This is a genomic window from Citrobacter sp. CK191 (genome assembly GCF_030333435.1).
Lineage (GTDB): Bacteria > Pseudomonadota > Gammaproteobacteria > Enterobacterales > Enterobacteriaceae > Citrobacter_B > Citrobacter_B koseri.
The window spans coordinates 57,672-228,516 of record NZ_JAOWFX010000011.1; the positions used below are offsets into that span (position 1 = coordinate 57,672).

162 protein-coding genes, 1 tRNA gene and 1 other annotated feature (1 of these 164 running past the window's edge) are annotated in these 170,845 nt (G+C 53.1%); of the genes, 73 read left to right on the forward strand and 90 right to left on the reverse strand.

Annotated elements, in window-relative coordinates:
• Positions 1-65, reverse strand: partial view of a hypothetical protein gene (locus tag OGV82_RS03015; protein WP_012135738.1) — the beginning only. The gene continues 145 nt to the left of window position 1, outside the view; the window shows 65 of its 210 coding nt (coding positions 1-65); its start codon is at positions 63-65; its stop codon lies beyond the left edge, outside the window.
• Positions 66-355: 290 nt separating this feature from the next.
• Between OGV82_RS03015 and OGV82_RS03020 the strand changes: the two genes are divergently transcribed.
• The 5 genes from OGV82_RS03020 (at position 356) to trmL (ending at position 5,216) form a co-directional block, all read left to right on the forward strand.
• The gene (locus tag OGV82_RS03020; RefSeq protein ID WP_012135739.1) at positions 356-718 is read left to right on the forward strand and encodes a YibL family ribosome-associated protein; all 363 of its coding nucleotides are present in this window, start codon (positions 356-358) and stop codon (positions 716-718) included.
• A gap of 267 nt (positions 719-985) precedes the next feature.
• A complete protein-coding gene (gene lldP / locus OGV82_RS03025; RefSeq protein WP_047460287.1) occupies positions 986-2,641 on the forward strand; it encodes an L-lactate permease in 1,656 nt (551 codons plus the stop codon).
• Positions 2,638-3,414, forward strand: coding sequence for a transcriptional regulator LldR (gene lldR / locus OGV82_RS03030; protein ID WP_012135741.1), 777 nt, complete (start codon positions 2,638-2,640; stop codon positions 3,412-3,414). The genes lldP and lldR overlap by 4 nt, the downstream gene beginning before the upstream one ends.
• Positions 3,411-4,601 carry a quinone-dependent L-lactate dehydrogenase gene (gene lldD / locus OGV82_RS03035; protein ID WP_047460285.1) on the forward strand — a complete coding sequence of 397 codons (1,191 nt, stop codon included), beginning with the start codon at positions 3,411-3,413 and terminating at the stop codon, positions 4,599-4,601. Before lldR ends, lldD begins: the two co-directional genes overlap by 4 nt.
• A gap of 141 nt (positions 4,602-4,742) precedes the next feature.
• Positions 4,743-5,216 carry a tRNA (uridine(34)/cytosine(34)/5-carboxymethylaminomethyluridine(34)-2'-O)-methyltransferase TrmL gene (gene trmL, locus OGV82_RS03040; protein WP_047460282.1) on the forward strand — a complete coding sequence of 158 codons (474 nt, stop codon included), beginning with the start codon at positions 4,743-4,745 and terminating at the stop codon, positions 5,214-5,216.
• Positions 5,217-5,297: 81 nt separating this feature from the next.
• Here trmL and cysE read toward each other — a convergent pair whose 3' ends face one another.
• The 5 genes from cysE to OGV82_RS03065 form a co-directional block, all read right to left on the reverse strand.
• Positions 5,298-6,119: a serine O-acetyltransferase gene (cysE, locus tag OGV82_RS03045; RefSeq protein ID WP_012135745.1), complete on the reverse strand. Its 822-nt coding sequence runs from the start codon at positions 6,117-6,119 to the stop codon at positions 5,298-5,300.
• Positions 6,120-6,196: 77 nt separating this feature from the next.
• Complete coding sequence (gene gpsA / locus OGV82_RS03050) at positions 6,197-7,216, reverse strand: NAD(P)H-dependent glycerol-3-phosphate dehydrogenase (RefSeq protein WP_101744172.1); 1,020 nt, start codon at positions 7,214-7,216, stop codon at positions 6,197-6,199.
• The gene (gene secB, locus OGV82_RS03055; protein WP_003024155.1) at positions 7,216-7,683 is read right to left on the reverse strand and encodes a protein-export chaperone SecB; all 468 of its coding nucleotides are present in this window, start codon (positions 7,681-7,683) and stop codon (positions 7,216-7,218) included. Before secB ends, gpsA begins: the two co-directional genes overlap by 1 nt.
• A 47-nt stretch (positions 7,684-7,730) precedes the next feature.
• The gene (gene grxC / locus OGV82_RS03060; protein WP_047358806.1) at positions 7,731-7,982 is read right to left on the reverse strand and encodes a glutaredoxin 3; all 252 of its coding nucleotides are present in this window, start codon (positions 7,980-7,982) and stop codon (positions 7,731-7,733) included.
• A gap of 27 nt (positions 7,983-8,009) precedes the next feature.
• A complete protein-coding gene (locus OGV82_RS03065) occupies positions 8,010-8,441 on the reverse strand; it encodes a rhodanese-like domain-containing protein (RefSeq protein ID WP_012135748.1) in 432 nt (143 codons plus the stop codon).
• A 247-nt stretch (positions 8,442-8,688) separates the two neighbouring features.
• Between OGV82_RS03065 and gpmM the strand changes: the two genes are divergently transcribed.
• From gpmM to OGV82_RS03080, 3 genes are read left to right on the forward strand one after another with little or no spacing between them, the layout of a single operon-like run.
• The gene (gene gpmM / locus OGV82_RS03070; protein ID WP_024131059.1) at positions 8,689-10,233 is read left to right on the forward strand and encodes a 2,3-bisphosphoglycerate-independent phosphoglycerate mutase; all 1,545 of its coding nucleotides are present in this window, start codon (positions 8,689-8,691) and stop codon (positions 10,231-10,233) included.
• Between the two features lie 33 nt (positions 10,234-10,266).
• Complete coding sequence (gene envC, locus OGV82_RS03075; protein ID WP_230012564.1) at positions 10,267-11,526, forward strand: murein hydrolase activator EnvC; 1,260 nt, start codon at positions 10,267-10,269, stop codon at positions 11,524-11,526.
• A 3-nt stretch (positions 11,527-11,529) separates the two neighbouring features.
• Positions 11,530-12,495: a divergent polysaccharide deacetylase family protein gene (locus OGV82_RS03080; protein WP_101744171.1), complete on the forward strand. Its 966-nt coding sequence runs from the start codon at positions 11,530-11,532 to the stop codon at positions 12,493-12,495.
• Here OGV82_RS03080 and OGV82_RS03085 read toward each other — a convergent pair.
• Positions 12,482-13,516: a glycosyltransferase gene (locus OGV82_RS03085; RefSeq protein WP_101744170.1), complete on the reverse strand. Its 1,035-nt coding sequence runs from the start codon at positions 13,514-13,516 to the stop codon at positions 12,482-12,484. The two genes, OGV82_RS03080 and OGV82_RS03085, sit on opposite strands and share 14 nt — an antisense overlap.
• Positions 13,517-13,695: 179 nt before the next feature.
• Between OGV82_RS03085 and rfaY the strand changes: the two genes are divergently transcribed.
• Complete coding sequence (gene rfaY, locus OGV82_RS03090; RefSeq protein WP_101744169.1) at positions 13,696-14,382, forward strand: lipopolysaccharide core heptose(II) kinase RfaY; 687 nt, start codon at positions 13,696-13,698, stop codon at positions 14,380-14,382.
• Between the two features lie 53 nt (positions 14,383-14,435).
• On the opposite strand, the gene tdh is transcribed toward rfaY, so the two are convergent.
• Positions 14,436-15,461: an L-threonine 3-dehydrogenase gene (gene tdh / locus OGV82_RS03095; RefSeq protein WP_012135756.1), complete on the reverse strand. Its 1,026-nt coding sequence runs from the start codon at positions 15,459-15,461 to the stop codon at positions 14,436-14,438.
• A gap of 9 nt (positions 15,462-15,470) precedes the next feature.
• Entirely contained in the window at positions 15,471-16,667 is a 1,197-nt protein-coding gene (gene kbl, locus OGV82_RS03100) for a glycine C-acetyltransferase (protein ID WP_071259194.1), read from the reverse strand.
• A gap of 215 nt (positions 16,668-16,882) precedes the next feature.
• On the opposite strand from kbl, the gene rfaD reads away from it, so the two are divergent.
• The 7 genes from rfaD to OGV82_RS03135 are packed head-to-tail and all read left to right on the forward strand — an operon-like array spanning position 16,883 to position 24,152.
• Positions 16,883-17,815 (forward strand): ADP-glyceromanno-heptose 6-epimerase, encoded by a 933-nt coding sequence (gene rfaD / locus OGV82_RS03105; protein WP_012135758.1) that lies wholly within the window; start codon positions 16,883-16,885, stop codon positions 17,813-17,815.
• Positions 17,816-17,823: 8 nt separating this feature from the next.
• Complete coding sequence (gene rfaF, locus OGV82_RS03110; RefSeq protein ID WP_058668282.1) at positions 17,824-18,870, forward strand: ADP-heptose--LPS heptosyltransferase RfaF; 1,047 nt, start codon at positions 17,824-17,826, stop codon at positions 18,868-18,870.
• A 3-nt stretch (positions 18,871-18,873) separates the two neighbouring features.
• Positions 18,874-19,842, forward strand: coding sequence for a lipopolysaccharide heptosyltransferase RfaC (gene rfaC, locus OGV82_RS03115; RefSeq protein WP_101744168.1), 969 nt, complete (start codon positions 18,874-18,876; stop codon positions 19,840-19,842).
• An 18-nt stretch (positions 19,843-19,860) separates the two neighbouring features.
• Positions 19,861-21,144 (forward strand): O-antigen ligase family protein, encoded by a 1,284-nt coding sequence (locus tag OGV82_RS03120; protein ID WP_180961900.1) that lies wholly within the window; start codon positions 19,861-19,863, stop codon positions 21,142-21,144.
• The gene (locus OGV82_RS03125; protein WP_101744167.1) at positions 21,137-22,150 is read left to right on the forward strand and encodes a glycosyltransferase family 2 protein; all 1,014 of its coding nucleotides are present in this window, start codon (positions 21,137-21,139) and stop codon (positions 22,148-22,150) included. Before OGV82_RS03120 ends, OGV82_RS03125 begins: the two co-directional genes overlap by 8 nt.
• A 1-nt stretch (position 22,151) precedes the next feature.
• Positions 22,152-23,207 (forward strand): lipopolysaccharide core heptosyltransferase RfaQ, encoded by a 1,056-nt coding sequence (gene rfaQ, locus OGV82_RS03130; protein WP_101744166.1) that lies wholly within the window; start codon positions 22,152-22,154, stop codon positions 23,205-23,207.
• Entirely contained in the window at positions 23,208-24,152 is a 945-nt protein-coding gene (locus OGV82_RS03135; protein WP_012135764.1) for a glycosyltransferase family 8 protein, read from the forward strand.
• A gap of 24 nt (positions 24,153-24,176) precedes the next feature.
• Here the strand turns inward: OGV82_RS03135 and OGV82_RS03140 are convergent, their stop codons facing one another.
• From OGV82_RS03140 to OGV82_RS03155, 4 genes are read right to left on the reverse strand one after another with little or no spacing between them, the layout of a single operon-like run.
• Complete coding sequence (locus tag OGV82_RS03140; protein WP_047460263.1) at positions 24,177-25,169, reverse strand: glycosyltransferase family 8 protein; 993 nt, start codon at positions 25,167-25,169, stop codon at positions 24,177-24,179.
• Positions 25,170-25,206: 37 nt separating this feature from the next.
• Complete coding sequence (locus OGV82_RS03145) at positions 25,207-26,226, reverse strand: glycosyltransferase family 8 protein (protein ID WP_012135766.1); 1,020 nt, start codon at positions 26,224-26,226, stop codon at positions 25,207-25,209.
• A 31-nt stretch (positions 26,227-26,257) separates the two neighbouring features.
• Positions 26,258-27,055, reverse strand: a complete 798-nt coding sequence (gene rfaP / locus OGV82_RS03150; RefSeq protein ID WP_101744165.1) for a lipopolysaccharide core heptose(I) kinase RfaP — start codon at positions 27,053-27,055, stop codon at positions 26,258-26,260.
• Positions 27,048-28,172: a glycosyltransferase family 4 protein gene (locus tag OGV82_RS03155; protein WP_101744164.1), complete on the reverse strand. Its 1,125-nt coding sequence runs from the start codon at positions 28,170-28,172 to the stop codon at positions 27,048-27,050. The genes rfaP and OGV82_RS03155 overlap by 8 nt, the downstream gene beginning before the upstream one ends.
• A 422-nt stretch (positions 28,173-28,594) precedes the next feature.
• Between OGV82_RS03155 and waaA the strand changes: the two genes are divergently transcribed.
• Positions 28,595-29,872 (forward strand): lipid IV(A) 3-deoxy-D-manno-octulosonic acid transferase, encoded by a 1,278-nt coding sequence (gene waaA, locus OGV82_RS03160; RefSeq protein ID WP_012135770.1) that lies wholly within the window; start codon positions 28,595-28,597, stop codon positions 29,870-29,872.
• Positions 29,873-29,880: 8 nt separating this feature from the next.
• The gene (gene coaD / locus OGV82_RS03165; protein WP_012135771.1) at positions 29,881-30,360 is read left to right on the forward strand and encodes a pantetheine-phosphate adenylyltransferase; all 480 of its coding nucleotides are present in this window, start codon (positions 29,881-29,883) and stop codon (positions 30,358-30,360) included.
• A 51-nt stretch (positions 30,361-30,411) separates the two neighbouring features.
• Here the strand turns inward: coaD and mutM are convergent, their stop codons facing one another.
• The 4 genes from mutM to radC all read right to left on the reverse strand — a co-directional run bounded on the left by mutM (position 30,412) and on the right by radC (position 32,623).
• Positions 30,412-31,221 (reverse strand): bifunctional DNA-formamidopyrimidine glycosylase/DNA-(apurinic or apyrimidinic site) lyase, encoded by an 810-nt coding sequence (mutM, locus tag OGV82_RS03170; RefSeq protein WP_047460253.1) that lies wholly within the window; start codon positions 31,219-31,221, stop codon positions 30,412-30,414.
• A 98-nt stretch (positions 31,222-31,319) separates the two neighbouring features.
• On the reverse strand, positions 31,320-31,487 hold the full coding sequence (rpmG, locus tag OGV82_RS03175; RefSeq protein ID WP_001051798.1) for a 50S ribosomal protein L33: 168 nt from the start codon (positions 31,485-31,487) through the stop codon (positions 31,320-31,322).
• 20 nt (positions 31,488-31,507) lie between these two features.
• Entirely contained in the window at positions 31,508-31,744 is a 237-nt protein-coding gene (gene rpmB, locus OGV82_RS03180) for a 50S ribosomal protein L28 (protein WP_003024071.1), read from the reverse strand.
• A gap of 216 nt (positions 31,745-31,960) precedes the next feature.
• Positions 31,961-32,623 carry a RadC family protein gene (gene radC, locus OGV82_RS03185; RefSeq protein ID WP_047460249.1) on the reverse strand — a complete coding sequence of 221 codons (663 nt, stop codon included), beginning with the start codon at positions 32,621-32,623 and terminating at the stop codon, positions 31,961-31,963.
• A 173-nt stretch (positions 32,624-32,796) separates the two neighbouring features.
• Here radC and coaBC point away from each other — a divergent pair, with 173 nt between their 5' ends.
• The 3 genes from coaBC to slmA all read left to right on the forward strand — a co-directional run bounded on the left by coaBC (position 32,797) and on the right by slmA (position 35,159).
• Complete coding sequence (coaBC, locus tag OGV82_RS03190) at positions 32,797-34,017, forward strand: bifunctional phosphopantothenoylcysteine decarboxylase/phosphopantothenate--cysteine ligase CoaBC (protein WP_101724235.1); 1,221 nt, start codon at positions 32,797-32,799, stop codon at positions 34,015-34,017.
• A complete protein-coding gene (gene dut / locus OGV82_RS03195; protein WP_006687626.1) occupies positions 33,995-34,453 on the forward strand; it encodes a dUTP diphosphatase in 459 nt (152 codons plus the stop codon). Before coaBC ends, dut begins: the two co-directional genes overlap by 23 nt.
• 109 nt (positions 34,454-34,562) lie before the next feature.
• Positions 34,563-35,159, forward strand: coding sequence for a nucleoid occlusion factor SlmA (slmA, locus tag OGV82_RS03200; RefSeq protein ID WP_012135776.1), 597 nt, complete (start codon positions 34,563-34,565; stop codon positions 35,157-35,159).
• Positions 35,160-35,234: 75 nt separating this feature from the next.
• On the opposite strand, the gene pyrE is transcribed toward slmA, so the two are convergent.
• Both pyrE and rph read right to left on the reverse strand, forming a co-directional pair.
• Positions 35,235-35,876, reverse strand: coding sequence for an orotate phosphoribosyltransferase (gene pyrE, locus OGV82_RS03205; RefSeq protein ID WP_024131063.1), 642 nt, complete (start codon positions 35,874-35,876; stop codon positions 35,235-35,237).
• A gap of 64 nt (positions 35,877-35,940) precedes the next feature.
• Complete coding sequence (rph, locus tag OGV82_RS03210; RefSeq protein WP_012135779.1) at positions 35,941-36,657, reverse strand: ribonuclease PH; 717 nt, start codon at positions 36,655-36,657, stop codon at positions 35,941-35,943.
• 125 nt (positions 36,658-36,782) lie between these two features.
• Between rph and OGV82_RS03215 the strand changes: the two genes are divergently transcribed.
• Positions 36,783-37,646 carry a YicC/YloC family endoribonuclease gene (locus OGV82_RS03215; RefSeq protein ID WP_012135780.1) on the forward strand — a complete coding sequence of 288 codons (864 nt, stop codon included), beginning with the start codon at positions 36,783-36,785 and terminating at the stop codon, positions 37,644-37,646.
• 257 nt (positions 37,647-37,903) lie between these two features.
• A complete protein-coding gene (locus tag OGV82_RS03220; RefSeq protein ID WP_047460236.1) occupies positions 37,904-38,521 on the forward strand; it encodes a trimeric intracellular cation channel family protein in 618 nt (205 codons plus the stop codon).
• On the opposite strand, the gene ligB is transcribed toward OGV82_RS03220, so the two are convergent.
• Positions 38,518-40,200, reverse strand: coding sequence for an NAD-dependent DNA ligase LigB (gene ligB / locus OGV82_RS03225; RefSeq protein ID WP_101744163.1), 1,683 nt, complete (start codon positions 40,198-40,200; stop codon positions 38,518-38,520). The genes OGV82_RS03220 and ligB overlap by 4 nt on opposite strands.
• Before the next feature lie 256 nt (positions 40,201-40,456).
• Here ligB and gmk point away from each other — a divergent pair, with 256 nt between their 5' ends.
• The 8 genes from gmk (at position 40,457) to OGV82_RS03265 (ending at position 49,990) form a co-directional block, all read left to right on the forward strand.
• Positions 40,457-41,080 carry a guanylate kinase gene (gmk, locus tag OGV82_RS03230; protein WP_012135783.1) on the forward strand — a complete coding sequence of 208 codons (624 nt, stop codon included), beginning with the start codon at positions 40,457-40,459 and terminating at the stop codon, positions 41,078-41,080.
• A gap of 54 nt (positions 41,081-41,134) precedes the next feature.
• Complete coding sequence (rpoZ, locus tag OGV82_RS03235; RefSeq protein WP_000135058.1) at positions 41,135-41,410, forward strand: DNA-directed RNA polymerase subunit omega; 276 nt, start codon at positions 41,135-41,137, stop codon at positions 41,408-41,410.
• Positions 41,411-41,428: 18 nt separating this feature from the next.
• Positions 41,429-43,540: a bifunctional GTP diphosphokinase/guanosine-3',5'-bis pyrophosphate 3'-pyrophosphohydrolase gene (gene spoT, locus OGV82_RS03240; protein ID WP_012135784.1), complete on the forward strand. Its 2,112-nt coding sequence runs from the start codon at positions 41,429-41,431 to the stop codon at positions 43,538-43,540.
• Between the two features lie 4 nt (positions 43,541-43,544).
• Positions 43,545-44,234: a tRNA (guanosine(18)-2'-O)-methyltransferase TrmH gene (gene trmH / locus OGV82_RS03245; protein WP_049011031.1), complete on the forward strand. Its 690-nt coding sequence runs from the start codon at positions 43,545-43,547 to the stop codon at positions 44,232-44,234.
• 4 nt (positions 44,235-44,238) lie between these two features.
• Positions 44,239-46,320: an ATP-dependent DNA helicase RecG gene (gene recG / locus OGV82_RS03250; protein ID WP_101744162.1), complete on the forward strand. Its 2,082-nt coding sequence runs from the start codon at positions 44,239-44,241 to the stop codon at positions 46,318-46,320.
• A 103-nt stretch (positions 46,321-46,423) separates the two neighbouring features.
• Positions 46,424-47,815 (forward strand): xanthine/proton symporter XanP, encoded by a 1,392-nt coding sequence (gene xanP, locus OGV82_RS03255; protein WP_024131065.1) that lies wholly within the window; start codon positions 46,424-46,426, stop codon positions 47,813-47,815.
• Positions 47,816-47,936: 121 nt separating this feature from the next.
• The gene (locus OGV82_RS03260; RefSeq protein ID WP_101744161.1) at positions 47,937-49,646 is read left to right on the forward strand and encodes an AsmA family protein; all 1,710 of its coding nucleotides are present in this window, start codon (positions 47,937-47,939) and stop codon (positions 49,644-49,646) included.
• A 249-nt stretch (positions 49,647-49,895) separates the two neighbouring features.
• Positions 49,896-49,990: transfer RNA gene (locus tag OGV82_RS03265), tRNA-Sec, on the forward strand.
• A 284-nt stretch (positions 49,991-50,274) separates the two neighbouring features.
• Here the strand turns inward: OGV82_RS03265 and OGV82_RS03270 are convergent.
• The gene (locus tag OGV82_RS03270) at positions 50,275-51,183 is read right to left on the reverse strand and encodes a LysR family transcriptional regulator (RefSeq protein ID WP_047460215.1); all 909 of its coding nucleotides are present in this window, start codon (positions 51,181-51,183) and stop codon (positions 50,275-50,277) included.
• Positions 51,184-51,294: 111 nt separating this feature from the next.
• On the opposite strand from OGV82_RS03270, the gene OGV82_RS03275 reads away from it, so the two are divergent.
• The 3 genes from OGV82_RS03275 (at position 51,295) to OGV82_RS03285 (ending at position 54,514) form a co-directional block, all read left to right on the forward strand.
• Complete coding sequence (locus OGV82_RS03275) at positions 51,295-52,302, forward strand: zinc-binding alcohol dehydrogenase family protein (protein WP_047460212.1); 1,008 nt, start codon at positions 51,295-51,297, stop codon at positions 52,300-52,302.
• A gap of 127 nt (positions 52,303-52,429) precedes the next feature.
• Positions 52,430-53,518 carry an AAA family ATPase gene (locus OGV82_RS03280; RefSeq protein ID WP_047460209.1) on the forward strand — a complete coding sequence of 363 codons (1,089 nt, stop codon included), beginning with the start codon at positions 52,430-52,432 and terminating at the stop codon, positions 53,516-53,518.
• Between the two features lie 93 nt (positions 53,519-53,611).
• Positions 53,612-54,514, forward strand: a complete 903-nt coding sequence (locus tag OGV82_RS03285; RefSeq protein ID WP_024131066.1) for a carboxylate/amino acid/amine transporter — start codon at positions 53,612-53,614, stop codon at positions 54,512-54,514.
• Between the two features lie 44 nt (positions 54,515-54,558).
• Here OGV82_RS03285 and OGV82_RS03290 read toward each other — a convergent pair whose 3' ends face one another.
• The 14 genes from OGV82_RS03290 to dagR all read right to left on the reverse strand — a co-directional run bounded on the left by OGV82_RS03290 (position 54,559) and on the right by dagR (position 70,249).
• On the reverse strand, positions 54,559-55,197 hold the full coding sequence (locus OGV82_RS03290) for a helix-turn-helix domain-containing protein (RefSeq protein ID WP_012135796.1): 639 nt from the start codon (positions 55,195-55,197) through the stop codon (positions 54,559-54,561).
• A 16-nt stretch (positions 55,198-55,213) separates the two neighbouring features.
• Positions 55,214-55,945: a fimbrial biogenesis chaperone gene (locus tag OGV82_RS03295; RefSeq protein WP_052194435.1), complete on the reverse strand. Its 732-nt coding sequence runs from the start codon at positions 55,943-55,945 to the stop codon at positions 55,214-55,216.
• Positions 55,946-55,955: 10 nt separating this feature from the next.
• On the reverse strand, positions 55,956-57,041 hold the full coding sequence (locus tag OGV82_RS03300) for a fimbrial protein (protein WP_049008083.1): 1,086 nt from the start codon (positions 57,039-57,041) through the stop codon (positions 55,956-55,958).
• Positions 57,042-57,055: 14 nt separating this feature from the next.
• A complete protein-coding gene (locus tag OGV82_RS03305; protein WP_223849112.1) occupies positions 57,056-59,476 on the reverse strand; it encodes a fimbria/pilus outer membrane usher protein in 2,421 nt (806 codons plus the stop codon).
• Between the two features lie 94 nt (positions 59,477-59,570).
• The gene (locus OGV82_RS03310) at positions 59,571-60,317 is read right to left on the reverse strand and encodes a fimbria/pilus periplasmic chaperone (protein ID WP_049008079.1); all 747 of its coding nucleotides are present in this window, start codon (positions 60,315-60,317) and stop codon (positions 59,571-59,573) included.
• Between the two features lie 52 nt (positions 60,318-60,369).
• Entirely contained in the window at positions 60,370-60,927 is a 558-nt protein-coding gene (locus tag OGV82_RS03315; protein WP_080750342.1) for a fimbrial protein, read from the reverse strand.
• Positions 60,928-61,828: 901 nt separating this feature from the next.
• Positions 61,829-62,647: a lipoprotein NlpA gene (nlpA, locus tag OGV82_RS03320; protein ID WP_024131067.1), complete on the reverse strand. Its 819-nt coding sequence runs from the start codon at positions 62,645-62,647 to the stop codon at positions 61,829-61,831.
• A 160-nt stretch (positions 62,648-62,807) separates the two neighbouring features.
• Positions 62,808-63,551, reverse strand: a complete 744-nt coding sequence (dagF, locus tag OGV82_RS03325; protein WP_047460201.1) for a 2-dehydro-3-deoxy-phosphogluconate aldolase — start codon at positions 63,549-63,551, stop codon at positions 62,808-62,810.
• Complete coding sequence (dgaE, locus tag OGV82_RS03330) at positions 63,538-64,647, reverse strand: D-glucosaminate-6-phosphate ammonia lyase (RefSeq protein WP_047460197.1); 1,110 nt, start codon at positions 64,645-64,647, stop codon at positions 63,538-63,540. The genes dagF and dgaE overlap by 14 nt, the downstream gene beginning before the upstream one ends.
• 3 nt (positions 64,648-64,650) lie before the next feature.
• On the reverse strand, positions 64,651-65,511 hold the full coding sequence (locus OGV82_RS03335) for a PTS system mannose/fructose/sorbose family transporter subunit IID (protein WP_012135806.1): 861 nt from the start codon (positions 65,509-65,511) through the stop codon (positions 64,651-64,653).
• On the reverse strand, positions 65,508-66,257 hold the full coding sequence (locus OGV82_RS03340; protein ID WP_012135807.1) for a PTS mannose/fructose/sorbose/N-acetylgalactosamine transporter subunit IIC: 750 nt from the start codon (positions 66,255-66,257) through the stop codon (positions 65,508-65,510). Before OGV82_RS03340 ends, OGV82_RS03335 begins: the two co-directional genes overlap by 4 nt.
• A 23-nt stretch (positions 66,258-66,280) precedes the next feature.
• Positions 66,281-66,766, reverse strand: a complete 486-nt coding sequence (locus OGV82_RS03345; protein WP_042323421.1) for a PTS sugar transporter subunit IIB — start codon at positions 66,764-66,766, stop codon at positions 66,281-66,283.
• Between the two features lie 11 nt (positions 66,767-66,777).
• On the reverse strand, positions 66,778-67,203 hold the full coding sequence (locus OGV82_RS03350; RefSeq protein WP_024131069.1) for a PTS sugar transporter subunit IIA: 426 nt from the start codon (positions 67,201-67,203) through the stop codon (positions 66,778-66,780).
• 247 nt (positions 67,204-67,450) lie between these two features.
• Positions 67,451-70,249: a transcriptional regulator DagR gene (gene dagR, locus OGV82_RS03355; RefSeq protein ID WP_047460192.1), complete on the reverse strand. Its 2,799-nt coding sequence runs from the start codon at positions 70,247-70,249 to the stop codon at positions 67,451-67,453.
• 188 nt (positions 70,250-70,437) lie between these two features.
• On the opposite strand from dagR, the gene OGV82_RS03360 reads away from it, so the two are divergent.
• Complete coding sequence (locus tag OGV82_RS03360; protein ID WP_024131070.1) at positions 70,438-70,731, forward strand: YicS family protein; 294 nt, start codon at positions 70,438-70,440, stop codon at positions 70,729-70,731.
• Positions 70,732-70,770: 39 nt separating this feature from the next.
• Here OGV82_RS03360 and nepI read toward each other — a convergent pair whose 3' ends face one another.
• Positions 70,771-71,964, reverse strand: coding sequence for a purine ribonucleoside efflux pump NepI (gene nepI / locus OGV82_RS03365; protein WP_024131071.1), 1,194 nt, complete (start codon positions 71,962-71,964; stop codon positions 70,771-70,773).
• 226 nt (positions 71,965-72,190) lie between these two features.
• Between nepI and OGV82_RS03370 the strand changes: the two genes are divergently transcribed.
• A complete protein-coding gene (locus OGV82_RS03370) occupies positions 72,191-72,550 on the forward strand; it encodes a type II toxin-antitoxin system RelE/ParE family toxin (protein ID WP_047460189.1) in 360 nt (119 codons plus the stop codon).
• Positions 72,534-72,857 carry a helix-turn-helix domain-containing protein gene (locus OGV82_RS03375; RefSeq protein ID WP_047460187.1) on the forward strand — a complete coding sequence of 108 codons (324 nt, stop codon included), beginning with the start codon at positions 72,534-72,536 and terminating at the stop codon, positions 72,855-72,857. The genes OGV82_RS03370 and OGV82_RS03375 overlap by 17 nt, the downstream gene beginning before the upstream one ends.
• Before the next feature lie 60 nt (positions 72,858-72,917).
• Here the strand turns inward: OGV82_RS03375 and OGV82_RS03380 are convergent, their stop codons facing one another.
• Together OGV82_RS03380 and OGV82_RS03385 are read right to left on the reverse strand one after the other, a co-directional pair.
• Positions 72,918-73,370, reverse strand: a complete 453-nt coding sequence (locus OGV82_RS03380; RefSeq protein ID WP_012135814.1) for a DUF1198 domain-containing protein — start codon at positions 73,368-73,370, stop codon at positions 72,918-72,920.
• An 11-nt stretch (positions 73,371-73,381) separates the two neighbouring features.
• On the reverse strand, positions 73,382-74,137 hold the full coding sequence (locus OGV82_RS03385) for an IclR family transcriptional regulator (protein ID WP_012135815.1): 756 nt from the start codon (positions 74,135-74,137) through the stop codon (positions 73,382-73,384).
• Positions 74,138-74,380: 243 nt separating this feature from the next.
• Between OGV82_RS03385 and OGV82_RS03390 the strand changes: the two genes are divergently transcribed.
• The 5 genes from OGV82_RS03390 to OGV82_RS03410 all read left to right on the forward strand — a co-directional run bounded on the left by OGV82_RS03390 (position 74,381) and on the right by OGV82_RS03410 (position 79,751).
• A complete protein-coding gene (locus OGV82_RS03390) occupies positions 74,381-75,280 on the forward strand; it encodes a dihydrodipicolinate synthase family protein (protein ID WP_024131072.1) in 900 nt (299 codons plus the stop codon).
• A 21-nt stretch (positions 75,281-75,301) separates the two neighbouring features.
• Positions 75,302-76,819 carry a UxaA family hydrolase gene (locus tag OGV82_RS03395; RefSeq protein ID WP_024130069.1) on the forward strand — a complete coding sequence of 506 codons (1,518 nt, stop codon included), beginning with the start codon at positions 75,302-75,304 and terminating at the stop codon, positions 76,817-76,819.
• Positions 76,820-76,882: 63 nt separating this feature from the next.
• The gene (locus tag OGV82_RS03400; protein ID WP_052194432.1) at positions 76,883-78,193 is read left to right on the forward strand and encodes an MFS transporter; all 1,311 of its coding nucleotides are present in this window, start codon (positions 76,883-76,885) and stop codon (positions 78,191-78,193) included.
• 54 nt (positions 78,194-78,247) lie between these two features.
• Complete coding sequence (locus OGV82_RS03405) at positions 78,248-79,150, forward strand: 2-dehydro-3-deoxygalactonokinase (protein WP_047460180.1); 903 nt, start codon at positions 78,248-78,250, stop codon at positions 79,148-79,150.
• A complete protein-coding gene (locus OGV82_RS03410; RefSeq protein ID WP_012000764.1) occupies positions 79,137-79,751 on the forward strand; it encodes a 2-dehydro-3-deoxy-6-phosphogalactonate aldolase in 615 nt (204 codons plus the stop codon). Before OGV82_RS03405 ends, OGV82_RS03410 begins: the two co-directional genes overlap by 14 nt.
• A 43-nt stretch (positions 79,752-79,794) precedes the next feature.
• On the opposite strand, the gene uhpT is transcribed toward OGV82_RS03410, so the two are convergent.
• The 8 genes from uhpT to ivbL form a co-directional block, all read right to left on the reverse strand.
• Positions 79,795-81,186 (reverse strand): hexose-6-phosphate:phosphate antiporter UhpT, encoded by a 1,392-nt coding sequence (gene uhpT / locus OGV82_RS03415; protein ID WP_012000765.1) that lies wholly within the window; start codon positions 81,184-81,186, stop codon positions 79,795-79,797.
• Positions 81,187-81,330: 144 nt separating this feature from the next.
• A complete protein-coding gene (locus OGV82_RS03420) occupies positions 81,331-82,659 on the reverse strand; it encodes an MFS transporter (protein WP_047460177.1) in 1,329 nt (442 codons plus the stop codon).
• A 9-nt stretch (positions 82,660-82,668) separates the two neighbouring features.
• Positions 82,669-84,171, reverse strand: coding sequence for a signal transduction histidine-protein kinase/phosphatase UhpB (gene uhpB, locus OGV82_RS03425; protein WP_047460174.1), 1,503 nt, complete (start codon positions 84,169-84,171; stop codon positions 82,669-82,671).
• Positions 84,171-84,761, reverse strand: coding sequence for a response regulator transcription factor UhpA (gene uhpA, locus OGV82_RS03430; protein WP_024130070.1), 591 nt, complete (start codon positions 84,759-84,761; stop codon positions 84,171-84,173). Before uhpA ends, uhpB begins: the two co-directional genes overlap by 1 nt.
• Before the next feature lie 167 nt (positions 84,762-84,928).
• On the reverse strand, positions 84,929-85,930 hold the full coding sequence (locus OGV82_RS03435) for a glycosyltransferase family 52 protein (protein WP_047460168.1): 1,002 nt from the start codon (positions 85,928-85,930) through the stop codon (positions 84,929-84,931).
• A 251-nt stretch (positions 85,931-86,181) separates the two neighbouring features.
• Complete coding sequence (gene ilvN, locus OGV82_RS03440; protein ID WP_012000771.1) at positions 86,182-86,472, reverse strand: acetolactate synthase small subunit; 291 nt, start codon at positions 86,470-86,472, stop codon at positions 86,182-86,184.
• A gap of 3 nt (positions 86,473-86,475) precedes the next feature.
• Positions 86,476-88,170 carry an acetolactate synthase large subunit gene (gene ilvB / locus OGV82_RS03445; protein ID WP_012000772.1) on the reverse strand — a complete coding sequence of 565 codons (1,695 nt, stop codon included), beginning with the start codon at positions 88,168-88,170 and terminating at the stop codon, positions 86,476-86,478.
• A 107-nt stretch (positions 88,171-88,277) separates the two neighbouring features.
• Positions 88,278-88,376, reverse strand: coding sequence for an ilvB operon leader peptide IvbL (gene ivbL / locus OGV82_RS03450; RefSeq protein ID WP_047460165.1), 99 nt, complete (start codon positions 88,374-88,376; stop codon positions 88,278-88,280).
• 530 nt (positions 88,377-88,906) lie between these two features.
• On the opposite strand from ivbL, the gene tisB reads away from it, so the two are divergent.
• The 3 genes from tisB to emrD all read left to right on the forward strand — a co-directional run bounded on the left by tisB (position 88,907) and on the right by emrD (position 91,380).
• On the forward strand, positions 88,907-88,996 hold the full coding sequence (gene tisB, locus OGV82_RS03455) for a type I toxin-antitoxin system toxin TisB (RefSeq protein ID WP_047460159.1): 90 nt from the start codon (positions 88,907-88,909) through the stop codon (positions 88,994-88,996).
• Between the two features lie 119 nt (positions 88,997-89,115).
• On the forward strand, positions 89,116-89,949 hold the full coding sequence (locus tag OGV82_RS03460) for an EamA family transporter (RefSeq protein ID WP_012000775.1): 834 nt from the start codon (positions 89,116-89,118) through the stop codon (positions 89,947-89,949).
• 246 nt (positions 89,950-90,195) lie between these two features.
• Positions 90,196-91,380, forward strand: coding sequence for a multidrug efflux MFS transporter EmrD (gene emrD / locus OGV82_RS03465; protein ID WP_047460156.1), 1,185 nt, complete (start codon positions 90,196-90,198; stop codon positions 91,378-91,380).
• Here the strand turns inward: emrD and OGV82_RS03470 are convergent.
• Positions 91,307-92,368, reverse strand: coding sequence for a cellulase family glycosylhydrolase (locus OGV82_RS03470; RefSeq protein ID WP_225622034.1), 1,062 nt, complete (start codon positions 92,366-92,368; stop codon positions 91,307-91,309). The genes emrD and OGV82_RS03470 overlap by 74 nt on opposite strands.
• A gap of 89 nt (positions 92,369-92,457) precedes the next feature.
• Entirely contained in the window at positions 92,458-93,384 is a 927-nt protein-coding gene (dsdC, locus tag OGV82_RS03475) for a DNA-binding transcriptional regulator DsdC (RefSeq protein ID WP_101744159.1), read from the reverse strand.
• Between the two features lie 227 nt (positions 93,385-93,611).
• Here dsdC and dsdX point away from each other — a divergent pair, with 227 nt between their 5' ends.
• Entirely contained in the window at positions 93,612-94,949 is a 1,338-nt protein-coding gene (gene dsdX, locus OGV82_RS03480; RefSeq protein WP_047460149.1) for a D-serine transporter DsdX, read from the forward strand.
• A gap of 17 nt (positions 94,950-94,966) precedes the next feature.
• Complete coding sequence (gene dsdA, locus OGV82_RS03485) at positions 94,967-96,295, forward strand: D-serine ammonia-lyase (RefSeq protein WP_047460146.1); 1,329 nt, start codon at positions 94,967-94,969, stop codon at positions 96,293-96,295.
• Positions 96,296-96,307: 12 nt separating this feature from the next.
• On the opposite strand, the gene OGV82_RS03490 is transcribed toward dsdA, so the two are convergent.
• The 5 genes from OGV82_RS03490 to OGV82_RS03510 all read right to left on the reverse strand — a co-directional run bounded on the left by OGV82_RS03490 (position 96,308) and on the right by OGV82_RS03510 (position 101,590).
• Positions 96,308-97,420, reverse strand: a complete 1,113-nt coding sequence (locus tag OGV82_RS03490) for an anaerobic sulfatase maturase (RefSeq protein WP_180961899.1) — start codon at positions 97,418-97,420, stop codon at positions 96,308-96,310.
• Positions 97,417-97,779, reverse strand: a complete 363-nt coding sequence (locus OGV82_RS03495) for a DUF202 domain-containing protein (protein WP_012000783.1) — start codon at positions 97,777-97,779, stop codon at positions 97,417-97,419. The genes OGV82_RS03490 and OGV82_RS03495 overlap by 4 nt, the downstream gene beginning before the upstream one ends.
• Positions 97,769-98,116 (reverse strand): YidH family protein, encoded by a 348-nt coding sequence (locus tag OGV82_RS03500; protein ID WP_012000784.1) that lies wholly within the window; start codon positions 98,114-98,116, stop codon positions 97,769-97,771. Before OGV82_RS03500 ends, OGV82_RS03495 begins: the two co-directional genes overlap by 11 nt.
• A 268-nt stretch (positions 98,117-98,384) precedes the next feature.
• Entirely contained in the window at positions 98,385-99,878 is a 1,494-nt protein-coding gene (locus tag OGV82_RS03505; RefSeq protein WP_058668309.1) for a sulfatase-like hydrolase/transferase, read from the reverse strand.
• Positions 99,875-101,590, reverse strand: a complete 1,716-nt coding sequence (locus OGV82_RS03510) for a solute:sodium symporter family transporter (protein WP_047463838.1) — start codon at positions 101,588-101,590, stop codon at positions 99,875-99,877. The genes OGV82_RS03505 and OGV82_RS03510 overlap by 4 nt, the downstream gene beginning before the upstream one ends.
• A 167-nt stretch (positions 101,591-101,757) precedes the next feature.
• Between OGV82_RS03510 and OGV82_RS03515 the strand changes: the two genes are divergently transcribed.
• The gene (locus OGV82_RS03515; protein ID WP_047460139.1) at positions 101,758-102,651 is read left to right on the forward strand and encodes a helix-turn-helix transcriptional regulator; all 894 of its coding nucleotides are present in this window, start codon (positions 101,758-101,760) and stop codon (positions 102,649-102,651) included.
• Here OGV82_RS03515 and OGV82_RS03520 read toward each other — a convergent pair.
• Together OGV82_RS03520 and OGV82_RS03525 are read right to left on the reverse strand one after the other, a co-directional pair.
• Positions 102,648-103,970 carry a 6-phospho-alpha-glucosidase gene (locus OGV82_RS03520; RefSeq protein ID WP_047460135.1) on the reverse strand — a complete coding sequence of 441 codons (1,323 nt, stop codon included), beginning with the start codon at positions 103,968-103,970 and terminating at the stop codon, positions 102,648-102,650. The genes OGV82_RS03515 and OGV82_RS03520 overlap by 4 nt on opposite strands.
• Positions 103,967-105,586: an alpha-glucoside-specific PTS transporter subunit IIBC gene (locus tag OGV82_RS03525; protein ID WP_101744158.1), complete on the reverse strand. Its 1,620-nt coding sequence runs from the start codon at positions 105,584-105,586 to the stop codon at positions 103,967-103,969. Before OGV82_RS03525 ends, OGV82_RS03520 begins: the two co-directional genes overlap by 4 nt.
• A 222-nt stretch (positions 105,587-105,808) precedes the next feature.
• Between OGV82_RS03525 and OGV82_RS03530 the strand changes: the two genes are divergently transcribed.
• Entirely contained in the window at positions 105,809-106,531 is a 723-nt protein-coding gene (locus OGV82_RS03530) for a GntR family transcriptional regulator (protein WP_012000790.1), read from the forward strand.
• On the opposite strand, the gene OGV82_RS03535 is transcribed toward OGV82_RS03530, so the two are convergent.
• From OGV82_RS03535 to ibpA, 4 genes are all read right to left on the reverse strand, one after another.
• Complete coding sequence (locus OGV82_RS03535; protein WP_101744157.1) at positions 106,528-108,189, reverse strand: putative transporter; 1,662 nt, start codon at positions 108,187-108,189, stop codon at positions 106,528-106,530. The two genes, OGV82_RS03530 and OGV82_RS03535, sit on opposite strands and share 4 nt — an antisense overlap.
• A gap of 124 nt (positions 108,190-108,313) precedes the next feature.
• Positions 108,314-109,129, reverse strand: a complete 816-nt coding sequence (gene dinD, locus OGV82_RS03540) for a DNA damage-inducible protein D (RefSeq protein WP_047460128.1) — start codon at positions 109,127-109,129, stop codon at positions 108,314-108,316.
• A 170-nt stretch (positions 109,130-109,299) separates the two neighbouring features.
• Positions 109,300-109,728: a small heat shock chaperone IbpB gene (gene ibpB / locus OGV82_RS03545; RefSeq protein WP_047460126.1), complete on the reverse strand. Its 429-nt coding sequence runs from the start codon at positions 109,726-109,728 to the stop codon at positions 109,300-109,302.
• Positions 109,729-109,969: 241 nt separating this feature from the next.
• On the reverse strand, positions 109,970-110,383 hold the full coding sequence (gene ibpA / locus OGV82_RS03550; RefSeq protein ID WP_006687722.1) for a small heat shock chaperone IbpA: 414 nt from the start codon (positions 110,381-110,383) through the stop codon (positions 109,970-109,972).
• Positions 110,377-110,449: a sequence feature (ROSE (Repression Of Heat Shock gene Expression) occurs in the 5'-region of heat shock genes and acts as an RNA thermometer to modulate expression.), on the reverse strand. Its footprint overlaps the gene before it by 7 nt.
• A gap of 240 nt (positions 110,450-110,689) precedes the next feature.
• Here ibpA and OGV82_RS03555 point away from each other — a divergent pair.
• Positions 110,690-111,022, forward strand: a complete 333-nt coding sequence (locus OGV82_RS03555) for a YceK/YidQ family lipoprotein (protein WP_012000796.1) — start codon at positions 110,690-110,692, stop codon at positions 111,020-111,022.
• Position 111,023: 1 nt separating this feature from the next.
• Here the strand turns inward: OGV82_RS03555 and OGV82_RS03560 are convergent, their stop codons facing one another.
• Entirely contained in the window at positions 111,024-112,250 is a 1,227-nt protein-coding gene (locus tag OGV82_RS03560; protein WP_047460120.1) for a YidR family protein, read from the reverse strand.
• 335 nt (positions 112,251-112,585) lie between these two features.
• Between OGV82_RS03560 and OGV82_RS03565 the strand changes: the two genes are divergently transcribed.
• From OGV82_RS03565 to senB, 4 genes are all read left to right on the forward strand, one after another.
• Positions 112,586-113,464, forward strand: a complete 879-nt coding sequence (locus OGV82_RS03565) for a ChaN family lipoprotein (protein WP_047460117.1) — start codon at positions 112,586-112,588, stop codon at positions 113,462-113,464.
• A gap of 7 nt (positions 113,465-113,471) precedes the next feature.
• On the forward strand, positions 113,472-114,260 hold the full coding sequence (locus tag OGV82_RS03570) for an energy transducer TonB family protein (protein WP_047460114.1): 789 nt from the start codon (positions 113,472-113,474) through the stop codon (positions 114,258-114,260).
• 165 nt (positions 114,261-114,425) lie between these two features.
• Entirely contained in the window at positions 114,426-116,687 is a 2,262-nt protein-coding gene (locus OGV82_RS03575; protein WP_047460110.1) for a TonB-dependent receptor domain-containing protein, read from the forward strand.
• Positions 116,688-116,755: 68 nt separating this feature from the next.
• On the forward strand, positions 116,756-117,931 hold the full coding sequence (gene senB / locus OGV82_RS03580; protein WP_024130080.1) for an enterotoxin production-related protein TieB: 1,176 nt from the start codon (positions 116,756-116,758) through the stop codon (positions 117,929-117,931).
• 113 nt (positions 117,932-118,044) lie between these two features.
• On the opposite strand, the gene yidA is transcribed toward senB, so the two are convergent.
• The 5 genes from yidA to dnaA form a co-directional block, all read right to left on the reverse strand.
• Entirely contained in the window at positions 118,045-118,857 is an 813-nt protein-coding gene (yidA, locus tag OGV82_RS03585; protein WP_012000803.1) for a sugar-phosphatase, read from the reverse strand.
• Between the two features lie 198 nt (positions 118,858-119,055).
• Complete coding sequence (gyrB, locus tag OGV82_RS03590) at positions 119,056-121,470, reverse strand: DNA topoisomerase (ATP-hydrolyzing) subunit B (protein WP_012000804.1); 2,415 nt, start codon at positions 121,468-121,470, stop codon at positions 119,056-119,058.
• A gap of 28 nt (positions 121,471-121,498) precedes the next feature.
• A complete protein-coding gene (recF, locus tag OGV82_RS03595) occupies positions 121,499-122,572 on the reverse strand; it encodes a DNA replication/repair protein RecF (RefSeq protein ID WP_047460107.1) in 1,074 nt (357 codons plus the stop codon).
• Complete coding sequence (gene dnaN, locus OGV82_RS03600; protein ID WP_012000806.1) at positions 122,572-123,672, reverse strand: DNA polymerase III subunit beta; 1,101 nt, start codon at positions 123,670-123,672, stop codon at positions 122,572-122,574. Before dnaN ends, recF begins: the two co-directional genes overlap by 1 nt.
• A gap of 4 nt (positions 123,673-123,676) precedes the next feature.
• Positions 123,677-125,080, reverse strand: a complete 1,404-nt coding sequence (gene dnaA / locus OGV82_RS03605; RefSeq protein WP_047460103.1) for a chromosomal replication initiator protein DnaA — start codon at positions 125,078-125,080, stop codon at positions 123,677-123,679.
• 583 nt (positions 125,081-125,663) lie between these two features.
• On the opposite strand from dnaA, the gene OGV82_RS22930 reads away from it, so the two are divergent.
• The 10 genes from OGV82_RS22930 to OGV82_RS03650 all read left to right on the forward strand — a co-directional run bounded on the left by OGV82_RS22930 (position 125,664) and on the right by OGV82_RS03650 (position 133,596).
• A complete protein-coding gene (locus OGV82_RS22930) occupies positions 125,664-125,726 on the forward strand; it encodes a hypothetical protein (RefSeq protein WP_419951021.1) in 63 nt (20 codons plus the stop codon).
• A 228-nt stretch (positions 125,727-125,954) separates the two neighbouring features.
• Positions 125,955-126,095, forward strand: a complete 141-nt coding sequence (gene rpmH, locus OGV82_RS03610; RefSeq protein ID WP_000831330.1) for a 50S ribosomal protein L34 — start codon at positions 125,955-125,957, stop codon at positions 126,093-126,095.
• Positions 126,096-126,112: 17 nt separating this feature from the next.
• Positions 126,113-126,472, forward strand: coding sequence for a ribonuclease P protein component (gene rnpA, locus OGV82_RS03615; RefSeq protein WP_012000809.1), 360 nt, complete (start codon positions 126,113-126,115; stop codon positions 126,470-126,472).
• Positions 126,436-126,693: a membrane protein insertion efficiency factor YidD gene (gene yidD / locus OGV82_RS03620; RefSeq protein WP_001307474.1), complete on the forward strand. Its 258-nt coding sequence runs from the start codon at positions 126,436-126,438 to the stop codon at positions 126,691-126,693. Before rnpA ends, yidD begins: the two co-directional genes overlap by 37 nt.
• Positions 126,694-126,695: 2 nt before the next feature.
• Positions 126,696-128,342, forward strand: coding sequence for a membrane protein insertase YidC (yidC, locus tag OGV82_RS03625; RefSeq protein WP_012000810.1), 1,647 nt, complete (start codon positions 126,696-126,698; stop codon positions 128,340-128,342).
• A gap of 101 nt (positions 128,343-128,443) precedes the next feature.
• Positions 128,444-129,808, forward strand: coding sequence for a tRNA uridine-5-carboxymethylaminomethyl(34) synthesis GTPase MnmE (gene mnmE, locus OGV82_RS03630; RefSeq protein WP_024130083.1), 1,365 nt, complete (start codon positions 128,444-128,446; stop codon positions 129,806-129,808).
• A 180-nt stretch (positions 129,809-129,988) separates the two neighbouring features.
• The gene (locus tag OGV82_RS03635; RefSeq protein ID WP_012000813.1) at positions 129,989-131,161 is read left to right on the forward strand and encodes an MFS transporter; all 1,173 of its coding nucleotides are present in this window, start codon (positions 129,989-129,991) and stop codon (positions 131,159-131,161) included.
• Positions 131,130-132,089, forward strand: a complete 960-nt coding sequence (gene yidZ / locus OGV82_RS03640; RefSeq protein WP_012000814.1) for an HTH-type transcriptional regulator YidZ — start codon at positions 131,130-131,132, stop codon at positions 132,087-132,089. Before OGV82_RS03635 ends, yidZ begins: the two co-directional genes overlap by 32 nt.
• A gap of 147 nt (positions 132,090-132,236) precedes the next feature.
• Complete coding sequence (locus tag OGV82_RS03645; RefSeq protein ID WP_024130084.1) at positions 132,237-132,989, forward strand: 4'-phosphopantetheinyl transferase family protein; 753 nt, start codon at positions 132,237-132,239, stop codon at positions 132,987-132,989.
• 40 nt (positions 132,990-133,029) lie between these two features.
• Positions 133,030-133,596 (forward strand): NADPH-dependent FMN reductase, encoded by a 567-nt coding sequence (locus tag OGV82_RS03650; RefSeq protein WP_012000816.1) that lies wholly within the window; start codon positions 133,030-133,032, stop codon positions 133,594-133,596.
• 125 nt (positions 133,597-133,721) lie between these two features.
• Here the strand turns inward: OGV82_RS03650 and adeP are convergent, their stop codons facing one another.
• Entirely contained in the window at positions 133,722-135,059 is a 1,338-nt protein-coding gene (gene adeP / locus OGV82_RS03655) for an adenine permease AdeP (RefSeq protein ID WP_012000818.1), read from the reverse strand.
• Positions 135,060-135,223: 164 nt separating this feature from the next.
• Between adeP and yieH the strand changes: the two genes are divergently transcribed.
• Positions 135,224-135,889 carry a 6-phosphogluconate phosphatase gene (yieH, locus tag OGV82_RS03660; RefSeq protein WP_012000819.1) on the forward strand — a complete coding sequence of 222 codons (666 nt, stop codon included), beginning with the start codon at positions 135,224-135,226 and terminating at the stop codon, positions 135,887-135,889.
• Positions 135,890-136,010: 121 nt separating this feature from the next.
• Here the strand turns inward: yieH and phoU are convergent, their stop codons facing one another.
• The 20 genes from phoU to asnC form a co-directional block, all read right to left on the reverse strand.
• Positions 136,011-136,736 (reverse strand): phosphate signaling complex protein PhoU, encoded by a 726-nt coding sequence (gene phoU, locus OGV82_RS03665; RefSeq protein ID WP_012000820.1) that lies wholly within the window; start codon positions 136,734-136,736, stop codon positions 136,011-136,013.
• 13 nt (positions 136,737-136,749) lie between these two features.
• Positions 136,750-137,523, reverse strand: a complete 774-nt coding sequence (gene pstB, locus OGV82_RS03670; RefSeq protein ID WP_012000821.1) for a phosphate ABC transporter ATP-binding protein PstB — start codon at positions 137,521-137,523, stop codon at positions 136,750-136,752.
• A gap of 110 nt (positions 137,524-137,633) precedes the next feature.
• Positions 137,634-138,524, reverse strand: coding sequence for a phosphate ABC transporter permease PstA (pstA, locus tag OGV82_RS03675; RefSeq protein ID WP_012000822.1), 891 nt, complete (start codon positions 138,522-138,524; stop codon positions 137,634-137,636).
• Positions 138,524-139,483, reverse strand: a complete 960-nt coding sequence (gene pstC / locus OGV82_RS03680; RefSeq protein ID WP_012000823.1) for a phosphate ABC transporter permease PstC — start codon at positions 139,481-139,483, stop codon at positions 138,524-138,526. Before pstC ends, pstA begins: the two co-directional genes overlap by 1 nt.
• A 144-nt stretch (positions 139,484-139,627) precedes the next feature.
• Positions 139,628-140,668: a phosphate ABC transporter substrate-binding protein PstS gene (pstS, locus tag OGV82_RS03685; protein WP_024130085.1), complete on the reverse strand. Its 1,041-nt coding sequence runs from the start codon at positions 140,666-140,668 to the stop codon at positions 139,628-139,630.
• 319 nt (positions 140,669-140,987) lie between these two features.
• Positions 140,988-142,817, reverse strand: coding sequence for a glutamine--fructose-6-phosphate transaminase (isomerizing) (glmS, locus tag OGV82_RS03690; RefSeq protein WP_012000825.1), 1,830 nt, complete (start codon positions 142,815-142,817; stop codon positions 140,988-140,990).
• Between the two features lie 241 nt (positions 142,818-143,058).
• Positions 143,059-144,429 carry a bifunctional UDP-N-acetylglucosamine diphosphorylase/glucosamine-1-phosphate N-acetyltransferase GlmU gene (gene glmU / locus OGV82_RS03695; protein WP_047460094.1) on the reverse strand — a complete coding sequence of 457 codons (1,371 nt, stop codon included), beginning with the start codon at positions 144,427-144,429 and terminating at the stop codon, positions 143,059-143,061.
• A gap of 312 nt (positions 144,430-144,741) precedes the next feature.
• Positions 144,742-145,161, reverse strand: a complete 420-nt coding sequence (locus OGV82_RS03700; RefSeq protein ID WP_012000828.1) for a F0F1 ATP synthase subunit epsilon — start codon at positions 145,159-145,161, stop codon at positions 144,742-144,744.
• Between the two features lie 20 nt (positions 145,162-145,181).
• Positions 145,182-146,564 carry a F0F1 ATP synthase subunit beta gene (gene atpD / locus OGV82_RS03705; RefSeq protein ID WP_012000829.1) on the reverse strand — a complete coding sequence of 461 codons (1,383 nt, stop codon included), beginning with the start codon at positions 146,562-146,564 and terminating at the stop codon, positions 145,182-145,184.
• A gap of 26 nt (positions 146,565-146,590) precedes the next feature.
• A complete protein-coding gene (gene atpG / locus OGV82_RS03710; protein ID WP_047460091.1) occupies positions 146,591-147,454 on the reverse strand; it encodes a F0F1 ATP synthase subunit gamma in 864 nt (287 codons plus the stop codon).
• 50 nt (positions 147,455-147,504) lie between these two features.
• Positions 147,505-149,046: a F0F1 ATP synthase subunit alpha gene (gene atpA, locus OGV82_RS03715; protein WP_012000831.1), complete on the reverse strand. Its 1,542-nt coding sequence runs from the start codon at positions 149,044-149,046 to the stop codon at positions 147,505-147,507.
• A 12-nt stretch (positions 149,047-149,058) separates the two neighbouring features.
• Positions 149,059-149,592, reverse strand: coding sequence for a F0F1 ATP synthase subunit delta (gene atpH / locus OGV82_RS03720; protein WP_012000833.1), 534 nt, complete (start codon positions 149,590-149,592; stop codon positions 149,059-149,061).
• 14 nt (positions 149,593-149,606) lie between these two features.
• Complete coding sequence (gene atpF, locus OGV82_RS03725; RefSeq protein WP_003827022.1) at positions 149,607-150,077, reverse strand: F0F1 ATP synthase subunit B; 471 nt, start codon at positions 150,075-150,077, stop codon at positions 149,607-149,609.
• A gap of 59 nt (positions 150,078-150,136) precedes the next feature.
• Positions 150,137-150,376 carry a F0F1 ATP synthase subunit C gene (gene atpE, locus OGV82_RS03730; RefSeq protein WP_000429386.1) on the reverse strand — a complete coding sequence of 80 codons (240 nt, stop codon included), beginning with the start codon at positions 150,374-150,376 and terminating at the stop codon, positions 150,137-150,139.
• A 47-nt stretch (positions 150,377-150,423) separates the two neighbouring features.
• Positions 150,424-151,239, reverse strand: a complete 816-nt coding sequence (gene atpB / locus OGV82_RS03735; protein WP_047460083.1) for a F0F1 ATP synthase subunit A — start codon at positions 151,237-151,239, stop codon at positions 150,424-150,426.
• An 8-nt stretch (positions 151,240-151,247) separates the two neighbouring features.
• A complete protein-coding gene (gene atpI / locus OGV82_RS03740) occupies positions 151,248-151,628 on the reverse strand; it encodes a F0F1 ATP synthase subunit I (protein WP_012131096.1) in 381 nt (126 codons plus the stop codon).
• A gap of 615 nt (positions 151,629-152,243) precedes the next feature.
• Positions 152,244-152,867, reverse strand: a complete 624-nt coding sequence (gene rsmG / locus OGV82_RS03745) for a 16S rRNA (guanine(527)-N(7))-methyltransferase RsmG (protein ID WP_047460080.1) — start codon at positions 152,865-152,867, stop codon at positions 152,244-152,246.
• A gap of 102 nt (positions 152,868-152,969) precedes the next feature.
• Positions 152,970-154,859, reverse strand: coding sequence for a tRNA uridine-5-carboxymethylaminomethyl(34) synthesis enzyme MnmG (gene mnmG, locus OGV82_RS03750; protein WP_047460077.1), 1,890 nt, complete (start codon positions 154,857-154,859; stop codon positions 152,970-152,972).
• A gap of 372 nt (positions 154,860-155,231) precedes the next feature.
• On the reverse strand, positions 155,232-155,681 hold the full coding sequence (gene mioC / locus OGV82_RS03755; RefSeq protein ID WP_012131099.1) for an FMN-binding protein MioC: 450 nt from the start codon (positions 155,679-155,681) through the stop codon (positions 155,232-155,234).
• 88 nt (positions 155,682-155,769) lie between these two features.
• Positions 155,770-156,228: a transcriptional regulator AsnC gene (gene asnC / locus OGV82_RS03760; protein ID WP_012131100.1), complete on the reverse strand. Its 459-nt coding sequence runs from the start codon at positions 156,226-156,228 to the stop codon at positions 155,770-155,772.
• Between the two features lie 151 nt (positions 156,229-156,379).
• On the opposite strand from asnC, the gene asnA reads away from it, so the two are divergent.
• Complete coding sequence (gene asnA, locus OGV82_RS03765) at positions 156,380-157,372, forward strand: aspartate--ammonia ligase (RefSeq protein WP_024130086.1); 993 nt, start codon at positions 156,380-156,382, stop codon at positions 157,370-157,372.
• Between the two features lie 4 nt (positions 157,373-157,376).
• On the opposite strand, the gene viaA is transcribed toward asnA, so the two are convergent.
• Together viaA and ravA are read right to left on the reverse strand one after the other, a co-directional pair.
• Complete coding sequence (gene viaA / locus OGV82_RS03770; protein ID WP_047460074.1) at positions 157,377-158,828, reverse strand: ATPase RavA stimulator ViaA; 1,452 nt, start codon at positions 158,826-158,828, stop codon at positions 157,377-157,379.
• Positions 158,822-160,318: an ATPase RavA gene (ravA, locus tag OGV82_RS03775; protein WP_024130087.1), complete on the reverse strand. Its 1,497-nt coding sequence runs from the start codon at positions 160,316-160,318 to the stop codon at positions 158,822-158,824. Before ravA ends, viaA begins: the two co-directional genes overlap by 7 nt.
• A 304-nt stretch (positions 160,319-160,622) precedes the next feature.
• Here ravA and kup point away from each other — a divergent pair, with 304 nt between their 5' ends.
• The 7 genes from kup to rbsR all read left to right on the forward strand — a co-directional run bounded on the left by kup (position 160,623) and on the right by rbsR (position 168,554).
• Positions 160,623-162,491 carry a low affinity potassium transporter Kup gene (kup, locus tag OGV82_RS03780; RefSeq protein WP_012131104.1) on the forward strand — a complete coding sequence of 623 codons (1,869 nt, stop codon included), beginning with the start codon at positions 160,623-160,625 and terminating at the stop codon, positions 162,489-162,491.
• Positions 162,492-162,663: 172 nt separating this feature from the next.
• Positions 162,664-163,083, forward strand: coding sequence for a D-ribose pyranase (gene rbsD / locus OGV82_RS03785; RefSeq protein WP_047460068.1), 420 nt, complete (start codon positions 162,664-162,666; stop codon positions 163,081-163,083).
• A gap of 7 nt (positions 163,084-163,090) precedes the next feature.
• Positions 163,091-164,596 carry a ribose ABC transporter ATP-binding protein RbsA gene (gene rbsA / locus OGV82_RS03790; protein WP_012131106.1) on the forward strand — a complete coding sequence of 502 codons (1,506 nt, stop codon included), beginning with the start codon at positions 163,091-163,093 and terminating at the stop codon, positions 164,594-164,596.
• A 5-nt stretch (positions 164,597-164,601) separates the two neighbouring features.
• A complete protein-coding gene (rbsC, locus tag OGV82_RS03795) occupies positions 164,602-165,567 on the forward strand; it encodes a ribose ABC transporter permease (RefSeq protein WP_012131107.1) in 966 nt (321 codons plus the stop codon).
• Positions 165,568-165,591: 24 nt separating this feature from the next.
• Positions 165,592-166,482 (forward strand): ribose ABC transporter substrate-binding protein RbsB, encoded by an 891-nt coding sequence (gene rbsB / locus OGV82_RS03800; RefSeq protein ID WP_047460065.1) that lies wholly within the window; start codon positions 165,592-165,594, stop codon positions 166,480-166,482.
• A gap of 140 nt (positions 166,483-166,622) precedes the next feature.
• Positions 166,623-167,552, forward strand: coding sequence for a ribokinase (gene rbsK / locus OGV82_RS03805; RefSeq protein ID WP_012131109.1), 930 nt, complete (start codon positions 166,623-166,625; stop codon positions 167,550-167,552).
• A 3-nt stretch (positions 167,553-167,555) separates the two neighbouring features.
• Positions 167,556-168,554 (forward strand): ribose operon transcriptional repressor RbsR, encoded by a 999-nt coding sequence (gene rbsR, locus OGV82_RS03810; RefSeq protein ID WP_101744155.1) that lies wholly within the window; start codon positions 167,556-167,558, stop codon positions 168,552-168,554.
• Here rbsR and mdtD read toward each other — a convergent pair.
• Together mdtD and OGV82_RS03820 are read right to left on the reverse strand one after the other, a co-directional pair.
• The gene (mdtD, locus tag OGV82_RS03815; RefSeq protein WP_101744154.1) at positions 168,520-169,947 is read right to left on the reverse strand and encodes a multidrug transporter subunit MdtD; all 1,428 of its coding nucleotides are present in this window, start codon (positions 169,945-169,947) and stop codon (positions 168,520-168,522) included. The genes rbsR and mdtD overlap by 35 nt on opposite strands.
• 11 nt (positions 169,948-169,958) lie before the next feature.
• Complete coding sequence (locus tag OGV82_RS03820) at positions 169,959-170,663, reverse strand: FadR/GntR family transcriptional regulator (RefSeq protein WP_012131112.1); 705 nt, start codon at positions 170,661-170,663, stop codon at positions 169,959-169,961.
• Positions 170,664-170,845: the final 182 nt, after the last annotated feature.

The window sequence follows — 170,845 nt, forward strand, 5'->3', positions numbered from 1 at the left end:
CTCGAAGCCATAAAATCTACAGCCTTATCAATAAGAAGCGGAACGTTGTCACCTATTTTAACCATGATGATATCTCCATGTATTCTCCGCGTCGGGGAATGCGCGGCCGCTAATTTTAGTTTAGGCTCATACAGGGTTTTCTATTGGGGAAAACGTGCTTAATCGCAAACCGCCATGCAGAAACCGTTAACATCACGTTTTGTTTATTAAATGAGTATTAAATCAAAACGTTACACAATCAATTAGCATTATAATACTTGCCTTATTTGATTATTTTTATCCCATTAGTTGTGAATAATCCCGCTCTGCGCGCATACTATAGAAAATTCATCCTGGTTCCATCAGAAGCTATCCCATGAAAGAAGTCGAAAAAAACGAAATTAAACGTCTGAGCGATCGCCTGGACGCCATCCGCCACCAGCAGGCCTCGCTATCCCTTGTCGATGCCGCTGACAAATATGCCGAGCTGGAAAAAGAGAAAGCCACGCTGGAAGCCGAGATCGTGCGCCTGCGTGACGTTCACAGCCAGAAGCTGAGTAAAGAAGCGCAAAAGCTGATGAACCTGCCGTTTCGCCGCGCGATTACCAAAAAAGAACAGGCCGATATGGGCAAGCTGAAGAAAAGCGTGCGCGGTCTGGTTGTCGTCCACCCAATGACGGCGTTAGGCCGTGAAATGGGCCTGAAAGAGATGACCGGTTTCGCAAAAACCGAGTTTTAACCTTCTGCCGGGTACGCGCACGCTTGCCCGGCCCGCCCTTTCCCTCCCCCTCAATTGGCCCAACCAATTATCCCTTAATCCGATCACTGGTTCACAGTTCATTAAAATTCACCTACACTAGCGTTGCCAATAAGCAACATTTGATTAACCATTCATTGTCATTACCCCTACATCCCAATATTGGCAGGGCCACTTTTACACATAATGTGACAAAGAGATGAGCAAAAGACTCATTGCATTATGCGTGTGACCCTCAGGAGACCTGCAATGAATCTCTGGCAACAAAACTACGATCCGGCCGGTAACATCTGGATTTCCAGCCTGATCGCATCGCTTCCGATCCTGTTCTTTTTCTTTGCGCTGATTAAGCTCAAGCTGAAAGGCTACATCGCCGCCTCCTGGACGGTCGCAATCGCGCTGGCTGTCGCGCTGCTGTTTTATAAAATGCCGGTGGATAACGCTCTGGCTGCGGTGGTGTATGGCTTCTTCTATGGTCTGTGGCCGATTGCCTGGATCATTATCGCCGCCGTCTTTGTCTATAAAATCTCTGTCAGAACCGGGCAATTCGACATCATCCGGTCATCAATATTGTCGATTACCCCTGACCAGCGTCTGCAAATGCTGATCGTCGGCTTTTCCTTCGGGGCATTCCTTGAAGGGGCAGCGGGCTTTGGCGCGCCAGTGGCGATTACTGCGGCTCTGCTAGTCGGCCTGGGCTTTAATCCGCTGTATGCGGCGGGTTTGTGCCTGATCGTCAACACCGCGCCGGTCGCGTTTGGCGCGATGGGGATTCCGATTCTGGTGGCCGGTCAGGTCACCGGGCTGGACAGCTTTGAGATCGGCCAGATGGTCGGCCGTCAACTGCCGTTCCTGACCATTATCGTACTGTTCTGGATCATGGCGATTATGGACGGCTGGCGCGGCGTGAAAGAGACCTGGCCTGCGGTGATGGTGGCGGGAGGTTCATTTGCTATCGCCCAGTACCTCAGCTCTAACTTTATCGGCCCGGAACTGCCGGACATCATCTCGTCGCTGGTCTCGCTGGTCTGTCTGACGCTGTTCCTGAAACGCTGGCAGCCGGTACGTATTTTCCGCTTTGGCGATATGGGCGCTTCACAGGTCGATCAGACGCTGGACCGCACCCATTACACGGTTGGTCAAATCGTTCGCGCATGGTCGCCGTTCCTGTTCCTGACTGCAACCGTTACCCTCTGGAGCGTTCCGCCGTTTAAAGCGATGTTTGCCCCAGGCGGCGCGCTGTACGACTGGGTGATTAATATTCCGGTTCCGCATCTCGATAAGCTGGTTGCCCGTATGCCGCCAGTGGTGCATGAGGCAACCGCCTACGCTGCGGTCTATAAGTTCGACTGGTTCTCCGCTACCGGTACGGCCATTCTGTTCGCTGCGCTGCTGTCCGTCGTCTGGCTGAAAATGAAACCATCTGCCGCAATCCAGACATTCGGCAGCACGCTGAAAGAGTTAGCGCTGCCGATTTACTCCATCGGGATGGTGCTGGCATTCGCGTTTATCTCTAACTACTCCGGGCTCTCCTCTACGCTGGCGTTAGCGCTGGCGCATACGGGCAGCGCCTTTACCTTCTTCTCGCCGTTCCTTGGCTGGCTGGGCGTATTCCTGACGGGGTCTGATACCTCATCAAACGCGCTGTTTGCCGCCCTGCAGGCGACGGCCGCCCAGCAAATCGGCGTCTCTGACGTGCTGATGGTGGCGGCGAATACCACCGGCGGCGTAACCGGTAAGATGATCTCTCCGCAGTCTATCGCCATTGCCTGTGCGGCAGTGGGTCTGGTAGGGAAAGAGTCCGACCTGTTCCGCTTTACCGTTAAACACAGCCTGATTTTCACCTGCATGGTGGGTGTGATTACCACACTTCAGGCCTATGTCTTAACCTGGATGATTCCGTGATTGTGATGCCAAAACGCCTGTCAGACGAGGTTGCCTCTCGTGTGCGGGCGCTGATTGAAGAACAACAGCTGGAGGCGGGTATGAAGTTGCCCGCCGAGCGCCAGCTGGCCGTACAACTGGGCGTGTCGCGCAATTCTCTGCGCGAGGCGCTGGCGAAACTGGTCAGTGAAGGCGTGCTGATAAGCCGCCGGGGCGGTGGAACGTTCGTTCGCTGGCAGCATGAAACCTGGTCCGAACAGAATATCGTTCAGCCGTTGAAAACGCTGATGGCGGACGACCCGGACTACAGCTTCGACATTCTGGAAGCCCGCCACGCCATTGAAGCCAGCACAGCCTGGCACGCTGCGATGCGCGCCACGCCCGCTGATAAAGAGAAAATTAAGCTCTGCTTTGACGCCACGCTCAGTGAAGACCCGGACCTCGCCTCCCAGGCGGATGTTCGCTTCCATCTCGCGATTGCGGAGGCCTCGCACAACGTCGTGCTGTTGCAGACCATGCGTGGCTTCTTTGATGTCCTGCAATCGTCCGTGAAGCAGAGCCGCCAGCGTATGTATCTCGTTCCGCCGGTGTTTTCAAAACTGACGGAACAACATCAGGCGGTGATGGACGCCATTCTGGCCGGTGATGCCGACGGCGCACGTAAAGCCATGATGGCGCACCTCAGTTTCGTCCACACCACCATTAAACGATTTGATGAAGACCAGGCCCGCCAGGCGCGTATTACCCGCCTGCCCGGTGACCATAATGAGATTTCCAGGGAGAACAAAGCATGATCATTTCAGCAGCCAGCGATTATCGCGCCGCAGCCCAACGCATTCTGCCCCCTTTCTTGTTCCACTACATCGACGGCGGCGCCTATGCGGAATATACCCTGCGTCGTAACGTGGAAGACTTGTCAGAGGTGGCGCTCCGCCAGCGCGTGCTGAAGAATATGTCCGATCTGAGCCTGGAAACCACCCTGTTTAACGAAAAGCTGTCGATGCCGGTTGCACTGGCCCCGGTTGGCCTGTGCGGAATGTATGCGCGTCGCGGTGAAGTTCAGGCCGCCGCCGCCGCCGATGCGAAAGGGATTCCGTTTACCCTCTCCACCGTTTCTGTCTGCCCCATCGAGGAAGTCGCGCCGACGATTAAACGCCCGATGTGGTTCCAGCTGTACGTCCTGCGCGATCGCGGTTTTATGCGTAACGCGCTGGAGCGCGCCAAAGCGGCGGGCTGCTCCACGCTGGTCTTTACCGTCGATATGCCAACGCCTGGCGCGCGTTACCGTGACGCCCACTCCGGGATGAGCGGCCCGAATGCCGCCCTGCGCCGCTACTGGCAGGCTGCAACCCATCCGCAATGGGCCTGGGATGTCGGCCTGAACGGTCGTCCGCACGATCTGGGCAATATCTCCGCCTACCTTGGCAAACCGACCGGGCTGGAAGATTACATCGGCTGGCTGGCGAACAACTTCGATCCATCGATTTCCTGGAAAGACCTGGAGTGGATCCGTGAATTCTGGGACGGCCCAATGGTGATCAAAGGGATCCTCGATCCCGAAGACGCCCGCGACGCGGTACGCTTTGGCGCTGACGGCATCGTGGTCTCTAACCACGGCGGCCGACAGCTCGACGGCGTACTCTCCTCCGCCCGCGCCCTGCCCGCCATTGCCGACGCGGTGAAAGGCGATATCGCCATTCTGGCGGACAGCGGAATTCGTAATGGTCTGGACGTGGTACGCATGATTGCGCTTGGAGCCGATAGCGTACTGCTTGGCCGTGCGTATCTGTATGCGCTGGCGACGGCGGGTCAGGCTGGCGTGGCGAACCTGCTGGATCTGATCGAAAAAGAGATGAAAGTCGCCATGACGCTGACCGGCGCAAAATCAATCAGCGAGATCAGCCGTGATTCACTGGTGCAGGAACTCGGTAAGTCTGTTCCGGCTGCGCTGGCGCCACTATCGCAGGGTGATGCGGCATAGGCTGGATAAGGCGTCAGCCGCCATCCGGCAATGTAATGTGCATCGGGGATGCCTGATGGCGCTACGCTTATCAGGCCTACAGGGTGAGGGTGAACGTATTTTCTGCTATTCTGCCCCCCGCACTTAAGGGGGCAGTTAAGCATGTTGAATATCGTATTATTCGAACCAGAAATCCCACCAAACACCGGCAATATTATTCGTCTTTGCGCCAATACCGGTTTTCGTCTGCATATTATCGAACCGATGGGCTTCACATGGGATGATAAACGTCTGCGCCGCGCGGGGCTGGACTATCACGAGTTTGCCGCCGTACAGCGCCATCACGATTACGCCGCCTTTGTCGCTGCCGAAAACCCACAGCGTCTGTTTGCTCTGACCACCAAAGGCACCCCTGCCCATAGCGCGGTGAGCTATCAGGATGGGGACTACCTGATGTTTGGCCCGGAAACGCGCGGTTTACCGGCGACCATTCTCGACGCGCTGCCCGCAGAACAAAAAATTCGTATTCCAATGATGCCGGACAGCCGCAGCATGAACCTGTCGAACGCGGTGTCGGTCGTGGTATATGAGGCATGGCGCCAGTTGGGGTATCCTGGCGCGGTATTGCGTAGTTGATTTCTGTCGGATGGCGGCTGACGCCTTATCCGACCTACGGAGTTGGTAGGCCCGGTAAGCGCAGCGCCACCGGGCATAAAGTCAGATGCCGTCGCCGTATTCGAACGTATGGTGAATCCCGTTAAAATGCTGATCCATATCCATTGACGGCTTATCGCTGTCGGGCTTGCCGACAATCCGCGCCGGAACGCCCGCTGCGGTAGTGTGTGGCGGTACGGGCTGCAAGACCACGGAGCCCGCGCCAATCTTCGCGCCGCGCCCCACTTCGATATTGCCAAGGATCTTCGCCCCGGCGCCAATCATCACGCCTTCACGAATTTTGGGATGACGATCGCCGCTGGTTTTCCCGGTCCCGCCAAGCGTGACGGATTGCAGGATCGAGACATCGTTTTCGATTACCGCCGTTTCACCGACCACAATCCCCGTCGCGTGATCGAGCATAATGCCGCGTCCAATTTTCGCCGCCGGGTGAATATCGACCTGGAAGGTGACAGAAACCTGATTTTGCAGGAATATCGCCAGCGCGCGGCGGCCTTCATTCCATAACCAGTGGCCGATACGGTAGGCCTGGAGAGCATGGAAGCCTTTCAGATACAGAAGCGGCGTCGAGTATTTGTCTACCGCCGGGTCGCGGGTGCGTACCGCCTGAATATCACAGGCAGCAGAGGCGATCATTTCCGGGTCGGCGGCGTAGGCCTCTTCCACCACTTCACGGATGGCGATGGCAGGCATAATCGGAGATGCGAGTTTGTTCGCCAGCATATAGCTCAGCGCACTGCCCAGGTTTTCATGCTTGAGTAGCGTCGCGTGGTAGAAACTGGCCAGCATCGGCTCACAGTCCGCCAGAGCCCGGGCTTCGGCTTTAATATTGTTCCAGACGATATCCAGTTCTTCACATGACATTGCTGACTCCAGGTATCAGGCTAACGACCGGCCCGTTCTTCGCGGGCCGGGTCATTTAATAAAACAGATCCTTACGGCTAGTGGCGACTACGCTCGTCCTTGCGTGCACGACCTAATAACGTCAATGCTGCCTCGCGCGCGTTTTTTCCGCAATACAATACTTGATAAATTTCCTCGGTTATTGGCATTTCGACACCAAAACGGTGCGCCAACTCACGAACTTCTTTTGTATTACGGTAGCCTTCAACCACCTGACCAATTTTGTCCTGCGCGCCCTGAACATCCATGCCCTGACCGAGCATCATGCCAAAACGGCGGTTACGCGACTGGTTGTCAGTACAGGTCAGAACCAGGTCGCCCAGACCCGCCATTCCCATAAAGGTGGTCGGATCGGCCCCCAGCGCCGCGCCAAGACGCGACATCTCCGTCAGCCCACGCGTGATCAGCGCGGTACGTGCGTTTGCGCCAAAACCGATGCCGTCAGACATGCCTGCGCCAATCGCAATCACGTTTTTCACCGCACCGCCCAGCTGCACGCCGATGAAATCGGGGTTGCTGTAGACGCGAAAACTCTTACCGCAGTGCAAAAGTTCCTGCAAATCATCCGCGAAGGTTTCGTCCGTCGACGCCAGAGAAATTGCCGTCGGCAAACCCGCCGCCAGTTCTTTAGCGAACGTCGGGCCGGATATCACCGCCAGCGGGATGTCATCGCCCAACGCTTCACGGGCGACATCCTGCAACAGGCGCCCCGTTTCCGCTTCCAGACCTTTGGTCGCCCAGACCAGGCGAGCATCAGGACGCATCAGCGGTTTAATCTGTCGCAGCACCTCGCCAAAGACATGGCTTGGCACCACCACCAGAATGTTACGGCTGGCCGCCAGCGCGGTGGCTAAGTCGCTTTCAAGGCGTAGCGTATCGGGAAAAGGCACATCAGGGAGGAACGCGACGTTGCAGCGGTCTCGCTCAAGGGTCGCGACATGTTTAGGATCGTGGCCCCACAGGACAACCTGGTGGCCGTTTCTCGCCAGGGTGATGGCAAGAGCGGTGCCGTACGAGCCAGCACCGATCACAGTCATTGAAGCATTACTTTGGTTCATCAGGCATCCTGATGTTCTTCAGTACCTTCGCCAGCCTGCTGCTGTAAATAGTTCATGAACAGCGCATCGAAGTTAACCGGCGCAAGATTCAGTTGCGGGAACGTGCCGCGTGAAACCAGGCTGGTGATGCATTCGCGGGCATACGGGAACAGAATGTTCGGGCAGTATGCACCCAGGCAATGCGCCATCTGAGTTCCTTCAATACCACTGATGGAGAAAATGCCGCCCTGCTGAACTTCGCACAGGAAAGCGGTCTCTTCGCCCAGGGAAGCCGTTACGGTAACACGCAGTACCACTTCGTATACGTCATCTGCCAGTTGAGTAGACGCCGTATCAAGATCAAGTTTAACCTCTGGCTGCCAATCTTTCTGGAAAACATGCGGCGCATTTGGCGCTTCGAAAGACACATCCTTGGTATAGATACGTTGGATCTGGAAAGCCATTTCGGTGTTATTTTGTTCTGACATGTGTAGAAAACCCTTTAGTGTTGTCCTTAAAATACTTGCGGCATGTTTTAACGCAGCAGGGGATCCAGTCCACCACGCGCATCCAACGCATACAAGTCGTCACAGCCGCCAATGTGCTGTGCATCAATAAAAATCTGCGGAACCGTCGTGCGGCCACTACGCTTGATCATCTCTTCACGTTTTACGGCATCGCCGTCAATCGGAAGTTCCTGGAAACTCACACCCTTACTGCTCAACAGCGCTTTTGCACGATGGCAAAACGGGCAGGTTGCTTTGGTGTAGATCTCGATGTTGGCCATGACTTATCTCCCGTGTTGAGTAACGCGTTATTTCCCGCGCACTAATGGCAGGTTCTCACCGCTCCAGCCCGCAACGCCTTCTTTCAGCACAAAAACCTTCTCAAAGCCCGCTTTGATCAGTGCGTTTGCGGATTCCTGACACTGCATACCGGAACCATCAACCACGATCAGAGGCTTATCTTTGTGCTTTTCAAGCTCGCCAACGTTGTTGGCCTTGATTTCGCTCGGCAGCAGGTTAGTCGCGCCCGCGATATGGCCTTTGCGGAAGTCGTCACGCTGACGTAAATCCACCACAACGGCGTCTTCTTTGTTGATAAGACGCGTCGCTTCGCCGCGAGTAATAACCTTAACTTTAGACATCAGGCCCTTGAAAGTGGTGAACAACACCGCCACCAGTAACGCAATCCAGGCGATACTCAGTATGGGATGGCGGCCAACAAATTGCATAATTTCTTGCATGGGGGGTAACAACTCCCGACTCAGTGATTAAAAAACCAGGAAAGGAGTATACCTGCGCGTTGGCGCAAATACAGCCAGAGCGTGCAATGGATTGCATTTTTGCGGGGCGCTACGGAAAAAAAACGTCGTTCCGCGCCGTCCCCGGCTCGCTCTCTGCCCCATTCTTTGATCTTCTGAGGCTATTTTATCGATTCAGCTGTAGTAAAATTACGCAATTATTTTGTCTATTGAGTGTGAGGTTGTCGCAATGTCGGTTTCTAAAAAACCTATGGTACTGGTGATTCTGGATGGCTATGGCTACCGTGAAGACAGCCAGGATAACGCCATTTTGAATGCCAAAACCCCGGTAATGGATGCTCTGTGGGCAAAACGTCCGCATACCCTGATCGACGCTTCCGGTCTGGAAGTGGGTCTGCCGGACCGTCAGATGGGCAACTCCGAAGTGGGTCACGTTAACCTGGGCGCGGGCCGTATCGTGTATCAGGATCTGACGCGCCTGGATGTTGAAATTAAAGAACGTACCTTCTTCGCTAACCCGGTACTGACGGCGGCGGTCGATCAGGCGAAAAATACCGGTAAAGCCGTGCACATTATGGGCCTGCTGTCTGCGGGTGGCGTGCACAGCCACGAAGACCACATCATGGCGATGGTCGAACTGGCCGCAGAACGCGGCGCAGAGAAAATTTATCTGCACGCCTTCCTTGATGGCCGCGATACCCCGCCACGCAGCGCGGAATCCTCGCTGAAAAAATTCGAAGACAAGTTTGCCGCGCTGGGCAAAGGCCGCGTAGCGTCCATTATTGGTCGTTACTATGCAATGGACCGCGACAACCGCTGGGATCGCGTTGAGCAGGCCTATGACCTGATGACGCTGGCGCAGGGTGAGTTCCAGGCCGATACCGCCGTTGCTGGCCTGCTGGCCGCTTACGCGCGTGACGAAAACGACGAATTTGTGAAAGCGACCGTCATCCGCGCGGAAGGTCAGGCCGATGCCGCGATGGAAGACGGCGACACGCTGATTTTCATGAACTTCCGTGCTGACCGCGCCCGCGAAATTACCCGCGCGTTCGTTAATGCTGATTTCGACGGCTTCGCCCGTAAGAAAGTGGTTAATCTGAACTTCGTCATGCTGACCGAGTACGCCGCTGATATCAAAACCGCCGTGGCTTACCCACCGGCATCGCTGGCAAACACCTTCGGCGAGTGGATGGCGAAGAACGACAAAACCCAACTGCGCATTTCCGAAACGGAAAAATACGCCCACGTCACCTTCTTCTTCAACGGCGGCGTAGAAGAACCGTTTGCAGGCGAAGAACGCATCCTGATCAACTCGCCTAAAGTGGCGACCTACGATCTACAGCCGGAAATGAGTTCCGCAGAACTGACCGAAAAACTGGTTGCGGCTATCGGGAGCGGTAAGTACGACACCATCATTTGTAACTACCCGAACGGCGATATGGTCGGTCACACTGGCGTGATGGAAGCGGCGGTTAAAGCGGTTGAAGCGCTGGATCACTGTGTTGAACAGGTTGCTAAAGCGGTTGAGTCCGTTGGCGGTCAACTGCTGATCACCGCAGACCACGGCAACGCCGAGCAGATGCGCGATCCATCCACCGGCCAGGCGCACACCGCGCATACCAACCTGCCGGTTCCGCTGATTTATGTCGGCGCGAAAAGCGTAAAAGCGGTCGAAGGCGGCAAACTTTCTGATATCGCACCGACGATGTTGACGCTGATGGGTATGGAAATCCCGAAAGAGATGACTGGTAAGCCGCTGTTCATCGTGGAATAATCCTTCCCCATGAGGGGAAAGGCGTTTAATTCCATTACACGGGCCGTGAAACCACGCAGGTTTTCAGTCAGGCCCATGATTTACGCCAGCGTGTTGAGCGCTGGCGTATTGTTGTGCGCCTTTTCCGCCCATGCGGATGACCGCGATCAGCTCAAATCCATCCAGGCGGATATCGCCGCCAAAGAGCGCGCCGTACGCCAGCAACAGCAGCAACGCTCCAGTTTGCTCGCACAGCTCAAAACGCAGGAAGAGGCCATCTCCGCCGCCGCGCGTAAACTGCGTGAAACCCAGAATACCCTTGCCCAGTTGAATAAGCAGATCGACGCGATGAACGCATCTATCGCGAAGCTGGAACAACAAAAAGCCATTCAGGAACGCAGCCTTGCCGCGCAGCTGGATGCGGCGTTTCGCCAGGGCGAGCATACGGGGATTCAGCTCATTCTTAGCGGTGAAGAGAGCCAGCGCGGGCAGCGTTTACAGGCCTATTTCGGTTATCTGAACCAGGCGCGCCAGGACACCATTGCCGAACTGAAACAGACGCGTGAAGAGGTGGCGTCTCAGAAGGCGGCGCTGGAAGAGAAACAGAGCCAGCAACAGACGCTGCTGTATGAACAACGCGCCCAACAGGCGAAGCTGGAGCAGGCGCGTAATGAGCGTCAGAAAACGATCGCCGGTCTTGAGTCGTCAATCCAGCAGGGGCAACAGCAGTTAAGTGAATTGCGGGCGAACGAATCCCGCCTGCGCAACAGCATCGCGCGCGCAGAGGCGGCCGCCAAAGCCAGGGCGGAGCGAGAAGCCCGCGAAGCGCAGGCGGTGCGCAATCGTCAGCAGGAAGCCACCCGCAAAGGCACAACCTACAAACCAACCGAAAGCGAAAAATCGTTGATGTCCCGTACCGGCGGTCTGGGTTCACCGCGCGGTCAGGCATTCTGGCCCGTTCGCGGCCCAACGCTGCATCGTTATGGCGAACAGCTGCAAGGTGAGCTACGTTGGAAAGGGATGGTTATCGGTGCGTCTGAAGGCACTGAAGTCAAAGCAATCGCGGACGGTAGGGTGATTCTGGCGGACTGGTTGCAGGGCTACGGTCTGGTCGTCGTCGTGGAACACGGTAAAGGCGATATGAGCCTTTACGGGTATAACCAGAGCGCACTGGTCAGCGTTGGCACACAGGTTCGCGCAGGCCAGCCTATTGCGCTTGTAGGCAGCAGCGGCGGTCAGGGCCGACCGTCACTCTATTTCGAAATTCGTCGCCAGGGTCAGGCCGTCAATCCACAGCCGTGGTTGGGAAGATAAGTTTTGCCTCACTTTCGTCGCACAATACTCTCACTCGCCAGCCTACTGGCATTCGCCACCCCTGTTTTTGCTGGCAAACTCGCCATCGTAATCGACGATTTTGGTTATCGTCCGCACAATGAAAATCAGGTGCTGGCGATGCCGTCCGCCCTCTCCGTTGCCGTCCTGCCCAATGCCCCACATGCCCGTGAAATGGCAACCAAAGCGCACAACAGCGGGCATGAGGTGCTGATCCATCTGCCGATGGCGCCGCTGAGCAAGCAGCCGCTGGAGAAAGATACGCTGCGCCCGGAGATGAGCAGCGACGAAATTGAACGCATTATTCGCGATGCGGTGAATAAGGTGCCGTATGCCGTGGGTCTCAACAACCACATGGGCAGCGCGATGACCTCCAGCCTGTTTGGCATGCAAAAAGTGATGCAGGCGCTGGAGCGTTATAATCTTTACTTCCTCGACAGCATGACCATTGGCAACAGTCAGGCGATGCGTGCCGCCTCCGGGACGAGCGTGAAGGTGATTAAGCGCAAAGTGTTCCTTGATGATACGCAGAACGAAGCGGATATTCGTCGCCAGTTTAATCGCGCCATTGAGTTAGCCCGTCGCAACGGGTCAGCTATCGCGATTGGGCACCCGCATCCATCAACGGTGCGAGTCCTTCAGCAGATGGTCTATAACCTGCCTGCGGATATTACGCTGGTGCGTCCGAGCAGCCTGCTTGACGAGCCGCAGACAGATACCTCTACGCCAAATCTGACGCCGCCGAAAAACGGTACGCCGGATGCGCCGCGAAATCCGTTCCGCGGCGTGAAGGTGTGTAAATCGAAGAAACCATTAGAACCTGTCTACGCCAGCCGGTTCTTTAGCGTGTTAAGCGAAAGCATTACGCAGAGCACGATGGTGAACTACTTCCGGCATCAGTGGCAAGGCTGGGGCAAGATCGCTGCCCCCCAGAACGCTAACGCGGATTAATCGCTTTACGGGCAACGCGGTGGTGCGAGGCCGTTTTATCACGCCACCGGTATAACCGACCCGACCACAACAGCGCCTGATAAGCCGCCTTCGCGCTTCGTATGTTAAGCATCATGCGCTTATACATGCCGGAGGCAAATATTTCGGCGATCATCCGCTGGCGAATAAGCGTGTCCTGCTCCTTACGCACCGCATGACACACCCGCAGCGCTTCCCAGGTAATTTGTTGCTTAAATTCAGGATAGACGGGAATGCGATCCGCATAATCACTATTCAGCTTTTCTAATAAACGCGTGATTTTAATGTAGTGTCGCTGGTAATGCAGATTACGCTCACCTTGTCGTTTCAGGCGGCTAACAGACTGATCGTGAAGAAAATATTTATACAGCGCCTGTTCGGTATAGCGTACGCGCGTGGCATTGAACATCACTTCCGTGGTCCACAGAATATCCTGATGATGTAACCCTGGAACAAAGCCAATCGCGTGTTTTTCAATAAGGGCGCGCCGATAAACGCCCATCCAGACAACATGCGTCCAGCGGCGTGAAGCCAGCCCCATACGCAGCCAGTCCGGGCCGGTTAATACCCCTGTCGACCGAATGCGATCCGTGGGGATGGATGGCCAGGTATGCCCCGTCTCAAGAATGCACCAGTCTGCATTACACTGCGCCACATCCAGGTCATCCTGTAGCGCCATAGTCATCAGCGTTTCATACATGTTCGGATACACCAAATCATCGGCATCGACAAAAGCAACGTAGTCGCCGGTCGCCGCAGCCAACCCCCGGTTGCGGGCCACGGACGCGCCTGCATTATCCTGATGCAACAGGTGAACATGTGAATGAGTATCGGCAAAATGCCTTGCGATATCAACGGAGTTGTCGGTAGACCCGTCGTTAACAATGATGATCTCCAGCGCATTCCATGTTTGTGCAATCAAAGATTCCATGCATGCCTGGAAGCTATTACCCGCATTGTATAACGGAATAATAACACTCAGTGTACTTGTGCTGCTTTTCATAGAATGGCCCGTCAGTCTTTAATACATTGGCCCTTTCTACCGTGCTTTCATTAAGAAATTATTAAGTCCAGTGGAGATGATGGTTAAGGCGCACAAAACACCCTACAGATGAGAAGCCTCACCATGTATACTACGCCTTCGTATTATACGTATTTAGAATACTTATCTTGAGGGAAGTGATGACCATCAGTAAGACACATGAAAAGGGCTATACGGTCTATTACAAAGAGGAAAATAAAGACCTTAAGTCCCTGATGGATAAGTATATGAATAACGAAATCAGTGGCAAACCGCTGAACAGCGGCAACGAATTCCGCAGCGTAGAACTTGTTGAATACCAGTCACGGAAGTTCATCATCAAAAACGATCGCGAAATAGACCCACGATTTGAGAAAAAGATTCAGAATTTTCTCTCCGGGCCTTTTTATTCTCAGTTGATCCAAAAACTGGACAGCCTGGCGCCACAAGTGCGTGCCTGTACCGCCGATCTCTACTGTGTGGCCGAGAAAACACGTTTTCGCCAGTGCTATGATGTGTATACCCTTCATGAATATATTGAAGGGGAGCCATTAAATGATATTAATGAAAGCAATAAAGAAGATATTAAGGAGTGTATTCAGCAACTGCACCGGGCAGGTCTGGCCTCCAATGATATTCATGCCGGAAACTTTATCCGCACACCTTCCGGGGGATTGCGCATCATCGACTTATCCTGCAAAGGAAGTCTGAAAATTTGCCAGGCAAATGATATTTTAGTATTACAAAATAAATACCATATGAATATTGAAGGTCAGGGTCTGGTTTATAAACTTATTCAGCTTAAAGAGAAATTCAGACGCTTATCCCGCAAGATGCGCGGAAAATAAAAACGCCATTTTACGGCCAGGTTCGGGAAAACCTGGCCGCCAGCAGGATGCTGTCAGTCCCAGCTCAGAATCACTTTTCCTGACTGGCCTGAACGCATTGCATCAAAGCCTTTCTGGAACTCATCAATGGAGAAACGGTGGGTGATGATCGGAGACAGATCCAGGCCAGACTGAATCAGCGCCGCCATCTTATACCAGGTTTCAAACATCTCACGACCGTAAATACCTTTAATAAACAGCCCCTTGAAGATCACCTTCGTCCAGTCGATAGACATATCCGAAGGCGGAATCCCCAGCATCGCGATACGACCGCCGTGGTTCATGGTATCCAGCATGGCGCGAAACGCAGGCGGCGCACCGGACATCTCCAGGCCGACGTCAAACCCTTCGGTCATGCCCAGATTAGCCATCACGTCGGTCAGATTCTCTTTCGCGACATTCACCGTGTGGATGATGCCCATTTTACGCGCCAGTTCCAGACGGTACTCATTCACATCCGTGATCACGACATGACGCGCGCCCACATGTTTCGCTACCGCCGCCGCCATGATGCCGATCGGGCCGGCACCGGAAACCAGCACATCTTCACCGACCAGATCGAACGACAGCGCCGTGTGTACGGCATTGCCGAAGGGGTCGAAGATAGAGGCTAAATCATCGGAGATGTTATCCGGGATCTTAAAGGCGTTAAACGCCGGAAGTACCAGATATTCCGCAAAACAACCGGGACGGTTAACACCGACACCCAGAGTATTGCGGCACAAATGCGTACGGCCACCGCGACAGTTACGACAATGGCCGCAGGTAATATGGCCTTCGCCGGAAACGCGATCGCCAATCCTGAAGCCTTTAACTTCCTGACCGATACCGACCACCTCGCCGACATATTCATGCCCTACCACCATCGGAACCGGGATGGTTTTTTGCGACCATTCATCCCAGTTATAGATGTGAACGTCAGTGCCGCAGATGGCTGTTTTACGGATTTTAATCAGCAGATCGTTATGCCCGACTTCCGGTACCGGAACGTCAGTCATCCAGATGCCCTCTTCCGCTTTCAGTTTGGATAACGCTTTCATCTCACATCCTCAGGCAATAACGCCCAGTTGTTTACCAATACGTGTGAACGCCTCAACCGCACGCGTGATTTGCTCAGGGGTATGCGCCGCAGACATCTGGGTACGAATACGCGCCTGACCTTTCGGAACAACCGGATAAAAGAATCCGGTCACGTAAATCCCCTCTTTTTGCAGTTCGCGGGCAAATTGCTGCGCAACTACCGCATCACCCAGCATCACTGGAATAATAGCGTGATCGGCGCCAGCCAGCGTGAAGCCCGCAGCGGACATTTGCTCACGGAACTGACGCGCATTCGCCCACAGGCGATCGCGCAGTTCGCTCCCCGCCTCAACCATCTCCAGCACTTTAAGGGAGGCCGCCACAATGGCAGGCGCCAGGGAGTTAGAGAACAGATACGGACGGGAACGCTGACGCAGCCACTCCACCACCTCTTTACGCGCTGCCGTATAACCGCCAGATGCCCCACCCAGCGCTTTGCCTAACGTACCGGTAATGATGTCCACGCGTCCCATTACGTCACAGTATTCGTGAGAACCGCGACCGTTCTCCCCGACAAAACCGACAGCATGGGAGTCATCAACCATCACCAGCGCGCCGTAAAGGTCTGCCAGGTCACAGACGCCTTTCAGGTTGGCGATAACGCCGTCCATCGAGAACACGCCGTCGGTGGCGATCAGCACATGACGAGCGCCAGCTTCACGGGCCTCTTTCAGACGCGCTTCCAGCTCCTGCATATCGTTGTTGGCATAGCGAAAACGCTTCGCTTTACACAGACGAACGCCATCAATAATCGAGGCGTGGTTTAACGCATCCGAGATAATCGCATCTTCTGCGCCCAGCAGGGTTTCGAACAAGCCGCCGTTGGCGTCGAAGCAGGAAGAGTACAGAATAGCGTCTTCCATACCGAGGAAGTCCGCCAGTTTTTGCTCCAGCTGTTTATGGCTGTCCTGAGTGCCGCAGATAAAGCGCACTGAAGCCATACCAAACCCGTGAGAATCCATTCCCGCTTTTGCTGCCGCAATCAGTTCGGGATGGTTAGCCAGCCCCAGATAGTTGTTGGCGCAAAAGTTGATGACGTGGCTTCCGTCTGCCACGGTGATGTCCGCCTGCTGCGCAGACGTGATAATGCGCTCTTCTTTAAACAATCCTTCCGCACGGGCGGTTTCCAGATCGTTGGTTAACTGCTTATAAAAATCCCCACGCATTGCGATTCTCCAGACTGGGCAAATTTCAGCACATATTACCCAAAGCTATACATTGATACGAGATGACGCATCATCACTTCTTGAAAATGCAGCATAAATCACGCGTACCCGCACAGCTTATCGGTGAATGGCTGAAGCCTGGGCCGTGTAGTGATATGATAAGAAGTATTCGTGTCTGAGATTGTCTCTGACTCCATAATTCGAAGGTTACAGTTATGATCATCGTTACCGGCGGCGCGGGCTTTATCGGCAGCAACATCGTTAAGTCCCTGAATGATAAAGGCATCACCGATATCCTGGTGGTGGACAACCTGAAAGACGGCACCAAGTTCGTCAACCTGGTGGACCTGAATATTGCTGACTATATGGATAAGGAAGACTTCCTGATCCAGATTATGGCCGGAGAAGAGTTCGGCGATATCGAAGCGGTTTTCCACGAAGGCGCCTGCTCTTCCACCACCGAGTGGGACGGCAAGTATATGATGGACAACAACTATCAATACTCCAAAGAGCTGCTGCACTACTGCCTGGAACGTGACATTCCGTTCCTGTATGCCTCCTCTGCGGCAACTTACGGCGGTCGCACCTCTGACTTCATTGAGTCTCGTGAATATGAGAAACCGCTAAACGTTTACGGCTACTCTAAGTTCCTGTTCGACGAGTATGTGCGCCAGATCCTGCCTGAAGCCAGCTCGCAGATTGTGGGTTTCCGCTATTTCAACGTTTACGGACCGCGTGAGGGCCATAAAGGCAGCATGGCGAGCGTCGCTTTCCATCTGAATACTCAGCTCAACAACGGTGAAACGCCGAAACTGTTTGAAGGCAGCGAAAACTTCAAACGCGATTTTGTCTACGTCGGCGACGTGGCTGATGTAAACCTGTGGTTCTGGGAAAACGGCGTGTCCGGCATCTTTAACCTGGGCACCGGGCGCGCGGAATCCTTCCAGGCCGTGGCGGATGCCGCGCTGGCTTATCACAAGAAAAGCGACCTTGAATACATCCCGTTCCCGGAAAAACTGAAAGGCCGTTACCAGGCGTTCACGCAGGCGGATCTGACCAATCTGCGCGCCGCAGGCTATGACAAACCGTTCAAGACCGTTGCCGAAGGCGTAACGGAGTATATGGCCTGGCTGAATCGCGACGCGTAAGAAGAAACATGAAAATACTGGTGATTGGTCCGTCCTGGGTAGGCGACATGATGATGTCGCAAAGTCTCTATCGCACGCTCAAGGCGCGCTATCCCCAGGCGATAATCGACGTGATGGCGCCCGCGTGGTGCCGCCCGTTATTGTCGCGTATGCCGGAGGTCAACGACGCGATCCCCATGCCGCTTGGCCACGGGGCGCTGGAAATTGGCGAGCGGCGCAAGCTCGGTCATCGTCTGCGTGAAAAGCGCTATGACCGCGCCTATGTTTTGCCGAATTCGTTTAAATCCGCACTCGTTCCTTTCTTTGCCGGCATTCCGCATCGCACCGGCTGGCGCGGCGAGATGCGCTACGGCCTGCTCAACGACGCGCGCGTGTTAGATAAAGAGGCCTGGCCATTAATGGTGGAACGCTATGTGGCGCTGGCCTACGACAAAGGCGTTATGCGTACTGCCCAGGATCTGCCGCAGCCTCTGTTATGGCCACAGCTACAGGTGAGCGAGGGCGAAAAGTCCCTCATCTGCAACGAATTTTCTCTTTCCGCTGAACGTCCGATGATCGGTTTTTGCCCCGGCGCGGAATTTGGCCCGGCGAAACGCTGGCCGCATTATCACTATGCGGAACTGGCAAAGCAGCTCATCGATGAAGGCCATCAGATCGTCTTGTTTGGCTCAGCAAAAGATCATGACGCCGGAAATGAAATTCTGGCTACACTGAATACTGAGCAGCAGGCCTGGTGCCGCAATCTGGCGGGAGAAACGCAGCTGGAACAAGCTGTTATCCTTCTATCCGCCTGCAAAGCCGTTGTCACGAATGACTCTGGTTTAATGCATGTCGCCGCTGCGCTGAACCGTCCGCTGGTCGCGCTGTACGGCCCCAGCAGCCCGGACTTTACTCCCCCACTTTCGCATAAAGCGCGGGTTATCCGTCTGATTACGGGTTATCACAAGGTGCGCAAAGGGGATGCTGCGGAGGGGTATCATCAGAGCCTGATTGACATCACGCCGACGCGTGTCCTGGAAGAACTCAATAGTCTGTTATTACAAGAGGAAGCCTGACGGATGCGGGTTCTGATAGTCAAAACATCATCAATGGGGGATGTGTTACACACATTGCCCGCACTGACTGACGCACAGCAAGTCATCCCGGGTATTCAGTTTGATTGGGTGGTAGAAGAAGGATTCGCGCAAATTCCATCCTGGCACGATGCTGTCAATCGCGTGATTCCCGTCGCTATTCGCCGTTGGCGTAAGGCCTGGTTTTCCGCGCCCATCAAAGCTGAACGTAAAGCCTTTCGCGATGCCGTACAGGCACAGCAATACGATGCGATTATTGATGCCCAGGGGCTGGTAAAAAGCGCGGCGCTGGTCACAAGACTGGGACGCGGCGTAAAGCACGGCATGGACTGGAGTACGGCCCGGGAGCCCCTGGCCAGCCTGTTTTACAACCGAAAGCATCACATCGCTAAAGCGCAGCATGCCGTTGAACGCACCCGCGAGCTGTTCGCCAAAAGCCTGGGGTACAGCAAGCCACAGTCCCAGGGCGATTATGCGATTGCGCAACATTTCCTGAGCAATCTGAATGCAGACGCAGGGCAATATGCGGTATTTTTACACGCGACTACCCGAGACGATAAGCACTGGCCGGAAGCAAACTGGCGAGATCTGATCGGCCAACTGCGTGATGCGGGTGTACGCATTAAGCTGCCCTGGGGTGCGCCCCATGAAGAAGCACGGGCAAAAAGATTAGCGGAAGGATTTGATTATGTGGATGTTTTACCACGAATGAGTCTGGAAGAGGTCGCACGCGAGTTGGCGGGGGCAAAATTTGTAGTGTCCGTTGATACCGGGCTTAGCCATTTAACCGCCGCCCTTGATCGACCTAATATCACGCTGTATGGCCCGACCGATCCGGGACTGATTGGGGGATATGGGAAGAATCAGTGCGCGCAAAAGAGTCATTCAGGGAAGATGTCAACTCTGAGTGCGGATGCCGTCAAAGTATCATTGCTTGATTTTAATTTGCTATAACTTTTAAAGAGATTAATCATGCTTCGTGGACACACGTTTTCTCGCTTTATCCGCAGCACGCAAAATAATCCATTTAACGTTATCTATTTTTTATTTTATGCCGGGTGCCTGACGACCCTGGCGATGCTGCTGATCAATCCAGACGAAGCTTTAAAAGTTTTTATTGCATGTGCGGTTCTGTCGCTACCGATTATCAGTAAACACAGCAAGTCACTTCTGAGTGATAAGAAAAACCTGCTGTTACCCGTGATGCTGCTGCTCTTCGGTTTAGTACAAATTATTTGGGTTGAGATCTTTAAAGAACCGGGCTCATCCTTTACTGGCGCTTATCGCTCATATCAGAACGGCGGTAAAGTGATGATCTTTGCCGCACTGATTGTCACAGCCCTGCAATCGCCAATCGCATGTGCGATGAAAGATCGTATAACCCGCTACTGGGTGATTGCGACGGCTGTTGGTTTGTATCTTTTTGCGGGTTATCAACTCCTCACCTCACCAGATCCGCTTAACTACCGTGTCGAACTGGGTTTTGAACATCCGACAGGAGCGGCTTATGCGTTGACGTTTGTCGCATTGCTCGCGTCACAGGCCATCATCAACTTGCGGCTGAAGCATACAATCCTGCTCTATTTATTACACTTTTTGGTATCACTGGCGGTTATCACTATAACGCAAACCCGCGCCGCCATTCTGGTCTATCCGGTTCTGAGCATAGGGCTATTTTTCTTACATTATCGGCATAACCGCACCGTTTTGCTGCGTACGTTACTGGCCTTTATTGTTCTCGCGGGGCTGGCGGCAATCCCTTTAAAATCGGTGATTGAAAAGCGCTATAACAGCTTCGTAACCGATATGCATTCTTACAGTAAGAATAACAGTAATACCTCGATTGGCGCCCGACTCGCGATGCAAAGAGCGGGTATTGATGCTGGAAAAAACCACTACTGGGGCCAATCACTTGAACAACGCGATGCTGGAATGCGGGATTTTGCCCGACAGGATACCTCGTTAAGAGGAGCACTTGGGTTCGTCGACATCCATTTGCATAACGAATTCATTGATACTTTTTCTCTTAAAGGGATTTCTGGCGTCATCGCTCTGCTCTTTTTGTATCTGGCGATGTTTTTAAAAGCTTATACACAACGTAGCCCTCTGTTATTCATCATTTCCAGTGCTATAGTTATCTATGGTTTAAGCGACTTATTATTATACGCCAAAGGTGAAACTCTGAGCAGTATGCTGGCATTATGCGCGGCGATGATGCTGACACCAGGCACGATGAGAGAGTTATGCCATGATTAACGCTTCAGATTATTTGCTGAGCATTATTATACCGGCATACAACAATGCCGAATTCATTACGGATACGCTGGCGTCTTTACATCAGGGCATCACTAATGAGGTAGAAGTAATCATTATTAATGATGGCTCAACGGATTTGACTGAAGAACGCATAAATGCGTTTTATCGCGAACATCATTGCAATAACGTGAAATACATCTACCAGGAAAATCATGGTGTTGCGATTGCCCGCAACGTCGGGCTTTCACATGCGACAGGGAAGTATATTGGCTTTGTTGACAGCGATGACATTATTAGCCCGGATTATTTTTCGGTTCTTCTCCCTAAATTAAGAGAAGAGAAATATGATATCGTTGAATTCAACTTAACCCGTGACATTAATAATCTCTATCAATGCAAAAAAGATAAGCCGGATGCGGTAAAACAGAGTGAAATTACGTTAACTGATGAAAATTTAACGCAGTTATTACCCACTTTCCGTGCGGGTCAATGGCACCTTGTAACAAAATTCTTTCGCCGTGACATTATTGGGCAAGACCGCTTCGAAGAACATCATCGTTATGAGGACATTATTTTTTGTCCATTTCAATACTTTAAATGCCATAAGATCTTAAAAATAGATAACAAGCTATATTATTATCGAATAAACGATCGGAGCATTACCGAGAATATTCTTGAAAATGATGCGCAATATATTTTCTTCGCCATGCGTAAAATGTGTGACTATATAAAAGAAAATGACGAAAAACGAACTGTAGCCACATTAATGATCATTAACTGCTTCCTTGAAGGACGCAAGTTACTGCGCAAAAAGAAAGGTTATTATCGCTACGAAGAAGATATGATCAGTGACATTCAAGATGCACTGACATGCTGTGATACAAGTATCGTTAAAAGAAAAGTTATTTATAAAATGAAGTACCCACACATTGATCGTTTTATTTCAAAAATACGATTTAAAGCCATAAACGCTTGCAAAATGTTATTTGTTAGCAAGGAAAGTTAATATGTTTGATAAAGTAGAAAGAATTCTTATTTGCAAGCTTAAGTTTTATGGCGATGTTCTGCTCATTACCCCTGTTATTGCCAGTCTCCAGGCACGTTATCCGCACGCAAAAATTGATCTTCTTCTTTATAAAGACACCAGGGCAATTTTGGCTGCTGATGAGAGAATCAACAACTTTTACCTTATTGAAAAAAAGAAAGGTCTGCTGGAAACCATTAAAAATTATATATCGGTACGCCGCCAGCTGAAAAAAAACCACTATGACCTTATTGTCAACTTAACCGAGCAATGGCCTATTGGCGCACTTATCGCTTCCCTACGCCGCCCCTCTATTGCCTTTAAAAGGGACAAGAAGCAGTGGAATTGCCTTTTTACAAAAGTCACACCAACAACCGGAACTCATATTGTTGAGCAAAACTTATCCATTCTAAAAGGCCTCGACTTTAGTGAAAGCGAGCTCAAAAAAGAGATGTTGCTCTGCTATCGCAAGAGTGACTATCAATATTTGCTGACCCAACTCCCCGCGCTTTCCACGCAAAAATACGTTGTGATTCAACCCACTGCAAGACAGTCGTTTAAGTGCTGGGATGATGAGAAATTTGCGCATGTCATAGATTATTTGCAGCAACGCGGTCTGCATGTTTACCTGACCTGTGGGCCCGCAGTACAAGAACAGCAGCAGGTAGCGCGTATCGCCGGACTGTGTCAATCACCACCAGACCTGACGGTGGCAGGTAAAACGACCTTCCTGCAACTGGCGGCGTTAATCGATCATGCAGTGCTGTATATCGGCGTGGACTCCGCCCCCATGCATATGGCTGCCGCATTAGGTACGCCGCAGGTATGTTTGTTTGGCGCCACAAATTATCAACAGTGGAAACCGTGGTCAGATAAAGCTGCGCTGATCTGGGCAGGCGATTATCATCCAATGCCGACCCGGGCAGAACTGGACAGATCCCGGAAATACCTGACCTGGATACCAGAACACGCAGTTATTGACGCTATCGACACTGTGCTCCATGATAGCAACCCGGTTGAAGGAAATGAGACAGCGTAAATGGATAACAAAACTAACGTAATTAATATTGCCTACTGCACAGATGCTAATTATCTGGAGTATGTTGCTGTATCCATTATGTCTGTCATAATGAATAACCCTGAGCAATCTCTCGCATTTTTTGTCTTTGTCTATGATGTCAGTGATGAAGACATTGCGAAGCTACAGTCGACCAGTAATAAAATTCAGGTTATCACGATCGATAAGGCTGATATTGAAAAATATAACAATGATTTTGCGATAAAACATCTCAACCGCTCAACTTATATGCGTCTGGCTGTCCCTCGTTTACTTAAAGACAAAGTAGCACGTTTTATCTATCTTGATGCCGATACGCTATGCTTTGACTCACTCAGTGAGATTAACAGCGTTGATATTGATAATGTTGTTTGCGCCGTCAGCCATGACTCTCTCAACATTCATGATAATAAACACGCCCGGCGATTAGGGCTGAGCATCGACCACTATTTTAACGCTGGTTTCCTCTATATTAATGTCGCGAACTGGATTAAGCATGACATTGAACATAAGGCAAATACCGTGTTATTTGAGCAAGGAAAATCATTGCCTTACTTTGATCAGGACGCACTCAACATTGCAATGAACGGCAATATTACGTTTATTGATAACCGCTGGAATTTCCTGTTTAACTGGTTTACTGACGAACAGAAAGAAAATTTCTTCTATCACAGTGACACGCTGCCAAGAATCATTCATTTTACGGGCGGAAGAAAGCCGTGGTATAAAGAACATACGGGGCTGTCGCAACAGCTTTATGTTTTCTACCACCATTTCACGCCCTGGCGGAATGCAGAGTTACGCTCTTATGCCCCTCGTATGAGACCTACCGATTATCGGGTGTACTCCCGTCAGGCGGCAAAAAAAGGAAATTATTTTACCGCCATAAAATGGTACGCAAAGTACCTCAAAACCAAGATTCATTAAAAAAGCTCCCCTCGGGGAGCTTTTTTACTTACCTTTGACTTTTTCAGCCAGATAGCCTATGTAGCTGATAATTGAAGCAATATATTTACCCTGTAGCCTTTCATGACGTGACTTCTTCTTATACTGCTTTGGCGTTCTGGCAGGCAACAACGGCACATTCGCCCATGGTGAAGCCTTCCATGCCTCCACAAAATACTGTGCAGACGGATAATTTGCCCAGGAATTCCAGGGTTTAGTTACCCCAATATAGTGAATAAGAATGGTATCCGCCGTTATATATTCTTTATAGCGTGATATATCTTTGCTTTTTAACTCTTGTTTTATACCATATATCGCATTGTAGATACGCGGTAAAAAGATCACCTTATTTAAGAAAAGAATATTTAAAACATCCTGATCGGGGAAAGAGAGTTTCTGATTTTTATCCAGGAGGATATCAAATGCAGCACCAATAAAGTTCTGCTCTTTCCACTTTTTAAGATTCGCATAGATCACACCAGAGTTAAAATAATCACTATTTTTCTCAATATCTCTGGCAGGACTATCATCGACGTCCCTTACTACCGCAGCAACATGCTCATCAAGGTTGAGATGACTCAATTCAACAAGTGAGCCTTTGCATATCACGTCTGCATCAATGTACAGGAGTGAATCAACTTTTTCACCTAAATATTCAAATGCGATAAAACGGAAATACATCGCATGAGACCAGGCATTACCGCTGGGCAATACCTTTAGCCCCTCGGCATCCATAACATATATTGAGATGTTAGTAGAGAATTGCTGCGCCAGCATACTTATTTTCTGTTGATAATCATCATCCACATAATCAGTAAAAAGATGGAAATGGATATTGATGTCTTTATTATGTATCAACACTGATGTCATCGAAATCGCGGCGCCAAACATGAAATTTTTATCAACACCCCAGGCGATATTGAGCTGTGGGCTCTCCCCGGCTGGTGCTTGATTAAAATCAAGTATCTTTTTTATAGACTGATGGCAATCAAAAATCATTCACTACACCTATTTAAATTTATTTTCAACAAGCCACTCAATGCACTTTAGCGCCGTGTAGCTTATTTTTAATATACATTATATGGCTAAATATAGAACGAATATATTTTCGCTGTATCCTTTCATGGCGTGACTTGCGCTTATATAATTTTGCCGTATTTGCATTGAGTAACGATTTTTCTGCCCATGCCGATTTTTTATAAGCCTCAATAAAGTACTTAGAAACCGGATAGTTAGCCCACGTATGCCACGGTTTTGTCACGCCGACATAATGAATTAATACCGTACTCTCAGTGATAAAGTCCTGATAACGATATTCATTTTTATTCTTCAGTTCCTGGTCTACGCCATAAATACAATTAAAATCACGCCTCAGCAGGATCACATGCCCAACAAATAAGATATTCAGGATATCCTGGTCAAAATAAAGCAGTTCTTTCTGACGCTCATGCAAAACCTCAAAGGCTTTGGATAACAGTTTTTTTTCTCTCCAGACATGGAGATTAGCGAATACCACCCCTGAATTAAAATAGTCACGAGCTAACTCAGGAATACCCAGCCTCTGCCCGGATTTCAAACGTACTCGATCAATATCATTAACAACAGCCGCATATTCTCCGGCAAAATGAATATCCGTCAGTTCCCGCAGCGAATTTTTACAAACGATATCGGCATCCAGATACAGCACAGAATCCAGTTCACGACTTAAATACTCGAACGCAAAATAGCGATAGTACATCGCATAGGTCCATGCTTTAGTACTCGGCAACTTGCGAAACGCCTCATTATCGAAAACTAAGACCGTTACCGTTGTACCATACATTTGCGTGAGTCGTTCCACGCTTTCCAGGTACTCATCATCAACATAGTCCGTCACAACATAGAAATGGATATCAATATCAGGGTTGTTCACCAACACTGATGTCATTGAAATTCCAGAGCCAAATAAAAAATTTCGGTCTACACCATATGCAATATTCAGCTTTTTGCTTTTCTGGTGTGTAGCGTTGTCGATAACCTTTTTTTGAATTATTACGTTTTCAAAATCAATGTTCATGATGAGATCACCTCAAACCCTGTATGTGATTTTATAACGCTTTTCTTATCGTTCTTTGTTTGATTTTTTGTGCTTTCGCCGCCGCTTGCTCAAGCAAACTGGCTTCCTTGCGAAGAATTTCACGCAGTGGCATCGAGAAATAAACGCGTAAAAAACGATAAATATCTCTCGAGGTCAGGCCAATTTCGAGTGAGGAGAAATAGAGTCCAATCAGATCCTTATCACGCCAGCGACGCGGCACCCGGCGACGAATTTGCGCGCGATGCAGATCAATCACGGAAAGTTTTATATCAGCCACATCAGTCGGTAATGGTTGCTGTAGTAAAAAATGGCAAATATAACAATCCCGATGATTCACCCCGCCACGATGCATTTTCCCCACCATCTCCGCCAGTCGGGTGATAATGGTTCGTTTTAAGGTGAGGTCAGGACGTTCTTCACTCCACCTGGCGCAAAAGTCTTCAAGGCTTATTGCCGGCGAGAGATCTTCCGTGATGATAAACGATGTCCGCTGCAACGGATTAAACCCTTTTTGCCCAAACGCGACGCCGGTCATGGTATCAACATTCAGTGATTGCAGACGGTGAATAGCCAGCCACTCGCGATCCGCGCCAAGAACGGGCATACGCAAGGAAATGAGGTTTTTTAGCACTTCTTTCAGCGTGGTTCCGTGATGGTATTTCAGGAAATACCCTTTACCCATCATCTCAAAACGCAGCGTCCGCCGGGTCTCCAGAGCGCGGAAAACCTCTCCGTCCAGTTTCGTTACTTCGACAAACGGATCTTTACCTTGCCACTGCGTAGCGAATGGCTCTTTTAATTCAATCATTCTCAAAACCTAAAATGATATCAGCCGCTTTATCAGCCAGACTGTAGAGATCTTCTGTATCGGCAAAGTGTCTTGCATGACTTGCCCATTCACTTCGCTGCTCACCTTTCTCCAGCGCATCGCAGAGGGAAGCATTCAGGACTTCCTGTGCAAAAGGCTCCGGTATAACAACGCCACACTGCGCAGCATTGATATAGTGCGCATATCCACAAACTTCGGTGGTCAACACGGGTAGTCCGGCGACAATCGCCTCTAATAATACGATTCCGGCCGCTTCCTGAACGGCAGGATGAAGCAGTAAATCAGCAGCAGACATCAGCGCTGAAATATCATCGCGCCCTGAAAAAAACTGCACCTGCTTCTCAATCCCTAATTGACGCGCCTGGGCCTGATACCGGTCGGCCTTGTCTTGCCCGACAACCATCAATCGCGTACGTTGACGTATTGCTTCAGGTAAAGAAGCTACCGCCAGTAACGTTCTTGGTACCCCTTTGCGTTTAAAATCTGAACCTACCTGTAAAAGCAGGAACTGATCTAACCCAATGCCATTTTTTTCTCTGACAATCTGTCCGCTGTTTTCAGGTTGCTGGCTGTATTTCCTGTCCGGGTATATCCCTGGTGGCAAAATATGAAAACGGCGATCCTCAGTATGATAATGATGCTTAAAGTCACCGATTTGCTTATTTGTTAACATCAAAAGCTCGGTATGAGCACCTTGCTGGAAGGTCGCTTTTTCAAAAGCTGCATAGTGCTTATAACGACTGGTCAGCTTATAAAAGAAACCCTTTTCACGGGCGACTTTTTCCGCGTAGCACACATCTGCCGCATAATAGACATCGAGCCCGGGCATTTTATTAAACCCAACGACGCGATCGACGGGATGTTGGCTCAGGTAACTCTGAACCCACTGATAATACTGCTCATTTTTTCCATGATTAGTTCTGGCAGTCACCGGAACAAGGATAATTTCAAGGTCGGAGGGACGTTCGCCCTGCCACTGCTGAGTCAATACCTGAACATGATGGCCACGCGCCGCAACCGTATGCGCTATTCGCAGGAAATCACGCTGCAACCCGCCATAGGGAAAATATTTGTACAAACAAAAAGCAATGGTCATGCAATAATATCCGCGTTACGTCGCCAAACATCCCAGGCCAGGCAGGTAAAAGCGCCGTAATCCTTGTCTGCAAACAAAGACTACCCTCCATATTCCCGGCGCCCTGAAGGCTGATGGCTGCCTGAATTTGCGCAGTAGTATACCATTGATTAGCTCCCGAACCGAAATGAATGTTTTTTAAGCAAAAAGTTAATTTTTAATTTCAAAACAATAAGATGTAAACCATTACTATTGAAGGACAGAGTACGATTTCACGCGTTATTCGGCGTTAACAGCCTGTTTTGATGTATCTGGAGAAAAACACCTACCGCAAATAATGTATTGTCAATTCAGGTGTTTTAGTGCAACAAGGATAAAAATGATGGTAAAGCCCAGGCTAAATACATAGAATCCCCAGCACATCCATCAGTCAGCTATTTACTATGCTCGAATTGCTTTACACCGCCCTTCTCTACCTTATTCAGCCCTTGATCTGGATACGGCTTTGGGTGCGTGGACGTAAAGCGCCAGCCTACCGTAAACGCTGGGGCGAACGTTACGGTTTTTACCGTCATCCGCTTAAACCTGGCGGGATCATGCTGCATTCCGTCTCTGTGGGTGAAACACTGGCGGCAATTCCTTTAGTTCGCGCCCTGCGACACCGTTATCCTGATTTGCCGATCACCGTCACCACCATGACACCTACCGGCTCAGAGCGCGTACAGTCCGCATTCGGCAGCGATGTTCAGCACGTCTATCTTCCTTATGATTTGCCCGATGCGCTCAACCGTTTCCTGAATAAAGTTGACCCTAAACTGGTGTTGATTATGGAAACCGAGCTCTGGCCGAACCTGATTGCCGCGCTGCATAAACGTCATATTCCGTTGGTTATCGCCAACGCGCGCCTTTCCGCCCGGTCGGCTGCTGGCTATACAAAGCTGGGGAAATTTGTTCGCAGACTGCTGCGGCGCATTACGCTAATCGCGGCGCAGAATGAAGAAGATGGCGCGCGTTTTATCGCGTTGGGTGCGAAAAATAACCAGCTCACCGTCACCGGCAGTCTGAAATTTGATATTTCCGTGACGCCGCAGCTTGCAGCAAAAGCAGTTACGCTGCGTCGCCAGTGGGCGCCGCACCGCCCGGTGTGGATCGCCACCAGTACGCATGACGGCGAAGAGAGTATTGTTATCGCCGCCCATCAGGCATTGCTGCATCAATTCCCTAACCTGCTGCTGATTCTGGTTCCTCGCCATCCAGAGCGGTTCCCGGATGCGATTAACCTCGTGCGCCAGGCAGGGCTCAGCTATACCACGCGTTCCTCAGGAGAGGTGCCGTCCGCCAGTACCCAGGTTGTTATTGGCGATACAATGGGCGAATTAATGCTACTGTATGGTATTGCGGACCTCGCATTTGTCGGCGGTTCGTTGGTTGAACGCGGAGGACATAACCCGCTGGAAGCTGCCGCACACGCAATACCGGTATTGATGGGCCCTCATACCTTTAACTTCAAAGATATTTGCGCCCGACTGGAGCAAGCAAGCGGGCTGATTACCGTAACCGATGCCACTACGCTGGTAAAAGAGGTTTCGTCTTTACTGACCGACGCGGATTATCGTAATTTCTACGGTCGACACGCCGTTGAAGTACTGTACCAAAACCAGGGTGCGCTACAGCGTCTGTTACAACTGCTGGAACCTTACCTGCCACCGAAAACGCATTGAGGGCTGTCATGCAAAAACGGGCGATTTACCCAGGAACCTTCGATCCGATCACCAACGGCCATATTGATATTGTGACGCGCGCGACGCAGATGTTCGATCACGTTATCCTCGCCATTGCCGCCAGCCCCAGCAAAAAACCGATGTTTACCCTTGAAGAGCGTGTAGCGCTGGCGCAACAGGCGACGGCGCACCTCGGCAACGTGGAAGTCATGGGATTCAGCGACTTAATGGCCAACTTCGCGCGCATTCAGCAGGCCAATATTTTGATTCGCGGCTTGCGCGCCGTGGCTGATTTTGAATATGAAATGCAGTTGGCGCACATGAATCGCCATTTAATGCCGCAGCTTGAAAGCGTCTTCCTGATGCCTTCAAAAGAGTGGTCTTTTATCTCTTCTTCGCTGGTAAAAGAAGTGGCGCGCCATCAGGGAGACGTTACCCACTTCTTGCCGGAGAACGTTCATCAGGCCCTGATGGATAAGCTGAAGTAAAATGCTTTTGCCGGATGGCGCGTCAGCGCGTTATCCGGCCGGTAATCCATCTTATTTCTGACACTGACGGCAGTAGAACGTCGCCCGTTGCGCGTGTTTAGCCGCAACGATCGGCGTACCGCAAACCCGGCACGGTTCCCCTTTACGTCCGTAAACCTGCAACTCCTGAGCAAAATAGCCCGGCTTACCGTCGCTTTGCAGAAAATCTTTCAACGTTGTACCACCCTGTTCGATGGAACGCAGTAAAACGGCCTTAATCACGCGGGCCAGCAGCTCACACTCAGCCTGCGATAATGACGACGCAAGACGGTCAGGATGGATGCCTGCCGCAAACAACGACTCGCTGGCGTAGATATTTCCCACGCCCACCACCAGTTTGTTATCCATCAGCCAGGGTTTAATTGCCGTTTTCTTCTTCGCACATTTCTGCTGCAAATAAGCCCCGTTAAAATCGTCGCTCAGCGGCTCCGGGCCGAGATGCGCCAGCACGTTATGCCCTTCCAGCTCTTTCGTCCACAGCCAGGCGCCAAAGCGGCGAGGATCGGTGTAGCGCAGGACTTTGCCATTGCTCATCACCAGATCAACGTGGTCATGTTTTTCAGCGGGAAGTTCTTCAGGAAGGATACGCAAACTGCCCGACATTCCCAGATGAATGATGATCCAGCCATCCGGTAACTCCAGCAGCAAATATTTCGCGCGGCGTTGAACGCTGAGAACGGGTTTATCGCTCAGGCGGTAGATCTCTTCCGATACCGGCCAGCGCAGACGTCCATTACGCACATTGGCATGCAGAATGGTTGCCCCAACCAGATGCGGTTCAATGCCGCGGCGGCTGGTTTCAACTTCAGGTAATTCAGGCATAACGTCTCCGGCTCTGTTTCAGGTCTCATTAATATGGGGACGGCCAGAAAACAAAAAACCCCGCCGAAGCGAGGTTTTTCACTACATCAAAGCGAGAATTATTTGATTTTCGCTTCTTTGTAGATAACGTGCTGACGGACAACTGGATCGAACTTTTTCAGTTCCAGTTTTTCCGGCTTAGTACGTTTGTTCTTCGTGGTGGTATAGAAGTGACCAGTACCAGCAGAAGAAACCAGCTTGATTTTCTCACGAATACCTTTAGCCATGATTTATTTCCTCTAAGTACTTAGTACTTTTCGCCACGGGCACGCAGTTCGGACAGAACTGTTTCGATGCCTTTCTTATCAATTACACGCATACCTTTAGCAGATACACGCAGGGTGACAAAACGCTTCTCGCTCTCAACCCAGAAACGGTGAGAGTGCAGGTTAGGCAGGAAACGGCGTTTAGTCGCGTTCAGTGCGTGGGAACGGTTGTTACCGGTCACCGGACGCTTGCCAGTAACTTGGCAGACTCGGGACATGTCTATTCTCCAAAAATCAAATTAGCTCGAGCTTCGTATGGGGTATTGGCGCCTCGTCAGGCTTCTCAGCCTGGTTATCGCAGTTCATTGTGAACTCTCGATTGCCAGGCCCAAATGCCAAACCCGAGATTCTCAAAGGTGGCGTAGTATACGCTGTGTAAGCGATGTGCTCAAGTCCCGAACAGACAAAGATCCCGATGGATCGCGCGAAGTGTTCTAAATCCAACCACGTTCGGCAAAAGAAACGTACTCTCCGCGCCCAATCACAAGGTGATCCAGTACTCGTATATCCATGAACTGACAACATTTTACGACACGTTCGGTGATGAGTTTATCCGCTTTGCTCGGTTCTGCACACCCCGAGGGGTGATTATGCGCAAGGATCACCGCAGAAGCATTTAATTTTATCGCCTCGCGGATAATCTCGCGCGGATGCACCTCGACATGATTCAGCGTGCCGGAAAAAAGACGGCTGTGTTTAATCACCCGGTGCCGGGCATCCAGAAAGATCACCAGGAAGATCTCCCGCTCTTCCCCCGCCAACTGGCTTTGCAGAAACTCACGCGTCATTTCCGGGCTCAACAACGCGTTTTCCTTCATCATGCGCGCCTTGTAATAGCGCCTTGCCAGTTCGGCAATCCCCTTAAGCTGCGCATACTTAGCGATACCGATACCTGTACCGCGAAATTGCGCGAAATCCGCAGACAGCAACCCATAGAGCGACCCACTGCGTTGCAGCGTTTCATGCGCCAGAGCCATCACATCTTTTCCTGGCACTCCTGTACGTAAAAAGAGCGCCAGCAGTTCAACATCCGTCAGCGAACCAATTCCTGACTTCAACATTTTTTCCCGGGGCATTAAACGTTCCGGCGCATCCATACGTTCACCTCCTTAAGCACGCCTCATGGTGGCATAGCTCCTGGGGTGAATCGACGCCCGTATTTCACTCCTGCGTAGCGCCTCGCAAAGTGAATTACGGGCAACTGCACGACGGGATTCAGGATTGTGATAAAATGTCCGCCTTCTGGTGCAATCCAACAGGAAAGATCATGATGAGCCTGGCTGGCAAAAAAATCGTTCTCGGCGTGAGCGGCGGCATTGCTGCCTATAAAACCCCTGAACTGGTGCGTCGTTTACGCGAACGCGGCGCCGACGTCCGCGTGGCGATGACCGAAGCGGCAAAAGCCTTTATCACGCCCCTGAGCCTACAGGCGGTGTCGGGTTATCCCGTTTCTGACAGTCTGCTTGACCCTGCCGCAGAAGCCGCGATGGGCCATATTGAGCTGGGGAAATGGGCGGATTTAGTTATCCTCGCGCCAGCCACGGCAGATCTGATCGCTCGCGTTGCTGCCGGTATGGCCAACGATCTGGTTTCAACGATTTGTCTGGCGACATCCGCCCCGATTGCCGTACTTCCGGCCATGAACCAGCAAATGTATCGCGCCGCCGCCACGCAACATAATCTGGATGTACTCGCGTCACGCGGAATGCTTATCTGGGGGCCGGACAGCGGCAGCCAGGCGTGTGGAGACGTGGGGCCAGGACGCATGCTCGCCCCGTTGACCATTGTGGATATGGCGGCAGCGCATTTCTCCCCTGTCAACGATCTGCAACATCTCAACATCATGATTACGGCGGGTCCGACGCGCGAGCCGCTCGATCCGGTGCGTTATATCTCTAACCACAGCTCCGGTAAGATGGGATTTGCCATTGCCGCCGCCGCCGCACGACGCGGCGCCAACGTTACGCTGGTTTCCGGCCCCGTTGCGCTGCCCACGCCACCTTTTGTTCAGCGCATTGATGTGATGACCGCGCTGGAAATGGAAGCGGCGGTCCAGGCAGCGGTTCAGAAGCAGCATATTTTCATCGGCTGTGCTGCGGTTGCTGACTACCGTGCAGCCGCCGTCGCCAGTGAAAAAATTAAGAAACAGGCGACGCAGGGCGATGAATTAACAGTCAAAATGGTCAAGAACCCTGATATTGTCGCCGGGGTCGCCGCACTCAAAGACAAGCGTCCTTATGTCGTTGGGTTTGCCGCGGAAACAAATAATGTGGAAGAATACGCCCGGCAAAAACGTATCCGCAAAAACCTTGATCTGATCTGCGCGAACGATGTTTCGCTTTCAACTCAAGGATTTAATAGCGACAGCAACGCATTACACCTTTTCTGGCAGGATGGAGATAAAGCCTTACCGCTCGAACGGAAAGCGCTCCTGGGCCAATTATTACTCGACGAGATCGTGACCCGTTATGATGAAAAAAATCGACGTTAAGATTCTGGACCCGCGCGTTGGGCAGCAATTTCCGCTTCCAACTTATGCCACCTCCGGCTCCGCCGGACTTGACCTGCGCGCCTGTCTCGATGACGCCGTAGAACTGGCGCCTGGCGCAACAACGCTGGTGCCGACCGGTCTGGCGATTCATATTGCCGATCCGTCTCTGGCGGCGGTAATGCTGCCACGTTCCGGCCTGGGCCATAAGCATGGTATTGTGCTCGGCAATCTGGTCGGCCTGATCGACTCTGACTATCAGGGTCAGTTAATGGTTTCCATCTGGAACCGTGGCCAGGACAGCTTTACCATTGAGCCAGGCGAACGTATTGCTCAGATGGTTTTCGTACCGGTTGTACAAGCCGAATTTAATCTGGTGGAAGAGTTTGAAGCCACCGACCGTGGTGAAGGCGGCTTCGGCCATTCTGGTCGCAAGTAAGACATTTACGCATCCTGATAACGACATAACATCGCCGCAAACGCTGAGTTTGCGGTCATAGTGTGGATGCTCGCCTGGCAAGTGCTTATTTTCAGGGGTATTTTGTAACATGGCAGAAAAACAAACTGCGAAAAGGAATCGTCGCGAAGAAATACTTCAGTCTCTGGCGCTGATGCTGGAATCCAGCGATGGAAGCCAACGCATCACAACAGCGAAACTGGCAGCCTCCGTCGGCGTTTCTGAAGCGGCGCTGTATCGCCATTTTCCCAGTAAGACTCGCATGTTCGATAGTCTGATTGAGTTTATCGAAGACAGTCTGATTACCCGTATCAATCTGATCTTAAAAGATGAGAAAGACACCAGCGCGCGTCTGCGTTTAATCGTGTTGTTGATTCTGGGCTTCGGCGAACGCAACCCAGGCCTGACGCGTATCCTCACCGGTCATGCGTTAATGTTTGAACAAGATCGCCTGCAAGGACGGATTAACCAGCTGTTTGAGCGCATTGAAGCGCAGCTGCGTCAGGTTCTGCGGGAAAAAAGAATGCGCGAAGGCGAAGGGTACGCCACGGATGAAACCCTGCTGGCAAGTCAGTTGCTGGCGTTTTGTGAAGGGATGTTGTCCCGCTTTGTACGCAGCGAGTTCAAATACCGCCCAACGGACGATTTCGACGCCCGCTGGCCGTTGGTTGCTGCGCAATTGCAGTAACAGCGTAGCCGGATGGCGGCGATGCCTTATCCGGCCTTACAGGCCCGGTAAGCGCTACGCCGCCGGGCAATTCACTTAAACCCCGTACGCTTCCCGATACGCGCGCACTGCCGCCAGATGTTCCGCCATCTCTGGTTTCTCTTCCAGATACGCAATCAGGTCTTTCAGCGTGATAATCGAGATCACCTGACACCCGTAATCGCGTTCCACTTCCTGAATAGCGGAAATCTCGCCACGGCCACGCTCCTGACGATCCAAAGAAATCAGCACCCCCGCCAGACTTGCGCCATTCGCCTGAATAATCTCCATCGATTCACGAATCGCAGTACCCGCAGTGATCACATCATCCACCAGCATCACGCGTCCCTGTAATGGGCTCCCGACCAGACTTCCGCCTTCACCGTGGTCTTTGGCTTCCTTACGGTTAAAGCAGTACGGCAGGTCTTTGTCATGGTGTTCCGCCAGTGCAACAGCGGTGGTCGTCGCAATCGGAATACCTTTATAGGCCGGACCAAACAGCAGATCGAAATCGATACCCGAATCCACCAACGCTTCGGCATAAAAACGTCCCAGCAGAGCCAGATCGCGCCCGGTATTAAACAGCCCGGCGTTGAAGAAATAGGGGCTTTTGCGCCCGGATTTCAGCGTAAATTCGCCAAACTTTAGTACCTGCTTGTTAAGCGCAAACTCAATAAACTGGCGCTGATACGGTTTCATGGATTCGCTCCTCATTTCACTTTATTACAGACAAAAAAAAGGCGACTCGCTGGTCGCCTTAAAATCAATTTTCTAACGCCGCTTTCTGCGTCGCTACAATGGATTCGATTCCCCCTCGGGCTAATGCCAACAAGGTAAGGAGTTCTTCGTGACTGAACGGCTCGCCTTCTGCCGTTCCCTGCACTTCAATAATTCGACCGTCTTCGGTCATTACCACGTTCATATCGGTTTCAGCCGCGGAGTCTTCAACGTACTCCAGATCGCAGAGCGCTTCACCATTCACGATGCCGACGGAAACCGCAGCCACCATCCCTTTCATCGGGTTGGTTTTCAGCTTACCGTTCGCGACCAGCTTGTTCAGCGCATCGGCCAGCGCAACACAAGCCCCGGAGATAGATGCAGTACGCGTACCGCCGTCCGCCTGGATCACATCGCAATCCAGAGTGATAGTAAACTCGCCAAGCGTTTTAAGATCGACAGCAGCGCGCAGCGCGCGGGCGATCAGACGCTGGATTTCCATCGTGCGGCCGCCCTGCTTGCCTTTCGCCGCTTCACGCGCGTTACGGGTATGCGTAGCGCGTGGCAACATGCCATATTCTGCGGTGATCCACCCCTGGCCCTGCCCTTTCAAAAAGCGCGGTACGCCTTCTTCGATGGATGCCGTGCACAGCACTTTGGTATCTCCAAATTCGACCAGCACCGAGCCTTCAGCGTGTTTTGTATAGTTACGGGTCAGGGTTACGGGACGCACCTGATTAGCGCTACGGCCTGCTGGACGCATATTGAGATCTCCGGCTTGAAACGAATGTGGCTGCGCATTATACGGACTTCCGGCGGTTATTCCTATCCTGACAAGGCATGGATGGCTATAATCCTTCCATCTCTCCTTTAAAAACAGGAACGTCTATGATCCGCAGTATGACCGCCTACGCCCGGCGTGAAATCAAGGGTGAATGGGGTAGCGCTACCTGGGAAATGCGCTCGGTAAACCAGCGTTATCTGGAAACGTATTTTCGTCTGCCGGAACAGTTCCGTAGCCTTGAACCTGTTGTACGCGAACGCATTCGTACACGCCTGACGCGCGGAAAAATCGAATGTACTTTACGCTTTGAACCCGATGCCAGCGCGCAAGGCGAACTCATTCTGAATGAGAAGCTGGCAAAGCAGCTCGTTGCCTCTGCGAACTGGGTCAAAATGCAGAGCGATGAAGGGGAAATCAACCCGGTAGATATCCTGCGTTGGCCGGGCGTCATGGCCGCCCAGGAACAGGATCTGGACGCGATTGCCGCAGAGATCCTCGCCGCGCTGGACGGGACGCTGGATGACTTCATTGTCGCCCGGGAAACCGAAGGTCAGGCTTTGAAAGCGCTGATTGAGCAGCGTCTGGAAGGCGTCAGCGCTGAGGTAGTGAAAGTCCGCGCCCATATGCCGGAAATCCTGCAATGGCAGCGCGAACGTCTGGTAGCAAAACTGGAAGACGCACAGGTACAACTGGAAAATAACCGTCTGGAGCAAGAGCTGGTGCTGATGGCGCAGCGCATTGACGTGGCGGAAGAACTGGATCGTCTGGACGCGCACGTCAAAGAAACCTACAACATCCTGAAGAAAAAAGAGGCGGTTGGCCGTCGTCTGGACTTTATGATGCAGGAGTTCAACCGCGAGTCGAACACGCTGGCCTCCAAATCCATCAATGCTGATGTCACCAATTCTGCAATTGAGCTGAAAGTATTGATCGAGCAAATGCGCGAACAGATTCAGAACATCGAGTAAACCTCATTCCCACGTAGCCCGTCGCGATGCGATGGTGCTACGTGCTTTCTTTACACTCCGTACCTCCCTCGCCACTCTCGGATTACTTTTTCTTATCCATTTTCTAATCCATTAAAAATGAATAACGCATAAATAGCGGATGAATCGCAATATCCGCATAAACTATAGTTATCAAAATTGCTTCACCTTAGAAAATCTCAATCGTGATATTACGCACAAATCGTTAGTCTCTGCCCTCAGTAAACCAGGGGGAAGACATGCTGTTACACGTTCTCTACTTAATTGGCATTACTGCCGAAGCCATGACCGGGGCGCTTGCTGCGGGTCGACGCCGCATGGATACATTTGGCGTTATTATCATTGCCACCGCGACAGCAATTGGCGGCGGTTCCGTACGCGATATTCTGCTCGGTCACTATCCGCTTGGTTGGGTACAGCACCCTGAGTACGTGATTATTGTCGCTTCTGCTGCGGTTCTGACGACGATCGTCGCCCCTGTAATGCCTTACCTACGCAAACTGTTCCTTGTACTTGATGCGCTGGGCTTAGTGGTCTTTTCTATTATCGGCGCTCAGGTTGCGCTGGATATGGGGCATAGCCCGGTCATCGCTATTGTGGCGGCTGTCATTACCGGCGTATTTGGCGGCGTATTGCGTGACATGTTCTGCAAACGTATTCCGCTGGTCTTCCAGAAAGAGCTGTATGCTGGTGTTTCCTTTGCGTCTGCCGTGTTGTACATCGCGCTACAACACTACGTATCCAACCACGATGTCGTGGTTATCTCCACGCTGGTTTTTGGCTTTACCGCTCGCTTGCTGGCGCTGCGTCTCAAACTTGGCCTGCCGGTGTTTTACTATCGCCACGAAGGTCACTAAGGGCTAAAGCCGTTAATATGCCGGGCAGCCAGCCAGTTGCCCAGTGCCCGTATTTCCGGGTTATCCCGCCACTGGATGACCCGCCTGGCGCGCCCCTCCCCTGTCGCCGGAAGCTGTTGCCAGTATTCTGCCGTGCGTGCCAGTAACGGCCCCCATGAACGATCGCCGCTGGCCTTAAGCGCCCCCTGCGTTAACGGTATGCCCATCGCCATCACCCAGCGGATAAATGGCCGATGCCGCACCAGGTTAAACTGATGCCACAACTGCTTGCTTTTTTCTTTACTAAACCCAGGTGTCGCCTGTAGTTGTTCCTGCGTTAACGCGAGCCAGGAGAAAATATGCTCGAAACGATGCGCCTGGTGAAGCACACGCCATCCTGCTTCCCCCATCCCGTCAACCTCCAGCGCCTCCTTCGACCCCAGCCAGACCAGCCTGGCGATGAACTGCTCCTGGCATACCTCAGTCGCATAAAAACAGGTTAATGCGTTATAGCGATTCCCCGGCGGTGCGGGCTTATCCCGTTGAGTGCTACGCCAGACAACCTTATCAATACGCGGAATCCCCTGTCCGGCAAGGCTGACAAGAATGTGGTCACCTGGCACAATGTCCCACTCCTCCCAGCGCCTGACAGACCCTACATTCACACGCTTCACCCGTTTATCATCCAGCATCACTGGCGCAAGCGACGCCACAACCGAGATTTTCCCGCTCTTGCCGACAGCAAACTGAACCCCGGTGACTTCAGCTACTTTTGCGACCGGAGGATACTTCCAGGCAACCAGCCAGTCTCCCTGCCCGGGCATCCAGTGTCTGGCCTCAGGTTCTTTACCCGTTCTTACCACGACTCCATCGGTAACGAACGGTAATCCCGTTGTCCACCATGCTGTACGCACGCGTTCAACATCATCAGCGCTTTTCACCGGTTGAGAATATTGTTGTGCAAAGCCAAATCCTGCCCCGGACAGTTGACGCAAGCGCTCAGGCATCGTTGCCGGGCCATCAGGCCATGCCCAGATGAAAACAGACAGCGACTGGAGCGACGAGGTGTTATTCTGGCGCATCATCATTCCGGCGACCTTCGAGCGGGCATTCATTCCTCCCATTTGTCGCTGAATATGGTTGTCGCGCAGCAAAAAAATCTCACCCTGCAACGTGCTATTGGCAAGCGCGCCTTTTGTGCTTTGCGGTACTGCGGGTATTAAACGCACCTTCTGCGTCCAGTCCTCGCCTTTAAGCCCGCTTCCCCGGCTAATCGCGCTGACCAGGCGCCCATCCCGGTATACGAGAGTAACCGCCACTCCATCCACTTTCGGTTGCACCCACAAATCGCTGCGCTTACGCATCCACTGCTGCACCGCCTGTTTGTCCGCAAGCTTTCGCACACCCGTATGCGGAACAGGATGGGGCAATGAGCCGCTCACTGGCGGCGCCAGTTCTGCCCCGGTATCACCGCCAAAGCAGCGTTGCCATTGCACCAATTGCGCGCTGAGCTGATCGTAAACACTATCGTCTACCGCACTAACCCCCTGCTGCCAGTAACTGTCGTTCCACTGGGCGAGCTGCTGCTGTAGCCGGGCGATTTCGTCATTCGCTCTGGCTGGCGACCAGTCAGGGCAAGCCGCCCATACCGGGAAATGCCACAGCAACAGACTCAGCACGATACTTTTCCCTCTTCTCATCAGTACCTCCGCTGTAGATTGCGGGCCAGGTATAACGCGGGGCGTCATCAAAACCGAGAGGCAAAAAGCGATCGTGCGAACACGCTTCCAGACATTTTCATTGATTGCAGTAACTACACGGTAAATCAGGAAACAGGTACGCAAAACGCAATAAACTGACGCAAAAAGTGTGACAAAGGCTACGTCACATAGCGGCGACGTGTATAATAAGCTCGTATGTAGGCTCTCTTTCGATAATCACATACATAAGATACTCATGGCTCAAGGCACGCTTTATATTGTTTCTGCCCCCAGTGGCGCGGGTAAATCCAGCCTGATTCAGGCGTTGTTAAAAACCCAACCGTTGTATGACACCCAGGTTTCTGTTTCACACACCACGCGCGCACCGCGTCCGGGTGAAGTGCATGGCGAGCATTATTTCTTTGTCGATCATCATGAGTTCAAAACCATGATTGGCAGAGATGCGTTTCTGGAGCACGCTGAAGTGTTTGGTAACTATTACGGCACATCGCGTGAAACCATTGAGCAAGTGCTGGCAACGGGTGTGGATGTTTTTCTGGATATCGACTGGCAGGGCGCACAGCAAATTCGTGAGAAGATGCCGCAAGCGCGCAGTATCTTTATTTTACCGCCGTCCAAAATTGAGCTGGACCGCCGCCTTCGCGGGCGCGGTCAGGATAGCGAAGAAGTAATCGCAAAACGTATGGCGCAAGCTGTTGCAGAAATGAGCCATTACGCCGAATATGATTACCTTATTGTGAATGATGATTTCGACACCGCCCTGGGCGATCTGAAAACCATTATTCGCGCCGAACGTCTGCGCATGAGCCGCCAAAAGCAGCGTCATGACGCTTTAATCAGCAAACTGTTGGCAGACTGAACCCACTTTCAGTATTATGCCCAGTCATTTCTTCACCTGTGGAGCATTTTAAATATGGCACGCGTAACTGTTCAGGACGCTGTAGAGAAAATTGGTAACCGTTTTGACCTGGTACTGGTCGCCGCGCGTCGCGCTCGTCAGATGCAGGTAGGCGGCAAGGATCCGCTTGTACCGGAAGAAAACGATAAAACTACCGTAATCGCGCTGCGCGAAATCGAAGAAGGTCTGATCAACAACCAGATCCTCGACGTCCGTGAGCGCCAGGAACAGCAAGAGCAGGAAGCCGCTGAATTACAAGCCGTTACCGCTATTGCTGAAGGCCGTCGTTAATCACAAAGCGGGTCGCCCTTGTATCTGTTTGAAAGCCTGAATCAACTGATTCAAAACTACCTGCCTGAAGACCAGATAAAACGTCTTCAGCAGGCGTATCTCGTTGCACGTGACGCTCACGAGGGTCAGACACGTTCAAGCGGTGAACCCTATATCACGCACCCGGTTGCGGTAGCCTGTATTCTGGCCGAGATGAAACTCGACTATGAAACGCTGATGGCTGCGCTGCTGCATGACGTGATTGAAGATACTCCTGCGACCTACCAGGACATGGAACAGCTTTTTGGTAAAAGCGTTGCAGAGCTGGTAGAAGGGGTATCCAAGCTTGATAAGCTTAAGTTCCGCGATAAGAAAGAAGCGCAGGCTGAAAACTTTCGCAAGATGATTATGGCGATGGTGCAGGATATCCGCGTCATTCTCATCAAACTTGCCGACCGCACTCACAACATGCGCACGCTGGGCTCATTACGCCCGGATAAACGTCGCCGCATCGCCCGTGAAACCCTTGAGATCTACAGTCCGCTGGCGCACCGTTTAGGTATTCATCACATTAAAACCGAGCTGGAAGAGCTGGGTTTTGAAGCGCTGTACCCAAACCGCTATCGCGTGATTAAAGAAGTGGTAAAAGCCGCTCGCGGCAACCGCAAAGAGATGATTCAAAAAATCCTCTCTGAGATCGAAGGACGTTTGCAGGAAGCAGGCATTCCGTGTCGCGTGAGCGGGCGTGAAAAGCATTTGTACTCTATCTACTGCAAAATGGTGCTCAAAGAGCAGCGTTTTCACTCCATCATGGACATCTACGCCTTTCGCGTGATCGTACATGATGCCGATACCTGCTATCGCGTACTCGGCCAGATGCACAGCCTGTATAAGCCGCGTCCGGGGCGCGTAAAAGACTATATCGCCATTCCAAAAGCGAACGGCTATCAGTCTTTACACACTTCGATGATCGGCCCGCACGGCGTTCCGGTTGAGGTACAGATCCGTACCGAAGACATGGACCAGATGGCGGAAATGGGGGTTGCGGCGCACTGGGCTTATAAAGAGCACGGTGAAACCAGCACCACCGCGCAAATCCGCGCTCAGCGCTGGATGCAAAGCCTGCTGGAGCTGCAACAGAGCGCCGGTAGCTCGTTTGAATTTATCGAGAGCGTTAAATCCGATCTCTTCCCGGATGAGATTTACGTTTTCACACCGGAAGGGCGCATTGTTGAGCTGCCTGCCGGTGCCACGCCGGTCGACTTCGCCTATGCCGTACATACCGATATCGGTCATGCCTGCGTAGGCGCGCGCGTCGACAGGCAGCCATACCCACTGTCACAGCCGCTTACCAGCGGTCAGACCGTCGAAATTATTACCGCCCCTGGCGCACGCCCGAATGCGGCATGGCTTAACTTTGTCGTCAGCTCAAAAGCTCGCGCCAAAATTCGCCAGTTGCTGAAGAACCTCAAGCGTGATGATTCCGTCAGCCTGGGGCGCCGTCTGCTCAACCATGCCCTCGGCGGCAGCCGTAAACTGGCTGAAATCCCGCAGGAGAACATCCAGCGCGAACTGGAGCGTATGAAGCTCGCAACGCTGGACGATCTGCTGGCGGAAATTGGTCTGGGCAATGCGATGAGCGTGGTGGTGGCGAAAAATCTTCAGCAAGGCGAAGCCGCCGCACCAGCCACAACGCAGTCCAATCATGGGCATTTGCCGATTAAAGGCGCGGATGGCGTGCTGATCACCTTTGCGAAGTGCTGCCGCCCGATCCCAGGCGACCCGATCATTGCGCACGTCAGCCCAGGTAAAGGGTTAGTGATCCACCATGAATCCTGCCGCAACATCCGTGGTTACCAGAAAGAGCCAGAGAAGTTTATGGCTGTGGAATGGGACAAAGAGACGGAGCAGGAGTTCATCACCGAAATTAAGGTGGATATGTTTAACCACCAGGGGGCGCTGGCCAACCTGACGGCGGCAATCAACACGACGACCTCCAATATTCAGAGTCTGAATACGGAAGAAAAGGATGGTCGCGTCTATAGCGCCTTTATTCGCCTCACCGCGCGCGATCGCGTGCATCTGGCGAATATCATGCGCAAAATCCGCGTGATGCCGGACGTGATAAAAGTCACCCGTAACCGAAACTAGTTTTATGAACTTACAGCGTTATGCGCGTATCTGCGAGATGCTCGCCAGGCGTCAGCCTGATCTGACGGTCTGCATGGAGCAGGTCCACAAACCTCATAATGTCTCGGCGATCATTCGCACCGCCGACGCAGTAGGCGTACACGAAGTTCACGCCGTCTGGCCGGGCAGCCGTATGCGCACCATGGCGTCGGCGGCAGCGGGCAGCAATAGCTGGGTACAGGTGAAAACCCACCGTACCATCGGCGATGCGGTCAGCCACTTGAAGGGCCGGGGCATGCAGGTTCTGGCGACTCATCTCTCTGATAAAGCGGTTGATTTCCGCGAAATCGATTACACGCGCCCAACCTGCATCCTGATGGGGCAGGAGAAAACCGGCATCACCCAGGAAGCCTTAGACCTTGCAGATCAGGACATCATCATCCCGATGATCGGCATGGTGCAGTCACTTAACGTTTCCGTCGCTTCCGCTCTGATTCTCTACGAAGCGCAGCGCCAGCGGCAGAACGCAGGCATGTACCTGCGTGAAAACAGCATGCTGCCGGAAGACGAACAGCAGCGCCTGCTGTTTGAGGGTGGCTATCCGGTGCTGGCGAAAGTCGCTAAGCGCAAGGGCCTGCCCTACCCTCACGTAAACATGCAGGGTGAGATCGAGGCCGACGCCGCCTGGTGGTCCACGATGCAGGCGGCAGGGTAATCACATGAAAGGCCGTTTGCTGGATGCCATCCCGCTCAATTCCCTGACCGGCGTTGGCGCAGCGCAAAGCAGCAAACTGGCGAAAATTGGCCTGCACACCGTGCAGGACCTCCTGTTGCACCTTCCCCTGCGTTATGAAGATCGCACCCATCTTTACCCGATTGGCGAACTGCTGCCGGGCATTTACGCCACTGTTGAAGGCGAAGTGCTGAACTGCAATATCACCTTCGGCGGTCGCAGGATGATGACCTGCCAGATTAGCGACGGCTCCGGCATTCTCACCATGCGCTTTTTCAACTTCAGCGCGGCAATGAAAAACAGCCTGGCGACCGGGCGGCGCGTACTGGCCTATGGTGAAGCCAAACGCGGGAAGTACGGCGCGGAGATGATTCACCCTGAATACCGCGTGCAGGGCGATCTCAGCACGCCGGAGCTTCAGGAAACGCTCACGCCCGTTTATCCGACCACCGAAGGCATTAAGCAAGCCACGCTGCGTAAGCTCACCGACCAGGCGCTGGACCTGCTTGATACCTGCGCCATTGCCGAGCTTCTGCCGCCTGAACTTGCGCAAGGAATGATGAGCCTGCCGGAAGCCTTGCGCACGCTGCATCGCCCACCACCGTCGCTACAGCTTAGCGATCTGGAAACCGGGCAGCATCCGGCGCAGCGACGCCTGATTCTGGAAGAACTACTGGCGCATAACCTGAGCATGCTGGCGCTGCGTGCCGGCGCGCAGCGTTTTCACGCCCAGCCGCTTAGCGCGAACGATTCACTGAAGAATCAGTTACTGGCCGCATTGCCGTTCAAACCAACGGGTGCGCAGGCGCGCGTGGTGGCGGAGATAGAACGCGACATGGCGCTCGATGTGCCAATGATGCGTCTGGTGCAGGGCGACGTCGGTTCCGGTAAAACGCTGGTCGCCGCACTGGCTGCGCTACGCGCCATTGCTCATGGCAAACAGGTGGCATTGATGGCGCCGACAGAACTACTGGCCGAGCAGCATGCCAGTAACTTCCGCAACTGGTTTGCACCGCTTGGTATTGAAGTGGGTTGGCTGGCAGGTAAACAGAAGGGAAAAGCGCGCCTGGCGCAGCAGGAAGCCATCGCCAGCGGGCAGGTACAGATGGTGGTCGGTACCCACGCGATTTTCCAGGAGCAGGTGCAATTTAATGGGCTGGCGCTGGTAATTATCGATGAACAGCACCGCTTCGGCGTCCATCAACGCCTGGCACTGTGGGAAAAAGGTCAGCAGCAGGGGTTCCACCCGCATCAGTTAATCATGACCGCAACGCCGATCCCCCGCACCCTGGCAATGACCGCCTATGCCGATCTCGATACCTCCGTGATTGATGAGCTACCGCCGGGTCGCACACCTGTCACTACCGTTGCCATCCCGGACACCCGTCGTAGCGATATTATCGATCGCGTCCGCAATGCCTGTACCCAGGAAGGCCGCCAGGCATACTGGGTCTGTACGTTGATTGAAGAGTCGGATTTGTTAGAAGCCCAGGCTGCGGAAGCGACATGGGAAGAGCTCAGGCTCGCCTTACCGGAGTTGAAGATTGGTCTGGTTCATGGGCGAATGAAACCCGCAGAGAAGCAGGCGGTGATGGCGGCCTTTAAGCAGGGTGAGCTGCACCTGCTGGTCGCAACAACGGTGATTGAAGTCGGGGTGGATGTCCCCAACGCCAGCCTGATGATTATCGAAAACCCGGAACGGTTAGGTCTGGCACAATTACACCAGTTGCGTGGGCGCGTGGGCCGTGGCGCGGTGGCCTCCCATTGCGTACTGCTCTACAAATCACCGCTCTCGAAAACCGCGCAGAAGCGCCTTCAGGTCTTACGGGACAGCAACGACGGCTTTGTGATTGCGCAAAAGGATTTAGAGATTCGCGGCCCCGGTGAACTGCTGGGCACGCGTCAGACGGGTAACGCCGAGTTCAAAGTGGCGGATTTGCTGCGCGATCAGGCCATTATCCCGGATGTTCAACGCATCGCCCGTCACATTCACGAACATTATCCGCAACAGGCAACCGCCCTGATTGAACGCTGGATGCCCGAAACCGAGCGTTATTCCAACGCCTGATAACCCCTGCCCGAGACCGTTTGTAAAATTTATAAATGCAATCGTTTGCTTTTACCATCTGGTCAGATAAAATCACCGCTTTTCCACCATGGGATTGCCTCTGATGTCTGTTAACACCGTCGAGTCGGCAAATGCGCAACCGGTTGCGCAGACGCAAAACAGCGAACTGATTTACCGTCTTGAAGATCGCCCGCCGCTCCCTCAAACCCTGTTTGCCGCCTGTCAGCACCTGCTGGCAATGTTCGTCGCGGTCATCACGCCAGCGCTGTTAATCTGCCAGGCGCTCGGTTTACCGGCACAAGATACTCAACACATTATCAGTATGTCGCTGTTCGCCTCCGGTGTGGCCTCAATTATTCAAATCAAAGCATGGGGGCCGGTCGGTTCAGGGTTGTTATCTATTCAGGGAACCAGTTTTAACTTCGTCGCCCCGCTGATTATGGGCGGCACCGCGCTGAAAACCGGCGGAGCGGACGTCCCCACCATGATGGCAGCGCTATTCGGCACGCTGATGCTGGCAAGCTGCACCGAGATGGTTCTCTCCCGCATACTGCATCTGGCGCGCCGCATTATCACACCGCTGGTCTCCGGCGTGGTGGTGATGATTATCGGTCTGTCGCTGATCCAGGTGGGTTTAACATCCATTGGCGGCGGCTATGCCGCAATGAGCGACAACACCTTTGGCGCGCCCAAAAACCTGATGCTGGCAGGCGTTGTACTGGCGCTGATCATCCTGCTTAACCGCCAGCGCAACCCCTACCTGCGCGTGGCCTCGCTGGTGATCGCGATGGCGGCGGGCTATCTGCTGGCCTGGTTTATGGGAATGCTGCCGGAAAATACCACACCGGCAACACAAGACTTAATCATGGTGCCCACGCCGCTGTACTACGGTCTGGGCATTGACTGGAACCTACTGCTGCCGCTGATGCTGGTCTTTATGATCACCTCACTGGAGACCATCGGCGATATCACCGCCACCTCCGATGTCTCCGAGCAGCCGGTCTCCGGGCCGCTGTATATGAAGCGCCTGAAAGGCGGCGTGCTGGCTAACGGCCTGAACTCTTTTGTTTCCGCCGTGTTCAATACCTTCCCCAACTCCTGTTTCGGGCAGAATAACGGCGTGATTCAGTTGACCGGCGTGGCCAGCCGCTATGTCGGCTTTGTGGTAGCGCTGATGCTGATCCTGCTCGGCCTGTTCCCGGCGGTAAGCGGCTTTGTGCAGCACATTCCTGAACCGGTGCTCGGCGGCGCCACGCTGGTGATGTTCGGCACCATCGCCGCTTCCGGCGTGCGTATCGTCTCCCGTGAACCGCTGAACCGCCGCGCTATCCTGATTATCGCGCTGTCGCTGGCTGTCGGCCTGGGCGTTTCTCAGCAGCCGCTGATCCTGCAATTTGCGCCAGACTGGGTGAAAAACCTGCTCTCCTCCGGCATTGCCGCTGGGGGCATCACCGCTATCGTTCTGAACCTGATTTTCCCGCCAGAGAAGCCGTAAGCGAAATGCGGCGATGATCGACAATCATCGCCGCTGTAACGCTCTTTCACCATTCCCGCCTTGAGGATTGCGCGTAAATCGTGCATAACTCAGATGTGTGCACTTCGCGGGATGGAAGACCATGAAATTTATTGGAAAGCTGATTCTCTACATATTGATTGCCCTTTTGGTGGTGATCTTCGGCCTCTATTTTCTGCTGCAAACCCGCTGGGGCGCGGAGCATGTAAGCGCCTGGATATCAGAGAACAGCGGGTACAGCCTGACATTTGATGTCATGGATCACCGCTTTTCCGCACCGTCCCACGTTTTGCTTGAGAACGTCACGTTTGGCCGGGATGGCCAGCCCGCCACGTTAGTCGCGAAAACGGTGGATATCGGCCTGAGCAGTCGCCAGATAACCGATCCCCTGCACGTCGACGCCATCCTGTTGCAGGACGGCACGCTCAATATCTCCCCGCAGACCGCACCGCTTCCTGTTCAGGCTGACCGCCTGCAATTACAGAACATGGCGCTTAACAGCCCGGGCGGTGAGTGGAACCTGAGCGCTCAGCGCGTTAACGGCGGCGTGGTTCCCTGGCGTCCCGAAGCGGGCAAGGTATTGGGGAATAAGGCGCAGATCCAGCTCAGCGCCGGTTCGCTCACGCTGAATGATGTTCCCGCGACCAACGTGCTGATTGAAGGCAGCATTGATAAGGAACAGGTAATCTTAAGCAACATTGGCGCAGACATTGCGCGCGGCGCCTTAACCGGCGTGGCGCGACGCAACGCGGACGGCAGTTGGGTGGTGGAAAATCTGCGTCTGAACGACATCCGGCTGCAAAGCGATAAATCGCTGACCGACTTTTTTGCCCCGCTTACCGCTATCCCGTCTCTGCAAATTGGCCGTCTTGAAGTGACCGATGCCCGCCTGCAAGGCCCGGACTGGGCAGTAACCGACCTCGATCTCAGTTTGCGCAACCTGACGTTCAGCAAAGATGACTGGCAGACGCAAGAGGGCAAACTGTCGATGAATGCCAGCGAATTCATCTACGGTTCACTGCATTTCTTCGATCCCATTCTGAATGCCGAATTCTCACCGCAGGGCATTGCGCTACGCCAGTTCACGACCCGCTGGGAAGGCGGTATGGTCAGAACATCCGGCAACTGGCTGCGTAATGGCAAAGCGCTAATCCTCGACGATGCCGCCATTGCCGGGCTGGAATACACGCTGCCGGAAAACTGGAAGCAGCAGTGGATGAAACCTCTGCCTGGCTGGTTAAACAGCCTGACGCTGAAAAAATTCAGCGCCAGTCGCAACCTGGTGATTGATATCGACCCGGCTTTCCCGTGGCAGCTCACCGCGCTGGATGGTTATGGCGCGAATCTGGGACTGGTGCAGAACCATCAATGGGGCGTATGGAGCGGGAACGCAACGCTTAACGCGGCAGCCGCGACGTTTAACCGTGTGGACGTGCGTCGCCCCTCCCTGGCGCTGGCGGCAAACAGCAGCACAGTTAACATCAACGAGCTGAGCGCATTTACGGAGAAAGGGCTGTTAGAAGCCACGGCCAGCGTTTCACAACTCCCCCAGCGCCAGACAAAAGTCAGCCTGAACGGACGCGGCGTGCCAATGAACGTCTTGCAGCAATGGGGATGGCCTGCGCTGCCCATTTCCGGCGACGGCAACATCCAGCTTACCGCCAGCGGTAATATCCAGGCGGACGCCCCACTGAAGCCAACGGTAAACGGCCAGTTGCACGCAGTAAACGCCGATAAACAGCAGGTGACGCAAATAATGCGGGCAGGCGTTGTGTCAGGAGCGGAAGTCACGCAACCACAGCCTGCGCAATAATGTGTTTTGCCCGGTGGCGCTACGCGTACCGGGCCTGTGACAGGTTTTCTCACGAAACGTCGCATGGACGCTATGTGAACTCATAATTCCCAAAAGATATGAAAACAGGTAACTCATGGATTTTGTGAAGATTTATATGAAATCGATCATAGTAAGGCGAAAGGCTGATGAAAAAAGTGAGTGGGGGGATGTGGAAACCTTGAGAAAGTAGCTATAATGCGCCCCGCCTCCATGTAGCAATGTGGGCGCGGAAGATCGTCGTCTCCGGTGAGGCGGCTGGACTTCAAATCCAGTTGGGGCCGCCAGCGGTCCCGGGCAGGTTCGACTCCTGTGATCTTCCGCCAAAGTTCCTCACTCTTCCCCTGGGTCTTAAGCCAATTCCTCAAACTCATTCCTTCATTGCGACCTGATCTTTAAATGCCCTCGCCCACTATCAAGAAATCGATCATAGCTGTATCGTCCTGACGGCCTGGAGCGAACGGGAGAAAACATTGCCTGGTGAACTAAAAGAAGCACAACCGCAGTTAAAAGGGATTAAGAGCGCGCTGATTCCCCTTGTCATATTGTGCGCCGGATGGCGCTTACGCTTATCCGGCCTACAAAATACAAACGGCAACGCATATCGCCTTCACATCGGGGGGAGTTCCAGCCTTTCGCAGCGCGCTTTTACCGCTTCGTGCAGCAGGCGGACTGCCGTCGAAAGCTGTTTGCGGTGCGGGCAGATCATGTTCAGCGGGACTTTCTCTCCCTGATAATCTGGCATCAGGCGCTGCAATCGCCCGTCACGCACATCTTCAGAGACATCAAGCCAGGATTTATACGCCATCCCCTCACCGGCGATAGCCAGCCGCCGGATAACTTCAGCATCATCGCTCATCATGGTGCCGTTGACCTGTACGCTGCTGACGTCACCGTTGCGGATGAACGTCCAGCGGTCATGCAGGCGTCCGCGCAAGACGAACGTTAACGCATTCAGATTCGCTAAATCATCGGGATGACGTGGATCGCCGTGTTGCGCGACCCAGTCCGGCGAAGCCACCAGCACACGCCGGTTATCGGGGGAGACGGGCAGCGCGATGTAAGAAGCATCTTCCGTATTACCGTAACGGAACGCGACATCAACCGGATCTTTAAATACATCGGCGACCTGATCGGAGAAAAACACCCGCAGGCGCAACGCAGGGTGGCGATGGCGAAACGACTGGAATACCGGGAGCAGTAAATTGCGCCCAAGATCGGAGGGCACGGCGATTTGCAGCGTACCGGAGATCTCATCTTCCGGCGTCTGAATTTTTTGCAACCCGGCGTGCATCACCTCAAGCATCTGCCTGGCGTAGGGCAACCAGACCTCGCCTTCCGGCGTCAGCCGTAAGCTGCGGGTCGAGCGTGCGAACAGGCGAATGTTTAACGTAGACTCCAGCCGTTTGATGGCGGAACTGACCTGGGCAGGCTGTACCCCGGCTTCCCGCGCCGCATCGCTAAAACTGTTTAGCGCCGCCGCGCGAACAAACAACGTGAGATCTTCAAGCCGGAACATTTTCACTCCCCGAATATAAGTCCTGTCGTCGTGAGGCTATTTTTCCCGTTCTGCTGGCGGTTTACCATCGAATTATACAAACGATAAACCTGTTCCCACACCGGAGACGTTATGAAAGCCATCGCAATTACCCGCGCCGCGCCAGAAGGCAGCAATATTGAGTTTTTACAGGACATTGACCTCCCTGTTCCGGTCGCCGCCGGACATGACCTGCTGGTTGAGGTGAAAGCCATCTCCGTTAACCCGGTCGATACCAAAGTACGCGCGGGTTTTAACGCAGAGACCCCGCGCGTGCTGGGCTGGGATGCCGCAGGCGTAGTGAAATCAGTCGGCGAGGCAGTGACATTGTTCGCACCGGGGGATGAAGTCTGGTATGCCGGCGCGTTGGGCCGTCCGGGAAGCAACAGCGAGTTCCAGCTTGTTGATGAGCGCATCGTCGCGTTGAAACCCAAAACGCTGGATAATGCCGCCGCCGCAGCGCTGCCGCTGACCTCGATCACCGCATGGGAAATGTTGTTTGACCGCCTCGGCGTTGAAGAAGGCGGCAACGAAGGGGATACGTTGCTGATTGTCGGCGCCGCAGGCGGCGTGGGCTCCATCCTGACGCAGCTGGCCCGCAAACTCACCCGACTGACGGTGATCGGCACCGCGTCGCGCCCGGAAAGCCAGAAATGGGTACGCGAAGCCGGTGCGCATTATGTTATCGACCATAGCAAACCGCTGACGGAAGAGCTGGCGCGAATCGGCATCAACGCGGTGACGCACGTCGCCAGCCTGACCCACACTGATAAGCATTACCCGCAGCTCATCGAAGCCCTGGCGCCGCAGGGTAAGCTGGCGCTGATAGACGATCCAGCAACGCTCGACGCACGACCGCTGAAAACAAAGAGTATTTCGCTGCACTGGGAGTTTATGTTTACCCGCTCAATGTTTGAAACCGACGACATGATCGCCCAGCATCAGCTACTGACCCGCGTGGCGCAGCTCATTGATGCTAAGGTGATTCACACCACGCTGGGCGAGCATTACGGAGCCATCAACGCGGCGAATATTCAGAAAGCGCACGCACAGCTTGAAACGGGCCGCTCCGTCGGCAAGATTGTGCTGGAAGGCTTCTGATAAGCCCCCCAGGGGCGAGAAAGTCGCCCCTGCTTTTTTATACGCCGCGTAAAACTATATGAACGGGTTGTCTCTTCCGGGACGAAATCGCTATGCTTGCCGCATCGCCCCTCTACCGCTAACGCCCATGATCAAAACGCTGCACATCGAAAACTACCGCTCGATTCGCCATCAGTCTCTGGAACTGGAACAGCTCAATATCGTCTTCGGCCCTAACGGCACCGGAAAGTCGAATATCTATAAGGCGATTCACCTGATGCACAGTGCGGCGCAGGGGCAGTTCTCACAGGCGCTGGCGAACGAAGGCGGTATTCTGAAGGTATTCTGGGCCGGGAAAACGCGCAGCGACCAGCTGCGGCGCATGACTCTGGCGGTAGAAACAGAAACCTATGAATACGAGTTACAGGTAGGGTTTGTCGAGAAGCTCCCCTACCCGTCGCAGTTCGATCTCGACCCGGTCATCAAAGAGGAGTCTGTCTGGTTGAGCGGGCACGCTCGCCGCCCCTCCTCACAGTTGATGAAACGTAAAAACCAGGTCGTATTCCTCAATAATATCCATCACGAGAAAGTCACCCATAGCGGCACGCTGTATGAGAACGAGTCGGTATTCGGCCAGTTGGGAGAGCCACACCTCTACCCGGAGGTGTCGCAGATGCGAGAAATGCTGCGCAACTGGCGCTTTTATCATGAGTTTTCAGTCTCGTCTGGTTCTGCGATTCGTGTTCCGCAGGTGGGATTCCGCTCACCGGTTCTGGCCAGCGACGGAGCAAACCTGGCGGCAGCGTTCCAGACAATCGTCGAGATTGGCGATGAACTGCTGCTGATGCGGATTCTCGATCGGGCATTTCCCGGTTGCGTGTTCTACAGCGATAACAGCGGCGGTCGCTTTCGCCTGATGATGAAACGTGAAGGGTTGACCCGTCCGCTGGAACCTGCGGAGTTCTCGGATGGCACGCTACGTTTCCTGTGCCTGGCCGTAGCGCTGTTAAGCCCGCGACCGCCAGCTTTTATCGCGCTCAACGAACCGGAAAACAGCCTGCATCCGCAGATGTTGCCCGCCCTCGCCCAACTGATCGCCGAAGCCAGCCGCCATTCGCAAATCTGGCTCACCAGTCATTCGCCTGAACTGGCCAATCTGATCGAGAAACATGCCGCGTTTTCGCTGTATCAACTGACGATGGAGGACGGTGAAACACAGCTTACCCGACTGTCGTAAAAGTGGGCGATGCTAACGCCCGTCTCGTTTGTGCCGCCATCTCTGCTATGATGCCTGCACATAAAAAAGACAAAACACCATGTTGAGGAAAAAATGGGGTCCACCAGAAGAGGGATGCTGAACGTCCTGATTGCCGCCGTATTATGGGGAAGTTCAGGGGTTTGCGCGCAGTACATTATGGAACAAAGCCAGATGTCGTCGCAGTTTCTGACCATGACGCGTCTGATATTCGCCGGGTTGATTCTGCTGATGCTCTCGTTTGTTCACGGCGACAAAGTATTTTCCATTTTCAAAAACCGCCAGGACGCCCTAAGCCTGCTGTTCTTTTCCATCATGGGAGCGCTTACCGTACAGCTCACCTTCCTGCTCACCATTGAGAAATCCAATGCCGCCACCGCAACGGTGCTGCAATTTTTATCGCCGACGATTATCGTGGCGTGGTTCTCGCTGGTACGGAAAGCGCGCCCCGGCATTCTGGTGCTGACGGCCATTCTCACCTCTCTTATTGGCACCTTTTTGCTGGTAACACACGGTAATCCGACATCGCTGTCTATCTCGCCTGCCGCGCTATTCTGGGGGATTGCCTCCGCGTTTGCCGCAGCGTTTTATACAACCTGGCCCTCTACGCTGATCGCGCGTTACGGCACGCTTCCTGTCGTTGGCTGGAGCATGTTGATCGGCGGCGTGATATTGCTGCCCTTCTATGCCGGGCAGGGAACGGATTTTGTGGTCAGCGGCAGCCTGATTCTGGCGTTTTTCTATCTGGTGGTCATCGGCACATCGCTGACTTTCAGTCTGTATCTGAAAGGGGCGCAAATGATTGGCGGGCCGAAAGCGAGCATTCTGAGCTGCGCGGAACCGCTAAGCAGCGCGTTGTTATCGCTGCTGTTGCTGGGCATCAGCTTCACCCTGCCGGACTGGCTTGGTACATTGCTGATCCTCTCGTCGGTGGTGCTGATTTCAATGGATTCCCGCCGTCGCGCCCGGGCGGCATAAGGCAAAAGAGTGGACTCCAATAATCTGGTCCACTCTTTTATCGCTTATAATGTCGCGTTAATGTTTATTAGCCTTTTGTATAATCTGCAATTTTTCTGGTCGATAAGCTTACGCGTCAGCGCCCAGCGCTCCCGATAAACCAGTTTATCGCTCACATTTAATTCCAGTGCGATTTCTTTAACCGACATGCCTTGTAAGAGATGAAACACAATTTGCTGCTCACGCAGCGTGAACAAGAAACTACTTGAACGGCATTTTCTATTGCCATTAATCACCGCATTACAATGCACCATGAAAGCATCCATGCGCTCCCTGACCGCCGTAAGGCCATGCAGTCCGGCGACCGAAAGAAAAGAGGTATGGTCAGGGTTATACATATCGACAAAAAAGAGTATATGATTAAAACGCATTCGCTTTATCTCTTCCCCTTTTGCCGAGAGGGTAATATCGTGTTCGAGCGTGCGACTGCGTTGTTTATACGTCGCATCAAACCGCAATGAAAACGGAATAAAATTACTGTACTTATCGATCAGGTGAAAGGGTATATCTTCATTAAGCCCCATTTTCAATCCTGATTCATGCAGGGCATCTTCAAAAAGTGTATGAATGGCAATACCATCATAAATATTTTTCGTCAGGTAAATAAATTTAAAACGTAAGGATGAAGGGTTAAAATTAAGCATAACGTTATCCTTCGCATTAGTAGTTATAGGTATTGATCACGCCATAATCATCAATCCATGAGAGTGTTTTGACTGTGCCCTCCCCTTTTGTGTTTTTGGGTAAAACAACCGTTTTAGTTGACAATGGTGCCCAAAGACCATCATCAGGTAATTGCTTTATTTCTGTACCGTCATTCAACGTAAGATCCATTAATGTTACGTACAAAGGTGAGTTATTCTTTACTAACAGGCAGCGTTTTCCTCCACAATCAGATAAAGAGATGTGTAATTCTTTTATACTTTCCTCAAGGGTGATTGCTGCCAGTGCAGTGGGCCGCCAGAATAACTTCACCCGAGTACGAAAAGCGACCTGTAGCGCGCCCTTCTCCGCTTTACTATCAGCCACAGGAGGGACTTCCAGCGTGTTCAGCCAGAATAAAGATTCTCTGTCAGCAGGTAATGTATGCTGGTCGCCAGTAAACTGTACCCGCACCGCCCGGGATGTTTTTCCTTCAAGCCGAAAAATCGGAGGTAAAATGATAAACGGTGTTTTAATCTCCTCGGGACGATCAAAAATATTGTCTTTTTCAGTCCACAACTGCAATAAAACGGGTTTCAGCCCTTCATTGTAAATAGTAAATGATGTTTCGCGCGCCTTTTCATTAATTATCACTCGCGTGTAATTAATATACGTTGCCGACATAGCCGATGACGGCAATAAAAGTAAAATCAGGAAGTGGTTCAGAACATATTTTAGCCGTTTCGCCATGCCCCCTCCTCTATTTATAGACAAGGGTGAATGTCACTGCACCTCTGACATCGCCAGAAGAGACATTTGCCGCAGTCTGATATAAACCGGCACGCAGTGGCACGGTATAATTCGCATTGTCCTGAGCCGGATCATAATCCGTCAGGAGATATGCCGTATTAAACGACAGAGGGATATTCTGATCGTCCAACAACTGGATACCCACGCCGCTCGCCGTTGAGGTGCTCGCCAGCGCAAAAACACCGTTGGCGTTATCAATAATGGCCGTGGTCGGCGTAAACAAATAGCTGATGCTCGATAACCCTGCCGGGCATTTTGTAAAGTTCAGATTAAAATCAGTACGCGCAGCGGTATAACCTATACCACTAAAATCCGTTCGGCTAACAGCCGGTAAATTAACCGTGACATCCGACGTCGTACAGGTTCCCCCGGTGGTGGATATTATCAGCCCTCCCGCCAGAAAATCAGCGATCATATAGGTGCCGCTGCCAACAGACGTACTGCCCCCGTATGTCTGGTAGTGTCGCATATACATCGGGTCAAAGACGGAAGTGCTGCCTGCGGTTAACGATGTCGAGGTTTTTACAAAACGGATTTGGACATCCACGCCGAGATTCCATGAACTTCCATCGCCTGTCACCGTAAATAACTGCGAAGGCGTCTGCTGCCCTCCGGTCGCAATAGTAAGAGGATACCAGTCGCTGGTTTGCCCTTTTACCGTATAGCGCCAGCGAGCGATATACCCCAACCCGGTTTTTACCGTCGTGTTATAGACAGTATACGTTTGCCCATCGACCTGGGTAGTTCCCCAAACGGTGTAGGGGGGATACCCCTGTACCGCCATCGGGATGGCGTAGCTTTGATAATTGGTACGATGAGAGCAGGTCCATGCCGTCGGGTTGTAAGAGGTCGCCCAGGTCCCTAATAAATCGCCTACGGCAGCATCTTTACCCACCTGTACGGTCGTAGAGTCAAAGTACTGGTAGTAGCCATTGGTACGCTCACAGTTCACCCACGTCCCGTCCGCTCGCGCCACGCCGCACATCGCCGCCAGTGCCAGAAAAGAGAGGGCAATGCCCGTTACGATAGTTTTCATCTTTCACTCCTTAATTACTGGCATACCGCATCAGCCCGACGTAAGTCGGCGACATCTGCGCTTTTCTGCTCTGATAAGCGGTAACTGAACTGGCACTCCTGACCCGATCCACTACCCCATTTCACGCGCAATTTGCCCGCCAGATTCTTAACGCGCGCAAAACTTTGCCCACCCTGGGCGATGTAACCGACAGTATTGCCGCTCTCATCGACCACATCGGCGCCAAAAGGCAGCACATCACCGGCATGGCGGAGAGTGAAAAGCACGGAATACCCTGTATCCGTGGCGTATTTCATCAACACCACGGCGCCTGCGGTAGGGACGCTGTTCTGGCTGGTGACGTCCAGGGAGATGTCATTCGATAGCCCCCGAGGATCGAGCTCAATCGTGTTCTGGCGATAGGGTGAGAGGTAAGGCACTGCGGCATTACCATTGCGGTTAAGGCTAAGGCTGCTGTTGTTTGCCACCTTTGCGCCTCCCGCATGTTCCGCTTCAATGACCGCCATGGTGTCCCCCATGATCGGCGTCAACACAACGCCATTTTGCCAGGCGACAACACCGCCAGAGAGGTTCATGCCGTATTGCTGGTAGCCCTGGCCTGCTGAGAAACTGCCGCCCATGCTGGTCCACGGCGAAGTCCAGTTACCACTGACGCCGCCCGTGGTTTTATTGCTGCTATGGTCGTAGTCATCCTGATTGACGAACGCGCCCCAGTTATACTGACGGTTCTCCCCGGAGGTGCCGGCGATTGAGTTTTGCAGCCCCCGATGCCCGCTTTCCTGAACATAGGTGGTACTGAGATAAGCCGAGCGCGCGCTGTTCCCTAACGGCAGGGAAATCCCTATCGCGATTTTGTTATCCCATTTGTCTTTCACTAAATCGCGGGTACGGCTGGCGTTGAGGTTAAAATTGAACCACTTGAACGCATTGGTGTAACCCAACTGATACTCGGTATCACGCCCGCTTTTGTTCCAGTAATCCTGAGTGCTGGCACTGAGATTAATGCTCCCAAGCGTCTCGGAAATAGTTTGCGTTGCGCTGAGTTGCAGACGATTCTTGCGGTTAATGCTGCTGGAATAAGCCCCTTTATTTGTCCGCTCTAAATCACGCATCAACATCGCATCGTCAATATCGTAATAACCGGAGCTGGAATAGCGATAGCTCGCCAGGGTGATATTGGTATCAACGACGGGCAGAATCCTGGCAAATGAAAAGCGGATGCTCTGGCCTTCACGTTTACTGTTATCCGCAAGCGTCGTTCGCGCATGCGTTATGTCAGCAGAAAGCGCGCCAATGAGCGTATTGAGCGCGACGCCACCTGCGACCGATTGATAATCCTCCCCGCCCATCGCACCGGTGTAAGTGGTCAGTAAGTTAGTAAAACCATGACGGAATGTCCCCATCGCAATCTGTGGTTTCTCATTCACGGAGGTATTCCGATAGCGCCCCGCCATCAGCGAATAGCGACTGGTTCCCGGACGGAGCAGTTCAGCGATGGAAGCATAGGTCACGGTAAAACTGTGCTCACTCCCATCTGCCTCTTTAATCGTTACCAGCAGATCGCCGCCGGTGCCATTGGGATACAGGTCATCAATACGGAACGCGCCAGGCGGAACCGTCGTTTGATAGATACGCGCGCCGCGCTGACTCACGCTGACGAGTGCGTTGGTGTTTGCAACACCAGTAATGACTGGCGCATAGCCTCGCTGGGAATCCTCATACATACGATCGTCAGAAGTCAGCATTACGCCCCGAAAACCAACGCTGTCGAAGACCTGGCCATCCGTGGTGGAATCACCCATCACCAGTTTGCTGCGCAGCGGAATAATGCCGCGCTCAAGATAAGTGCTGGTTGAGTCATAATGCCAACCCTGATCGTTGTTCCAGTTGAAAACACCGCGATAGCGTAAGCGCCAGGCATCCCAATTGAGCCCTCCCATCAGGCTCAGATACTGAGATGACATAGAGTCCGTTCCAGACATCTCTGCATGCCATGCGTTGTAATCATATTGCAACGTCGCAGCAGGAATACCGTTATCCCATAATTCAGGATTAACATAGCCGCGAACCTGGCGAAGCAGCCATATCTGAGGCGCCTGCACATTGATGCGCTGTGTCGTCACATCGTAATAAGCTGTTAAATCAGAAGATATATCACCAATACGCACACAACTTTCATTATTCTTTAACGACTGGCGCAGCATTGGATCAATTTTATCAATATCGATTCCCAGCGTTGATATCAGCTTCAGCGTAAAACACGGTTTGGCTACCACGGCATTGCTTTTATCATTTTCGAACTTAACTTCACCACGCCCTCGCCATTTGTCGTTCACATACAGATCGACATTATATTGTCCCTGCGGAACCGGGTTTCCCTGAGAATAGTTGCTAACATCAATCGCTGAGCGTAAAAAATCACTATTAAATTGCACTTCATCATTTTCAGCGAAGGCAACCTGAACAGAAATAAAAGATAAAACAACGAATTGAGCAATGCGGGTTAATCTCAGAGGACAAGAAATAACGTTATGGGCTACTTTGTAATTTTTGCTCATTTGTTGTTTCTCCACCATAATCATTTATTACACTGTAAAAAACTGAAGCACCGCTCAATTGAGTCGATTTTTTATTAGCGAGCGGGAATACTATTTCGCTTTTCGGCTTCACCATACGTTGGGGGAAGTTTTCTACAGCAGCTAATACAGCTGACCCTGTTGTTCGACGAATCTCAACCTTGCTGAAAGTGATGTAATAGGGAGAGTCGTTTACTACTTTTATGTTGTTCCCTTGCTGGTATATTTTTAATTCTTTATAAGACTGTAATGGTGTTGGTTGCAGATTATCCGGGCGATAGAATAATTTTATTCGGGTACGAAATGCCAATTGCATATGCGTTTTGCCCGACGTTGAATCCTGTGCTTTTGGCGGAATTTCCAGCATGTTGAACCAAAACAAGGACTCCCTGTCCTGCGGCAATGACGGGTTCGTCGCCATGATTCGCACAGCTTGCCCTTTCGCCGGATCAATACGAACAACGGGAGGAGCAATGAGGAACGGAACCGTGATCTCCCCAGGCTTTGCATTTGGGTTACCATCATCCATCCATATTTGTAAAAGATAAGGATTATTCCCCCGGTTTTTTAACTGTACCGTTGATTCCTTGTCTTTTGCATTAAATACAATGCGTGTTCCGTTAATCACAACGTCAGCCATAGCGTTCAGTGAGAACGCCGAAAATAACAATACCAGCCCGGAAGATAATATCTTTAACATCTCATCACCTCATAATCAGGAGTAAAGGACGCTGCCTTTACTCCTGTCTTTATTACTCGTAAACCATGGTGTAATCGACCTGAGTCGTTACAGAACCCGCAGTAGATGCGCCAGTGGCATAATATTGCGCAAAGTAATTCAGCGTACCGTTTCCAGAAGAGATATCGACAGGGATATCATTCTGGCCATTCGCTACTGAAGCCCCTGCAACAATGGCGTTACGATCGGCATTTAATAATTGAACCTGCACGTTAGTCGCTGCATCTGCCGCTGCTGAATCAATGTTCAGACGACCGGTTGTGCTATCAACATAAGCGCCAGGTTCGAAGTAGGTGCTGGCGGTATTTAAAGATGTTCCTGAGCAGTTACTCAGCGAGATAGTGAACGGCGTAGCACCTGCCGTTGCGCCTGCTGCGCCGAGCGTAGTAGACGAAACGATTGGCAGCGTTACCGTTGCATCATTACTGCCACCGTCGACAGAAATAGTACAAGTTGTATCAGTAATTTGTCCGTTAATTGTAATAGTTCCATCCACCGCAAATGCTGAAGCAGTAAATGCTGAAGTGATAACCATTGCTAACGCGGATAACGCATAATTATATTTACGCATAATAAATTCCCCTGGTGTTGTTGATATAAATGAACGACGTTTTGAATGTGTTATTAAGGCAAAACAAACCTCACCCCATTATCAAAAATGAGTACTGAATAACACCTTCCGGTTCCATTGACATAATATACGCAAAACTTTCATCCGCAATATTAGGATTTTTCAACCAAAAGAAATCAAATCCAAATGCTTACAGGAAAATAAAGTACCGCATAATATCTGCGCTATTCACCATGCAAAATATATCGATAACCAGGTTTTTATAAGACAGTATCAGTTAAAAAAAGATAAAATTTTATAAATCAAATAAATTGATCCAGATCACTGCACGACCCAAAACAGTCGAAATTTAAACATATAAAAAACACAATAAAAACCAAATATCAAACAAACAAGAACAAAACGATCACATTTATTGCTGCATTATTAGCCAGAAAACACCACTTTTAGAATTACGAGAATAATCCTGACAATACGACTAAAGTATTTTATATAATTTATTAATAATTAATGAGTTATTACAAACAAATCATTTTTTTAATTTTTTGCAAGAATAATCCTATTTAGATTCTAAACGTAACTATTGTTAAGCCAAGGTTACAATACATACCATTTCCAGGAATTTTACCGGAACGATCTTTTCTTTTAATCACCTACTATTTCTCAGTATAAAAATCTAAAGATTGCTTACCACAACCTTACAAAAAAGGACAATCCACTATTAGAATCGGCTTTTTTGAGCACAAAAAAGAATGGAAGGGGAAAGTTTGTTGAAAACTCCGAACGGGGAAAAAAGAAGAGAAATTTCGCTATTGTCGTTAAGCGGAAAATACCATGCTGCATGTTATCGCCAGAAAAGAGTCTCTGGCGATAAAGTTCATTTAACTTAAAGCGTTACCGATCACCACCCCGGCACCGCCCCACCGTTAAAGATAGTCTCTGCGGCTTTCGCAACTTCCGGCGATTGATAAGACTGCAAAAACGCTTTCACATTTTCAGCATCTTTGTTGTCTTCCCGCGCCACCAGTATGTTCACATACGGCGAGTTTTTATCTTCGATAAAGACGCTGTCATGTACCGGCGAAAGTCCGGTTTGCTGGATGTAGGTGGTGCTAATGATCGCCACATCCACTTTCGCATCGTCCAGTACGCGCGGCAGCTGCGCGCCTTCCAGCTCCATAATATTCAGATGACGTGGGTTGTCGGTGATATCCAGCGCCGTTGGTAACAGACCCTTCCCCTCTTTCAGGGTAATCAACTTCTCTTTTTGCAGCAGCAGGAGCGCACGCCCGAGGTTGGTCGGATCGTTAGGAATGGCGATCGTCGCCCCGTCTTTCAGTTGATCAACCGTTTTAATTTTTTTCGAGTAGCCCGCCATCGGGAAAACAAAGGTGTTGCCTACCGCTACCAGCGTGTAGTTATGGGCTTTGTTATCTTGTTCGAGGAACGGTCGATGCTGGAACACGTTGGCGTCCAGTTCGCCGTGATTGGTCGCATCGTTAGGCAGCAATGAACCGCTGAATCCTACCAGTTCCACATCAAGACCGTACTTCTCTTTGGCAACTTTCTTCGCGACTTCCGCCACATCCTGCTCGGCGCCGTTAATCACGCCGACTTTGATGTGTTTCGCGTCGCTGCTTTGCTGATCGCACCCCGCCAGCAATATGCCCGCCAACAGTACCGCCGCCCCTGCCCGTAAATGAGGTATCGTCAATTTCACGTTTTTATCCTTATTAAATAACCATCTGATGGGTAATGAAATGACTATAGCGGGAAGGCCGCTGCGGTTTAAAAAACGAAAAGGCATCAGCAAGAAGAAAAAGGCATATACAAAAAGCCCGGTGGCGCGAACGCTTGCCGGGCCTACGTAAACTACGCCATCAAACCAGCGCTTTCACGATCTCCATTAACCTGACGATATCGTCAGGCCGGGTGTTTCCGGTTTGCGGATCGATAATCGAGCTGTAAACATGCGGCATCACGCGCGGCACGCCCGCCTCCAGACAGGTTTGCAAAATAACGCCGAAATTTTCCAGGGAAATGCCGCCGGTCGGTTCGATCAGCGTCATCCCGTTGCGGGCTGCGCTGGTTGCCAGCACATACAGCTCCGGTAACGACGTCTCGCCGCCCATCGGAAAAAACTTCGCCGCGTGCGCCCCCATATCCTGCATCATGCGTACCGCTGCATCGCAGGAAACGCGGGCCGGCGTCCCCTGGCTGCTGCGAACACCAGTAGAGATAAGCACCTCGCCCGGCGTGCCTGTCGGGCTGACCAGCGCGTTGATATGCGTTTTTTCGCCGCCCGTTGCCGCCAGCGCGCCAGCGGCAAAACCACATCCGGTAAAGGTCTGGTTGACGTGCGCCGGGTGTACCTTTGCAGCAATCATCGCCGCCTTATAGTATTGCGCCGGATCGCCCGCTCCCAGCCCCACGGAGATGCACGGCACTTCTGCCATCCAGCGTTTTACCTCCTGAACACCGTCTTCCACTGAGGCAAACTGTGCGGAGAGGACGCCGATCGCCACATGGCCTTCGGCAGCATCATAGATTTCCCTGGCATTGGCGATATCTTTCGCCAGTACGTTAATCGCCACACGATTACGATAAAAATTAATCTGCTGCATGGTCGGCAATCTCCTTCAGTCGCGCCACGATTAACGCCATTTCCCCTTCTGCGACCGTTCGCGGGTCGAGGCTGAAAACGCCCTGGTGGAGGTTATAGCGACGGGCATAAATGGCGATATCGCCGCCACGCAGCTGAGCTTCGACTTCGCGGGCATCCCGCCCCAGTTCACGGGCATTCACCCGAATACGAATACGCCAGATCGCGCGCCCGGCCTCATCCTGCTCGATATCCGCACTCAACCCACGAATCGCTGAAATGGCGTCGGCTACCGGCTGAAGCTGTTCGGCGGTGACTACCGTCTGCCCCTGGTGATAATTCTCCAGCGCATACACCAGCCCGACCATATTCTCCTTACCGATCTTCATCGCTCTGGCGATGCCGTGATGCTGCGCTTTGCAGGCGGCGATCCACGTTCTCTTGCCGGTGATAAATCCAGAGGTTGGCGCATTGAAGGCTTTCGCGCCGCTGTAGACAACCATATCCGCGCCGCTCGCCACCCAGACGTGCAAATCCTCCTCGGCAGCAGCATCAACAATTAACGGCAGGTTGTGGATCTGCGCCACCTGGACGAAGTCTTCAATGCCCAACATCCCCTTCTGCACGCAGTGATGTGATTTCACATACAGCAGGGCGGCGGTGTCATCGGTAATCGCACTCTCCAGTTGCCAGCGCGCGGCCAGGTTGCTCGACCCCACTTCCACTACGCGCCCGCCACCCAGACGGATTGCGCTGGTGATCGGCGCGCCGTAATCCACATTATGCCCACGCAGCATCACCACTTCATTGGCCATACCGGAACTGTCCGGCATTAGTGTTACTCTGAACGGGTCGCCACGGGTAATGGCGGCGGCAACGGCAATCGCAATTCCCGCCGAGGCGCATGAGGTGACATAACTGTCTTCAGCGCCGGTATAGCGGGAGACGCGCTCACCGGTTTTTTCCACCAGCTTGTCGATCTCGACAAAAGCGGAGGCCGCACGCCCCGTGGCGTGCATCACCTCCGGCGCGACGCTGGAGACGCCAAGAATCGTCATCTTGCCGCAGGCGTTAATCACCTGCTTCAGCCCCAGCTGTTGATAGATATTCTGTGTCATGGCTTACAACACTCCCAGCAGCGAGCAGACCACGCTAAGCGCCACAATCGACAGCAGAATGGTGGTATAACGCGGCCCTTTCTTCACCAGAAAGATATAGATGGCAAACACTGCCGCCAGCGGCAGCAGGCCAGGCGCAATCGAATCGAGGATCTGCTGAACCACCACTTCAGAACCTTTCAGGGCGCTGATTTTCAGCGGGGTGGTGATCTTGACGTAGCTCGCCGACAGCGCCCCCATCATGATCAGCCCCAGCACGTTAGCGCCGTAGATCAGTTCCTTGATTCGCCCCCCTTGCAACAGCCCGACGATGGAATCACGCCCCAGCGTATAGCCTTTGTGAATCAGGCCGTAGCTGATCGCCAGCGTAATGGCCGGATAGAGAATCAGCGGCGCAATACCCCCGAATGCGCTGCCATTGGCGGCGAACGGAATAAAAATCGCAATCAACAGCGGCATCACCGCCGCCCAGACGATGGAATCGCCCATCCCGGCCAGCGGCCCCATCAGGCCGGTTTTAATCCCGGTGATGGAGGCGTCGCTGATTGGTTCGCCACGCGTTTTCTGCTCTTCCATAGCGATGGAGATGCCCTGGATCACCGCGCCAAAGGTCTGTTCTGAGTTAAAGAAGTTCAGATGGCGCTTCAGCGCTTCCACCTGTTCCTCTTTTTGCGGGTAGAGTTTTTTGATGATCGGCGTCATCGAGGCGCAGAAAATCAGGCTCTGTAAACGTTCATAGGAGTTAGAAACCTCCGCGCCCAGCCAGTAGATAAACCACGCCCTGGTGATGTCCGCTTTGGTCAGCGCTCCGGTTTCCCGCGCACGCTCAACCAGTTCATGTTGCATTACGTCGCTGCTCATCATGCTGCTCCTTCATTTTTCGCCAGGCCTTTAATCAGGAAGGCCACACAGGTGCCGAAGATTGCCATCGCCATGATGTCGACCTTGAGGTACAGCACCGCGAAGAATCCACCGATAAACCACGGCAGCAGACTCTTTTTGCCGATCACCATAATGGTGATGGCGAAGCCCAGCGCCGGGAGGATCCCGCCCATGATTTCAAAGGAGTGGGTCAGCCAGTGCGGCATCAGCTTGAGGAAGCTTTCCACTACGTTCTGGCCGAAATAGTTGGCGGCGAACACTACCGGGAAACGCAGCGCCAGACCGAGTAACGCCGGGTAAAGGAAAGCGCAGCGCATAATGCCCGCCATGTTTGCCGTTTCCGCGTGTTTGTCGGCCATATGTACCCAGGCGGCGTTCAGCGTACGGCGTAGCTGGTCGAGGAATACGCCGATCACGCCAAACGGAATCGCCAGCGCAATCGCCAGGTTGGGGTCCATTCCGGCTTTAACCGCAATGGGGATCGAGATACAGGCCGCCAGCGCCGGATCTGACGGCACGTTGCCGCCCGGCGTCGAGGTCACGCCCAGATAGACGAGCTGCATACCCGCCCCGATGATCATCGCCGTCTGCATATTCCCGAGCAGCAGCCCCACAAAGACCGCGACAACCACCGGCTGAAGCAGCATGGCGGAGAAGGTGTAGCCAAGGCGTAATCGGGCAAACCAGTAATACAACCCCATCAGGCTTGCAAAGACTAAAGTATCCATAGTGTTATCCCATTATCAGAGGGTTAGAATTTTTTCAGGATATCGTCCAGCGACTGTGGTTTATCTTCCGGGATAGTCTGGAAGAACACCTGAATCCCACGACTTTTCAGGTCGTTAAGAATGCCAACGTCTTTTTCATCGAGCGTAATGTTCTGGAAAACCGCTTTGCGGTTTGGCCCGCCGCCTAAGCCCCCAACCTGAATGGTGGTGACATCAAATCCCTGCTGCACGGCCTGTTGAATGGCCGCCAGAGACGGGAACAACACCAGCACATTGCCATCGCCGAGTTGGTTTTCTTTCCACGATGCCGCAAAGCTCTGGTTGCTGTAGCAATCCACTTTGATGTTTGGCGGCGCGGCCATCAGATAGATATTTTTCATAAACGGATCGGCGTCCAGTTCGTCACTGACCACGGCAATCCGGTTCGCCTGGGATTGTCCGACCCACTTCGTCACGACCTGCCCATGAATCAGACGGCTGTCGATGCGACATAACACGATGTTTGCCATAATGATTTTCCTTATTGTGATTGTTGTAATTGACGAACATGGGCGACGACATCCAGACAACTGCTGCGCCCGGCTTCCACCAGACCGCTCACGCAGGCGGTAAGCGGGCCGTGTTCGCGCCGATCCAGCGCCTCCAGCAGCAGCGAGGCGTTCAGCCCGGAAACCACCGCCACCGGATAATCCGCACTCAGTCGTGCCGCCACGTTGGAGGTCGTGCCGCCAACAAAATCGGTCAGAATAAGTGAGCCTTCTGGCATGGTTTTCACCACGGCTTCGACACGTTGATAAAACTCGCCCAGCGTATCCACGGGCATGAGCGCAATTTCTGTTACGCCTTTAATTTCCCCCATCACCATGCGAAGGCTGTTGCAGAGCTGTTGTCCCCAGCCGCCATGCGTCAGCAGCAGGATCTGGGGCAAGGATTCAGTGGTAGTCAAAATGGCCTCCTGGCTCGATTACATGAGACTGACAATGCCCGATAGCGTCACCGCCGTAGGCCGGATAAGGCGTTTACGCCGCCATCCGGCACACATTGCCCGGTGGCGTTACGCTTACCGGGCCTACGAATAGCAAACGCCATCCGGCAAAACTCATCAGAGTAAGAGCAAAGGCTGTGCCAGGATTTGTGTCACGCGAGGGGAGAAGAGAGGTCTGGCGAGGCGCAGCGCCACGCCAGATAAGGGATCAGCTATAGAGTAATTCGTAGATATAAAAATATTCCGCGTCCGATAAACGGATGGCATAAGCCTCTTCAATCGGCAGGAAAGCCGATTTGATGACACTAAACGCGCGGGCATCCAGATCCGGTTTGTTTTCCAGCGCCATCTGTAACGGTTTTCGGTTAATCACAATACGCTCGACCATGCAGCAGCAGTGGATCAGGAAGCGCAGTGTCACCTGGCGGCTTGGTTTCAGCGAAAGCGCGGTGGTCAGATGGTTAAGCACCCCTTCCATTTCTTTCAGAATGCGCTGCGGGTTAAGCACTGAAATATGGTTGATGATGCTCTCCATCGTCAGCGCGCTGATAAAGCGCATTGCGCTACGTTCCATTTCCAGGCGGCGTTCAGCGCTGGTGAGGTCCGGCGTTAACAGGCTCAACACCAGTTCCGGCCCCTGCTCAGAGAACAATTCCTCCAGCGAAATGAATGGAATATCCGGCAGCCCCGGCTGGAAGGTGCCAACAATACCCGCCAGTCGTTCACTGGCATGCAGCGACTGCTGGACGCGCTCCAGGCTGCGAACATCGTTGTAATCGAGGATCACCATCCGCGTGTCTTGCGACATCAGCTCGCCAAAACTCTCCTCCAGCACCTTTTTGATTTTTTCCGCCGTGCCCATGCCAGTAATACAGGAGATAACCAGCACTTTGCCGCTGCTTTCCTGCTGTGGCGTACAAAGCTGGCAGGGGATGCTTTTACCCTGCATTAACGCCGCCAGCTGCGGCAGGTCGCTGGTTTCATAGCTTAAATCCAGCCCCACCTCCAGCAGGCTGGTCAGGGTTATATTTGGCATCAGCAGAACGTCAATCTGGAATAATTTGCTGATCGTACTGCCAAAATGTACCAGCGAGCCGATGTCCACCATCAGGATCAGCCGCTGATAACGTCGGGTCTGAATCATCTGGGTCAGGGTTTCCAGCGTGTCATGCACCGACTGCTCAAACGGCATATCAATAGCACTGAACAACTCGCGCTCCAGCACCCGATTCACATACTGCGCCATGCTTGTGGCCGTTGTTGCGCCGTGAGCAATCAGGATCACCCCGCAGTCCGGGCTGGCATCGATACGCTGACGATAATGACGACACTCTTTGAGGAACAGACACAGCCAGACCACTTCCGTCGCCGGACACTGAATATGCAGCAATTCATTGATTTTTCGGCACAACAATGTGGCGTTGTCGTACTCATCTTTGCAACGATCGAGGATCAGGCTGGAAGAATAAAGCTGCGGGATCAGGCCGCGCTGAACGTAGCCAATCAGCGCCAGAAAATGTTTACGCAGCGGATTTACCAGGTTCTCCGGCAGCGTAAACGTAAGCACCTGCTCCACGCAGCCAATAAGCAGCGTCACGCGCTCCTCAATCTGGTCGCCATAACGCGGCGGATGCGCAATATTGTCGCGACTGTAGAGGCCATATTCAAAAATCGAGCTGAGCTTATTTTTCAGGATCGCCAGCGTTTCCGCCGGAGGCACGTTACTGTTGCGCAGATTGACGTATTCGCGGGTCAGGAAGCTGTAAAAGAGATCGCTCTCTTCAATCTCGGCACCCGTCGCCAGCGACGTTTTCAAGGCGGGCAACGTGCGCGCGTCAACGTTCAAGCGCTCTTTGCCGTCAAACAGCGTGTCCACCAGCAAACGTTGCTCCGGCGTGGCGTTAAACGGCATTTCCGCCAGCCGTTTATCCAGTTGCAGCGTATCGTTATGCTCCGTCATCCCCGACGCCCACGCCTGAGCGCAGAGGAACTGGATATCACTCTTGAGCTGGCCGATGTTGCCTTCCAGCGGCTTATTCAGCAGCCAGAGCAGCAGCGTCTTGTCGATACTCACCGTGCGCTCAATTTTGCGACTTTCACGTTGCAGAAAGCCGACAATCAGCTCCACCTGTTCTTCGATTGAACGCTGGCGAATGCCCGGCAGATCGATACAGACCTGAATACGCCGCTGAAAAGTACGCAACAACGCCGAACTTACCGGTTCTGTCGTCGCGCAAATCAGGCGTACCGATATCGAACGCGCCTTGCTGCTTGCCCCCAGCGGACGGTATTCACCTTTATCGAGAATAGAGAACAGCTTTTCCTGCCCTTCATATGGCAGACGGTGTACCTCATCCAGCAACAGATAGCCGCCGTCCGCCTGCTCCACCAGGCCAGGTTTATTCTCGCTCGCTCCGGTAAACGCCCCCTGTCGATGACCAAACAGGTGCGAAGAGAGCAGTTCCGGGTTATGGGCATATTCCGCACAGTTAAAATAGACCAGCGGCGGCGGGGAGCCTGCGGCGTGCTCGCAGGCAAAGCGGTGCATCAGTTCAGCAAAGAAGGTTTTGCCAACGCCGGAAGGTCCGGTCAGCAACACATGCAACCCGTGGGGGTAAAGCACTGCGGCGCGGCCTTTTTCTACTGCATCGCGCAGGCTGCGATCGTAGCCAATCAGACCGGTAAAAGGATCGTCGATTGTGTGCCCTTCCTGACGCGGCAACAGATCGGCAATCGTACGTACTTCACGTTCGGCGTCATCCAGCTTACGCCCCAGCAGCGTTTCCAGCGCCTGACGGTGCAGGAAAAACACCGGGCGGCCCCGGCTTTTGATCGCCAGACCATCATTGCAGAGTTGATTGAGATCTTTACTGACCGAGTTGCGCGCCAGCCCGAGGTTAAAGCCAATGGCTTCCGCCGTAAATGCCGTCTCCTGCGCCAGATCGGCAAGATTCAGCCCGCGCGTCAGCCGTTCGAGTTCCCCCAGTATTACCTCAATCCGTCTCATCTCTTTACCGCTTAAGAAATAAATGATTGTTCAGAACATACACTATTCTGCTGCGCAAGAAAGTGAGAGAGAGGGGAGAATCCGCCTACAACTTACAGACGAGACGGTTTTGCGAAGTAATGCGGACCGCTGAGAGAGTCGTGTTCTGTCTATACTTATGCTTAAACTTTAAATACTGGATGATGACGATGAAACAAACCGCTCTGCTGCTCTTTACCGCCCTTCTCGCGCTACCAGGCATTGCGTTGGCTAACTCGCCTTATAGCTCGCTTCAGACCGCTAACGAAAAAAGCACCGTCCTGAAAGAGCTACGCAAAATGTGTACGCCGCAGGCATCGCTGTCGGATGAGGCATGGGAAAAGATGATCATGTCGAATGAGAGTAATCAACAGCACATCCGCGAGGCGATCGTGGCGATAGAAAGGAACAACCAGAATAACTACTGGGAAGCGCTCGGCAAAGTCGAATGCCCGGATATGTAAAACATCATGGGTGACCGAATCATCACCCCTTTTGATGTATTATCGCGTCGTTTGTATGCGAACTTTTACCGTCACCAGCAGCGCCGTCAGCAACATCAGGCTGCCGGAGAGCGCCAGCGGCGACAGCAGACCAAGGTTATCAAGCGCATAGCCGCCAACAGCCGCACCGCAGGTATTGGCAAGCTGGATCACCGCAACCTGAACGGACCCGGCTTTTTCCGCCTGATCGGCAAGCGTACGGGTGATCCACGTTGACCACCCTACCGGCACCAGCGCAAACGACAGCCCCCAGACAATCGCGATCCCTGCCGCCACCACTTTTTCGCTTCCCCACAACGTCAGCACCAGCGCGCTGACGGCCAGAACCAACGGCGCGCCTGCCAGCGCCAGTTTGACCGAGCGTTTAAGAATAAAAGAGGAGAGCGACGTTCCCACAAAACTGGCGATGCCAAAGCTCAGCAGCACCAGCGTCAGGCCATCGACATCAAAGCCCGCCAGATTCATATACACCGGGCGGATGTAGGTAAAGAACGCGAACTGTCCGGCAAAGGACATAAAGATGGCGATCATCCCCGCCATTACGCCGGGACGTTGCAACAGACTGAAAATATTTTGCTTTTGGTGAGACGGTTCGCCAGGCAGCGAAGGTAACGATTTCACTACCCAAATAACACACAGTACGCCCATCACCGCCGCCGCGTTAAAAACATGACGCCAGCCAATAATCCCACCTAAAAAACTGCCCAGCGGCGCGGCGATCACCAGCGCGATGGAGACCGCGCCAAAAATAACCGACAACGCTTTAGGCACGGTACGCGGCGGCACCAGACGCATCGTCAACGAAGCCGACATCGCCCAGAATCCCCCCAGCGCCAGCCCCAGGCAGGCACGCCCGGCCAACAGCAGCGTGAAGGAAGTTGCAAACGAGACCAGCAGACAGGAAAGCGTTAATAAAACGGCAAACAGGATCACCACATAGCGACGATCGGTCGCCTGAATAATTTGGGTGATAAACAGGCTGGCAAACATGGCGACAAACGCCGTTACCGTTACCGACTGCCCGGCGACGCCTTCAGAGATTCCGAGGTCCTGCGCCATCGGCGTCAGCAGGCTGACGGGCAAAAACTCAACGGTGATCAGGCAGGCAACACAGAACGCCACAGCGAAAACAGCCGACCAGTTTGGCCGGATAATCGTCTCAGCATGGGATTGTTCTTCGATTCTTGCACTCATTTCGTTACCTGCGTCTTTCTCTGCCAGAAAAGCCGTGCAGTGTAACATCTAAAGTGTGACGCATTTAACGTTTTAGCAACTTTCCTTTGTTGCAGGGAAATATGCTTACCCGATCGCATGATGAAAAATGCGCCATGATATTCGCGCGCCTTCGCATTCACAGCGGGAAGAAAAGGACATAATATAGCACTAAGTGCTATACTTGCGGTTACAGGATGTCAACCCGATGCGTGTATTTAAAACCAAATGGTTTGCCAGGGAAGCAAAGTCCCATGCAATCAAAGACGAAGAGTTATGTAAGGTTATTGCAGCAGCAATGCAGGGAAAAGTGGAGGATCTCGGTGGTGGGGTTTACAAAAAACGCTTCAATCAGAATCGCGATCGCGCGATCATCCTCGCAAAAGGAGGTATACATTGGTTTTATACATTTTTATATGCCAAACAGGATATGGCAAACATCGACAACGGTGAATTAGCCGGGTTCCGCGAGTTAGCAAAGCATTATGCTGGTCTCGCTGAAGATAAAATGACGGCATTGATTAAAAGTAAAGAATTGGTGGAGATTTGCCATGACTGCAAAAAATAAATTCAAAAGCCCTGCTTTTGAAGCTATTCACAGCGCAGCTTCTGGATTATTCAGCGTTGATGCCATTCCCCAGGAAACGATGCGCAACTTTGACAAAGCATGCCTCAGTAGCGTGGAGGATCTTCAGCCGCTTGAAATCAAAGCACTACGCGAGAAGCTGAACGTCAGCCAGCCCGTTTTCGCGCGCTATCTGAATACCAGCGTTTCTACAGTGCAAAAATGGGAGAGCGGCGCAAAGCGCCCCGGCGGTATAGCGTTGAAGCTTCTTACCATTGTGCAAAAGCACGGACTAAAAGTGCTGGCCTGATGAGTCTCGCTGATAAGCAATTAACACCATTCGTTATATGCAAAATGGCACATACCGTTCTCAATGCAACCAGTGCACGCCATCTTCAGGTTGAAAAAGGGCGTTGTAGCGTATCTGGAAGGCGTTAATCTCTTGCATATCCGGTTCTATTTCGCGCAGAAACCCCAGCGCCAGGCGTACCTGCGCGTCAGTAATTGGCGCGGCCAGACGCGTTTTTTGCAGCTGACGATACCACTGTTGCAGGTTCTGATCGCTGCCATCCACAATCACGATCTGCCAGATCAGCAATATCTGGGCGGCATTTTGCAGATGTGATTCATCAGGACGATGCAGGTACTGTAAAAACGCCTCTCCAGGCGCTTTACCCATCTGGTCGATCATTGACTCCACCGGCACCACGCTGATGCCCAGACGCTCGCTTAACCGACGAATCGCACGCCGGGCCCCCGAGGTGAGCACCCTGAAGCCAACAATAAACACCACGACCAGCGTGGCCAGCATAATCCAAATCATAACCTGCCCTGTTAAACCAACTTTGCAGAAAGCGCCTGACAGGCTTCACGAACCCACTGCGAATATTGTGGAATGCACTCTTTTGGCATTTGCAATTCAACACCGCTGATACTGATCGCAGCAATCACCTCATGATTACGATTAAACACCGGCGCAGCGATACAATAAATACCTGGGGAATCTTCCGCGTTATCAAAGACCCATCCTTGCTCACGGATTCTGGCAAACTCCTTTAGCAAGGCTTTCTTACTGGTGATGGTGGTCTCAGTGTATTGCGGTAACTGCTCATCCGGCAAAAGTTCGTCCATTTTGTCCTGCGGTAACCAGGCACAAAGCGCTTTCCCCACGCCGGAACTGTGCATCGGCAGCTTTTTACCGACCCAAGTACGAATACCGATTGGCTGAGTGTTCTCAAGCTTCATTAGGTAAATGGGCGCGACTTCATCCAGGATACCCAGATGGCAGGTCAGATCGGTTTGCTCACGCAATTTCTCCAGAACAGGCAGAGCAACGTTGCGGATATCAAATTGCTCCAGCGAACGATTACCCCATTCGTACAATTTCAGGCCCAGGAAAAAGCGCCCCTTTTCCAGACGCAAAAGGTGATGTTCGACCAATGCGTTTAACAATGATGACGTGCTGCTTTTAGGTAATGCTAAATCTTGTTGGATCTGGCTGAACGTCGCCCCTGGTGTATTGAAGAGGTAATTACAGATTTTTACCGTCTTATCCAGTGCGGGAACAGAGGTCGTAATATCCTGGCTCATACGAAATTAATCTTTTCTATTCATAGACTCCTCTCAGTATACCGCAATCACTTTCCTCAGGAATGCGGCTTTTTTGCGCATAGAGGAAGCACAGGCAATTCCTGAAATGTTAACCGCCTAAATCAGATCGCTATCACAATTGTTCATTTGTTCTGCAAAAATCATTGACGAATGATTTGGATATTTGCTGTACTAATTTCAATATACAGAACATTAGTTCCATATACTGAACAAGAGGTAGCAATGTCGAACGTATTTAAAGGTATCTTTCCGCCAGTCCCAACCATTGTTGACAATCATGGCGAATTAGATCGCGCCGGAATGGCCACCATGATTGACCATGTCATTAACAACAGGGCTGACGGAATGCTGATTCTGGGCAGCGGCGGTGAGTTTTCACATTTTTCCACTGAGCAGAGAAAACAGATCGCCGAATTCAGTCTGCAATATGTTGCAGGAAGAGTACCGGTGTTAATTGGTATTGCCTGCGCCAGCACCGCAGAAACCATCCAGTTAGGTGAACACGCACAAAACGCAGGCGCTACGGGCGTACTGGTGGTGAATCCTTACTATGCGAAACTCAGTGATGACGCGCGTTTTACGCATTACAAACGCATTGCCGAAGCACTCAGTATACCTGTCTTTTTGTATAACTTCCCTGAGTTAACTGGCCAGGATATCGGTCTGGACGTGATCACCCGACTCGCCCGTGAAGTGCCTAATATTGTAGGAATTAAAGACACCATTGATAACATCAGCCACACCCGGGAAATTATTAATCGCGTCCACCCATTCCGCCCGGAGTTTATTGTCTTTAGCGGTTATGACGAATATTTGCTTGATACGCTATTGTTGGGCGGTCACGGTGGAATCCCTGCAACATTTAACTTTGCCCCACACATTACCAGAGGCATATATCAGGCATTTATTCGTGAAGACCTCACTACGGCTAAAGCACTACAGCAGCAACTGGCAACGCTTTCTCCTCTGTATGCATTAGAACAGCCTTTTTTTGGCGTCATCAAGACAGCTATCAAATTAACTGGAGTGGATATTTCAACTGCCGTAGTTCCACCAGCCTTACCACTCAATGAGGAAAAAACAGCCCTTGTTCGAAATATTCTGGCCCGTATTACTCTGTAAATCAGCATGAGAGCAATGATAATGAACATCAACCCTGTACTAAAACTCAATCCAAAAGATGATGTGGTTATCGCAAGACAGTGTGTTCCCGCTGGCACCTGGCTTGAAGAAGAACAAATTACAGTTATCAGCGACATTCCCGCAGGACATAAAATTGCCCTACGCTCACTAAACATCGGAGAGGCAGTGAAACGGTATGGGCAGATTATCGGTTTCGCTACCCAACCTATTCAAGCCGGCGAGCATATACATATGCACAACCTGGGCATGGGCGATTTTGAGCGTGATTACGCCTGGGGCGTGGATCGGCATTCCCCCACACCCGCCGAACATCAGGATATATTTCAGGGAATTCGTCGCGCTGACGGGCGTGCCGCCACGCGTAACTATATTGGCATTTTAAGTTCGGTTAACTGTAGCGCGACGGTCGTCAGAGCGATTGAGGATCATTTTCGTCTACACGGTCTAGCCGATTACCCAAATGTCGATGGCGTGGTGTCGCTTCCACAAAGTTTTGGTTGCGCGATTGGCTCTAAAAGTGAGTCCATGGCGGTCATGCGGCGCACGATGGCAGGTTACGCCACACACGCCAACTTTGCTGGCGTCATTATTATTGGGCTGGGTTGTGAGTCCAGCCAAATCAAAGACATGATGAATGCCCATGGGTTGGAAGATGGTCCAATGATGCACAGCTATACTATCCAGGACGTTGGCGGAACACGGCATGCCATTCAGAAAGGGATTGATCTGGTAAATCAAATGCTTCCCCTCGCGAACCGGGTCATCCGCGAACCCATTCCCGCCTCGGAAATTATTCTGGCGCTGGAATGCGGTGGCTCTGACAGCTATTCCGGTATTTCCGCCAATCCAGCGCTCGGCTATGCGGTGGATAAGCTGGTACAGCAGGGTGGCACGGCCATTCTGTCTGAAACATCAGAAATTTATGGCGCAGAACATTTATTGACCCGCCGCGCTGTCTCGCGCGAGGTTGGCGAAAAACTGATTGCGCGGATTCACTGGTGGGAAGACTACTGTCGTCGCAGCGGAAGCGAAATGAATAACAACCCTTCAGCAGGTAATAAGGTTGGCGGACTTACCACGATTCTGGAGAAATCCCTCGGCGGTATTGCCAAAGCCGGAACCACTAATCTGACAGAGGTTTATGAATACGCAGAACCAGTTACAGCAAAAGGGTTCGTCTTTATGGATACCCCCGGCTATGACCCTATTGCCGTTACCGGGCAAATCGCAGGCGGCGCGAATCTGCTTTGCTTCACCACTGGCCGGGGTTCGGCATTTGGATCCAAACCAACGCCCAGCCTGAAACTGGCTACCAACAACGCGCTCTGGCTGCGCCAACAGGAAGATATGGACATTAACTGCGGCACCATTGTCGAAGGTGAAGAGACGATCGCAGAAGTCGGTGAACGTATTTATCAAATGATCCTTGATATGGCATCCGGCAAAAAAACAAAAAGTGAAGAATTTGGCTATGGTAGTCAGGAATTTGTCCCCTGGACAATTGGCTCCATAATGTAACGCTCCACAATATAACAATACCTCGTACCGCCATGCTCACTATGAGCATGGCAAGGAGTTCCTATGTCTATTGTTAACGTAAATACTGAAGAAGAAAAATTAAAGGCTACAACAGTAAGATGGCGAATATTTATTATTATGCTTTTGTTGGGTGCGATTAATTATATTGATCGCACATCGCTTTCTATTGCCATGCCCTATATTACCGATGAATTTGGCATTACTGATACCCGGGTTGTCGGTGTTATCCATAGCGCTTTCTTCTGGGCTTATGCGCTGATGCAAATTCCCAGCGGCGTGATTGCAGATAAGTTCAAAGCCAGAAATATTATCGCACTGGCTACCATCTTATGGGGAGCATTCCAGGCCGTTGCCGCCTTATGTCACTCCATTTTCACGCTTTCGCTTTCCCGTCTTGGTCTGGGCGTCACAGAATCCCCTATCATGCCCGCAGGCGCAAAATTAATGGGGACATGGTTAACGCCAACTGAGCGTGGGCGCGGCTCAATGTTGCTCGATGGCGGCGCGCCATTAGGAACCGCGCTGGGTGCGGTCATCATCGCCGGGTTGATTGCCTTTTTCGACTCGTGGCGTATGGCGTTTGTTGTCGCGGGGGTTGGCACGATGCTCGTCGGTTTACTGGCATGGTGGTATATCCGTACTTATCCGTCAGAACACCCACGTATTAACCAGGCGGAACTGGACCATATCACCGCGGCAAACGGCCCAGCCACCAACAGTAAAAAATACCGTCTCGCTGATATCAAACCTTACCTCAAGCAGCGCAATGTGCTTGCGTTGATCGGCGGATGGGTATGCTACAGCTTTGTGTTCTATGGCCTGATGACCTGGCTGCCACTCTATTTCCAGGCCACTTATGGCTTTGATATTAAGTCGATGGGTGGCGCGATGGCGCTGATCTTCCTGCTGTGCTTTATTGGTCAGCTCACAGGCGGTTACATCATGGATAAATGGCTCAGTAAAGGCGCAAAAACCAGCCGCGTTATGCATACCATGTTGGCAATTTCCGCCACTACCGCAGGGGTAGGGATTTTTCTGTGCGCCCAAAGTTCAACACCAGCCATTGCGATTACATTGCTGACAATCGCGCTCTTCCCGTTACGTTGGGCCAGTGTCTACTGGTCAATACCGGGTCTGCTGGGAGCACAATCGGTAGCAGGGACTATCTGTGGCACCATGAACTTTACCAGTAACCTGTTCGCTGCCATTTTGCCTATTTTTATCGGCTTCCTGGTGCAATCTACCGGTAATTACTATGCCGCGATGATGTTCTTTGCGCTGGCCGCAGTGGGTTACCTCATCTGCTCGCTGCTCATTAACTTCGATAAAAAAATGGATATTGCTGAAAAGTAATTACCCGTCTCCGGCCCGCTCGCGGGCCATTTTTTATGGCATCAGGAACGAAGTATGTTCAATTCAGAGAACTTTATTGCCGTCGACTGGGGCTCCAGCAACCTACGCCTGTGGGTTTACCAGAAGGGGAGCTGTGTCTGGCGTCACGCCAGTCATGATGGGGTGATCAATCACCATGCAGGGCAGTTCAAAGATATTTGGCTGACATTGCTCGAACAGTGCCCACACACTCTGGCAGATAATACGACGGTTATCATGAGCGGCATGATTGGCAGCAATATTGGCTGGGTAGACAGTCACTATTTACTCTGTCCGGTCTCCCTGCAAACCCTGTCGCAGCATCTCACTCAAGTTCATGACGCGGGCCATCTCCCTGTATTCATCATTCCTGGTTTGCAGTTAGCGGGATCTGAAACCTGTAACGTGATGCGCGGTGAAGAAACACAGCTTCTTGGCGCGTTATCAGAAAATAGCTGGTATGCCTTCCCTGGCACCCACAGTAAATGGGTACGCATGGAGAACGATACGGTCCGTGATTTTCAAACCATCATGACCGGCGAATTTTTCCACCTGCTGACCCGACACTCCATCGTGGGAAAACACGCAACGGTACAACAGCACAATGTCGATGCTTTTTTAGCGGGCGCAAAACGTGGTCAACATGAAAACTGCCTTTCTCGCGGCGTCTTTGATCTCAGAGCACGAACACTAAGTCATGTCCTTCCTCAGGACGCGCTTTTTGATGCCTTATCCGGTCTGCTGATCGGCCATGAAATCGCACAAATGCTGCAACATTACGCAATCCCTGCACACGAAGAAATTGTACTGGTCGGCAGCGACGAGCTGCTCGTCCGCTACCAGACCGTATTCCAGCTTTTTGGCCAGCGCTGTCGCCTCCTCAACGGTGAAACAGCATTCATTAACGGCATCAGGAGTGTTTTACATGAACATCCGTAATCCTTTAGTCGCAATACTACGAGGTATAACGCCCGATGAAGTTCTGGCGCATATTGATGTACTCGCAACAGCAGGTTTTACCACCGTAGAAATTCCGCTGAATTCCCCCGACTGGCAAACCAGTATCGCCATAGCCGTTGCACACTATGGTCAGACGATACATATCGGCGCAGGAACCGTGACCGCTGTTAGCGAAGTTAACCTGTTATCCGCATTCAAGTGCTCGTTTATTTTGACGCCGAATACCGACCCGTCAGTTATTGACGCGGCACGAGATGCCGGAATGACGACCTGTATCGGCTGTCATACCGCCAGCGAAGCGTTTGTCGCGATCCATCACGGCGCCAGCGCATTAAAAATTTTCCCGGCAGGCGAACTGGGGCCAGGATACATCCGCGCATTAAAAGCCGTTCTACCGACGCATATTCCACTCTATGCCGTCGGTGGCATCCGTCCCGACAATCTGGCTGACTATCTGAATGCAGGATGCATTGGCGCAGGATTAGGCAGCGATCTGTACCGCGCCGGACAAACCGTAAACCAGACGGCAAAAAATGCCCAGGCCTTTATCGAGGCGTGGAACGCCTGTAAGCAGCAATAAAAAAGCCCGGCGCCAGGCCGGGCAAAACATTACTAATACACACTTAAGCGACTTTCAGTTGCTGTATTTTTTTCTCGCGGCGAATTTTACGTTCTTCCAGCACCGCGACCATCGCCATCAGGCAGATGCAGCTAATGGCAGCGGCATCCAGCGCGGCGAAGGTGCCCGCCCAACCGGTCAGACCAAAGACTGGCGTACCGTCGGCAATCATCCCCAGCCCCAGCTTGGCGAAGCTGTCGCCGATCAGGTAAGCGAAGGTGCCTTTAATGCCGTCCGCCGCGCCGATCGCTTTTTTCGGAACGAAGCCGACTGCCGCCACGCCGATCAGCAACTGCGGGCCAAACACCAGGAAGCCGAGCGCGAACAGGGACGCCAGATAGACGTACTGGTTGCTGGCATGCTGGTAAACGCCGAGGGTGGCGATAATCAGCGCCAGCGCAACACAGGCCACCAGCGCGCGACGACCGTTCGCCAGATCCGACAGCCAGCCCCACAGCAGCGTGCCGACCAGCGCGCCCACTTCAAACAGGGTAAAGCCCTGAATCGCCACTTCTTTAGAAAGTTTCAGTTCCTGGAATGCGTAAACGGTAGACCACTGGTCGATACCAATACGCACCACGTACAGGAAGATGTTGGAGAAGCACAGCAGCCAGATCACTTTGTTTTTCAGGACGTATTCCACAAAGATCTGCCACTTGGTCATCTCATTTTCTTCGGTCTCTTTATCCTCTTCGCTGATCTCTTCGCCGAACAGCTCTTCCGCCTTACCAAGACCATAAGATTCCGGGGAGTCGCTGCCAAAGCGCAGGCCGATGAAGCCCACAATCAGCGCGATGATCGACGGGAAGATAAACATGCCGATCACATGGCCGTCGAACAGGTAGTTCGCGCCGAACAGCGCCACGCCTGCCGCGCCAGCGCCGCCGAGGTTGTGGGAGATATTCCAGAAGCCGAGGAAGGTGCCGCGCTTACGACGGGGCGTCCATTTGGTGATGGTGGAGTAACTGCACGACCCGCCGGTACTCTGGAAGAAACCGCTCAGCGCGTAGAAGGCGATCATCAGGAACAGGCTAACGGAACCGCTCCCCATGCTGGCGCTGAAGCCCAGCATACAGATAGCGGAAAGAATCAGCATAAACGGCAGGAACTGCTTGGTGTTTTTGCCGTCGGCATAGTAGGAAACCAGCGTTTTGCCTACGCCATAGGTGATCGAGAAGCCCAGACCAATCATCCCCAGTTGCGTCATACTCAGCCCGTAGGTGGAGATCATGTCGTTCTGGGCGATGTTGAAGTTTTTGCGGATCAGGTACATGGTCAGGTAGCCGATAAAGACCACCAGATAGGACTGCATGAACGGTTTGAACCACATTTTGCGCCGTACATCGAGCGGCAGATCCAGGGTCGGCTTACGCACCTGGTTTAAGAAGTTCAGCATGGGACGGGTATCTCCTGATTTTTTAAGCCTGCTTTATTGCAGGCATTGTAAAAATCAGCCGCCCAACCAGCCTGAGACAGCGTCCAGGCGAAACCGGGAAAATTTCTTAGTTTTGCCCCACTCGGGGTAAAAAGGTGAAGTCCGTCACGTAATGCTGGCCTCGCGCGGCGCCTGCGCGTTCAAAAACGGCAGCAGCAGCAGGGCGGAAATGCCCGCCGCAATGGCAATCACCACAAAGAACCCGGTCCAGTGCCAGGTTTCCATCACCTGCGCCAGCGGCCAGCCGGAGAGCGATGCGCCAAGATAGGCAAACAGACCGACAAAACCGGTTGCCGCCCCCGCCGCCTCTTTGTGCGAACATTCCGCAGCCGCCATGCCGATCAGCATCTGTGGGCCAAAGACAAAAAAGCCGGTGGTGAAGAAGCACGCCGCCTGCATCACGTAACTGGCGAACGGCATCAGCCATAACGAACCGACAGAGAGCAGTATTCCGGCAGCGAAAATCAGGTTCATTGGCCCACGGTTGCCGTTGAACAGTTTATCTGAGCCCCAGCCCGCCACCAGCGCGCCGATAAACCCGCCCAGCTCGAACATCGTGACCGCCGTGTTGGCGGTGACCAGATCGACACCCAGCGTCTCCGACATATACAGGTTGCCCCAGTCGTTGATCGCCGCGCGTACCACGTACACCAACACATAGCACAGCGAGAGCAGCCAGATATAGGGATTCAACAGCACGTATTTGGTCAGGATCTCTTTGCGGGTCAACCCCGCGCCCTCCTGCTGCTGAGCGATTTCCAGCTCATCATGCCGCCAGTCCCCGACCGCTGGCAAACCGATAGCCTGTGGCCTGTCGCGCAGCCGCCAGCAGAGAAAAATGCCGACGATAATCGCCAGCGTTCCGGCAATCATCATCCCGGCGCGCCAGCCGTAATGCAGAGCGGCAGCAGCCATGACGATCGGAATCAGCGCCCCACCGACGTTATGCGCAGTATTCCAGATAGCCCACCACCCGCCACGCTCATTACGCGAGTACCAGGACGTCAGCAGACGGGCGCACACCGGCGCTCCCCAGCCCTGGAAGAAGGCATTCAACGCCCACAGTAATGCAAAGGCCCACAGCGACGTGGAGAAACCGAACAGGATATTCACCACGCCGGTGGCGATCAGCCCAATGCCCATAAAATAACGGGCGTTGGAACGGTCGCTGACAATGCCAGAGACAAACTTCGACAGGCCATAGGTGATGTAAAACAGCGTCGCCAGCAGGCCGATATCACTGCGGGTCAGCACGCCGCTGACGAGGATCTCCGGCACGGCGGCATTAAAACTTTTACGGGTGAAATAGAACAGCGCGTAGCCAAGCCAGATGGTAAGTAAGATCTGTCGCCGCCAGTAGCGGTAACGCGCATCAACTTCGTGTTTATCGGTTATCAACGGCGCATTTACCGGAGCTTTCAGAAACGTCAGCATCGCCGCTCCTTAAACGTAACGCAGAGGCAACGACACGCTAACGCGCGTGCCGTGCGTACAGGAGATGGCCAGCACGCCGCCAAGCGCCGTCACGCGCTCGCGCATCCCGGTCAGACCAAAGCCTTGCTGGCCGGAATCCGGCGGCAGGCCGCTGCCATCGTCTTCAATCACCAGCATCAGCCGCTCATCCTGCTGCCAGCCCTGTAGCGTAACCGCGCTGGCATTAGCGTGTTTCACAATGTTGTTCAGCCCTTCCTGACAAACGCGAAACAGCGTTACCCGCTGGCTTTCGCTGAGCGCAGACTCGTCTATTCGCCAGTCGAGATGGCTGATAATGCCGCGACTTTCCAGCTCCATTTCCCGCATCAGCGAACGGATAGCCTGTTCCAGCGTCAGGTCATCCAACTGGCGTGGACGCAAGCGCCCCAGCAGGCGACGCACCGCGTCATACACGCCCAGCGACAGTTGCTCAATGTGCGCCCCGCTCTGTTTTACGCCGCCATTATCCGCCGCCAGCCGCTGTACAATTCCCGCCTGAGTGCGAATGGCGGTGATGGTCTGACCGATGTCGTCGTGCAGTTCCCGCGCTACGTCGCGCCGCACGCTCTCTTCCGTTTCCAGCAGGCGTTCCGCCAGACGATGGTTACGCGCCAGTTCATTTTGCAGCGACTGGTTGAGTTCGCGCAGGCGCTGAATCCCCGCGCCAAGCAGCAGCCCTGTCAGGCTTTGCGCCAGCAGAGAAAGCAGTAAATCAACGGGATGATCGTGCCAGGTCTGGCTGGCAATCAGCGCGATGGCGTTCATCAACGTCGCGATCAGCGCCCCTTGCCAGCCGTAATGCCAGGCGAGCGCAATAATCGGCAGCGCAAGGCAGAACGGCGTAAAGCGTGACAGCTCAGCTGGTAGACCCAGCTGTAGCCACAGGCTGACGCTGAACAGCAGCAGATACCAGACCAGATGCCGCCCGCGCCAGTTCACCGGCTGCGAGACCAGCGCCGGGCCGAGCGGTAACCAGGTGGTGCTGGTCAGGTAATGCCAGAACACCAGACAGATGGGCGCCAGCGTCAACCCGCCGGTAAGCGTCAGCAGCAGCGCGTTTAACGTCTCTTCCCCCTGGCCTAACCAGGGCAGAGACTGTAACAATGCCGCCGCCGTCAAGGCCGCGCCCTGTAACAGCAGGGTGCGCCAGTCGCGCTGATGGCGATAGCGGGAGATTAATGCCACAGGCAGCAGCGTCAACAGGCTTCCGATCATCAAAAGCGGTAGATGCGCCAGCGCCACTTCCTGCGCCAGCCACCAGACCAGCAGCCATTCCGCGCCCAGCAATACCGGCCAGTAGCTGCGCGGACACTGCAACATCAGCCCCAGGCGTAAACCGAACGGGAACAGCAGTACCGCCAGCTCCGGGCGCTCAACCAGGTGCAGGCTGATGCTCCACAGGCAAAACCACGCGGCGGAGAAGATAAAAAAGCAGGCAATAACGGTAATTAACCGGGAAAGGATGGTTTTCATCACCAGCCATCAAACATGCGGCGCGCCAGTTCAACATCGTTGCTGACGCCCAGTTTTTCCAGAAGATTGGCGCGATGTACGTGTACCGTTTTTGGCGACAGCCCCAGCTCGGCGGCGATCTCTTTCACCGCCATTCCCTGCGCCAGCTTTTCCGCCACCTGGCGTTCACGTCTGGTCAGCGGGTCCTGCCGTCCGGCCGCCAGTTTAACGGCGATATCCGGCGTCAGGTAACAGCCGCCCGTCGCCACCGTGTGTACCGCGGCAATCAGCTCATCAGGGCTACAGCGCTTGGAAAGGAAGCCGCGCGCACCGGCGTTCAGCGCCTGTTCCACCAGCGCCGGACTGTCATGCACCGACAGCATTATCGTCGCCATCCCTTTAGGAAGCTGACTTAATAACTCCAGCCCGGAGATATCCGGCATGGAGATATCGCAGATGCAGACCTGCACGCCGCGCCCCGGTAATCCCGCCAGCGCCTCCTGCCCTGAGCCAAACTCGGCCACAACCTGTAAATCAGGTTCCAGCCCCAGCAGCTGCGCAAAGCCGGAGCGGACGATAAGGTGATCGTCAATAAGGGCGATGGTGATCATGGTTCTGTCCTGGTACTTGAAAGTGCCTGATGGCGCTGCGCTTATCAGGCCTACGGGCGGGAGCCGTTGTAGGCCGGCCATCCAACAAAGCGCTTACCTTAACGATAAGCGCATGGCTGTTCAAGCCGTGAGCAGTATTCAATGCGTCTGGCGGGCGTACGACTCCGTTATGGTTCCATACTGTCCAGGTCGCAGATACGCACTTTGTCGCAATCAGAAAAAAGCGCAAAGGAATCCCGAATATCGGGCCGGATCAGGGTGGTTTTTAGCAGTGTGATGTAGACATTCTCTAATTTCATCACATTAAGCTGGCAAGTGCTTGCAAACCCAAAGACATTCACTCGCTGGTAAGCCGAAGATAACTGGCAAATATAATCTTCAGAAATGGCGTTCAGCGTAATTTCCGTCATGCCAAACACCTGCTGGCTGTACTCTCTTGGGTGCCTGAGGTACTGGAGTGAAGGATAGTGCGCTGCGAGCGTCTCTATCTTATGAATCAACGCAATAAGGTTGGAATCATTTTTCACATCAAGGATATCTTTAAATTTCGAGCCCACAAAGACATTGATCTCCCCGGCATAGACAGGCGCACTGCGCTCAGTATGCAAGCGCTGTTTCTCCTCTGAGAGAACATCAATATAAACAATATCGCAGTCTACATTTCTACTTTTGCTTTTATGCTTTACGATAGAGAAATGCAGCTCACTTCTTTTCGCGATATCCCTGATATTATAATGCTGACCAAGCCACATCCGCGTCAACTTACGACCGGGGCCTTTTCGTAGTTTTATTTGTTTATCAAGATAGCCTGCGGAGTTGATACTCAGAATGCCATCATCAAACGTTCTAATCTTAACGTCATCAGACAACATTTTTAGAATGTATTGCACTGAAAGATGGCTGATATTCGCCATATAGACATAATGGATTGTTTTATGAGAAAGAAAGCGATTGATTTTCAGCATGTTAATAAAGCCATAATCCATACTGGCGACTAAGCCAGAAGAGAATTCATTATTAACCGTTTCATATATATAGGATTTTAACTCTACCTTTGTTTTAAGGTAGATGATATGAAAACGTGCGTGTTTATACCTCGCTTTAATCTTAGAAACAATTCTGAGCTGAAGCGGGGAGCAAACAATAAAAAGATGCTCAACGATTTCCATTAGTTATTCGCTCTGAATCACAGCAACCCGGCGCATAATATCATTGCAATATGACATCGTAAAGAAGCGCCCCAGACGCTCAGGCGAGTATTGGTCACTTTGTCCGAAAAGATACTTTCTATACTGCAAATAAGACAGTTCATAAACCGGATAATAAAGACACGTCACGTCCGAAAATATTACTTATAGTTATATAACACTCTCAAATAATTAACCTGAACAAGGGTTTCCCCTTGTTCAGATAGCCATTATTACTCAAAGAAAACCGAGATTTTATTAAACATTGACGGATCGGACTGATTGCGCGCCACTTTCACCACATCTTCCAGTTTATCGATCTGACTAATCATCTGCTCCAGACGCTGATCGTCGTTGACCAGTAGCCAGATGCGGCTCTGGTCGCTGCTCTGGATGGGTAGACAAAGAATCCCTTCCACGTTGAAAGCGCGACGGGCGAACAGCCCACAAACGTGCGTCATGACGCCAGGATGGTTACGGACGGTGAGTTCCAGGATAACGTTCTCATGTGATTGTTTCTGCATGGTTTATTCCCCCACCATCTCAGTATTGGCCGCACCCGGCGGCACCATCGGATAAACTTTTTCGTCTGCATCAATACGTACATGGATCAGCGCCGGTCCTGGGCGGCTGATGATTTCCCGCAGCGCCGCTTGCGGATCGGCTTCATTATTTAAATCACAGGTTTCCAGACCAAAACCAGCGGCAATCTGCATAAAGTTGATCATCCCCGGATAGGTGGCAGCAAACACGCCCTGCTTGTAGAACAGGCTTTGTTGCTGATGCACCAGCCCCAACGCTTCGTTATTCATCAGGATAATTTTTACATCCAGTTGGTTTTCGCTGGCGGTCGCCATCTCCTGAATATTCATCATCAGGCTGCCGTCGCCGGAGAAGCACAACACTTTCTTGTCCGGGTTCGCCAGCGCCGCGCCAATCGCCGCAGGCAAGCCAAAACCCATCGTCCCCAGCCCGCCGGAAGTCAGCCACTGACGTGGACGGTTGAGCGGATAAGCCTGTGCGGCCCACATCTGGTGCTGGCCTACATCGGTCGTGATAATCGCGCTGTCATCCACGCAGGCGGCAACGGCATTAATCAGCCCGTAATGGCTGAGCGGATCGCTGGCTTCAGGGATCGCGCACGGGAACTCGCGCTGCAAATCCGCCACCAGTTGATGCCACTCTTCGCGTGGCTGAGCCTCAATGTGCGGAATCAACTGCGCCAGAACGTCATCAACATCAGCCTGAATGGCAACGTGCGGTTGTTTAATTTTACCCAGTTCCGCGCGATCGATATCCACATGGATGATTTTGGCATTCGGGCAGAACTGTTCGGTTTTGCCAATCGCCCGGTCATCAAAACGCGCCCCCAGAACCACCAGCAGATCCGCCTCTTGCAGAATATAGTTTGTGCTGCGCGCGCCATGCATGCCCAGCATGCCCAGAGAAAGCGGATGCGCCTTCGGCAGTATGCCCAGCGCCATCAGGGTCATAGTGGTGGGCAGTCTGGCTTTTTCCGCCAATTCACGCACGCGCGCAGGCGCGTTAATCACGCCGCCGCCAAGATACAGCACCGGGCGCTTCGCGGCGTTGATCATCGCCGCCGCATCACGAATGCTCTCAGCGCTGAATTCCGGCGCCGCCATTTTTTCAGCCGGAGCAGGCAACGCTTCAATGTCAAACACCGCCGTCTGTATATCCTTAGGAATGTCTATCCACACCGGCCCAGGGCGCCCGGACTGGGCAAGACGAAACGCATCGCACATTACCTGTGGCAACTCATTGATATCTCTGACCAGATAGTTATGTTTTGTGATGGGGATAGAGATGCCGTAGGTGTCGACTTCCTGAAACGCATCGGTGCCGATCATCGAGGCCGGAACCTGACCGGTGATGCATACCAACGGAATGGAGTCGAGACGCGCGTCGGCAATGGCGGTGACCAGGTTAGTCGCGCCCGGCCCGCTACAGGCCATACATACCGCGGGTTTACCGTCGGTTCGCGCCATCCCCTGAGCGATAAACCCCGCCCCCTGTTCATGGCGCGCCAGGATGTGGCGGATTTGCGTACTTTGGCTTAAGGCGTCATAAACGGGGAGAATCGAACCGCCCGGAATGCCAGTGACGATTTTAATGCCCTGACGTTCCAGAAAATGAACGATAAACTCTGCGCCCGTAAAGCGCGTACGCGGGGATGTTGATGTTGTGCCCGAACTTGCCATGCTCCAGTCCTTTTATTCTGGGCCGACTTGCCGGGAAGGTGTCTTAAACGAAAAACCCCGCCCGGTTTGCGCCGGCGGGGTTTTGGAATCGTGTGTTGTTCCAGTCCCTACGGCGCATTGCCGACGACCACCACCACACGCACGACGACCACTGCGGCAGGTTGCGCAGTTTTTAGTAGGGTCGCAGTCAGCATGGAAGGGTTCATTAGGGACCTTGTCTGTTTATGGATTAACAGGTTTTATACAAGCACAGCTTTTCAGGCATGACAACGGAAAATTTTTCATCTGCACAAAAATGCGTCGACGATCACGCTTTGCCAGATGCCGACGCTGGCCTGCAAAACAAAAAACCCCGCCGGAGCGAGGTTTTTATCAGCGTTATGCGGTTGGTTGCCGCAAAGCACACTGTGTTATATCAACATCAGAAGTATACGCGTTCCGCGAAGAACACGCAATTTCGGCACGAATTTTGACGCATTTGAGTATGGATCAGAAGTCGCGATCCGTCCACAAAATACTGTTCATTCATACAGTATTTATCTATAATATCACTGTACGCAATGTGTTATAGGGGGCCGCATCGTAACCGGCGCAACAAAGTCCTGGCTGAAACGGGTGGTGCCGTCAGCGCCTTAACCCCCGTGTGAGCACACTGTGTTATGTCAACAAAAGGTGCTGACAACAGGCGGCGGAGAGGTACGTCAGCACCGTGCTCCTTTTACCAGAAGGAGAGCGTATGAGCCTCGTGGATATCGCTATTCTTATCCTGAAACTCATTGTTGCTGCACTGCAACTGCTTGATGCCGTTCTGAAATACCTCCGGTAATTCAGATTCAAGCCGCACCGAAGGGGAGCGGGCAACCGCTCCCCTTTCATCATCTGCCTGGTGCTTGTCCATCGTCGATATGTTACGTTTTTATGACAACCACTGACGATACCTGAACCATGACCCTTTCCATTTTCTGCATTTTACTGTTCGCCGCGCTGCTGCATGCCAGCTGGAACGCCATCGTGAAGGCGGGAAATGACAAACTTTACTCCGCAATCAGCGTCAGTGGTTCCGCAGCATTGATGGCGCTGGCGTGTCTGCCCTTCGCCCCACCCCTTCCCGCCGCCAGCATCCCTTTTTTAGCCGCCTCCACCGCCTTACAGGTGGTTTATACCGTGCTGGTCGCCAAAACCTATCAGGTTTCGGATATGAGCCAGACCTATCCCCTGATGCGCGGCACCGCACCGCTGCTGGTGGCGATAATTAGCGTCCTGTTTCTTGGCGATAGCCTTTCCACAATGGCCTGGCTCGGTATCGCGGTAATTTGCCTGGCGATTCTCGGCATGGCCTGTAACGGTCGTGCCCGCTCCCGGCGGGGTATCACGCTGGCGCTGATCAACGCCTGCTTTATCGCTGGCTATACGCTGGTGGACGGCACGGGCGTGCGGGTGTCGGAAACCGCGCTGGGTTATACGCTGTGGACCTTCTTGTTGAACGGTACCTGTCTGCTTGGCTGGGCGATGATTGCCCGGCGGCGGGAAGCATCGCGCTATCTGGCGCAGCACTGGAAGAAAGGCATTTTTGGCGGTATCGGCACGATGGGTTCCTATGGGCTGGCGCTGTGGGCGATGACTCAGGCGCCGCTGGCCGTGGTGGCCGCACTGCGTGAAACATCCATTCTGTTCGGCGCGCTGATTGCCTGGCTGCTGCTCAATGAGAAAGTCGCCGGGCTACGGTTGGTCGCGGCTGGCGGGATTGCCGCCGGGGCGATATTGCTGCGTTTATCCTGATTGCCGGATGGCGGCTACGCCTTATCCGGCCTACGGGAGCCGCCGGGCACCATCAAACTGCGGTAAAATAATCTCTCGGCAACAATTGTTGCCGCTTTTTGTTTACATATCCTGCCGTTCGGCTCCCGCGCTATTCCCGCCGTGAATATGGCCTTCTTTTTTTAGTGTGGTAGATTCCACTCGCATTTATGGGAATGCGTAGCACCTTATTCTTATTTTTTTCTTTTTTAAAAAGTAATCAGCGAAATGAAAAGGCAGAGAAGCGTCAATTTGTTGTTGATGTTGGTATTACTGGTGGCCGTCGGGCAGATGGCGCAAACCATTTATATCCCCGCCATTGCCGATATGGCGCGTGAACTGAACGTTCGTGAAGGGGCAGTACAAAGCGTCATGGCCGCTTACCTGCTCACCTACGGCGTATCGCAACTGTTTTACGGCCCGCTTTCCGATCGGGTAGGGCGCCGCCCGGTAATCCTCGTCGGGATGTCCATTTTTATGCTGGCTACGCTGGTCGCGATTACCACCCACAGCCTGACGGTATTGATTGCCGCCAGCGCGTTGCAGGGCATGGGCACCGGCGTCGGCGGCGTGATGGCGCGTACGCTGCCGCGCGATCTGTATGAAGGTACGCAGTTACGCCACGCTAACAGCCTGCTGAATATGGGGATTCTGGTGAGTCCGTTGCTGGCGCCGCTGATTGGCGGACTGCTGGATACCGTCTGGAACTGGCGCGCCTGTTACGTTTTCCTGCTGGTTCTCTGCGCAGGCGTCACCTTCAGTATGGCGCGCTGGATGCCGGAGACGCGCCCCACAGGCGCACCACGTACCCGCCTGATCACCAGCTATAAAACATTATTCGGCAACGGCGCATTTACCTGTTATCTGCTGATGCTGATTGGCGGACTGGCGGGAATCGCCGTCTTTGAAGCCTGCTCCGGCGTGCTGATGGGAGCGGTGCTGGGTCTGAGCAGCATGGTGGTGAGCATCCTGTTTATTCTGCCAATTCCGGCGGCGTTTTTCGGCGCGTGGTTTGCGGGTCGCCCGAATAAGCGCTTCGCAACGCTGATGTGGCAGTCGGTATTCAGTTGCCTGTTGGCGGGCCTCATGATGTGGGTTCCAGGTCTGTTTGGCGTGATGAACGTCTGGACGCTGCTGATCCCCGCCGCGCTGTTCTTCTTCGGCGCTGGAATGCTGTTCCCACTGGCGACCAGCGGCGCGATGGAACCTTTCCCATTCCTCGCCGGAACAGCTGGCGCGCTGGTGGGCGGCCTGCAAAACATCGGCTCCGGCGTGCTGGCGTGGCTCTCCGCAATGCTGCCGCAAACCGGGCAGGGTAGCCTCGGCTTTTTGATGACGCTTATGGGGCTGCTGATTTTACTGTGCTGGCTGCCGCTGGCGTCGCGTGTGCCGCATCAGGGGCAGACGATTTAATCGAATGATGGCCCGGTTTCCCGCCGGGCTTTTCACATACCGGCGAGATCATCGTGGTCAGGAGCGGCTCCAGCGCCGGACGCCACGCCCCTTCTTCTCCGTCATAAAACTGCGTATCCGCGTTAATCGCATACGGAATATTCACCCTTTGCAACTCGCACGCCATAAACCGGGCAAACGCGAGCTGCGAAGCGGAAGGGCTATTTTTGATTGATTCACCCGGCGCCCAGCCGCCAACCCAACTGACATGGCCGGTTTTTTGCTGCCAGCGCACGGCGGCGTTAATTCGCGCGCGAATCGCCGCTTTCTCCGCCGCCGTGCCCGACGTCCACGGGTATTTACCGTTATTTTTCAACGGCCCCCACGGAAAGATATGCCACTCCGCCAGCACGTAATTCTGGCTTTGCGGGGGCAGTTTTAGGGCCGACAACGCTTCCGGCGCGGCGCGCAGACGAGGCGCGACAAAAATCATGCGTTGGGGGTCAATCGCGTGAAGGGTGCGGATGGTTTTGTCATATACCCGGTTCAGGGAAGCCTGGCTGTGGTTGAGTTTCTCCGCCGGTTCATAAATCAGGTCAAACCCCAGCAGCGGCGAACGTTGCGCAAAATAGTGCGCGACGGCTACCCACCAGTTGATCACCTCTTGTTCATTGCCGGGGCTGGGGTCGTTTTTATACTCATCGGCCTGATAAGCAATGATCGGAATCACGCCATACTGCTCACACGCCTCCACCAGTTTTCGCAGGTGGATGAGTCGTGCTTCCGTCGGCTCTCCCGCGACGCGTATGCGCACATGCTTAAATCCCTTCGCCTGGAAATCACGCACCACCAGAGGATCAAACTCCCGGATACCCCGTTCGGTGCGCGCCCAGTCAACGTCCATCCCCACACCAAGCTGCTGCGCATAGCGTGAAGCGGTCAACGGCGGCTGAGCCGCGCACACCGTGGCGCTGACGAGCAGGAAGAGAGAAGCAAGCGGCTTTAACACGATTGTCCTTAAGCAAATCATCAGGAGTCATATCACGTATTTAGCACGCTTTCTGGCTTTACATGCAATAAATCTTCGCGTGGCAAACGCTACGTCGCCTGCTCCTGCAACCAGCCGATAAACGCCTCGATTTTCGGCCACTGTCTGCCAGGCAGCGTGGTCACATAATAGTGCTGGTGGCATTTCAGCGTCATCTCGCCGAAAGGCGCAATCAGTTCGCCACTATCAAGACGCTTTTGCACCAGCCGTTTACGCCCCATCGCCACGCCGATATGGTTCATTGCCGCAATAACGGCTAAATCGGAACGATCGAAGCCAATGCCCGACGATGTCGGCAGATTCACGCCAAAATGCTGCGCCCAACTGTGCCATTCATCGGTGCCGGAATCGTTGCTCCATGCCTGTCGGTCATGCAGGAGCGTACAGTGGCGCAGGTTAACCCGCGCATTCGTTAAGTCATGATGACGGGCATATTCGGGGCTGCACACCGGCAGAATGGCCTCATCCATCAGGAAGTGATGCGTCAGCTGCGCCGAGGGCGCATCATCAAAATAGATCGCTAAATCAATCCCTGCCCGCTGGAGATTCACGTTGTCATTACCGGTCAACATGGTCAGCGAGATGGACGGATAGCGGCGAGTAAAATCTCCCAGCGCAGGCACCAGCCAGCACTGAGCAATCGAAGGCCGCGAATAGACGGTCAGCGTCCCTGACAACTCCTGATTTTTAATATCGAGGATTTCCTGATTCAGCGTATCCAGCGACGATTTCAACGCCCAGAATACCCGCTTGCCCTCATGGGTGAGTTCCACTTTGCGGTGCGAACGGACAAAGAGCTGAATCCCCAGTTCCTCTTCCAGTTGATTGATTCGATGGCTGACCGCGCTGGGACTTAGCGACAGCTCATCCGCCGCCAGCGCAAAAGACTGATACCTGGCCGCCACTTCAAAGGTGTACAGCTTTGATAATTGCCAGCCGTTGAGTAAACGGTTTCTGCCGTCGCGTAAGGGTTCCATCGCCGCCTCTGTGACCTCTTTTTGGCTTTGCAGTGTAAAAAAATGCGCCTGGAAAATCAGCGTAAAGATGAATCAAAGTGAACCATATCGCATAAACAGACCATTATTGGATGCAAATCACCCTTTTGATTCAATCTGGTTCATGTGAAGGGCAATTTATATCGTTTGTCAGCAAGTGCCGTTTTTTCGTCCAATACGCCTATGTTAATCACAGGGTAAGGTGAGATATGCACTCTCAAATTTGGGTTGTGAGCACGCTGCTGGTAAGCATCGTGCTAATCGTGCTGACCATCGTGAAATTCAGGTTCCACCCGTTTCTGGCACTGCTGCTGGCCAGTTTCTTTGTGGGCGCGATGATGGGCATGGGGCCGCTGGAGATGGTCAATGCGATTGAAAGCGGTATTGGCGGCACGTTAGGCTTCCTCGCCGCCGTCATCGGTCTCGGAACCATTCTCGGCAAAATGATGGAAGTGTCCGGCGCGGCAGAACGGATCGGCCTGACGCTCCAGCGTTGCCGCTGGCTTTCCGCTGACGTGATCATGGTGCTGGTGGGGCTGATTTGCGGCATCACGCTGTTTGTGGAAGTGGGTGTGGTGCTGCTCATCCCACTGGCATTTTCGATAGCGAAGAAAACCAACACGTCGCTGCTGAAGCTGGCTATTCCGCTGTGTACCGCGCTAATGGCGGTGCATTGCGTGGTGCCGCCGCATCCGGCTGCGCTGTTTGTGGCGAATAAGCTGGGCGCGGATATCGGTTCCGTTATCGTCTACGGTTTGCTGGTTGGGCTGGTGGCGTCGCTGGTCGGTGGGCCGCTATTCCTGAAGTTCCTCGGCAACCGCCTGCCGTTTAAGCCGGTGCCGACGGAGTTTGCGGATCTCGAAGTGCGCGATGAAAATACGCTGCCTTCTTTACGCGCGACGCTGTTTACCGTCCTGCTGCCGATTGGCCTGATGCTGGTAAAAACCGTTGCCGAACTGAATATGACGCAGGGCGGCACGCTGTATACGCTACTGGAGTTTATCGGCAACCCGATCACCGCAATGTTTATCGCCGTTTTCGTGGCCTATTACATTCTCGGCCTGCGTCAGCATATCGGTATGGGTACGTTGCTGACCCATACCGAAAACGGCTTTGGCTCGATTGCTAACATCCTGCTGATTATCGGTGCAGGCGGCGCGTTCAACGCTATCCTCAAAAGCAGCGGTCTGGCGGATACGCTGGCGGTGATCCTCTCCAATATGCACATGCACCCGATTCTGCTGGCCTGGCTGGTGGCGCTGATTCTGCACGCCGCAGTGGGTTCCGCAACGGTCGCGATGATGGGCGCGACGGCGATTGTCGCGCCGATGCTGCCGCTCTACCCCAACGTCAGCCCGGAGATCATCGCCATTGCCATCGGTTCCGGCGCGATTGGCTGCACGATCGTGACCGACTCCCTCTTCTGGCTGGTGAAGCAATACTGCGGCGCCACCCTGAATGAAACATTTAAGTACTATACAACCGCGACATTTATCGCGTCGGTTGTTGCTCTGGCGGGCACATTCCTGCTTTCCTTTATCATCTAAGCGCAAAGAGACGTATTATGGAAAACGCTAAAATGACTTCACTCATCGCTCAGTATCCTCTGGTAGAGGATCTGATCGCCCTCAAAGAAACGACCTGGTTTAACCCAGGCACCACCTCTCTTGCGGAAGGTTTACCCTATGTTGGTCTGACAGCGCAGGATGTACAGGATGCGCATGCCCGCCTGGCCCGTTTCGCGCCGTATCTGGCAAAAGCCTTCCCGGAAACCGCCGCAACCGGCGGGATTATTGAGTCTGAACTGGCGATCATCCCCGCAATGCAGCAGCGGCTGGAAAAAGAGTACGGACAGAAAATCAGCGGCGAACTTCTGCTGAAAAAAGACAGTCACTTACCGATTTCCGGTTCGATAAAAGCCCGTGGCGGGATTTATGAAGTGCTGGCCCACGCGGAAAAACTGGCGCTGGAGGCGGGTCTGCTGACGACCGAAGATGACTACAGCGTAATGCTTTCACCGGAGTTCAGGCAGTTCTTCAGCCAGTACAGCATTGCCGTGGGTTCAACCGGTAATCTGGGGCTGTCGATTGGCATTATGAGCGCCTGTATCGGCTTTAAGGTGACGGTGCATATGTCCGCCGACGCCCGCGCCTGGAAGAAAGCCAAACTGCGCAGCCACGGCGTAACGGTAGTGGAATACGAAGAGGATTACGGCGTAGCGGTTGAGCAAGGACGCAAAGCGGCACAGTCCGATCCAAACTGTTTCTTTATTGACGATGAAAACTCCCGCACGCTGTTTTTGGGCTATGCGGTGGCCGGGCATCGCCTGAAGGCTCAGTTTGCGCAGCAGGGGCGCGTGGTGGATGCCGACCATCCGCTGTTTGTCTACCTGCCGTGCGGCGTTGGCGGCGGCCCTGGCGGCGTAGCTTTTGGTCTGAAACTGGCATTTGGCGACAACGTCCACTGCTTCTTCGCCGAACCAACCCACTCTCCGTGCATGTTACTGGGCGTATATACCGGTCTGCATGATGCCATTTCCGTCCAGGAGATTGGCGTCGATAACCTGACGGCGGCAGACGGCCTGGCGGTGGGGCGCGCATCCGGGTTTGTAGGGCGGGCAATGGAACGTCTGTTGGACGGGCTGTACACCCTCGACGATCGGACGATGTACGACATGCTGGGTTGGCTGGCGCAGGAAGAAGGCATTCGCCTGGAGCCGTCCGCACTGGCGGGAATGGCCGGGCCGCAGCGTGTTTGCCGTTCGACGGATTACCAGCAGATGCACGCCTTCAGCGCTGAGCAGCTTAATCACGCCACGCATCTGGTATGGGCGACCGGCGGCGGTATGGTGCCGGAAGAAGAGATGGCGCAGTACCTGGCGAAAGGGCGCTAAACGTCACTGACCTTAACGCAGCATCGCCATCAGCTCCATCGGTGAGCGATGCTGTTTAATCAGATCCCGCATGACGCGCATATGCGGCGACGTGTGGTTAATAAACGCTTTATACCCGCCGCACAGCACGCTTTTCCCGCTTAAATCCCGATGCTTTGGACAATCACCGTTGCAGAATCGCAATAAGGCGCAGTCCAGGCAATCCGCCCCCAGCGTTGATTTTTTCTGCTGTCCAAATTCACTCGCCTGCGGGCTGGCATTCAGCATATGTAGCGGCGTTTGATGGATATTACCCAGCCGGAACGCCGGGTAGACATAGTGATCGCACTGATAGAGATCGCCGTTTGCTTCCAGGGCGAACGCGTGACCGCAGGTTTCGCTAAGCGCGCACATTTGTGCCGGATGCCCGCTCCACACGCCCAGCATCGAATCAAACAGTTGCACAAAAACGCGCCCAATATCTTCCCGAATCCAGAGATCAAACACATCGTTGAGAAAATGCCCCCAGTCTTCCGACGTCACGGAATCAGCGGTCAGTTTGTCGCTATCGTCATGTTCAACCAGCGGAATGAACTGAAGAAAAGGCGTGCCAAGCTGGCGAAGATAGCGATACATACGCGCAGGCTGCTGGCTGTTCAGCCGATTCACCACCACCAGCAGGTTGAAGTCCACGCGATGGGCAACCAGCCTTGCTATCGCTTCCACCACCTTATGATGCGTTGGTTTTCCACTACGGCTAACGCGGTAAACATCATGTAAATCGGCGGGGCCATCCAGTGAGATACCGACCAGCCAGCCATTATCGCGTAAGAATCGGCACCACTCGTCACTGAGTAAAATGCCGTTAGTCTGGAAGGTATTCTGGATGCGTTTCCCCTCTCCATAGCGTTTTTGCAACGCGACCACGCGGTGAAAAAAATCGAGTCCACACAGCGTCGGCTCTCCGCCCTGCCAGGCAAACAGCACATCATCAACCGGCTGTGCGGCAATATGCTGGCAAATAAAAGCCTCTAAGGTCGCGTTATCCATAACGGGTTGAGAGGGTTTATCGATATAAAAACAGTAATGGCAATCAAGGTTACAACGTGAGCTGGCCGGTTTAGCCATGACCTGACATCCTGTCATGCAACATCCCTAATAAAGACGATAAGTTGACGAATATGCGTTACAGCAAACAGTATTGCGAGGGACAACACCGCGAGAGAGATCAAAAATTTGTCACGCACGGCGCGAGATTCGGAAAAATCACTGTGCGCCACATCCATCAGGTTACGGCTGCGGGTATAGCGCCAGAGGATGAGCGCGACAATCGCCAGCACGCCAATAGAAACCCAGAACAGAAACCCCGCCTGATGCCAGTTATGTTTCAGCGCCAGCGCCATCAATGCGCCATAGCCTAACAGGGTACGAAACCAGGCCAGCGACGTGCGCTCCGGCTGTAGACCGGGATCAACCTGACGGCGGGCTTTGCGGCTATCCGGCATACAACACCAGCGCCATGACAATCACCGCAACAATCATCAGCATCAGGCTGATTATCATCAGGCTATGGGTGTACGGCAGGTCTTCTTTCAGACGCATCGCTTTTTCGTTGCGTAGCCAGCGCAGATAGCCATAAATCGCCAGGCCGCCCGCAAAGAGACACAGCAGCAGCGCCAGCAGTTCGCGAATCACCGGCGTGGCGAAGTCCGGTGCGAGTTGGTCAAGCCCGACGCCCGCCGCCAGAAACCCCAGCGCGGTGCGAATCCACGCCAGAAAGGTACGCTCATTTGCCAGCGAGAAGCGGTAATCCGGCGCTTCTCCGAGGCGGGAAATCTTCATGACGGCTCCTTTAAATTATTGCCGGATGGCGGCGTAAACGCCTTATCCGGCCTACGGTATTACGCTTTTGTAGGCCCGGTAAGCGCAGCGCCACCGGGCATCATTATTGCCGGATGGCGGCGTAAGCGCCTTATCCGGCCTACGGTATTACGCTTTTGTAGGCCCGGTAAGCGCAGCGCCACCGGGCATTATTATTGCCGGATGGCGGCGTAAGCGCCTTATCCGGCCTACGGTATTGCGTTTTTGTAGCGCCACCGGGCATAACGCATCAAAACTTCTGCTTTTTCTCTTCTACTTTCACGCCTTGCGTGGGCAAACCGGTATCGTAATCACGTACCACCGGAGAATAACCGTCTTGCGGACGTGGGCGGAATGCCCCCATCCAGCGCGGCCGGGCATCTTTACGCCACGGACGCAGGCTCCACTGATACGTGCGGAACGGGTCGCGGATTTTATCCATGTAATCCAGCAGCGCGTCGTGCATCTGACTGCGAACACCGGCAAATTCCGGCGCAGCAATCAGATTATGCAGTTCATCCGGGTCATTACGCCTGTCGTACAGCTCATCGCTGGTAAACAGGTTCAGCACCAGCTTCCAGTTATCCGTCACCCAGCAGCGCACCGGAATAAAGCCGCCAAAGCTGTCATGCTCGATCTCATAGCGGTTGAACTCCACCATCACCCCGCGCGGCGCTTCAACGGCCAGGATGTTTTCACCCGGAAGAATATCGGGCTTATCAATCCCCGCCAGCGCCATCATCGTAGGCAGCAGGTCAATATGGCTGACCGGCGTATCGATCTGCTGCGGCGCTCCCTGCGGCGGGCGCATAATCAGCGGGATGCGGGTAATGTCATCATACATTGCCGCCCCTTTGCTGATGAGTTTGTGCGCCCCCATCATTTCACCGTGATCGGAGGTATAAATCACCCAGGTATTCTCACGTTGTTCCGGGGTTAACGCATTGATCACCCGCCCAATCTGATCGTCAACAAAGTCATTGCAAGCAAAGTAGAGCGGATGATGATAACAGCCATCATCGCCCACCGGAGACGGCATCGCCTGCGCCCATAGCCGATGGTGCTCAGGTTTATTGCTCAGCGAATCCTGCGCCTTCGCGCCCAGGTCATAATAAAAATCCTGATACTTCTCCAGATACTCAACCGGACAGGTAAACGGATGATGCGGCTCATCATAAGAGACCACCATCAGGAACGGTTCGTCATCTCTCGCTGGCTGATGGAGAAAATCAACCGCCCGGTTGCTGATGCGATACGCCCAGGTAAAGGTCTCATCAATATTATTGGTCTGCAAATCCTCAATACTGTTTAGTCCGTTACGCCACAGGCTGATTTCATTCTCCGTCAGTTCAGAAAGGTAGTTCGCGCCGTCATACCAGTAGTCGGCATCCCACTCAGGCGGGCACTCGCCGGTGCCAAAGTAATCGTGCCCGTCGAGGTGCCATTTGCCGATATAGCAGGTGTGGTAGCCTGCATCCTTAAAATAACGCCCCATCGTGGAGATGTTCTTCCCCGGCGCGACGTTGTTCGTCCACGGGCCGGACTGATTGGCATAAATACCGGTAAAAAGCCCCGCGCGGGCTGGCGTACACACCGGCGAGCAGGTATACGCGGAGTTAAAGCGAATCCCTTCAGCGGCCAGGCTGTCAATATGCTGCGTGTTCAGTGGCTTACCGCTATAGCAGCCCACCATATTGGTCGCCTGTGTATCGGTCATAATGAACAGAAAATTCGGACGGGTCATGCTTTATCCTTAGCGTCAGAAACATAAACCACAGGCGCGGAATGGCGCGTCTGCCATGAGCTGTAAATCAGGTAAACAACCACCGCAGCGGTGATGGCGTAGCTGAGAATGGTCAGCCACTGGGTCTGATAGCCACCGAACTGCGCCAGACCAGAATAGACGCCAATCATCGCGAACAGGACGCCAACGGCGGCGATCTTCACGTTTTTCCACGGTTTCATGTCAACCGCAAACGCATCATGAAATTTAAACGGCGTTGCACGCGGCTTAATCACGCCAATGAGCAACATCACCACGACGTTGATACAGAAGGTGCAGGCCAGCACATAGAGGAAATGAAAATCAAATTTCACCAGGTAGTTGATGGTGATGTAACTGACAATACCGAGTCCCATTGCGACCTTCGCAGCCAGCGCCGGAATACGCGGGAAGAAAAAGCCCATAATAACAATGGTCACCAACGGCACGTTATAAATCCCGTTGAGCTGTTTCATCCAACTGTAGAGCCCTTGCGGCGCATAGGCGATCCACGGCGCCACCAGCACGGAGATCACGGCCACAATAAAGCCAAAGCGACGACCAACAGTGACCAGTTTATCGGGGCTGGCCTGTTCATTAATCAGTCGGCGATAGATACCGAGGCTAAACAGGGTCGAAGCACTGTTCAAAAAACCGCAGAATGCGCTGATAATCGCGCCAAACAGCACCGCGCTAAAAAAGCCAATCAGCGGCAGCGGCATCACTTTGTTCACCAGCGCCGGGTAGGCCATGTCTGCTTTCGGTAGATCCTGAAAGAGATGAAAAGCGATAACGCCCGGCAGCACCAGAATCAGCGGGTCCAGCATCTTCAACACCGCCGTAAGCAGCGCCCCTTTTTGCCCTTCCGATAAACTTTTTGATGCCAGCGTACGCTGAACGATCCCCTGGTTGGTGCACCAGTAGAACGTATTGACCAGGATAAGCCCGGTCAACGCCGCGCCAATCGGCACCGGATCGTTGCTGCCGCCAATCGAGTTCAGCATCTGGCTGTGATCCTGGGTTAAACGCGTAATACCTTCGCTCAGACTGCCTTTCCCCATCGCCATCAGACCAAACAGCGGCACCATCAGGCCGCCAATCACCAGGCCGATACCGTTAATCACATCGGCAATGGCAATCGCCCGCATCCCACCGACGACAGCATACAGGATGCCGCTAATCCCCAGCACGACAGCCATCAGCCAGATCGCCGTATGTTGTGAAATACCAAAGGTTTCAGTGACATGAAACATGCTGTTAAAGGCAAGCGCGCCGGAATACAGAATGATGGGTAAAAAACAGATTCCCGTCGCAATCAAAAAACAGCAATCGATAATGATGCGGGTGGTTTTGTCATAGCGCTCTTCAATAAAATCCGGGATCGTTGCAATGCCGCGTTGCAGATAGCGTGGCAGAAAGATCAGCGCCAGAAAAATAAGCGGAATTGCGGAGATGACTTCCCATGCCATTACCGACATACCGCTGCGGTAAGCCTGGCCGGTTAATCCCACCAGTTGTTCCGTTGAGAGGTTAGTTAACATCAGCGAGGCGGCAATAACCGGCGCTTTTAACGAACGTCCCGCCAGAAAATATCCCTGCTGCGAACCGGTATCCGCTTTTCGTAACTTCCACCAGGTGATAACCGCCACCAGTAGCGTAAAACCAACAAAGCTCAAAATTTGTAGCGTATTCATCTCATAGCCCTTGTTTTTCATTATGTCCCGGCAGCGGTAGGGTCAACACGAGGTAAAGCGTGCCGGGTCAGGCAGTCAGATTTCTTAATTACAAACATCGCCTCCCTGAAGCATTCACTTTCTGTTATGTTCAGGTTGTGGGCATCATTCTCCGGCGAGAAAATAAAATGAATGGAAACTTGCTAAGTTCGCATGTAAAAAACGAAACTACGTACAATATTCCCCTGCTGATTAATGAAAATGTGATCTCCAGCGGAATTTCATTGATCTCGCTGTGGCATACCTACGCTGACGAAAATTACCGTGTTATATGGCCGCGAGATAAGAAAAAGCCGCTAATCGCCAATTCGTGGGTCGCGGTCTATACCGTACAGGGGTGCGGGAAAATCCTGCTGAAAGACGGCGAGCAAATTACATTAAACGGCAACTGCATTATCTTTTTAAGACCCACCGATATACAGTCTTACCATTGCGAAGGTTTATTGTGGGAGCAATACTGGATGGAATTTACCCCAACCAGTATTATGGATATTCCTATCCGACAACAAAGCGTTATTTATAACGGTGACGTTTATAATCAGGAACTGGCCGAAGTTTCACAATTAATTACCCGCCCGGAACCGATTAAAAATAATCTCGCCGTCGCGTTTCTCACGAAAATTATTTATCAGTGGATTTGTCTTATTGACTCAAACGGGAAAAAAGACCCACAACGCATACAGGTTGAAAAGTTAATTGCAGCGTTACATGCCAGCCTGCAACGCCGCTGGAGCGTGGCGGATATGGCCGCCACGATCCCCTGTAGCGAAGCCTGGCTGCGTCGTCTGTTTTTACGCTATACCGGGAAAACACCGAAAGAATATTATCTGGATGCCCGGCTGGAACTGGCATTATCGCTGTTAAAACAGGAAGGGAATTCGGTGGGTCAGGTAGCGGATATGCTCAACTTCTTTGACTCATTTCATTTCAGCAAAGCATTTAAGCATAAATTTGGCTACGCGCCGTCGGCGGTGTTGAAACATCCTGACCGGCACCCGCTGGATGCCGGTCAACAAGATTAGTGCAGTTCAGGCCAGTATTCTTTGTTGGCTTCAATCAGATCATCAAGAATCGCTTTGGCGACAGACGCGCTCGGCACGGTTTTGGAGAGCGTAATCGCCTGCCACAGACGCTGATAGGAGCGATGCTCCCAGGCATCGACCACCAGTTTCTCGACGGCCACCTGCTGGCTCATCAGCCCTTTCTGGAACTGCGGAATATCGCCAACCGTCAGAGGTTCCGGCCCGTTATGCCCCACCAGGCAAGGGATCTCCACCATCGCTTCATCATCAAAGTTATGAATCGCCCCGTTGTTTGGCACAATCAGCAGCATCCGTTCCTGCGTATTAAAGGCGATTGCCGTTGCCAGATCGACGATATAAGACGCATGTTCATCAATTTCCAGCTCGCCAGCGGAGGAGTGGCCTGCTTCAATAATCGCGCGGCAGGAGCCAAATACCTGTTTTTCACGGTGGTCCATCACCTCATTAGCACGCGTGCGCGCCGGGTTCGAGTGCTGCACCACATAGTCCGGGAACAGATAGTATTTCAGATAGGTATTCGGCATGGTGTCCGGGTCCAGCGCCTGCACATCCTTCGCTTTGGCGAACGTATCATTCCAGCTCGCTTCAGTATGCGGATCGTTAGATGGCGGAACATAACCGTGTTTCGCGACGTATTCCCGCAGTTTCGGCATCAGGTCGTTACCCTGCAAGTCCTCAATCGACGTCCACCAGCCAAAGTGGTTCAGCCCGTAATAACGCACGCGCATTTGCTTACGATCTTGCAGGCCGACAATCTGCGCCATCCGCCCTTCAATGCCGATCGGCATATCACAGATATTGAGGATTTTGGCGTTCGGGCGCAGACGGCGCGTCGCCTCGGCCACTATCGCCGCCGGGTTGGAGTAGTTCAGCATCCACGCGTTCGGGGAGTATTTCTCCATGTAATCCACCAGCTCCAGTACGCCGCCAATAGAACGCATCCCATACGCAATCCCGCCCGGACCACAGGTTTCCTGGCCTAATACGCCATGGCGCAGCGGGATTTTTTCGTCTTTTTCCCGCATCGGGTATTTGCCCACGCGGATATGCGCCATCACGAAATCAACATCGGTAAACGCTGCTTCGGGATCGGTGGTGTAACTAAACTCAATCTCCGGCGCCTGCTCTTTAAGGATGATTTTGCACGCTTCGGCAATCACTTCCTGGCGAGCGCCGTCGTTGTCATAGAATTTCAGCGCGCGAAGCGGAAAACGGTCCTGGTTTGCCAGCAACATCAATACGATGCCCGGCGTAAATGTGCTGCCGCCGCCTGCGATAACCACTGAGAATTTTTTCATGATACTGCCTCCGTCATGGGGATTTGTTCGGTCGATAAGGGGGATTTCATTAGCGTTTCAAGCTGGTCACGCACCTGGGGCACATGCAGGCCGACAATCACCTGGATGCCATTGCCACGGCGAACCACGCCGTGCGCGCCCAATGCTTTAAAGACGTCATCACTCTGGGTCTGCGCCATATCGTGGAGCGCGATACGTAAGCGCGTGGCGCAGTTATTAATGCTTTCGATATTGCCCGCGCCGCCCAGCGCCTGGAGGAACCCAGCTGCCTGCCCAAGTTTTGCGTCCGGCGCGGGCGCCGTTGTCTGTCCACGCGCAGCCTTGTAATCCGCTTTGCTGTAGAGTCTGACTTCACTCTCTTCACGACCCGGCGTTTTCAGGTTGAAGCGCAGGATCAGGGTGCGGAAAACCACAAAATAGAGGGCGGTGAATGCCAGCCCGATGCCTATCTGGGTAAACATCATTCCGGCATGGTTGTGGAACATCGGGATCCAGTTTTGCGGTAAGAACTGATCCAGCAGTCCGCCGCCCATATTTCCTACCACGCCGCAGATATACATCATCGTCGCCATTGAGGCCGCCATCACCGCGTGTACGGCAAACAGCAGCGGAGAGATAAACAGGAAAGTGAATTCCAGCGGTTCCGTGATGCCCACCAGTACAGCGGTTAACGTGGCGGGGATCAGCAAACCGGCGACCTTCACCCGGTTTTCTGGCGATGCGGTGTAATAGAGCGCCAGCGCAATCCCGACGGAGCCAAAGATTTTTGAGTTACCGTGTAGGGCAAAACCGCCTTCCGGGAATAACGTCTTCAGCGATTCCGTGCTCTGGCTGAACGCCTGCATATGTTGCGCCCAGTAAACCTGAATGCCACCTTCTACCGCCGCCGGGCCAAAAATGAAGGGGCCATAGACGAAGTGGTGCAGCCCTGTCGGGATCAGAATACGTTCGAGGAAGGTGTAGACCCACACGCCCAGCGCGCCCGCTGAACGCAGGAAAGCCTGTAGGGATTCAATGCCCATCTGCACTTTTGGCCAGCCGAGTAGCGTCAGCCAAGCGCAGGGGATCATCACCAGGAACGCGATAATCACCACAAACGACGTGCCCTGAAAAATACCGAGGAACACGGGCAACGGCTTATCGAAATAGCGGTTGTGCAGCGCGGTGACGATGCCCGAAATCATAATGGCGCCGATAATGCTGGTATCGAGCGTTTTTATTCCGGCCATCATCGTCAGACCGCTGCCTGCCGTCGGATCTACGCTGAAGTCCACGCCGAAAAAATGACCCCAGGTCATGCCCATGGCATTAATGAAATAGTTCCATGTCAGGAAGCTGACCAGCACCGCCAGACAAGCTCGGCCTTGCGCCTGTTTAGCCAGGCCAATCGGCAAGCCGACGGCGAAAATCAGCGGCATATTACGGAAAACCGTCCAGCCGCCCTCTTCAATAATATGAACGATTTGCGCAAATAAACTGTTGGGATCGGTCAGCGCTTCGCCAACAAAAAGCGGGTTGCGCAGCATGATAGCGATACCCACGACGATACCGGCGAACGGGAACAGCAGTACCGGGGTAAACATAGCGCCGCCAAAGCGTTGTATTTGACTGAGCATTTTTACATCCTCATATAACAACCAGTAGGGAGAGGCCTTTTTTGTAGTGATTGCTGGCCTGATACGAGAATAGGTAGTTGCGATTCTGAGAACATGACGCGCCGCTTCGATTCGTGATCGCATTCATGGTTTTAATTCAGTCAATGATGTCTACTTTTTACATAAAAGTTAGACATCAAAAGGTTCGTAGCGCGGAAATTAAAGGGAAAAAGAGGTCTGGTAGTGATCTACAAATCGATAGCGGAACGACTAAGAATCCGGCTCAACTCATCTGATTACAACATCGGTAGCCCGTTGCCTGGTGAAAAAAAGCTGGCGGAAGAGTTTGCTGTGTCACGAATGACCATCCGCAAAGCCGTCGATATGCTGGTGGGATGGGGACTGGTGGTGCGGCGGCACGGGAGCGGCACATACGTGGCGCGTAAAGACGTTCATCATGAAACCACCAACCTGACCGGACTGGCGGAAGTGCTGCGGCGTCAGGGAAAAGAGGTCACCAGCCAGGTGCTGGTATTTGAAGTGATGCCTGCGCCCCCCGCCATTGCCAGCCAGTTGCGGATTCAGATCAACGAACGTATCTACTTTTCCCGCCGCGTGCGCTATGTGGATGGCAAACCGCTGATGCTGGAAGACAGCTATATGCCCGTCAGGCTGTTCCGTAACCTCTCGCTGATCCACCTGGAAGGGTCGAAATTTGATTATATTGAGAAAGAGTGCGGCATCACCATCAGTGGCAACTATGAAAGCCTGACGCCTGTACTGGCCGATAAACAGCTCTCCGCGCAAATGAACGTCCCCGAGCAAACGCCGCTACTGCGGATCACATCACTTTCTTACAGCGACAGCGGGGAGTTTTTGAATTATTCGGTCATGTTCAGAAATGCCAGCGAATACCAGGTGGACTACCATTTACGGCGCGTCCACCCGGATGCAAACCTGACCTAGCCTAACCCCCAGAAAAGCACCGCCAGCAGTTGTGGGGTGATAATCCGCAGGAACATTACCAGTGGATAAACAGTGGCGTAGGAGAGCGCCGCCGCGCCGCTGGTGGCATGCAGGTTGTTAGCGAACGCCAGTGCAGGCGGATCGGTCATTGACCCCGCCAGCATCCCGCATAGCGTCAGGTAGTTCATTTTGGCAAAGATACGTGCCAGAAGACCGACGGTAATCAGCGGAATGGCAGTAATAAAGATGCCGTAACCAATCCAGCTCAGACCATCACCCTGAGTCAACGTATCAATAAAGTCACCGCCAGATTTCAGCCCGACCACCGCGAGAAACAGCACGATCCCCAGCTCACGCAGCGCCAGGTTGGCGCTTGGCGGCATAAACCAGTACAGCTTGCCGATGCTGCCGATACGTCCCAGAATTAGCGCCATGATCAACGGCCCGCCCGCCAGTCCCAGCTTTAACGCTACCGGGAATCCAGGGACAAACAACGGAATCGACCCCAACAGCACGCCCAGACCAATACCGATAAACACCGGTAACATCTGCACCTGTTGCAGTTTTTGCTGGGCGTTACCCACAACATTGGCCACCGCATCAATTGAAGAGGGACGGCCAACCAGATTGAGGATGTCACCGAATTGCAGGCTGGCGTCGCTACTGGCCACCAGCTCTACGCCCGCACGGTTCAGACGGGAGATCACCACGTCATAGCGCTCTTTAAAATGGAGGTCGCGAATGCGTTTTCCGAGCACTTTTTCGTTAGTAACCACGACGCGTTCAACGCGCAAATCCGTCCCTCGCGTTGAGAGCGAGGTGTCCACCTCCTGACCAATGACCAACTGCGCGTTATGCAGATCGGCGGGCTGTCCCACCAGATGCAGCAGGTCGCCCGACTGGATGATCGTTCCCGGTGAAGGCACCATCAGCGTCTCGTCGCGTTTCAGACGCGAACAGATGATTTTATCGCTGTTCAGGATGGGCACATCCTGGATCGCCATATTGTTGAGATTCGGGTTCTCAACACGGATATTCATGGTCTGGATTAACGAGTGTCCATTGCTAAGCGTGTCTTCATGCTGCTTCGCTTCCGCCTCCACGTTGACGCGAAAAATCATCCGCATCAGCCACATGGTGAGCAAAATACCGCAAATCCCGAAAGGATAGGCCATCGCATAGCTCATCCCCATCTGATCTACCGCTTCCATTGGCGTTCCCAGATCGCGCAGAATTTGCTGCCCGGCCCCCAGCGCTGGCGTATTGGTGACCGCGCCGGAGAAAATCCCCAGCACCACCGGTAGCGGGATAGCGAAGATTTTATGCAGAATGGCGGTAACCAGCCCACCGATAATGACAATCAGGATGGCAAAGAGATTAAGGCGCAGCCCTGAGACGCGCAGAGAGGCAAAGAACCCCGGCCCCACCTGAATACCAATGGTGTAAACGAAGAGTATCAGGCCGAATTCCTGGATAAAGTGCAGCATGTCACTGCTCAGCGTCATCCCGGCCTGATCGACAAAGTGGCCGACGATAATCCCGCCGAACAGTACGCCGCCAATGCCAAAACCGACACCCCGCACCTTGATATTGCCGATCCACAACCCGACAACCGCCACCAACGCCAGAACGCTGACCGTCAATGCTATATCACTCATCTTCTTTTCCCTGTGAATAACATTTCAATTTACGTGGATTATGACTGAACCGTTCAGGCATATATGCAGCATGGCGCACATTATCACGTTACAACGCCCCTGAGATGCCCGCTGCAAGGGCGTTTCAGGTCTTTTTCTTAATAGAAATCTGAAGTTGCTGAATGCTTTTTTCTGGTAAAGGCAGCGCTTCAGGCATTGTTCCCCCCAGATCCTCGATGGTCTGGCGGACTTTACGCCCGACATTGTAATGCGTTTGGTTGGCCTGCTGCTTCGTATTAACAGAATCCCTACGCAGCTTTTCTTCCGTTTGAGTCGCCCGAAAAAGGTTCGCCGCCAGTTCAGTTGAACCCATATGGTCGAGTATTTTTTGGTTTTTCTTCAATCCCTTACGTTCATGGATGGCTCGCTGATCCAAACCACCATACAGCCCCTTGTAGCCATGGTTCTGGAAGATAGCAAAGTCAAAAGTGGTCTCGACACCAGCCTGCTGAGCAGTTTCAACCAGATGCTTATTATGTTCTTTCAGTTCATTGCGTAAAAACAGGCGCTTTTCATCTTCGCGCAAGGACTTAAAAGCGGCATCATCGGCCAATTCCTGGCGTCGGGTTTGAATGGCAAAGTACGTTTGCCCTGCCGCAATGACGGGTTTTGAAGGGTCCCCATTCTGAACGACCAGATAGCAGGCGTAGCGGGATAACTTCATATCTTTCAGTTCCCGACACGCACCGGAACCAATCCGTACCATAGCGAGGATCTCCTCGAAATGGTCGCAGGCTAACTGGCCGCTGGTACGGCATGATTCCACAGCTTTTTTCAGCACGGGTACAAAATGCCGATACTCTGAATATTCAAGAGCCTTAGCCAGTGCGCGCGCTGACCAAAACTCAGTACCCTGATCATCAAGCTGTTTCATTACTTCAAATGGTTGATGCTCACTCATAAAAACATTCCTTCGTTAAAGAGCTTTTGTACTGGATATTTTTACAGTGAAACATCTATTACAACAACGTGATTTAGTGTGCTTTCACGCACAAAAATGCCCCGTCATTGCTGGCGGGGCGATTTGCCGGATGGCGGCTACGCCTTATCCGGCCTACAGGTAGTCCTGGATTAGCTATTTAACGCGGGACGTTCGCTAATGGCGATACGCTGCGGAGCGATGGTTTCCGGCTCGTTGCGGGTTAAATCAATGTGCAATAACCCATTGGTGAAGGTCGCGCCGCTGACCTCCATATTTTCTGCCAGAGTAAAACTCAGACTGAATGGCTGTGTCACCAGCCCCTGATGCAACCATTTGGTTTCTTTTTCCGGCTGCGCTGGCGTGCCTTTTACGGTCAGGCGCGTGCCTTCCAGCTGAATATCCAGATCTTCCTGACGGAAACCGGCTAACGCGAGGGTAATGCGGTAGTGGTTGTCATCGCTTTTTTCAATGTTATAGGGCGGGAAGCTCTGGCTTTCACCGGTGTTTTGCAGGGCGTTGGCCAGTTTGTCAAAACCGATCCATTGACGCAGCAGTGGGGATAAATCGTAATTACGCATAATAATAATCTCCTTCTAAGAAGCGAGTAAATACCCGTCATACTTCACGCCGCAGATGCGTTGTCTGCGCTCGCTCACCCCAGTCACGTACTTTTGTACGCTCCCGGGGATTTGCTTGCTTGCCGCCTTCCTGCGACGCAAATTATTTAGGGTATATTATTGCCAGCGAATCCTCAGATTCGCATATGCTCCCTGACGGCGAGCACGGGGATAACAGGCCGCCGACGGCGACCTGACTGAATCAGTTAATTTCGATACGGCGCGGTTTGTTCGCTTCTGGAATCACGCGCTCCAGGTCGATATACAGCAGACCGTTCACCAGGTTAGCGCCGCGAACATGAATGTTCTCTGCTAACTGGAATTTGCGTTCAAAGTTACGCTCTGCGATGCCCTGGTAGAGATAGGTACGTTCTTTTTGCTCATCCGCGTGAGCGCCTTTTACCACCAGCAGATTATCCTGAGCGGTAATTTCCAGTTCGCTTTCCGCAAAGCCTGCAACGGCAATCGCAATGCGGTAATGGTTTTCATCCACCAGTTCGACGTTATACGGAGGATAACCGCCATTACTCTGGCTCTGGTTGTTTTCTAAAAGGTTAAACAGACGATCAAAACCAATGGCAGAACGGTACAGCGGGGATAAGTCAAAGTTACGCATAATGAATAGCTCCTGAAATCAGCGAGAATAGTGGACCTTCCATCATGGACAGGTCAGGTAGCCAGAACACCCATCAGGCGTGCTCTTTATTTGTCTACACCCTAAAAATGGGTCTGGAAATGAACTTTTCAAGCGCTTGCAGGGGACTTTTTTTGCAGTTTGTTGTCTATCGCATAGACTGGGTGAACAGCACACATTGTTAAAGTGCGATAAGCGCCACAGTGCGACGTGATGGTGATGTTATTTTTCGCGACGGATCGCTATAACTCATCATGCAAACATCGATAATCAACAGATGAATAAATCATGATAAAAAATGTGTTGTTAACGCTGATGATGTGCAGTGGATTGGTTTTACTGGGTGGCTGCTCCAGCGTAATGTCACATACCGGCGGCAAAGAGGGGACCTACCCCGGCACACGCGCCAGCGCCGAAATGATCGGCAGCAGTGATACAAACTGGGGCACCAAATCGCTGGCAATCCTGGATATGCCCTTTACCGCCGTCATGGATACGATACTCTTGCCGTGGGACTTCTTCCGCACAGACAGCTCAGTGAAGTCGCGAGTGGAAAAGAGCGAGGAGAAAACAAAGATGACCAACGCCGTTATCCCCCCGGCAAGAATGCCCGCTCACTGATTTATCGTTCGGTTTCCGTCACCCAAAGCTGGCGGAAACCGTCAACCTCTTCCATCCACGCGATTAACGCCCCATCCGGCGAAAAAACAACGGCGTCCGCGGAAGGCGGGCTGTCATGACTCTCCGTTAAAAAGGCGATTGCCCCGCTCTGCGCGTCGCAGCAGGCAATGCGGTTTTCCAGCACAAACCCCAACCACTGGCCTGACGGGTGCCAGTTGAACGCTGACTGAATATCGGTCGCGTTATGCGTAAGCTGGCGCGGCTCTCCCCCCTGCGCCGGGATCAGCCAGAGCTGAACAATACCGCGATCATCGCGCATCAAAAACGCAATGTCCGTGGCTTGCGGGTTACTCCGCACCCAATGGCGCGGAACGTTTACCAGCCCAGGGAAAGCGCGATCATGCGTAAAGGTCAGACGGCGCTGAACAACGCCCGCAGGCGGCGCTGGCAGCGTTGATTCTGTTCCGGTCAGCGGCATATCGCCTGCCTGTTTCCAGCCTTTTTCATCCTGCGGCAACGCCACCAGAAACAGCTCCGGCACTTTTTCACCCTTCGCCGACAAGGTATCGCCAATAAACGCCAGCGCATGATCGCCCACCCACCCCTCTTCGTAGGCGCGGTTAATGTCATCGCTGCCCGGCCGTGGCGCCGGCGTGGTCTGGCTCACTAACACGCACCAGTGGCTGCCGCTGTACTCCCGAGGATGCTGAACCGCCACCGTAACCGGGCCATACGGCACCGCAACGCCGACGTTGCGCAAGTCCAGCGCCGGATCGCGCTCATGCAGTACATGGTCGTTATAGGTGAAGCTGACACGCTCGCCGTTCGGACTGAACACATGCACATGGCTGCCGCCGCGCAGCGCGCCGGGCGTATACGGCACGGTGATGTCCATTGCATCCAGATTCGTCACGCGGTTTTGCGCCGCTATCACGCCGCGACGATGGTGGAAATCATAATGCCACGTCTCGTCCGGGTTCTCCGGGCCATGAATGAACACATAGCGATCGTCTTGTGGATGAACGGTCACCACGCCAACGTGCGCGCCCTGCGTAGCGCGATAAATGACCTCAATCTCGCCAGTCCGTACGTTGACGCGCTCAATCGTCTCACCGGTAAACGAGGCGCCTGACGGACGCACATCAAAAACCAGCCACTGGCTGTCCGCCGTCCAGGTGTTGGTATTCGTAAGCTGATGATGACGCGAAGCGAAAGTGATTTGTTTCATGGAGATACCCTGATGCGCGGTTTTCGCATCAGGGTATAGCATTGGAAGAAATTAGCCTACCCGTTTAACGTCGCCGACCAGCAGGATATAAGAGAGCTCCATTTGGGGAGGGTAGCTACCGCTTTTAAAAACTCAGAATATTAACTTACTAACAGTCATGTTATTGCGATATTTAACTAAAATGTTGGCAACAAAAAGTGAATTCAGGATGCTGCTAATGATAATATAGGTGATAATGAGTTTCATTCGCGATTATGGTTTGTTAACATACCTGCCTGTTATAAACCAGTCTGCATCAATAAAATGGCCAGTGAAGGCCTCTTCCAGGCAGAGATATGCGAAAAAAAATAATCCTGACTTCTTTGATAGCGTTAGCCAGTCTGAGCCTGAGCTCCTGTAGCCAGCCTGCATCAATAAACCAGAATAAACCATTACAAACAGCCCGCGTTTCTGACGGGAAAATAGTTGATTTAAAAAGCAATAAAACCATTACCAAACAAGAGCTTTTGGCTGAGCTTGCCGTTGCCCGGCAGCTTATTATTGGCGAAAAACACGATAATGCCGGACATCATCAGATTGAGCTCTGGCTTATTCAAAACCTGCCCACCCGGCGACCACAGGGGAGTGTGCTGCTTGAGATGCTGACGGCAGACCAGCAGCCCCGCGTTAACCAGGTTAAACGCTGGCTGAAAGATGATCCCGTGGTCCGGGATGGCCGTATTCAGGAACTGCTTAACTGGCAAAAAGGGTGGCCCTGGGAGATGTATGGCGACATAGTCATGCAGGCATTACGTGCGCCTTACCCTCTGCTCAATGCCAACATTGACCGGGATCGGGTAATGGCGCTGTACAAAAAAAACGAATTTCCTGAAGGGAAAAAATCCACAGCACCTGCGGTACAAGAAGCTCTGCGCGAAACCATCATAGCCATGCATGAAGGCAACATTGAAGGCCAGCAACTGGCGTCAATGCTCTCTGTTCAGCAACAGCGGGATCGCTACATGGCCCGCCAGCTTCTGGATGCCCCGGCTCCGTCGTTGTTGATTGCAGGAGGTTATCACGCGTCAAAAAGTATCGGCGTACCGTTACACATAGAAGATCTCGCCCCCGCCACCCAGCCTGTGGTGTTGATGCTCGCAGAAAAAGGGATGAACATCACCGTAGATCATGCTGACTACGTGTGGTTCGTGACGCCAGACACTGCAAAACGGTAAACCATGGATGATGAATATTCTCTACCTTCCACGACCGGCAAAATGGAGCGGCTGGTTTATCTGTTCACTGCTGCTTCATGGACTGCTTTTCCTTGCGTTTGTCTGGCGGTTTTCCGACGTACAGCCCGCCACGCCTCCTGCCCCGGCGATAATGCTGCAATGGGCCGATAATATAGAGGCTCCTTCTTCTCCTCTTCCGCTTCCGGTGGGAATCGCTCAGCAGGAATCCGCAGCGGCAGAAGAAAAGCAGCAGGCTGAGGACAGGCAGCAGCGTCCTGTCACTGAAGACAGGGATGCGACCATTGAAATAACCAGGAAGAAAAAGGCATCCGACGGGGAAAAGAAAAAGCCACGTCCGCCACGTAAGATAAAGGATCAAACCAGCGACAGCAGCCACGCAGCCGTTTCCAGTAATGCCGCGCCTCAGGCCCCGATCGAATCATCCCGTATTGCTGCGCCTTTCAACAGCGACTCAGCAAAGCGAGACAATTCCGGGGCATCCTGGGAAAGCAGAGTGAAAGGCCACCTTAACCGTTATAAACGTTACCCAGGCGATGCCAGAAAACGCGCACGAACCGGCACAGCCGTAGTGACTTTTACCGTTAACGCACAAGGCACCGTTGTCAGTAATTCTCTGGCAACGTCTTCGGGAACCCTCTCTCTTGATCGCGAAGCTGTTGCCGTTTTAGAACGCGCTCAACCACTTCCCAGACCACCAGCTGAAATATTAGAGGGAGGCTTCTTTAAAGTAAAAATGCCGATTACCTTTGATCTGACGGAGTTAAGGGAAAATTAGCGACTCTGGTTCGTTTAACTGAAATTTGATATTCATTTTTATGCTGAACATTTTATCAGACTTCACTGCTGTCGAAAAAATCAAGAAAACGTCAGAGAAGTTTTATTAAAAAAAATAAACAAAGATCTGGATCTTTTATTTATTACGATACTTCTAAGGATATGTATGAACGTTATTAAACTGGCCATCGGCTCAGGCATATTATTGCTCAGCTGCGGTGCTTACGCACAATCCATCAGTGAAAAAACAGGTACCGATAAAAAAGGAGCGGCAGAATTCAGCCCGCTCAACGTTTCTATCGGGAAGACGACCAGTGAGCAGGAAGCTCTTGAGAAAACAGGCGCGACCAGTTCCCGGACAACGGACAAAAACCTGCAATCACTCGACGCAACGCTGCGCAGCATGCCCGGTACTTATACCCAAATCGATCCAGGCCAGGGAGCAGTAAGTGTGAATATTCGCGGCATGAGCGGATTTGGCCGCGTAAACACTATGGTGGACGGTATCACCCAAAGTTTTTACGGCTCCTCAACCTCCGGTACCACTGCACATGGCTCAACCAACAATATGGCTGGCGTACTTATCGACCCTAATTTTCTGGTAGCAGTTGATGTTACGCGCGGCGACAGCAGTGGCCCGGCAGGAGTCAACGCCCTGGCCGGTAGTGCAAACATGCGTACTATTGGCGTTGACGATGTGATATTTAACGGTAATACATATGGCCTTCGTTCACGTTTCTCAGTCGGCAGCAATGGGCTTGGGCGCAGCGGAATGATCGCCGTCGGTGGAAAAACCGACGCTTTTACGGATACAGGCAGCGTTGGCGTTATGGCCGCTGTGAGCGGCAGTTCTGTTTACTCTAATTTCTCAAATGGCTCTGGAATTAACAGCAAAGAGTTTGGTTATGATAAATATATGAAGCAGAACCCCAAATCCCAACTGTATAAAATGGATATCAGACCAGACGAATTTAACAGCTTCGAACTTTCCGCTCGAACCTATGAAAATAAATTTACACGTCGTGATATAACCAGTGACGACTATTACATTAAATATCATTACACCCCTTTTTCTGAATTAATTGACTTTAACGTAACGGCCAGTACCAGCCGCGGTAATCAAAAGTATCGTGATGGCTCGCTGTATACTTTCTACAAAACCTCAGCGCAAAATCGTTCTGACGCGCTGGATATCAACAATACCAGCCGGTTCACTGTCGCGGACAATGACCTGGAGTTTATGCTGGGCAGCAAACTGATGCGTACCCGCTATGACCGGACCATTCACTCAGCGGCGGGCGACCCGCAAGCGAATCAGGAATCGATCGAGAACAATCCGTTCGCACCCTCCGGCCAGCAGGATATTTCAGCGCTGTATACCGGGCTGAAGGTTACGCGCGGCATCTGGGAGGCAGATTTCAATCTCAACTACACACGTAACAGGATCACAGGGTACAAGCCCGCCTGCGATTCACGCGTTATCTGCGTGCCACAGGGTAGCTACGATATTGACGATAAGGAGGGTGGCTTCAACCCTTCAGTTCAGCTTTCTGCTCAGGTAACACCATGGCTTCAGCCGTTCATTGGCTACAGCAAATCCATGCGCGCCCCGAACATCCAGGAGATGTTCTTCTCTAATTCAGGAGGCGCATCCATGAACCCATTCCTGAAGCCTGAACGTGCAGAAACCTGGCAGGCGGGTTTTAACATTGATACCAGAGATTTACTGGTCGAACAGGATGCCCTGCGCTTTAAGGCTCTGGCGTACCGCAGCAGGATCCAGAACTACATCTACAGCGAGTCTTATCTGGTTTGTTCTGGAGGTCGTAAATGCAGTATGGCTGAGGTGATTGGCAATGACTGGGAGGGCATGAGCGATGAATACAGCGACAATATGTACATCTACGTTAACTCGGCAAGCGACGTTATCGCAAAGGGCTTCGAACTGGAGATGGATTATGATGCAGGTTTTGCCTTTGGTCGACTCTCTTTCAGCCAGCAGCAAACAGACCAGCCAACCTCCATCGCCAGCACCTACTTTGGCGCAGGGGATATGACCGAACTGCCCAGAAAATACATGACGCTGGATACCGGTGTTCGCTTCTTCGATAACGCGTTGACCCTGGGCACTATCATAAAATACACAGGCAAGGCTCGTCGCCTGTCGCCTGATTTTGAGCAGGACGAACATACCGGCGCAATAATCAAACAGGATTTGCCGCAGATCCCAACAATTATAGATCTCTATGGTACTTACGAGTACAACCGCAACCTGACACTGAAACTTTCGGTACAAAACCTGATGAACAGAGATTATTCGGAGGCGCTGAATAAGCTCAACATGATGCCGGGTCTTGGTGACGAGACCCACCCGGCCAATTCCGCGCGTGGCAGAACATGGATATTTGGCGGGGACATTCGTTTCTGATAACAATTTCCGCCAGGTTCAGACAGTACGTTTTCTCTCTTATGTCAATTTTATTGCAGGAACGAAAAATGAATATTTTCACTTTATCCAAAGCACCGCTATACCTGTTAATTTCACTATTTTTACCCACGATGGCCATGGCTATCGATCCACCTGAACGCGAACTTTCGCGATTTGCCCTAAAAACGAATTACCTTCAGTCCCCTGACGAAGGCGTCTATGAACTGGCTTTTGATAATGCCAGTAAAAAGGTGTTTGCAGCAGTCACCGATCGTGTAAATCGTGAAGCCAATAAAGGCTATCTGTATTCGTTTAATTCAGATTCGCTGAAAGTCGAAAATAAATACACGATGCCATACCGGGCATTTTCGCTGGCGATAAATCAGGATAAACATCAGCTCTATATCGGACACACCCAGTCAGCGTCCCTGCGTATCAGTATGTTTGACACCTCAACCGGCAAACTGGTAAGAACCAGCGACAGGTTAAGTTTTAAAGCGGCAAACGCTGCAGATTCGCGTTTTGAGCATTTGCGCCATATGGTTTACAGCCAGGATTCCGATACCCTGTTTGTGAGTTATAGCAATATGCTGAAAACGGCCGAGGGCATGAAGCCTCTGCATAAGCTGTTAATGCTCGACGGGACGACGCTTGCCTTAAAAGGCGAGGTTAAGGATGCTTACAAAGGTACAGCGTATGGTCTGACGATGGATGAAAAAACACAGAAAATCTACGTTGGCGGAAGAGATTACATCAACGAAATTGATGCGAAAAATCAGACGCTGCTGCGTACCATCCCGTTGAAAGATCCGAGACCACAAATCACAAGTGTGCAGAATCTGGCGGTGGACTCCGCTTCTGACCGTGCCTTTGTGGTGGTATTCGACCATGACGATCGCTCCGGTACAAAAGATGGACTCTATATTTTTGACTTACGCGACGGTAAACAGCTTGGCTATGTGCACACAGGAGCCGGAGCTAACGCGGTGAAATACAATCCGAAATATAACGAACTGTATGTCACCAACTTCACCAGCGGCACCATCAGCGTAGTGGATGCCACCAAATACAGCATCACCCGTGAATTTAACATGCCGGTCTACCCAAACCAGATGGTGTTATCGGACGACATGGATACCCTTTACATTGGCATCAAAGAAGGCTTTAACCGCGACTGGGATCCAGATGTGTTTGTAGAAGGGGCTAAAGAACGCATTCTGAGCATTGATTTGAATAAGTCGTGATCGGACCGTTCCCCCGTCAAACTGGCCGGGGGAACGGCAAACCAGCGAAGTACTGTAGTCCGCCGCGTCAGTGGGTTCCCGGATGGCGGTTTCTCTTAATCCAGGCCAGCCACTTAATTCAGCACAAATTTCTCAATTGCGTATGCCACACCGTCTTCCAGGTTGGATTTGGTGACAAAATTAGCCACCTCTTTCACCGACGGAATCGCGTTGTCCATCGCCACACCCATGCCTGCATATTCGATCATCGCGATGTCGTTTTCCTGATCGCCAATCGCCATGATTTCTTCCGGCTTGATCCCCAGCGCATCGGCCAGCGACTTCACGCCAGTGCCTTTATTGACGCGTTTATCCAGGATTTCGAGGAAGTACGGCGCACTTTTTAGCACGGTATATTTCTCTTTTACTTCCGCCGGAATACGCGCAATGGCCTGATCAAGGATGACGGGTTCATCAATCATCATCACTTTCAGGAACTGCGTTGCCGGGTCCATTTTCTCCGCTTCACAGAACACCAGCGGAATGGTGGCGACATAGGATTCATGTACGGTGTAGTAGCTGATATCACGGTTTGCGGTGTACAGCGTGTTGCGATCCAGCGCGTGGAAATGTGAGCCGACTTCGCGGGACAACTTCTCCAGAAAGCGGTAATCGTCATAGCTCAGCGCCGTTTGCGCAACGGTACTGCCATCGCCCGCTTTCTGCACCAGCGCGCCATTGTAGGTGATGCAGTAGTCGCCGGGTTGTTCCATGTGAAGCTCTTTCAGATAGCTATGGACACCCGCATACGGACGGCCAGTGGTCAGCACCACGTTAACGCCACGGGCGCGCGCGGCGGCAATCGCCGTTTTTACCGCAGGTGAAATGGTGTGATCGGGCAGCAAAAGGGTGCCATCCATATCGATAGCAATGAGTTTGATAGCCATGAGTTCCCCGGATTAAATGAGTCCGTCCTCATGCTAACGCGATTCCGCTCAAAAAACAGCAACGAAAAGGGGGATAGAAAGGGGAACCGGGATTCCCCTTTTGCAGATCGGTTGTAGGCCGGATAAGGCCTAAGCCGCCATCCGGCAAAGGCTGACGAACAGCCTGATGGCGCTTCGCTTATCAGGCCTACAAGCTGATTAGATATCGATGTTTGCCGCTTTCAGGGCGTTCTCTTCGATAAAGGCGCGACGCGGTTCAACGGCATCGCCCATCAGCGTAGTGAACAGCTGGTCGGCGGCAATCGCATCTTTCACGGTGACGCGCAGCATACGACGGCTTTCCGGGTCCATCGTGGTTTCCCACAGCTGATCCGGGTTCATCTCGCCCAAACCTTTATAGCGCTGAATCGCCAGGCCACGACGGGACTCTTTCACCAGCCACTCCAGCGCCTGCTCGAAGCTCGCAACCGGCTGACGGCGCTCGCCGCGTTCAATGAACGCATCGTCTTCGATCAGACCGCGCAGCTTCTCGCCGAGCGTGCAGATGCGACGGTATTCGCCGCCGGTAACAAACTCGTGATCCAGCGGATAGTCGGTATCCACGCCGTGGGTACGCACACGAACAATCGGTTCGAACTGCTGCTGTTCGGCGTTCTCGCGAACGTCAAACTTCCACTGGCTGCCGTGCTGCTCTTTCTCGTTCAGCTCGGTAATCAGCGCGTTCACCCAACGGGTGACAGCCTGTTCGTTGCTAAGATCGGCTTCCGTCAGCGTCGGCTGATAAACCAGCTCTTTCAGCAGCGCTTTCGGGAAGCGACGCTCCATACGGCCAATCATTTTCTGCGTCGCGTTGTAATCAGAAACCAGTTTTTCTAACGCTTCGCCCGCCAGTGCCGGTGCGCTGGCATTGGTGTGCAGCGTTGCGCCATCCAGAGCGATGGAGATCTGGTACTGATCCATCGCTTCATCGTCTTTAATGTACTGTTCCTGCTTGCCTTTCTTCACTTTGTACAGCGGCGGCTGCGCAATGTAGACGTGACCGCGCTCGACGATTTCCGGCATCTGACGATAGAAGAAGGTCAACAGCAGCGTACGGATGTGCGAGCCGTCGACGTCCGCATCGGTCATGATGATGATGCTGTGATAGCGCAGTTTATCCGGGTTGTACTCGTCACGACCGATGCCGCAGCCCAGTGCGGTGATCAGCGTCGCCACTTCCTGGGAAGAGAGCATCTTGTCGAAGCGCGCTTTCTCCACGTTGAGGATTTTACCCTTCAGCGGCAGAATCGCCTGGTTCTTGCGGTTACGACCCTGTTTAGCAGAGCCGCCCGCGGAGTCCCCTTCCACAAGGTACAGTTCAGACAGCGCCGGGTCACGTTCCTGACAATCCGCCAGTTTACCCGGCAGACCCGCCAGATCCAGTGCGCCTTTACGACGCGTCATTTCACGCGCACGACGCGCGGCTTCACGCGCACGCGCCGCATCGATAATTTTGCCGACCACGATTTTGGCGTCGGACGGGTTTTCCAGCAGGTATTCGCTCAGCAGCTCGTTCATCTGCTGTTCCACCGCCGATTTCACCTCGGAAGAGACCAGTTTATCTTTGGTCTGGGAGGAGAATTTCGGGTCCGGCACCTTCACGGAAACCACGGCAATCAGGCCTTCACGCGCATCGTCGCCGGTGGCGCTGACTTTGGCTTTCTTGCTGTAGCCTTCTTTATCCATATAGGCGTTCAGGGTACGGGTCATCGCCGCACGGAAGCCTGCAAGGTGCGTACCGCCGTCACGCTGCGGAATGTTGTTGGTAAAGCAGTAGATGTTTTCCTGGAAACCGTCGTTCCACTGCAATGCCACTTCCACGCCGATACCGTCTTTTTCGGTGGAGAAGTAGAAGATATTCGGGTGGATCGGCGTTTTGTTCTTGTTGAGGTACTCAACAAACGCTTTGATGCCGCCTTCGTAGTGGAAATGGTCTTCTTTGCCGTCGCGCTTGTCTTTCAGACGAATAGAGACGCCGGAGTTCAGGAAGGACAGCTCACGCAGACGCTTAGCCAGAATTTCGTATTCAAATTCGGTGACGTTGGTGAAGGTTTCCAGGCTCGGCCAGAAACGCACCATCGTACCGGTTTTGTCAGTTTCGCCAGTCACCGCCAGCGGCGCCTGCGGTACGCCATGCTCATAGATCTGACGGTGGATTTTGTTATCGCGCTGGATAACCAGTTCCAGTTTCTGGGACAGGGCGTTAACCACGGAAACACCCACGCCGTGCAGACCGCCGGACACTTTATAGGAGTTATCGTCGAATTTACCGCCCGCGTGCAGCACGGTCATGATCACTTCCGCAGCAGAAACGCCCTCTTCCGGGTGAATACCGGTCGGGATGCCACGCCCGTCATCCTGCACGGATACGGAGTTATCGGCATGAATGGTGACGATAATGTCTTTACAGTGACCCGCGAGCGCTTCGTCGATAGCGTTATCTACCACCTCGAATACCATGTGGTGCAGACCGGTGCCGTCATCCGTGTCGCCGATATACATACCCGGGCGCTTACGCACCGCATCCAGCCCTTTCAGGACTTTGATACTGGAGGAGTCATAAGAATTCGACATCAACGTTTCTCGCTCAATTTATCTTGGGTTAATCCGTTATTTTACCCTTTTCCACGGTGAACATCTTCGAATTTTTGTCCGACATGTCCAGAACGTGTTCAGCGCTGATTGCGCTGACAAAGACCTGTGATTGCGTCGCTTTCAAGCGGCTGGCCAGCAGCCCGCGACGCGCATCATCAAGTTCAGAGGCAAAATCATCTATCAGGTAGAGACACCGCCGCCCGCTTTCACGGGTGAGGAACTCCCCTTGCGCCAGTCGTAAAGCGCACATCAGCAGTTTAAGCTGCCCACGCGATAAGGTATCTTCCACCGGCGCACCGTCAGCACGAATGCGGAAATCCGCTTTGTGCGGGCCATGCGCGGTGTAGGTCAACATGCGATCGCGTTCGAAGCTCCGCTCCAGCACCTCGGCATAATCCGTCTCTTTTTCCCAACCGCGCTGAAAAGAGAAGGTGAGGGAGAACTCCGGTAGAAATTGCTGGCAGGTATCCGCCATATCCTGCGCAATACCAGCACTGTACTCAGCACGCCAGGTACTGATTTGTTCCGCGAGAGGAATCAACTCCTTATCCCACGGACGCAATTGTTCATAACGGCTTACCTGGCGCAGCGCCGCGTTGCGCTGCTTGAGCAACCGCTTCAGGTTGCTCCAGGCGGTAAAAAAACCGACTTCGTTGTGAAAGCATCCCCAGTCAAGGAACGCTCTTCTGTATTTGGGGCCGCCGTTGAGTAAAGTAAACCCCTCAGGGGTAATCAACTGCATCGGCATCAGGTGCGCCAGCTCCGCCACTTTGTGACCGTCGGTGCCGTCGATGCGCACTTTGCTGTAGCCCAGCTTGTCTTTCGTCAGGCCGATGGCGGTTTCGCGCTCTTCCCCTTGCAAACGTCCGTGGAGGACAAACGACTCCTGCTCGTGACGAATGACGCGGCCAATCTGCAAACTGCGAAACGCCCGGCCGTGGCCGAGCGTATAGATTGCCTCCAGCACGCTGGTTTTGCCGCTACCGTTTGCGCCAACCAGGAAGTTAAAGCCGGGGGATAAAGCGAGATCCGCATTTTCAATATTGCGAAAGTCGCGGATCAACAGGCGGGTGAGCGACATTACAGTCTCATTGGCATCACAACATACGCAGCACTTTGAGACGCCGCATCTTCAATCTGTACGCTGGAAACGGAGTCTGTCAGCAGAATACGCACGGTTTCACATTTCAGCGCATTCAGCACATCGAGCACGTAGCTGACGTTAAAGCCGATCTCCATCTCAGTACCGCCGTAGGTGACGTCCAGAATCTCTTCCGCTTCTTCCTGTTCCGGGTTGTTGGCGGTGATTTTGAGTTGGTTTTCGCTCACATACAGGCGTACGCCACGGAATTTCTCGTTGGAGAGAATCGCCGCGCGGGCAAACGCCTGCTTGAGAATATCGCAACCCGCTTCCAGCGTTTTGTCCGGGTTCTTCGGCAATACGCGGCGATAATCCGGGAAACGACCATCAACCAGCTTGGACGTAAAAATAAAATCACCGACGTGGGCGCGGATGTTGTTACTGCCGATCTGTACGCGCAGCGGGGTTTCGCCGCCGTCGAGCATACGCATCAGCTCAATCACGCCTTTACGCGGCACAATCACCGAATGGTTAGGCAGAGATTGCCCGACCGGCATAGAGCAGACCGCCAGACGGTGACCGTCGGTCGCGACGGTACGCAACTCTTCACCTTCAGTCTCAAACAGCATGCCGTTTAAGTAGTAACGCACGTCCTGATGCGCCATTGAGAACTGGGTGGCTTCAATCAGGCGCTTCATCGTTGCCTGCGGCAGGGTGAATTCGACTTCGCTCTGCCAGTCATCCAGATTAGGGAAATCGGCGGCAGGCAGCGTGGAAAGCGAGAAACGGCTACGCCCGGAGCGCACCAGCATCCGATCGCCTTCCAGCTGGACGGCGATTTCAGCCCCTTCCGGCAAGCCACGGCAGATATCAAAGAATTTCCGCGCCGGGACGGTAGTTGCGCCTGGTTCATGAGGCTGAATCAACGCAACGCGCGCCACCATTTCCATTTCAAGATCGGTGCCCGTCAGCGACAGCGTACCGTCAGCTACCTGCAACAGCAGGTTACCGAGAATGGGCAGCGTAGGACGACCGCCCAGCGGGCCACTGACCTGCTGAAGCGGTTTTAATAAATGTTCACGTTCAACGGTAAATTTCATAGCGTCACGAAGATAATGTTCTGATTAAGTTTGAGAAATCTTCTTTAATATCATGGCTTTCTTCACGCAACTGCTCAATCTTACGGCAGGCATGAAGTACGGTAGTGTGGTCACGTCCACCAAACGCGTCGCCAATTTCCGGCAGACTGTGGTTGGTGAGCTCCTTTGCCAGCGCCATAGCCATCTGACGCGGGCGCGCTACCGAGCGAGATCGACGCTTGGAAAGCAGATCCGCGATTTTAATTTTGTAATACTCCGCCACCGTCTTCTGGATATTGTCGATGGTGACCAGCTTTTCCTGCAACGCCAGCAGATCGCGCAGCGCTTCACGCACAAAGTCGATAGTGATAGCGCGTCCGGTAAAGTTAGCGTTAGCGATCACGCGGTTCAGCGCCCCTTCCAGCTCACGCACGTTAGAGCGTAGTCGCTTGGCAATAAAGAACGCCACCTCGCCAGGCAAACGAATATCATTTTCGTCCGCTTTTTTCATCAGGATCGCCACGCGGGTTTCCAGCTCAGGCGGTTCGATCGCCACCGTCAACCCCCAACCGAAGCGGGATTTCAGACGATCTTCAACGCCGTTGATCTCTTTTGGATAACGATCCGACGTCAAAATGATCTGCTGATTCCCTTCTAACAGGGCGTTAAAGGTGTGGAAAAACTCTTCCTGGGATCGTTCTTTATTGGCGAAGAATTGAATGTCATCAATAAGCAGTGCGTCAACGGAACGGTAGTAGCGTTTAAACTCTTCGATCGCGTTGTTTTGCAAGGCTTTAACCATGTCCTGCACAAAGCGCTCGGAGTGCATATACACCACTTTCGCATTTGGTTTGCGCGCCATAATGCCGTTGCCCACCGCATGCAACAGGTGAGTTTTACCCAGACCGGTGCCGCCGTAGAGGAACAAGGGATTGTAGGCGCCGCCGGGGTTGTCCGCCACCTGACGCGCCGCCGCGCGCGCCAGTTGGTTGGATTTACCTTCGACGAAGTTATCAAACGTGTGTTTCACGTTGACGTTAGAGCGGTAGGTCGGTTCTGCCGGAGCCGGCACGTTATCCCAGCCCGGGCGCGCCGCAACTGGCGCCGCACGCTGTGGCTGCGCCTGAGCGACCTGCGCAGGCGCAACAACATTGTTGACCGGCGTTTTGAGCGTTTGAGTGACAGGCTTCGTCCCGACCTCAAAACGCAGCTGTGGGGCATCCGCTCCGCAGAAATTATTCAGCAGTCCATTGATATTATTGAGGTACTTGTCTCTTACCCAATCGAGCACAAAACGGTTTGGCGCATACAAAGCCAGCGTGTTATCGCTCAGTTCCGCCTGCAACGGGCGTATCCACATACTGAATTCTGTGGCTGGTAACTCATCCTGCAATCGGGCAAGACACTGCTGCCAAAGCGAAAGTGACACGGCGGACTCCACTCGAACAAAAGTCGATAAATGACAAAGGCTGAAACATTCATGATTGTTGACGCACGTCGAAAAGACCCTGTGCATAAAAGGGTGACGTGCGAATTGCTATCTGCAATTTTACCCGATCAGGATCCGTTGAAACGATCAGGACCGCGGATCATAGCCTAAACTGAGCAAGAGATCTTCTGTTTCTCACAGATTCTTCCCGATTTATCCACAGGATGATCCAGAACCGGGTAAGTGTAAACGATCCAGGCGAAGTGCTGCACGATTTCGCGCGCATATTGAAAAAATTAATGAGTAAAGATGCCAGGCTGTGCCCTCAATTGCGCGTGGCGTCGACGCTGAGCCAGAAACGCGTAGTCAAGGCAGAAGGCGCCGGACATAGTGGGCCTATGTTCAAGCCTGACAACGCAGAGTACGCGTTTCTGGCACGCGTCCCGAAGGGCTGGGACTATTTTGGCCCATTGCCGCGTTGCTCTCCGCGCATTTGGGCCCCCAAACCCCACGGCTCGCGCCTTGCCCTGGGCCAAAATAATCGCCAGCGACGTTCACGATCAATTGAGGACACAGCCTGATACTGCATAAACGATCTAATAAAGATCCCGTGCGATCCTTGCGCTTTGTTCGGCAGTCCGTATAATCCTCCACCCGTTGTACAATGCCCATCGTACGGCGTTAGCGCTGCTTGTTTTTCGCGCGAAAAGGTGCGGAAAAACGCAGGGTTTTAAGGAAAGAGAATTGACTCTGGAGTGTACAATTATTACAATCCGGCCTCTTTAATCACCCACGCTGAGGCGTAAGTCGTTCGATAATCGTTCGGGTATACGCAAAAGTCAGTGAATTTATTCAAGTTTAGGTAGAAATCGCCATGAAACGCACTTTTCAACCGTCTGTACTGAAGCGCAACCGTTCTCACGGCTTCCGTGCTCGTATGGCTACTAAAAATGGTCGTCAGGTTCTGGCACGTCGTCGTGCTAAAGGCCGCGCTCGTCTGACCGTTTCCAAGTAATAAAAGCTAACCCCTGAGTGGTTAAGCTCGCATTTCCCAGGGAGTTACGTTTGTTAACTCCCAGTCATTTCACATTTGTCTTCCAGCAGCCACAACGGGCTGGCACGCCGCAAATCACCATCCTCGGCCGCCTGAATTCGCTGGGGCATCCCCGCATCGGTCTAACCGTCGCCAAGAAAAACGTTCGACGCGCGCATGAACGCAATCGGATTAAACGTCTGACGCGTGAAAGCTTCCGTCTGCGTCAACATGAACTCCCTGCAATGGATTTCGTGGTGGTGGCGAAAAAAGGGGTTGCCGACCTCGATAACCGTGCTCTCTCGGAAGCGTTGGAAAAATTATGGCGCCGCCACTGTCGCCTGGCTCGCGGGTCCTGATAGCCCTTATACGGGTCTATCAACGCCTGATCAGTCCGCTGCTTGGGCCGCATTGCCGTTTCACGCCAACCTGCTCAAGCTACGGAATTGAGGCATTGCGCAGGTTTGGAGTGATAAAAGGCAGTTGGTTGACGGTGAAACGCGTATTAAAATGCCACCCTTTACACCCTGGTGGTGACGATCCCGTCCCGCCCGGACCATTTGATACCAGAGAACACTAACGATGGATTCGCAACGCAATCTTTTAGTCATCGCTTTGCTGTTCGTGTCTTTCATGATCTGGCAAGCCTGGGAGCAGGATAAAAATCCGCAGCCTCAGACCCAACAGACCACGCAGACAACGACCACCGCAGCGGGTAGCGCCGCCGACCAGGGCGTACCGGCCAGTGGCCAGGGGAAACTGATTACGGTTAAGACCGACGTGCTTGATCTGACCATCAACACCCGTGGCGGTGATGTTGAGCAGGCCTTGCTGCCAACTTACCCGAAAGAGTTGGGTTCTAAAGAACCGTTCCAGTTGCTGGAAACGACTCCGCAGTTTATCTACCAGGCGCAGAGCGGCCTGACCGGTCGTGACGGCCCGGATAACCCGGCTAACGGCCCGCGTCCGCTGTACAGCGTCGATAACGACACGTTTGTCCTCGCGGATGGCCAGAACGAACTGCATGTTCCGATGACCTGGACTGACGCCGCTGGCAACACCTTCACCAAAACGTTTGTCCTCAAACGCGGTGAATATGCGGTCAACGTCAACTACAGCGTGCAGAACGCCGGTGAGAAACCGCTGGAGATCTCCACCTTTGGTCAGTTGAAGCAATCCATCAATCTGCCGTCTCATCGCGACACCGGTAGCAGCAACTTTGCACTGCATACCTTCCGTGGCGCGGCGTACTCCACGCCGGATGAGAAGTACGAAAAATACAAATTCGACACCATTGCCGATAACGAAAACCTGAACGTCAGCTCCAACGGCGGTTGGGTCGCCATGTTGCAGCAGTACTTCGCAACGGCATGGATTCCGCGTAACGACGGCACCAATAACTTCTATACCGCTAATCTGGGTAACGGCATTGCCGCTATCGGCTATAAATCTCAGCCGGTTCTGGTACAGCCGGGTCAGACTGGCGCAATGACCAGCACCCTGTGGGTTGGCCCGGAAATTCAGGATAAAATGGCGGCCGTTGCACCGCACCTGGATCTGACCGTTGATTACGGTTGGCTGTGGTTCATCTCTCAGCCGCTGTTCAAACTGCTGAAATGGATTCATAGCTTCCTGGGTAACTGGGGCTTCTCCATCATCGTTATCACCTTTATCGTTCGTGGCATCATGTACCCGCTGACAAAAGCGCAGTACACCTCCATGGCGAAGATGCGTATGCTACAGCCGAAGATTCAGGCTATGCGCGAGCGTCTGGGCGATGACAAACAGCGTCAGAGCCAGGAAATGATGGCCCTGTACAAAGCTGAGAAGGTTAACCCGCTGGGCGGCTGCTTCCCGCTGATCATCCAGATGCCTATCTTCCTGGCGTTGTACTACATGCTGATGGGCTCCATTGAACTGCGTCATGCGCCGTTCGCACTGTGGATCCATGACTTGTCCGCACAGGACCCGTACTACATCCTGCCGATCCTGATGGGCGTGACGATGTTCTTCATCCAGAAGATGTCTCCGACCACCGTGACCGACCCGATGCAGCAGAAGATCATGACCTTTATGCCGGTCATCTTCACGGTATTCTTCCTGTGGTTCCCGTCAGGTCTGGTGCTGTACTATATCGTCAGCAACCTGGTAACCATCATCCAGCAGCAGCTGATTTACCGTGGTCTGGAGAAACGTGGCCTGCATAGCCGCGAGAAGAAAAGCTCCTGATTCCATGTAAGCCGGGTAAGCGTAGCGCCACCCGGCAATCAGAACAGCGATGACAGGGCGGTCAATTGACCGCCTTTTTTATTAGCAAAAAAGAGAAGATCATGAGCCATAACGACACTATCGTCGCCCAGGCTACCCCACCGGGACGCGGTGGCGTCGGTATCCTGCGTATTTCCGGTCTCAAGGCGCGCGAGGTGGCCGAAGCCGTATTGGGCAAGCTACCAAAACCGCGTTACGCCGATTACCTGCCGTTTAAAGATGCCGATGGCACGGCGCTGGATCAGGGGATCGCGCTGTGGTTTCCCGGCCCAAACTCGTTCACTGGTGAAGACGTACTGGAACTGCAAGGGCATGGCGGCCCGGTCATTCTCGACCTGCTGTTAAAACGTATTCTGACGCTCCCCGGCCTGCGCATTGCCAGACCGGGCGAGTTCTCCGAGCGCGCGTTCCTCAATGACAAGCTCGACTTAGCCCAGGCAGAAGCGATTGCCGACCTGATCGACGCCAGTTCCGAGCAGGCGGCACGCTCGGCGCTGAACTCGCTACAGGGGGCATTTTCCGCGCGTGTGAATCATCTTGTGGAAGCACTCACTCACCTGCGCATCTATGTGGAAGCGGCCATTGACTTCCCGGACGAGGAGATCGACTTTCTCTCCGACGGCAAAATTGAAGCCCAGCTCAACGGCGTGATCGCCGATCTCGATGCGGTACGCGCCGAAGCGCGTCAGGGCAGCCTGCTGCGTGAAGGGATGAAGGTGGTCATTGCCGGACGCCCTAACGCCGGGAAATCGAGCCTGCTGAACGCCCTGGCGGGCCGTGAGGCCGCCATTGTCACCGATATCGCTGGCACCACCCGCGACGTGCTGCGCGAGCATATTCACATCGACGGAATGCCGCTGCACATCATCGATACCGCCGGTCTGCGCGATGCCAGCGATGAAGTGGAACGTATTGGGATTGAGCGCGCCTGGCAGGAGATAGAACAGGCCGACCGCGTGCTGTTTATGGTGGATGGCACAACCACCGATGCCGTTGATCCGGCGGAAATCTGGCCGGACTTTATCGCCCGTTTACCGGCGAAACTGCCGATCACCGTTGTGCGCAACAAAGCTGACATCACTGGCGAGACGCTGGGTATCAGCGAGGTGAATGGTCACTCACTTGTCCGTCTTTCCGCCCGTACCGGCGAAGGCGTGGACGTATTGCGTAACCATCTCAAACAAAGCATGGGCTTTGACACCAATATGGAAGGCGGCTTCCTTGCCCGCCGTCGCCATCTTCAGGCGCTGGCAGAAGCCGCAGAACATCTCCAGCAGGGCAAATCACAGCTGCTTGGCGCCTGGGCTGGCGAACTGCTGGCGGAGGAGCTGCGTCTGGCACAGCAGGCGCTGAGTGAGATCACCGGCGAGTTTACCTCCGACGATCTGCTGGGCCGTATTTTCTCCAGCTTCTGTATTGGTAAGTGATGTTGTTTTGCCCGGTGGCACTACGTTTACCGGGCCGACTAAATCTGTAGGCCGGATAAGGCAAAGCCGCCATCCGGCAATAATAAATTTCCTCACAGGAAATCACCGTTATCCAAATGGCAACTCGCGTCACAGAAAAGCTCCCCGTATTCTTAGCGCCACGCTTATTGTGAGGACGCTATGACCCGCTTTCTAATCTGTAGTTTTGCCCTTGTTTTACTCTACCCAGCTGGCATCGACATGTATCTGGTCGGTTTACCCCGTATTGCCGCCGATCTGAACGCCAGCGAGGCGCAGCTGCACATCGCGTTTTCGGTATACCTGGCCGGGATGGCCACCGCAATGCTGTTTGCGGGTAAAGTTGCAGACCAGTCAGGGCGCAAACCGGTGGCGATAGCGGGCGCGGTGATATTCATCATCGCCTCCATGCTTTGCTCACGAGCAACGGATGGGTCGCTGTTCCTGACCGGGCGCTTTATTCAGGGCATCGGGGCGGGGTGCTGTTATGTGGTGGCGTTTGCGATTTTGCGCGACACGCTGGACGATCGCCGCCGGGCGAAAGTGTTATCGCTATTAAACGGAATTACCTGCATTGTGCCGGTATTAGCGCCAGTGTTAGGGCATTTGATTATGCTTAAATTCCCGTGGCAAAGTCTGTTTTACACGATGATAGCGATGGGTATCGCGGTATGCCTGCTCTCGGTGTTTATCCTGAAAGAAACGCGCCCGGCAACATGCTCATCGACCTCGCGCCCTCAGCAAAATGCAGAGTCGCTGCTCAACCGCTTTTTCCTCAGCCGTCTGGCGATCACCACGTTGAGCGTGTCGGTGATCCTCACATTTGTAAACACCTCGCCGGTGTTGCTCATGGAAATGATGGGCTTTGATCGCGGTGAATACGCCACCACAATGGCGCTGACGGCAGGCATCAGCATGGCGGTGTCGTTCTCAACGCCCTTTGCGCTGAGCGTATTTAAACCGCGCACGCTGATGCTCACGTCGCAAGGGCTGTTTCTGGCTGCGGGCATCGTACTCAGCCTCTCATCCTCTCACGCCGTCACGCTCTTTGGCCTGACGCTCATCTGCGCGGGTTTTTCAGTTGGCTTTGGCGTGGCGATGAGCCAGGCATTAGGCCCATTCTCACTGCGTGCTGGCGTCGCAAGCTCTGTACTCGGCATTGCACAGGTCTGCGGGTCATCGCTGTGGATATGGCTGGCGGCAGTCATTGGCTTTAACGCCCTGAATATGCTGATCGGGATTCTGATTGGCTGTAGCATGGTCTGTATCCTGTTACTGATGACCATACAGCCCGCAGCGCATTATGAAAAAATCCATCACCAGTCTCGATCTTAATCTGTTGTTATGTTTGCAGCTTCTGATGCAGGAGCGCAGCGTCACCAAAGCGGCGAAGCGGATGAACGTCACGCCCTCGGCGGTGAGTAAGTCGCTGTCAAAGCTGCGAACATGGTTTGATGACCCGCTGTTTGTGAACACGCCGCTGGGGCTGACGCCGACGCCGCTGATGGTCAATATGGAACAAAGCCTGGCGGACTGGATGCAGATGAGCAATCAGCTGCTTGATAAACCGCATCACGAATCGCCACGCGGCCTGAAATTTGAACTGGCGGCAGAGTCGCCGCTGGTAATGATCATGTTCAATTCTCTGTCGCAGCAGATTTATCAGCGCTATCCGCAGGCCACAATCAAGGTGCGTAACTGGGATTACGACTCGCTGGATGCCATTACACGCGGCGAGGTGGATCTCGGCTTTACCGGAAGGGAGAGCCATCCCCGTTCGCGGGAGCTTCTCAGCCTGCTGCCGCTGTCTATCGATTTTGAAGTCCTGTTCAGCGACCTCCCCTGGGTCTGGCTGCGGGAAGATCACCCGGCGCTACAAGAAGAGTGGAATCTGGAAACATTTTTACGCTATCCGCATATCAGCATTTGCTGGGAGCAAAGCGACACCTGGGCGCTGGATGATGTATTGCAGGAGATGGGCCGCAAACGCAACATCGCCTTAAGTTTACCGGGGTTTGAACAATCGCTGTTTATGGCCGCCCAGCCGAACCACTCGCTGCTGGCGACCGCGCCTCTCTACTGCCAGCGTTATAACCAGCTCCACCAGCTCCCGTTGGTCGCGCGTCCTCTCCCTTTTGACGCCGCCCAGCGAGAAAAGCTGATGGTGCCTTTTACCCTCCTTTGGCATAAACGTAACAGCCATAACCCTAAAATTATCTGGTTAAAAGAGACCATTAAAACGCTCTATAGCCACCTCTCCTGACGGTAAATTAACCACGACCGCGTCAGAAATGTAAAAGTCGCGTAAGCGCCGCTGTTTTTGTCGAACTTTTGACCAGTAAAACCTGTCCATAATCTACGTAAATGTTACTCTCGTAATAATCACGGACCATTAATCACGGAGCGAAAAATGGCGACACATTTTGCCAGAGGGATTCTTACGGAGGGACACCTGATTTCAGTCCGTCTGCCTTCTCCATGCCACATCGAAGCCAGAAACCTTCCCGCTCACCGCCGGACACGTTTTTTGGCTTCACGCGGCTTACTCGCTGAACTGATGTTTATGCTCTACGGAACCAGCGAGCTGCCGGAAATAGCTATTCAGGCCAAAGGGAAGCCTGTCTTTCGCGATAAAAATCTGCCCGCGTTCTCCATCTCATATGCCGGGAATATGGTGGGCGTGGCGCTGACAACGGAGGGGGAATGCGGTCTGGATATGGAATTACAGCGAGCCATGCGAGGCTTCCATAGCCCACTCTCAGCCGAGAGCCCGGCGTTCTCCAGCAACGAAAATCTGTGGATCAACAATCAGAGCGATCCCAACGAAGCGCGCGCGCAACTGATCACCTTACGCCAGAGCGTGCTAAAGCTAACCGGTGACGTACTGAATGACGATCCGCGTGAACTCCAGCTCCTTCCCGGCGCAGGCCGCCTGAAATGCGCCCACGTTACGCAGGTGGAGGCAATATGCGACGCGGAAGATATTCTGGTCTGGTCGGTGGCGGTTACGCCAGCCATTGAAAAACTGAATGTTTGGGAGTTTGATAGTAAGCAAGGATGGAAAAGCCTGGCCGATATCCAGACCCGGGCGAATGAACCCACCGGTCGCCTGATGCGATTCGCTCAATTATCCACAGCAAAGTCATCTTATACACTTAGCTGATTCGGCCCTGTCCCGGCCGCCATGATGAAAAGGAGTAATCATGTCCGAAACGTTGAATGTTGTTACGTTACTGGGGAGCCTGCGCAAAGGTTCATTTAACGGTATGGTCGCCCGCACGCTGCCGAAAATTGCCCCGGCAGGCATGGAGGTCAGCGCATTACCTTCGATTGGCGATATTCCGCTGTATGACGCTGATGTGCAGCAGGAAGAGGGGTTCCCGGCGAGCGTTGAAGCGCTGGCAGAGCAAATCCGTAAAGCGGACGGCGTCGTCATCGTCACACCGGAATACAACTACTCGGTGCCTGGCGGACTGAAAAACGCGATCGACTGGCTGTCCCGCCTGCCAGAACAGCCGTTAGCCGGGAAACCGGTGCTGATCCAGACCAGCTCAATGGGGGCAATCGGCGGCGCTCGCTGTCAGTATCATCTGCGCCAGATTCTGGTATTCCTTGATGCGATGGTAATGAACAAACCGGAGTTTATGGGCGGCGTGATTCAGAACAAAGTTGACCCGCAAACCGGGGAAGTGGTTGATCAAAGCACGATTGATCATCTTACCGGCCAGCTAACCGCGTTTGGCGATTACATTCAGCGCGTTAAAGCGTGATAACAGCGCGCGCGTAGGGCCGCAGGCCGGATAAGGCGTTTGGCCGCCATCCGGCTATCAAATTTGCCTGATGGCGCTACGCTTATCAGGCCAGGACACCTCGCGCAGCGCCGTATCAGCGGCAATTAGTGCGCGTCGATAAACACAATCTTCAGCACAAACAACAACGCCACAACCACCACGCAAGGGCTCAGCTCACGCAGACGTCCGGTGCCGATTTTCATCACACAGTAAGAGATAAAGCCCAGCGCGATACCTTCGGTAATCGAGAAGCTGAACGGCATCATCACGGCAGTAATAAACGCCGGAACAGACTCGGTAAGGTCTTGCCATTTAACGCGCGCCAGACTGGAAGTCATCAGTACGCCAACATAGATCAGCGCCCCGGCAGCGGCATAACCCGGCACCATTCCCGCCAGCGGCGACAGGAAGATAACCAGCAGGAACAGCAGACCGACAACAACGGCGGTCAGGCCCGTGCGCCCGCCGACGGATACGCCGGATGAGGACTCGATATAGGCGGTAACCGACGAGGTTCCAATAAACGCCCCGGTCACAGAAGAGACGCTATCGACGAACAGCGCCTGCTTCATCCGCGGGAATTTACCTTTCTCATCAGCCAGACCGGCTTTGTCGGTAACGCCAATCAGCGTGCCGGAGGAGTCGAACAGGTTCACCAGCATGAAGGAGAAAATCACGCCAGCCAGACCAATGTTAAACGAGCCCGCCAGATCCACATGCCCGATCACAGAGCTAACGCTTGGCGGCGCAGAGACAATGCCGTTGTAATGCACATCACCCATCATCCAGCCGAGCAGCGTCGTTACAATAATAGAGACCAGCACGGCGGCATGAATGTTACGTGATGCCAGAATAGCGATGATGAAGAAGCCCAGCACGCCGAGCAGTACGCTGTGAGAGGTCAGATTACCGATGCTCACCAGGGTTTCCGGGTTCGCGACGATAACGCCTGCGTTTTTCAGCCCCATCATGCCGATAAACAGGCCGATACCGCTGGTGATGCCCACGCGCAGACTGACCGGAATGTTAGCAATCATCCAGTAACGCACGCGGAAGATGGTCAGCAGCAGCAGGCCGATCGCTCCCCAGAAGATTGCGCCCATACCAACCTGCCAGGACAGCCCCATCGCGCCAACGACCACGAAGGCGAAAAACGCGTTCAGACCCATAGCCGGCGCCAGCGCGACCGGTAAATTAGCAAACAGCCCCATCAGAATGCTGCCGAACGCCGCGATAAGACAGGTAGTAACGAAGACGGCGCTGGTGTCCATGCCAGCAACGCCAAGAATCTGCGGGTTAACAAAAACGATGTAAACCATCGTCAGGAAGGTGGTAAAACCGGCGATCACTTCGGTTCGTGCCGTCGTGCCATGTTCGCGCAGTTTAAACACGCGTTCCAGCATACCCTGACCAGAAGTCTGGGTGGTGTGTTGTTGACTCATTATCTATTTCCGAACAAGGAGGGAAAATTCGTCGCTATCCTATACCAAAATGCGACAATAAGGGCAGTTGTGAGACACTTTTTTCATTGAATTTGCTTATACGGCAACGATTGCGTCGCACAATAAGGCATTACGAAAACGTTAAACTAGCGAGAAAAGAAAGCATGTCCCAGATTCAAGCGGTATTTTTCGACTGCGACGGTACGCTGGTCGACAGTGAAGTCATTTGCTCCCGCGCGTATGTCGCGATGTTCCAGGAATTCGGCATCACGCTCGATCTCGAAGAGGTGTTCAAACGCTTTAAAGGCGTAAAACTCTACGAAATCATCGATATCATTAACGAGGAGCAGGGTGTGTCGTTAGCAAAAGCGGATTTAGAACCCGTTTACCGCGCCGAGGTCGCACGCCTGTTCGACTCAGAACTGGAGGTGATCGCAGGGGCAAATGCGCTGCTGGACAGCATGACGGTGCCGATGTGCGTTGTCTCTAACGGCCCGGTCAGCAAAATGCAGCATTCACTGGGCAAGCTGGGCATGTTGCATCATTTTCCAGAAAAATTGTTCAGCGGCTATGACATTCAACGCTGGAAGCCCGATCCGGCTCTGATGTTCCACGCGGCAAAAGCCATGAATGTTAACGTGGAGAATTGCATTCTGGTGGATGATTCCAGTGCCGGCGCCCGGTCGGGAATCGATGCGGGAATGGAGGTGTTCTACTTCTGCGCCGATCCACACAACAAACCGATCGATCATCCAAAAGTAACGACGTTTACCGATCTGGCACAGTTGCCGGGATTGTGGAAGGCGCGGGGTTGGAATATCGTCGATTAAACCGTAGGCCTGATAAGCAAAGCGCCATCAGGCGAATGGCGCAGAATGCCGGATGCGGCGTAACGCCTTATCCGGCCTACAATAGCGACGCCGGGGGATCCCGGCGAACGCAACAAGCCGCTTATTCCTTCGGATCTTTGCCCGCCAGCAGTTTATCCAGCTCGTCACCGCCGACGTGGCGGAAATCCTGTCCTTTCACGAAGTAGAAGATGTACTCGCAGATATTCTGGCAACGGTCGCCAATGCGCTCAATGGAGCGTGCACAGAACAGCGCAGTCAGCACGCTTGGAATGGTGCGCGAATCTTCCATCATGTAGGTCATCAGCTGACGCACGATACCTTCGTATTCCTGGTCAACTTTCTTATCTTCACGGTAGATACGCACCGCTTCGTCAATATCCATTCGCGCGAACGCGTCCAGCACGTCATGCAGCATCTGTACGGTGTGACGCCCCAGCGACTCCAGGCTCACCAGCAACGGCTGGTGCTGGTGGGAGAATTTCTCCAGCGCGGTGCGACAAATTTTGTCCGCCACGTCGCCAATGCGCTCCAGTTCAGCGATGGTTTTGATGATCGCCATCACCAGGCGCAGGTCGCTCGCTGTCGGCTGGCGTTTGGCAATGATGCGCACGCACGCTTCATCGATCGCCACTTCCATCATGTTGACGTGCTTATCACCGTCAATAACGCGCTTCGCCAGTTCGCTATCCTGATTATGCATCGCGGTGATCGCATCAGAAAGCTGTTGCTCCACCATACCGCCCATAGTCATCACCTGGGTGCGGATGCTTTCCAGTTCTGCGTTGAACTGGCCGGAAATGTGTTTGTTAAGGTTTAGGTTGTCCATGGTTAGCTCCAAATCAACCGTAGCGGCCAGTAATATAATCTTCGGTTTGTTTCTTCGCGGGCTTAGTGAACAGATCGTCCGTGTTGCTGAACTCAATCAACTCGCCCAGATACATAAACGCCGTGTGATCGGAACAACGCGCAGCCTGCTGCATGTTGTGCGTCACGATCACCACGGTGTAGTCCTGCTTCAGCTCAGTGATCAGCTCTTCAATACGCCCGGTGGAAATCGGGTCCAGCGCTGAACACGGCTCATCCAACAGCAGAACTTCCGGGCGAATGGCGATACCACGCGCAATGCACAGACGCTGCTGCTGACCACCCGAGAGAGAGTACCCGCTCTGGTGCAATTTATCTTTGGTTTCGTTCCATAATGCGGCTTTGGTCAACGCCCACTGAACGCGTTCGTCCATATCGGCGCGAGACAGTTTCTCAAACAGGCGCACGCCAAAAGCAATGTTGTCATAGATAGACATCGGGAACGGCGTCGGCTTCTGGAACACCATCCCCACTTTGGCACGCAGCAGAGCGATATCCTGGGTGTTGGTGAGGATATTATCGCCATCCAACAGGATCTCACCTTCCGCGCGCTGCTCTGGATACAACGAATACATTTTGTTAAAGGTACGCAGCAGTGTGGATTTACCACAGCCAGACGGCCCAATAAACGCCGTGACCTGGTTCTTCGCGATATCCAGGTTGATATCCTTCAGGGCATGGAATTTGCCGTAGTAGAAGTTCAAATCACGAACCTGAATCTTACCCGGAGCAGTATCAACCATACTCATTTCAATCTCTTCCTCATTCGGCGTCGCCGTTGGCCGCGCCGTAAAAAATTAACCGCTGTTCACATCTGTAGGCCAGATAAGACGTTTACGCCGCCATCCGGCACCTGAAATCAACCGTGTTTACTCTTCGCAAAAATGATGCGCGCCAGAATATTCAGCAACAATACGCACAGGGTAATGATCAACACCCCAGCCCAGGCCAGTTGCTGCCACTCCGCAAACGGACTCATCGCAAATTTAAAGATAGTGACCGGCAGGTTAGCGATAGGCTGCATCATGTCGGTGCTCCAGAACTGGTTGGAAAGCGCAGTAAAGAGCAGCGGCGCGGTTTCACCCGCAATACGGGCAACCGCCAGCAGTACGCCGGTGATGATCCCGGAAATCGAGGCTTTCAGGGTAATCGCCGAGATCATTTTCCATTTCGGCGTCCCCAGCGCATAGGCCGCTTCACGCAGGCTATCCGGCACCAGTTTCAGCATGTTCTCTGTGGTACGAATGACGATAGGCACCTGTAGCAGCGCCAGCGCAATCACGCCCGCCCAACCGGAGAAGTGCTCCATTTGCGCCACCACGATGGTGTAAACAAACAGACCGACCACGATAGACGGCGCGGAAAGCAGGATGTCGTTAATGAAACGGATCACTTCCGCAAGCCAGGATTTACGGCCATATTCCGCCAGGTAGATCCCCGCCATGATGCCAAGCGGCGTACCAAATACCGTCGCCCACAAAATTAACAGTCCGCTCCCCGCCAGGGCGTTCGCCAGACCACCGCCAGCGGTATTCGGCGGCGGCGTCATTTCAGTAAACAGCGCCAGCGACATGCCGTCGAAACCACGCGTAATGGTGGACATCAGGATCCAGATGAGCCAGAACAGCCCAAACGCCATCGTCGCCATTGAGAGCGTCAATGCGATGCGGTTTCTCGTGCGGCGCTTAGCCTGCATTTTACGGCGGGATTCCGCCAGTTCTGCGGTCGTTTGCATTTCAAGCGTAGCCATTAGCGTGCCCCCTCATTCTTCGCCAGACGCATAATCATCAGCTTAGAAATCGCCAGCACAATGAAGGTAATCACAAACAGAATCAGACCCAGTTCCATCAACGCGGCAACGTGCAGACCAGACTCCGCTTCGGCAAATTCGTTCGCCAGCGCAGAGGTAATACTGTTGCCCGGCATGTACAGCGAAACGCTGTCGAGCTGGTAGGTGTTACCGATGATAAAGGTCACCGCCATGGTTTCTCCTAGCGCACGACCCAGTCCCAGCATAACGCCGCCAATCACCCCATTTTTGGTGAACGGAAGGACGATACGCCAGATAACTTCCCAGGTGGTGCAACCGATGCCGTAGGCCGACTCTTTCATCATCACCGGGGTTTGTTCGAAGACATCGCGCATAACTGCCGCGATGTAAGGAATGATCATAATGGCGAGAATAACGCCCGCCGCCAGAATACCGATACCAAATGCCGGGCCAGAGAACAGTGCGCCAACAAACGGAATGTTGGAAAGAATATTCCCGACCGGTTCCTGGAACCAGGTGGCAAACAGCGGCGCGAAGATAAACAGACCCCACATGCCGTAGACGATACTGGGGATAGCCGCCAGCAGTTCGATGGCGATGCCCAGCGGGCGACGCAGCCAGCCCGGCGCCAGTTCCGTCAGAAACAGGGCAATACCGAAGCTCACCGGAACGGCGATCAGCAGAGCGATAAACGAGGTAACCAGCGTGCCATAAATGGGAACCAGCGCGCCGTAGATATCGTTTGGCGCATCCCACTCTTTAGTCCACAGGAACGAGAAGCCAAACTTCTCAATGCTTGGCCAGGAGGAGATAATCAGCGAGACAATAATGCCACCCAACATCAATAGCACAATCAGCGCAGCCAGTTTTACCAGCGCGCTGAATATCATGTCACCCTTTTTACCCGGCGGGTTAAAAGCAGGCTTGGTTGCAGCCATAAATTACTCTTTCCATTAAACGCGTTTACGAAGTTGCCCATGCCGGATGGCGCTACGCTTATCCGGCCTACAAATCGGGCCTACAGTCGGAACTGTAGGGCGGATAAGCGTAGCGCCATCCGCCAGTTCGTTAAAGATATTCTATTAGTACAGCGCTTTACCGCTGCTGTCCTTCACATTGGTCTTCCATGCTGCACGAACCTGCTCAACAACGCTGTCCGGCAGGCTGGCGTAATCCAGGTCATTCGCCTGTTTGCCGCCATTTTTGTATGCCCAGTCGAAGAACTTCAGCACTTCAGCGCCCTGCTCAGGTTTCTTCTGCTCTTTGTGGACCAGGATGAAGGTGGTGGAAGTGATTGGCCACGCATCGTCACCTTGCTGGTTCGTCAGATCCTGAGCGAAAGAGGTGCTCCAGTCAGCGCCTTTCGCGGCGTTAGCAAAGCTCTCTTCGGTCGGGCTTACTGGTTTACCATCCGCTGAAATCAGTTTGGTGTAAGCCAGGTTGTTCTGCTTCGCATAAGCGTATTCAACATAGCCGATAGAGCCCGGCAGACGCTGTACGAATGCGGCGATACCGTCGTTACCTTTACCGCCCAGACCGGTCGGCCAGTTAACGGTAGAGCCAGCGCCGACTTTAGATTTCCACTCTTCGTTCACTTTCGCCAGGTAGCTGGTGAAAACGAAGGAGGTGCCGGAACCATCTGCACGACGCACAACGGCGATGTTCTGAGAAGGCAGTTTCAGACCCGGGTTCAGTTTGGTGATGGCTTCATCATCCCACTTCTTAATTTTACCCAGATAGATGTCACCCAGGGTTTTCCCATCCAGCACCAGTTCGCCAGACTTCAGACCCGGGATATTCACCGCCAGCACTACGCCGCCAATGACGGTCGGGAACTGGAACAAACCTTCCTGCTCCAGTTTTTCGTCAGACAGCGGAGCGTCGGATGCACCGAAATCAACGGTGTTAGCCGTAATTTGTTTTACACCACCGGAGGAGCCGATACCCTGGTAGTTTACTTTGCTACCGGTCTCTTTCTGATAGGTATCAGCCCATTTGGCATACACCGGCGCAGGGAAAGTTGCACCTGCACCTGTCAGGCTCGCTGCTGCGAAAGCAGAGAACGCGCTCATGGATAAGGTCGCGGCGACAACAGTTGCGACAGTGGTACGCATGACTTTCATAATGTCTCCTGCAAGATTTTCGTAAATCATTGTTAAGTGGCTACGATGAGCAAAATAGGACAAACAGGTGACAGTTAAATGTACGAAATATGACAGTTTTATGACAACGGAAACTGATGAAATAAATTACAGAAAAAACAATTTATAAACAATCAGTTAATTCACTTCATGACAATGCGATTTCATGAAAATTTTCTTTTTATGACACTGAAAACAGTAGCTGAAGATGACGATTTGTCACATTAAAACGACGGGAGAATTGATTAAAAACAGAACAGCGCAGAAAAAAATGCCCCGCTTTCGCAGGGCATCGTCACGATTACTCAACGGTAACTGATTTCGCCAGGTTACGCGGCTGGTCCACGTCGGTGCCTTTGATCAGCGCAACGTGATACGCCAGCAGTTGCAGCGGAACGGTGTAGAAGATCGGTGCAATCACCTCTTCCACATGCGGCATCTCAATGATGTGCATGTTGTCGCTGCTGACAAAACCGGCATCCTGGTCGGCGAAGACGTACAGCTGGCCGCCACGGGCGCGGACTTCTTCGATGTTGGATTTCAGTTTTTCCAGCAGTTCGTTGTTCGGCGCCACCACGATAACCGGCATATCTGCGTCGATCAGCGCCAGCGGGCCGTGTTTCAGCTCACCTGCCGCATACGCTTCTGCGTGAATATAAGAGATCTCTTTCAGCTTCAGCGCGCCTTCCAGCGCGATCGGATACTGATCGCCACGGCCCAGGAACAGGGCATGGTGTTTGTCAGAGAAATCTTCCGCCAGCGCTTCGATACGCTTGTCCTGAGACAGCATCTGTTCGATACGGCTCGGCAGCGCCTGCAAACCGTGAACAATATCGTGCTCGATAGACGCATCCAGACCTTTCAGACGCGCCAGCTTCGCCACCAGCATCAGCAGAACGGTCAGCTGAGTGGTAAACGCTTTGGTGGAGGCCACGCCGATTTCCGTCCCGGCGTTGGTCATCATCGCCAGATCGGATTCACGCACCAGGGAAGAACCCGGAACGTTACAGATGGCGAGAGAACCCAGATAGCCCAGCTCTTTCGACAGGCGCAGACCGGCAAGGGTATCCGCCGTTTCGCCAGACTGAGACAGAGTGATCATCAGGCTGTTACGACGCACGGCGGATTTGCGATAGCGGAATTCAGAGGCGATTTCGACGTCGCACGGAATACCGGCCAGCGATTCAAACCAGTAGCGAGAGACCATACCGGAGTTATACGACGTGCCGCAGGCGATAATCTGAATATGTTCAACCTGAGACAGTAGTTCGTTCGCTTTTGGCCCCAGCTCGCTTAAATCCACTTCACCGTGGCTGATACGCCCGGTCAGCGTATTTTTAATCGCATTCGGCTGTTCGTAGATCTCTTTCTGCATGTAGTGGCGGTAAATACCTTTATCGCCCGCATCATATTGCAGACTAGATTCGATATCCTGACGTTTCACTTCCGCGCCGGATTTATCGAAAATGGAGACCGAACGACGGGTCACTTCCGCAATATCGCCTTCTTCCAGGAAGATGAAGCGACGGGTTACCGGCAGCAGCGCCAGCTGGTCGGAAGCGATAAAGTTTTCGCCCATACCCAGACCGATAACCAGCGGGCTGCCAGAGCGCGCCGCCAGCAGCGTATCCGGGTGACGGGTATCCATGATTACCGTGCCGTACGCGCCGCGCAGTTGCGGAATCGCACGCATAACCGCTTCACGCAGCGTACCGCCCTGTTCCAGCTCCCAGTGCACTAAGTGAGCAATCACTTCGGTGTCGGTCTCAGAAACGAAGGTATAACCACGCGCTTTCAGTTCTTCACGCAGTGGTTCATGGTTTTCGATGATGCCGTTATGCACCACCACAATGTGGTCAGAAACATGCGGATGCGCGTTTGCTTCCGAAGGTTCGCCGTGGGTCGCCCAGCGGGTGTGAGCAATCCCGGTGCCACCAGACAGAGGATGGTCTTCCGCTGCCTGGGCCAGCATCTGTACTTTACCAAGGCGACGCAGACGGGTCATGTGACCTTCCGCATCAACCACGGCCAGACCGGCAGAGTCATAACCACGGTATTCCAGACGACGTAAACCTTCGAGAAGGATTTCAGCTACATCACGTTGCGCGATAGCGCCAACAATTCCACACATAGTATTTAATTCCGATTTTGGCATTAAGCCTGTCGTTGTCGCTGACCTGTTAATACCCGTATTCCGGGCGCCCCGAGCCTTGTAGAGAGTGGGGTTATTTTTATAGGTACTGCTTTTGGGCGAGCGATATATCTTTATCGCCTCATCCCTCATCTGCCGGATGGCGCTTATGCTTATCCGGCCTACAGAACGTCATCGAACGTAGGCCGGATAAGACAAAGCCGCCATCCGGCAAAAAGACTTACTTCTTCTTCACCGGACGCTGCCAGCCCTGCTTATGCACCTGCGGCACGCGGCTTAACACCAGTTCGTTATCCGCAACATCACGGGTAACGGTTGTGCCGGCGGCGATGGTCGCACCTTTCCCCACGGTGACCGGCGCCACCAACTGAGTATCAGAACCGACAAACACATCATCGCCAATAATCGTTTTGAATTTATTTGCGCCATCGTAGTTGCAGGTAATGGTGCCCGCGCCGATATTCACGTTGTCGCCAATTTCCGCATCACCCAGATAGCTCAGGTGGCCCGCTTTCGAACCTTTCCCCAGACGCGCTTTTTTCATTTCAACGAAGTTGCCGACATGAGCGCCTTCCCGCAGTTCCGCGCCGGGGCGCAGACGGGCAAACGGACCAATAGTACAGGCCGCTTCCAGGTGCGCATCTTCCACCACGCTGTACGGGCTGATTTCACAGTCATCGCCAATTACGCTGTTTTTAATAACGCAACCCGCGCCAATCTTCACGCGGTGACCCAGCGTGACGTTGCCTTCGATGATAACGTTAGTATCAATTTCAACATCGCGCCCGTGGGTGAGAGCGCCGCGCAGGTCAAAACGCGCGGGATCGCGCAGCATCACACCGGCCAGCAGCAGCTTTTCGGCCTGCTCGGACTGATAAACGCGTTCCAGACGAGAGAGTTGCAGACGGTTGTTTACGCCTTCCACTTCGCTTAAACGATCCGGGTGTACAGCAGCGATTTCGCGGCCTTCCTGATATGCCAGCGCAATGATGTCGGTAATGTAATATTCACCCTGAGCATTATTGTTGGTCAGTTTCGCCAGCCAGCGCTTCATGTCCGCACCATTAGCGATCAAGATACCGGTATTGATTTCCTGGATCTGACGCTGTTCGTCGGTGGCATCTTTATGCTCAACGATGCCGGTCACTTTACCGTTCTCACGCGTAATACGACCGTAACCGCTCGGATCGTCCAGCTTCACGGTTAACAAACCAATGCCGCCCTGCGGTTTGGCGTCACGCAGACGCTGTAAGGTTTCCACAGAGATCAGCGGCACATCGCCATAGAGCATTAAAATGTCTTCGTCATCGCTAAAGAACGGCGCCGCCTGCTGCATCGCATGACCCGTCCCCAGCTGCTCTGCCTGCAAAACCCAGTTCAGGTTGTCATTTTTAAGGGTGTTTTTAAGCAGATCGCCGCCGTGACCATAGACCAGATGCACCTGAGATGCGCCTAATTCATTAGCGGCATCAATGACATGCTGAACCATCGCTTTTCCCGCAAGGGTATGCAGCACTTTAGGAAGATCGGAATACATACGCGTGCCTTTGCCTGCGGCAAGGATCACTACGCTCATAGCACTATTCAACATACGCGTCCTGACTGTAATTTGAGAACGAATTTATACCGTTTCACATTGAAAATACTACATTTTTTTCATCGTGAAATGGGCAGAAGAGAAAACGCTCAATGCGGGGTTTTCACCGCTTGTTAATGGGATATTTTCGTTCATCGCCCTGCCTTTTGTCTTCAGAAAAGTCAGACTTACCTTTCATTAAAGGCTTAGGTTAATGTTTTTGCTATTTTTTTGACCCATGAATAAAGATGAAAGAGCACGGAATAACATTCAGGCAAAAAAAAACCAGCCTGATTTCAGACTGGTTTTTATGCTTTCAAGCCGGTGTTACATCGCTTTTTTGGTCAACTCGATAACGCGCAGTTTGGCGATCGCTTTGGCCAGTTCCGCAGATGCCTGAGCGTAATCCACGTCACCATGAGAGCTCTTAATGCGCTCTTCAGCCTTACGTTTCGCTTCCAGAGCTCGCGCTTCGTCGAGATCCTGGCCGCGAATCGCGGTATCAGCCAGTACGGTCACGCTGCCAGGCTGCACTTCAAGAATGCCGCCAGACAGGTAGATAAACTCTTCATGACCGAACTGTTTAACGATGCGGATCATACCAGGCTTAATGGCGGTGAGCAGCGGCGCGTGGCCCGGGTAAATACCCAGTTCACCTTCACTACCCGTTACCTGGATTTTTTCGACCAGACCAGAGAACATTTGTTGCTCTGCGCTGACGACGTCCAGGTGGTAAGTCATTGCCATATCACCCTCCGATTAAGGCGTTAAAGTTTTTTGGCTTTTTCCACGGCTTCGTCGATGGAACCGACCATATAGAACGCCTGCTCCGGCAGGTGATCGTATTCGCCTTCCATGATGCCTTTAAAGCCACGGATGGTGTCTTTCAGGGAGACGTATTTACCCGGAGAACCGGTAAATACTTCTGCCACGAAGAACGGCTGGGACAGGAAGCGCTGGATCTTACGTGCGCGAGCTACCACCAGTTTGTCTTCTTCAGACAGTTCATCCATACCCAGGATGGCGATGATGTCTTTCAGTTCCTGGTAACGTTGCAGGATAGACTGTACGCCACGCGCGGTGTCGTAGTGCTCCTGACCAACAACCAGCGGGTCCAGCTGACGGCTGGTGGAATCCAGCGGGTCAACGGCCGGGTAGATACCCAGAGACGCAATCTGACGGCTCAGTACCACGGTTGCGTCAAGGTGCGCAAAGGTGGTGGCTGGAGACGGGTCAGTCAAGTCATCCGCAGGTACGTATACCGCCTGTACGGAGGTGATAGAACCGGTTTTGGTGGAGGTGATACGTTCCTGCAAAACACCCATCTCTTCCGCCAGGGTCGGCTGGTAACCTACCGCTGAAGGCATACGACCCAGCAGTGCGGATACTTCCGTACCGGCCAGGGTGTAACGGTAGATGTTGTCGACGAACAGCAGAACGTCACGACCTTCGTCACGGAATTTCTCCGCCATGGTCAGGCCGGTCAGCGCAACGCGCAGACGGTTTCCCGGCGGCTCGTTCATCTGGCCGTAAACCAAGGATACTTTGTCGATAACGTTGGAGTCGGTCATTTCGTGGTAGAAGTCGTTACCCTCACGAGTACGTTCACCTACGCCCGCAAACACGGAGTAACCGGAGTGTTCGATCGCGATGTTACGGATCAGCTCCATCATGTTTACGGTTTTACCTACACCCGCACCACCGAACAGACCCACTTTACCGCCCTTCGCGAACGGACACATCAGGTCGATAACTTTGATACCGGTTTCCAACAGTTCCTGAGAGTTTGACAACTCTTCGTAGGACGGTGCCGCACGGTGGATAGCCCAACGCTCTTCTTCACCGATCTCGCCTTTCATGTCTACTGGTTCGCCCAGTACGTTCATGATACGACCCAGCGTTGCTTTACCTACCGGGACTTCGATCGGGTGCTCAAGGTCTTTCACATCCAGACCACGACGCAGGCCGTCGGAAGAACCCATGGCGATGGTACGTACGATACCGCCACCGAGCTGCTGCTGAACTTCCAGCACCAGATGTTCATTACCATTCTGCACCTCAAGGGCGTCGTACACGCGCGGTACGGCATCCTGAGGGAACTCGACGTCAACTACGGCGCCGATTACCTGGACAATTTTTCCAGTAGCCATCTTGAATCCTCTACGAATTAACCTGGTTATACCGCGGATGCACCACCGACGATTTCGGTGAGTTCCTGAGTAATGCTGGCCTGACGAGCTTTGTTGTATACCAACTGCAACTCTTTAATCAGGCTGCCGCCATTGTCGGTCGCGGCTTTCATCGCCACCATACGTGCGGCCTGCTCGCTGGCCAGGTTTTCTACCACGCCCTGATAAACCTGAGATTCCACATAGCGACGCAGGAGGGTATCCAGCAGCGCTTTCGGATCGGGTTCGTACAGGTAATCCCAGGTTTTACGTTTCAGTTCATCATCTTCTGAAGCCGGTAACGGCAGCAGCTGAGTGATAGTCGGAACCTGAGACATGGTGTTAATAAATTTGTTGCTGACAATGTAAAGCTTGTCCAGACGGCCTTCATCATAGGCCTGCAACATCACTTTAACCGGGCCGATCAGTTCGGACAGGGATGGGTTATCCCCCATACCCGTCACCTGGGCGACAACATTGCCACCTACGGAACTAAAGAAAGACACGCCTTTAGAGCCGATCATTGCGAGGTCGCACTGAACGCCTTTATCGGACCATGCTTTCATATCCGCCAGCAGTTTCTTGAACAGGTTAATATTCAAGCCACCGCACAGACCACGGTCGGTCGACACCACCAGGTAGCCCACGCGCTTAACGTCGCGTTCTTCCAGATAGGGGTGCTTATATTCCAGATTACCGTTCGCAAGGTGACCAATCACTTTGCGCATGGTATCTGCATAAGGACGGCTGGCCGCCATGCGATCCTGCGATTTACGCATTTTGGAAGCGGCGACCATCTCCATCGCTTTAGTGATCTTTTGCGTGTTCTGGACGCTTGCGATCTTACTACGTATCTCTTTTGCGCCGGCCATGAGCTTCTCCTCAATGCCTTGCGGCCTGCCTTAAGGCAGGCCACCAGACGTTACCAGGACTGGGTTGCTTTGAAGGAATCGAGGATGCCTTTCAGCTTGCCTTCGATTTCGTCGTTATAGCCACCGGACTGGTTGATCTCTTGCATCAACGGAGCGTGATCACGGTCGACGTAAGCCAGCAGAGCGGCTTCGAAGCTACCGATTTTCGCCAGTTCTACATCCGCCAGATAACCACGTTCTGCCGCGAACAGAACCAGAGACTGCTGCGCAACGGACATCGGCGCATACTGTTTCTGTTTTAGCAGTTCAGTCACTTTCTGACCGTGGTCAAGCTGTTTACGGGTTGCATCGTCAAGGTCAGATGCAAACTGGGAGAACGCCGCCAGTTCACGATACTGCGCCAGCGCGGTACGGATACCACCGGACAGTTTCTTCATGATCTTGGTCTGCGCTGCACCACCAACACGGGATACGGAGATACCCGGGTTAACCGCAGGACGAATACCAGAGTTAAACAGGTTGGTTTCCAGGAAGATCTGACCATCGGTAATAGAAATTACGTTGGTCGGAACGAACGCAGAAACGTCACCCGCCTGGGTTTCGATAATCGGCAGCGCAGTCAGAGAACCGGTTTTCCCTTTCACTTCACCTTTCGTGAAGGCTTCAACGTATTCAACGTTAACACGCGCAGCACGCTCCAGCAGACGAGAGTGGAGGTAGAATACGTCGCCCGGGAATGCTTCACGTCCTGGCGGACGACGCAGCAGCAGGGAGATCTGACGATAAGCAACAGCCTGTTTGGACAGGTCATCGTAGATGATCAGCGCATCTTCGCCGCGGTCGCGGAAGTATTCGCCCATTGCGCAACCGGCATACGGAGCCAGGTATTGCAGTGCGGCAGATTCAGATGCGGTTGCAACCACAACGATGGTATTTTGCAGCGCGCCGTGTTCTTCCAACTTACGAACCACGTTAGAGATGGTGGACGCTTTCTGGCCAATAGCCACGTAGACGCACTTGATGCCGGAATCACGCTGGTTGATGATGGCGTCGATTGCCAGAGCGGTTTTACCGGTCTGACGGTCACCGATGATCAATTCACGCTGACCACGACCGATTGGGATCATGGAGTCAACGGCTTTATAACCCGTCTGAACAGGCTGATCAACGGACTGACGTTCGATTACGCCCGGCGCGATAGCTTCAACAGCAGAGAAGCCGTCGTGCTCAACCGGACCTTTACCGTCGATTGGCGCGCCCAGGGTGTTAACCACACGGCCCAGCAGGCCACGGCCAACCGGAACTTCCAGGATACGGCCAGTACATTTAACCTTCATGCCTTCGGCAAGGTCAGCGTACGGACCCATCACAACCGCACCTACAGAGTCGCGCTCCAGGTTCAGTGCGATAGCGTAACGGTTACCCGGCAGGGAGATCATTTCACCCTGCATACAATCGGCCAGGCCGTGAATGCGGATAACACCGTCACTTACAGAAACAATAGTACCTTCGTTGTGAGCTTCACTCACAACATTGAACTGAGCAATGCGCTGCTTGATCAGTTCGCTGATTTCGGTGGAATTCAGTTGCATGCTCCAGTCCCCTTAAGACTGCAAGACGTCTGCAAGGCGTTCAAGACGGCCGCGTACGCTGCCATCAATGACCATATCACCCGCTCGGATGATAACGCCTGCCATTACAGACTTATCGATTTTGCAATTCAGCTTAACTTTGCGTGACAGACGTTTTTCCATCGCAGCGCTAATTTTCGCAAGCTGTTCTTCACTCAATGCGGTGGCGGAAGTTACCTCAACTTCAGAGGTGGACTCACTCGCGGCGCGCAGGTGAATAAACTGCTCCAGAACATCCGGGAGCGCGTTCAGACGATTATTTTCAGCCATCACCCGAATCAGGTTCTGACCGTTTTCGTCCAGCTGCTCACCGCAGACTGCGATAAACGACTCAGCGAGCGTTTCCGGCGCCAGCGCGCCAGAGAGAAGCTCTGCCATTTGTTCGTTCTTGGTTACCTCGGCGGCAAACGCCAGCATGTCCTGCCAGCGCTCTACACTTTGGTGTTCGACGGCAAAGTCAAAAGCTGCTTTGGCGTAGGGGCGAGCTACCGTAACAAATTCAGACATCAGCCCCTCCCTCCTTACAGTTCAGCGACAAGTTTGTCCACGATGTCGCTGTTAGCAGCTTCATCCACGGAACGTTCGATGATCTTCTCGGCGCCAGCAACAGCCAGGATAGCAACTTGCTTACGCAGCTCTTCACGGGCACGTTTACGCTCGGCGTCAATTTCCGCCTGCGCCTGGGCCACGATTTTAGTACGTTCCTGCTCTGCTTCAGTTTTGGCTTCATCCAGGATCTGAGCGCGACGTTTGTTCGCCTGCTCAATGATTACCTGAGCTTCCGCCTTCGCTTTTTTCAGCTGGTCGGTCGCGCTGGCCTTTGCAAGGTCAAGGTCCTTATGTGCTCGTTCTGCGGAAGCAAGACCGTCAGCAATTTCTTTTTGACGTTTTTCGATGGCAGCCATTAACGGCGGCCATACGTACTTCATGCAGAACAGAACGAACAGGACAAACGCGATGGCCTGGCCGAGGATTGTTGCGTTAAGATTCACAGCACAATGCCTCTATCTAGTTAACGTTCTGATATTGCTCTTAATTCAAGCAACGCTTACTACGCGACAGCGAACATCACGTACAGACCCAGACCTACAGCGATCATCGGGATAGCATCCACCAGACCCATAACGATAAAGAACTGAGTACGCAGCAGAGGAATCAGATCAGGTTGACGCGCTGCGCCTTCCAGGAATTTACCCCCGAGGATGCCGATACCGATCGCAGCACCGATTGCCGCCAGACCCATCATCACAGCGGCAGCCATGTACAGCAGATCCATATTCAGGTTTTCCATGACAGTCTCCAGTTTGTTTCAGTTAAAACGTAGTAGTGTTGGTAAAATTAATGCTCTTCAGACGCCATCGACAGATAGACAATCGTCAGAACCATGAAGATGAAGGCTTGCAGCGTAATGATCAGGATGTGGAAAATGGCCCACGGCACATTCAGAATCCACTGTGACCACCACGGCAACAGACCAGCAATCAGAATGAAAATCAGCTCACCGGCATACATGTTGCCGAACAGTCGCAGACCGAGTGATACCGGTTTGGACAGCAGACTTACCCCTTCAAGGATTAAGTTGACAGGGATGAACGCCCAGTGATTGAACGGCTGTAGCGTCAACTCTTTCGTGAAGCCGCCGATGCCTTTCATTTTGATGCTGTAGAACAGAATGAGGATAAATACGCCCAGCGCCATCGACAGGGTGATGTTCACGTCAGCGGACGGAACGACACGCAGTGCCGGCAGACCGAAGATATGCTCGCCGATATACGGCAGCAGATCGATAGGCAGTAAGTCCATCAGGTTCATCAGGAATACCCAGACGAAGATCGTCAGGGCCAGCGGCGCAATCAGCTTGCTTTTGCCATGGTACATGTCTTTCACGCTACCATGCACAAAGCCGATGACCAGCTCAATCGCGGTCTGAAATTTACCTGGTACGCCGCTGGTCGCCTTTTTGGCTACGCTGCGGAACATAAGCAGGAACAACAGACCCAGCACCACCGAGAAGAACATGGAGTCAATATTGAGCGTCCAGAAGGTGGCTGGGGGGTTATGCGGATCCACCAGCGAGAATGTACGCAGGTCCAGCTGAAGGTTGTTCAGATGGTGTCCTATGTAATCCTGCGGCGTCATATTTTCTGAAGCCATGATGCCTTTTACCCTTTGTTGTTAATTACAGCCGGCGCCAGTATCTGAACCACCAGCACCAAAACCCACGTAACGATCAGCGGCAAAAATACCGCCTTAAAAACCGCCAACGCCACCACCAGTAGAACCAGCATCGCTAACACCTTGAAGGCTTCGCCGAAGGCGAATGACCAGGCCACGCGGCCTTTCGCAGGTGTATGCGCCTGGTGACGCCAGGCAAATATCATAAACAACATGTTAGGCAGCAACACTGCCAGGCCTCCGCATAAGGCGGAAGCGCCCCAGAAGGGGTCTTTGAGGCTAAACAGCAATCCACTTGCTATTACCGCCAGAAGCTGAATGAACAGAAGCTTACGAGCAACGTTTCGACTCAAGAGCGACACAGACATCACGTTTTTACTCCTGCTCCCTTCGAGGTATGCCGCGTGTCGTATAAAACGTTCTTTAAGGCTTAGAGTCAAGCATCAAAAAGCGGTCAAATTATACGGTGCGCCCTCGTGATTTCAAACAATAAGTAGCTAAAAGGTGAATAAATGTTTAAATATTTTTCCCTGGTGCACATTTATCACTTTTCATCAAACTGTGAACGATCATGCAAAACTGCAAATGGCGCGTAAATACTGGTGATAAAGCGTGCTTCGGATCACATATTGAGCATATTCGCCCCGGCAGTATTTATTTACTTGGCAAATGATGCCTTTTCATCTTTCTGATATTTAAGCCTAAAATCACTCACTATTTAAAAAACACCCGGTTACAACCTAAAAACCATTCATTGACATTTATAATAAAAATTCAACATACCTGAGTGATTCTTAGGTTCAATTTTTAGCAACCTGATATTTTCAATGTTGATTAATTCATTTTTTAATAAAAAGAGCTACGTTGTAGCAATGATACAAAACGGTGAACTCATGGTTAACAGTAACAAGGTATAACTATTCGTTACCTCGTGATTGTTAACACGCGAGCGCCCGTTTTTTTTCTATTTTTTTTGATAAAAATTAAATTTTGTTTGGCTTAATGACCACCAAATGACGTTCGCCTTCCAGCTGCGGGACACGCAGTTTAACCACGGACTCGACGCTGAACGCCGCAGGCAGCGAGGCGATTTCCTCTTCCGGCAGTTGACCTTTTAACGCATAAAAGCGGCCATTTTCCCCCGGCAGGTGGCGACACCAGCTCAACATGTCATCGAGAGAGGCGAATGCACGGCTGATCACGCCATCAAACGGCGGCTCAGAAGGGAACTCTTCGACGCGACTCTGCACTGGCGTAATATTTTCCAGCTTGAGTTCGTGCTGAACCTGGCGCAGAAAGCGTACCCGCTTGCCCAGGCTATCCAGCAGCGTGAAATGCGATTCAGGACGGACAATGGAGAGCGGGATCCCCGGCAGCCCCGGTCCCGTACCGACGTCAATAAAACGCTCCCCTTGCAGGTGCGGCGCTACAACGATGCTGTCCAGAATATGGCGTACCAGCATCTCGTTAGGATCCCGCACTGACGTCAGGTTGTAGGCTTTGTTCCATTTGTGCAGCATATCGACATACGCAATCAGCTGATTTTTCTGGTGATCGGTAAGCGAAATGCCTGCTTCATCCAGCAGACGGGAGAGTTTGTTAAGCACGGTCGTTACCTGTTAATAATCAAATGCCCGATGCGCTTTCGCTTATCGGGCCTACAAATTTGTAGGGCGGGCAAGCGAAGCGCCCCCGCCAAATTAGTGTTATCAAGCGCTGCGACGCAGCATTCCCTGTTTCTTCAGCCACACCAGCAAAATTGAAATCGCCGCGGGCGTAACGCCGGAAATGCGCGACGCCTGACCGATAGAGACCGGTTTGTGATCGTTCAGCTTAGCGATAACTTCATTCGACAGACCAGAAACCTGGCGATAATCCAGCGTTGCAGGCAGCAATGTGTTCTCGTTACGCAGCTGTTTTTCGATCTCATCCTGCTGACGGGCGATATAGCCTTCGTATTTTACCTGAATCTCAACCTGCTCAGCGGCCTGCGCATCATCAAGACCCGGAGCGAACGGCGTCAGCGAAGTCAGCTGCGCGTAGGTCATTTCCGGGCGACGCAGCAGATCTTCGCCGCTGGCTTCACGCGACAGCGGCGCAGTCAGGTGAGCATTCACTTCGCCGGCCGATTCCGCCGACGGCGTTACCCAGGTGGATTTCAGACGCTGACGTTCGCGTTCGATATTCTCCAGCTTCTCGTTGAAGCGCGCCCAGCGCTCATCATCCACCAGACCCAGCTCGCGGCCCATTTCCGTCAGACGCAGGTCGGCGTTATCTTCACGCAACATCAGGCGGTATTCCGCGCGGGAGGTAAACATACGGTACGGTTCTTTGGTGCCCAGCGTGCAAAGATCGTCCACCAGCACGCCGAGGTAAGCCTGAGAACGCGCAGGCGCCCAGCCTTCTTTGTCCGCAGACAGACGGGCGGCGTTCAGACCGGCGAGCAAACCTTGCGCGGCCGCTTCTTCGTAACCTGTCGTCCCGTTGATTTGCCCGGCGAAGAACAATCCCTGGATAAATTTGCTCTCCAGCGTTGGTTTCAGGTCGCGCGGATCGAAGAAATCGTACTCAATGGCATAACCAGGACGCACGATTTTCGCGTTTTCCATCCCCTGCATTGAGCGGACGATCTGCATCTGCACATCGAACGGCAGGCTGGTGGAGATACCGTTCGGGTAAATTTCGTTAGAGGTCAGTCCTTCCGGTTCCAGGAAGATCTGATGTTGGTTGCGATCGGCAAAGCGCATGACTTTATCTTCGATCGACGGGCAGTAACGCGGGCCGATCCCTTCGATCACACCGGCATACATTGGGCTGCGATCGAGGTTGTTGCGGATCACATCATGGGTTTTTTCGTTGGTATGCGTGATGTAGCACGGCACCTGCTGCGGATGCTGGGACGCGTTGCCCATGAACGAGAACACAGGCATCGGGTTATCGCCGTGCTGCTGCGCCAGTACGCTGAAATCAATGGTGCGCGCATCAATACGCGGCGGCGTACCGGTTTTCAGGCGGCTGACGCGCAGCGGAAGTTCACGCAGGCGACGAGACAGTGGAATGGATGGCGGATCGCCAGCACGGCCGCCGCTGTAGTTATCCAGACCAATATGAATTTTGCCGTCAAGGAAAGTCCCGACGGTGAGAACCACCGCTTTAGCCCGGAATTTCAGGCCCATCTGGGTAACAGCGCCCACGACGCGATCGTTTTCAACAATCAGATCTTCAACCGCCTGCTGGAAGATCATCAGATTGGGCTGATTCTCCAGCGCAGTACGCACAGCCTGGCGATATAGCACGCGATCCGCCTGTGCGCGAGTCGCACGAACGGCCGGACCTTTGCTTGCGTTTAGTATCCTAAACTGGATACCCGCCTGGTCGATCGCTTTCGCCATCAGCCCGCCGAGCGCATCCACTTCTTTTACCAGGTGTCCCTTCCCAATACCGCCAATGGCCGGGTTGCAGCTCATTTGCCCCAGCGTGTCGATATTGTGTGTCAAAAGCAGGGTCTGTTGTCCCATACGCGCTGCGGCCATTGCGGCCTCAGTGCCTGCATGACCCCCGCCAATGATGATGACGTCAAAAGGATCCGGATAAAACATGGTAATTGCCTCGCATACGGCGGTGTGAAAGTGGATTGAAGCCCGGGTCGTGGATTCTACTCAACTTTAGCCGCTGGAGAAAGTCCCGGGATCCTGGGTATTAAAAAGAAGATCTTTTTATTTAGAGATCTGTTTTATTGTGATCTCTTATTAGGATCGCGATTGTCTGTGGATAACCAGGATCCGCTGAATAAGATCAACAAGTTGTTGAGGATCATTAGCTGTGAATGATCGGTGATCCTGGCCCGTATAAGCTGGGATCAGAATGAAGGGTTATGCACAACTCAAAAACTGAACACCGGTTGTTCTTTGGATAACTACTGGTTGATCCAAGCTTCTTACCAGAGTTATCCACACTCGATCGCACGATCTTTACACTATTTTGAGTAAATTAATCCAGGATCCCAGCCAAACCTCTGCCGGATCTTCAGGAATATCGTGTTCAAGGATGTTGATCTTGAGGGTTTCCCCGATCGGTTTTGCGCCTGATGTCTTGAGCGCGGCCTCTATTTTATCGATGGCGCCGCAGAATGTGTCATATTCACGACTTCCGATGCCGATGGCGCCGAAACGAACCTGAGAAAGATCGGGGTTCTGCGACTGAAGCGCTTCATAGAAAGGAGCAAGGTTATCCGGGATATCGCCCGCGCCATGCGTGGAACTGATAACCAGCCAGGTTCCTGACGCTGACAGATCCTCTAATAGCGGACCGTGCAAGGTTTCGGTTGAAAAACCTGCATCTTCCAGCTTTTCAGCCAGATGTTCTGCAACATATTCGGCACCGCCAAGGGTGCTGCCGCTGATAAGAGTAATGTCTGCCATACGAGCCCATCCTTATAAAGAGGGGCTATTGTACGCTGTGAGCGAGCTGGGATCTACCTGTGGAAAAATGTGGGATTAAAAAAGCCGATCACGGCCGGATAGTACGCATGATCGGGTTTTGCAGGGAGATCAATGTCTCGGTGGACTGAATTTCATCAATTGTTTGGATCTTGTTGATAAGTACCTGTTGCAGGGCGTCGATGGATCGGCACATAACCTTAATAAAGATGCTGTAGTGGCCGGTGGTATAATACGCTTCGGTCACTTCGTCCAGGCTTTCGAGCTTCGCCAGCGCGGATGGGTAGTCTTTCGCGCTTTTTAAAATAATGCCGATAAAGCAGCAGACGTCGTATCCGAGCTGTTTTGGACTGACGTCAATCCGCGCGCCGGTAATGATCCCCGCCTGCTTCATTTTTTCTACGCGAACGTGAATCGTCCCCGGGCTGACGCTAAATTGTTTGGCCAGTTCAGCGTATGCCGTACGCGCATTTGCCATTAACGCTTCCAGGATGCCGCGATCCAGATTGTCGATCTGATAATTTTCCATAGGTTTTTCTTATGTAGATTAGTGATTCACTCTATTTTAGCGTCTTATTTTATCGAATCAAAAGTGAAGTCGGCTTTTTGTTTGTGGATTATTGAATATCACCCTCAATCTGTTGCTTAATCATAGGCAACAGGACGCAGGAGTATACAAAATGAAAACCGCTTACATCGCCAAACAACGTCAAATTAGCTTCGTGAAATCTCACTTCTCTCGTCAACTGGAGGAGCGTCTGGGTCTGATTGAAGTTCAGGCGCCGATCCTTAGCCGCGTAGGAGATGGCACGCAGGATAACTTGTCGGGCTGTGAAAAAGCGGTACAGGTAAAAGTGAAAGCGTTGCCGGATGCCCAGTTTGAAGTGGTGCATTCACTGGCAAAGTGGAAACGCCAGACGCTGGGACAACACGACTTCAGCGCGGGTGAAGGGCTGTACACGCACATGAAAGCCCTTCGCCCTGACGAAGACCGCCTCTCCCCGCTCCACTCCGTCTATGTCGACCAGTGGGACTGGGAACGCGTTATGGGCGACGGTGAGCGTCAATTCGCCACCCTGAAAAGCACGGTAGAGGCTATCTGGGAAGGCATTAAGGCAACCGAAGCCGCGGTAAGCAAAGAATTTGGTCTGGCACCGTTCCTGCCGGAGCAGATCCACTTTGTTCACAGCCAGGAGCTGCTGGCGCGTTACCCGGATCTGGATGCGAAAGGGCGCGAACGCGCGATCGCGAAAGAGCTTGGCGCCGTTTTCCTGGTCGGTATCGGCGGGAAGCTGAGTGACGGTAAACGCCACGACGTGCGTGCGCCGGATTATGATGACTGGAGTTCTGCTTCTGATCTGGGTCATGCTGGTCTGAACGGCGATATCCTGGTCTGGAACCCGGTACTGGAAGATGCGTTTGAGCTTTCCTCAATGGGGATCCGTGTCGACGCCGATGCGCTGAAACGCCAGCTTGCTCTGACCGGAGATGAAGATCGCCTGAGTCTGGAGTGGCACCAGGCGCTGCTGCGCGGCGAGATGCCGCAAACGATCGGCGGCGGTATTGGTCAGTCTCGCCTGACGATGCTGCTACTGCAACTGCCGCACATTGGTCAGGTTCAGTGTGGCGTGTGGCCTGCGCAGGTTCGTGAAAGCGTCGCTTCCCTGCTGTAATTCTTTAACGCCGCCAGCGTCGTAGCAGGCGGCTTCGCATCCCGGTATCAAAGCGCCAGATATGGTCGAAAATGCGCATGATGCCGGGTTTGCCATGTGCCGACATCGCCACCGCATGAAAACGGTGCTGGTGTACCCGCTGTAACTCCCCTACTTTATTCACAACATCGTCAGGTAAGCGCTGGGCGATAAAATCTGAAATGACTACCGCATCCGCATCAAACCATTCTCGCCCCTGCATCCGCTCAATGATGGCGCGAAAACAGCTGGCGATATCCGTGCCGCCGCGAAAGCGCTGGCTCAAAAAGCGGATGGCCTGCTCGATGCCTTCTGGGCCAGACAGTTCATAGCGCACGACCTCTGTGGAAAACAGCATGATGAAGCAGCGACGGTTATCCGCCAGCGCGACGCGCATCAGCGCCAGGCAAAAGGCTTTCGCGCACTGCTCGTTAAATCCGCCCATTGAGCCGGAGGTGTCCACGCAAACAATGAATGGCCCGCGCGGCTGTTCGTCAAAATCCTGATGAACGACCGGGCGCTCAGTCACTTTCTCACGCCACGCTTCGCCGTGCAGACGGTACGTGAGCAGCTGTTTTTCCACCAGCCGTCGGTAGAATTCATATTCCAGTTCGGTAATGCCGAGCGTTGCCAGCTCAGGCGGCAGCAGGCGCAGAATGTCGTCGCTTTGCTGAATGCCGTCAACCTGTTCTGGAACGGTCGCCGGTTCGCGCACCAGCGTACGAAACGTCTCCATCGGCGCATCTTTGCGCGGCACCGATTTGGCTTCCCTGGAGCGGCCTAACTGTTCCGCCAGGCGTTTCAGTTCGGGTTGTTCTGCCAGGAAGTCGCCATATTTTACGATCAGCTGATAATCGCCGCGTTTGAGTTGCCCTGCGCTCATGTCCCACAGGCGGCCGGCTGCATGGTCATTTTCCGCCAGGACCGGCTCCAGTTGCCCGCTGAGCGTCATGCGTTCCTGCACTTCACTCAGCAACTGCTCGCGCTCCTCTTCCAGCAACTGGTGATTTAAGGCCGTGGTTTGCACGATCAGGCTTAAACGCCAGCGTTGCAGAAAAAGCGTGTGCAGCGCTGGCGTAAAAGTGGCGTTACTGTCCACCAGTTGCTGGGCTTGCCCGGCATAGGGCGAATGTAGTCGGTGCAGCAACGCTAATATCTGCGGCAATTGCACAATAAACTGCGTTGTTCCGAGAAGCTGGCTTTGTTGATAGCACATCACCTCTTCCGTGAGTTCCGGCGGCACGCGCGCGTCTTTAAGACGGCTGCGCAGCGCTTCGCGCCAGCGGGGAAGATCGTCGGAAATGGTTCTCTTTAATCGGGGGAATTTCTCGAAGAAGATAGCCAGCTGCGGGGAGGCCAGCAAAGTGAGGATAATCTCTTCGATAATCCCCTCTTCACTGACCGCCAGCATGACATTCAGCGTGTCCAGTGTCAGCATTGCTGCGCCTGGCGGATCTGCGCACCAACATCCTGTAGGCTGGCTTCAATACGACCTAACCAGTCGCTATGGATAAACAGACATTTTTGCTGTTCGCTGAACCGGCTGTGTTGCTGGTGCCATTCGCTGTCCAGCGCCTCAAGCTGCTGTTTGATTTCGCCGGGCATTCCCTCTTCTGAACTGCCCGGTAGCGCCAGACGGCTGCCCTGTAGGCTGACGTCGCGCACCACCAGATGCTGAGCGCTATCAACTTCCATATTCAGCGTCTGGGCAAAACCGATCCCGTTGAGTTTGCCGCGGATCTCTCCGCCTTTTGCCAGCCACTGCTCAAGGGCGCTGCGTTCAAAAGCGATATGAATGACTTCCATATCATGCAGTTTAAGCGGTTGTTGCAAAAGCAAGGTTAGCACTGGCGCGCTCGCCTCTGGCGGCAGATCGTAATGGGGACGGCGGCTGAACATTCCTCCCTGACGAACAACGGTAAAGGCTGTTTTATCGCTTTGCTGCTGTTGCAACTGGAGGCGACGTTGCACAATGCCGCCGAGGCGCGTCAGCATTGCCTGTTGCTGCCAGGCGTGCCCGGTCATCAATATTTCAAGCTGTTGCTGCATCAGATTCAGGCTTTGCGCGTCATACCACAGGCAATCTTTCAGCAGGATAAGATCGATTGGCGCAACGGCGTCGCGTCCGCTAAAGAACGCGCTGGCCTGTAACAGACGAATGGCTTTTTTCCAGCGACGGTCGGAGACATAGGGGGCGTCTGGCAGCGCATCAAGCTGCTGGCGCAGCGTGAAAATCAGTTCAAATACATGATCGGGCAGCGTAATGGCGGAAATATCCTTCTGCCACTGATAATACTCTTCATCAGTCACCTGTAATGAGGCCGGCACCGGGTTATCGCTTTCGTCCTGCTGGCTTACCAGCATGGAGCGGAAATTCGCCTTATCCTGTACTTTATCCAGCCACAGACGAATGAGCATACGGTCGTATAACGCCTCCAGACTGCTGTCTGCTTCGGGAAGCTCGTTTGAGGCCGCCACCAGCAGGCGCATCGGAATTTTTTCTTCGTGCGCGCCGTTACGGAAATGGCGTTCGTTAATGGCGGTCAGCAGAGTGTTCAGGATTGCCGGGCCCGCTTTCCAGATCTCATCCAGAAAGACGATTTCCGCTTCAGGAAGATAACCCGTGGTCAGACGCTCATAGCGACCTTCATCTTTTAGCGCCTGAATGGAGAGAGGACCAAAAACCTCCTCGGGCGTGGAGAAACGCGTCATCAGATACTCAAAGGCGCGGGCGTGCTGAAAGGCGAACTTCAGACGACGGGCTATCAGGCTTTTGGCAATGCCTGGCGGGCCAAGTAAAAAGACGCTCTCACCGCTCAACGCTGCCAGCAGGCAAAGGCGAATGGCGTGGCTACGTTCATAAAGTCCCTTTTCCAGGGCGCTGCTCAGACGGGAAATTCTTTCCGCTAATAAATGTGGGTGAGCCATAATAAGGTGGCGTCCTTCCGCCAGATGTATCATGTTAACAGCGAGTATAGACGTTTCGCCACGAAGCAATAATAGACTGAAGCATCGTTTCTTTTTCTTTGCGCCAGGTTAATCTGACGTCGATTAGGGGTACGATTTTGCGATTAATCGTGCATACTGTGCGCCTTTTTTGTGGGCCAAGGGACTACGCACACATTTCATATATATACACTAAATCATTCAAACTGCATCAAGGTGGCAAAGGAGTGGATCCCCGGGAGCCTTGTCGTTTGAAAGATGCCATGTATAAACGAAAGACGAGTCTATGAGCACTGATAATAAACAATCATTGTCTGCGATCACTCTCGCAGCGATTGGGGTTGTCTATGGTGATATTGGTACCAGCCCACTTTATACACTTCGTGAATGCTTGTCCGGTCAGTTTGGTTTTGGTGTTGAACGTGATGCCGTATTTGGCTTTTTGTCGCTGATTTTCTGGCTGCTGATCTTTGTTGTTTCCATCAAGTATCTGACTTTTGTCATGCGCGCAGATAACGCCGGCGAGGGCGGGATTCTGACCTTAATGTCGCTAGCCGGGCGTAATACGTCGGCGAGAATGACGTCCACGCTGGTCATTATGGGGTTAATTGGCGGTAGCTTCTTCTACGGCGAAGTGGTAATTACACCCGCGATCTCAGTCATGTCGGCCATTGAAGGTCTGGAAATTGTGGCGCCGGAACTGGATACCTGGGTCGTCCCGCTTTCTATTATTGTGCTTACTCTGCTGTTTATGATTCAGAAACACGGGACGGGGATGGTCGGTAAGCTGTTTGCGCCGATTATGCTGACGTGGTTTTTGATTCTGGCCGGACTCGGCCTGCGCAGTATCATCGCTAACCCGGATGTGCTTCATGCCCTCAATCCCATGTGGGCGGCGAAGTTCTTCCTTGAGTACAAAACGGTGTCGTTTATTGCGCTGGGCGCCGTGGTGCTTTCGATTACCGGGGTTGAGGCGCTGTATGCGGATATGGGGCATTTCGGCAAGCTGCCGATTCGTCTGGCCTGGTTCTCGGTTGTTCTTCCTTCATTAACGTTAAACTACTTTGGTCAGGGCGCATTGCTGCTCAAACACCCGGAAGCGATTAAGAACCCGTTCTTCCTGTTGGCGCCAGAGTGGGCGCTGATCCCGCTGCTGATTCTTGCCGCGCTGGCGACGGTTATCGCCTCTCAGGCGGTGATTTCCGGTGTCTTCTCGCTGACGCGCCAGGCGGTGCGGCTGGGATATTTGTCGCCCATGCGCATTATCCACACCTCCGAAATGGAGTCCGGGCAGATCTATATTCCGTTCGTGAACTGGATGCTCTATTTTGCGGTGGTTATTGTTATTGTCAGCTTTGAGCGTTCCAGCAACCTGGCGGCGGCATACGGTATTGCCGTTACCGGTACGATGGTGCTGACCTCGATTCTTTCTACCACCGTGGCGCGTAAAAACTGGCACTGGAATAAGTATTTTGTCGCGCTGATTCTGGTGGCGTTCCTGTGCGTTGATGTTCCGCTGTTCTCGGCAAACCTCGACAAGCTGCTGTCGGGCGGCTGGTTGCCGCTGACGCTGGGGATCGTGATGTTCATCATTATGACGACCTGGAAGAGCGAGCGTTTCCGTCTGCTGCGTCGTATGCATGAGCACGGTAACTCCCTGGAAGCCCTGATCGCCTCGCTGGAGAAATCGCCTCCGGTACGCGTCCCCGGTACGGCGGTGTATATGTCCCGCGCGCTGAACGTCATTCCGTTTGCGTTGCTGCATAACCTCAAGCATAACAAGGTGCTGCATGAACGCGTGATTCTGCTGACGCTACGCACGGAAGACGCGCCATACGTACACAATGTTCGCCGGGTGCAGATTGAGCAACTGTCGCCAACCTTCTGGCGTGTGGTGGCCAGCTACGGCTGGCGCGAAACGCCGAACGTTGAGGAAGTGTTCCATCGATGCGGTCTGGAAGGGCTGAGCTGCCGGATGATGGAAACCTCTTTCTTTATGTCGCATGAATCGCTGATCCTCGGCAAACGTCCGTGGTATTTGCGTTTACGCGGCAAGCTCTATCTGCTGTTGCAGCGTAATGCGCTGCGTGCGCCGGATCAGTTTGAAATCCCGCCAAACCGGGTTATCGAACTGGGAACGCAGGTCGAGATTTAAGCCTTTTAAAATGCCGGGCGGCGTAGCGCCGCCCGGCAATTATCCCCCGCCGCATTTCACTTAGCGAAACGTTTCGACCCCGATCACAATTCCGTTACGTCATGATGGTTTTCTGCTCACTTCCGGGAGTAAACTTATTACCAGCGAAACGTTTCGCTAGTGGGGAAAGAAAATGAAGAAAGGCGCGGTACTTAATTCTGATATTTCATCGGTCATCTCCCGTCTGGGGCATACTGATACGCTGGTAGTGTGTGACGCAGGTTTACCTGTTCCATCCAGTACAACGCGTATCGATATGGCGTTAACCCAGGGCGTACCTTCTTTTATGCAGGTACTGGATGTCGTTACCCATGAAATGCAGGTTGAGGCGGCTATTCTCGCGACGGAAATCAAAGAACATAATCCGCAACTCCACGAAACGTTGCTCAGCCATATTGAGCAACTGCAACAACACCAGGGAAACACCATAGAAATTCGTTACACCACGCATGAACATTTTAAAAAACTAACCGCAGACAGTCAGGCGGTGATTCGCAGCGGGGAGTGCTCCCCGTATGCGAATATTATTCTCTGTGCCGGCGTCACGTTCTGAGGCCATCATGGACGCATTACTGCAACTCAAAGGGATCGATAAAGCGTTCCCGGGCGTGAAAGCGCTATCTGGCGCCGCGTTAAATGTCTATCCAGGCCGCGTAATGGCGCTGGTGGGCGAAAATGGCGCGGGCAAATCCACCATGATGAAAGTCCTGACCGGTATCTATACCCGTGATGCGGGATCGTTATTGTGGCTGGGTAAAGAAACGACCTTCAATGGCCCAAAATCCTCGCAGGAAGCCGGGATCGGCATCATTCACCAGGAACTGAACCTGATCCCGCAGCTCACGATTGCCGAGAATATCTTTCTGGGGCGTGAGTTTGTAAATCGCTTTGGCAAAATCGACTGGAAAAAGATGTATGCCGAAGCGGATGTTCTGCTTGCCAGACTCAATCTGCGCTTCAAAAGCGACAGGTTGGTGGGCGAACTCTCTATCGGCGATCAGCAGATGGTCGAAATCGCCAAGGTACTGAGCTTCGAATCCCGAGTCATCATTATGGATGAACCCACGGATGCGCTCACTGATACCGAAACGGAATCGCTGTTCCGCGTCATCCGCGAGTTGAAATCGCAGGGGCGCGGCATTGTCTATATCTCCCACCGCATGAAAGAGATCTTCGAGATTTGCGATGACGTGACGGTTTTCCGCGACGGGCAATTTATTGCCGAGCGTGAAGTGGCATCGCTGACCGAAGATTCGCTGATTGAAATGATGGTCGGACGTAAGCTTGAAGATCAGTACCCGCGTCTGGATAAAGCGCCAGGCGAGGTACGCCTGAAAGTCGATAACCTGTGCGGTCCCGGCGTTAATAATGTCTCCTTTACTCTGCGCAAAGGGGAAATTCTGGGGATCTCCGGTTTGATGGGCGCCGGGCGTACAGAACTGATGAAAGTGCTGTACGGCGCGCTGCCGCGCACCAGCGGTTACGTCACGCTCGACGGGCATGAAGTGATTACCCGTTCACCGCAGGATGGCCTGGCTAACGGTATTGTTTATATCTCTGAAGACCGTAAACGTGACGGCTTAGTGCTCGGCATGTCGGTAAAAGAGAATATGTCGCTCACCGCGCTGCGTTATTTCAGCCGCGCTGGCGGCAACCTGAAACATAAAGATGAACAGCAGGCGGTGAGTGACTTTATCCGTCTGTTCAATGTGAAAACGCCGTCGATGGAGCAGGCTATCGGGTTGCTCTCTGGCGGCAATCAGCAGAAAGTCGCCATTGCGCGTGGACTGATGACCCGCCCCAAAGTGCTGATCCTCGATGAGCCAACCCGCGGTGTGGACGTTGGCGCGAAAAAAGAAATTTATCAGCTTATCAACCAGTTTAAGGCCGATGGCCTGAGTATCATTCTGGTCTCATCTGAGATGCCAGAAGTATTGGGTATGAGCGATCGCATTATCGTCATGCATGAAGGGCATCTCGGCGGTGAATTCACTCGCGAGCAGGCCACCCAGGAAGTGTTAATGGCTGCCGCTGTGGGCAAGCTTAATCGCGTGAATCAGGAGTAAAAAAGATGACTATCCAGGCTGTTTCTGGTCGCCGTTATTTCACTAAAGCGTGGCTGATGGAGCAGAAATCGCTCATCGCTCTGCTGGTGCTGATCGCGATTGTTTCTACAATGAGTCCCAACTTTTTTACCGTTAATAACCTGTTTAACATTCTCCAGCAAACGTCCGTCAACGCTATCATGGCCGTCGGGATGACGCTGGTTATCCTGACGTCAGGCATCGATCTGTCCGTTGGTTCCCTGCTGGCGCTTACCGGCGCGGTTGCCGCTTCAATTGTAGGGATTGAAGTGAATGCGCTGGTGGCCGTTGCGGCGGCGCTGGCGTTAGGCGCCGCCATTGGCGCAGTGACCGGCGTGATCGTGGCGAAAGGTCGCGTGCAGGCGTTTATCGCCACGCTGGTAATGATGCTTCTGCTGCGCGGCGTCACGATGGTGTACACCAACGGAAGCCCGGTGAATACCGGCTTTACGGATAACGCCGATCTCTTCGGCTGGTTCGGGATTGGCCGCCCGCTGGGCGTTCCGACGCCGGTCTGGATTATGGGCATCGTCTTCCTGGCGGCGTGGTACATGCTGCATCATACTCGCCTGGGTCGCTATATCTATGCGCTGGGCGGCAACGAAGCGGCAACGCGTCTGTCGGGTATCAGCGTCAGTAAAGTCAAAATCATCGTCTATTCGCTTTGTGGTCTGCTGGCCTCGCTGGCGGGCATCATCGAAGTGGCTCGTCTCTCCTCCGCGCAGCCAACGGCGGGTACGGGTTATGAGCTGGATGCCATCGCAGCGGTCGTGTTAGGCGGCACCAGCCTGGCGGGCGGTAAAGGGCGCATTGTTGGGACATTGATCGGCGCATTGATTCTCGGTTTCCTTAATAATGGTTTGAATTTGTTAGGTGTTTCCTCCTATTACCAGATGATCGTCAAAGCGGTGGTGATTTTGCTGGCGGTACTGGTAGACAACAAAAAGCAGTAACAACGACTACAGGACATCTTAAATATGAACATGAAAAAACTGGCTACCCTGGTTTCTGCTGTTGCGCTGAGCGCCACCGTGAGCGCGAATGCGATGGCGAAAGACACCATTGCTCTGGTGATCTCCACGCTCAACAACCCGTTCTTTGTCACCCTGAAAGAGGGGGCGCAGAAAGAAGCGGATAAACTGGGCTATAACCTGGTCGTGCTGGACTCCCAGAACAACCCGGCGAAAGAGCTGGCTAACGTTCAGGATTTAACCGTTCGCGGCACTAAAATTCTGCTGATCAACCCAACCGATTCCGACGCGGTAGGCAACGCGGTTAAGATGGCTAACCAGGCGAATATTCCGGTTATCACCCTTGATCGCCAGGCAACCAAAGGCGACGTTGTTAGCCACATTGCTTCCGATAACGTGCTGGGCGGCAAAATCGCCGGTGATTACATCGCGAAGAAAGCAGGTGAAGGCGCGAAAGTGATTGAACTGCAAGGCATCGCCGGAACATCCGCAGCGCGTGAGCGTGGCGAAGGCTTCCAGCAGGCCGTTGCGGTACACAAATTTAATGTACTGGCCAGCCAGCCTGCTGACTTTGACCGCACCAAAGGTCTGAACGTCATGCAGAACCTGCTGACTGCGCATCCTGATGTGCAGGCGGTATTCGCACAGAACGACGAAATGGCGCTGGGTGCGCTGCGCGCTCTGCAAACCGCAGGTAAATCTGATGTGATGGTGGTTGGATTTGATGGTACGCCGGATGGCGAGAAGGCGGTAAATGATGGCAAACTGGCTGCGACTATCGCTCAGTTGCCGGATCAGATTGGCGCTAAAGGCGTTGAAACCGCTGATAAAGTACTGAAAGGCGAGAAAGTTCAGGCCAAATATCCGGTTGACCTGAAACTTGTCATCAAGCAGTAATAACGGCTCAGGCCGTTCGCGGTCTGATGGCGACATAAATACGCCATCCTCAGAGAGTTGTTTGAAGATGAAAGCGTAAAAAGAAAAGCAGGGCACGCGCCACCCTAACCCGGTGGCGCACTTTACTGGACATCCCGAACATGAAAACCGCAGGCAACCTTGTCGTCCTTGGCAGTATTAATGCCGATCACATCCTCAACCTCGAATCTTTTCCTGCGCCAGGCGAAACCGTAACGGGCACCCAATATCAGGTGGCATTCGGCGGTAAAGGCGCGAATCAGGCGGTGGCCGCAGGGCGCAGCGGCGCAAATATCGCGTTTATTGCCTGTACTGGCGATGACGATATTGGCGAGAGCGTGCGTAAACAGTTAGCCAGCGATAACATTGATATTGTTCCGGTCAGCGTGATTAACGGGGAATCTACCGGAGTCGCGCTGATTTTTGTTAATGGCGAAGGGGAAAATGTCATCGGCATTCATGCTGGCGCCAATGCCGCATTGTCGCCTGCGCTGGTGGAAGCGCAACGCGAGCGTATCGCCGGGGCTTCTGCGCTATTGATGCAGCTCGAGTCGCCGATTGAAAGCGTTCTGGCGGCGGCAAAAATTGCGCATCAGAACAACACTACCGTTGCGCTTAACCCGGCTCCGGCGCGTGAACTGTCTGATGAGCTGCTGGCGCTGGTGGACATCATTACGCCAAATGAAACCGAAGCGGAAAAGCTCACGGGGATTCGCGTCGAAAGTGATGAAGATGCCGCTAAAGCAGCGCAGGTGCTGCATGATAAAGGCATTCATACCGTACTGATTACGTTAGGCAGCCGCGGCGTGTGGGCCAGCGTGAAGGGCGAAGGCCGTCGTGTGCCGGGGTTTAAAGTGAACGCCGTTGATACGATAGCCGCCGGAGATACTTTTAATGGTGCGTTAGTTACCGCCTTACTGGAAGAGACGCCGCTGCCGGAGGCCATTCGCTTTGCCCATGCCGCTGCTGCGATTGCGGTGACACGCAAAGGTGCGCAACCTTCTGTTCCGTGGCGTGAAGAGATAGAGGCGTTTTTAGGTCAGCAGAGGTAACGTTTGGCTACAATGAAGGATGTTGCCCGTCTGGCGGGCGTTTCCACTTCAACTGTTTCGCACGTTATTAATAAAGATCGCTTTGTCAGTGAAGCTATCACCGGGAAAGTGGAAGCGGCGATTAAAGAGTTAAACTACGCGCCTTCAGCGTTGGCGCGTAGCCTGAAATTAAATCAGACCCGCACAATCGGCATGCTGATCACCGCCAGTACCAATCCTTTTTATTCAGAACTGGTGCGCGGCGTTGAACGTAGCTGCTTTGAGCGGGGCTATAGCCTGGTATTGTGTAATACCGAAGGCGATGAGCAGCGAATGAACCGCAATCTGGAAACGCTGATGCAAAAGCGGGTCGATGGCTTATTGCTGCTCTGTACGGAGACGCATCAACCCTCCCGGGAGATCATGCAGCGTTATCCCTCTATTCCTACCGTGATGATGGACTGGTCGCCCTTTGATGACGAAGGGGATTGCGATCTGATCCAGGACAACTCCCTTCTGGGCGGCGATTTAGCGACGCAATACCTGATTGATAAAGGTTTTACCCGAATAGCCTGCATTACCGGCCCGCTGGACAAAACGCCCGCGCGTTTGCGGCTGGAAGGGTATCGGGAGGCGATGAAACGCGCGGGGCTGGAAATTCCTGAAGGGTATGAGATCACAGGAGATTTCGAGTTTGGCGGCGGATTTGAAACCATGCAAATGCTGCTGTCCCATAAACAACGCCCACAGGCGGTATTTGCCGGCAATGATGCAATGGCCGTTGGCGCGTATCAGGCGCTTTATCAGGCAGGGCTGCGCATCCCGCAGGATATGGCGGTGATTGGCTATGATGATATTGAACTGGCGCGCTACATGACGCCGCCGCTGACGACGATTCATCAACCGAAAGATGAACTGGGTGAGTTGGCCATTGACGTGTTGATTCACCGTATGGCACAACCCACGTTACAACAGCAGCGTCTGCAACTTACTCCTGTTCTGATGGCGCGGGGGTCGGTTTAGGTTTGTGCCGTTCTTTGATCAGATTGCGGCCATCTTTGGCTTTCAGCAACATGAACATCAGCGCGGATACCACCGTAATAGCGCCCATCGTAATAAAGGTATAGTGGAACTGTTCAACCGTATTGGTTCCCTCAATCCCTTCATAGAGACGCAATACGGCAGCGCTGATCGCTACCCCTAAACTGATGGAAAGCTGCTGCGTGACGGCCAGCAGACTGTTGCCGCTGCTGGCGTTATCATCGGTTAGGTCCGCAAGGGTGATGGTGTTCATGGCGGTAAACTGCGTGGACATCGCCATACCCAGAACAAACAGCGGCAGAATCAACATCCATACCGGCATGGCGGGGGATTGCAAAGAGAACTGCGCAATCATCAGGCCAATAAATACCGTAATGCCGACCAGCGTCGTCTTGTACCCCAGTTTGCGCAGCACCTGAGTGACCGCTGATTTCGCCAGAATAGAACCCAGCGCCGTCGGGGCCATCATGCAGCCGGCTATCAGCGCCGGGTATCCAAATCCTACCTGTATCATCAGCGGCATCAGGAAGGGAACGCATCCCGTTCCCAGACGCGTGGCGAGGTTTCCTGCTATCCCAACGGAGAACGTGCGCGTTCTGAACAGCGAAAGTGAAATCAACGGCGTTGGGTGTCGACGCGCATGGCGAATATAGGCCAGCAGCAGCACGATACTGCTCAGAATAATGGTTAATGCTATCCAGGTTGCGACGATCTTCTCGCCGAAAAGCTCCATTCCGCTGGAGAACAGCACCAGACTCAAACCAAAGAGGAAGAAGCCGGTCATGTCGAAACGGCGTCGCGGCGTGGTGAAGTTTGGCATGTACTTACGGGCATACAGGATACCGACAATGCCAATGGGAATATTAATCAGGAAGATCCAGTGCCAGCTTGCCCATGTCACCAGTATGCCCCCCAATACCGGGCCGAGGATGGGGCCGACCAGGCCTGGCATCGTCACAAAATTCAGAACCGGAAGCAGTTCACTTCGGGGGTAAGCGCGTAATAATGCCAGACGGGCGACCGGCATCATCATTGCGCCGCCGATCCCCTGCACCACGCGGAATACAACCAATTCAGCTAATGAGCCAGAAAGCGCGCATGCCAGCGAGCCGAGCGTAAACAGACTGACGGCAATAATAAAGACGCGACGGGTGCCAAAGTGATCGGCCAGCCATCCGCTTACCGGAATCAGCATCGCGACCGTCAGGGTATAACTGATAATAGCGGACTGCATGGCAAGAGGAGAACGGTTGAGGCTGTGCGCGATAGCGGGTAGAGCGGTATTAAGAATGGTGGCATCCAGCGCTTGCATAAAAAAAGCCATGGCCGCTATCCACGGCAACCCGGCCATACTGCGCGCTTTTTTCTCTGACATTCGGTATCCCGTTACTTGTCCGGTTGTTCGTTCGGCGCTATCAACAATGCCTGGCACGCTTTAAAGGCGCGATCGCCATCACTGTCAGCTATGGCATCTACAATAGCCTGGTGTAAATCCAGCTTCACCACATCGTTATAGGTAATAGAGGTGAAGTAGGTGTGATAGACCGAATGGAACAGCGAGGCAAAAGAGATTAAGAACGGATTCGCGCTCATTTCATAAATATGCTCATGCCACGCCATATCGACTTCAATCCAGCGTTCGCGTCTGAAGTTCTTCTTCAACGCCACCATCTCTTCCATTAAGGTATTCAGATGCGCTTTCTGTTCCGCTGACCCGATCGTCGCCGCCAGTGAACATGCCTGCGGTTCGAGACTGATACGCATCACCAGAAAATGATTAATAACCTGATGGAAGTTTTCTTCTGTCATCCACCAGGTGAGCAGTTCCTGATCGAGGAAGTTCCAGTTTGCCTGCGGCATAACCCGCGTACCAATACGAGGACGGGGCAACACCATGCCTTTTGCTGTTAGCGTCTTCACTGCCTCACGTACCGCCGTGCGACTCACGCCAAATTGCTCGCCCAGTTCGATTTCTCCGGGAAGAATGGTGCCGGGCGCGTATTCACCCTTTAAGATTCGCTGCGCCAGCTTCTCAGCCAGAACGTAGGAAAGATTTTTCTGTGCAGCTAACTGTTGTGCGCTTAAAGGCATAAATGTTTGTCCTTTCTCTTTTCTTATTCATTAGTATGCCATCAGGAAGTGTGATTAAGGTTGTAAAAACGGCAAATTGCTTATTTTATGGCATGTTAATAGTGGTTTTGCTTAAAAAGAAAGCAGTCGGAAAATAATTTTAAATTTCCCCTTGTCAGGCCGGAATAACTCCCTATAATGCG

Bases quoted from the DNA above. Each gene is read 5' to 3' on its own strand.
- OGV82_RS03345 (WP_042323421.1), bottom strand. From the start codon at position 66,766: ATGGCAAACATCGTGTTATGTCGCATCGACAGCCGTCTGATTCATGGG.
- OGV82_RS03535 (WP_101744157.1), bottom strand. From the start codon at position 108,189: ATGAGTGATATAGCATTGACGGTCAGCGTTCTGGCGTTGGTGGCGGTT.
- OGV82_RS03435 (WP_047460168.1), bottom strand. From the start codon at position 85,930: ATGGAAATCGTTGAGCATCTTTTTATTGTTTGCTCCCCGCTTCAGCTC.
- ilvN (WP_012000771.1), bottom strand. From the start codon at position 86,472: ATGCAGAAACAATCACATGAGAACGTTATCCTGGAACTCACCGTCCGT.
- rfaF (WP_058668282.1), top strand. From the start codon at position 17,824: ATGAAAATACTGGTGATTGGTCCGTCCTGGGTAGGCGACATGATGATG.
- glmS (WP_012000825.1), bottom strand. From the start codon at position 142,817: ATGTGTGGAATTGTTGGCGCTATCGCGCAACGTGATGTAGCTGAAATC.
- recF (WP_047460107.1), bottom strand. From the start codon at position 122,572: ATGTCGCTCACCCGCCTGTTGATCCGCGACTTTCGCAATATTGAAAAT.
- pstC (WP_012000823.1), bottom strand. From the start codon at position 139,483: ATGGCTGCAACCAAGCCTGCTTTTAACCCGCCGGGTAAAAAGGGTGAC.
- OGV82_RS03515 (WP_047460139.1), top strand. From the start codon at position 101,758: ATGAATGGAAACTTGCTAAGTTCGCATGTAAAAAACGAAACTACGTAC.
- ivbL (WP_047460165.1), bottom strand. From the start codon at position 88,376: ATGAACCCTTCCATGCTGACTGCGACCCTACTAAAAACTGCGCAACCT.
- coaBC (WP_101724235.1), top strand. From the start codon at position 32,797: ATGAGCCTGGCTGGCAAAAAAATCGTTCTCGGCGTGAGCGGCGGCATT.
- OGV82_RS03520 (WP_047460135.1), bottom strand. From the start codon at position 103,970: ATGAAAAAATTCTCAGTGGTTATCGCAGGCGGCGGCAGCACATTTACG.
- rfaP (WP_101744165.1), bottom strand. From the start codon at position 27,055: ATGATTGAATTAAAAGAGCCATTCGCTACGCAGTGGCAAGGTAAAGAT.
- mnmG (WP_047460077.1), bottom strand. From the start codon at position 154,859: ATGTTTTATCCGGATCCTTTTGACGTCATCATCATTGGCGGGGGTCAT.
- yidC (WP_012000810.1), top strand. From the start codon at position 126,696: ATGGATTCGCAACGCAATCTTTTAGTCATCGCTTTGCTGTTCGTGTCT.
- adeP (WP_012000818.1), bottom strand. From the start codon at position 135,059: ATGAGTCAACAACACACCACCCAGACTTCTGGTCAGGGTATGCTGGAA.
- OGV82_RS03295 (WP_052194435.1), bottom strand. From the start codon at position 55,945: ATGGCGAAACGGCTAAAATATGTTCTGAACCACTTCCTGATTTTACTT.
- OGV82_RS03285 (WP_024131066.1), top strand. From the start codon at position 53,612: ATGGGGTCCACCAGAAGAGGGATGCTGAACGTCCTGATTGCCGCCGTA.
- rfaY (WP_101744169.1), top strand. From the start codon at position 13,696: ATGACCATCAGTAAGACACATGAAAAGGGCTATACGGTCTATTACAAA.
- mdtD (WP_101744154.1), bottom strand. From the start codon at position 169,947: ATGTCAGAGAAAAAAGCGCGCAGTATGGCCGGGTTGCCGTGGATAGCG.
- xanP (WP_024131065.1), top strand. From the start codon at position 46,424: ATGTCTGTTAACACCGTCGAGTCGGCAAATGCGCAACCGGTTGCGCAG.
- OGV82_RS03065 (WP_012135748.1), bottom strand. From the start codon at position 8,441: ATGCAAGAAATTATGCAATTTGTTGGCCGCCATCCCATACTGAGTATC.
- OGV82_RS03370 (WP_047460189.1), top strand. From the start codon at position 72,191: ATGCGTGTATTTAAAACCAAATGGTTTGCCAGGGAAGCAAAGTCCCAT.
- trmH (WP_049011031.1), top strand. From the start codon at position 43,545: ATGAACTTACAGCGTTATGCGCGTATCTGCGAGATGCTCGCCAGGCGT.
- cysE (WP_012135745.1), bottom strand. From the start codon at position 6,119: ATGTCATGTGAAGAACTGGATATCGTCTGGAACAATATTAAAGCCGAA.
- OGV82_RS03700 (WP_012000828.1), bottom strand. From the start codon at position 145,161: ATGGCAATGACTTACCACCTGGACGTCGTCAGCGCAGAGCAACAAATG.
- atpB (WP_047460083.1), bottom strand. From the start codon at position 151,239: ATGGCTTCAGAAAATATGACGCCGCAGGATTACATAGGACACCATCTG.
- rfaC (WP_101744168.1), top strand. From the start codon at position 18,874: ATGCGGGTTCTGATAGTCAAAACATCATCAATGGGGGATGTGTTACAC.
- uhpT (WP_012000765.1), bottom strand. From the start codon at position 81,186: ATGCTGAACTTCTTAAACCAGGTGCGTAAGCCGACCCTGGATCTGCCG.
- OGV82_RS03500 (WP_012000784.1), bottom strand. From the start codon at position 98,116: ATGAAGATTTCCCGCCTCGGAGAAGCGCCGGATTACCGCTTCTCGCTG.
- pstB (WP_012000821.1), bottom strand. From the start codon at position 137,523: ATGAGTATGGTTGATACTGCTCCGGGTAAGATTCAGGTTCGTGATTTG.
- ravA (WP_024130087.1), bottom strand. From the start codon at position 160,318: ATGGCTCACCCACATTTATTAGCGGAAAGAATTTCCCGTCTGAGCAGC.
- OGV82_RS03390 (WP_024131072.1), top strand. From the start codon at position 74,381: ATGTCGAACGTATTTAAAGGTATCTTTCCGCCAGTCCCAACCATTGTT.
- rpoZ (WP_000135058.1), top strand. From the start codon at position 41,135: ATGGCACGCGTAACTGTTCAGGACGCTGTAGAGAAAATTGGTAACCGT.
- OGV82_RS03650 (WP_012000816.1), top strand. From the start codon at position 133,030: ATGTCCGAAACGTTGAATGTTGTTACGTTACTGGGGAGCCTGCGCAAA.
- atpA (WP_012000831.1), bottom strand. From the start codon at position 149,046: ATGCAACTGAATTCCACCGAAATCAGCGAACTGATCAAGCAGCGCATT.
- senB (WP_024130080.1), top strand. From the start codon at position 116,756: ATGAATATTTTCACTTTATCCAAAGCACCGCTATACCTGTTAATTTCA.
- OGV82_RS03420 (WP_047460177.1), bottom strand. From the start codon at position 82,659: ATGCTGACGTTTCTGAAAGCTCCGGTAAATGCGCCGTTGATAACCGAT.
- OGV82_RS03395 (WP_024130069.1), top strand. From the start codon at position 75,302: ATGAACATCAACCCTGTACTAAAACTCAATCCAAAAGATGATGTGGTT.
- uhpB (WP_047460174.1), bottom strand. From the start codon at position 84,171: ATGAAAACCATCCTTTCCCGGTTAATTACCGTTATTGCCTGCTTTTTT.
- dsdX (WP_047460149.1), top strand. From the start codon at position 93,612: ATGCACTCTCAAATTTGGGTTGTGAGCACGCTGCTGGTAAGCATCGTG.
- OGV82_RS03120 (WP_180961900.1), top strand. From the start codon at position 19,861: ATGCTTCGTGGACACACGTTTTCTCGCTTTATCCGCAGCACGCAAAAT.
- OGV82_RS03410 (WP_012000764.1), top strand. From the start codon at position 79,137: ATGAACATCCGTAATCCTTTAGTCGCAATACTACGAGGTATAACGCCC.
- OGV82_RS03820 (WP_012131112.1), bottom strand. From the start codon at position 170,663: ATGCCTTTAAGCGCACAACAGTTAGCTGCACAGAAAAATCTTTCCTAC.
- kbl (WP_071259194.1), bottom strand. From the start codon at position 16,667: ATGCGTGGGGATTTTTATAAGCAGTTAACCAACGATCTGGAAACCGCC.
- OGV82_RS03155 (WP_101744164.1), bottom strand. From the start codon at position 28,172: ATGACCATTGCTTTTTGTTTGTACAAATATTTTCCCTATGGCGGGTTG.
- dagR (WP_047460192.1), bottom strand. From the start codon at position 70,249: ATGAGACGGATTGAGGTAATACTGGGGGAACTCGAACGGCTGACGCGC.
- yidZ (WP_012000814.1), top strand. From the start codon at position 131,130: ATGAAAAAATCCATCACCAGTCTCGATCTTAATCTGTTGTTATGTTTG.
- uhpA (WP_024130070.1), bottom strand. From the start codon at position 84,761: ATGATCACCATCGCCCTTATTGACGATCACCTTATCGTCCGCTCCGGC.
- OGV82_RS03300 (WP_049008083.1), bottom strand. From the start codon at position 57,041: ATGAAAACTATCGTAACGGGCATTGCCCTCTCTTTTCTGGCACTGGCG.
- tdh (WP_012135756.1), bottom strand. From the start codon at position 15,461: ATGAAAGCGTTATCCAAACTGAAAGCGGAAGAGGGCATCTGGATGACT.
- pstA (WP_012000822.1), bottom strand. From the start codon at position 138,524: ATGGCTACGCTTGAAATGCAAACGACCGCAGAACTGGCGGAATCCCGC.
- rbsD (WP_047460068.1), top strand. From the start codon at position 162,664: ATGAAGAAAGGCGCGGTACTTAATTCTGATATTTCATCGGTCATCTCC.
- glmU (WP_047460094.1), bottom strand. From the start codon at position 144,429: ATGTTGAATAGTGCTATGAGCGTAGTGATCCTTGCCGCAGGCAAAGGC.
- OGV82_RS03490 (WP_180961899.1), bottom strand. From the start codon at position 97,420: ATGACAGGATGTCAGGTCATGGCTAAACCGGCCAGCTCACGTTGTAAC.
- OGV82_RS03140 (WP_047460263.1), bottom strand. From the start codon at position 25,169: ATGATTTTTGATTGCCATCAGTCTATAAAAAAGATACTTGATTTTAAT.
- gpmM (WP_024131059.1), top strand. From the start codon at position 8,689: ATGTCGGTTTCTAAAAAACCTATGGTACTGGTGATTCTGGATGGCTAT.
- dinD (WP_047460128.1), bottom strand. From the start codon at position 109,129: ATGAGTGAGCATCAACCATTTGAAGTAATGAAACAGCTTGATGATCAG.
- ilvB (WP_012000772.1), bottom strand. From the start codon at position 88,170: ATGGCAAGTTCGGGCACAACATCAACATCCCCGCGTACGCGCTTTACG.
- yidD (WP_001307474.1), top strand. From the start codon at position 126,436: ATGGCGCCGCCACTGTCGCCTGGCTCGCGGGTCCTGATAGCCCTTATA.
- mnmE (WP_024130083.1), top strand. From the start codon at position 128,444: ATGAGCCATAACGACACTATCGTCGCCCAGGCTACCCCACCGGGACGC.
- asnA (WP_024130086.1), top strand. From the start codon at position 156,380: ATGAAAACCGCTTACATCGCCAAACAACGTCAAATTAGCTTCGTGAAA.
- mutM (WP_047460253.1), bottom strand. From the start codon at position 31,221: ATGCCTGAATTACCTGAAGTTGAAACCAGCCGCCGCGGCATTGAACCG.
- OGV82_RS03635 (WP_012000813.1), top strand. From the start codon at position 129,989: ATGACCCGCTTTCTAATCTGTAGTTTTGCCCTTGTTTTACTCTACCCA.
- ibpA (WP_006687722.1), bottom strand. From the start codon at position 110,383: ATGCGTAACTTTGACTTATCCCCGCTGTACCGTTCTGCCATTGGTTTT.
- nepI (WP_024131071.1), bottom strand. From the start codon at position 71,964: ATGAGTGCAAGAATCGAAGAACAATCCCATGCTGAGACGATTATCCGG.
- OGV82_RS03560 (WP_047460120.1), bottom strand. From the start codon at position 112,250: ATGAAACAAATCACTTTCGCTTCGCGTCATCATCAGCTTACGAATACC.
- OGV82_RS03570 (WP_047460114.1), top strand. From the start codon at position 113,472: ATGATGAATATTCTCTACCTTCCACGACCGGCAAAATGGAGCGGCTGG.
- pstS (WP_024130085.1), bottom strand. From the start codon at position 140,668: ATGAAAGTCATGCGTACCACTGTCGCAACTGTTGTCGCCGCGACCTTA.
- gmk (WP_012135783.1), top strand. From the start codon at position 40,457: ATGGCTCAAGGCACGCTTTATATTGTTTCTGCCCCCAGTGGCGCGGGT.
- ibpB (WP_047460126.1), bottom strand. From the start codon at position 109,728: ATGCGTAATTACGATTTATCCCCACTGCTGCGTCAATGGATCGGTTTT.
- kup (WP_012131104.1), top strand. From the start codon at position 160,623: ATGAGCACTGATAATAAACAATCATTGTCTGCGATCACTCTCGCAGCG.
- tisB (WP_047460159.1), top strand. From the start codon at position 88,907: ATGAGCCTCGTGGATATCGCTATTCTTATCCTGAAACTCATTGTTGCT.
- OGV82_RS03125 (WP_101744167.1), top strand. From the start codon at position 21,137: ATGATTAACGCTTCAGATTATTTGCTGAGCATTATTATACCGGCATAC.
- OGV82_RS03575 (WP_047460110.1), top strand. From the start codon at position 114,426: ATGAACGTTATTAAACTGGCCATCGGCTCAGGCATATTATTGCTCAGC.
- yieH (WP_012000819.1), top strand. From the start codon at position 135,224: ATGTCCCAGATTCAAGCGGTATTTTTCGACTGCGACGGTACGCTGGTC.
- OGV82_RS03360 (WP_024131070.1), top strand. From the start codon at position 70,438: ATGAAACAAACCGCTCTGCTGCTCTTTACCGCCCTTCTCGCGCTACCA.
- rbsA (WP_012131106.1), top strand. From the start codon at position 163,091: ATGGACGCATTACTGCAACTCAAAGGGATCGATAAAGCGTTCCCGGGC.
- rpmG (WP_001051798.1), bottom strand. From the start codon at position 31,487: ATGGCTAAAGGTATTCGTGAGAAAATCAAGCTGGTTTCTTCTGCTGGT.
- radC (WP_047460249.1), bottom strand. From the start codon at position 32,623: ATGGATGCGCCGGAACGTTTAATGCCCCGGGAAAAAATGTTGAAGTCA.
- phoU (WP_012000820.1), bottom strand. From the start codon at position 136,736: ATGGACAACCTAAACCTTAACAAACACATTTCCGGCCAGTTCAACGCA.
- lldD (WP_047460285.1), top strand. From the start codon at position 3,411: ATGATCATTTCAGCAGCCAGCGATTATCGCGCCGCAGCCCAACGCATT.
- atpD (WP_012000829.1), bottom strand. From the start codon at position 146,564: ATGGCTACTGGAAAAATTGTCCAGGTAATCGGCGCCGTAGTTGACGTC.
- atpE (WP_000429386.1), bottom strand. From the start codon at position 150,376: ATGGAAAACCTGAATATGGATCTGCTGTACATGGCTGCCGCTGTGATG.
- atpI (WP_012131096.1), bottom strand. From the start codon at position 151,628: ATGTCTGTGTCGCTCTTGAGTCGAAACGTTGCTCGTAAGCTTCTGTTC.
- OGV82_RS03085 (WP_101744170.1), bottom strand. From the start codon at position 13,516: ATGAAAAGCAGCACAAGTACACTGAGTGTTATTATTCCGTTATACAAT.
- OGV82_RS03145 (WP_012135766.1), bottom strand. From the start codon at position 26,226: ATGAACATTGATTTTGAAAACGTAATAATTCAAAAAAAGGTTATCGAC.
- OGV82_RS03510 (WP_047463838.1), bottom strand. From the start codon at position 101,590: ATGAATACGCTACAAATTTTGAGCTTTGTTGGTTTTACGCTACTGGTG.
- OGV82_RS03400 (WP_052194432.1), top strand. From the start codon at position 76,883: ATGTCTATTGTTAACGTAAATACTGAAGAAGAAAAATTAAAGGCTACA.
- gyrB (WP_012000804.1), bottom strand. From the start codon at position 121,470: ATGTCGAATTCTTATGACTCCTCCAGTATCAAAGTCCTGAAAGGGCTG.
- viaA (WP_047460074.1), bottom strand. From the start codon at position 158,828: ATGCTGACACTGGACACGCTGAATGTCATGCTGGCGGTCAGTGAAGAG.
- gpsA (WP_101744172.1), bottom strand. From the start codon at position 7,216: ATGAACCAAAGTAATGCTTCAATGACTGTGATCGGTGCTGGCTCGTAC.
- recG (WP_101744162.1), top strand. From the start codon at position 44,239: ATGAAAGGCCGTTTGCTGGATGCCATCCCGCTCAATTCCCTGACCGGC.
- pyrE (WP_024131063.1), bottom strand. From the start codon at position 35,876: ATGAAACCGTATCAGCGCCAGTTTATTGAGTTTGCGCTTAACAAGCAG.
- OGV82_RS03385 (WP_012135815.1), bottom strand. From the start codon at position 74,137: ATGAGCCAGGATATTACGACCTCTGTTCCCGCACTGGATAAGACGGTA.
- OGV82_RS03020 (WP_012135739.1), top strand. From the start codon at position 356: ATGAAAGAAGTCGAAAAAAACGAAATTAAACGTCTGAGCGATCGCCTG.
- OGV82_RS03335 (WP_012135806.1), bottom strand. From the start codon at position 65,511: ATGATGAGCAGCGACGTAATGCAACATGAACTGGTTGAGCGTGCGCGG.
- OGV82_RS03505 (WP_058668309.1), bottom strand. From the start codon at position 99,878: ATGACCCGTCCGAATTTTCTGTTCATTATGACCGATACACAGGCGACC.
- asnC (WP_012131100.1), bottom strand. From the start codon at position 156,228: ATGGAAAATTATCAGATCGACAATCTGGATCGCGGCATCCTGGAAGCG.
- lldP (WP_047460287.1), top strand. From the start codon at position 986: ATGAATCTCTGGCAACAAAACTACGATCCGGCCGGTAACATCTGGATT.
- OGV82_RS03310 (WP_049008079.1), bottom strand. From the start codon at position 60,317: ATGTTAAAGATATTATCTTCCGGGCTGGTATTGTTATTTTCGGCGTTC.
- mioC (WP_012131099.1), bottom strand. From the start codon at position 155,681: ATGGCAGACATTACTCTTATCAGCGGCAGCACCCTTGGCGGTGCCGAA.
- waaA (WP_012135770.1), top strand. From the start codon at position 28,595: ATGCTCGAATTGCTTTACACCGCCCTTCTCTACCTTATTCAGCCCTTG.
- slmA (WP_012135776.1), top strand. From the start codon at position 34,563: ATGGCAGAAAAACAAACTGCGAAAAGGAATCGTCGCGAAGAAATACTT.
- OGV82_RS03215 (WP_012135780.1), top strand. From the start codon at position 36,783: ATGATCCGCAGTATGACCGCCTACGCCCGGCGTGAAATCAAGGGTGAA.
- dnaN (WP_012000806.1), bottom strand. From the start codon at position 123,672: ATGAAATTTACCGTTGAACGTGAACATTTATTAAAACCGCTTCAGCAG.
- coaD (WP_012135771.1), top strand. From the start codon at position 29,881: ATGCAAAAACGGGCGATTTACCCAGGAACCTTCGATCCGATCACCAAC.
- rfaQ (WP_101744166.1), top strand. From the start codon at position 22,152: ATGTTTGATAAAGTAGAAAGAATTCTTATTTGCAAGCTTAAGTTTTAT.
- OGV82_RS03565 (WP_047460117.1), top strand. From the start codon at position 112,586: ATGCGAAAAAAAATAATCCTGACTTCTTTGATAGCGTTAGCCAGTCTG.
- rbsB (WP_047460065.1), top strand. From the start codon at position 165,592: ATGAACATGAAAAAACTGGCTACCCTGGTTTCTGCTGTTGCGCTGAGC.
- dsdC (WP_101744159.1), bottom strand. From the start codon at position 93,384: ATGGAACCCTTACGCGACGGCAGAAACCGTTTACTCAACGGCTGGCAA.
- dgaE (WP_047460197.1), bottom strand. From the start codon at position 64,647: ATGACACAGAATATCTATCAACAGCTGGGGCTGAAGCAGGTGATTAAC.
- OGV82_RS03220 (WP_047460236.1), top strand. From the start codon at position 37,904: ATGCTGTTACACGTTCTCTACTTAATTGGCATTACTGCCGAAGCCATG.
- OGV82_RS03270 (WP_047460215.1), bottom strand. From the start codon at position 51,183: ATGTTCCGGCTTGAAGATCTCACGTTGTTTGTTCGCGCGGCGGCGCTA.
- dsdA (WP_047460146.1), top strand. From the start codon at position 94,967: ATGGAAAACGCTAAAATGACTTCACTCATCGCTCAGTATCCTCTGGTA.
- rbsK (WP_012131109.1), top strand. From the start codon at position 166,623: ATGAAAACCGCAGGCAACCTTGTCGTCCTTGGCAGTATTAATGCCGAT.
- dut (WP_006687626.1), top strand. From the start codon at position 33,995: ATGATGAAAAAAATCGACGTTAAGATTCTGGACCCGCGCGTTGGGCAG.
- atpG (WP_047460091.1), bottom strand. From the start codon at position 147,454: ATGGCCGGCGCAAAAGAGATACGTAGTAAGATCGCAAGCGTCCAGAAC.
- dagF (WP_047460201.1), bottom strand. From the start codon at position 63,551: ATGCAGCAGATTAATTTTTATCGTAATCGTGTGGCGATTAACGTACTG.
- OGV82_RS03135 (WP_012135764.1), top strand. From the start codon at position 23,208: ATGGATAACAAAACTAACGTAATTAATATTGCCTACTGCACAGATGCT.
- OGV82_RS03260 (WP_101744161.1), top strand. From the start codon at position 47,937: ATGAAATTTATTGGAAAGCTGATTCTCTACATATTGATTGCCCTTTTG.
- OGV82_RS03495 (WP_012000783.1), bottom strand. From the start codon at position 97,779: ATGCCGGATAGCCGCAAAGCCCGCCGTCAGGTTGATCCCGGTCTACAG.
- OGV82_RS03460 (WP_012000775.1), top strand. From the start codon at position 89,116: ATGACCCTTTCCATTTTCTGCATTTTACTGTTCGCCGCGCTGCTGCAT.
- OGV82_RS03340 (WP_012135807.1), bottom strand. From the start codon at position 66,257: ATGGATACTTTAGTCTTTGCAAGCCTGATGGGGTTGTATTACTGGTTT.
- OGV82_RS03525 (WP_101744158.1), bottom strand. From the start codon at position 105,586: ATGCTCAGTCAAATACAACGCTTTGGCGGCGCTATGTTTACCCCGGTA.
- trmL (WP_047460282.1), top strand. From the start codon at position 4,743: ATGTTGAATATCGTATTATTCGAACCAGAAATCCCACCAAACACCGGC.
- OGV82_RS03315 (WP_080750342.1), bottom strand. From the start codon at position 60,927: ATGCGTAAATATAATTATGCGTTATCCGCGTTAGCAATGGTTATCACT.
- rbsC (WP_012131107.1), top strand. From the start codon at position 164,602: ATGACTATCCAGGCTGTTTCTGGTCGCCGTTATTTCACTAAAGCGTGG.
- OGV82_RS03380 (WP_012135814.1), bottom strand. From the start codon at position 73,370: ATGATTTGGATTATGCTGGCCACGCTGGTCGTGGTGTTTATTGTTGGC.
- OGV82_RS03645 (WP_024130084.1), top strand. From the start codon at position 132,237: ATGGCGACACATTTTGCCAGAGGGATTCTTACGGAGGGACACCTGATT.
- rpmH (WP_000831330.1), top strand. From the start codon at position 125,955: ATGAAACGCACTTTTCAACCGTCTGTACTGAAGCGCAACCGTTCTCAC.
- yidA (WP_012000803.1), bottom strand. From the start codon at position 118,857: ATGGCTATCAAACTCATTGCTATCGATATGGATGGCACCCTTTTGCTG.
- OGV82_RS03290 (WP_012135796.1), bottom strand. From the start codon at position 55,197: ATGCTTAATTTTAACCCTTCATCCTTACGTTTTAAATTTATTTACCTG.
- OGV82_RS03275 (WP_047460212.1), top strand. From the start codon at position 51,295: ATGAAAGCCATCGCAATTACCCGCGCCGCGCCAGAAGGCAGCAATATT.
- OGV82_RS03280 (WP_047460209.1), top strand. From the start codon at position 52,430: ATGATCAAAACGCTGCACATCGAAAACTACCGCTCGATTCGCCATCAG.
- ligB (WP_101744163.1), bottom strand. From the start codon at position 40,200: ATGAGAAGAGGGAAAAGTATCGTGCTGAGTCTGTTGCTGTGGCATTTC.
- atpH (WP_012000833.1), bottom strand. From the start codon at position 149,592: ATGTCTGAATTTGTTACGGTAGCTCGCCCCTACGCCAAAGCAGCTTTT.
- rfaD (WP_012135758.1), top strand. From the start codon at position 16,883: ATGATCATCGTTACCGGCGGCGCGGGCTTTATCGGCAGCAACATCGTT.
- grxC (WP_047358806.1), bottom strand. From the start codon at position 7,982: ATGGCCAACATCGAGATCTACACCAAAGCAACCTGCCCGTTTTGCCAT.
- secB (WP_003024155.1), bottom strand. From the start codon at position 7,683: ATGTCAGAACAAAATAACACCGAAATGGCTTTCCAGATCCAACGTATC.
- rpmB (WP_003024071.1), bottom strand. From the start codon at position 31,744: ATGTCCCGAGTCTGCCAAGTTACTGGCAAGCGTCCGGTGACCGGTAAC.
- rph (WP_012135779.1), bottom strand. From the start codon at position 36,657: ATGCGTCCAGCAGGCCGTAGCGCTAATCAGGTGCGTCCCGTAACCCTG.
- OGV82_RS03405 (WP_047460180.1), top strand. From the start codon at position 78,248: ATGTTCAATTCAGAGAACTTTATTGCCGTCGACTGGGGCTCCAGCAAC.
- emrD (WP_047460156.1), top strand. From the start codon at position 90,196: ATGAAAAGGCAGAGAAGCGTCAATTTGTTGTTGATGTTGGTATTACTG.
- OGV82_RS03555 (WP_012000796.1), top strand. From the start codon at position 110,690: ATGATAAAAAATGTGTTGTTAACGCTGATGATGTGCAGTGGATTGGTT.
- OGV82_RS03375 (WP_047460187.1), top strand. From the start codon at position 72,534: ATGACTGCAAAAAATAAATTCAAAAGCCCTGCTTTTGAAGCTATTCAC.